This window comes from Pseudoalteromonas espejiana DSM 9414, from assembly GCF_002221525.1.
Taxonomy (GTDB): Bacteria; Pseudomonadota; Gammaproteobacteria; order Enterobacterales; family Alteromonadaceae; genus Pseudoalteromonas; species Pseudoalteromonas espejiana.
Genome location: NZ_CP011028.1, coordinates 2,384,186 through 2,614,871 on the forward strand (window position 1 = coordinate 2,384,186; position 230,686 = coordinate 2,614,871).

The 230,686-nt window shown below is 40.6% G+C and carries 189 protein-coding genes, 35 tRNA genes, 1 other RNA gene and 2 pseudogenes; 89 read left to right on the forward strand and 138 right to left on the reverse strand.

Going from position 1 to position 230,686, the window contains the following annotated elements; all coding sequences use genetic code 11:
• Nucleotides 1-57 precede the first annotated feature (57 nt).
• The 11 genes from PESP_RS10800 to PESP_RS10850 all read right to left on the reverse strand — a co-directional run bounded on the left by PESP_RS10800 (nucleotide 58) and on the right by PESP_RS10850 (nucleotide 15,259).
• Nucleotides 58-354 carry a PilZ domain-containing protein gene (locus PESP_RS10800; RefSeq protein WP_089348039.1) on the reverse strand — a complete coding sequence of 99 codons (297 nt, stop codon included), beginning with the start codon at nucleotides 352-354 and terminating at the stop codon, nucleotides 58-60.
• Nucleotides 355-363: 9 nt separating this feature from the next.
• Nucleotides 364-744, reverse strand: coding sequence for a response regulator (locus tag PESP_RS10805; RefSeq protein ID WP_089348040.1), 381 nt, complete (start codon nucleotides 742-744; stop codon nucleotides 364-366).
• Nucleotides 745-818: 74 nt separating this feature from the next.
• Nucleotides 819-4,706, reverse strand: coding sequence for an ATP-dependent RNA helicase HrpA (gene hrpA / locus PESP_RS10810; RefSeq protein WP_089348041.1), 3,888 nt, complete (start codon nucleotides 4,704-4,706; stop codon nucleotides 819-821).
• A gap of 95 nt (nucleotides 4,707-4,801) precedes the next feature.
• Entirely contained in the window at nucleotides 4,802-5,836 is a 1,035-nt protein-coding gene (locus PESP_RS10815; RefSeq protein WP_089348042.1) for an isoaspartyl peptidase/L-asparaginase family protein, read from the reverse strand.
• Nucleotides 5,837-6,125: 289 nt separating this feature from the next.
• A complete protein-coding gene (locus PESP_RS10820; protein ID WP_089348043.1) occupies nucleotides 6,126-6,830 on the reverse strand; it encodes a SapC family protein in 705 nt (234 codons plus the stop codon).
• A 336-nt stretch (nucleotides 6,831-7,166) separates the two neighbouring features.
• Nucleotides 7,167-7,877 carry a 6-phosphogluconolactonase gene (pgl, locus tag PESP_RS10825; protein ID WP_089348044.1) on the reverse strand — a complete coding sequence of 237 codons (711 nt, stop codon included), beginning with the start codon at nucleotides 7,875-7,877 and terminating at the stop codon, nucleotides 7,167-7,169.
• 3 nt (nucleotides 7,878-7,880) lie between these two features.
• Nucleotides 7,881-9,353 (reverse strand): glucose-6-phosphate dehydrogenase, encoded by a 1,473-nt coding sequence (gene zwf / locus PESP_RS10830; RefSeq protein ID WP_089348045.1) that lies wholly within the window; start codon nucleotides 9,351-9,353, stop codon nucleotides 7,881-7,883.
• 274 nt (nucleotides 9,354-9,627) lie between these two features.
• Complete coding sequence (gene pgi, locus PESP_RS10835) at nucleotides 9,628-11,274, reverse strand: glucose-6-phosphate isomerase (RefSeq protein ID WP_089348046.1); 1,647 nt, start codon at nucleotides 11,272-11,274, stop codon at nucleotides 9,628-9,630.
• Between the two features lie 347 nt (nucleotides 11,275-11,621).
• A complete protein-coding gene (locus PESP_RS10840) occupies nucleotides 11,622-13,847 on the reverse strand; it encodes an aminotransferase class V-fold PLP-dependent enzyme (RefSeq protein WP_089348047.1) in 2,226 nt (741 codons plus the stop codon).
• A 124-nt stretch (nucleotides 13,848-13,971) separates the two neighbouring features.
• Nucleotides 13,972-15,048, reverse strand: coding sequence for an AI-2E family transporter (locus tag PESP_RS10845; protein WP_089348048.1), 1,077 nt, complete (start codon nucleotides 15,046-15,048; stop codon nucleotides 13,972-13,974).
• Complete coding sequence (locus PESP_RS10850) at nucleotides 15,041-15,259, reverse strand: hypothetical protein (protein ID WP_089348049.1); 219 nt, start codon at nucleotides 15,257-15,259, stop codon at nucleotides 15,041-15,043. The genes PESP_RS10845 and PESP_RS10850 overlap by 8 nt, the downstream gene beginning before the upstream one ends.
• Before the next feature lie 147 nt (nucleotides 15,260-15,406).
• Here PESP_RS10850 and PESP_RS10855 point away from each other — a divergent pair, with 147 nt between their 5' ends.
• The 5 genes from PESP_RS10855 to PESP_RS10875 are packed head-to-tail and all read left to right on the forward strand — an operon-like array spanning nucleotide 15,407 to nucleotide 18,927.
• Nucleotides 15,407-16,072 (forward strand): hypothetical protein, encoded by a 666-nt coding sequence (locus PESP_RS10855; protein ID WP_089348050.1) that lies wholly within the window; start codon nucleotides 15,407-15,409, stop codon nucleotides 16,070-16,072.
• A 1-nt stretch (nucleotide 16,073) separates the two neighbouring features.
• Complete coding sequence (gene bepA, locus PESP_RS10860) at nucleotides 16,074-17,531, forward strand: beta-barrel assembly-enhancing protease (protein WP_089348051.1); 1,458 nt, start codon at nucleotides 16,074-16,076, stop codon at nucleotides 17,529-17,531.
• Between the two features lie 54 nt (nucleotides 17,532-17,585).
• Entirely contained in the window at nucleotides 17,586-17,933 is a 348-nt protein-coding gene (arsC, locus tag PESP_RS10865) for an arsenate reductase (glutaredoxin) (protein WP_089348052.1), read from the forward strand.
• Complete coding sequence (gene wrbA, locus PESP_RS10870) at nucleotides 17,933-18,487, forward strand: NAD(P)H:quinone oxidoreductase (RefSeq protein ID WP_089348053.1); 555 nt, start codon at nucleotides 17,933-17,935, stop codon at nucleotides 18,485-18,487. The genes arsC and wrbA overlap by 1 nt, the downstream gene beginning before the upstream one ends.
• Nucleotides 18,484-18,927 (forward strand): DUF2069 domain-containing protein, encoded by a 444-nt coding sequence (locus PESP_RS10875; RefSeq protein ID WP_089348054.1) that lies wholly within the window; start codon nucleotides 18,484-18,486, stop codon nucleotides 18,925-18,927. The genes wrbA and PESP_RS10875 overlap by 4 nt, the downstream gene beginning before the upstream one ends.
• A gap of 122 nt (nucleotides 18,928-19,049) precedes the next feature.
• Here the strand turns inward: PESP_RS10875 and PESP_RS10880 are convergent, their stop codons facing one another.
• On the reverse strand, nucleotides 19,050-20,387 hold the full coding sequence (locus PESP_RS10880; protein ID WP_089348055.1) for an ankyrin repeat domain-containing protein: 1,338 nt from the start codon (nucleotides 20,385-20,387) through the stop codon (nucleotides 19,050-19,052).
• A 217-nt stretch (nucleotides 20,388-20,604) separates the two neighbouring features.
• Complete coding sequence (locus PESP_RS10885) at nucleotides 20,605-21,198, reverse strand: MlaC/ttg2D family ABC transporter substrate-binding protein (protein WP_089348056.1); 594 nt, start codon at nucleotides 21,196-21,198, stop codon at nucleotides 20,605-20,607.
• A 246-nt stretch (nucleotides 21,199-21,444) separates the two neighbouring features.
• On the opposite strand from PESP_RS10885, the gene PESP_RS10890 reads away from it, so the two are divergent.
• Complete coding sequence (locus PESP_RS10890) at nucleotides 21,445-21,981, forward strand: acyloxyacyl hydrolase (protein ID WP_089349154.1); 537 nt, start codon at nucleotides 21,445-21,447, stop codon at nucleotides 21,979-21,981.
• Between the two features lie 102 nt (nucleotides 21,982-22,083).
• On the opposite strand, the gene PESP_RS10895 is transcribed toward PESP_RS10890, so the two are convergent.
• On the reverse strand, nucleotides 22,084-23,454 hold the full coding sequence (locus tag PESP_RS10895; protein WP_089348057.1) for a YjiH family protein: 1,371 nt from the start codon (nucleotides 23,452-23,454) through the stop codon (nucleotides 22,084-22,086).
• Between the two features lie 71 nt (nucleotides 23,455-23,525).
• Nucleotides 23,526-24,584 (reverse strand): outer membrane protein assembly factor BamC, encoded by a 1,059-nt coding sequence (bamC, locus tag PESP_RS10900; protein WP_089348058.1) that lies wholly within the window; start codon nucleotides 24,582-24,584, stop codon nucleotides 23,526-23,528.
• Between the two features lie 360 nt (nucleotides 24,585-24,944).
• Here bamC and PESP_RS10905 point away from each other — a divergent pair, with 360 nt between their 5' ends.
• Nucleotides 24,945-25,481: a glycine cleavage system transcriptional repressor gene (locus tag PESP_RS10905; RefSeq protein WP_089348059.1), complete on the forward strand. Its 537-nt coding sequence runs from the start codon at nucleotides 24,945-24,947 to the stop codon at nucleotides 25,479-25,481.
• Nucleotides 25,482-25,491: 10 nt separating this feature from the next.
• Nucleotides 25,492-25,971 carry a thioredoxin-dependent thiol peroxidase gene (gene bcp / locus PESP_RS10910; protein WP_089348060.1) on the forward strand — a complete coding sequence of 160 codons (480 nt, stop codon included), beginning with the start codon at nucleotides 25,492-25,494 and terminating at the stop codon, nucleotides 25,969-25,971.
• A 114-nt stretch (nucleotides 25,972-26,085) separates the two neighbouring features.
• On the opposite strand, the gene PESP_RS10915 is transcribed toward bcp, so the two are convergent.
• Nucleotides 26,086-26,583: a lactoylglutathione lyase family protein gene (locus tag PESP_RS10915; protein WP_245852181.1), complete on the reverse strand. Its 498-nt coding sequence runs from the start codon at nucleotides 26,581-26,583 to the stop codon at nucleotides 26,086-26,088.
• A 78-nt stretch (nucleotides 26,584-26,661) separates the two neighbouring features.
• Nucleotides 26,662-26,742, reverse strand: a pseudogene (locus tag PESP_RS20700) (twin-arginine translocation signal domain-containing protein); the annotation flags it as partial.
• 449 nt (nucleotides 26,743-27,191) lie between these two features.
• Between PESP_RS20700 and PESP_RS10920 the strand changes: the two are divergent.
• Nucleotides 27,192-27,980, forward strand: coding sequence for a hypothetical protein (locus PESP_RS10920; protein ID WP_089348062.1), 789 nt, complete (start codon nucleotides 27,192-27,194; stop codon nucleotides 27,978-27,980).
• Nucleotides 27,981-28,819: 839 nt separating this feature from the next.
• Nucleotides 28,820-29,374 (forward strand): hypothetical protein, encoded by a 555-nt coding sequence (locus PESP_RS10930; protein ID WP_089348064.1) that lies wholly within the window; start codon nucleotides 28,820-28,822, stop codon nucleotides 29,372-29,374.
• A 223-nt stretch (nucleotides 29,375-29,597) separates the two neighbouring features.
• Here the strand turns inward: PESP_RS10930 and queE are convergent, their stop codons facing one another.
• Complete coding sequence (gene queE / locus PESP_RS10935; protein ID WP_089348065.1) at nucleotides 29,598-30,263, reverse strand: 7-carboxy-7-deazaguanine synthase QueE; 666 nt, start codon at nucleotides 30,261-30,263, stop codon at nucleotides 29,598-29,600.
• A gap of 145 nt (nucleotides 30,264-30,408) precedes the next feature.
• On the opposite strand from queE, the gene queC reads away from it, so the two are divergent.
• Nucleotides 30,409-31,065, forward strand: a complete 657-nt coding sequence (gene queC / locus PESP_RS10940) for a 7-cyano-7-deazaguanine synthase QueC (protein ID WP_089348066.1) — start codon at nucleotides 30,409-30,411, stop codon at nucleotides 31,063-31,065.
• A gap of 76 nt (nucleotides 31,066-31,141) precedes the next feature.
• Here the strand turns inward: queC and PESP_RS10945 are convergent, their stop codons facing one another.
• Nucleotides 31,142-31,591, reverse strand: a complete 450-nt coding sequence (locus PESP_RS10945) for a methyltransferase family protein (RefSeq protein WP_089348067.1) — start codon at nucleotides 31,589-31,591, stop codon at nucleotides 31,142-31,144.
• A gap of 197 nt (nucleotides 31,592-31,788) precedes the next feature.
• On the opposite strand from PESP_RS10945, the gene PESP_RS10950 reads away from it, so the two are divergent.
• The gene (locus tag PESP_RS10950; protein ID WP_089348068.1) at nucleotides 31,789-32,031 is read left to right on the forward strand and encodes a hypothetical protein; all 243 of its coding nucleotides are present in this window, start codon (nucleotides 31,789-31,791) and stop codon (nucleotides 32,029-32,031) included.
• Here the strand turns inward: PESP_RS10950 and PESP_RS10955 are convergent.
• From PESP_RS10955 to PESP_RS10975, 5 genes are all read right to left on the reverse strand, one after another.
• Nucleotides 32,028-33,059: a hypothetical protein gene (locus PESP_RS10955; protein WP_089348069.1), complete on the reverse strand. Its 1,032-nt coding sequence runs from the start codon at nucleotides 33,057-33,059 to the stop codon at nucleotides 32,028-32,030. The two genes, PESP_RS10950 and PESP_RS10955, sit on opposite strands and share 4 nt — an antisense overlap.
• A 79-nt stretch (nucleotides 33,060-33,138) precedes the next feature.
• Nucleotides 33,139-33,831, reverse strand: coding sequence for a tRNA (adenine(22)-N(1))-methyltransferase (locus PESP_RS10960; protein ID WP_089348070.1), 693 nt, complete (start codon nucleotides 33,829-33,831; stop codon nucleotides 33,139-33,141).
• A complete protein-coding gene (locus PESP_RS10965) occupies nucleotides 33,832-34,770 on the reverse strand; it encodes a class I SAM-dependent methyltransferase (RefSeq protein ID WP_089348071.1) in 939 nt (312 codons plus the stop codon).
• The gene (uvrB, locus tag PESP_RS10970; RefSeq protein ID WP_089348072.1) at nucleotides 34,771-36,765 is read right to left on the reverse strand and encodes an excinuclease ABC subunit UvrB; all 1,995 of its coding nucleotides are present in this window, start codon (nucleotides 36,763-36,765) and stop codon (nucleotides 34,771-34,773) included.
• A 4-nt stretch (nucleotides 36,766-36,769) separates the two neighbouring features.
• On the reverse strand, nucleotides 36,770-38,140 hold the full coding sequence (locus PESP_RS10975) for an MATE family efflux transporter (RefSeq protein ID WP_089348073.1): 1,371 nt from the start codon (nucleotides 38,138-38,140) through the stop codon (nucleotides 36,770-36,772).
• 1,062 nt (nucleotides 38,141-39,202) lie between these two features.
• Here PESP_RS10975 and PESP_RS10980 point away from each other — a divergent pair.
• The 12 genes from PESP_RS10980 to nth all read left to right on the forward strand — a co-directional run bounded on the left by PESP_RS10980 (nucleotide 39,203) and on the right by nth (nucleotide 48,632).
• Nucleotides 39,203-39,279: transfer RNA gene (locus PESP_RS10980), tRNA-Asn, on the forward strand.
• Between the two features lie 21 nt (nucleotides 39,280-39,300).
• A tRNA-Asn gene (locus PESP_RS10985) sits at nucleotides 39,301-39,377 on the forward strand.
• A 21-nt stretch (nucleotides 39,378-39,398) separates the two neighbouring features.
• Nucleotides 39,399-39,475: transfer RNA gene (locus PESP_RS10990), tRNA-Asn, on the forward strand.
• A 29-nt stretch (nucleotides 39,476-39,504) separates the two neighbouring features.
• Nucleotides 39,505-39,581: transfer RNA gene (locus tag PESP_RS10995), tRNA-Asn, on the forward strand.
• Nucleotides 39,582-39,729: 148 nt separating this feature from the next.
• Nucleotides 39,730-41,673 carry an EAL domain-containing protein gene (locus tag PESP_RS11000; protein ID WP_089348074.1) on the forward strand — a complete coding sequence of 648 codons (1,944 nt, stop codon included), beginning with the start codon at nucleotides 39,730-39,732 and terminating at the stop codon, nucleotides 41,671-41,673.
• 213 nt (nucleotides 41,674-41,886) lie between these two features.
• Entirely contained in the window at nucleotides 41,887-42,468 is a 582-nt protein-coding gene (gene rsxA / locus PESP_RS11005) for an electron transport complex subunit RsxA (protein WP_024609646.1), read from the forward strand.
• 1 nt (nucleotide 42,469) lies between these two features.
• Nucleotides 42,470-43,024, forward strand: coding sequence for an electron transport complex subunit RsxB (rsxB, locus tag PESP_RS11010; protein ID WP_089348075.1), 555 nt, complete (start codon nucleotides 42,470-42,472; stop codon nucleotides 43,022-43,024).
• An 8-nt stretch (nucleotides 43,025-43,032) separates the two neighbouring features.
• Nucleotides 43,033-45,573 carry an electron transport complex subunit RsxC gene (rsxC, locus tag PESP_RS11015; protein WP_089348076.1) on the forward strand — a complete coding sequence of 847 codons (2,541 nt, stop codon included), beginning with the start codon at nucleotides 43,033-43,035 and terminating at the stop codon, nucleotides 45,571-45,573.
• Entirely contained in the window at nucleotides 45,570-46,628 is a 1,059-nt protein-coding gene (rsxD, locus tag PESP_RS11020; protein WP_089348077.1) for an electron transport complex subunit RsxD, read from the forward strand. Before rsxC ends, rsxD begins: the two co-directional genes overlap by 4 nt.
• Nucleotides 46,625-47,263, forward strand: a complete 639-nt coding sequence (gene rsxG / locus PESP_RS11025; protein WP_089348078.1) for an electron transport complex subunit RsxG — start codon at nucleotides 46,625-46,627, stop codon at nucleotides 47,261-47,263. The genes rsxD and rsxG overlap by 4 nt, the downstream gene beginning before the upstream one ends.
• Complete coding sequence (locus tag PESP_RS11030) at nucleotides 47,260-47,958, forward strand: electron transport complex subunit E (protein WP_089348079.1); 699 nt, start codon at nucleotides 47,260-47,262, stop codon at nucleotides 47,956-47,958. Before rsxG ends, PESP_RS11030 begins: the two co-directional genes overlap by 4 nt.
• 41 nt (nucleotides 47,959-47,999) lie before the next feature.
• Nucleotides 48,000-48,632, forward strand: a complete 633-nt coding sequence (gene nth, locus PESP_RS11035; protein WP_089349155.1) for an endonuclease III — start codon at nucleotides 48,000-48,002, stop codon at nucleotides 48,630-48,632.
• A gap of 56 nt (nucleotides 48,633-48,688) precedes the next feature.
• On the opposite strand, the gene PESP_RS11040 is transcribed toward nth, so the two are convergent.
• On the reverse strand, nucleotides 48,689-49,642 hold the full coding sequence (locus tag PESP_RS11040; RefSeq protein ID WP_089348080.1) for a GlxA family transcriptional regulator: 954 nt from the start codon (nucleotides 49,640-49,642) through the stop codon (nucleotides 48,689-48,691).
• Between the two features lie 104 nt (nucleotides 49,643-49,746).
• On the opposite strand from PESP_RS11040, the gene PESP_RS11045 reads away from it, so the two are divergent.
• Nucleotides 49,747-50,307: a hypothetical protein gene (locus tag PESP_RS11045; RefSeq protein ID WP_089348081.1), complete on the forward strand. Its 561-nt coding sequence runs from the start codon at nucleotides 49,747-49,749 to the stop codon at nucleotides 50,305-50,307.
• Nucleotides 50,308-50,421: 114 nt separating this feature from the next.
• Here PESP_RS11045 and PESP_RS11050 read toward each other — a convergent pair whose 3' ends face one another.
• Both PESP_RS11050 and PESP_RS11055 read right to left on the reverse strand, forming a co-directional pair.
• On the reverse strand, nucleotides 50,422-51,081 hold the full coding sequence (locus PESP_RS11050; protein WP_089348082.1) for a hypothetical protein: 660 nt from the start codon (nucleotides 51,079-51,081) through the stop codon (nucleotides 50,422-50,424).
• A gap of 1 nt (nucleotide 51,082) precedes the next feature.
• Nucleotides 51,083-51,589, reverse strand: a complete 507-nt coding sequence (locus PESP_RS11055) for an RNA polymerase sigma factor (protein ID WP_089348083.1) — start codon at nucleotides 51,587-51,589, stop codon at nucleotides 51,083-51,085.
• Between the two features lie 502 nt (nucleotides 51,590-52,091).
• Between PESP_RS11055 and PESP_RS11060 the strand changes: the two genes are divergently transcribed.
• On the forward strand, nucleotides 52,092-52,595 hold the full coding sequence (locus tag PESP_RS11060) for a hypothetical protein (protein ID WP_089348084.1): 504 nt from the start codon (nucleotides 52,092-52,094) through the stop codon (nucleotides 52,593-52,595).
• Nucleotides 52,596-52,680: 85 nt separating this feature from the next.
• On the opposite strand, the gene PESP_RS11065 is transcribed toward PESP_RS11060, so the two are convergent.
• Complete coding sequence (locus PESP_RS11065; protein WP_089348085.1) at nucleotides 52,681-53,046, reverse strand: DUF4345 family protein; 366 nt, start codon at nucleotides 53,044-53,046, stop codon at nucleotides 52,681-52,683.
• 2 nt (nucleotides 53,047-53,048) lie between these two features.
• On the reverse strand, nucleotides 53,049-54,002 hold the full coding sequence (locus tag PESP_RS11070) for an AraC family transcriptional regulator (RefSeq protein WP_089348086.1): 954 nt from the start codon (nucleotides 54,000-54,002) through the stop codon (nucleotides 53,049-53,051).
• 168 nt (nucleotides 54,003-54,170) lie between these two features.
• On the opposite strand from PESP_RS11070, the gene PESP_RS11075 reads away from it, so the two are divergent.
• From PESP_RS11075 to PESP_RS11090, 3 genes are all read left to right on the forward strand, one after another.
• A complete protein-coding gene (locus PESP_RS11075; RefSeq protein WP_089348087.1) occupies nucleotides 54,171-55,121 on the forward strand; it encodes an SDR family oxidoreductase in 951 nt (316 codons plus the stop codon).
• A 37-nt stretch (nucleotides 55,122-55,158) separates the two neighbouring features.
• The gene (locus PESP_RS11080; RefSeq protein WP_089348088.1) at nucleotides 55,159-55,797 is read left to right on the forward strand and encodes an alpha/beta fold hydrolase; all 639 of its coding nucleotides are present in this window, start codon (nucleotides 55,159-55,161) and stop codon (nucleotides 55,795-55,797) included.
• A 535-nt stretch (nucleotides 55,798-56,332) separates the two neighbouring features.
• The gene (locus PESP_RS11090) at nucleotides 56,333-57,658 is read left to right on the forward strand and encodes an IS4 family transposase (RefSeq protein ID WP_089346385.1); all 1,326 of its coding nucleotides are present in this window, start codon (nucleotides 56,333-56,335) and stop codon (nucleotides 57,656-57,658) included.
• Nucleotides 57,659-57,724: 66 nt separating this feature from the next.
• Here the strand turns inward: PESP_RS11090 and PESP_RS11095 are convergent, their stop codons facing one another.
• The 12 genes from PESP_RS11095 to PESP_RS11155 form a co-directional block, all read right to left on the reverse strand.
• Nucleotides 57,725-60,685, reverse strand: coding sequence for a TonB-dependent receptor (locus tag PESP_RS11095; RefSeq protein WP_089348089.1), 2,961 nt, complete (start codon nucleotides 60,683-60,685; stop codon nucleotides 57,725-57,727).
• 623 nt (nucleotides 60,686-61,308) lie between these two features.
• A complete protein-coding gene (locus tag PESP_RS11105; RefSeq protein WP_089348091.1) occupies nucleotides 61,309-64,356 on the reverse strand; it encodes a TonB-dependent receptor in 3,048 nt (1,015 codons plus the stop codon).
• Nucleotides 64,357-64,434: 78 nt separating this feature from the next.
• Nucleotides 64,435-67,167 carry a poly(beta-D-mannuronate) lyase gene (locus tag PESP_RS11110; protein ID WP_089349156.1) on the reverse strand — a complete coding sequence of 911 codons (2,733 nt, stop codon included), beginning with the start codon at nucleotides 67,165-67,167 and terminating at the stop codon, nucleotides 64,435-64,437.
• 531 nt (nucleotides 67,168-67,698) lie between these two features.
• Complete coding sequence (locus tag PESP_RS11115; RefSeq protein WP_089348092.1) at nucleotides 67,699-68,661, reverse strand: class 1 fructose-bisphosphatase; 963 nt, start codon at nucleotides 68,659-68,661, stop codon at nucleotides 67,699-67,701.
• Nucleotides 68,658-69,740: a class II fructose-bisphosphate aldolase gene (gene fbaA, locus PESP_RS11120; RefSeq protein WP_089348093.1), complete on the reverse strand. Its 1,083-nt coding sequence runs from the start codon at nucleotides 69,738-69,740 to the stop codon at nucleotides 68,658-68,660. The genes PESP_RS11115 and fbaA overlap by 4 nt, the downstream gene beginning before the upstream one ends.
• A 13-nt stretch (nucleotides 69,741-69,753) precedes the next feature.
• Nucleotides 69,754-70,371: a bifunctional 4-hydroxy-2-oxoglutarate aldolase/2-dehydro-3-deoxy-phosphogluconate aldolase gene (gene eda / locus PESP_RS11125; RefSeq protein WP_089348094.1), complete on the reverse strand. Its 618-nt coding sequence runs from the start codon at nucleotides 70,369-70,371 to the stop codon at nucleotides 69,754-69,756.
• Between the two features lie 118 nt (nucleotides 70,372-70,489).
• Entirely contained in the window at nucleotides 70,490-71,422 is a 933-nt protein-coding gene (locus PESP_RS11130) for a sugar kinase (RefSeq protein ID WP_089348095.1), read from the reverse strand.
• A gap of 60 nt (nucleotides 71,423-71,482) precedes the next feature.
• Nucleotides 71,483-72,790 carry an MFS transporter gene (locus PESP_RS11135; protein ID WP_089348096.1) on the reverse strand — a complete coding sequence of 436 codons (1,308 nt, stop codon included), beginning with the start codon at nucleotides 72,788-72,790 and terminating at the stop codon, nucleotides 71,483-71,485.
• 3 nt (nucleotides 72,791-72,793) lie between these two features.
• A complete protein-coding gene (locus PESP_RS11140; RefSeq protein ID WP_089348097.1) occupies nucleotides 72,794-73,138 on the reverse strand; it encodes a cupin domain-containing protein in 345 nt (114 codons plus the stop codon).
• 5 nt (nucleotides 73,139-73,143) lie between these two features.
• Entirely contained in the window at nucleotides 73,144-75,360 is a 2,217-nt protein-coding gene (locus PESP_RS11145) for a heparinase II/III domain-containing protein (RefSeq protein WP_089348098.1), read from the reverse strand.
• Nucleotides 75,361-75,365: 5 nt separating this feature from the next.
• Complete coding sequence (locus tag PESP_RS11150) at nucleotides 75,366-77,624, reverse strand: chondroitinase-B domain-containing protein (RefSeq protein WP_089348099.1); 2,259 nt, start codon at nucleotides 77,622-77,624, stop codon at nucleotides 75,366-75,368.
• Nucleotides 77,625-77,773: 149 nt separating this feature from the next.
• Nucleotides 77,774-78,652, reverse strand: coding sequence for an NAD(P)-dependent oxidoreductase (locus PESP_RS11155; RefSeq protein WP_089348100.1), 879 nt, complete (start codon nucleotides 78,650-78,652; stop codon nucleotides 77,774-77,776).
• An 801-nt stretch (nucleotides 78,653-79,453) separates the two neighbouring features.
• Here PESP_RS11155 and gloA point away from each other — a divergent pair.
• A complete protein-coding gene (gene gloA, locus PESP_RS11160) occupies nucleotides 79,454-79,855 on the forward strand; it encodes a lactoylglutathione lyase (RefSeq protein WP_089348101.1) in 402 nt (133 codons plus the stop codon).
• A gap of 85 nt (nucleotides 79,856-79,940) precedes the next feature.
• On the opposite strand, the gene PESP_RS11165 is transcribed toward gloA, so the two are convergent.
• The 8 genes from PESP_RS11165 to PESP_RS11200 all read right to left on the reverse strand — a co-directional run bounded on the left by PESP_RS11165 (nucleotide 79,941) and on the right by PESP_RS11200 (nucleotide 81,736).
• On the reverse strand, nucleotides 79,941-80,207 hold the full coding sequence (locus tag PESP_RS11165; RefSeq protein ID WP_089348102.1) for a DksA/TraR family C4-type zinc finger protein: 267 nt from the start codon (nucleotides 80,205-80,207) through the stop codon (nucleotides 79,941-79,943).
• Between the two features lie 485 nt (nucleotides 80,208-80,692).
• A tRNA-Glu gene (locus tag PESP_RS11170) sits at nucleotides 80,693-80,768 on the reverse strand.
• 84 nt (nucleotides 80,769-80,852) lie between these two features.
• Nucleotides 80,853-80,928, reverse strand: a tRNA-Glu gene (locus PESP_RS11175).
• Between the two features lie 84 nt (nucleotides 80,929-81,012).
• Nucleotides 81,013-81,088: transfer RNA gene (locus PESP_RS11180), tRNA-Glu, on the reverse strand.
• A gap of 84 nt (nucleotides 81,089-81,172) precedes the next feature.
• Nucleotides 81,173-81,248 (reverse strand) — tRNA-Glu (locus tag PESP_RS11185).
• Between the two features lie 84 nt (nucleotides 81,249-81,332).
• A tRNA-Glu gene (locus PESP_RS11190) sits at nucleotides 81,333-81,408 on the reverse strand.
• Nucleotides 81,409-81,548: 140 nt separating this feature from the next.
• Nucleotides 81,549-81,624: transfer RNA gene (locus tag PESP_RS11195), tRNA-Glu, on the reverse strand.
• 36 nt (nucleotides 81,625-81,660) lie between these two features.
• Nucleotides 81,661-81,736, reverse strand: a tRNA-Ala gene (locus PESP_RS11200).
• A gap of 760 nt (nucleotides 81,737-82,496) precedes the next feature.
• Between PESP_RS11200 and PESP_RS11205 the strand changes: the two genes are divergently transcribed.
• The 8 genes from PESP_RS11205 to PESP_RS11240 all read left to right on the forward strand — a co-directional run bounded on the left by PESP_RS11205 (nucleotide 82,497) and on the right by PESP_RS11240 (nucleotide 85,703).
• Nucleotides 82,497-82,572 (forward strand) — tRNA-Val (locus PESP_RS11205).
• Between the two features lie 148 nt (nucleotides 82,573-82,720).
• Nucleotides 82,721-82,796: transfer RNA gene (locus PESP_RS11210), tRNA-Val, on the forward strand.
• A gap of 160 nt (nucleotides 82,797-82,956) precedes the next feature.
• Nucleotides 82,957-83,032: transfer RNA gene (locus tag PESP_RS11215), tRNA-Val, on the forward strand.
• Nucleotides 83,033-83,068: 36 nt separating this feature from the next.
• Nucleotides 83,069-83,144, forward strand: a tRNA-Val gene (locus PESP_RS11220).
• A 47-nt stretch (nucleotides 83,145-83,191) separates the two neighbouring features.
• Nucleotides 83,192-83,267 (forward strand) — tRNA-Val (locus PESP_RS11225).
• A 33-nt stretch (nucleotides 83,268-83,300) separates the two neighbouring features.
• A tRNA-Val gene (locus PESP_RS11230) sits at nucleotides 83,301-83,376 on the forward strand.
• 50 nt (nucleotides 83,377-83,426) lie between these two features.
• Nucleotides 83,427-83,502, forward strand: a tRNA-Val gene (locus tag PESP_RS11235).
• 554 nt (nucleotides 83,503-84,056) lie between these two features.
• On the forward strand, nucleotides 84,057-85,703 hold the full coding sequence (locus tag PESP_RS11240) for a response regulator (protein ID WP_089349157.1): 1,647 nt from the start codon (nucleotides 84,057-84,059) through the stop codon (nucleotides 85,701-85,703).
• Nucleotides 85,704-85,706: 3 nt separating this feature from the next.
• Here the strand turns inward: PESP_RS11240 and msrB are convergent, their stop codons facing one another.
• The 7 genes from msrB to PESP_RS11280 form a co-directional block, all read right to left on the reverse strand.
• Complete coding sequence (gene msrB, locus PESP_RS11245) at nucleotides 85,707-86,147, reverse strand: peptide-methionine (R)-S-oxide reductase MsrB (protein ID WP_089348103.1); 441 nt, start codon at nucleotides 86,145-86,147, stop codon at nucleotides 85,707-85,709.
• A gap of 293 nt (nucleotides 86,148-86,440) precedes the next feature.
• Nucleotides 86,441-86,881 carry a hypothetical protein gene (locus PESP_RS11255; protein ID WP_089348104.1) on the reverse strand — a complete coding sequence of 147 codons (441 nt, stop codon included), beginning with the start codon at nucleotides 86,879-86,881 and terminating at the stop codon, nucleotides 86,441-86,443.
• Nucleotides 86,882-86,884: 3 nt separating this feature from the next.
• Nucleotides 86,885-87,400, reverse strand: a complete 516-nt coding sequence (locus tag PESP_RS11260; RefSeq protein WP_089348105.1) for a DUF2919 domain-containing protein — start codon at nucleotides 87,398-87,400, stop codon at nucleotides 86,885-86,887.
• A gap of 10 nt (nucleotides 87,401-87,410) precedes the next feature.
• Nucleotides 87,411-89,429, reverse strand: coding sequence for an NAD-dependent DNA ligase LigA (gene ligA / locus PESP_RS11265; protein ID WP_089348106.1), 2,019 nt, complete (start codon nucleotides 89,427-89,429; stop codon nucleotides 87,411-87,413).
• Nucleotides 89,430-89,513: 84 nt separating this feature from the next.
• Nucleotides 89,514-90,266, reverse strand: a complete 753-nt coding sequence (gene zipA, locus PESP_RS11270; protein ID WP_089348107.1) for a cell division protein ZipA — start codon at nucleotides 90,264-90,266, stop codon at nucleotides 89,514-89,516.
• A gap of 72 nt (nucleotides 90,267-90,338) precedes the next feature.
• A complete protein-coding gene (locus PESP_RS11275) occupies nucleotides 90,339-93,737 on the reverse strand; it encodes a chromosome segregation SMC family protein (RefSeq protein WP_089348108.1) in 3,399 nt (1,132 codons plus the stop codon).
• Nucleotides 93,738-93,804: 67 nt separating this feature from the next.
• On the reverse strand, nucleotides 93,805-94,536 hold the full coding sequence (locus tag PESP_RS11280) for an RNA methyltransferase (protein ID WP_089348109.1): 732 nt from the start codon (nucleotides 94,534-94,536) through the stop codon (nucleotides 93,805-93,807).
• Between the two features lie 154 nt (nucleotides 94,537-94,690).
• Between PESP_RS11280 and PESP_RS11285 the strand changes: the two genes are divergently transcribed.
• Both PESP_RS11285 and PESP_RS11290 read left to right on the forward strand, forming a co-directional pair.
• Nucleotides 94,691-95,800: a YjgN family protein gene (locus PESP_RS11285; RefSeq protein WP_089349158.1), complete on the forward strand. Its 1,110-nt coding sequence runs from the start codon at nucleotides 94,691-94,693 to the stop codon at nucleotides 95,798-95,800.
• A 9-nt stretch (nucleotides 95,801-95,809) separates the two neighbouring features.
• Entirely contained in the window at nucleotides 95,810-96,832 is a 1,023-nt protein-coding gene (locus PESP_RS11290; protein WP_089348110.1) for a M48 family metallopeptidase, read from the forward strand.
• A 76-nt stretch (nucleotides 96,833-96,908) separates the two neighbouring features.
• On the opposite strand, the gene speB is transcribed toward PESP_RS11290, so the two are convergent.
• Nucleotides 96,909-97,832, reverse strand: a complete 924-nt coding sequence (gene speB, locus PESP_RS11295; protein ID WP_089348111.1) for an agmatinase — start codon at nucleotides 97,830-97,832, stop codon at nucleotides 96,909-96,911.
• Between the two features lie 3 nt (nucleotides 97,833-97,835).
• The gene (speA, locus tag PESP_RS11300) at nucleotides 97,836-99,749 is read right to left on the reverse strand and encodes a biosynthetic arginine decarboxylase (RefSeq protein WP_089348112.1); all 1,914 of its coding nucleotides are present in this window, start codon (nucleotides 99,747-99,749) and stop codon (nucleotides 97,836-97,838) included.
• Nucleotides 99,750-100,005: 256 nt separating this feature from the next.
• Between speA and PESP_RS11305 the strand changes: the two genes are divergently transcribed.
• Together PESP_RS11305 and PESP_RS11310 are read left to right on the forward strand one after the other, a co-directional pair.
• Entirely contained in the window at nucleotides 100,006-100,869 is an 864-nt protein-coding gene (locus PESP_RS11305; RefSeq protein ID WP_089348113.1) for an alpha/beta hydrolase, read from the forward strand.
• Complete coding sequence (locus PESP_RS11310) at nucleotides 100,869-101,483, forward strand: TetR/AcrR family transcriptional regulator (RefSeq protein WP_164504420.1); 615 nt, start codon at nucleotides 100,869-100,871, stop codon at nucleotides 101,481-101,483. The genes PESP_RS11305 and PESP_RS11310 overlap by 1 nt, the downstream gene beginning before the upstream one ends.
• A gap of 115 nt (nucleotides 101,484-101,598) precedes the next feature.
• Here the strand turns inward: PESP_RS11310 and PESP_RS11315 are convergent, their stop codons facing one another.
• The 4 genes from PESP_RS11315 to PESP_RS11330 all read right to left on the reverse strand — a co-directional run bounded on the left by PESP_RS11315 (nucleotide 101,599) and on the right by PESP_RS11330 (nucleotide 105,968).
• Nucleotides 101,599-101,931: a YnfA family protein gene (locus PESP_RS11315; protein WP_089348115.1), complete on the reverse strand. Its 333-nt coding sequence runs from the start codon at nucleotides 101,929-101,931 to the stop codon at nucleotides 101,599-101,601.
• A 121-nt stretch (nucleotides 101,932-102,052) separates the two neighbouring features.
• On the reverse strand, nucleotides 102,053-102,922 hold the full coding sequence (locus PESP_RS11320; protein WP_089348116.1) for an MYG1 family protein: 870 nt from the start codon (nucleotides 102,920-102,922) through the stop codon (nucleotides 102,053-102,055).
• A gap of 165 nt (nucleotides 102,923-103,087) precedes the next feature.
• Nucleotides 103,088-103,558 carry a GNAT family N-acetyltransferase gene (locus tag PESP_RS11325; protein WP_089348117.1) on the reverse strand — a complete coding sequence of 157 codons (471 nt, stop codon included), beginning with the start codon at nucleotides 103,556-103,558 and terminating at the stop codon, nucleotides 103,088-103,090.
• A 154-nt stretch (nucleotides 103,559-103,712) separates the two neighbouring features.
• Nucleotides 103,713-105,968, reverse strand: coding sequence for a sensor domain-containing phosphodiesterase (locus PESP_RS11330; protein WP_089348118.1), 2,256 nt, complete (start codon nucleotides 105,966-105,968; stop codon nucleotides 103,713-103,715).
• Nucleotides 105,969-106,355: 387 nt separating this feature from the next.
• On the opposite strand from PESP_RS11330, the gene cysZ reads away from it, so the two are divergent.
• Entirely contained in the window at nucleotides 106,356-107,069 is a 714-nt protein-coding gene (cysZ, locus tag PESP_RS11335; protein WP_174694395.1) for a sulfate transporter CysZ, read from the forward strand.
• 49 nt (nucleotides 107,070-107,118) lie between these two features.
• On the opposite strand, the gene PESP_RS20450 is transcribed toward cysZ, so the two are convergent.
• The 14 genes and pseudogenes from PESP_RS20450 to hemA all read right to left on the reverse strand — a co-directional run bounded on the left by PESP_RS20450 (nucleotide 107,119) and on the right by hemA (nucleotide 122,167).
• A complete protein-coding gene (locus PESP_RS20450) occupies nucleotides 107,119-107,466 on the reverse strand; it encodes a hypothetical protein (RefSeq protein WP_147205949.1) in 348 nt (115 codons plus the stop codon).
• Nucleotides 107,467-107,663: 197 nt separating this feature from the next.
• Nucleotides 107,664-110,969, reverse strand: a complete 3,306-nt coding sequence (locus PESP_RS11345; RefSeq protein ID WP_089348120.1) for a PKD domain-containing protein — start codon at nucleotides 110,967-110,969, stop codon at nucleotides 107,664-107,666.
• Nucleotides 110,970-110,986: 17 nt separating this feature from the next.
• Nucleotides 110,987-112,072, reverse strand: a complete 1,086-nt coding sequence (gene rlmM, locus PESP_RS11350) for a 23S rRNA (cytidine(2498)-2'-O)-methyltransferase RlmM (RefSeq protein ID WP_089348121.1) — start codon at nucleotides 112,070-112,072, stop codon at nucleotides 110,987-110,989.
• Nucleotides 112,073-112,089: 17 nt separating this feature from the next.
• Nucleotides 112,090-112,458 carry a DUF423 domain-containing protein gene (locus tag PESP_RS11355; protein WP_164504421.1) on the reverse strand — a complete coding sequence of 123 codons (369 nt, stop codon included), beginning with the start codon at nucleotides 112,456-112,458 and terminating at the stop codon, nucleotides 112,090-112,092.
• 2 nt (nucleotides 112,459-112,460) lie between these two features.
• Entirely contained in the window at nucleotides 112,461-113,090 is a 630-nt protein-coding gene (locus PESP_RS11360) for an alpha/beta family hydrolase (RefSeq protein ID WP_089348122.1), read from the reverse strand.
• A 2-nt stretch (nucleotides 113,091-113,092) separates the two neighbouring features.
• Nucleotides 113,093-113,989, reverse strand: a complete 897-nt coding sequence (locus PESP_RS11365; protein WP_004588843.1) for a transcriptional regulator GcvA — start codon at nucleotides 113,987-113,989, stop codon at nucleotides 113,093-113,095.
• A gap of 126 nt (nucleotides 113,990-114,115) precedes the next feature.
• Nucleotides 114,116-114,970 (reverse strand): 3-deoxy-8-phosphooctulonate synthase, encoded by an 855-nt coding sequence (gene kdsA / locus PESP_RS11370; RefSeq protein WP_089348123.1) that lies wholly within the window; start codon nucleotides 114,968-114,970, stop codon nucleotides 114,116-114,118.
• Nucleotides 114,971-114,979: 9 nt separating this feature from the next.
• A complete protein-coding gene (locus PESP_RS11375) occupies nucleotides 114,980-116,233 on the reverse strand; it encodes a DUF819 family protein (protein ID WP_089348124.1) in 1,254 nt (417 codons plus the stop codon).
• Between the two features lie 14 nt (nucleotides 116,234-116,247).
• Nucleotides 116,248-117,075, reverse strand: coding sequence for a tetratricopeptide repeat protein (locus tag PESP_RS11380; protein ID WP_089348125.1), 828 nt, complete (start codon nucleotides 117,073-117,075; stop codon nucleotides 116,248-116,250).
• Nucleotides 117,076-117,351: 276 nt separating this feature from the next.
• Nucleotides 117,352-117,726: a SirB2 family protein gene (locus PESP_RS11385; protein WP_089348126.1), complete on the reverse strand. Its 375-nt coding sequence runs from the start codon at nucleotides 117,724-117,726 to the stop codon at nucleotides 117,352-117,354.
• Nucleotides 117,727-117,976: 250 nt separating this feature from the next.
• Nucleotides 117,977-118,918: pseudogene (locus tag PESP_RS11390) on the reverse strand (DUF3369 domain-containing protein); the annotation flags it as partial.
• 57 nt (nucleotides 118,919-118,975) lie between these two features.
• Nucleotides 118,976-119,815 (reverse strand): peptide chain release factor N(5)-glutamine methyltransferase, encoded by an 840-nt coding sequence (prmC, locus tag PESP_RS11395; protein ID WP_089348127.1) that lies wholly within the window; start codon nucleotides 119,813-119,815, stop codon nucleotides 118,976-118,978.
• 2 nt (nucleotides 119,816-119,817) lie between these two features.
• Nucleotides 119,818-120,903 carry a peptide chain release factor 1 gene (gene prfA / locus PESP_RS11400; protein ID WP_089348128.1) on the reverse strand — a complete coding sequence of 362 codons (1,086 nt, stop codon included), beginning with the start codon at nucleotides 120,901-120,903 and terminating at the stop codon, nucleotides 119,818-119,820.
• Nucleotides 120,904-120,910: 7 nt separating this feature from the next.
• Nucleotides 120,911-122,167: a glutamyl-tRNA reductase gene (hemA, locus tag PESP_RS11405; RefSeq protein ID WP_174694386.1), complete on the reverse strand. Its 1,257-nt coding sequence runs from the start codon at nucleotides 122,165-122,167 to the stop codon at nucleotides 120,911-120,913.
• An 83-nt stretch (nucleotides 122,168-122,250) separates the two neighbouring features.
• Here hemA and lolB point away from each other — a divergent pair, with 83 nt between their 5' ends.
• The 18 genes from lolB to PESP_RS11495 all read left to right on the forward strand — a co-directional run bounded on the left by lolB (nucleotide 122,251) and on the right by PESP_RS11495 (nucleotide 129,376).
• Entirely contained in the window at nucleotides 122,251-122,838 is a 588-nt protein-coding gene (gene lolB, locus PESP_RS11410) for a lipoprotein insertase outer membrane protein LolB (RefSeq protein WP_089348130.1), read from the forward strand.
• A 2-nt stretch (nucleotides 122,839-122,840) separates the two neighbouring features.
• Nucleotides 122,841-123,698, forward strand: a complete 858-nt coding sequence (gene ispE, locus PESP_RS11415) for a 4-(cytidine 5'-diphospho)-2-C-methyl-D-erythritol kinase (RefSeq protein WP_089348131.1) — start codon at nucleotides 122,841-122,843, stop codon at nucleotides 123,696-123,698.
• Nucleotides 123,699-123,786: 88 nt separating this feature from the next.
• The gene (locus PESP_RS11420; protein WP_089348132.1) at nucleotides 123,787-124,734 is read left to right on the forward strand and encodes a ribose-phosphate pyrophosphokinase; all 948 of its coding nucleotides are present in this window, start codon (nucleotides 123,787-123,789) and stop codon (nucleotides 124,732-124,734) included.
• A 151-nt stretch (nucleotides 124,735-124,885) separates the two neighbouring features.
• A complete protein-coding gene (locus PESP_RS11425; protein WP_089348133.1) occupies nucleotides 124,886-125,500 on the forward strand; it encodes a 50S ribosomal protein L25/general stress protein Ctc in 615 nt (204 codons plus the stop codon).
• 18 nt (nucleotides 125,501-125,518) lie between these two features.
• On the forward strand, nucleotides 125,519-126,103 hold the full coding sequence (gene pth, locus PESP_RS11430) for an aminoacyl-tRNA hydrolase (RefSeq protein WP_024033868.1): 585 nt from the start codon (nucleotides 125,519-125,521) through the stop codon (nucleotides 126,101-126,103).
• 33 nt (nucleotides 126,104-126,136) lie between these two features.
• The gene (gene ychF, locus PESP_RS11435; protein ID WP_089348134.1) at nucleotides 126,137-127,228 is read left to right on the forward strand and encodes a redox-regulated ATPase YchF; all 1,092 of its coding nucleotides are present in this window, start codon (nucleotides 126,137-126,139) and stop codon (nucleotides 127,226-127,228) included.
• 687 nt (nucleotides 127,229-127,915) lie between these two features.
• A tRNA-Met gene (locus PESP_RS11440) sits at nucleotides 127,916-127,992 on the forward strand.
• Between the two features lie 68 nt (nucleotides 127,993-128,060).
• Nucleotides 128,061-128,145: transfer RNA gene (locus PESP_RS11445), tRNA-Leu, on the forward strand.
• Nucleotides 128,146-128,182: 37 nt separating this feature from the next.
• Nucleotides 128,183-128,257: transfer RNA gene (locus PESP_RS11450), tRNA-Gln, on the forward strand.
• A 5-nt stretch (nucleotides 128,258-128,262) separates the two neighbouring features.
• Nucleotides 128,263-128,339: transfer RNA gene (locus PESP_RS11455), tRNA-Met, on the forward strand.
• Nucleotides 128,340-128,429: 90 nt separating this feature from the next.
• Nucleotides 128,430-128,514 (forward strand) — tRNA-Leu (locus PESP_RS11460).
• Between the two features lie 40 nt (nucleotides 128,515-128,554).
• Nucleotides 128,555-128,629 (forward strand) — tRNA-Gln (locus PESP_RS11465).
• Between the two features lie 68 nt (nucleotides 128,630-128,697).
• A tRNA-Leu gene (locus tag PESP_RS11470) sits at nucleotides 128,698-128,782 on the forward strand.
• 40 nt (nucleotides 128,783-128,822) lie between these two features.
• A tRNA-Gln gene (locus tag PESP_RS11475) sits at nucleotides 128,823-128,897 on the forward strand.
• 40 nt (nucleotides 128,898-128,937) lie between these two features.
• Nucleotides 128,938-129,022 (forward strand) — tRNA-Leu (locus PESP_RS11480).
• A 40-nt stretch (nucleotides 129,023-129,062) separates the two neighbouring features.
• Nucleotides 129,063-129,137, forward strand: a tRNA-Gln gene (locus PESP_RS11485).
• Between the two features lie 40 nt (nucleotides 129,138-129,177).
• Nucleotides 129,178-129,262 (forward strand) — tRNA-Leu (locus PESP_RS11490).
• Nucleotides 129,263-129,301: 39 nt separating this feature from the next.
• Nucleotides 129,302-129,376: transfer RNA gene (locus PESP_RS11495), tRNA-Gln, on the forward strand.
• Between the two features lie 5 nt (nucleotides 129,377-129,381).
• On the opposite strand, the gene PESP_RS11500 is transcribed toward PESP_RS11495, so the two are convergent.
• On the reverse strand, nucleotides 129,382-130,971 hold the full coding sequence (locus PESP_RS11500; RefSeq protein WP_089348135.1) for a putative bifunctional diguanylate cyclase/phosphodiesterase: 1,590 nt from the start codon (nucleotides 130,969-130,971) through the stop codon (nucleotides 129,382-129,384).
• 169 nt (nucleotides 130,972-131,140) lie between these two features.
• Entirely contained in the window at nucleotides 131,141-132,322 is a 1,182-nt protein-coding gene (locus PESP_RS11505; RefSeq protein WP_089349161.1) for an FAD-dependent monooxygenase, read from the reverse strand.
• A 244-nt stretch (nucleotides 132,323-132,566) separates the two neighbouring features.
• Between PESP_RS11505 and miaB the strand changes: the two genes are divergently transcribed.
• From miaB to lnt, 5 genes are read left to right on the forward strand one after another with little or no spacing between them, the layout of a single operon-like run.
• Nucleotides 132,567-134,015, forward strand: a complete 1,449-nt coding sequence (gene miaB, locus PESP_RS11510; protein ID WP_089348136.1) for a tRNA (N6-isopentenyl adenosine(37)-C2)-methylthiotransferase MiaB — start codon at nucleotides 132,567-132,569, stop codon at nucleotides 134,013-134,015.
• Between the two features lie 57 nt (nucleotides 134,016-134,072).
• Complete coding sequence (locus PESP_RS11515) at nucleotides 134,073-135,131, forward strand: PhoH family protein (protein ID WP_089348137.1); 1,059 nt, start codon at nucleotides 134,073-134,075, stop codon at nucleotides 135,129-135,131.
• Nucleotides 135,132-135,135: 4 nt separating this feature from the next.
• The gene (ybeY, locus tag PESP_RS11520) at nucleotides 135,136-135,594 is read left to right on the forward strand and encodes an rRNA maturation RNase YbeY (protein WP_089348138.1); all 459 of its coding nucleotides are present in this window, start codon (nucleotides 135,136-135,138) and stop codon (nucleotides 135,592-135,594) included.
• Between the two features lie 22 nt (nucleotides 135,595-135,616).
• Nucleotides 135,617-136,501, forward strand: a complete 885-nt coding sequence (gene corC, locus PESP_RS11525) for a CNNM family magnesium/cobalt transport protein CorC (RefSeq protein WP_089348139.1) — start codon at nucleotides 135,617-135,619, stop codon at nucleotides 136,499-136,501.
• Nucleotides 136,482-138,032, forward strand: a complete 1,551-nt coding sequence (gene lnt, locus PESP_RS11530) for an apolipoprotein N-acyltransferase (protein WP_174694387.1) — start codon at nucleotides 136,482-136,484, stop codon at nucleotides 138,030-138,032. Before corC ends, lnt begins: the two co-directional genes overlap by 20 nt.
• Before the next feature lie 64 nt (nucleotides 138,033-138,096).
• On the opposite strand, the gene PESP_RS11535 is transcribed toward lnt, so the two are convergent.
• The 4 genes from PESP_RS11535 to PESP_RS11550 all read right to left on the reverse strand — a co-directional run bounded on the left by PESP_RS11535 (nucleotide 138,097) and on the right by PESP_RS11550 (nucleotide 141,819).
• Complete coding sequence (locus PESP_RS11535; RefSeq protein ID WP_089348141.1) at nucleotides 138,097-138,588, reverse strand: hypothetical protein; 492 nt, start codon at nucleotides 138,586-138,588, stop codon at nucleotides 138,097-138,099.
• A 55-nt stretch (nucleotides 138,589-138,643) separates the two neighbouring features.
• The gene (locus PESP_RS11540; protein WP_089348142.1) at nucleotides 138,644-139,495 is read right to left on the reverse strand and encodes an alpha/beta hydrolase; all 852 of its coding nucleotides are present in this window, start codon (nucleotides 139,493-139,495) and stop codon (nucleotides 138,644-138,646) included.
• Between the two features lie 25 nt (nucleotides 139,496-139,520).
• A complete protein-coding gene (locus PESP_RS11545) occupies nucleotides 139,521-140,597 on the reverse strand; it encodes an RDD family protein (protein WP_089348143.1) in 1,077 nt (358 codons plus the stop codon).
• Nucleotides 140,598-140,733: 136 nt separating this feature from the next.
• Nucleotides 140,734-141,819, reverse strand: a complete 1,086-nt coding sequence (locus tag PESP_RS11550) for an alkene reductase (RefSeq protein ID WP_089348144.1) — start codon at nucleotides 141,817-141,819, stop codon at nucleotides 140,734-140,736.
• Between the two features lie 246 nt (nucleotides 141,820-142,065).
• On the opposite strand from PESP_RS11550, the gene zigA reads away from it, so the two are divergent.
• A complete protein-coding gene (gene zigA, locus PESP_RS11555; RefSeq protein WP_089348145.1) occupies nucleotides 142,066-143,265 on the forward strand; it encodes a zinc metallochaperone GTPase ZigA in 1,200 nt (399 codons plus the stop codon).
• On the forward strand, nucleotides 143,265-143,954 hold the full coding sequence (locus tag PESP_RS11560) for a DUF1826 domain-containing protein (RefSeq protein WP_089348146.1): 690 nt from the start codon (nucleotides 143,265-143,267) through the stop codon (nucleotides 143,952-143,954). The genes zigA and PESP_RS11560 overlap by 1 nt, the downstream gene beginning before the upstream one ends.
• 62 nt (nucleotides 143,955-144,016) lie before the next feature.
• On the opposite strand, the gene PESP_RS11565 is transcribed toward PESP_RS11560, so the two are convergent.
• The 6 genes from PESP_RS11565 to PESP_RS11595 form a co-directional block, all read right to left on the reverse strand.
• Nucleotides 144,017-144,736 carry an SDR family oxidoreductase gene (locus PESP_RS11565; RefSeq protein WP_089348147.1) on the reverse strand — a complete coding sequence of 240 codons (720 nt, stop codon included), beginning with the start codon at nucleotides 144,734-144,736 and terminating at the stop codon, nucleotides 144,017-144,019.
• A 132-nt stretch (nucleotides 144,737-144,868) separates the two neighbouring features.
• Nucleotides 144,869-145,771, reverse strand: a complete 903-nt coding sequence (locus tag PESP_RS11570) for a LysR family transcriptional regulator (RefSeq protein WP_089348148.1) — start codon at nucleotides 145,769-145,771, stop codon at nucleotides 144,869-144,871.
• Nucleotides 145,772-145,845: 74 nt separating this feature from the next.
• A complete protein-coding gene (locus PESP_RS11575) occupies nucleotides 145,846-148,605 on the reverse strand; it encodes a response regulator (protein ID WP_089348149.1) in 2,760 nt (919 codons plus the stop codon).
• Between the two features lie 382 nt (nucleotides 148,606-148,987).
• Nucleotides 148,988-149,293 (reverse strand): hypothetical protein, encoded by a 306-nt coding sequence (locus PESP_RS11580; protein WP_089348150.1) that lies wholly within the window; start codon nucleotides 149,291-149,293, stop codon nucleotides 148,988-148,990.
• A gap of 845 nt (nucleotides 149,294-150,138) precedes the next feature.
• Nucleotides 150,139-150,235: signal recognition particle sRNA small type (ffs, locus tag PESP_RS11590), an RNA gene on the reverse strand.
• A gap of 138 nt (nucleotides 150,236-150,373) precedes the next feature.
• Entirely contained in the window at nucleotides 150,374-151,249 is an 876-nt protein-coding gene (locus PESP_RS11595; protein ID WP_089348152.1) for a DUF3014 domain-containing protein, read from the reverse strand.
• Nucleotides 151,250-151,460: 211 nt separating this feature from the next.
• On the opposite strand from PESP_RS11595, the gene PESP_RS11600 reads away from it, so the two are divergent.
• On the forward strand, nucleotides 151,461-152,606 hold the full coding sequence (locus PESP_RS11600) for a patatin-like phospholipase family protein (protein WP_089348153.1): 1,146 nt from the start codon (nucleotides 151,461-151,463) through the stop codon (nucleotides 152,604-152,606).
• 25 nt (nucleotides 152,607-152,631) lie between these two features.
• On the opposite strand, the gene PESP_RS11605 is transcribed toward PESP_RS11600, so the two are convergent.
• A complete protein-coding gene (locus PESP_RS11605; protein ID WP_089348154.1) occupies nucleotides 152,632-154,605 on the reverse strand; it encodes a monovalent cation:proton antiporter family protein in 1,974 nt (657 codons plus the stop codon).
• A 145-nt stretch (nucleotides 154,606-154,750) separates the two neighbouring features.
• Here PESP_RS11605 and PESP_RS11610 point away from each other — a divergent pair, with 145 nt between their 5' ends.
• The gene (locus tag PESP_RS11610) at nucleotides 154,751-155,647 is read left to right on the forward strand and encodes a GGDEF domain-containing protein (RefSeq protein ID WP_089348155.1); all 897 of its coding nucleotides are present in this window, start codon (nucleotides 154,751-154,753) and stop codon (nucleotides 155,645-155,647) included.
• 66 nt (nucleotides 155,648-155,713) lie between these two features.
• On the opposite strand, the gene PESP_RS11615 is transcribed toward PESP_RS11610, so the two are convergent.
• From PESP_RS11615 to lpxB, 6 genes are all read right to left on the reverse strand, one after another.
• Complete coding sequence (locus tag PESP_RS11615) at nucleotides 155,714-156,052, reverse strand: hypothetical protein (protein ID WP_089348156.1); 339 nt, start codon at nucleotides 156,050-156,052, stop codon at nucleotides 155,714-155,716.
• On the reverse strand, nucleotides 156,053-157,357 hold the full coding sequence (gene tilS, locus PESP_RS11620; RefSeq protein WP_089348157.1) for a tRNA lysidine(34) synthetase TilS: 1,305 nt from the start codon (nucleotides 157,355-157,357) through the stop codon (nucleotides 156,053-156,055).
• Between the two features lie 92 nt (nucleotides 157,358-157,449).
• On the reverse strand, nucleotides 157,450-158,406 hold the full coding sequence (gene accA / locus PESP_RS11625) for an acetyl-CoA carboxylase carboxyl transferase subunit alpha (protein ID WP_006793614.1): 957 nt from the start codon (nucleotides 158,404-158,406) through the stop codon (nucleotides 157,450-157,452).
• A 16-nt stretch (nucleotides 158,407-158,422) separates the two neighbouring features.
• The gene (dnaE, locus tag PESP_RS11630) at nucleotides 158,423-161,914 is read right to left on the reverse strand and encodes a DNA polymerase III subunit alpha (RefSeq protein ID WP_089348158.1); all 3,492 of its coding nucleotides are present in this window, start codon (nucleotides 161,912-161,914) and stop codon (nucleotides 158,423-158,425) included.
• 3 nt (nucleotides 161,915-161,917) lie between these two features.
• Nucleotides 161,918-162,520 carry a ribonuclease HII gene (rnhB, locus tag PESP_RS11635; RefSeq protein WP_089348159.1) on the reverse strand — a complete coding sequence of 201 codons (603 nt, stop codon included), beginning with the start codon at nucleotides 162,518-162,520 and terminating at the stop codon, nucleotides 161,918-161,920.
• On the reverse strand, nucleotides 162,510-163,667 hold the full coding sequence (lpxB, locus tag PESP_RS11640) for a lipid-A-disaccharide synthase (RefSeq protein WP_089348160.1): 1,158 nt from the start codon (nucleotides 163,665-163,667) through the stop codon (nucleotides 162,510-162,512). The genes rnhB and lpxB overlap by 11 nt, the downstream gene beginning before the upstream one ends.
• 290 nt (nucleotides 163,668-163,957) lie before the next feature.
• Here lpxB and PESP_RS11645 point away from each other — a divergent pair, with 290 nt between their 5' ends.
• Genes PESP_RS11645 through cydC form a run of 5 tightly spaced genes read left to right on the forward strand, consistent with a single transcriptional unit; the run spans nucleotide 163,958 to nucleotide 170,351 of the window.
• A complete protein-coding gene (locus PESP_RS11645; RefSeq protein ID WP_089348161.1) occupies nucleotides 163,958-165,541 on the forward strand; it encodes a cytochrome ubiquinol oxidase subunit I in 1,584 nt (527 codons plus the stop codon).
• Nucleotides 165,538-166,677 (forward strand): cytochrome d ubiquinol oxidase subunit II, encoded by a 1,140-nt coding sequence (gene cydB, locus PESP_RS11650; protein ID WP_089348162.1) that lies wholly within the window; start codon nucleotides 165,538-165,540, stop codon nucleotides 166,675-166,677. The genes PESP_RS11645 and cydB overlap by 4 nt, the downstream gene beginning before the upstream one ends.
• Nucleotides 166,678-166,689: 12 nt before the next feature.
• Nucleotides 166,690-166,854 carry a cytochrome bd-I oxidase subunit CydX gene (gene cydX, locus PESP_RS11655; RefSeq protein ID WP_089348163.1) on the forward strand — a complete coding sequence of 55 codons (165 nt, stop codon included), beginning with the start codon at nucleotides 166,690-166,692 and terminating at the stop codon, nucleotides 166,852-166,854.
• On the forward strand, nucleotides 166,844-168,616 hold the full coding sequence (gene cydD, locus PESP_RS11660) for a thiol reductant ABC exporter subunit CydD (RefSeq protein WP_089348164.1): 1,773 nt from the start codon (nucleotides 166,844-166,846) through the stop codon (nucleotides 168,614-168,616). The genes cydX and cydD overlap by 11 nt, the downstream gene beginning before the upstream one ends.
• Nucleotides 168,609-170,351 carry a thiol reductant ABC exporter subunit CydC gene (gene cydC / locus PESP_RS11665; protein ID WP_089348165.1) on the forward strand — a complete coding sequence of 581 codons (1,743 nt, stop codon included), beginning with the start codon at nucleotides 168,609-168,611 and terminating at the stop codon, nucleotides 170,349-170,351. The genes cydD and cydC overlap by 8 nt, the downstream gene beginning before the upstream one ends.
• Before the next feature lie 5 nt (nucleotides 170,352-170,356).
• Here cydC and PESP_RS11670 read toward each other — a convergent pair whose 3' ends face one another.
• The 14 genes from PESP_RS11670 to rpsB all read right to left on the reverse strand — a co-directional run bounded on the left by PESP_RS11670 (nucleotide 170,357) and on the right by rpsB (nucleotide 183,909).
• Entirely contained in the window at nucleotides 170,357-170,743 is a 387-nt protein-coding gene (locus tag PESP_RS11670) for a septal ring lytic transglycosylase RlpA family protein (protein WP_089348166.1), read from the reverse strand.
• Between the two features lie 310 nt (nucleotides 170,744-171,053).
• On the reverse strand, nucleotides 171,054-171,824 hold the full coding sequence (gene lpxA / locus PESP_RS11675; RefSeq protein WP_089348167.1) for an acyl-ACP--UDP-N-acetylglucosamine O-acyltransferase: 771 nt from the start codon (nucleotides 171,822-171,824) through the stop codon (nucleotides 171,054-171,056).
• Between the two features lie 2 nt (nucleotides 171,825-171,826).
• Complete coding sequence (fabZ, locus tag PESP_RS11680) at nucleotides 171,827-172,279, reverse strand: 3-hydroxyacyl-ACP dehydratase FabZ (RefSeq protein WP_089348168.1); 453 nt, start codon at nucleotides 172,277-172,279, stop codon at nucleotides 171,827-171,829.
• Nucleotides 172,280-172,305: 26 nt separating this feature from the next.
• Nucleotides 172,306-173,328, reverse strand: coding sequence for a UDP-3-O-(3-hydroxymyristoyl)glucosamine N-acyltransferase (lpxD, locus tag PESP_RS11685; RefSeq protein ID WP_089348169.1), 1,023 nt, complete (start codon nucleotides 173,326-173,328; stop codon nucleotides 172,306-172,308).
• A gap of 7 nt (nucleotides 173,329-173,335) precedes the next feature.
• Nucleotides 173,336-173,854, reverse strand: coding sequence for an OmpH/Skp family outer membrane protein (locus PESP_RS11690; RefSeq protein ID WP_089348170.1), 519 nt, complete (start codon nucleotides 173,852-173,854; stop codon nucleotides 173,336-173,338).
• A gap of 11 nt (nucleotides 173,855-173,865) precedes the next feature.
• Complete coding sequence (bamA, locus tag PESP_RS11695) at nucleotides 173,866-176,337, reverse strand: outer membrane protein assembly factor BamA (protein ID WP_089349162.1); 2,472 nt, start codon at nucleotides 176,335-176,337, stop codon at nucleotides 173,866-173,868.
• 101 nt (nucleotides 176,338-176,438) lie between these two features.
• Entirely contained in the window at nucleotides 176,439-177,791 is a 1,353-nt protein-coding gene (gene rseP, locus PESP_RS11700; RefSeq protein ID WP_089348171.1) for a sigma E protease regulator RseP, read from the reverse strand.
• Nucleotide 177,792: 1 nt separating this feature from the next.
• Nucleotides 177,793-178,998, reverse strand: a complete 1,206-nt coding sequence (gene ispC, locus PESP_RS11705; RefSeq protein ID WP_089349163.1) for a 1-deoxy-D-xylulose-5-phosphate reductoisomerase — start codon at nucleotides 178,996-178,998, stop codon at nucleotides 177,793-177,795.
• Entirely contained in the window at nucleotides 178,995-179,861 is an 867-nt protein-coding gene (locus PESP_RS11710) for a phosphatidate cytidylyltransferase (RefSeq protein ID WP_089348172.1), read from the reverse strand. The genes ispC and PESP_RS11710 overlap by 4 nt, the downstream gene beginning before the upstream one ends.
• 21 nt (nucleotides 179,862-179,882) lie before the next feature.
• Entirely contained in the window at nucleotides 179,883-180,662 is a 780-nt protein-coding gene (locus PESP_RS11715) for an undecaprenyl pyrophosphate synthase (RefSeq protein WP_089348173.1), read from the reverse strand.
• A gap of 82 nt (nucleotides 180,663-180,744) precedes the next feature.
• Entirely contained in the window at nucleotides 180,745-181,266 is a 522-nt protein-coding gene (gene frr / locus PESP_RS11720; protein ID WP_371862732.1) for a ribosome recycling factor, read from the reverse strand.
• A 49-nt stretch (nucleotides 181,267-181,315) separates the two neighbouring features.
• Nucleotides 181,316-182,065: a UMP kinase gene (gene pyrH / locus PESP_RS11725; RefSeq protein ID WP_058548381.1), complete on the reverse strand. Its 750-nt coding sequence runs from the start codon at nucleotides 182,063-182,065 to the stop codon at nucleotides 181,316-181,318.
• A 158-nt stretch (nucleotides 182,066-182,223) separates the two neighbouring features.
• Nucleotides 182,224-183,075, reverse strand: a complete 852-nt coding sequence (gene tsf / locus PESP_RS11730) for a translation elongation factor Ts (protein ID WP_089348175.1) — start codon at nucleotides 183,073-183,075, stop codon at nucleotides 182,224-182,226.
• Between the two features lie 105 nt (nucleotides 183,076-183,180).
• Complete coding sequence (gene rpsB, locus PESP_RS11735) at nucleotides 183,181-183,909, reverse strand: 30S ribosomal protein S2 (RefSeq protein WP_004586918.1); 729 nt, start codon at nucleotides 183,907-183,909, stop codon at nucleotides 183,181-183,183.
• Between the two features lie 238 nt (nucleotides 183,910-184,147).
• On the opposite strand from rpsB, the gene map reads away from it, so the two are divergent.
• From map to dapD, 3 genes are all read left to right on the forward strand, one after another.
• Nucleotides 184,148-184,966: a type I methionyl aminopeptidase gene (gene map / locus PESP_RS11740; protein ID WP_281255089.1), complete on the forward strand. Its 819-nt coding sequence runs from the start codon at nucleotides 184,148-184,150 to the stop codon at nucleotides 184,964-184,966.
• 63 nt (nucleotides 184,967-185,029) lie between these two features.
• Nucleotides 185,030-187,648, forward strand: coding sequence for a [protein-PII] uridylyltransferase (gene glnD / locus PESP_RS11745; protein ID WP_089348177.1), 2,619 nt, complete (start codon nucleotides 185,030-185,032; stop codon nucleotides 187,646-187,648).
• Nucleotides 187,649-187,657: 9 nt separating this feature from the next.
• Nucleotides 187,658-188,485, forward strand: coding sequence for a 2,3,4,5-tetrahydropyridine-2,6-dicarboxylate N-succinyltransferase (gene dapD, locus PESP_RS11750; protein WP_010557180.1), 828 nt, complete (start codon nucleotides 187,658-187,660; stop codon nucleotides 188,483-188,485).
• A 132-nt stretch (nucleotides 188,486-188,617) separates the two neighbouring features.
• On the opposite strand, the gene PESP_RS11755 is transcribed toward dapD, so the two are convergent.
• The 9 genes from PESP_RS11755 to pspA all read right to left on the reverse strand — a co-directional run bounded on the left by PESP_RS11755 (nucleotide 188,618) and on the right by pspA (nucleotide 196,556).
• On the reverse strand, nucleotides 188,618-189,703 hold the full coding sequence (locus PESP_RS11755) for a hypothetical protein (protein WP_089348178.1): 1,086 nt from the start codon (nucleotides 189,701-189,703) through the stop codon (nucleotides 188,618-188,620).
• A 250-nt stretch (nucleotides 189,704-189,953) separates the two neighbouring features.
• Nucleotides 189,954-190,298 carry a 4a-hydroxytetrahydrobiopterin dehydratase gene (locus PESP_RS11760; RefSeq protein ID WP_089348179.1) on the reverse strand — a complete coding sequence of 115 codons (345 nt, stop codon included), beginning with the start codon at nucleotides 190,296-190,298 and terminating at the stop codon, nucleotides 189,954-189,956.
• A gap of 37 nt (nucleotides 190,299-190,335) precedes the next feature.
• Nucleotides 190,336-191,133, reverse strand: a complete 798-nt coding sequence (phhA, locus tag PESP_RS11765) for a phenylalanine 4-monooxygenase (protein WP_089348180.1) — start codon at nucleotides 191,131-191,133, stop codon at nucleotides 190,336-190,338.
• 237 nt (nucleotides 191,134-191,370) lie between these two features.
• On the reverse strand, nucleotides 191,371-192,552 hold the full coding sequence (megL, locus tag PESP_RS11770) for a methionine gamma-lyase (protein ID WP_089348181.1): 1,182 nt from the start codon (nucleotides 192,550-192,552) through the stop codon (nucleotides 191,371-191,373).
• Nucleotides 192,553-192,693: 141 nt separating this feature from the next.
• A complete protein-coding gene (locus PESP_RS11775) occupies nucleotides 192,694-193,722 on the reverse strand; it encodes a YcjF family protein (protein WP_089348182.1) in 1,029 nt (342 codons plus the stop codon).
• Nucleotides 193,719-195,143 carry a YcjX family GTP-binding protein gene (locus PESP_RS11780; RefSeq protein WP_089348183.1) on the reverse strand — a complete coding sequence of 475 codons (1,425 nt, stop codon included), beginning with the start codon at nucleotides 195,141-195,143 and terminating at the stop codon, nucleotides 193,719-193,721. Before PESP_RS11780 ends, PESP_RS11775 begins: the two co-directional genes overlap by 4 nt.
• A gap of 55 nt (nucleotides 195,144-195,198) precedes the next feature.
• On the reverse strand, nucleotides 195,199-195,600 hold the full coding sequence (gene pspC, locus PESP_RS11785; RefSeq protein WP_089348184.1) for an envelope stress response membrane protein PspC: 402 nt from the start codon (nucleotides 195,598-195,600) through the stop codon (nucleotides 195,199-195,201).
• Nucleotides 195,597-195,830 carry an envelope stress response membrane protein PspB gene (pspB, locus tag PESP_RS11790; RefSeq protein WP_011328706.1) on the reverse strand — a complete coding sequence of 78 codons (234 nt, stop codon included), beginning with the start codon at nucleotides 195,828-195,830 and terminating at the stop codon, nucleotides 195,597-195,599. The genes pspC and pspB overlap by 4 nt, the downstream gene beginning before the upstream one ends.
• 66 nt (nucleotides 195,831-195,896) lie before the next feature.
• A complete protein-coding gene (gene pspA, locus PESP_RS11795; protein WP_089348185.1) occupies nucleotides 195,897-196,556 on the reverse strand; it encodes a phage shock protein PspA in 660 nt (219 codons plus the stop codon).
• Nucleotides 196,557-196,742: 186 nt separating this feature from the next.
• Between pspA and pspF the strand changes: the two genes are divergently transcribed.
• The 6 genes from pspF to PESP_RS11825 are packed head-to-tail and all read left to right on the forward strand — an operon-like array spanning nucleotide 196,743 to nucleotide 203,098.
• Complete coding sequence (pspF, locus tag PESP_RS11800; RefSeq protein ID WP_089348186.1) at nucleotides 196,743-197,807, forward strand: phage shock protein operon transcriptional activator; 1,065 nt, start codon at nucleotides 196,743-196,745, stop codon at nucleotides 197,805-197,807.
• A 15-nt stretch (nucleotides 197,808-197,822) separates the two neighbouring features.
• A complete protein-coding gene (locus PESP_RS11805) occupies nucleotides 197,823-199,430 on the forward strand; it encodes an ABC transporter substrate-binding protein (protein ID WP_089348187.1) in 1,608 nt (535 codons plus the stop codon).
• Nucleotides 199,430-200,464, forward strand: coding sequence for an ABC transporter permease (locus tag PESP_RS11810; protein ID WP_089348188.1), 1,035 nt, complete (start codon nucleotides 199,430-199,432; stop codon nucleotides 200,462-200,464). Before PESP_RS11805 ends, PESP_RS11810 begins: the two co-directional genes overlap by 1 nt.
• The gene (locus PESP_RS11815; protein ID WP_089348189.1) at nucleotides 200,451-201,344 is read left to right on the forward strand and encodes an ABC transporter permease subunit; all 894 of its coding nucleotides are present in this window, start codon (nucleotides 200,451-200,453) and stop codon (nucleotides 201,342-201,344) included. The genes PESP_RS11810 and PESP_RS11815 overlap by 14 nt, the downstream gene beginning before the upstream one ends.
• On the forward strand, nucleotides 201,345-202,337 hold the full coding sequence (locus PESP_RS11820; RefSeq protein WP_089348190.1) for a peptide ABC transporter ATP-binding protein: 993 nt from the start codon (nucleotides 201,345-201,347) through the stop codon (nucleotides 202,335-202,337). It abuts the gene before it with no gap.
• Complete coding sequence (locus PESP_RS11825; protein WP_089348191.1) at nucleotides 202,337-203,098, forward strand: ATP-binding cassette domain-containing protein; 762 nt, start codon at nucleotides 202,337-202,339, stop codon at nucleotides 203,096-203,098. The genes PESP_RS11820 and PESP_RS11825 overlap by 1 nt, the downstream gene beginning before the upstream one ends.
• A gap of 64 nt (nucleotides 203,099-203,162) precedes the next feature.
• Here the strand turns inward: PESP_RS11825 and PESP_RS11830 are convergent, their stop codons facing one another.
• The 11 genes from PESP_RS11830 to PESP_RS11880 form a co-directional block, all read right to left on the reverse strand.
• Nucleotides 203,163-205,064: a SurA N-terminal domain-containing protein gene (locus tag PESP_RS11830; protein WP_089348192.1), complete on the reverse strand. Its 1,902-nt coding sequence runs from the start codon at nucleotides 205,062-205,064 to the stop codon at nucleotides 203,163-203,165.
• Nucleotides 205,065-205,236: 172 nt separating this feature from the next.
• Nucleotides 205,237-205,536 carry an HU family DNA-binding protein gene (locus PESP_RS11835; RefSeq protein WP_286247754.1) on the reverse strand — a complete coding sequence of 100 codons (300 nt, stop codon included), beginning with the start codon at nucleotides 205,534-205,536 and terminating at the stop codon, nucleotides 205,237-205,239.
• Between the two features lie 183 nt (nucleotides 205,537-205,719).
• Nucleotides 205,720-208,080, reverse strand: a complete 2,361-nt coding sequence (gene lon, locus PESP_RS11840; protein ID WP_089348193.1) for an endopeptidase La — start codon at nucleotides 208,078-208,080, stop codon at nucleotides 205,720-205,722.
• A gap of 150 nt (nucleotides 208,081-208,230) precedes the next feature.
• Entirely contained in the window at nucleotides 208,231-209,514 is a 1,284-nt protein-coding gene (gene clpX, locus PESP_RS11845) for an ATP-dependent protease ATP-binding subunit ClpX (protein ID WP_089348194.1), read from the reverse strand.
• Between the two features lie 135 nt (nucleotides 209,515-209,649).
• Nucleotides 209,650-210,267 carry an ATP-dependent Clp endopeptidase proteolytic subunit ClpP gene (clpP, locus tag PESP_RS11850; protein ID WP_024033798.1) on the reverse strand — a complete coding sequence of 206 codons (618 nt, stop codon included), beginning with the start codon at nucleotides 210,265-210,267 and terminating at the stop codon, nucleotides 209,650-209,652.
• A 163-nt stretch (nucleotides 210,268-210,430) separates the two neighbouring features.
• Nucleotides 210,431-211,735 carry a trigger factor gene (tig, locus tag PESP_RS11855; protein WP_089348195.1) on the reverse strand — a complete coding sequence of 435 codons (1,305 nt, stop codon included), beginning with the start codon at nucleotides 211,733-211,735 and terminating at the stop codon, nucleotides 210,431-210,433.
• Between the two features lie 374 nt (nucleotides 211,736-212,109).
• Nucleotides 212,110-212,186, reverse strand: a tRNA-Pro gene (locus PESP_RS11860).
• A 50-nt stretch (nucleotides 212,187-212,236) separates the two neighbouring features.
• Nucleotides 212,237-212,313 (reverse strand) — tRNA-Pro (locus PESP_RS11865).
• A 15-nt stretch (nucleotides 212,314-212,328) separates the two neighbouring features.
• Nucleotides 212,329-212,404 (reverse strand) — tRNA-His (locus tag PESP_RS11870).
• A gap of 24 nt (nucleotides 212,405-212,428) precedes the next feature.
• Nucleotides 212,429-212,505, reverse strand: a tRNA-Arg gene (locus PESP_RS11875).
• A gap of 54 nt (nucleotides 212,506-212,559) precedes the next feature.
• Nucleotides 212,560-212,636, reverse strand: a tRNA-Pro gene (locus tag PESP_RS11880).
• A 342-nt stretch (nucleotides 212,637-212,978) separates the two neighbouring features.
• Here PESP_RS11880 and folD point away from each other — a divergent pair.
• The gene (gene folD, locus PESP_RS11885) at nucleotides 212,979-213,833 is read left to right on the forward strand and encodes a bifunctional methylenetetrahydrofolate dehydrogenase/methenyltetrahydrofolate cyclohydrolase FolD (RefSeq protein WP_089348196.1); all 855 of its coding nucleotides are present in this window, start codon (nucleotides 212,979-212,981) and stop codon (nucleotides 213,831-213,833) included.
• 75 nt (nucleotides 213,834-213,908) lie between these two features.
• On the opposite strand, the gene cysS is transcribed toward folD, so the two are convergent.
• Nucleotides 213,909-215,288: a cysteine--tRNA ligase gene (gene cysS / locus PESP_RS11890; protein WP_089348197.1), complete on the reverse strand. Its 1,380-nt coding sequence runs from the start codon at nucleotides 215,286-215,288 to the stop codon at nucleotides 213,909-213,911.
• Nucleotides 215,289-215,703: 415 nt separating this feature from the next.
• Here cysS and PESP_RS11895 point away from each other — a divergent pair, with 415 nt between their 5' ends.
• The 3 genes from PESP_RS11895 (at nucleotide 215,704) to PESP_RS11905 (ending at nucleotide 217,873) form a co-directional block, all read left to right on the forward strand.
• The gene (locus PESP_RS11895) at nucleotides 215,704-216,195 is read left to right on the forward strand and encodes a peptidylprolyl isomerase (RefSeq protein ID WP_089348198.1); all 492 of its coding nucleotides are present in this window, start codon (nucleotides 215,704-215,706) and stop codon (nucleotides 216,193-216,195) included.
• An 87-nt stretch (nucleotides 216,196-216,282) separates the two neighbouring features.
• Nucleotides 216,283-217,020 carry a UDP-2,3-diacylglucosamine diphosphatase gene (locus PESP_RS11900; protein WP_089349164.1) on the forward strand — a complete coding sequence of 246 codons (738 nt, stop codon included), beginning with the start codon at nucleotides 216,283-216,285 and terminating at the stop codon, nucleotides 217,018-217,020.
• A gap of 52 nt (nucleotides 217,021-217,072) precedes the next feature.
• A complete protein-coding gene (locus PESP_RS11905; RefSeq protein ID WP_089348199.1) occupies nucleotides 217,073-217,873 on the forward strand; it encodes a substrate-binding periplasmic protein in 801 nt (266 codons plus the stop codon).
• A 30-nt stretch (nucleotides 217,874-217,903) separates the two neighbouring features.
• Here PESP_RS11905 and miaE read toward each other — a convergent pair whose 3' ends face one another.
• Nucleotides 217,904-218,662 carry a tRNA isopentenyl-2-thiomethyl-A-37 hydroxylase MiaE gene (miaE, locus tag PESP_RS11910; protein WP_089349165.1) on the reverse strand — a complete coding sequence of 253 codons (759 nt, stop codon included), beginning with the start codon at nucleotides 218,660-218,662 and terminating at the stop codon, nucleotides 217,904-217,906.
• A gap of 214 nt (nucleotides 218,663-218,876) precedes the next feature.
• Between miaE and PESP_RS11915 the strand changes: the two genes are divergently transcribed.
• Nucleotides 218,877-219,476 carry a Yip1 family protein gene (locus tag PESP_RS11915; RefSeq protein WP_089348200.1) on the forward strand — a complete coding sequence of 200 codons (600 nt, stop codon included), beginning with the start codon at nucleotides 218,877-218,879 and terminating at the stop codon, nucleotides 219,474-219,476.
• Between the two features lie 98 nt (nucleotides 219,477-219,574).
• On the opposite strand, the gene purF is transcribed toward PESP_RS11915, so the two are convergent.
• The 7 genes from purF to PESP_RS11950 all read right to left on the reverse strand — a co-directional run bounded on the left by purF (nucleotide 219,575) and on the right by PESP_RS11950 (nucleotide 230,604).
• The gene (purF, locus tag PESP_RS11920) at nucleotides 219,575-221,101 is read right to left on the reverse strand and encodes an amidophosphoribosyltransferase (protein ID WP_089348201.1); all 1,527 of its coding nucleotides are present in this window, start codon (nucleotides 221,099-221,101) and stop codon (nucleotides 219,575-219,577) included.
• Nucleotides 221,102-221,119: 18 nt separating this feature from the next.
• Nucleotides 221,120-221,614, reverse strand: a complete 495-nt coding sequence (locus PESP_RS11925) for a CvpA family protein (protein ID WP_004586885.1) — start codon at nucleotides 221,612-221,614, stop codon at nucleotides 221,120-221,122.
• A 168-nt stretch (nucleotides 221,615-221,782) separates the two neighbouring features.
• Complete coding sequence (locus PESP_RS11930; RefSeq protein ID WP_089348202.1) at nucleotides 221,783-222,424, reverse strand: SPOR domain-containing protein; 642 nt, start codon at nucleotides 222,422-222,424, stop codon at nucleotides 221,783-221,785.
• A gap of 11 nt (nucleotides 222,425-222,435) precedes the next feature.
• A complete protein-coding gene (gene folC / locus PESP_RS11935) occupies nucleotides 222,436-223,701 on the reverse strand; it encodes a bifunctional tetrahydrofolate synthase/dihydrofolate synthase (RefSeq protein ID WP_089348203.1) in 1,266 nt (421 codons plus the stop codon).
• Between the two features lie 25 nt (nucleotides 223,702-223,726).
• Entirely contained in the window at nucleotides 223,727-224,602 is an 876-nt protein-coding gene (gene accD, locus PESP_RS11940; RefSeq protein ID WP_024032247.1) for an acetyl-CoA carboxylase, carboxyltransferase subunit beta, read from the reverse strand.
• Between the two features lie 140 nt (nucleotides 224,603-224,742).
• Nucleotides 224,743-225,537 carry a tRNA pseudouridine(38-40) synthase TruA gene (gene truA, locus PESP_RS11945; RefSeq protein WP_089348204.1) on the reverse strand — a complete coding sequence of 265 codons (795 nt, stop codon included), beginning with the start codon at nucleotides 225,535-225,537 and terminating at the stop codon, nucleotides 224,743-224,745.
• Nucleotides 225,538-225,684: 147 nt separating this feature from the next.
• Complete coding sequence (locus tag PESP_RS11950; RefSeq protein WP_089348205.1) at nucleotides 225,685-230,604, reverse strand: FimV/HubP family polar landmark protein; 4,920 nt, start codon at nucleotides 230,602-230,604, stop codon at nucleotides 225,685-225,687.
• Nucleotides 230,605-230,686: the final 82 nt, after the last annotated feature.

Here is a 230,686-nt window from a genome sequence, read left to right on the forward strand (position 1 = left end):
ACAGCGTTAGTGGATTGCTTAAATCCACTAACGTTTTTGTTTTGCCGCCCAGCTTAGTTAATTAAACTGCACTATTTCAAGCCCGGCTGTAATCGTACCATCGTCTTCTTTACTAGCACGAATCACTTTAGCAGTCGCATTAAGCGAAGCGATACTCGGGTGAGTAGATTCAATATTAACTTGTAATAACGTTTCTAGCTCAAGTAAATCATCTAAATGTAGTGATAGTCCCGTCGCACTTAAATCAACACACTCTGCGGTATAATTTAATCCCGCTATAGGCTCTATAGTAGTTAAATGTGCAGGCGTGTTAACCTGCATACGTCTAAAATTGCGCTTATCTTCAGTAAACATGCTTCACCTTTAAACAACCGTGTCTATTTGCTCTAATAAAGTGCCCATCGAAAATGGTTTTACTACGTAGGCATCACACCCAGCATTAAAACCCGCTTGTTTTTCCGATGGTGACTCTAAGCCTGAAACCATAACGATAGGAATATTTTTTGTTTCTGGTGTGTGCTTTAGCATTCGACATGTATCGTACCCATCAAGACCCGGCATACAAACATCAAGCAAAATAATATCTGGGGGGTTAGCTATGGCAGACGCCAAGCAGCTTTTTCCAGAATCAGCGTAACTAACATCAAATTTTGACGTAAGAGCAGTCTTAAGCATTTCAAAATTGAAATACTCATCATCAACTACTAACAATCGCTTAATCTTATGCTCTACCAATGAGGACATAGGTATGTCGCTTCCTTCTCAACCAAAAATAAATCCTTCTACTAAGGTACTAAGCTTAATAGAAAATGCAAGTTTTATTCTATCTCTTTTATAGCGTTTAATACTCGCTTTGCCGAAATAGGATACGGTGTACCAAGAGTTTGGGCAAACAATGAAACTCTAAGTTCTTGCTGCATCCAAAAAATAGACTCAACCTCATCTGGGATAGGCAGGCCCTTTGGCGTTTTACTTACTAATTTTTTGTATTCTTGGGCTACTTTTTCAAGCTCTAAAACACAAAGTCTGTCGCGATTTGGGTCTACGGGTAACTTTTCTAAACGCTTTTGTACTGCTTTTAAATAACGAATTAGATCCGGCATTTTATCTGCGCCATGCCCGCTCACAAAGCCTTTAAATATAAGCGACTCAAGCTGCGATTTTATATCGCCATGCGCTGTTATCATAGTTAAATCTACACGCCCTTTCATTTTTTTATGAAGTGCATGGGCAATGCTCAAACCTTGCTCCACTTGCGTTGCAATAGCCACTACAGTATCACCAAGCTCGCCTCTTATATGCTCTTTAACACTTTCAAACGCCGTTTCATCGCGAATATCGCCATGCTTAACAAGCAAGCTATCTACCCCTGCGGCTATGCAATCGTCAATTAAGTCTGCAATTTTACCAAACGGATTAAAATACAAACCAAGCTTAGCTTTATTAGGCAAGTTTTGTTGTAGATACTTGATAGGCGAAGGCACGTTTAATAGCACTAAACGGCGCAAACCTTGTCGGTGCGCTTGCTGCGCTTTTATTTCACTATCAAATAACTCAACTGCAGCCGCAGATTTTTTATCCACCAGCGCAGGGTATGCTTTTATCTCGTATTGGCCTTGTTTTTTAACGTATGAGGCAGGCAATGCGCCAAAATCCCACTGTGTTAAATCGGCTTTTTCTATGCCTTTGTCGGCTACTTTTGAAAGTGTATCGGTTACTTTACCTTGTAACTGTGCTTTAAGCTTTGCTAAATCAAGGCCACGGGCAAGGAGTTTGTCGTGCTCATCACGTACTTCAAATTGTAAGCGTAAATGTGGGGCAAGCGAAGTTAAATCCCATGCATCTGCATCTACCCTTACACCTGTCATTCTGAGTAATCGGGTTGTAAGCGCCTCTATTAGGCTGCCTTGTAGTGGCTCAATTGCTGCAAGCACTGCATCGGCATAATTAGGAGCAGGCACAAAATTTCTGCGTAATGATTTAGGCAACGATTTAATTAACCCACTAATTAATTCGTGCCTAAACGCCGGTATATGCCAATCAAAACCACTTTCTTGAACTTGATTCAATAACGCTACCGGAATTTGTACTGCAACACCATCAACGGCTTGGCCCGGATCAAAATGATAGGTAAGCGGTAAAATAATATTGTCTTGTTGCCATGTGTCTGGGTAGTCAAACTCGGTAACATTACTTGCACCATGTTGCATAAGCTCTTCGCGAGTCATGTGTAAGTAATGTTTATTTTTTTGCTTTTGCGTTTTATACCACTTTATAAATGCCGCACGGTTATTTATTTCTTTCGGTATTTTTTTATCGTAAAACTCAAATAAGGTTTGCTCATCGACCAAAATATCGCGACGTCGAGATTTATGCTCAAGCACTTGTATGTCTTCTATCAGCTCGCGATTATATGCTAAAAATTGCTCATTTAAACCCAGCTCTTGCTCAACCAATGCCGTGCGTACAAATAATTCACGGCTTATTTTAGGGTCTATATTGCTATACACACAGCGGCGTTTATTAACGACTAATAAGCCATAAAGCGTTTGTTGTTCAAACGCGATAACCGCACCTGGTTTTTTCTCCCAATGTGGCTCTGAATAACTACGTTTAACTAAATGCTGAGCCAGTGGCTCAACCCAATTTATGTCTATTTTGGCATTTATACGTGCGTATAACTTACTGGTTTCTACCAGCTCCGCCGACATTATCCATTTAGGACTCTTTTTAAATAACCCAGACCCCGGAAAAATATGGAACTGGCTATTACGTGCGCCTTTGTAAATTTGTTTTTCGTCTTTAAAACCAATGTGGCTTAACATACCGCTTAGAAGCGCTTTATGAATAAGTTCGCCGTCTGCAACTTGCGTAGTGGCTTTAATGTTCATTTCGCCACATACAGTGCTAATTTGATAAACAATATCTTGCCACTCGCGAATGCGCATATAAGCTAAAAAGTCTTTTTGGCAAAGCTTTCTAAATTGGCTGTTGGTCAGCTCACTTTGTTGCTCTTCTAAGTAATTCCACAGGTTTAAAAATGCAATAAAATCTGAGTCGGGGTCGTCAAATCGGCCGTGTTTTTCATTCGCTGCTGCACGTTTTTCTTGAGGGCGTTCGCGTGGGTCTTGTATCGACAGTGCCGCGACAATAATAATCACTTCGCGAAGCGCACCTAATTTATTTGCAGTAAGCACCATTTTGGCTAAACGCGGATCCACTGGTAAGCGGCTCAGCTCTCGCCCTGACTGGGTTAAACTGGTTTGCTGACGGTTTTTAGCGGGTTTAATCGCTTGTAGCTCTTCAAGAAGCGTTAAACCATCGTTTATGTTTCGGCTATCTGGCGCTTGTACAAACGGAAATTCGCTCATATCGCCAAGGCCTAAAGCCAGCATTTGTAAAATAACGGAGGCTAAATTAGTGCGCAGTATTTCGGGGTCGGTAAACTCTGGGCGTGATATAAAATCATCTTCAGAGTATAAACGTATACAAATACCCGCTTCAACACGGCCACAACGGCCCATACGCTGATTGGCACTGGCTTGTGAAATTGGCTCAATTGGTAAGCGCTGCACTTTAGTACGATAGCTATAGCGGCTAATGCGCGCAGTACCTGGGTCTATTACATAACGAATACCGGGCACTGTTAATGAGGTTTCGGCCACGTTTGTAGATAAAATAATATGGCGGCGCGAATGCGGGGCAAATATGCGATTTTGCTCAGCGTTAGATAAACGCGAGTAAAGCGGCAACACATCGGTGTGTTTTAAATTACGCTTTGAGAGCGCATCAGCGGTATCGCGAATTTCACGCTCGCCATTTAAAAATATGAGGATGTCACCGGGGCCTTCTGCGCAAAGCTCATCTACAGCATCAAAAATACCTTGCAGTTGATCCCCTTCGGCTTCCATGGTGTCTTTGTTTATATCCCCAATGGGGTTATAGCGAACATCTACAGGAAAAGTACGGCCCGACACTTCGATAATAGGCGCATCATCAAAATGCTTTGAGAAACGCTCAGGGTCTATGGTTGCCGAGGTAATAATGACTTTTAAGTCGGGGCGCTTTGGCAGTAAGTTTTTTAAATACCCTAAAATAAAATCAATATTTAAACTGCGCTCATGGGCTTCATCAATAATAATAGTGTCGTATTGATTCAAAAAGCGGTCTTGTTGAATTTCGGCTAATAAAATACCGTCGGTCATCAATTTTACATACGTGTTATTAGACACCTGATCGCTAAAGCGAATTTTAAAACCAACTTGTTGGCCAAGGTCGCATTTCATTTCCTCGGCAATACGGTTTGCAACACTGCGCGCAGCTAGACGCCTAGGTTGAGTGTGGCCTATAAAACCATCTACGCCGCGCCCTAGCTCTAAACACATTTTTGGTATTTGAGTTGTTTTACCTGAGCCGGTTTCGCCAGCAATTATCACCACTTGGTTATTGGCAATGGCGTCTTTAATTACATCCTTTTTTTGGCTTACCGGTAACTGCTCTGGGTAAGTCACAGTAGGTAGCTCAGCTAAACGTTTTTCACGTAGCTGTTGACTGCGGGTAATATCAGCCGCTATTTTTTCAAGGGCATTGGCCTGCTTTGTTTCGTCCTTTATTTTTTTTACGCCATGTAAGCGCTTTTTAAATATGAACTGATCTTTTTTTAAGCACGTTTTTAGCTCGCCAAACAACTGACCTAGGTTTACCACCCGCACACCTTATAAATTTAATAATAGAGCGCTAATAGTATCAAAATAAACGCGCTGGGTTAATCCTACAAAGCCTATAAGGCTTATATATAACACTATTCATCTTTAAATATACCGACATAAGTCGCTTGTGTATTTGATTTACTCGCCCGGTACATACCAGAGGTATTAAACGGCAGGCTTATATTCCCTTTAGCATCTACTATAATCACACCACCCGTACCACCTATAGGAGCAAGCACCTGATTAATAACTTCATTACCCGCTTGAGCTATAGTTTTGTTTTGGTATTTAACACGGGCGCATACATCGCTTGCCACATTGTAACGAATAAAGTACTCGCCATGTCCTGTGGCCGACACCGCGCACGAGTCATTGTCAGCAAAGGTACCGGCACCAATTACTGGCGCATCACCTATACGCCCAAAGCGCTTAGCTGTCATACCACCTGTTGATGTACCTGCCGCTAAATTACCGTTTTTATCAAGTGCTACCGCGCCAACAGTGCCCATTTTATAATTAGTAGGAAGTGCTTGATGTGCCGCTTGGTAGTTAGTACTGGTTGCTTTTGCTTTATCTAGTTTTTGTTTAGCTTTTAATAGAGCCTCATAACGATGCTCGGTATCAAATATATTGTTTTCAATAAGTGTAACGCCCTGCTCTTTGGCAAACTCTTCAGCGCCTTGGCCACTTAGCATAACGTGCACTGAATTATCCATTACTAAGCGGGCCAGTTGAATAGGACTTTCTATGTGCTTTACGCCCGCTACTGCGCCGGCTTCACGGTTTCGCCCATCCATGATTGATGCATCCAACTCGTGGCTGCCATCATAGGTGTACACTGCACCGCGACCAGCATTAAAAAAGGGTGACTGCTCTAATACTTGGATTGCAGTTGTTATCGCATCGAGGCTTTCTCCGCCTTGTTCAAGTACGGTGTAACCGGCCTCAACGGCTTCGGTTAGCTTAGCGCGGTAGGCTTTTTCTTGCGCGGGTGTGAATTTAGCTTTTTCAATTGTGCCTGCACCACCATGAATCGCAATAGCAAACGGCGTCTCGTCGCTTAATGCGCTATTACTTAGTGTTAAACACGCACTGGCAATAATTGATAATACGAATGTTTTTTTCATGATGATCTCTTTTTATATTAGGGTTAAAAACAATGTGAATGGTTACAAAGAAGATTTCAACTAATGTAAGTTTAATGACATAAAAAAAGCGCCTTAAGGCGCTTTTTAAAATTTAACGTGTTGAAATACCAATTTTATTAAAAACATGATCATTCTAGCGTATTAAATAGCTCACTAACTACGTTGAAAATTATTTATATAGAACAACTATGTATCATAATTTTAGCCTTGTTATTGAGCCATTTACTTATCGCTATAATAGATCACTAATTTAATGCAATTGGTATAATTAAGCGTGTTTAGCTTTTAAACGCGCTAAACGTGCTACTTGGTGAGTAGACGTTAAGAAAGAGTAGATTGGCGCTAAGTAACCGCGCTTACGAAGCTCTAAAAACTCTTCATCACTTAGTGAATTAAGTTTTTTCTCATCAATAAGGTAAATACCGTTGATGTCTTTTTTCTCGCCTTTAATGTCTACTGTAAGCGTTTGCGCTACAAGTAGTTCTTTATCAGCTAAAAACTTAGTGAACGCTTCTGTTACTTGAGAAAACTCGATAAAAGACACTAAAGACTCTTTACGACGCTTTAAATAATCTGTTTCTTCGCCATTTTCAAATAACGCGTTGCCTTCTTCTTCACCAACTAATGAACTTGCTTCATCAATTACAATACCGTATTGGTCTTGATCTGGGTGCTTAACTAAGCCCAGTGGGTAACGTGTTGCAGCCATAGGTGCAAATGCTGCTGTCCACTTACCGTCTTCTACAAAAAGGTTTTCGCCTGGCTCTAGACCAAACATCGCTACTGCTTGAAAAGTACCCGCTTCGTTATTTTTAACAAAAGACATTGGGAATTCGTTCGCTACGCGTGCAAACTCATGTGCAACTACGGGCACTAAATGTTGAGTTTTCATAAATTCAACGTTGATGCCGTTTTGAATTTTAGTGTTGGCATGCTTTTCGTTGTGTAAAGGCTGTACTTGTTGCTCCGCCATGTTACTGCTCCGTTTATTTTTAATATATATGTTTCATTGTTAATGCCTTTAGGCTAATGCTTTTGAACGAAAAAAGGAAGGGAAAGTTTTATGACAACTCTCATGAAAAAATAAAGTTTAGCTAAATCTAGGCGTTGCTAAAAAATAGACAGCTAAAATCACTTGGATATGGTTAAAAACCCCGCATTGCATGGTTATTTTTAATACAACCCCATAAAAACTGTTAACATTGGTTAACAGTTAGCACTGCTTTTTTTGCTACAAATAGTATTAAATTTAGGCAAATAAAAAGGCAGCTTAAATAAGCTGCCTTTAAAATGTGATTGAAAACCTAAATTAAGGTGCCCAATATACTTCTATATTAATGCTTGGGTGATTAAGCACTGCGCGAAGTGGCATGTCGTTTACCTCACCACCCGCCTTTGCTTGCTTGTAAACGGCGAGCTTTTCTTCACCGCTTATAAGTAACTTAACCACTTTAGAGTTAGCAATGGCATTTAACGTCAGTGTCATACGCTCAGTAATGCTACCTGTAACATCGCTTTGAATCGCGTTAATCGCACACACTGTTTGCTCGGTTGTTAAACCATGCTCTAAACCATCCGCATGGGGAAATAAAGATGCAGTGTGGCCATCAGGGCCCATACCTAAAATTGTTACGTCGTACGGCGCCTTTAAAGCACTGTAAGCGGCTTCACATACTTGCGTACCCTCTTTTGCAGTAGCGGCATCGTTTTTCATTGTAATGAAGTTTGCTGCACTGCCATAGTTTTGAAGTAACGTGCTATTAATAAACGCTTCGTTACTTTTTTCATGGCTTGGCTCAACCCAGCGCTCATCAACCATGGCAACATCAACGTTTTGCCAATCTAAATCGAGCGTTGATAAATGCTTATACGCAGGTGCAGGAGACGAACCGCCAGAAACCATTAATACAGCACGGCCATCGTTTTTAATACCATCACGCAAAGATTGCTCTAGCGTATTTGATAACTCAGCGGTTAACTCATCTTTTGAGTCAAAAAACTTTTCAACAATAGTTGCCATAACTTATGCCTTATCGCCAGTGTTAAACCACACGTGGTTGTTTTCAGCTAATAGTTCATCAGCATCATCTGGGCCCCAGCTACCAGCACGGTATAGTGCAGGTTTGCCTTTGGCTTGCCAACGGTCAATGATTGGGTCTATCCATTTCCACGCTTGACGAACTTCATCACGGTGAATAAATAACGATGGGTTATTAGCTGCAGCATCAAGCATTAAACGCTTGTACGCATCTGAATGGAAACCATTGCTGTACGCTTGTGAAAGCTCAATGTTCATTGTTACCGGCTCAAGTTGCATTTCAAGATTATCAAGACGCTTTGACATAAGCGTTAATTGAATTGTCTCTTCAGGTTGCAAACGAATAACCAAACGGTTTGGCTCAATGTTACCTACGTTATCTTCATAAATGTTATGTGATACTTTTTTGTATTCAACAACAATTTCAGCACAACGTTTAGCCATACGCTTACCAGTACGAAGGTAAAAAGGAACCCCCGCCCAGCGCCAGTTATCAATGTGAGCACGAATAGCAACAAACGTCTCTGTTTTGCTTGAGCCTTCATTAAGCTCTTCTAAATAACCCGGTACAATTTTACCGTTTAAATCACCTGGTACGTATTGGCCGCGAACTATGTTTTCATCTACGTCGCCATCAAGTAATGGGCGAAGTGCTTCTAATACTTTTAGTTTTTCTGTGCGAATACTGTTTGCATTAAGCTTGTTAGGCGACTCCATCGCAACTAAACATAGTAACTGCAATAAGTGGTTTTGAACCATGTCGCGCAGTGCACCGGCTTTGTCGTAAAAACCTGCACGGCTTTCAAGGCCGACTGTTTCAGATAAACTAATTTGAATGTTGTCAATTGACTTAGCATCCCACATGTTTTCAAACAAAGAGTTTGAAAAGCGCAGTGCCATTAGGTTTTGAACCGTTTCTTTACCTAAGTAGTGGTCAATACGGAAAATTTGCTCTTCGTCAAAAAACTCTGCAATTTTACCGTTTATAGCTTCAGCTGAGTCGCCGCAGTAACCAATTGGCTTTTCAACAACAACACGAGACGTTGGTGTTATTAACCCTTTAGTTGATAGTATTTCACAACATGTGCCGTAAACTGCAGGCGGTAGTGATAAGTAAAATACGCGAGATTTGTTGCTGTCGTGCTCTTCTAAAATGCCTTTAAGTACATCCCAGTTGTCGTCAGCTTCAGTTACATTGCTTACTACAGGCACTAAATAAGTAGAAAATGCTTTCCAATCTTTAGCGTTGTACTCGCCTTTGCTTAAAAACTCTTTTAATGCGTTATGGGCTGTTTCTATGTAATCGGCGCGCTTACTTTCTTCACGCACGGTAGGCAGAATGCGTGAGCCTTCTGGTAAGTTACCTTCTTGATATGCTCTGTACATTGCAGGAAGTAATTTGCGTAACGCAAGATCACCACCGCCCCCAAAAATTATAATATCAAAAGGATTAAGCATAGTTACTCTCTACGTTTGTAATACCTATAAGCTACTTCCATAAGCAGCTCGGTATGCAGGTTTAGTGCTTGAATGACATTGGCTTTTACTGTTACTTAATAAAAGCCTATTGAATGTTTTACGCTATGGCGTTGGTATTTTTATTTGACTGTTCGCACAATTAAATGAGTCTTAGGAGTCCTGTAATTCCTCTCACAAAAATACAGGCCCTAAGAACTCCAGCGCTACCCGTTCAAAGGTACTCGGTTTGCTTATTTTTCAATAAGCGAAAATGTTACTGCGTACGATGTTGCTTGTAGTACGCCATTAAGCCATTTGTTGAACTATCGTGTGCGTGTTTTACGCTATCATCGGTTAGTTCGCTTTCAATTTTAGAAGCTAAGCCTTTTCCAAGCTCAACGCCCCATTGATCAAATGAGCAAATTTCTAATATTATGCCTTGGCAGAATATTTTATGTTCGTATAACGCAATTAAACGACCTACTGTTTTTGCATCTACCGTATCAAGTAGTATAGATGTTGTAGGACGATTGCCTTGATGGATTTTATGATTAAGTAATTCATCAATTTGCGCCTGTGTTTTGCCTTTAGCCGCTAAATCTTCTGTTACTTGCTGTGCATCTACACCACTCATCATCGCTTCTGTTTGCGCTAAAAAGTTAGATAGTAAAATATCGTGGTGTTTATCTACCGCTACTTGCGGCTTAACTGACGCAATAAAATCAGCCGGTACAATCACATTACCTTGGTGCAAACACTGATAAAACGCATGTTGACCATTAATACCCGTCATACCCCAAATAATAGGTACTGTTGTATAAGGTACGGTTTCGCCAGCAAAGTTTACATGTTTACCGTTACTTTCCATCTCGCCTTGTTGTAAATACGCAGGCAACATATGAAGCGCTTGGTCATAAGGTAAAATAGCTTGTGATGTAAAATCTAAAAAGCTGGTATTCCACACACTAAGTAGTGCCATAATAAGTGGAATATTTTGCTCAAATGGTGCTGTTTTAAAGTGCTCATCTACTTCAAACGCACCTTCTAAAATAGCTTCAAAAGCATCAAAGCCTAAATATAAAGCAATTGGTAAGCCTATCGCACTCCAAAGTGAAAAGCGACCCCCTACCCAGTCCCACATGGTGAATACGTTTTCATCGCTAATACCAAATGCAGCGGTTTTTTCTAAGTTGGTACTTACAGCAACAAAGTGCTTAGCAATAGTGCTGTCATCTTTTGCTGTTTGTAAAAACCATTCAACGGCTGTTTTTGCGTTGGTCATGGTTTCTGAAGTGGTAAATGTTTTTGATGAAATAACAAATAGAGTTGTCTCAGGGTCAATAGCTTTTAATACAGAAGCAATTTGAACGCCATCTGCATTAGATACGTAATGCACGTTTAATGTGTCATCAGCAAGCGCTTTAAGTGCTTCGGTTGCCATTTGTGGGCCAAGGTTTGAGCCACCAACACCAATACTTACAACATCTTTAACCGCTTTACCGGTATAACCTAACCACTGACCACTGCGTACCTTTTCAACAAAGGCTTTAATTTTTGCTAATTCGTTATCTACAGCTTGCGTTACATCTTCGCCATCTACTACTAACGGGGTATGAGCACGGTTACGCAAAGCAGTATGTAAAACAGAACGTTCTTCAGTAATATTAATTTTTTCGCCGCTAAACATTTTGTCGCGCCAAGTGGCAATGTCACACTCGTTAGCAAGTTCAATTAACTGGGCAAAGGTGTTTTTGTCGATGCGCTGCTTTGAATAATCAAATAACACACCTGGAATTTGAGTAGAGAATGCATCAAATCGCGAATCATCTTGTGCAAATAACGTTTTTAGATGGGTTTGTTTCATCTGTGCGGCACTTTCTTTAAGTGCTTGCCAACTTGCTAATTGCGAACGATTAGACATGTAAATATCCTCTAAAATATTTAAATTAATGATTTAAAAACAGTTTAAGGTAAAATAGCTTCATTAACTGAGTGCTTTGCAAACTAAAATGCAAGCGCCTAGTATAACGAAAAAAGCAATAAAAATGCTGTTTTTATAATTTATGATGCAGATAATAACGCAATTTTTTACTTTTGACACCGGTATCATAAAAATTTTATGAATTAATTACCCACAAATTTTAAGCATTTAACAGTTTAATCAACATTTATTAAATATTCATGAAATACGCATATAAGGTACCTAGCAAACTACACCCAGTTTAAAAGATACCCAATACCAACTTTAATAGCCTTAAAAAAGCGTATTTAGTTAATAAGTGCTAAACCCCCTTCTACATTATAAATATGCGGATACCCTAACTGCTGTAAGTTAGCAGCCGCTATTTTTGAACGACTCCCACTTCGGCATAATAGAATATACGTATGATCAGGGTTTAATTGATTTTGCACTACTGCATTCGCCATGCGGCTAAGCGATATATTGAGTGTGTGTGAACTTGGCGCTGAAAAAATATCACCCACATTAACGGCACTGTGCTCATAGGGTTCGCGCGTATCTATTAAGTACACATTAGGCTTTGTTAAAAACGTTTTGGCTTGTTGATAATTAAGCTGCTTAGCACGTGTTTGCACGGCAGCTTGCACATAACCACAAAGCTGGTTATCCGAATTTATATGCAGCTCCTCGCTTTTTATTTTTTGCTCAACAAATTCATCCGTTGTTATTTCTTTATTAAGCAGTGGGCTAAGAAGCGCAGTTTGAGCACGTGTTGTGCGCCAATTAATAGCAAAGCACTGTTGGTAATCGTGTCCTGAGCACATTACGGTATTATCACTCAAAGTAGTTGCTAATAATTGTAATGAGGTTGCCATTTGGGCTGCACTGCCGCCTTCAAGCGATGTATTACCAAGTCCTGCTGGTAAAATTAAATCACCACAAAAACAATAATCAACATGCGCTGTTTCGTCATCTTTTAATAAGTAGCTTACGCTGTCTTTGCTGTGCCCTGGGGTGTGCAAAGTCGTCAGTGTTTTATTACCTAGTTTTATAGTTTGCTCGTTTGCAGCATTAACAGCTAACACATCGCTTAATAAACTAACCGCACTGGTACGCTCTTGATGCTTATGGGTATCTAAAATTGCTTTTACAGTAAGCTGTTGGGTTTTTACTATTTTTTCAAAGCGTGGAATTAGCTCTATAATTGGGTCAATCACTACTGCGCTTTTATCATCACTAACATAAAGCCAACTACAAGCTCCTTGGTGCCTAAATTGCGTTAAGCCAAGTGCACACACTTCTTGCCTAGGTGATGCACTGTCAGAGACAATTAAACAATTAGCCTCTAGCACTGCTTTTAAAGAACTAATACGTGTACACGCTTGATCTATTTGCGCTTGAGTAGCGGCTGGGCCAAACGAAAGCCTAATCGCATTTTCGCTTTGCCAATCGGTGGCGCCCATTGCATCAAGTACAAAACTGCGCTTAGCGCCTGTACTACACGCCGAACCACCACTGACCCTAATACCTGTTGCATCAAATAAATCAATCACCTCTTTTGAAGTTAAAGCGTTAACTGCAAAATTGAGCGTAGTCGGCACTGAGTGATTAAAATCGTGGTTAAAGGTAATTTCACCAAAGGTATTTTTTAAGGCATTTAGCAGTTGTCCCCTGTAGCTATTAAGTACAGCAACAGATTTAAATGTATTGTCTGACTTATCCAATAATAAACTAAATAACTTATTAAGCCCTGCAATGCCTGGGAGGTTTTCGGTGCCTGAGCGCATGCCGCTTTCTTGCCCGCCACCTGCTATAAATGGGGTATAGGCACTGCCATTTTTAATATATAAAAACCCTATTCCTTTTGGTGCATACAATTTATGACCCGAAAACGGCGCGTAATCTATACTGGTATCGCTAAGTGCAAGTGCTTGTTTGCCCAAAGCTTGCACGCAATCTACCATCCATGACACTGACTTATTTTGGCTACGAATCACTTGTTCTATGGTTGCTAAGTCTTGATACACGCCGGTTTCATTATTGACCGCCATAGTACAAATCATGAGCGCATTGTTAATATGATCACTTATAAAGGCTAAGTCTAAAATGCCATTACTATCAACCGGAATGGCAAGTAACTCAGCGTTTATTCCCAGTACGCTATTCCAGTGTTTTAACGTATTAGGCACGGCTTTGTGCTCTGTTGCACCATAAAGCAATACAGGTTTTTTAATTGTATGATTTTTAGCATTAATTAGCGTAGAGACAATCGCAGTTTGAATACCTTCAGTAGCGCCGGAGGTAAATAAAATATCGCCATTTGGTGCGCCAATCACTTTACGTGCGTTTTGCCTTGTTTGCTCTAATAAATATTTAGCCTGAATACCGCTAATGTGCGGGCTTGAAGGGTTACCAAAACAAATTTGCATGGTGTGAGACACTACCTCAGCAATACAGGGTAAAACGGGTGTAGTCGCATTTGCATCAAGATAAACTTGGGCAGCTTGTTCATCGTGCAATAAAAATTCAGACATTAAAAAACGCACCTTTATTACTAAAAAATATATCTTATACCCAATACTACATAACTTTAGGCGTATTGGGTAATAATCAATTAGTAACTTAGGTGCGTTTACTATGCCTTTTTAAACTAAATACTTACTCAGCTATTTCTTTATTTAGCTCCTGCTGAGTTGACGACCATGCGTTAATTAATGCTTTTACAAGTGATGCTAAAGGTATGGCAAAAAACACCCCCCAAAATCCCCATAAACCACCAAAAAACAGCACAGCAACAATTATAAATACCGGGTTTAAATCAACAGCTTCAGAGAACAATAACGGCACTAATACGTTGCCATCGAGCGCCTGAATAACTCCGTATATTATTAACACCGTCCAAAACTGCGTTTCTAAGCCAAATTGAAATAGCGCCACAGCTGCCACAGGTATAGTAACTAGCGCTGCGCCCACAAATGGGATCAATACGGAAAAACCAACCAACACTCCTAATAAAGCAGCGTAGCGTAAATCAAGTATGGTAAAGGCAATAAATGAAGTCCCCCCCACAATTAATATTTCAAATACTTTACCGCGAATGTAGTTCATTATTTGCTGATTCATTTCGTGCCATACTTGCAAAATTAAACGACGTTGCTGAGGTATAAGCGTGGCAGCACTGGTGGTCAGCTCAAGCTTATCTTTAAGCATAAAAAACACAAGCAATGGCACAAGCACTAAATATATAAGCCAAGCAACTACATCTTTTAACGATGTAAGCGAAAAAGAAACAATCACTTGGCCAAGCTCAAGCGCTTTAGCCTCTACACTTGCCACAATAGCTTGTACCTGCTCGGCATTAATTAAGCTCGGATATTGCTGAGGCAACGCCATTAAAAACGACTTACCTTGTTCTACCATATGCGGTGTTTCTTGCACTAAGTTACTAGTTTGTTTCCATAAAACAGGGCCAATGACTAAAATTAAAGTCAGCATTATGCCTGTAAATATCAGCATAACGATAACCGTGGCGCTAAAGCGTTTTAATCCAAAGCGCTCTAAGTGCACTACTGGCCAATCAAGTAAATAAGCAATGACTAATGCAACTAATACAGGAACAATTAACGAGCCAAAAAAATACAGCAACGCCACAGAGGTAATGAGTAAAAATAATAAGGTGACTGAATGGGGGTCTGAGAACTTCCTTTCGTACCATGTTTTAACATATTCAAACATGTAATGGCTCCACTAGTATGAGTCCTAGGTGTTGGTCAAATGTATAATTGTATGCATTTTTAATTAAAAAGCGCTTAATGTCGTCTGCGCTTTCATCGTTATTAATACTAAACGTAACAGCCTGCTTTAATGACTGCGCTTCACGAAGTGCCAATTTAAACTGCACAAACTGTTGCGGGCATTTAAATTTTTTTAAATCGCGCTCTAACATAACTACTTTACTCGCTTAGTAAAATGAATAATAAGTCGCATATTGTCGGTCAATCTATTTATAAAACGTGAACAGCTGTAACTTTTTCTTAAAACCATTCCTGCAATGGTTTATCCTTATAACATAATTAGCAGTAAGGATGAGTTAATGCCTGGCACGCATAATAAAGCGCAACTACCGAGTAATCCAACACTCAAAGAGATTAATTGGTATAAAAAGCAGATAAACTGGGGTGAACTACCGCCTTTTTATCATCTTGTTGCCTCTTCGGTCAGCGAATCTGAAGGGATTTTAGAGCACGGCTTTGAAAATGCAGTAAAAAGTCTACTCAATAAACGCAACTGGAATTTAGACTTACTTGATGGCTATGAGGATGAGTTTGGCGAAATACACACCAAACACAAGCCTCGAATTGCCCTGCACCAAGTATTTACAGACCGTGGCTTTGAGCTGTGGGCACAGCCCTATGCAAAAGATGTCATTATTGATCAGTACATTAAAGATAACCGCTTTATGGAATTTAGAGTGTGGGATCCACATTCAATGAAAAACCTGATCCGCATAAACCAATTGCATAAGTTTATTGGCTTTTATTTTGAACGTGGCGATAAAGCAGATAAAGCCATTATTTTACATGCACATAAGGTAGTACATAAAATTATTAAGTATTTGCAGCAAGAATTGAACGTTGTAAAGCTTGATGGAGTCACAATAAAAGAACTCTACCAATTGTGCGAAAAAGACAGCCGCGCGAGCAGCGACGAAATAGACATAGCTAAAATTGCAATTGGTGAACCAATTAACAAGGAATAAAATGCAGCTAAAATTAGCCTTTATCACTTTATGCAGTGCCGCGCTTACCTTTAGCCTACTGGTTAGTGAGCCTTTAAAGGCGCAAACAAACTTTACCCTGCCCGATTTAGGCACATCTGCTTTGCAAGTTTTACCGCTTGAAAAAGAACAAGCCATTGGCGAAGTAATGATGATGCAAATAAGAGGCTCATCACCGGTGGTAAACGACCCCGTACTCGATGAATACCTAACAACACTTGGCCGTAAGTTAGTCGCAAATGCAAACGACGTGCGTTTTACTTTTTCGTTTTTTTGGGTAAACAATAACGAAATTAACGCCTTTGCTTTTTATGGCGGGCATGTTGGCGTGCACACTGGGCTTATTGCTCAATCAGACAACGAAAGTCAATTTGCCTCAGTACTTGGCCACGAAATTGCCCACGTTACCCAGCGCCATTTAGCACGGCGTATTCAACAGCAACAAGATAATAGCGCACTTACCATTGCCGGTATGATTGCAGGTATTTTGGCTACGGTGGTTGCACCTGATGCAGGTATTGCGATTATTTCGGCAAACCAAACGCAAGCTGCTTTTAGCCAACTAACGCACAGCCGAGCTGCCGAGCAAGAAGCCGACCGCATAGGCATGCAAACCCTTAATAATGCAGGCTTTGATGCGCGTGCATCGAGCGAGTTTTTAACTAAGTTATCAGCGCAAATTCGTTACAAATATAAGCCACCCGCCTTTTTGCTCACTCACCCATTACCAGAGAGCCGCGTGTCTGATGTGCGCCTACGTGCAGAGCAATACCCTGTACGCCATTTAAACCCAAGCCTTGAATTTAACTTAGCGAAAAGCAGAGTGTTAGCACGCTATGCAAATAAACCAGAAAACGCTGAGGCCCTGTTTAGAAAATTAATGCGCGAAAACAGCTACAACAACACCGCCCTAAAGTATGGCTTAGGCATTAGCTTACTCGATCAAGATAAATTGGATGAAGCCGCAAAAATTTTAAACGAGCTGTTAGAGAAAAACCCTAAAAACCTATTTTACATAGACACCCACACCGACTTACTCATAGCGCAAGAAAAAGCCGACGAAGCGGTTAAATTTTTAGCGGAGTTAAATAACTATCGCCCTAATAACCAGGTAATTACTTTAAATTATGCCAACGCTGCATTAGAGGCAGAGCAATTTGAGTTAGCCGAAAATATTTTAAAGAGCTTTTTACTTGAAAAACCAGACCATAGCTTAGGTAAGCAACTATTAGCAGATGCCTATAAAAAACAAGACAAGCTTGCTGCTTACCACGAAGCCAACGCCGATGTACTTTCGCAATATGGGGCTTATATAAAAGCCGCCGACGAAATCCAAAAAGCGCTTAATTTCGTAGAACCTACAGAGCTGGTTAAGCAGCAGCGCTTAAAAGCACTATTAACCCAGTATCGTCGCTTACAAAAAGAGCTTGCAAGACTTTAAGTCTGCAAGCGCTTGCCCTAAAATAGCGGCAATTCATATTTTGGAACTAATTGTATGTCAGTTACTATTTACCATAACCCGCGTTGTTCTAAATCGCGTGAAACCCTTGCAGTACTTGAGCAAAACAACGTAACCCCAAGCGTAGTAGAGTACCTAAAAACACCGCTTAATCATGAACAAATAGCAGAGCTTGTAAGCCAGTTAGGATTTAGCTCTGTACGCCAATTAATGCGTACCAAAGAAGATGCATACAAAGCACTTAATTTAAAAGAAGAAAACAGCGAGTCTGCATTAATTGCTGCAATGGTAGAAAACCCAAAATTAATTGAACGCCCAATTGTTGTAAATAACAATAAAGCCGCGCTGGGTCGCCCACCTGAAAACGTATTAAGCGTATTATAATGAGCACCCAAATTGTGGTGCTATACCACTCAAGCCATGGGTCGGTTGAAGCCATGGCCCATGAAATAGCTGAATCAATAGAGCAACAAGGTGCAACCGCTTTGCTGCGCACTTTTGTAGCTAAAAACCCGCACGATATAATAATTACCAAAGATGATTTAATAAACTGCGATGGGCTTGCCTTTGGCACCCCTACGCGCTTTGGTATGATGGCATCGCAAGCAAAAACATTTTGGGAAACCACCAGCGATTTATGGCTCAAAGGCCAGTTAATAGATAAACCAGCCTGTGTTTTTTCATCATCAAGCAGCATGCATGGCGGCAACGAAGCCACCTTACTTAACTTGTCATTGCCGCTTTTACACCATGGCATGATGTTACTTGGCGTACCCTACGAAGTACCTGAGCTACTAGCAACTCAATCTGGTGGCACGCCTTACGGCGCAAGTCATGTTGCAGGTAGTAGTAATTCAAATACGCTCAGTAAAGATGAAATTAAAATATGCCAAAGCGTTGGTAAACGCCTAACCCACATCGCGAGAAAACTTCAATGAATACCGCTGACACCCCAGCTAAAAAACCTATAACCATTAAATTTCAGCGTGCTGCCATTTTTGGCTATGTTGGTTTATTAGTCCTTATTCCGCTTTGGATGTACTTTGTTCCGCCGCTTAATGGCAATGCGAGTATAGCCGCGTTGTTTGTGCCTATTATTCCATTGTTGTTACCGCTACGAGGGATTATAAAAGACAACACCTACACCTATGCGTGGGCTAACTTTATTGTAATGTTGTACTTCATACATGGACTCACAATGTTATGGGCAGCGCCTGATGAGCTAATATGGGTTTTATTAGAGCTTGTGTTTGCATCGGCTATGTTTGTAGGTTGCACATATTACGCAAGGCATCGCGGGCAGGAGCTTGGCCTTAAAATTCGTAAGCTTAAAGAAGAACTTGCTGAAGAAAAGGCCGCTAACGAATACGATAAGTAAATAGACTCACTAACTTAAGTGTTGGAATACTTGCTCAAAAATACAAAAAACGCGCTTTACATAATAATGTAAGCGCGTTTTTTTTTAGGCTTTTTAATTTACCAACCACTCTATGGGATTAGCTACACTAATTCACTCAGCGCAGCGAGTGCTACAATACTGGCAAGCCCGAGCTGTGCAACCAAACTTATTAAAGAAAACACACGTAATACAAATAACCCCCACGGGTGTTTTAAATGCGGGTAGAGTGCACAGCGCTTTAAGCTGGCCGCAAAGAAAAAACACACTGCAGCAATTAAAGTAAAAATAAGTGTTAACTCACTTTTAATGGCAATGCTTTCGTCAAAAAAGAAGTAAAGCTGTAAAGGCAATAAAATAGTAACGATTGCATGAAGCGCATGTACTTTTTTAATGCGATTAAATTGCCCCTCTGGCGAGAGCTCTTTTATGCCAAAGTCGCGCTCTAAGCATTTAACCAAGTTAGTTGCTTTAATACTTACCGCAAGGCGGTAACAGCTCAGCCCTTCGTTATTACGAGCTCTAAAGTCGTAACCTGCTTTTAGTAATAACACCATTAACGTTTCGTTTTTGGCCAGTACCGCATAATGCAGTGCACTGTTACCTTGGGTATCTTGGGCTTTTTGATCTTGCTTAGTAAGCAGTGTTTCAATTACGTTTACATAGCCTTTTTCGGCGGCCCACATAAACGCGGTTTTGTTGTTTTCATCGGCTAATGAGCCGGTTGCACCTTGCTCTATAAAGCGCATAGCCATAGTTTGTTTAGCTGTTTTTTGGCTTAAATGAGCCAGCAGTGCTTTTTCAAGCAGTACAATAGAGTCAACATCAGGCGATACTTGGGTCAATAAGGTAAAGTAGTCTTTACCGTTTGCCACTTTATTACTAGCAAGCTCAGAAAGCGCGTCTAAATCGGCAACCGACTCAGGTAAAAAAGCACTTAAACGGTCTCTAAAATCAACCTCTTTCCAAAGTGATAGCGTATCTTGCGCACTTAATTTACTGCCATTATTTAAAGCATGCTCAATTAACGAAAAATAACGCTTACTAAAAAATAAGCTAAATAATGAAAGCGGTGTTTCGAGTGCATTTTGCGCCGCTACACTTGCGTATTTTTCTAGGCGCTGGCACAGCATAAGTGCTAATGACTCTGGGGTGTATTCGTTATCTAGGTAATGGGTTTTAACCGCCGCTATGTAAGTTTGCGCATCTTCGTCATACTCACTAATATGCTGAAAATAACACTCTTCAAAGGGTTCTAACGGGTTTAACCAAACCAAATAATAAATAGGTGGTAGCACAGTGGTGCATACACCGTCATCTTCAATAGTAGAACGACATGCAGGCCAAGCTTCTAAAGCATCTAAAATAAAGGCACCGTTTTGTTCTACAAGTCCTTTAATAAGTAATGGGTATTCCTTTGGCCAAATCAGTACATTTTCCATTAAAACAGCACAACTCCAGTGTAGCTTGGTGAGGCGTCAGTTATAGCAGTTTTTAGCTGACACCACGCTTAATCGACGTGGCAATATTCTAACACACCTTTGTTTTGCTGCGAGCTTAAAGTAGATGAATATTAAGAAAATATAAAAGCAGCCAATACACTTTAGTGCGGCTGCTTTTGAGGTTGGAGAGGGTCTTAATCAGGTTTAGATATGGGGGCTATTTATTTTTTAATTCGCCAATTACTTGTTCTAAACCTACGTCAGAAATACGTTGAATAATCTCTTTTTGTTTAGCGCTTAATAACGAAATACCTTCAGCCACTATGTCGTATACTTTCCATTGCTGATCTTTGCCTTGGCGAAGCTTAAAATGAAGGTCAATTACAGGCGCATTAGGCTCAATAATTTGTGTTTTAACTGTGGCGTACTCTGAGTCACTTTTTGCGTTGTCTTGCTCAAATACGACTTGCTGGCCTGTGTATTTCATTAATGCACCGGCATAAGTGCCTGTTAGGTAATGCTCTACTGCATCAATAAAACGTACCGCTTGTTCGCGCTCAATGCCTTTAATATGTTTGCCTAATAATTTGAACGACACAAATTTAATATCAATGTTTGGCATTAAACGTGTTTCAACAATGCTGGCCATATCTTCTTTGCTGGCATTGCCTTTAGCATTTACTTTAGCAATATCGCTAAAAAGTGTATCTGCAACCCCTTCAAGCATATGCTGAGGCGACTGCGGTTCTTGTGCAAATAACGCACTGCTAAATAAAGTAGCGGCAACAAAAATAGTGTTTAAAAGTTTCATGAGCGTGACCATGTGTGTGATTAAGATGACGCTAAATTACGCGATTTTAAATCATAAAAACAGACACAAATAAGCACCTAATTAATGCCAATTTGGCACTAATAAAATAAGTTATTTACTTTCAGTAAGTTAAATAACTACTGTTAACACCCCATAAACATGCCGCTTTTTGCCCTCATTGAAAATGTTAACAGGTCGCCCTTATTATTTATTTACTATTTTGACTTACACACCTATTTGGCAGTTATGAAAGCAGTATTTAAAACTCTATCAGTTACATTATTTTTAGTTATTTCTATGTTTGGTAAATCGGCGCTGGCGCAATCTGATTATGGCTACGCTGTAGACTTACTCAAAGGCGAAGGCAACGTAAATGGTATTAAACTTGCCTACCAATACCATGCTCCAAACTTACAAAACATCATTGGCGATGCACGCTTTTACTTTGAAACCAGCGTTAATGTATGGGAATACCGACACGGCGATGAGTCTCAGTCTAACCTTGTATTCGCTATGTCGCCGGTGCTGCAGTTTCCTGCGTTTAGTTTTCATAACACCCCGTTTTACATAGAGGCAGGTATTGGTGTGTCACTTATTGATGAAACTAAATTTGCGGGTAAAAACATTAGCACTCACTATCAATTTGAAGACCGCATAGGCCTGGTTGCCGACTTTGGCAAAACCAATGTTGCGTTAAGAGTTATTCATTACTCTAATGCAGGATTTAAAGAGCCAAACCCAGGTTTAAACTTTTTAACGCTTTCGGTCGCTAAGCGCTTTTAGAGCCAATACCAATCCGCAATAATACTTAAATTAATAAGCAACAAATACAAAAAAGCCCTGAACAATCAGGGCTTTTTCAATATTAAAATGTGTATTGCAGTATTAGCCAACTAACCAGTGCGCCATAAGGGCAATAACAGGCAATGTGATCAGCGTTCTTAAAATAAAGATAATAAACAGCTCAACAATGTTTACTGGTATTTTACTACCTAGTAAAAGTGCACCCACTTCAGACATATAAATTAGCTGCGTTACACTCATAGCAGCAATAATAAAGCGCGTTACATCGCTTTCTATTGTGCCAGCTGCCAATATTGACGGAATAAACATATCGGCAAAGCCAACCATAATTGTTTGTGCAGCGGCTTGTGCTTCTGGTACTTGGAGCCACTCTAAAAATGGCACAAACGGCATACCTAAGTACTGAAATACCGGCGTGTACTCTGCAATAATTAGTGCAAATGTACCCACCGCCATAACTACCGGCAGTACACCAAACACCATATCAAGGGCATTATGCACGCCCTCTTTTAAAGTGCCTTTAAAACCTGGTGAGTTATCTGCTTTTGCTAGTGCAACATCAAGTGAGTGGCCCACTAACGTTTTGCCATTTGGAATCGCTTCTGCATCGCGATTTGGCTCACTGCCATCAATAAGTAAATCTTTTTTAAAGCGAAGTGGTGGTAAGCGCGGCACAATAATAGCGGCTACTACACCCGCTAAACACACGGTGGCATAAAACGGGGCAAACAAATGCTCCAGTTTTACTTGCCCAAGTACCACTAAACTAAAGGTAATTGAAACCGCCGAAAACGTAGTACCAATAATAGCCGCTTCACGTTGCGTGTAATGCTTTTGGTCGTACTGCCTTGCAGTCATAAGTATGCCTACACTGCCATCACCTAACCATGACGCAGTACAGTCAACCGCACTTCGCCCTGGTACGCCAAATACTGGGCGCATAATTTTTGTAAGCATAGTGCCTGCAAGTTCTAACAAACCAAAATTAATTAATAATGGCAGTAATAAACCCGCCAGTATAAATACAGAAAACAACACAGGTAATAAATCGTTTAATACCAACGCCCCTGTATTTGCAGAGGTAATTGCCTCACTCCCTAATCCTAAATGGGTCATTAGCACAAATGCCATACCAAATAAGCGCACTGCCAGCCAAATTATGCTTACATCAAACAAGTGTTTTAATAAAGGCGATTGGCAAATAGCATTAGGCTTAAATACTTTAGTGATCACCGACATAACGCCAGTAATACAAATAATTAAAGTGATAATAGCTTGCGCGGAGCCCGACATAAGCGCTTGCACGCCTTTAGCCATTAACGCAATAGGAATGGTCATACCGTCGGTGGTAGGAATAGGTGTCATAAACAAAAAAACACCAATTAACGACGGTACTAAAAAAGTAAACCAAGTGCGCCACGTATAGTGTGTGCGAGGAGGTAACTGAGACATATTTTTTAACCCATAAAAACTACAAAAAGAGCAAAGCGCTCTTTTTGTAGTAAAAATTTATTATTAATTATTTAAATTTTAATGCCGCGCTGTATAAGTGCTGCTTCTAACGCTTGTTGTAAACCGTTCATGGTGCCAGGCTCAAGTGTTTCACCTTTGTCATCCATCCAGGTCAAACTTGTGCCGCCTTCTTTAGTTTTACTCACTAAAATTTGGTATTGGCCTTCTTCAATTGGAAGCTGAGCAACATCGTCTCCCCAAATTGAATCCCACACACTGCTTTCTGGCTTATTGTAGTCGGCGGTAATTAATCCTGTATCAGGGTTAATTTCAACAATAGTAAACGATAAACGCTCTAAAAAGCCCGAGAAGCGGTCAAATACAGCATCGTACGATTGCTCAGTAACAAGCGCCGCGTTGCCTTTATTATCAAAGCCCATTTCAAGTGAAATAATACCTTGGCGCTTACGGTTTTCTACTTCTAATTGGCGGTAACGGTAATCAAACTCAGCCACAACTTGGTTAAGCGCTCGTACTTCAAGCTGCTGCTTAAGTAAGTCAGTGAGTGTGTTATCACCTTTAAAGTCAATTAGTTCTGCGCGTAATGATGCAGTACGCTGATGCGATTTTTCTTCAATGGTAAATCTAAAACGCTCTAAGTCTTCGCTTGCATCTTCGCCCCATAACCAGCTTTCTTCAGCTTTAATAATGGCGTACCAATCGGTTTCAATAATACCAAGTAGCTTGTCTTCTTTCGTGGTCGTTGCGTTATTTTCTGCAATAACCGCTTTAATTGAATCCCATACAAATTCGTCTAAATCAACAATACCGTCGTTTTTATCAAAGTAAACGCGGGCTTTTTTGTCGCCCTCTTCTACCCAGCTCCCCTTAGCTACAGTTAAAACCTGTGCTGGTGGACGATAGTTTGTTGCCTCTGGATTATTATCATATTGGCCCACATCCATTTTATAAACCGGATCTTGAGCTGGTTGAGCTAATGATGGAGGTGTTTTAACGCCCTCATGCGTACGATAATTACGTTCGTTGTGCGCTTCATTAATAAAAACATTACACCCTGATAAACTTACCAATACACTAACTGCAAGTGCTTTTGGGATCCAATACTGCACAGATATTTCTCCTTAGCATACCCTTTAATTGTTTTACACGTATATGAGTGGGTAATACCGAATTTGGTTCAGTGTAAAATCAACATTAACTTTACATTTTTTATTTGGCTGTCTAATTGCAATAAAGTTCACACCTTGGTGTTATAAAATCAATAACAACAAAAAGACAAATTTTAGCTATGGTACTTTCCTGTGCTAGTAAAAACAAGGAACACAACGCTTTAAAGCGCCTTTAATTAAGCACCTATGTAGTTTAGGTTGTTTTTTGTGTTAAACTTCGCCGCCGTGCAACGTATTGTATGTGCATCGGGCTATATCAACTCGGTTGTTATATTTCAAAAAACGTAGGTATTAAACTTCATGACTGCATTTTCAAATCATCAAATTGTTTTAACCGCTATTGGCGAAGATAGGCCGGGAATTGTAAGTGAACTTACGCAACTTGTAAGTGATTGTCATTGCAACATAGTAGATAGCCGAATAGCGATTTTAGGCAGCGAATTTACCTTTACCATGCTGCTAAGTGGTGACATGTCGGCCATTAGCCGCATAGAGCACACCCTGCCAACTAAAGGCATGGAGCTGGGCCTACTCACCATGATGAAGCGCAGCACAACTCGCCACACCGAAAGTGAATTTTGCGCAGGTTACACCCTTGAATACACAGGGATAGACACCCCAGGTACACTGAGTAAAGTAACGCGCTTTTTTGCCGATAACCACATTAGTATTTGTTCACTTAAATCAGATACCTACGATGAAGAAACCGACACTATAATGCGCTGCGAAATTGAGTTTAATATTCCTGTAGAGGTTGATATTGACCAATTTAAAGTGACCTTTGAAAACCTTTCGCACAGTCTTAACGTAGATTATATTTTTAAACGTATTCGCTAAGGAGCACAGCATGAACAAAATTAGCCCATTACAAGCCGGTGATACTGCACCCGCTTTTAGCTTACAAAATCAAAACGACGAAACAGTCACATTAAGCGAGCTGTTAAAAGAGCAACAGGTGCTAGTGTACTTTTACCCTAAAGCATCAACACCAGGGTGTACGGTTCAAGCCGAAAATCTACGTGACCAACAAGCAGAGCTTGCTAAATTTAATACCCGTGTTGTCGGTATTAGCCCAGATCCAATTAAGCGCCTTAAAAACTTTGAAACTAAAAAAGAGCTTAACTTTGATTTATTAGCCGATGAAGATCACGCCATTGCAGAAGCATTTGGTGTATGGGGCTACAAAAAGTTTATGGGTAAAGAATACGATGGTATTCACCGCCTTACATTTTTAGTAGGCCAAGACGGTAAAATTAAACACTTATTTGATAAGTTTAAAACCAAAGATCACCATCAAGTGGTGTTGGATTACCTAGAAGCAGAATAAGTTAGCGGCAGAATAACTCAGCTGCCAGCTTTCAAAAATAGACATAAGCGTTGCTCAAGGGCAACGCTTTTTTATTGAAGCTTATTTAAGTACAGTGGCTCGTCACAAAGCTAATTAACCATAAGCGCCACTTGAATATATAAGCTCGTAGCTGTGGCTATAAATTTCTAAAATGTTGCCAAACGGGTCTTCCATGTAAATCATGCGGTATGGCTTTTCATCTGGGTAATAATAACGCGGCGCTTTCATACGCTTTTTACCGCCCGCAGCCACTATTTTATCAGCGAGTCCTTCTACATCAGGGTCTTGAACGCATAAATGAAATATCCCTGTTTTCCAATACTCAAAATTATTTTTTGGATTTTGCTGATTTTTAAATTCAAATAGCTCAACGCCCACCCTATCACCTGTTGATAAATGGGCTATTTTAAAGCTGCCCCACCCAGCACCAAATACATCCGTGCACATTTCACCAATGGGTGATTTATCTTCTGTTATTTTTGTAGGCTTCATAATTAAATACCAGCCCAACACCTCAGTGTAAAACTTAACGGCTTGTTCTAAGTTTGGAACAGATACACCTATATGCGAAAACGTACGCGGGTAAGGCATTGGCGAATCGGCTAAGCCATTTGCTTGCTCGCCTTTACCAGCCGCTTGCAGGTTGGCATTAGCATTTAAACTAGTAAACAGCATAGGCAGCGCCGCAGCACCCAACCCTGCTGCCGATAACTTCATAAAGTCTCTACGGTTTAACTCTTTTTTATTCATGGCATGTTCCTTAACGGCAAGGGCGTTAAAAGTAATTAAAGGGGATTAATTAGCCATAATAAATGAATGTAGTGAGGACAAAAAATTATCAAATATGATATTTATGATTACGTTTTGTGATGGTAGAGCTGGAACATATTTATTATTTTACTGCGGCTCTATAAATATTCAGGTTTTGCCATACATCATCCGCAACTAAAAATTAGGTATAACATCTACAAGCAAAGCGCCTGAACTCAACGCTTTTCTATGTTACTTACTTAAACTTTGATTAAGTAAAAGCATGATTGAGGGACAAGTCGACGTTCAATGATTTGGATGTATGGGGTCAAGATTTGACCCCTTTGCAGTTTCATTAATCTATCCACAAAATAAGTCAGGTAATTCCCCGCGTATGGTTTTTTTAAGCTAATATAACTACCTTAGTTCATTTTTGAAAGTATTTATAAATGAAAAATAATGATTTCCTTGATGTATATCCAACATATGAATCAGATATAGATAAAGCTTATAGAGCTGGGCATGCCGTTTCATCACTTATCCCAACTGGTGCCGCTATATATGAAAGTATTGTTACAAATCCAACTCAAAAAAGAACAAAGTTATGGATGGAGCAAGTAATTTCCAAGTTAGCTGAATTAGATGAAAGCAATAAAATTGACATAAAAGAGCTATCGAATAGACCCGAGTTTTCCGCTACTTTCCTAAAAGTCCTCCAAGAAGTAGAAATTAGTTCTCAGAGAGAGAAACTAACTTTTCTAGCTAACTTTGTTGTAAATACGGCGTTAGACTCAGATATAGGTGAGGATTTATTATTTATTATGACTGACTGCCTTAAAACAATAACTCCTTCACATATTCAAGCTTTAAAACTTTATACTCACCCAGTTTGTTTTGATGAAAGATTTGTACAAATTCATAATTACACGTGTATGGGCCAATCAGGAGGTTTTACACACTTGAAAACCAATTCAGCCCCCGAGGAATTAGCAAAAATTTTCTATACAGATAAATCAATTAACGTTATGGCTACCAATATCAACTTGGAAGAAACACAACTATTTTGGCAGCTAATTCATAAGAATATTTCACTATTAAACTTCGTAGAACTAAAAGAACAAATACATAAAACAAAAATACCTTCCTATAAAGGCTATGGCGAAAAAACTTTTAAAGTCACTTTAAATTGTTCACCTACCTCATTAGGTAAAAAATTATTAAAGTTAATCACACCCTAAACTATCTATTATCCAATAGTTTAAAATCCGTTTCTTATTCAAGATTATTAAGGCTCTTTTTCCATCCGATTAACATTATCGACGAGTAGCGTTGCGATATCACTTAAACTTATTAGTACATTATTCCCGTAAGGACGGCTTGCAAGAACTGTAAATAAAGACTAAGCAACTTGAATACTGAAAAGACGTAAGGGGTCGAATCTTGACTTCAAATGCCATAATTAACACTTACTTTTTATTTTTTTAAATATTAACAATACAAAATAATATATAGAGTAGATTTACTTGTTCAATTAAGGTGTGTGTCCTTTTTAATTATTTAGCGGTAAAAACTTTACTTTGCTGCGTTTCATAGCATAACCACATAAGTTCTTTAATTAAATTTGTATAGCTAAAAACCAATCTATTTGATAAAAAACATATAAAACAAAATATAAGGATTTAATTTTGAGTAAGGCAATCAGGTTTAGAGTGTGTTTAGTGGCTTTGATTATATGCATTATTGGCTTTCAGTTTTCACCTGTGAATGAGCATTTTTATGCCAACCCGTTTTATATAGGAAGCTTTATTTTCGCTATCGTACTTATTGTGGACGTTATTAACTATTCTTGCCCTACGTGTAAGAAAAGCCAAGTTATGCGTTCAGTTGTAAGCTATCGCTTGCCGACAAACAAATGTTATCACTGTGAGAAAGAGATTAATTAGCTCCGTCGGATGGAATGAGGTTAGAGATGTTGGGTTTCGTTTTACTCAACCCAACCTACTGGTAATGAATCAATAGTCGTAACCGTAGAAATTAAGAAAGAGCTGAAGAGCTCTATAAATGAGTTAGTTAACCCATGGTGAAAAGTCTAAAACGACGATTTAGTAATATCGACGCTACTTTTTTAATTACGTTAGTTATCGCACTAGCCCTTACTATTTTAGCTACATGGTTTATGGCGTCTTATGTACTAGATGAAATAATACAAGGGTTACTATATCCATACGGTGATTACCCAGTAATTGTCTCATCGACTATTGATATTCTTATTTTTCCAGCTTGGGTGGTAATGTGTTTAGCTGTGTTGATAGGTATTTCTGATGTTCTGTTGGACTTAACAGAGAAACCTTTTTTTGACAGTTTAAAAAAGAAATTAGGGTTAGCTGTTGGTGTAATGCTAGTAGTTTCAATAGTTATGCTTATTGCGAATTATGTTACTTGGCAAATTGCAGCTCGCGCTAATGGTTATACCCAGTGCACAAGTGGCAGTAAGCTTTTAGTTGGTAGCAAAACGTCTTCAGTGTGGAGTAAAGAAAAGTATTTATGCTACGACTACGATGTAGATAGGCTTTTGCCTACAGGTACTCATGAACAAGTACTTGAGGTAGCGGAATATCTAAAGAGAGATTAAATTAAAAGCGTTGGCTACTCTTGCTGAGCTTTTAGCATAAACCAATTTATTTTTACGATATTCAATTTTTTGTGTCGAATGGCGCTTCGCTTATCCGACCTACGTTTTAAATATATAATGCGGATTATTGGGGTGTGGGTATTGGAGGTTCGTTGGGTTTCGTTTCACTCAACCCAACCTACATATCGCAGAGCGTCTTATCGCTTACAGCTGCCCTTCCGCTTTAGCTAATTCCTAAATACTTATGCACTTGCACCGACAAGCGCCAATTTTTGGCAATACAGGTGTCGATGGCTAATTTAGTTGCTGATACTTTTTGGCTTATTGGCTGTAAATAAACAAGCTTAGGGTTAACACCTGTTTTAGCAAATAACGCTTCAAGTTCTTCCACGTGCTTTTGCATGGCTATTGGGTGCTTTATTTCGTTTGCGCGCTTCATGGCGCTGGTAAGTACTTCGTAACCGCCGCGCATATTTATTTTAGGCGATACGGTAACCCATGTTTGCTCTGGGGCGAGTATTTCAAAGGTGCCGCTAGTTTCTATTTGCGTAGTAAAGCCGTTATCGTGCAGCAAGTTACACACTGGGTTTAAGTCGAACATGCATGGCTCGCCACCGGTAATAACTACGTGTTTTGCGTTGTAGCCACGCGATTTAAACAGCTCAAGTACTTGCTCGGCGCTGGCATCGGCCCAATGATCTGAGTCGGCTTTTTTTTCTACCGTTTCATCAAGGGATACTTTGTACACGTTATCGACTTCCCAGGTTTGCTTTGTATCACACCACGCACAGCCCACAGGGCAGCCTTGCAAACGCAAAAATATTGAGGGTGTGCCGGTAAAACTTGCTTCACCTTGGATGGTTTCAAACACTTCATTAATTTTGTACAAAAGAGATCTCACTTACTGCCTAGCTGCAACATTGCTACTATAAAAGACGAAAAAGCGCTGCCCAAAAATTGTTATTTAAGCTGCGGCCGTGTAGTATATCGCGCCCTGATATAAACCTCTATTAAAACTAAAGAGCAATCCAGATATGACGCAAAAAGTAGTTGTTATTTATTCCGGCGGTATGGATTCGTTTACCGTATTAAATAAAGCCTTACAGCAAGGCCATGATGTTTATGCCCTTTCATTTGACTATGGTCAGCGTCATGTTAAAGAGCTTGAAGTGGCTGCACAAGTGTGTGAAAAGCTTAATGTTCCGCATAAAATTGTAGATATATCAGCAATTAATCAGCTTATTGGTGGTTCATCACTCACTGATGATATAGACGTACCTGAAGGCCATTACGAAGAAGAAAGCATGAAAAGCACAATTGTGCCAAATCGTAATATGATTTTGCTTTCGCTTGCAGTTGGTTACGCAGTATCGCTTAAAGCGAGCCAAGTTTATTACGGTGCTCACTCGGGCGATCATGCTATTTACCCTGACTGCCGCCCTGAGTTTGTACAAAAAATGGATGATGTATGTCGTATTGCAAATTACGATGCAGTAGAAATTTTTAGCCCGTACTTAAATAACACCAAAATTGATATTTTAACCGACGGCATAAAAATGGGCTTAGATTACAGCCAAACGTGGACCTGTTATAACGGCCGTGAAAAAGCCTGTGGAAAATGTGGCGCATGCCAAGAACGTTTAGAAGCATTTAAGCTTAATAACGTTACTGACCCGTTAGAATACGAATAACGCTAATTAGTAAACATTTTAGCGCTAAACGCAAAAAGGCTATCATCTCGATAGCCTTTTTTGTTTTTGCTGAAAATTAAAGCCAGCGTTTTACTTTGTTTTTATACTCTGTAAATTCTTGGCCAAATATTTTAGTTAGCGCTCGCTCTTCTGGGATTATTTGAAAAAGCGTTAAATACACAATAAAACCAATAATACATAAAAGTGCCCACAGCGAACTCAGCCATATACCCCATCCCGCTAAAATAAATGCAAACCCAACATACATAGGATTGCGCGAAATTTTATAAATGCCGCCAGTCACAAGTTTAGATGCCTGCTCGGGCTTATTAGGATTTACTGTGGTGCGGGCAAGCTTAAAGCTAACGACTCCGGCAATACAAAATACACAGCCAATGATTACTAGGCTTGCCGCTAAATAAGTAATAAACGCTGTAAAATCAATAACACTGTAATGCGCGATTAAAGCCATAATGCCTGCAAAAAACAGTACCACTATAACCGGTGGAATTTTATTATTTAACATAGCAACTCACTGTATTAATTATAAAAACACGTACTTTATGTTCTATCAGTATTAAACAATAAACCGTATGTATCAATGATGAACACAACTTCACGCTCCCCCAATCGACAAATAAAGTTACAATTGTCAGGTTTAACCACTTTAAAATATGGTTATACTTTACACAACTAAAGCGATGAATATAAAAGGAAGTGGTTATGTCAGGCACTACAATGATAGTACTTATTGTGCTTATATCGGTTGGCTCTGGGGTTATTTACGATATGTATAAAAAACATTTAGAGTTTAAACATAAAATGCAAGATAACAACCAAGATGCTAATAAGCAGCTTGCTGAAGTAAGCGCGCAAGTGGTTGCTTTAAAAGAGCGCGTGCAAACGCTTGAGGCAATAGTGACAGACTCAAGCTATTCCACTAAAGAAGAAATTAACCGCCTTTAAAAACTATATAAATGGGCGTTTTCTGGCTGCTCTATGCCATGAGCAGCTAAAAACCCATCAATAGCTTGGCCGCAGCCCTGTGGCGCACGAGAGCTATCTATTTCAAAGTTAAGTTTATTAGCGTGTTGTTTGCCAAGTGAACACAAGCCCAATACTTTAGGCGAGCGCATAGCGACACTAAGCTCCCCTATTTTTTCTACTGAGTTGTGTTTACTAAAGCGCGCAAAGCCCTGGTACTTAAATTGCTCACTGACGTATTCATCGCTAACACGAATTAGCGCTTGGATTAAGTCGTGCAAAAAGCTGTTTGCGCTATTGCTTATAGTTAAAAATGTAATCGTTTTATTGTTAAATTCACTTAACTGACACTCGCTACACAGTAACTTTAAAGTATACAAAGTATGCTCATCACTTACCTGTTGAGTTGATTTAAGCAAAACATGTGCACCTGCAAACTCAATGCGCTTAAGCAGCTCATCAATATTATTAAGCTCACTGTTGTTACGCGCATCTAAGCTTACAAGCTCGGCATTTTGCGCCATAACGGGTAAATCGTGATGGTTATTAAATGGCGTACTAGCGGTGCCTTTGTGGCTAAGTAAAAAGAGCTCGCGTACTTCGTGTTCGCGTGCAATTTTAAGTGCTAAAAACGCTGTTTGAATAAGCTCTGATGTAGGTAGGTTTTCTTCTACTATCCAGCGTCTACCAAATAGTAGTTTTTTAGCGTTGCCATCGCCTTGGTAGCTGCTGGTTTTGTAGTTATCAGGGCTTAGTACAGCCACTTGCAAGTAAATTTGCTCACCTTTTTGCGCAGCAAGCACCCTAAAGTGCGCCGAAAAATTAATATTTTCAAGTACTTGATTAACACTCTGCAAGGTGTGTTTGTAGCGTAAAAAATGCTGTGGAACTATCCAGTTATCATTAGCAAGCTTTACTAAGGGCGCGTACGAAATTGGCTGCTCGTAACTGTTTTGCCATTTTTTTTCATCACTAAGTAAGTGATTAATGTAACTCTTTTTATCTGACATACATAAACCAAATAAACTCGCGCGAGGCGATTTAAACTATGTTGATGTTACGTCTTGGCGCCTTGCTTTAGATCACACATTAATGATTAAAATCGTCATTTTTATAATCGTTTAGGCTTTGATAATCTGTTATAACTTTTTGAAAATAAAGCTCATCTTTATTAAGCATTTTATTATAATGATTTAACAGCTGATCAAGGTACTGCATGTGAGCGGGCAAGTTTAAATCCCACATACTTTGGCCTGTGCGCGTTAAGGCAGCAGGGCTTGATACACTCACTTCAATGAGTTCGTAAATGCGGTTGTTTTCACTAATGAGTTGTTCGCTCTCAAGCCCTAGCCCTAATTTTATTAGGCCTGTGCGTAGGGTGTAAGTATGGTGAATGGGGCAAACAATAAATCGCGTGTTGGCAAGTGCAGCTTTAGTATTATTTGCCATAATACCGGCGACCAAGTTTAACAAAAGCTCGCCGCCTACACCTGCTATAACCACAACATTTTGCTGGTTTTGATTAAGCTTAATTGCTCTTACGTCTTGGCATTGCACATCCCAAGCTGTGTTGCTTGGTAACGTGCTGCTTAATTGCTTAAGTTGGTCGTTTAGCTCAACCATGATTGTATCGACTATATCGACAAAGTTTACTTGTTTAGCTGCACTGCGCTTTAATAAGGCAATGCCTAAATAACCATGGTCGCAGCAGCAATCCCAAATTACATCAACGGGTTTATTAATGAGCGCGCTAATAGCGCTTAAACGTTTACTGAGCTTCATTTAATCTGCGGTGTGCGCCGCTTTATACACTAATGCTTTTAAACTTTTATTACTGTCTACTTCAATAAAGCGTGCAGTAGGTGCTAAGCGTTCTACAAATTCAAGTGCGCCTTGGGTGTGCTCGGTTATTAAGGCTTTAAAGTCTTCTTCGCTAAGTTCTGGGCTATTAGCGCACAATAATAGTTGAGTAGTATCGCAAAGTAGCTCCGGCAAACGGCGCAATACTTTTTGATAGTCTTTCGTGAGTATAAAACTGCCCTTTTGAAAGCTCGGCGGATCAACAATAATTAAGTCAAACGGGGCTGCTTTTTTTAATTTACCAAACGATTTTAAAATATCATGTGGTAAAAAACTAACACCACGCTCAAAACCATTTAGCTGATGATTTTGCTTACCAACTTTAAGTACACCTTTGCTCATATCCATGTTCATTACGTGATCAGCCCCGCCTTGCATAGCCGCAAGTGAAAACCCACACGTGTACGAAAATAAATTAAGCACTTTTGCCTGCTTACTATTAGCCGCTACAAACTCACGGCCGCTGCGCATATCGGGAAATATTCCGGTATTTTGGCGGCTAGTTAAATCAACCAAAAAGCCAATGCCGTTTTCTTTTACTACGTGCGGAGTTGGCAGTTCACCAAAAACTAGCTGGTTACTGCTTTGCACACCCGCTCGCTGCTGATACACAAGAGCAGTAATAAGCTCAGGGTGATGCTGCTGAGCCCACTGCCATAGGGTATGTGTAAGCTCATTAAGCGTAGCTTGGTCTATTTCATCGTACGATACTAAAAATAAACTGGGCGGATAAAAGTCTAAGTTAATATGGCTTAGTGCTTCTATACTGTGGCCGCGGCCATGAAACACGCGGCAAAGTTCGTTTTGTAGTAAAGGTGCATTTTCAAGTGCATTAATGAGTGGAGAAAAATCGGGTGTCATTTAGTTAATCAACTGTTGTTGTAGTTCGTGTATTTCGTCGCGTACCGAGGCTGCTTTTTCAAACTCTAAATCGCTAGCATATGCATGCATCTTGCTTTCAAGCTGCTTAATTTGCGTAGCAATTTCTTTTGCACTGAGTATTTTTTTAGACTCTTTACGCACAAGTTTAAGATTATCTTGCGGTGCGGCCTCTTCGCCCACATCCATAATATCGGTGATCTTTTTAACCAACGCTTGTGGCTCTATACCATGCTCAACATTAAAGGCATGTTGTATTTCGCGGCGACGCTCGGTTTCGCCAATGGCTTTTTCCATCGACTTAGTTACTTTATCGGCATATAAAATGGCGCGGCCATCAAGGTGACGTGCTGCACGGCCTATGGTTTGAATAAGTGAACGTGCTGAGCGTAAAAAGCCTTCTTTGTCGGCATCCAGTATGGCCACTAGCGCCACTTCTGGCATATCTAGGCCTTCTCGTAATAAGTTAATGCCTACTAACACATCAAATACACCAGCACGTAAATCGCGTATTATTTCAACTCGCTCTACGGTGTCTATGTCTGAGTGAAGGTAACGTACTTTTACATTGTGCTCGCTTAGGTAGTCGGTTAAATCCTCAGACATACGTTTGGTAAGCGTTGTAACAAGTACACGCTCGCCCTTTTCTACACTTTTGTATATTTCTGAGAGGAGATCATCAACCTGTGTGCCTACTGGGCGTATTTCTATTAACGGGTCTAACAAACCAGTTGGACGAATTACTTGCTCTGCTACTTCGCCTGCGCTGCGCTCAAGCTCAAAGTCGCCAGGCGTTGCCGATACATAAATAGTTTGCGGCGCAATGGCTTCAAACTCTTCAAACCTAAGTGGGCGATTATCCATAGCTGATGGCATTCTAAAGCCGTATTCAACAAGGTTTTCTTTACGGCTTCTATCGCCTTTATACATGGCGCCAATTTGCGATACGGTTACGTGTGATTCATCAATGATCATTAATGCATCGTCAGGCAAGTAATCTAGTAGCGTTGGTGGTGGATCGCCAGGCGTACGGCCTGATAAATAACGGCTGTAGTTTTCTATGCCTGAGCAATAACCAAGCTCGGTCATCATTTCTATATCGTATTGAGTACGCTGCGCTATGCGTTGCTCTTCCACTAATTTATTAACACTGAGTAATTGTGCTCTGCGATCTTTTAGCTCTGCTTTTATTTTTTCTATGGCATCAAGAATTTTTTCACGCGGGGTTACGTAGTGCGTTTTAGGGTAAATAGTGGCGCGTACTATGTGTTTTTCAACAGCGCCTGTAAGCGGGTCAAAAATACTAAGGCGTTCTATTTCGTCATCAAACATTTCTACGCGTACTGCGTAGGTGTCTGACTCGGCCGGAAATATATCAACAACTTCACCACGAACTCGGTATGTACCACGGCTGAAATCAATATCATTACGGGTATATTGTAGCTCTGCTAAGCGACGCAGCATATCGCGTTGGTCAACCTGCTCCCCTACTTTTAAAAGCAGCATCATTTTCATGTATGAATCGGGGTCGCCCAAACCATAAATAGCCGAAACCGATGCAACAATAATAGTATCACGGCGCTCAAGCAGTGCCTTTGTAGCACTTAAACGCATTTGCTCTATGTGCTCATTAATAGACGCATCTTTTTCAATAAAGGTATCGCTGGCAACTACATACGCTTCTGGCTGGTAATAATCGTAGTACGATACAAAATACTCAACCGCGTTATTAGGAAAAAACTCTTTCATTTCGCCGTATAGCTGCGCAGCTAAGGTTTTATTGTGCGCCATTATTATTGTAGGGCGGTTTAAGTCACTAATAATGTTGGCCATGGTAAAGGTTTTACCTGTACCTGTAGCCCCTAATAAGGTTTGATGTGCAAGCCCTGCTTCTAAGCCTTCTTCAAGCTGTTTAATCGCTGTGGGTTGATCGCCTGCGGGTTTAAACTGTGATTTTAGCTCAAAGTGATCACTCATTTATTTACTCCGTTACTGTTTGGCTACATATTGCTTCTAGCTCTTTTACGAACCACTTATACGCAACTATACCGGTAAATACATTGCCGATTGCGGCGCCAATAAATAAGCCAATTAGGCCTGCGACTTCACTGCCTATGTACGCAAAAGGCAAATAAAATACAAATAAACGAATAACACTTAAAAACAATGCATTCATAGGTTTGTGTAAAGCATTAAACGATGAATTAGATAAAATGATCACCCCTTGTAAGCCATAACTTAGCGGTATGGTGTAAATAAAGAGCTTTATTACATCTATTACGGCTTGTTCTTTACCAAACAATTGGCTTATCACGCCAGATAGCGCAATAAGTAAAATATAAATAGCAAATTGCCAAATCATGACAAATTTAAGTGTGCCTATGTATGCCTCTTTTACTCGGCCGAGTTTACCTGCACCAAAGTTTTGACTTACAAATGGCGGTAGAGTCATCGACAACGCAAGAATTAAAATACTGGCTATTGATTCTATTCTGCTGCCCACACCAAATGCGGCAACCGCTTCTGGCCCGTGGTGAGCCACCATGGCAGTCATCACAGCCATTGCCACTGGGGTAAGCATATTTGCACCCGCAGCGGGTAAACCAATTTTAAGCACCTTTTTTATTGCACTTCCTGCCGTTTGGTTTCCTGCTTTTAAGCTTAATAAGCGCTTTTTAACTGCAAGCACATATAAAATGATAACAACGGCTACGCCCCAAGCTACTACGCTTGCAATGGCGGCCCCTTCAATACCAAGTGCGGGAACAGGCCCACAGCCAAATATTAAAATAGGGTCTAGCACCGCGTTTATAAGCCCAGCTCCACCCATAACAATACTAGGGGTTTTTGTGTCGCCACTGGCGCGCAGAACTGAATTACCTATCATTGGGGTAATTAAAAACACACTGCCAATAAACCAAATATTCATATATTCATGTATAAGTGGCAGGACCAATTTACCCGCCCCTAATAAAGTGAATATTGGGTCAATCAACAAATAACCAACAAACGAGAGCAAAATAACTAAAAGCAGAGCCACAATCAGCGACACACTGGCATCAAAACGGGCTTCTTCTATTTTATTACTGCCTAGGGCTTTGGCAATAACAGCCGATGTGCCTATGCCTAAGCCTATAGCTAAGCTTATTACAGTAAATGTAACAGGAAAGGTAAAACTTACGGCTGCAAGTGGCTCAGTGCCCAGCATACTAATAAAAAACGTATCAACTATGTTGAACATCATTAAGGTAACCATGCCAAATATCATCGGGATGGTCATTTTCTTTAATGTGGGTGATATAGGATCGTTAAGTAAATCTGGGCGTGATTGAGAATGTGAAGTTTCGCGCATGGAATAAATAAGCCTCTTTTACTGAGCGAGCCATTTTAAAGCATCATAGCAATTCAAGCCACGGATTTATCAATGGAATTACCACTAATAATAAACAGCCAAAAGAAAAATTTACTAAAGTTGAATTTTTAAGCATTTGTGCATAAATACGGCTTTAGTGTGCTAAAAAACAATAAAGGAACATTTTTATTACTTTTTTAACATTTAGCTATGCAAATTCGCTGTATTTTTGCACAACACGGTACTAACGCTTATCGAAACGAATTATTTTCTTTATCGAGTGGCAGCGTTTCATCATGCATTTATAACTACATGTTTTTTAAGGCAATAAAAAAATCACTTTAAAAGCTTGAAATCGTTGTAGCGCCCTAAAACTCTGGTCGGGACACTGTTCTTAAAGTTTCATAAACAGAGTTATCCACAGAAACCGTGGATAACTCACTTCAGCCCGCATTTATAAAGGCTTGCAAGCTGGGTCAAATTCAACTCAGGTCTTACCATTGCACAAAGATAAAGTTAAAAACTTATCGCAGCTTGCAAACAAAAACCCAAGCTAACATAAATCTAAGTTACAAATTAGTGTATGAACGAAACGTTAAAACGGCTTAATTTAGTAGCAAGTTATTGATTGCTTTGTTTTTGTACAGCTTGTTAAAATTTAATCAACAAGCGTAACGTCATTATTTAAGTTACCTTTAAATAGACTAATACGTATATTTTCGCTTACTGGATTTTTAAAAAAGATCTGCTAGCTAAATTCATACTTGTTTTTATGACGGCCAGATTAAATAGAAATTTACTGTTTAGTGCTAAAATTTTTAGTCCAAGGTCGTTTTTATACATTTAAAATAAGCTAACAGTATATTTAGTTCATCATTTTTTGTGCTATTGCGTGTATTCAATGCTGGTTTTTTAGCAGTGTATTTCATAAATAGAGTTATAAAACGCGCAGATCGAACATAAAAACAACGAATAAACCACTTTTTTAAATTTATGAGTTTTATATGTTGACACTTTGCACCTCCATCATTAATATTTCGCCCCGTTGAAAGGCATGACGCTTCCCCCTTAGCTCAGTTGGTTAGAGCGACGGACTGTTAATCCGCAGGTCCCCCGTTCGAGTCGGGGAGGGGGAGCCAAGTTTTTCAACCATAAACGATTCCCCCTTAGCTCAGTTGGTTAGAGCGACGGACTGTTAATCCGCAGGTCCCCCGTTCGAGTCGGGGAGGGGGAGCCAAGTTTATGTTTATGATGTAGTTCCCCCTTAGCTCAGTTGGTTAGAGCGACGGACTGTTAATCCGCAGGTCCCCCGTTCGAGTCGGGGAGGGGGAGCCAAATCATCATAATATCACTACCCTATTTGTTCCCCCTTAGCTCAGTTGGTTAGAGCGACGGACTGTTAATCCGCAGGTCCCCCGTTCGAGTCGGGGAGGGGGAGCCAATTCTAAGAATTTCATAGACATTTCAGTTGTTTTCCACTACTCTTCTGCTTTATAACTAAAACATAATATCTATTCTAATGTGTTGCTATTAGTTGAATAATCAAGGACATGATTCCTTTCCTTTTGAACTATTAAAAGACTGATAAAATGGCTGGCTTTAAAAAACTTATTTTTATACAAATCCTGTCTTGGCTTGTATGTGTTGCGGCTGGAAGCTACTTCATATCTATTAGCTTCAACAATGCGGTGAGCGAAGCTCAAACCTCAGCGCAAACAACGGTAACACGCTACATTAACGATCTGACTAATGACGCGCTATCACCCCAAAACTTAAAAAATGCCGTTGCAGATGGTAAAACGTTTTCAAGTTTTACATTAAGGGATTACCAAGGGGCTGAAGTTTTTTCAGTTAACTCCCCTACCCAGCTTCCTATGTTTGCTCAGTTTATTCAATCTAGCTTTAATTCTGTTCGCCCACAATTTGCGGTAAACGATGCAGCCGATATAAAAATAGAATTTACACTTAACATCCAGCAATTGGCTCAGCAACTCCAAACATCACTATTTATTGTTATTTTAATTTCTGCGTTTTTAGTGGTTATTCCAATTATTTTAATGAAATCTATTTTTCACAGCCTAAATAAAAATATAAGTATGACTGTGGCTGATGTAATAGATATATACATAAATCAAAACCAACTGGGTGATGACCTAGAGACAGCCCTTGATACAGGAAAAATGAAAAAACTAGGCAAAGATTTAGTGCCTAGCTTTAACCGCCTATCGCACTTTTTGAAAAATAAAAATGAAGACATTCAAAATGCGGCAATGACCATAAAGCAAGAAGCCTATAAAGATGTGATTACCGAGCTTGGTAATCGTAATATGTTTGTTGAATATTACGAAAAACACATAGAAAACAGCGAACGCAGTACGTTTGGTTCATTGGCCCTTGTGCGCTGTAGCGAGCTTCAAACTATAAACCAAAGCCGTGGTTACCAAAAAGGTGATGATTACGTTAAAGGCGTGGCTGATATAATTAAGCATATAAGTGGCACTTATACGGGCAGCCAAGTATTTAGGTTAAACAGTTCTGACTTTGCCGTTGTATTACCTAACACACCACTTAAAGAAGCCGAGCGCTTTGGTGAAAACTTACAGTCTCGATTTACGCAATACCAACAAAACCAAGAGCTTAGTTCTGTAGCAAATACGGGCATTGTTGGATACGAAAAAGGTAAACCATTAGGTGAGTTGCTATCGGTTGTTGATAATGCAATGAGCATGGCGCAATCTAAGCAAGTAAATGCATGGCATGTGCAGCGCGAAACCGATTTAGTAAATAATGTAAGTGCAGGGTTTGGTAATCAAAACTGGCGCAAAGTAATAAACGAAGTTATTGAGTCTAAGCGTGTGCATTTAGTTATGCAGAACATTATGCCGCTTGGTAAAAGTATTAAAGCCTACGCTGAAGTGCAAGTTCGCTTTAAAACCGAAGATAACCAAGTACTGCCTACCGCCTCGTTTTTAGCAATGGCTGAAAAGCTCGATATGGCGATAGAAATAGACCGCCTTATTATTGACTCATCACTTGAAAAAGTGAAAAGCAGAAACCTATCTGAAAAGTTTTTTGGCCTTAATGTAACCGCATCGAGCGCACATAACGACCAATTTGTAATTTGGTTAGAACGTCGCCTATTAAAAGATACGCATATTGCCTCTAAGCTTATTTTTGAAGTAAGTGAGTTTGGCTTACAGCAAAATATTAAAGCCAGTAAACGCTTTATAGACATGGTACACCGCGTAGGCGCACGTGTAACAGTAGAGCGATTTGGCGTAGGTTTAACCTCGTTTAAGTTTTTCCGCGATTTAAAACCTGATTTTATTAAAATGGATGCAAGCTACACTCGCGGTCTAGAAGATGACAAAAACAATCAATACTTTATGCGCTTAATGGTTGATTTAGCGCACCGCATTGGCGTGAGTGTTTTTGCTGAGGGCGTTGAAAGCCAAGAAGAAAAACACATAGTAGAAACTTTATGCCTAGATGGCGTGCAAGGTTATTACATAGAAAAACCAAAAGACATTTAAGCCCTGCTTAAAAAAACACAAAAAGAGCACATGTTGCTCTTTTTGTGTTTTAACTGTTTAATTTTTCACTTACTTTAAAATCACATAAATTTTACAGCTTTGTGATCGCTAGATTATTTTACTGTGTTTATTTAACTGATAACGACTCGCATATGTTGTTTATCGGGGCAGAAAAAAGGATAATACACAGGATTTTAATAGCGCGAGGCACACATGACAGAATATGTCTTGTTATTGATTGGAACAGTTCTGGTTAATAACTTTGTATTAGTACAATTTTTAGGCTTATGTCCTTTTATGGGCGTATCAGGCAAGCTTGATACGGCTATTGGTATGTCTTTAGCAACCACCTTTGTACTTACGCTTGCCTCAGTTACAAGCTACTTAGTAAATCAATATATTTTAGTCCCGCTAGATATCGAATTTTTACGTACTATGAGCTTTATTTTAGTTATTGCCGTTGTAGTGCAATTTACTGAAATGGTGGTGCGTAAAACCAGCCCAACGTTATACCGTTTATTAGGTATATTTTTACCGTTAATTACCACTAACTGTGCGGTATTGGGTGTGGCGCTGCTAAATATAAAAGAAGATCACTCATTTTTACAATCAGCTGTGTATGGTTTTGGCGCAGCGGTTGGCTTTTCATTAGTACTTGTATTATTTGCAGCGCTGCGCGAACGCCTTGCCGCTGCTGATGTTCCTACCCCGTTTAAAGGCGCCTCAATTGCCATGATAACCGCAGGCTTAATGTCTATGGCGTTTATGGGATTTACCGGATTAGTGAAGTTTTAATATGACCTTAATGTATGCCTTGATTGCGCTTGGCTCGCTAGCGCTTATTTTTGGACTTATTTTAGGCTTTGCAGCTATTCGTTTTCGTGTAGAAGGCGACCCTATTGTTGAGCAAATAGATACCATATTACCGCAAACTCAGTGTGGGCAATGTGGCTACCCTGGCTGTCGCCCTTATGCTGAAGCAATTGCTAATGGCGATGAAATTAACAAATGCCCTCCAGGTGGTGAAGCAACTGTTAAAAAGCTTGCTGATTTAATGGGCGTTGAAGCAAAACCCCTTGCCGGTGGTGAACAAGCAGAGCCGATAAAAACGGTTGCCTACATACGAGAAGATGAATGTATAGGCTGTACTAAGTGTATTCAAGCCTGCCCTGTGGATGCCATTGTAGGCGCTACTCGCCAAATGCATACGGTACTTATAGACGAGTGCACGGGTTGTGATTTATGTGTAGAGCCCTGCCCTGTAGATTGCATTGATATGCTGCCTATAGCCGAAACAAAACAAAGCTGGAAATGGCAATTAGATGCTATTCCCGTAACGCAAATAGATTAGAGGTTTGAGTGGAAAAGTTACTTGAACAAATTAAAAAAGGCACCGTTTGGGCATTTCCCGGCGGCGTTCACCCACCACAACAAAAATCGCTCTCTAATAGCGCACGTATTGCTAGGCTTCCGCTACCTGATAAATTAGTTGTACCCATTAAACAGCACATAGGTGCAAACGGTAAATTAATAGTTGAAAAAGGCCAACATGTATTAAAAGGCCAGCCCCTTACAGCACCGGCTGCCAATTGGTCTGTGCCAGTACATGCGCCAAGCTCAGGTAGCATTGTTGATATTAGTTCGATGCCTTCGGCTCACCCTTCTGCACTGCCTGAGCTGAGTATTATTATTGAGCCAGATGGCAAAGATACCTGGTGTGACCTTAACCCTACTCTTAATCCAAGTGAGCTTAGCCACGATGACTTAGTTGATATAATTCATCAAGCAGGTATTAGCGGTATGGGCGGCGCGGGTTTTCCTACCTATGTAAAAGCCGATATTAAGCAGCCTATTGAGTTTTTAATTGTAAATGCTGTTGAGTGTGAACCGTATATAACGGCCGACGATGTGTTAATGCGCGAACATGCCACGCAAGTAGTGCAAGGCATAGAGCTGATGCAGCAAATTTTAAACCCAACACTGTGTATTGTAGGCATAGAAGACAATAAACCCGAAGCCATTGCCGCAATGACAAAGGCAGCAGAGCATAACGCTAATATTGTTATTCAAACTGTGCCAACGGTTTACCCGTCAGGTGGTGAAAAGCAATTAATAAAGCTTTTAACAAACCGCGAGGTACCCAGTGGCGGTATTCCTGCCGATATTGGTATTTTGGTACATAACACCGGTACTTTATTTGCGGTACAGCAAGCCGTATACGAAGGTAAGCCGCTAATTGAACGCGTTGTAACCGTAACCGGTAATACCATTCACAATGCAGGAAATGTCTGGGCATTATTAGGCACCGAAGTTAAGCACCTGCTAGATTGCCAAGGTTTTTCGCCTGTGCCACAGCAACGCGTTGTAATGGGCGGCCCTATGATGGGCTTTACCTTACCGACCGTACGAATTGGCGTTATTAAAACCACTAACTGTATTTTAGCTCCCGATCATAAAGAGCTTGCAGAGCCTGGGCCAGAAAAAGCCTGTATACGTTGTAGCGCCTGTGCAGATGCCTGCCCTGCTTCATTACTACCACAGCAGTTACAATGGTTTGCTAAATCTAAAGAGTACGACAAGTTACAAGAGCACAACTTATTTGATTGTATTGAATGTGGTGCGTGTGCATATGTGTGCCCAAGTGAAATTCCTCTTGTGCAATATTACCGTGTGGCTAAAGTAGAAATAAAAGAGCAACAAGCCGATAAAATTAAAGCCGATAGAGCAAAAGAGCGCTTTGACGCCCGTAAAGAGCGACTAGAACGCGAACAGCAAGAACGACAAAATCGTCATAAGCGTAAACCTGCGGCTAAAACCCCTGATGAAAAGCAAAAAGTGGCTGACGCCCTTGCTCGTGTTAAAAATAAATCATCTGATGGCGATGAAAAATCAGCTGTTGCCGCCGCTATAGCGCGTGCCAAAGCTAAAAAACAGCAAGGTGAAGAGCTCGAGCCTGATAACAGTGAAGTTACTAAAGAGCGTGCACAGCGTAAAGAGCAAGCGCGTAAATATAAAGAGCAAAAAGCAGCGCAAAGCGAGTCATCATCAGCACCTGATGATAAAAAATCAGCTGTAGCTGCTGCAATCGCCCGTGCTAAAGCTAAAAAAGCGGCTCAAACACAACAAAGCGATGAACCTCAAAACACTGAAGATGCAACACCTGCTGATGATAAAAAAGCAGCTGTAGCTGCCGCAATCGCCCGTGCTAAAGCCAAAAAAGCAGCGCAAGCGCAACAAAGCGATGAACCTCAAAGTACTGAAGATGCTGCACCAGCTGATGACAAAAAAGCAGCTGTAGCGGCTGCAATCGCCCGTGCTAAAGCTAAAAAAGCAGCACAAGCACAACAAAGCGATGAACCTCAAAGTACTGAAGATGCTACACCAGCTGATGACAAAAAAGCAGCTGTAGCGGCTGCTATTGCCCGCGCTAAAGCTAAAAAAGCAGCACAAGCGCAAGAAAGCGATGAACCTCAAAGCACTGAAAATGCAGCACCTGCGGATGATAAAAAAGCGGCTGTAGCGGCTGCAATCGCCCGCGCCAAAGCTAAAAAAGCCGCTAAAGAAGCTGAGCAAATAGAGCAATTGGACGAATCGAGCAGCGCTGAAGAACAAGCAGACAATGCTAAATCTGAAAGCTCAGAAGCAGATTCGCCAGAAGATAACAAAAAAGCGGCTATAGCTGCTGCTATTGCTCGCGCTAAAGCTAAAAAAGCCGCTAAAGAAGCTGAGCAAACTCAAAACGTAGAAAGCACAGAGCAATCAACTAAAAAAGATGTAAAAGCAGACACCCAAAGTGAAGGTGAGCAAACAGCTGCAGAAAAGAAAAAAGCGGCTGTGGCTGCTGCTATTGCCCGTGCCAAAGCTAAAAAGTTACAAAAAGAAGGAAATAATCAGTCATGAAATTAACCATGGCCAGTTCGCCGCATAACCATAGCCATAAATCGCTAACCCGATTAATGCTCACCGTTATTGCAGCGTGTATTCCTGGACTAATAGCCCAAATGTTCTTTTTTGGCACCGGCGTACTTATACAGCTTGTGTTAGCACTGCTTGCCGTTAGTGTTTTTGAAGCGGCCATTATGCTAATGCGTAAACGCCCTATATGGCCTGCACTTAGCGATGGCAGTGCATGGTTAACTGCTGTTTTACTTGCGCTGAGCATTCCGCCGCTTGCGCCTTGGTGGGTGATTATTATTGGTTGTTTATTTGCTATTGTCATTGTTAAACAGCTTTACGGCGGGCTTGGTTTTAATTTGTTTAACCCAGCTATGGCCGCATATGTTTTATTACTTGTGTCGTTTCCGGTGCAAATGACCGCCTGGCTACCCGTAACCGATTTACTCAATGCACCTATTAGCTTTGCCGATCAGCTACGCCTTATTTTTACCGACTTTACCGCGCTTGGCTTTAGTGTTGATCAAATGCGCGCAGGGATTGATGGCCTTACTATGGCCACCCCACTTGATACAGTAAAAACCGATGTAGCACATGGCTTAACTGTTAGTGAAAGCATGCAAAAATCAATTTTTGGGCAATGGGCTGGACTTGGATGGATATGGGTTAATTTAGGCTTTTTAGCCGGCGGTTTATACCTGTTAAAAGCTAAAATTATTAATTGGCACATTCCTGTAAGTTTTATTGGCTCATTAGCACTGTGTAGCGCCATTGGCTATATTGCGGCCCCTGGCACCGAGCCTGGTATGGTATTTCACTTATTAAGTGGCGCGACCATGATGGGGGCATTTTTCATTGCCACCGATCCGGTCTCTGCTGCAACCACCAATAAAGGGCGCTTAATTTATGGCGCGTTAATTGGCTTACTGGTTTATTTAATTCGCACCTTTGGTGGTTTTCCGGATGCGGTTGCCTTTAGTGTATTGTTAATTAACATTGCCGTACCCCTTATTGATTACTACACCCAACCGCGTACTTATGGCCACGGAGCAGTAAAATGATTATTTCGTCAATGGCTAAAAACGGCGCTATTTTAACGGCGTTTGCATTAGTTACCACAGGCTTAGTTGCCTCAATTGATGCCTTTACCGCCGATAAAATTGCCGAGCAAGAGCAGCTGCAGCTTACCTTACAATTACAAGAGGTATTAAACCCAAGTAGTTACGATAATCAGCTAAATACTGATTGTGTAATTATTAGCGATGAAAAATTAGGTCCCTACCCTGACCAAGTTATTTACCGTGCTTATAAAAACCAACAGCCTGTTGCCTTAGTTCTAAGACACGTTACACCTAGTGGTTATAGTGGCGATATTAACTTATTAACCGCCGTACTTGCCGATGGCACTATTGCAGGTGTTCGCACTACTAAACACGAAGAAACACCAGGCTTAGGCGATAAAGTAGAAGTTAAAAAATCACTATGGATCACCACGTTTAACGAATTAACAGTTGATAATAATGATGACGCGCGCTGGGCCGTTAAAAAAGATGGTGGCCAGTTTGATCAATTTACAGGCGCAACTATAACGCCGCGTGCAGTGGTGGGCTCCGTAAAAAATGCCGTGTTATTTGCTAAATCTAACTTTAATGACATTTTTGCACAGCCTAATGCATGCAAAGAGGTAACACCATGAGTGAATTAAAAACCTTATACAAAGAAGGACTGTGGAAAAACAATCCTGCTTTAGTGCAGCTACTAGGCTTATGCCCATTATTAGCCGTTACTTCAACTGTAACTAACGCGCTTGGCCTTGGCTTAGCCACGTTATTAGTATTAGTAGGTTCAAATATTACAGTATCGGTTGTCCGTAACTGGGTACCTAAAGATATTCGTATTCCTGTATTTGTAATGATTATTGCAGGCTTTGTTACCATTATTCAGCTATTAATGAACGCCTATACCTATGGACTGTATCAATCACTAGGGATATTTATTCCGCTTATTGTTACTAACTGCGCCATTATTGGCCGCGCCGAAGCATATGCTTCTAAAAACCCCGTTCACCTTTCTGCATTCGACGGCCTAATGATGGGCCTAGGTTTTATGGTAATACTTTTAGTATTAGGCGCAATGCGCGAACTAATAGGCCAAGGGACATTACTTGATGGCGCCGATTTACTTTTAGGACCGTGGGCACAAAGCCTACGTATTGAAGTGTTTAGTTTTGATAGCCAATTTTTACTCGCTATTTTACCACCAGGCGCTTTTTTAGGGCTTGGACTGATTATTGCGGCTAAAAATGTGATTGACGCACAAATAAAATCAAAACAAGTTACACCGCCAGAAGCCGAAAAAGGCCCACGCGCACGTGTTACTAGCTTAACTTAAGGGGAAACGCATTAACTTAATAGTGAATGCGTTTAAGTTGCATGAATAAAGAAAAACGTCACCAAATTCTATCGCGCCTACGCGATGATAACCCACACCCAGAAACCGAGCTTGAATATTCAAGCCCGTTTGAGCTACTTGTAGCAGTAACGCTCTCTGCACAAGCTACCGATGTAGGGGTAAATAAAGCAACACGTAAATTATTTCCCGTTGCTAATACGCCACAAGCCATTTTGGATATAGGCCACGATACACTGCGCGATTATATTAAAACCATTGGGCTATTTAATTCAAAAGCTGCAAACGTGTATAAAATGTGTCAAATACTGGTTGATCAACATAACGGCATTGTCCCCGAGAACCGCGAAGCCCTCGAAGCCCTACCCGGTGTGGGCCGAAAGACCGCAAATGTCGTACTCAACACAGCCTTCGGCTGGCCGGTAATAGCGGTAGATACACACATATTCCGTGTTTCAAACCGTACCAAGCTGGCTATGGGTAAAGATGTAGTCGCGGTTGAGCAAAAGCTTGAAAAGGTTGTCCCTAAAGAATTTAAAGTCGATGTACACCACTGGTTAATACTACACGGGCGCTACACCTGCGTAGCACGTAAGCCTAAATGTGGCAGCTGTATAATTGAAGACTTGTGCGAGTTTAAAGAAAAAACAGAGTAATTAAAGGGAATTAGATAATATTCAAACAGCGGGTTTGCATCAATTAACCGTAGCTATTAACTAATACTTTTGCTCTTAAACATTATTTGCCATGCTTTGGGAGCCACTCCATACTTATGATAAAAGTGTTTTCGATAAATTTGCTCCGAACTAAAGCCTGATTTTTCAGATACTTCTGTGATAGACAAACTTGTCGATTCCAGTAATTCCAAACTGTGATTAAGACGAGCATCGATTAACCAAGCATTAAAACTGATGCCATTGGCTGATTTAAAGTTTCGGCTAAAGCTACGAACGCTCATCATGCAGTAATTGGCTACGCCGTTTAATGTGTAATTATCCGAGATGTTTTCTAATACAAGATCTATTAAATTAGCAATTCTTGCATCGCTTGGTTTTTTTATTGTTGGGTTTTCAATATATTGATTTTGCCCCCCACTTCGCTCGGGAGAAGAGACCATGACTCGTGCGATTTGGTTTGCCACTTTGGCGCTATAATAATGCTTCACAATGTGAAGGCAGCAGTCGATAGCCGCTGCACTGCCAGCTGATGTAATGATGTTATCTTCTACTATATACAATGGGTTTATATCACAGGTAAGCAAAGGAAACCTTTTTGTAAAATCGTCACCGTACTTCCAGTGAGTTGTGGCTCTCAGATTATCTAGTAGCCCACTATAAGCTAAAGAGTAGGCTCCGAGGCATAAGCCAACAATTAACTTTTTATCCTTTTTAGCTTCGTTAAGTAGTTCCTGTAACTGACTGCTTGGAACTTGGTTAGGCAGCCAACTTGGTACAATAATAAGATCGGCTTGCTTAATAATGGAAATGTCGTGATGAATAGCAATACTTAAACCATCAGCTGAATGAATATGCTCATTGGTTTGAGAGCATACACGAACATTAAATAACTTTTGCTCGCATGAAACCGCATCTCTAAAAATGGCAAGTGGTACAGAAAGGTGAAACAAACTAATTCCTTCAAAAGCAACCACGGCAACTTCAATCATATACGTTTGGCCTAATAGTATAGTTATTTGCCACTATAGCCATTCCAAGCAAATTTCATATAATTACAATATACGTATAATTTAAATTATATGAGGTTAACTTAATGAAAGTGGTTGTAAATTATCCGCTCGTGGATGAAATTTTAGAACAATACCGTGACGTTATTAAATGCGATTACTTTGGTTACAGAAACCACATAACCAGAATGCTCAATTTTTGTCATTATCTACTGCCTGATATTACAGATGAAGAAAGTATGAAAATACAAGTAGCAGCAGTATTTCATGATATTGCACTATGGACTCACGATAGAGTCGATTATCTTGTGCCATCATATCAAGATTGCCATCAGTGGTTAGAAAACCAAGGGTTGAGTGAGTGGAAAGAAGAAATTCAAATAATTATAGATATGCACCACTTAATTAGTGAATACAGTGGGCCATATGCAAAGCTTGCTGAAGCATTTAGAAAAGCAGACCTAGTGGATTTTTCACTAGGTGTATTTAGAATGGGGATCAGTCGCTCGTTTATTAAAGACGTTAAAAGCGTAATTCCAAACGCAGGGTTTCATAAAGCTTTGATGAAGTTTACTTTTATTCAGCTTGGTCGCAATCCACACAACCCATTTCCAATGATGCGAGTTAAAAATATATACAAAACTTAATTAGCACTTATGTGGCCATTTAAACCAATTTTGAGCTGGTACAACTCACCTTAGGTACATTTAAAACCTTAAGGGAATAGTCATGTGTACTTTGAAAGTAAGACAGCTAGTTATTTAGCTGCCTGTCGAGTCTATATTATTTATAAATTGAGCCATAGTTACTAAACGCTCACCAACAATAAATGCAACGGTGCGTTTAACCCAAGGCGCTTTAATATTTGTGTAGTTTAGTTTAGCTAATACATAGGTTGTGACGATTAAAAGTAATAGTGATGACACGCTGTAAAACCAAACTATGTGTTGCTCTAGGTGTGCAAATAGGTCAATTTCAAATAGCACATCAAACCCAATAAACACATAAGCCATATAAAAAGGAGCTGACATAAGTAACAACTTAGTTAGTTGTAATTTATGTGAGCAAAGACGGTAAATGTCTTTTTGTAGCTGGCTAATTGGTTTTGCATAATCAATATTAGAAATATGCACTATTTGGCCAATGTTACCTGCAAGGCCAATAATGGCAAATACAGCTAATATTAAAGCAGATATTACAGGCGCTGAAACACTAACGTTTTTTGCAATATACTGGCCCAATAAAACAATAATAAAAAAGAATACTACGCTTTCAATAATACGTGCCCACTTCATATTATTAAGCTCTTTCATTTGTGTATTCACTTTTGTTTCGCTCAACAGGGATTGGTTTATTGTAATAGCAGATTCGTTAAGACTATTTTGCTGCTGCCATGTGTTTTTAAAATTATCTAAATTCATTTTAAGCCCCCTGTTTTTCAAATTGATTTTTTAATGTTTCTTTAATTCGGCCTATTCGCGTAGCCACATTGGTTTTACTTATGCCTAAACTCTTCGCTATGCTTTGATGGGGTTCGTCTTCTAAATACAGCAACATAATGGCTTTATTTAACTTATCGAGCTTTCCTATAAATTCATATAATTGCTTAACGTCTTCGCTTTTATCGTCTTGTGCTGAAAAGTCCGCTATATGCACTATGCACTGCTCGTTTGCATTGGCTTTATCTTCTCGTTTACTGTCTTTGCGGTAATAGGAAATTGCCACATTAAGCGCGATTCGGTACATCCAAGTAGAAAATTTATAGTCTTTGTTGTAGTTGTCATAAGCAAGCCACATGGTGGTGAGTATTTCTTGCGCTAAGTCTTGCCTATCATCTTGATTTTGACAGTACGAGTTCACAATTTTATACACAATGCCTTTATGCTGATCCATTGTTTGAGCAAAAAGTGCTTTTTTATTAGTGTTCATTTACGCATAAATCCATCATCTAAATTAATCTCATTACGTATTTGGCTCATCACAGTTTCATTGTGTTTAATTTCTAATGCTTCTGTTTTAAAAAGCAACAAGGTGCAACGTTATGGCTAATTCAACACGGTCTGTACACATTTAAATATAAACATTTTAACTGCACGATAAAACTCACATAATCGTCTTATCTAGTTATTCGCAGTATCGCTGCAATAATCACAATTATTTTAAAAAATAATTATTGGAGGGAGTAATAAGCTAAGCAAAGGAGCTAAGCGAGGAGTTAATTCTTTTTTTTGCCTTGCTATTAAGCGGGGACTCCTAGTTAAAAAAATTTTTTAATATAGCAATAGTTAATACTATTGTATCTCGGGTTATCAAATATGACTCAGGCTAAAGGTGGTAAAAAAACATACAACTTGCTATTAATAGTGAATAATAATTTAATAAGGTTTCTGCGTTAGCGCTGTAAGAAACCACAAAATTTCAAGGATGTATTTTGCAAAGTAATCATTCAAAATTTCAGCCAAATAAGTGGTCATTATTAAATTTAGCTGTTGTGCTTATACTGGCGAGTGCATTTTATTATTTGGGTCAATTTTCTGTATTTCATTCGATTCTTTTAAGCCTAATTTGTTTTATTTCATTTTTAACCTTATTAATTATAAAGCGTTGGAAAGCATATATTAACTATTTAAAAGCAATAGGAGATGAGATAGATCGAGACAGATTCTACCTAGGTGAACACATAGTATCGATGGTTCCTTACAGGAACTTACAAATAACAGTTCATGCACGTATGGATGAATCAGCTTTATTAATCAAAAAAGCAAATTGTTATATTTCAATTAATCTAAAAGATATTTGCTCATTTGAGCCAACTGAATATTTTGGACGGCCAATCGCCAAAGTAATATTGGCCGATAATAAAAACTTAGCTCCTGCACTCTATGTACCTTGGTCTGAAGAAATGGCGCTAACTCAAAGTAAATCACATGGGTAAACGCCTTTGTTTGCTTATCACGCCTTAAAGGTATTAAGAGTTACACTCTAAGGCGATACTAAGATTTATAGCGCTTTAACCCTGACTAAGTGCGTACCTTTAAATACCACCAAATTAAAGGCACGAGTATCACTAATTCAATACCAACATTTAGCCACTGTTTTGCTACCGAGCCATCTAACATAATGCCAATAAGCCTTGCGACTAAAAGCCCTACGAGTAACGATGACAGTGTTGCGGCTGTGGTAGCTTGCCAAGGTGCGAGCTGATGATGAAATTGCAGCAATAAGCCAAAACCAATAAATAATCCCCACCAAATTCTACGCTCTACGGCCTTAAAAATATCGCTAGGGACTGGCTTATTACTTATCAACTCAGGGTTGGCAGCTAATACAATGCCGAAAATAATTAACACTGCGCCAACAACCCTAAAAATGACTATATTATCCATGATTAATTCCTCAGGTTGGTTGCTTGATTAATCGCTTGCTCAACAAGCTCCCTAGGTAATTCTTTTGCTTGGCTCCACTGCTTTGGCGATTGTCCATACATACGCTTAAACTCTCTGCTAAATTGTGATGAGCTCACATAGCCTACCGTCATCGCGGCGGCGCTTACATTCATGCCTGCTGCAATTTTCATCGCAGCGGTATTTAAGCGCATTGATTTAACAAATTGGATAGGCGACATGGTAGTGGCTTCTTTAAATTTACGGTGTAAAACCGCTCTACTTACTCCTACTTTTGCAGCTATATCATCTATAGTTACAACCTCATGTAAGCGCGAAGATAAATAGTTAATGGAGCGTGCTATTTCATTACCTACGCCAAATGCTCGTTGAGCAGCCTGCCCTGCCTCGCCTTTTAAAACTGCGTAATATAATTCACGAAGGCGTCCCTCCCCTAACACCGACATATCAACGGGTTTATCTACTAATTCAAGTAAGCGCAGTAATGAACTTGTGAACGCGGTGTCCCATTCAGCTAACGCTAGCCCTTGTGGCGCGTTGTTTAAAGTATGCTTTTTAACACGGCTTGCGGCCATTGCAATACTCAGCTCGGTCATTACCTTTGTATCAAGATAAATTATAACCCCTAACAATGGGTTATCGGGCGATGCGGTGGGCGTACCGGCTTCAACTGGCATTGACATTGGGCAGCACATGTATTGGTTTTCATCGTAAACAAAGTGTTTGCCATCGAGTATGGCTTCTTTGGCGCCATTAACTATAGCAACAATACATGGCTCGTAAACGGCGGGTGCACAGCGCATCGACTGCGTTACTTTAAAAAGTTGCACACCTTTAATACCTGTTTCAATTAGAACACTGCCTGTGTTGTCTGAGCTAGGTAATGCGCTGTTTAATACTTTATTTTGTATTAACTGCTTAATTTGCTGTTTACTCATATCGCTGCGCTTTTTAATAAACTATGAACTAAACGTACCACCGAAAAAAACCAAGCTCAACGATGCAATACAAATAGGCATGTTTTAGAGAGTATTTCGCCTAGTTACAGCTTTTTGTGAGAGCTATATTACCTATCAAGTAATTTTATACTAGATAGGAATTTACTAATGAGTACAGCAAACCAATTTGGCCCCGAAGGCTGGACACCCGAACATTTAAACTCTTTAACAGGAAAATGCTATGTAATAACCGGCGCAAATACCGGTGCAGGTTTTGAGGCAACACGCATGTTACTCAGTAAAGGGGCTAAAGTAGTTATGCTTAACCGTAACCCTTTAAAATCTGATGAGGCAATCGCAAAATTAAGGCAAGAGTTTGGCACTAATACCGATGTGAGTTTTATTAAAATGGACTTAGCAGAGCTTGCATCGGTGCGCCAAGCAGCCAGCGATTTATTAAATACAACACCGCATATAGATGCACTTATTTGTAATGGTGCAATAGCACAAGTGGCCACTCAGCAATTTACTAAGGACGGCTTTGAAAGTCAACTTGGCGTTAACCATTACGGGCACTTTTTACTGTGCGGCCTTTTATTTGAAAGGTTAAATGAATCTAATGGGCGCATAGTGGTGGTTGCCAGTGAAGGTTACAAAATGGGGCTTAAAACTATTCAGTTTGATGATATGAACTGGGATAAAAACTACCACCCAAATAAAACCTATTGCCACAGTAAACTTGCACAAATGATGTTTGCCTATGAACTACAAAACAAAGTTGCAGCAGCTAACAAAAACGTGCAGGTATACGTATGCCACCCAGGTGCAGCTAACACGTCCCTAATTGGTGAAAATGTTAACTTTATCACCCGTTTTACATGGTCATTAATAGTAAAAATGGGCTTAGCGCAATCGGCAGAGCAAGGCGCCTACCCAGAGGTAATGTGTGCCACAGAGCAAAATTTAAAACAGCGCGCTTATTATGGCCCATCAGGCAGGTGGAATTGGAGCGGCCCTGTCGGTGAATGCACGCTAGAGTCATTTGCTTTAGAGCCAAGCGTACTGAGTAAACTATGGGCTGTTTCGCAAAAGCAAACTGGTTTTAACTGGGCTATTTAATTTAAGTGTTAGTAAGCGTTTAAAGGCACAAAGTGTAATGAAAACTAATTTTTTTAGCTGCTTAATACTATTACAACTGCTATTAATTACCGGCTGTAAAAGTAGAGCTAACGCGCCTATTTTATATAAGCCGAATGATGAGCTTGTCATACTTGCACATGGACTAGGCAGGAGCGATTGGGCAATGTTGCACTTTGCTCAGCAGCTTAAAAATGCAAATTATAAGGTATGCAGCCTAAATTATGATTCTATAGGGGAAAGCGTTGAAGATGTGTTAGCGCAAACAACTACGCAAATTAATGCCTGTATTTCTAATGCCAGTAAAATACATTTTGTAGGCCACTCCCTTGGAGGATTGGTTATTAGGGCATACTTACAAAATAACGTTACAGTATTAAATAATAATACCCTTGGTAAGGTTGTTTTAATTGGTACCCCTAATAAAGGCAGTGAGCTTGCCAATCATCTAAAGGGCTCATGGTTAATGCGCTTAGGGGGCGGTATAAGCCAATCACTTATTACAGGCAGTAATAGTTTAGGCAATAAAATAAGTGAGTTAAGTCTAAATTTAGGCGTTATAGCTGGTAATAAAGCATCCTCTCTTACACAAGATTACTTTAACAGTGAAAACGATGGATTGGTGTCTGTAGAATCAACCAAGCTGAGGGCGTGTTGATTTTTGCGGATTGAAATTTGTTCAATCTAGGGGCGATTAAATCGCGGCGCGAGGTTTGTAACCTAGTGGGCTAAGTAATAACCGAGTAACAAAGAGTTTATCGCCCCTAGGCAGAACCCGAAGGGCAGCGCATGTTTGGCATTTATGCTGCGTTATCGCCTATTTATGGGGAGTAACCACACTTCACAGGCTCTGCCTTGCCTAAAAAACAAACATGCAGCTGCAAATTCAACCATCAAAGATCGACACGCCCTGCTAATATGAGCGACTTTATTACCCTCGATGTAAGCCACAGTGCAATGCGTTACAACCAACAAGTAATACAACACCATTTATTTTTTACAAACTGGCGCATTTATTCCAAACGCTAATTCATTACCTATTAACCAGAATGTAGATTAAATAGCTAATTTAAGGGCAAAAAAAAGCAAGCCTAGCGGCTAATGCCGATCAGTTAAGAAATATTTAATGATCCATTGACCGATCTTCTGGCTAGTATATAAAGACTCCTGAATTTATTCAGGAGTCTTTTCTTTTGCAACTCACTACCGCACTTTCTCTTGCCAATGGCTATGCCCCTAACTCAGAAGGCTTAGGTCAACTGAGTGATTTTTTATGCTCTGATTTTATCAAACAATGTGCTGAAACAGCCGGTGTCGCGACTATAAGACGAAGAAGGCTGCCTGTTGAAATGGCTGTTTGGACTGTAATTTGTATGTCACTTTATCGTGAAGACCCACTCTGGAGCATTGTCAGTAAATTGGGTTTAGCATTACCCGGTAAAAAAGAGCTTGTTGCGCCTAGTGCTGTCGTACAAGCAAGACAACGCCTTGGCGCTGGTGCAGTGAAAGAAGTCTTTGAACAAAGTCAAAAAATGTGGAATAAGGATGCTAACCATCCCACATGGTGCGGGTTATCTCTCTTAGGCGTTGATGGCGTTATTTGGCGCACACCTGATACCCAGGAAAATCATCAAGAATTTTCTGCTTGGAAAAACCAGCACGGTGATACGGCCTTTCCTCAAGTTCGTATGGTATGCCTAATGGAGCTGACTAGCCATTTATTATTGGGGAGTGCCTTTGATAGCTGCCGCTCAAGCGAAATGGTACTTGCAGAAGACTTAATCGAAGTAACACCCGATAATTCACTCACGTTATTTGACAGAGGCTTTTATTCTTTGGGCTTACTAAATCGCTGGCATCATGCAGGAAAAAACCGCCATTGGCTCCAACCCATGAGAAAAGGAACCCAGTACGAAGTCGTTCGCTCTTTAGGACGTCAAGACAAACTCATCAAACTAAAAACAACAGCGCAAGCGAGAAAAAAGTTTGCAGACTTACCTATGGACATTGAAGTAAGGCTGGTAACGAAAACAATTAAAGGGAAAGAAGTAAATATTCTGACGTCATTGAGCGACCCAATGCGTTTTCCCAAGGCTGAAATCGTTGACTTATACAGCGACCGATGGGAAATAGAACTTGGCTATCGAGAAATGAAACAAACCTTATTAAATAGTCACTTCACGTTACGCAGTAAAAAGCCAGATATGATAGCGCAAGAGCTATGGGGCATAATGCTTAGCTATAACTTACTCAGGTATCAGATGGTAAAAATGGCGCAGAAAAAGCCGGGACTTTATGCCAAGCACCTGAGTTTTACGACGTGCGCAATCAGTATTATTAACTTAATTCACACGATGTTTATAGAGAATGCGGGACGTATCCCAAAATCTATTGAGCAACTACAAGCACAAGTTGAACATCATATTTTACCGATAAAACGAGAGAGAGCGTATCCAAGGTGTGTGAAACCAAAGCCCAGTAAGTATTCCAATAAAAAACGCCAGTCAGTTGTTAACTGACTGGCATTAAGCCTAGCGGCTTGCTTTTTACTGCCCGTACAGGCAACACACTCTCAACATACTTTTTTAAAAACGGTAGCTAGCACCAAGTGTTATACGACGGTCTGTTAAACCTTGGAAACACAGTAGCGCACTTTCGTTTACACACGATTGGCTAATTTCAGACTCAGTAATATTTACTGCTTCTAGGCCAATGTTTAGTTGGTCGTTCACATCGTAGCTAATACTTGCATTAAGCTGACCGCGGTCTTCTTGTACCACTGGGAAACCCCATGGGAAGCTAGACGTACTACCGAAGTCATTTGAACGGTAGCCTTCACGCCATGTGTAGCGCATACGAGCCGATAAACCAAACTTTTCGTAGTAAAGCGTAAAGTTATACGCGTTTTCAGATAGGTTAAGTAGACCCTGAATTTCGCTTACTTCAATACCAGGTGTTCCTGTGCTTGCTGCAAACACATTACTTGCTCTTGAAGTAGCCGTATTAACTGTTTCACCACCCGAGAACTCTTGAATTGTGTAGTTAGCTAACACACCAAAACCAGACGCCCAACCTAAATCTTCTTCAAAGCCAGCTAAGTCGTACTGGAATGCAAACTCAATCCCTTTTTGGGTTGTTTCGCCGCTATCGTTTACTTTTGTTTCTGTACCAACACACACACCACGGCCATTTTCAGGGCCAAATACGTTAATGTCTGCAATTGGGTTAAATATACCACCGCCTTCACATGGGTCGGTTAAATCGCGAAAACCGGTTACTGGGTCTTCTACTGGCGATGTTAACTGATTAACGTGTAGTTCTTTACGTGTTTTATGGAATATACCAACACTAAATACACTTGCCTCTGCAAAGTACCATTCTGCCGATAAATCATACGACAATACTTCTTCAGGTTTTAATGCAGGGTTACCAAATTCAACCTCGTCATTTGGGCTAGTGCTATATGTAATTGACGTAGACAGGTCGTTGTAATCTGGACGACGAATATCTTTACCTGCACCAAAGCGTACAAGTACATCTTCTGATACATCAGCCACTAAGTTTAATCGTGGTAAAATAAAGTCATAATCTGATTCATTAGTAATGCGTGTTACAAGCTCATTACCACTGCCATCTTGTGTTACCGAGTTACCTGTAGACTCTACATCTGTTTGAATGTAACGTACGCCAAAGTTACCGCGAATCATTTCGTATTCAAAGTTAGCCTGTGCGTAAAGAGCATGCGTAACCTCTTCTATATCAAAAAATCCAGAAGAGCTTGATGTTGGCGCATTTAATGTTTTGCTTGAACCATGAGCGGTCATTGCGTTTTGTAATGATGCAAGTACGGCATCAGGGTCTGATGCAACAAGCTCTGGATCAATCAATAAAAAGTCAGCAATGTATAAAGAGCGTCCATCTGCTTCATTAAAGTTATCTGGGCCTGCTACTAATAAATCTGCAAATAAATCACCTGTTGGGCTATCTGCCATTGTTCTTAGGCCAACACTTGATGTGATTTCGTTTTGCTTGCTTTGTGATTTACTGTAACGGTAACCAAAATCAATAGATGTCACGATTGAATCAGTGTAGTAAGTAGAATCGATACGGAACGCATCTTCTGAATTTTCAACCGTATCTTGGCCAATATTTACATCGCGTAGTACCACGTTTGCAGGGTCTAGTAATTGCTCAACCGTAGGTGCGTACTCAGCACCTTCTGCAATACCAAAAGCGAGTGCACCGCCTGATAAGTCGTACTCAAACGGCACGCTGTTATCATTACCGCCACCAGCATCTAATGGTGCATTAGGGTTAATAAAGTTAAGCGTTGTATTAAAGCTTGGCGTTGTAGTGTCTGAAGATGATGATGCAATTTCTGCACTTACAAACCATTTATCACCTTGCCATTCACCACCTAATCTAAATATATCGCTGTCGGTTACACGCGAGTTTGTATCGCTTGAAAAACGAAGATTTGGATCGTCATCATCGTTATCTAAATTTACAGGAATAACACCACGAAGCGCTGCTTGAATCGAACCCAAGTTAGTTCCGCCAAGTGAGCCTAAATTTACCGTTTCGAAGGCATCCGGAACAGAAATATCATTTAGCGCACTTACACCAGACGCTTGAACACGCGAGCTTTCTTGACGACGTTCTTGGTCGTTAACCACCGCGTCAAAGTAAAACTTAGTGTTGTCGTTAGGTGCCCACTCAATAGTACCTACAAAGTTTTTAGTTTCGTATTCGTAGTTATCGTAATCTTGTACAAAAAACTGAATCGGTAAAAAGTCAAAAGACTGCGCACTGGCTACACCACTATCAGAAGTAATAACGTTATCTCTATCTGCACGTGGGCGAAAAGCTGTTACATCTTGCTCTGCGTAGCTGCCACTTACTAACACACCAAACTTGCCGTAGTCGTCGGTTTCCCAATTATCAGCAAACGTACCAGAAAAACGAGGCTGTAAACCGCTGTCTGTACTTAAGCTACTATTTTCGCCTTGTACTCTAATAGTGGCTAGTTGCTCACCTAAGTGCAGTGGACGAATTGTTTTAAGGTTTATTGTACCGCCAACCGAACCTTCAATTGTTTTCGCTTCAGGCGATTTAATAACCTCTAAGCTTGAAATAATTGATGCAGACACATCTTCAAAGCTAATACCACTTCGGCCTGAGCCAGAGCCAACAGTTGATACACCATTTATTTCAGTACGGTTTGCATCTGTACCACGTATTTGAACACCCGTACCCACACCCGCTTGGCGCGTAATTTGAATACCCGTTACGTTTTCAAGTACTTCTGCTAAGTTTTGATCGGGTAGTTTACCAATATCTTCTGATTGGATAATTTCTACTAGGCTGTCTGCCGAACGCTTTTCAGCAAGGGCATTAGTTAATGATTGGCGGATCCCCGAAACTTCAATGATTTCTACATCATCTTCGGCAATTGGTTTTGCTTCCTGTGCTTGTGTAGACAAAGAAAGGTTTAATGCTGTGGCAGATATAACTGCTAGCGTAATTTTTGATAACTTGTGATTCATAGTTTTTCCTGTGTGTGTCAGTGCTATGTGTAACTCGCTATATATTCTTATTAAACGCCTTACCATTTATCATAATGGTTAACTTAATATTTACAGTAAAACACCAAAAGGTCAACCTATTGGTAAACCATTTTGGTTAAAAAAAACCAAAACACACATTACCAATAAGCCTCAATTCGGCATGACAAAAATAATTCAATTATTGACCGTAATATAACCACTTGTAATTTAAATGCTTTTAAAACCAAACCGAGCTCAAATATCAAACAAAAACACCATGAATAGTGCACAAACTGCGCGAAATATTTTTTTTATATATCGTCATTTATTTTCTAAAAACACACATCCACCAACACAAATTGGTCAACCAAATATAAAAATATTAGACTTTTGGATAATACTGTATTTAAAAATAGGGGCTTTAAAAAAGTGATCGCAGCTTAGTTTGTTAATTAAAATGACTAATTTTATGCTCGATGAGCGTATTTAGCGTATTTAGCGTATTTAGCGTATTTAGCGTATTTAGCGTATTTAACATGGTTACATTTAGGGGGGGTGATATAAAAAACCCAATTAAAGTTGTTAATTGGGTTTTTATATGGGGATTTATAAACTCGTCGTTATTACAACTTAAAGCTCATACCTAAGAATAAGCGTGGGCCGTAATCATTTACTTCACCTAAATTGTCTTCAACAAAGAAGTCTTGTGATTTAGGTGCGCTAAATAGGTTAATTGCTTCAGCTTTAATTCTAAAGTGCTCGTTGATTTTGTATGATGCGCGCATTTCCCACACACCCACTGCGTCAACATAACGTAAGCGCGTACCATTGCTTGTATATGGTTGGAAATACTCACTACGGTATTTGTATATAACTGCAGTATCAAAATCGCCTATTTGGTAATATAACTGGCTACTAAATACATGTTCAGAGAACCCTGGTACCGAGCCTGGCTCAATAATACCATCTGTAATTTGCGTAGTGTTACCATCTACGTCGGTAATGAACGTATCGCCGTACAAACTATCTTGGAACTCAAAGTCGGTGTCAGCATAGTTATAACCAAACTTCACACCGATACCGTTATCCCAACGGTATGAGAACGACGCCTCTAGACCTAAAATTTCGCTATCGTCATCAGTTGTTACTGAATTAGTTACTGGCAGTGATACGGTTTCGCCACCTACAACGTAATCTTCAATAACTGTTTGTTGCTGAAAGCCACCTTGGAACTGTTTGTAGTAAAGACTTAACGCTAAAATTGAATCTTCGTTAGGGTACCATTCAAAAGCTAAATCGTAGTTCCAAGACATTAACGGTTGCGTATCAGGGTTACCTGAGCCATCTACTGTTAATAAGTCTGAAAGCGATAATGCTACAGATTGATCGTCCGTCACAAAGTCGCGGTCATACCCTAAATCCGATGGGTCGGCACGCGACATACCGCGATAAATACCCGCTCTGAATAAAATATTTTCACTATAATCAACAACTAAATTAAAGCTTGGTAAGTATTTTGTATAGCCACCACCGCTTTTAGTTCTTTCAAGTGTGTCGCCGGTTTCTAGTGTCACTGCGCCAGTTGTTTCATCAACATCTACCGTGTAGTTAGTTCTAAAACCAACAGAGGTTACATCTGTATCTACAATACGTAGGCCAAAGTTACCACGTATAAACTTACCAAACATTTCAGTGTCGTAGTTAGCCATTAGGTATACTGAAGTGGTTTTTTCAGTTACATCAATGGTACCCGCATTTTCGTACTCAACATCGGGATAGCCAAATTCGCCCGTGTAATCAGAATCAGTTGCCGCTACAGCTTGAGAAAAACACACGTTATCGTAGGTTGCCCACGAAGAACCCGTGCCGCTTTCAATAACATTACCGCTACTATCTACGTTTGTAACTAAGTTGCCATCTGATACGCTAGATAAGAAGTCAGATTCTGGAAAGTCAATTTGACAGCCCTGTAATATTTCTAACGCAGAATCGTCGCCAATTGTGTACTCATTACGAGACCCATTACCTTGGCTACCACCAAATTGAATAAAGCTTAATTCTGACGCTCTTATGCCCCCTTCAATACTGGTAAACACATCACCTTCTAGTGCGTAGTTAAAATCTATACGCGCCGATTTAACTTCGTTCTCGCGTACATTTTCACGGTCTAAACGGGTACGTAAGCTATCGGTAAAGTTAGAGATATCTGTTACGTCAAAATCGGTTAGGGTAAAATGAGGAATTTCATCGCCCATATCCCAGCTAAATAAATTTCTGTCTGCGGTTCTACCACGGTTAGAAATTTGCAGCTCTTCACGCTCTGTTTTTGAGTACGCTAAGTCAAGATTTACCGTGAGGCGGTCGGTTAATGTGTGCTCTATATTAATACCGTAGCCTTGGTAGTTTTCTTCACGCGAAAACTGCTCACCGGCAGATTCAATACGCTCTTCACCTTCCCAATGTAAAATTCCACCTACATCGTTAGTTACAAGCGTTGGCCCTGTTAAGCCAGGCGTTGCGCGCTTTTGTAAAAAAATTAAATCATGTCGTGCTTCTTTTTGAGTACGGTCAGATATTTGTGCATCAAAGTTAATATCCCACTCAGACGAAGGCTGGTATTGCATTGCAAAAAAGATGGCATCACGCTCATCTGAAGTTTCGTTTTGACGATAGCTGCGGCTACTACCCGTCCAGGCATAAGGCGTACCATCACTTTCTGCTTTGCCGGTTTCTGGATCAATAGCGGTTTGATAACCTTGGTTATTGCTACCATTTACTTGATCTTCACAATCGCCAGCACTGCTTCTGTAAAAGCCTTCATTAGTATTTGTTGGATCATTTAAACATGCCCACAATGATGAACCCGACGGGCTTGAACTTCTATATTCAGCTTCTGGCTGGCTAATATCTTGGCGCTGTACACCAAACGACACACCAATTGCTTGGCCGTTATCAAACTCAAATTGGTCAACGTAACTAAATGTGCCACGATATCCTGTATCGCTTTGTAATGAGTTTTCTACGTTGCTTTCATCAGGGTTATAATTGAGCTTAACCTCACCTTGTACTCGTTGCTTACCATAATCAAGTGGACTTACTGTTTCCAGTGCAATAACACCTGCTACACCACCTTCAATCATTGATGCATCTTGGGTTTTGTAAATAGCGATCTTTTTTACAAGTTCTGATGGAAACTGTGAAAAGTTTACCGAGCGGTCACCACTACCATTGGTCGCTTCACGGCCGTTTATGTGCGTAGCGCTTAAAAATGGCCCTAAACCACGAATAGTAATTTCTGTTGCACCGCCATTTTCACGGTGAGATGCAGCACCAGTAATAGACTCTAATGCCTCACCAATTGATAAAGCAGGTAAATCGCCAATGTCCTCTGCTGATAAACCATCCACAACGGTTGTTGCTTCACGTTTAATCGCAATTTGGTCTTGAATTGTTCTTCGCGTACCGGTAACACTAATAATTTCTACGTCTTGCTCAACTTCGGTTACTTTTTCTTGTGCCTCTTGTTGTGCATAAGCATTAAATGAAAGTGAACCTGCCATACCCGCTAGTAAGCTTGCTCTAATTAACTTAGCAGCAGGTGAAAGTGCAAAATGTGTACGAACTGAGTTGTTCGTCGTAATTTTATGTCTGTGATCCATTTTTAACGACATGCCGCGTTCTCCTTTATCATTGTGTGTGATGTGCGTTGTTTGCTATTTTTATAAATATTAATAAGTTGCCGTGCTAATTTACTCATCTTGCGCTACCCAAGTAGAGCCTGCACCTACATCTGTGCTTTGGATGTAATAAAGATTTTTAGCACCCGCTAAAGCTTGAGCACCGTTTGAGTCTGTTTCAAGCAGTGTGCTTGTTGCAGTAATAAACTCAGGTACTTCTTTACCATTGGCTTCAGGGTTTTGATCAATAGCGCCGTCGGTGTCGTATTCACCGTTGCCATTTAAGTTTCTTATATCAACCCATAAATCGCTCGCATCGCCCGATTCATAGCTATCACTAAAGCCAAAGCTATTTGAGAATAGCGATTCTGAGTGCTTAATTAGGTCGCAATCGTATTCAAAAGAGTGAGCGCTTGATAATGAATTAGGGAAGAAATAACCTAGCGTAAGCGCACTGCTTTCTATGGTGTCTTCGTCAGTTTGATCGCCCACACCATTCGCATTTAAGTTACCATTAAAATTAATAACAAACGCATTTTTAGTTAACCCATACAATACAGGCGCGTTATCAGCGGTAAGCTCATCACAATCACCAACAGGTGCCTTACGGCCTATTTCTGTACTAAATACAAACGGTTGTTGTGAGTTAAGCACGGTATTATTGGTTACATTAAGTGTGAAATCGCCCGCGCCATCAAGCACAGCTTGGTTACCTCCATTTGGCACCCCGCCATCAGCTTGCGAAAATGGGTTAGCTGTAAAGACAATGCCGCCTGCTTCTTTATTGCCTGAGCGAATACCGGCTATATAGTTATTGCTTACAGTGTGGCCTAAAGGTGTAACTAATACGCCTGCTGGTCTGTCACTTGAACTATCAATGTTAGTCGTGCGAATAATAATGTTGTCTGATACCGTATTAAACCCGCCATCTTCAAGCGAAATACCGCCATTAGGATTTAAAATAGTATTACCTTTAATAGTCGCGCCCGAGGTTTGAACGCGCATTAAGCGACGCCCTGTTACGAAATTTTCTACTCGGTTGTATTGAATAGCAAAGTTTGCATCATCAGCAGAACCTGTGCCTGTAGTACTGCCCGCATTAATTAGGTGCAGGCTAGAGTTACCAAAATTAGGATTGCTGCTCGTGCCTGTGAAAAGATTATATTGCACAACGTGGTTAGTACTCGATGAAGACATTTTGATCACTGAGCCATTTTCTGCTTTATCACGGTTTGCAAATGTATTTCTCTCAACCAGCGCTGCATCACCTTTGAGCATTAGCCAATGATAAGTAGCGTTATTTGGGGTTTCATCTTCGCCATCAATAGTATTGTGTGTAAACGTGAAGTTATCGCCTTCTGAATAGATCACAGCGTCTTCTTCAGTCTCACAAAATTCGCTCGCTTTAGTATCAATATTTTTAAAGGTAAGCCCTTCAATACCTGCGCCATCGACTCCATCTGCTACATGAATACAAAGCTCGCCACTAATAACCGGGCTCTGACCTTCTACAGCTTTAAGTGTTAATGGGGTTGTGATCATTATGGCATCGAGGTTTGCGTAAACACCTGTATTTAAGCCAATAACTTCACCGCTAGCGCCATTATTTACAGCACTAATTAGCGCGCTTGGTTCGCTCACTAATTGTGAATACACAACGCTCTGCGCTTCGCCTGTAATTGTGCTCGAAAAACCATCGTTATCTGTATAACTTGCCGTTACAGACATAGTGGCACCAGCTTGATCTGTTGGGGTAAACGTTTTACTGTTTGTATCTGCTATCGCTACGCCATCAGCAAGCCATGTATAAGTAACATTGGCTTCATCTACACCATTGTTATCACTAATCTCTGCAGTTAATTCCGTTGTAACTAAATAAGGCGTTGCCCCTGAAATAGTAATACTTCCAGCTTCATCTACTGCCTCTGCAGATACCGTAATTGTTGCCTCAGATAAATTATCTTCTGCAAATCCGTTATCATCGGTATAAGTTACTTGAACCGTAATTACCTGCCCTAGTAACGACTCCTCTACCACATATGTGCTTTGTGTTGCGTTTGTTATAGCTTCAGCATCAGCAAACCACTGATAAGTAATTGTGCCGGTTGCACCGTCTTCATCTGTTATTTCAGCTTCTAAGGTGTTTCCTACAGTAGGTGTGCCTACAATAACCACAGCTCCTTGAGTGTTAACACGCTCTACAGGGTTTGTTGCTTGTGATGTGGCTGACTCTGAAAAACCTCTGCTATCTTCAAAGGTGGCATTTACAGTTATAACTTTACCTAATTGCTCTTCTGTAACGGTGTATATTGCTAATGCTTCATCAGCAATTTCTACATCATCTGCGAACCATTTATACGTTACAAGTGCTTCGTCAAACCCATTATCATCGCTAACATTTGCAGTAAGCGTAGCACCAATTAGTGCATCACCTGTTATTGCAACACTCGATGCAAATGGAATAGCCGCTACATTTGCTGTTGGGTCACTGAGGTGAGATTCGTTTACTCCACTATCATCTGTGTATAGAGCTTGCGCAGTAATCGCTAAACCAATTTGTTCATCAGTTAATGTAAAGGTAGAGCCATTTGCACCGCTAATTACTTGTCCGTCTGCGTACCAGTAATAGTTAATAGTGCCAGATATGCCATCGTCGTCATTTACGCTTGTAGATAATGTTTCGCCCGTTAAAGCTGTACCTGATAGAGCAACAGAGCCCAATGTATTGTTATTATTATTTGAATCCGTGTCGCAACCTATAATTGCCGCTGCAACAGCACATAATGCAAAATGTTTCAATTTCATCATGGCTCTATTCTCCTTATTGTGTGGTTTTGTACTTGGTAGGTGTTGTGTGTGATTTACCAAATACTCAGTGTGTTATTACCAAATTATTTTGCTTTTATGCCTCATTGTTAACCAACTTGGTAATATAAGCATATTAAAATAACTTTTGCCACTATATTCGTTTAAAATTCATCACATTTCATTAATTCGGCATTAACCAAAAACACAACCCAATAACCACTAATTATTACCAATATTCATAAAGGCAATAGCCACACAGGTAACTTTGGAAAAAATTGGTTTTACAGGTATGTAAATTTTAAAGGTACTCAAAGAGGAAAACGTGAATAAGCATGTGTAAAAAGCTTACTTTGTTTAAGTGATCGTATGTAATGACGGTTTTAAAAGGGGTTTAATGTGAGTGGTAAGGTGAAGATGCTGAGCAAAGTACAAGCACTTTGCTCAGCGCTATAACATTAATAGCAAAAATGAATTAAACGCCGTAAGGGCCTGTAAAAGTTAACGGCTTAACACAGCGCTTAAGTGGCTTTAGTAAACAATAGAATCAAAGTAGTTAACCGGTTCACTTGAGCCTAAAATAACCGGTACTCGCTGATGAAGATCATCTGGCTGAATGTCTAAGATACGCCTTCCTTTAGAAGTGGCTATTCCGCCTGCGTTCTCAGTTAGCATTGCCAATGGGTTAGCTTCGTACAGTAACCGTATTTTACCGTTTTCATTGCCTGCTCGTGTATCTTGCGGATACATAAATACACCGCCTCGACACAGTATTCTATGCACATCGCCAACCATTGCTGCATTATATCTAATTGAGCTTTTATCAAACTCTTCAGAGGTATACAGTAGCTTGTCAAAATACACTTGGGTTGATTCATCCCAATAGCGGTAATTAGCCATATTAACCGAGAATTCACGACTTTTACTCGGTACAAGCAGCTCAGGCTTAGTAAGTAAAAAACCACCATGGGTTAAATCATGAGTATAACAACGCGTTGGCCCACCCGTGCTCATTACCAATAATGAAGAAGGACCATACAATACATACCCAGCGCAAACTTGGTTGGTACCTGGTTGATTAAATTGCTCGTCGCTATCGTAAGGCACATCAACTTTAGCGGGGTAAATTGTAAAAATAGTCCCTATTTGGCCATTTACATCAATGTTAGATGACCCATCAAGCGGGTCAAAGGCAACAATGTATTTACCCTCGGGGTGTGCACCTACAGCATTATCTTCTTCCTCTGATGCGACTGTTTTTACTAAATCATCATCTATGAGGGTATCTTTTAATAATTGGTTAGCAATTACGTCCAATTTTTTTTGTACTTCGCCTTGAATGTTTTCATTAAGCGTAGAGCCTAATACACCCGCAAGCTCTCCTTGGCTAACTCTAAAAGCAATTTCTTTTGTGGTCGCCAATATTGTACGAATAAGCATGATCAGGTCAGTTTCTACCCCATCTTCTTTTAATACTTTATTTAATCTTTTCATGCGCTATACCTATTCACACAATTTAAATCGTCAAAGCACTGAATTAGCCTTGCCACCATATGTTGCTCTGACTGGCGCAACCAAACCCGCGGGTCATAATATTTTTTGTTTGGCTTATCATCGCCATCGGGGTTACCAATTTGGCCTTGCAAGTAGGCTTGTTTTTCTTGGTAGTAATTTAAAATACCATTCCAACACGCCCATTGGGTGTCGGTATCTATATTCATTTTCACTACGCCGTAGGTTAACGACTCAGCAATTTTACTATGCTCTGAGCCGCTTCCTCCATGAAAAACAAAGTTAATAGCGTTATGCCCTAAATTGAACTTTTCAGCCACGTACGCTTGCGAGTCGCGCAAAATAGTGGGTGTTAAAACCACATTGCCGGGCTTATAAACACCATGCACGTTACCAAATGATGCCGCAATAATAAAATTAGGGCTTATTTTACTTAATCGCTCATAAGCATAGGCAACATCCTCTGGCTGGGTATAAAGTGCCGAGCTGTCTAAATGCGAGTTATCAACCCCATCTTCTTCTCCGCCGGTACACCCAAGCTCAATTTCGAGCGTCATACCTATTTTTGCCATACGTGCTAAATAACGCTCACAAATTTCTATATTTTCAGCGAGCGGCTCTTCAGATAAATCAATCATGTGCGATGAAAAAAGAGGTTTACCCGTTTGTGCAAAGTGTTTTTCACCTTCATCTAATAAACCATCTATCCAGGGTAGAAGTTTTTTAGCTGCGTGGTCGGTATGTAGCATGACAGCAACACCGTAATGTTTGGCAACATTGTGCACATAATTAGCAGCACTTACAGCCCCAATTACCGCAGCCTGTTGGCCTTCGAGGCTTAAGCCTTTTCCGCAAAAAAACTGTGCTCCGCCATTAGATAGTTGAATAATAACAGGCGACTTCATTTTTTTTGCCGCCTCTAGCGTGGCGTTTACTGACGATGTACTCACCACATTAACTGCTGGCAGTGCATATTGATGAGTGCGTGCATGTTTATACACTTCGCTTACTTCATCGCCAACAATAACGCCCGGCGCAATGGTTGGGGCTAAATAATTCATTTTATGCTCCTTGCTATTTTAAAGCCTCGATACAAGAGTCTGTAATGGCTTGCCAATTACCTTGTGCAACCCATTCTTTTTTCGCAACCCAAGTACCGCCTACTGCAAATACATTATTTAAAGAAAGGTAATCCATTTTGTTTGCTTCGCTTACACCACCAGTTGGGCAAAAGCTCACTGAACGAAATACCGATGACACAGCAGATACAAACGGCGCACCACCAGCAAGCGATGCTGGAAATAGTTTTTGCTCTTCAAAGCCGTATTCTAGCGCCATTAAAATATCACCCGTGTTAGAAACACCCGGTAATACAGGTACACCGCATTTAACTAATTCACTTAATAGTTTAGGAGATACCGCTGGAGTTACAATAAAGTCAGAGCCTGCATCGAGTGCTTGCTTTAAAATGGTTTCGTTAATAACGGTGCCAGCACCTACTTTAAGTTGAGGAACTTGCTCTTTGATAGCTTTGAGCGCATCAATTGACGCCTCTGTTCTTAAAACGACTTCGACCAGTGTAAGGCCTGCTTCTGCCATTGCTTTTGCAATGTGTACGCCTTGCTCTGGCGTGTCGGCTTGAATTATAGGTAGCAGAGTTTGGCCTGCCATAAGTTCAGAAAAGCGAGTCATGCGTTGTTTCCCTTATTTTAAATAGTAGTGCTAATTAGCCTGCGATCTGAATAATAAATCTGTTAATCACATTCAGGTTAATTAGCTTTTTTATATTGGGTTATTGCTAAATTATGTTTTATAGCCCTGTTTGCGCCATAGCCTGTTGAAATACATCTTTTGGTGCTATTGCACCTGGTTGCTGGATAACCGTACCGGCGGCTTTTGCACCTAGTTTTACCGCATCACTTATAGTACGGCCATCTAAACGGGCCCCTAAATAAACACCATTAAATGCATCACCAGCCGAAGTGGTATCAACCACATTTTTTACAGGTGTAATGCTGTGGCTTTGAAGTGTTTGACCTTCTTTTGTTATTACAGAGTCAGGGCCATTTTTTACTACAATTTCGTCAATATTGTAGGGAGTTAAATATTCAATCACCGCTTCAACACTTTTAACGTTATAAAGTGTTTCTAAGTCTTCTACGCCTGGCAGTGTAATGTCACACAAACTAAATGCCGTATCGTACTGCTGCTTAGTTTGCTCAACGCTATCCCATAAGCGCGCACGGTAGTTAGGATCAAATACTATTTTTACCCCAGCCGCTTTGAGCTGTTTAACTATTTCCCAAAATTGCGGCCTTGCTTGGTTTTCAATAACCGCTAGAGAAATCCCCGAAAAGAAAAACATATCGCCAGTGCTAAGCTGTTTAACTATATCTTCGCTCATAAACTCAACTACTTTTTTAGCTGCTGAGTCATCGCGCCAGTAAATAAAGCTGCGCTCACCTTCGTCATCGGTTTCTATGTAATACATACCCGGCACTTTGGTGTTATGGCTAAATACAAACTGTGTATTTAGCTGCTCGCTTACAAAGCGCTCACGCATTTTTTTACTTAAGTTATCTTCGCCCAATGCGGTGACTACAGATGTTTCTATTTCCGCAAAGCAGCGCTTTAAATATACAGCCGAATTATAAACATCACCTGCAAACGACTGATGCAATGTTGAGGGAACGGTTGCTCTAAGCTCAATCATACACTCGCCAATAAAGTAAATATTTTTCATTATTGTCACTTACCTTAGGTAGTAAGTGGCTATGCAGAGCGCATAGCCACAGCCATTGAATTAATCAGGCTTTTTAAGAGGTTCGATTTTTGGAATTAAAATCCATACAGCAGCCATTGCAATAATGGCAAGCGAAGCGCCTATTACAAATGCAGGCGTGTAGTTGCCATCAGCGGTTAAAATAGGCACTAATGAAGTAAGTCCTACCGCGCCTAATTTTGCAGCCATACCGGAGAAGCCCGATAACGTACCCACTGCCTTTTTACCTAACAGGTCACTTGGTAGAGTTTGTACGTTACCAATAGCGGTTTGAAAGCCAAACAATATAACAGCCATAATAAGTACCGCTGTAGTTGGGCCGCCTGGGTTTGCCATTGCAAGCAATGCTGGCAGCATAATTAAACAACCTAAGGTAATAGTAAGCTTACGTGTTTTGTCTGTATTCCAACCTGCTTTTAAACGGTTTTGCGCTAATAGACCACCAAACCATGCGCCAAACATGGCCCCTACATAAGGCACCCAGCCGTATATACCAATAGATTTAACATCCATTGCGTATACTTCGTTTAGGTAAATTGGGATCCAAAATACAAATAACCACCAAATTGGGTCGATGGCAGCAGACGCTATAATAACGCCCCAACTTTGCTTACGAGAAAGTAGCTCGCCAGTTGACGGATTATATTCTTCTTCGTCATCGCTAGTTACATCGCCATTATCATCTACACGACGTTGGCCTGTTAAAATATATTCACGCTCTTCTTCAGATATCCATGGATGGCTACCTGGTGGCGCTTTTACTAAAATAATCCACGGCACTAACCATAAAAAGCCTAACGCACCGACAAAAACAAACACCATTTGCCAGCTAAAGTACACGGTTAAATAAGCAATAAGCGGAATAGCAATAATGCCACCAATAGCCGCACCTGAATTAAATATACCCTGTGCTAAGGCACGCTCTTTAGTGGGAAACCATTCTGCGTTCCCTTTAGCAGCACCTGGCCAGTTACCCGCCTCAGCCACACCTAAAATAGCGCGAAAAATACTTAAGCTTAAAACGCCTTGCGCAAAAGCATGTGCAATAGTTGCTAATGACCACACACCAATTGATAATACAAAGCCTAAGCGTGTGCCAACCCAGTCAAATATTTTGCCAAAAATGGCTTGGCCAAATGCATAAGCAAATACAAATACAATAGAGATGTTAGCGTAAATTTGTTTGCGCTCTAATGCTGATTCATCAGGGAACATTTCTTCTACTATGTCTGGCCATAAAACGCTAAGCGCTTGACGGTCGATGTAGTTAATAATGGTAGCAAGTGCAATAAGCACGATAACCCACCAGCGTAAGCCTTGAATTTTCATAGGTTAATCCTCAAGAAAGTCTTCACGAGCAGGGCTAAAGGTATCAATTAAAATACCGCCCGTTGGGCACGTTGCACCATGATCGGCAAAGGGTGGAATAAAGCAGCTATCTCCCGCTTTTAATATTTTTGTAACGCCGTCTATATTAAAGTGAAACTCACCTTCAACTACGTACGTTACCTGAGAGTGCCTATGTGCATGGTTATAACCAATTGCGCCCTCAGAAAACCAAATTTTTACCGCCATAAGCTCTTCGTTATAGCCAAGCATTTGACGTTTTAAGCCGTTACCTAAATCTTCAATTTCGGTTTCGTTACCAAATGAAAAGTGTGCGCTTTGCTTTTGCATCCTGTTTACTCCTGATTATTCTTCATCATATAAACGCCAAGACGGCCGTTTAAAGTGAATGCTTTATTTTGATAAGTGAATGTATTTTTCGTGACTGTGTCAGATTTATTTATTGCAACAAGGTAAGTGTTATTTTTAATGTCTACTTCAACGAGTAATAAGCTACCTTGTTCGGTATATTTAAGTGAGGTTACTCTGCTGTTCGCCTCTAAGGTGTATTCTTTGCTTGGATTATATTCGCCGTGCGGCTCTAAAATAGAGATAAACTTATGTTGCTTGGCTTTGTTTACTCTGCGAATAAAACCGTTTTCGTTGCGCAAGTTAAAGTGCGGATCGTTTGCACCTATTTGCGTGAACAAGAAAGACTCATCCCCTTTAACTAAACTAGTTTGTGTGTAAAAACGCCCGTTATCATTGAGCCAAGTTACTTTAGCAAGCCCTTCTTTAGGTGTTGCTTGAGCTTTAAGCCATAAATGTTGATACCCGTTTTTATCCCCTAAAGCTGATAACTGTTGAGTGTTACCTGCTAATTTAAAACTTGTATCTATTAGCTGGCCTTTATAATGTAGCGGTAAATCAAACTTGTGCGCTTTAGTTGCATCTACATTAAAAATATCAACAGTAATTGTGCTATCTAGCTCAGGTAAGTTAACCAGCGCTAAAGTACGCTCTAAGTTTACGCCTTTGTACGCTGTGCTAATTTCACCACTTGAAACCGTACCGTATTTATTGGTTTCGAAATAATTAAGCGTAGGATAATTGTTATTACCCACTTCAACATTGGCATTAAAGTGCGTGGTTTCATCAACCACAACCGTATTGTGCGCAACGGTGTGTTTTGCATAGGTTTCGTTTTCTGGTAGGTAACGCCCGCCGTATTTTGCTTCAACGTTTAAAAAACGTGCAGCCCCATAGTCAGATACAATTTCGTTACCTTTATCGTAAAACTGCCATGTAAGCTTATCAAAATGACCATGGCCTAAGCCTTGTGCGGCCGGCTTAAACAATAAGGCTTGATCGCCACCTACGTCACTGCGCATAACAACTAATGCGCCTTGCTTACCATCGTTTCCGTCACCAAAAGCAACTGATTTAAATTTATATGGCTTTTGCATATTTTTATCGAGCGCTTGCGCAACCTTTAGGCCGTCTCCCGATAAGATAATTTGATCTTGTTTTTTAGCTATATCTAAATAACCGGCATCGTTTGTTAACCCATAAGCGGCTGTAACACCTTGCACAAGCTCTATAGTGTCAATACCTTTACTTTTTATGGCATCGTTTATAGGAAAAAATAAACCGTTGTAGCTAAGCTGAATGGTGGTATCAATGGCTTTTAATAATATGCCATCGCGGTATTGGAATATTTCACGCTCTGGCTCGTTGTTTTCAATTGCCTTTGCAAACGTTACAAACGGTAGTAGCGCAAAACGTTGATAATAAGGGCCTTCGTTATAATAGCCTTGCGGCGAAAATAGCATTTCTAACTGTTTAACAAACCCACCCTTACCTGATTTTTTTAAATCAAATAATGATTTTTCAACCCACTCAGGCTCGTCTAATACGTAACCTGCCATGCCCACGCCTGCCGTTGCCCATGTGCCATGATTGTGTACTTTATTAAAGGTTGAAGGTTGTCCCTCAGACATAAATAACGAAATTGGGCGCAGTAAGTCATCTTCAATTGTTTTAATGTTTTTAGCACTTAAAGAGTTATGTATTAGGTCGTATGCTTGAATGGTATAAACAAGCCACATTGCCTCATTTAGACTTTGCCAAAATAATTTACCCGGGTTTTGCGACTTAACTTTACGCTTAGGGTGCACATCAAGCGTTGGGTATAACTCTGCGTAAGCAAGTAGCATATCGCGAACATAATTTGCGTACTTTTCATCTTTACTTAGCTGATAAATAACACCCGCGTTATACATAAGCTGATAGTTCTTTTTATGGCGTTCGTGGGTGTAACCACCTCCGCCATCTTTAGGAACAGGCACCGTTATTGGCAGCGCTATTTGCTCATCTACCTGCGTTTTTAACAATTCAAACGCAGTGGCAAATTTACTCTCACTGTTAGTGCTTATAGCTTGGCGCATTTGCTGAACATCGTCATTGGTTATTACCAAATTAGGGTGTGCAGCATAGGCATTTAAAGAAAATAGTAAGGCGGAAGCAGTCACACCAGCAGTTTTGAAATAGGTTTTACCTCGAGATAAATTCATTCCTGTTACCCCGCCTTATTTAGTACGTTATTGTTTTTAATTATTGCCGTGTGCGGCCCTGATACTCTTAACTCTTTAACGCTCGGCGCTTTGGTTGCATCAAACTTATTATTTGTGATTGCTGTTTTAGGCTCACCTACAGTGTGCTCAATTTTAATAACTGCCGATTTTTTAAACTCGTTGTTAGTAATATTACTTACTTGCACTCCATGGGCATACACGCTAGCTTGTTTTTTATTACGCTTACCTAAGCCCACGTTAGTTAACGTATTATTACTTATTAGAAGATGAGGCCCAAAGGTGCTTTCGTCACTTCCACCACGGTAAAGTTTAACAACCGCACCCGCTACATCGTTAAATTTATTACCTTTTATCGTAACGTATTCAGCGTTATAAATACCTAGGTCTTCTATTTCTGTGTTAAGGCGTAATATGTCACCGGTTACGTTGTCAAAGGTATTATTTGTTAGTGTAATTTCATCAGCCATTGCACCTTTACCCGTTACAAAAAAGTGAAACGAGTGATTAATATCTAACTTAATTAACTGCGAGTTATGAATTTCAAAACGGTAGTTATCGACCATACCCCATTTTTGAGTACGTACTACACTGTTGCCTATGGCATCGGGTGCGCTTTCACCAGAGATAACTAAACCATCTAGCTTTAGGCTACCGCCATCGTGAATTTCAAATAAAGTAGAACGCTGATAAGTAAGCTTAGCTTTACCTGGGTTTTTAGCTTTAATTGTAAGTGCTTTACTAATTTTAATAAGTTTTGATACATCGTATTGGCCATCAGCAAGCGCTAGCACATCTCCAGATTGGGCGTTATTAATTGCATTAAGTAGGTCGCTTACATTTGCTTTAACTTGATGCGTTTTACCTGAGTCAAATTCAACAACCTGTGCTATTTTTGGATACCAACTAACGCCGGTATCGTCCTTTTTTAGCACTTTTAAACCACGTTTAGCACCTGCTTTAACTTTACTTGATTTAGGGTAAAGTAAGCCGTTACTTGCTTTACTAAGTGTTACATTTTGCTTTTTAACACCATAAGCAAGCTCTTTTAATACCGTGGTATTTGCAACGTTATTGGTCAAAGCAATACCACTTACATCATCAAATGTAGTAAATGGCTGCTCGCCATTTTGATTAATAATCAGGTTGTTTTTCATTACGCTGTTAATAGGTGCTGCACTTCGCTCTGCATCGCTACCTGCAGCAAGTTGTACATGGCTTACATTTACAAAGGTGTTGTTTTCTATTGTTGCGTTTTCAACTTGGTGGTAACGGTTAATTGGCGAGTTTGGTACACCGTTCATAACGGTAAATCCACTACCAAATCGGTAACCTGTGAGCCCTTCAAGGTAGTTGTTTCTTACAATTTGGTCTTTGTTGATAATACGAATACCGCCAGTATGGTCTACGCCATTACCAAAGAAGATGTTCTCTTCAATTACATTGCCATTACCATGGCGAAGGGTTAACGTACCGCGGGATTCAAAAAATACGTTATTACGAATTTGGTTTTTACCTGATTTTACTGAGATAATTTCTACTTCACCGTTAGTGCGTTCAAAGTAATTGTTTTCAACTACTGTAAATGAATCACTTAGTGAGTAATGGCTGGTGCCAATACGCAGGGTTTCACCACCATTAGAGCCAAAAGTAGGACGGTAACCAAAAAAGTTATGATCTATTTGGTGATAATTTTGCTGACTTTGCTCGCTATTTAATCTTACAGCAACCGTAACACCTTTGTTTCGCTTGCCAATTAAATGGCTGTGATCAAAGCGGTTGTGCTTACCATATAAAGCCACCCAGTAATCTGACTCACGTTTATCTGGGTTATTGTAGTTGTCGATAACAACTTGGGTTACACGTGAATGTGTAGCTAGTTCATTCTTGTTTTTACGAAATTCAATAACAGCGGAACTGGGCGTATAACCATTTTTAAACACAAGGCCAGACACTTTTAAATAGGTACCTGCTAATCTTAAATTAGATTGCCCGGATAAAATTACTTTACCTTTGGTTTGTGCGCTCAGTGAAATTGGTGCGTTTTTAGTACCTTGGCCTTGTAATAATATTTCGAAATCAGACCACGTACCGTCTTTGAGAGTTACTTTATCACCGGCAACTAAATCGCCAGAAATTTCCTTAAAAGCTTGTTTACTATCTATAAAATAATCTTTGGCTGCCAATTGTGTGGATGAGCATCCAATAAGAACTAGGCTAAGCTTTATTATATTAATTAAACGCATAGATAACTCTTTTTCAGTGTGACTGGAAGTAATGCTTTATCAATAGTAATACTGCACTCATTACACAAAGCAGATTAAATCTAGCCAGTTGATGTTGTGTGTGTTTTGGTGCTTTAACGTTGTTAAAGCACCAAATGTTGTTGTCGGTGTTACTTTTCTAGAGATTTAAAGTAATCAAAAATCTCAGGTACGTTGCCCTGCCCCATACCCGCATCAAATGCAGCTTGTAAGTTAGCAGATGAACCTTCAGCTATTTTAGACTCAGTGCCAAGGTCAGAAACCATTTGCAAAAAGTAACCTAAATCTTTGTTTGCATTAGCAATTGAAAAACCAAGGTCGCTTACATTATCTACCGCGTAGTTTTTACAAAATTGCATAAATGGCGAGTTAGATGGGCCAGTAGACATAATGTCGAATAACTGTTGACGATCAACACCTGCTTTGTCAGCAACTGCAAAGGCCTGAGACATTGCACATACTGTGGTCATACCCATAAAGTTATTAATTAACTTAGTTGTATGGCCTGCTCCTAGTTCACCCAGGTGGAATACATTTTCGCCTTGATCTTCAAGTACTGGCTTAACTTTATTAAATGTATCAATGTCGCCTGCTGCCATAATGTTAAGTAAACCATCTTTAGCGTGTGCTGGAGTACGGCCAAGCGGTGCGTCAATCATACCTGCGCCTTTAGCAGCTAAGTCTGCACCAATTTTTTTAGTAGACGATGGAATTGATGTACCAAAATCAACTAAAACAGCACCTTCTTTAATACCCGCTAAAATGCCATCTTCTGCGTATACAATTTTCTCAACAACGGCAGAGGTCGTAAGACAAAACATAACAATGTCGGCACCCTCAGCTAGCTCTTTTGCTGTGCTTGCTGTTTTTGCGCCACGGCTGACACATGCAGCAACAGCATCTTTGTTTAAATCCATAACAATAAGCTCATAGCCTTTGTTCTGTAAATTTTCGGCCATATTGCCGCCCATTAAGCCTAGGCCGATAAAACCGATTACTGGTTTTGACATGAATAACTCCTAAATATGATGGCGCGTGCTTTTATGAGTACGAGTAATGATTTACCCCATAAATAGGTACGCTGTGTCGTTTATTTTCAAATTTGGTAAAGAAACCCTAATCAGTCCGTTTGAATAGATAACCAGCTGTGTTGTTACCCTTTAAGTAATTTAAGGTTGCGCTTAAATTACTCACTATTTATTAACTGGTTATGTATTTAATACGCGTTATTTAGCATTACTTTGATTATTTATTAATACCTTAAGTAAGCTAAAACCAAGTAGCTTACCAATTGGTATGTAAAAACTGTATTACCATAGTCGTTTTTTGTCAACCAATAAGTTAACCTTGTAAACCAAGCTCATTTACAACCCCAAGCTTAAATTTAAAATAAACATTATAAATCAGTAATTTAAACCAAAAATCAAAAAGAAATAAATTACAACTCGTTTTAACTTACTTGGTTATACACTTTGTGATAATAGGTTGACCAATACTTCAATGTTATTTAAAAAATACACACGTACATTACTAGGCGCACATAATGTATAGCCAATTTTTAAACCGTGATGTAGTTAGCAGTAGTAAAAATTTGTTCACTTGAGCCTATTGCTGGTTTTATACCGCCCAACAAAAGATTGAAATACTTTAAAGCTTGTAAACACCTGACAACGCCCACATTTACTAGTGATAAATATAACCCCTTATAAAGTGCAACTAGCTGACAGCTGATGGCCTGTTTAAAAATTTAACGATAAACAGTCCATATGCATCTCAATTACTAAATTTATAATTAATTAAGGTAGCCAAAAATGCGTTTATTACACACAATGTTGCGTGTAGCCGACTTAGAAAAATCACTTTCTTTTTATACAGAAGTTTTGGGAATGAAAGAGCTGCGTCGCTCAGATAACGAAGATTACCGCTATACATTGGCTTTTGTTGGTTATGGTGAGGAAGAAAATAATACGGTATTAGAACTTACTTATAATTGGGATCAAGACAGCTACGACCATGGTAATGCATACGGCCATATAGCTATTGAATTTGACGATATTTATAAAGCATGTGAGGACATAAAAGCTGCCGGTGGTAATGTTAGCCGCGAGCCCGGCCCTGTAAAAGGAGGCACTACTGAAATAGCCTTTGTGAAAGACCCTGACGGTTATGCTATTGAGCTTATTCAGAAAAAAGAAAAAATGAGTGAGTTTTAATGCATTTTAAGCCCTGTTATAGCACTTAAATGGTAAGTATCATTGAATGTATATATTTTACATAAAAGGTGCCTTTGAGCACCTTTCATCGTAATTGGCTATCTTTACTCGCACGGCGATTAACTGCATTTAGTTTTTTACCCTGAGACTCAAGCTCACTTTGGCACGCTACACAATACCTAACACCTGGTAATGCCAACCTGCGAGCCTGCGGGATCTCACAATCACATTCATCGCAATACTCTGCACTTGCACCAGAAATTAAGTTTTGCCTTGCGTATTGCACGGCATCATTAACACTCGCATCGATTTGATCCTGGATTGCGCCATCACGCGCCCAACCACTAGCCATAATTATCTCCTAAAAGTAGTAATACCAATCCGCAATATTACTTAATCATTTTTAGGGGCTAAATGTGTCGCTACCTCAGTTAAAAAACTCTCATTTACTACTGCATGGATACAGAAGGTAGAACAATGCAGGAGCAATAGCCGAGAACAACTAAATAGCGAATTTTTTGCCTAGCTATCAACACGTTTTTCCAGCCTCAAAATAGATTACGTAATTGAGCGAATTGGTATAAGAAGTTGGTTTTATGCTAACAATAGAATGCTTTATTAGTGCTGAATAAATTTAAAAGTAAATTAAGTGGGATAGATTTTTTAAAAGATATATAAGAATAGTAAAATATTAATATGAAAGATAAAAATGGAGAGTTTAAAACTTAACTAGTGCGAGTTAAGAGTATGGCGTACACAAAAGATTAGTGCTCATGACAACGTTGTGTATTGAGAGTGCTGTGTTGCACTACTTTATACAATACTTAACATAGTAGATGGCGTCCCCAAGGGGATTCGAACCCCTGTTACCGCCGTGAAAGGGCGGTGTCCTAGGCCTCTAGACGATGGGGACACTAAAAAGTGTCACTAGGACAACTGAAAGTTTAAACTCGATTCAGACGAGCTTTAATAACACTACCCTACTAAAAATAGTAAGTGGCGTCCCCAAGGGGATTCGAACCCCTGTTACCGCCGTGAAAGGGCGGTGTCCTAGGCCTCTAGACGATGGGGACACTAAAAAGTGTCACTAGGACAACTGAAAGTTTAAACTCGATTCAGACGAGCTTTAATAACACTACCCTACTAAAAATAGTAAGTGGCGTCCCCAAGGGGATTCGAACCCCTGTTACCGCCGTGAAAGGGCGGTGTCCTAGGCCTCTAGACGATGGGGACACTAAAAAGTGTCACTAGGACAACTGAAAGTTTAAACTCGATTCAGACGAGCTTTAATAACACTACCCTACTAAAAATAGTAAGTGGCGTCCCCAAGGGGATTCGAACCCCTGTTACCGCCGTGAAAGGGCGGTGTCCTAGGCCTCTAGACGATGGGGACACTAAAAAGTGTCACTAGGACAACTGAAAGTTTAAACTCGATTCAGACGAGCTTTAATAACACTACCCTACTAAAAATAGTAAGTGGCGTCCCCAAGGGGATTCGAACCCCTGTTACCGCCGTGAAAGGGCGGTGTCCTAGGCCTCTAGACGATGGGGACACTAAAAAGTGTCACTAGGACATTTGATAAGTTTAACTCATATCATGAGCTGCTAAGGTAATGCGTATTTTACAAGTAAAGACTCGAGCTTTAAGTGTTACGCTATTCTCTTGGTATAACCACCTCTAGTATAAACTAGATGGCGTCCCCAAGGGGATTCGAACCCCTGTTACCGCCGTGAAAGGGCGGTGTCCTAGGCCTCTAGACGATGGGGACGCAGAAAACTGCTACCCTAGGACATGCACAAAGTTTTGGTGGAGCTATGCGGGATCGAACCGCAGACCTCTTCGCTGCCAGCGAAGCGCTCTCCCAGCTGAGCTATAGCCCCAAACCATTTAATACATAACGTGATTAAGACGTCGTGTATCGCTGAGTGCGGGGCGCATTCTATGCACCACCCAAAATAAAGTCAACAGTTTTTTATGCCACTTTATTTAAATGGTTTAATTTTCAACAAACTGGCTACCAAGCATGCTAAAAAATACAATTTAGACTTAATTCCTTGCATACCGCCTATAATAACACCGTAATCTCAAAGTCTATATTAAAACCCTCCCCTTCTTATTTATGCACAGTGCAGCAATGCAATTAAAAGGTATACATTTATATGCAAATTAAGTTTAAGTAATTTAATTTAAATAGCGCCCACCCACATTACGCTTATAGCATAGGAATTACCGGTTTATTTCACAGACTGTTTTTAAGTTAATTTTAAAACTAATTTAATAGTTATGTTTTGAGGTAACAGTACTCCTTATATCAATTTACTAGTTACGATACTTTTTATGTTCGGCCCTAACCTAAAGCTTGCTGAATTGTGTTGGTTAACTATAGGTATGACAGAATAAACCTTACTACCTACACTAAGCGGGCTTCTAAATTTAATGAACGCCACATCCTAGCAATACCTTATCGATGCTTATTTAAGCATTACTATTAAAATTGCCGATAAAATAGACGCCCCTCTTATGCCGTTGTTTATAAAACCTTCATTCAGCACATTTTTATCATTCAAGTGTTGACACATTTCCAACTCTATCTATAATAGCGCCCCACAACAACGCAGCAATGTGAAGTTGTTTAGATGTGGGTGATTAGCTCAGTTGGGAGAGCATCGCCCTTACAAGGCGAGGGTCACTGGTTCAAGTCCAGTATCACCCACCACTTTTTAAAAGTGATTCACATCTAAATTCTATATGGGCATTTAGTTCTATTAGAAAAAAGAGCATTACCGCTACCACCAAGTAACGGCAAAGTTCACTGGTTAAAATCCAGTACTATTTATTTAATAGTAGCGTTTTAATTTATATGTGGGTGATTAGCTCAGTTGGGAGAGCATCGCCCTTACAAGGCGAGGGTCACTGGTTCAAGTCCAGTATCACCCACCACATATAAGCTTACTATTGTATTAATGGTCACGTTTTAAAATTGTAATATGGGTCGTTAGCTCAGTTACAAGAAAAGAGAGCATCACCGCTTTTTATAAAAGATGGCGAAGTTCACTGGTTAAAGTCCAGTACTATCTATACAGATAATAGTATGTAATATGGGTCGTTAGCTCAGTTGGGAGAGCATCGCCCTTACAAGGCGAGGGTCACTGGTTCAAGTCCAGTACGACCCACCATTCTTAGAATGGTGCATATTACAAAAATTTATATGTGGGTGATTAGCTCAGTTGGGAGAGCATCGCCCTTACAAGGCGAGGGTCACTGGTTCAAGTCCAGTATCACCCACCACATATAAACCTATTATTATGTTAATAGTTGCTTGTAAAATTTAATATGGGTCGTTAGCTCAGTTGGGAGAGCATCGCCCTTACAAGGCGAGGGTCACTGGTTCAAGTCCAGTACGACCCACCATTCTTAGAATGGTGCATATTAAATATATAATTTGGGTGATTAGCTCAGTTGGGAGAGCATCGCCCTTACAAGGCGAGGGTCACTGGTTCAAGTCCAGTATCACCCACCAAATTATATTTAATTTATAAGTCTTTAATAAAAGTCATACCTATTATATGTGGGTGATTAGCTCAGTTGGGAGAGCATCGCCCTTACAAGGCGAGGGTCACTGGTTCAAGTCCAGTATCACCCACCACATATAAACCACCTTACTCATTCTTTCTGTTTATTATAAAGCATCGCCGTCCTTTACAAATAATGGCGCGAGTTACCGGCATCATGCCAAGTCATCACCCACCACATATAAACCACCTTACTCATTCTTACTGTTTATTATAAAGCATCGCCGCCCTTTACGAATAATGGCGCGGGTTACCGGCATCATGCCAAGTCATCACCTACCACATATAAACCACCTTACTCATTCTTACTGTTTATTATAAAGCATCGCCGCCCTTTACAAATAATGGCGCGGGTTACTGGCATCATGCCAAGTCATCACCCACCACATATAAACACTTCAGAACACCTAATTTAAATCCCTTAAAAATAAATATCATTTATTAAGTAATTTTGTTTAATATCTTTTAAACCTTACTGTTTAAAATACTCATGCCCTAATAGTTCATAGCCAGCTAAATGTATGAATATAAATTAATCTTCTAATAACCTCGGCTAATAGTTAAATTCCCTTGTAAGCAACTAAACTGTTGATTATAGTCTGTGTTAAATCTAATAACGTTTAAGCCAATGCCCACTAAGATCTATGCAAAAGCCAAAATACTGATAGTTGAAGAGCAACCACTAGCTCAAAGCTATATGAAACAGTCGCTGGAAAGGCTTGGCTTTCGGCAATTGCACTTTGCCGATCATGCAATTTCGGCAAAAGAACAATGCTTAGCTGAGCAATTTGACTTAATTGTTTGCTCGTTTAATTTAAGCAAGCATCAAGATGGCTACCAACTTTATGAAGAGCTGCGTGTTAAGCAGCTTATAAAAAACTCCACCGCATTTATTTTTATTTCCGCTGAAACCAGTGGCGCGCTTGTACACAGTGTTTTAGAGCTTCAGCCAGACGACTTTTTAGTCAAGCCATTTACAGTACAAGAACTAAAAACACGCATAGAACGAATTTTAAAACGTAAAAATGAGCTACAGAGCATTTATACGCTTATAGATGATGGCAACGACTCAAAGGCCATAAAAATAATAGATGCTGCACTGAATAAAAAAAACAACATATACAGCCCTATCCTACTTCGCCTAAAAGGAGATGCCTTACTAAGGCTTAATCGCAGTGAAGAAGCAAAAGACTTTTTCACATCGGTTCTCGATATACAAAAATTTGCGTGGGCAAAGGTTGGTTTAGTTGAGGCTTTAATTGCAAATAACGAGCATATACTCGCGCAGCGCATGTTAAAAACCATGCTAGAACGCCACGAAACTAGGTTAGTGGCGCTAGATTTGCTCGGGCGCTTGGAGATAAAACTAAATCAATTTGAACTCGCACAGGACTTTTTGAGCCAAGCGGTAGATATTGCGCCGCGCAATATACAAAGGCAAAAATCATTAAGTAATGTGTCGTTAATCAATCACGATTACGAAAAAAGTTATTTAACGCAAAAAGAAATAGCCAGCTACGCGCGCCATTCTATTCACGACAGTCCAGACATATACCTAAACGCTGCTCGAGCCGGTATCGACTTTGCACTAACAACCGATCAGACAGATCAAATACAGCGTATTTCTCGTCAAACTAATAAATATATTAATGATTTAAAGTTACAGTTTCCAAATAATGCTAACCAATCACAAATTGATGTGCTTAATGCTCGATTACATTATTTAAAAGATGAACACCAAAAAGCAAAGCGCTTAATAGAACAATTAGATGATGACGATGCGTTAATCCGCTCAGTTGATGGCGCACTCGATAAAGCAAAAGCGTTTCATGAATTAGGCTTTCATCAAAAAGCCCAGGCACTTTTTAGCCAAATAATAAGCCACTGTGAGCGCCACCCTAATATGAGCGACACCACATACCTGCGTTATATTCAACAACAACAAATTGAACGTCGTGATATTAAAATGGGCCCAAAAGAGCTTAATAACCATGCAGTTACCCAGTTTAATAAAGGCCAACTTAACACTGCCTTGGAGGCGTTTACGCAAGCATTTAGAGTGATGCCGCGAAACCCAAGCATTGCACTTAATTTGTTACAGTGTTTATTTGATTCAAGCAAACAAAAGGGCGGCACTTTTAACATGGTAATTGCTAAAAAATGCTACGCCCTTTTGAGTAAATCGTCACTACAGCCTGATCAATCTCAGCGCTTAGATAAGCTTTTATATATGGCTAAAGAATTAAAGCTCGATATTCAAAGCCCTGATAAATAAATTTTATAACTTTTTCATTGCAGCCGCATTTACACAATAACGTAGCCCAGTAGGTGCTGGCCCATCAGGAAAAATATGCCCTAAATGCGCATCACACACATTACACACCACTTCAACACGCTGCATACCATGGCTTGAGTCATTCACATAGCCAATGGCTTCTATTGTTGCAGGCTGTGTAAATGAAGGCCAGCCGGTACCACTATCAAACTTCTCATCAGCGTCAAACAATAAGTTATTGCAACACACACACGCATATTTACCTGGCTCTAAAAGCGTACAGCTTGATGAACTGTGAGGGCGCTCAGTGCCTTTATTACGTGTAACGTAATACTGCTCATCAGTTAGCATTGCTTGCCATTGCGCATCTGTTTTTACAACCTTTTCGCTAGGCGTAGGGTTGCCATTGTTGGCAAAATTTATAACATCATTCCAAGTGAGCATAATAGCCTCCTTCGGTATTAATAAGTGATTAGGGTCTGTTGATCTTTTAAGGTTAAATTTACAGCAGTCTGTTTGGTATTTAGGCAAGGCAGAGCCTATGCAGTGTGGTTATTCCCCATAATTGGGCGATAACGTAGCATTAAGGCCAAACAGGCGCTGCCCACCGGGTTCTTCCTAGGGGCTATTTACTCTTTGTTGCTCAGTTTTTACTTAGCCCACTAGGTTACAAACCTCGCGCCGCGATTAAACAGCCCCTAGTTGAACAAACTTTAATCCACAAAGTTCAACAGACCCTAACTAAAGCGAATTGTTTGCTTTTCTTGCTCTGAAAGTATGCGCTTCATGTAGGTTTCAATATCATTTTTTTGTGCGGGTAAACTTACGCTAAATTGGCGCTCGTTATTACTGTGAATAATAAGCTCATCATCTTTACTTTCTATATGTTCAATACTGCCAATTACAAGCCATTGCGGACCAAACTTTTTATCAAAAAAGCCTGCTAAACTAAATAGCATTAAATGTTGAGGGTCACGCTGAATAAAATTATCAAGCGTATTACGTTGCTTAAACATTGGCGTAAGCCTATAACAACACGAACAAAAAACAAAAAACCATACCCCTAATACGGCTTTAAACCAAATGTGATCAGTTAACACACCGCTCAATGCTAATGCACAGAGTATTAGCCCTATAAGCGTGACCACAATCGCTATTTTTTTATTAATGGCGTCCATTAACTATCCTTTATTAAGTGGCTTTTTATCACCGGCTTTTTCGGTAGGTTCAGGCCAATCGTTAAAAAACACGGTTAAATACCGACTCTTAGCCAAATACCACAGCACCCAAAGCACAATAACCATTTGCACAGCTAAAAACAGTGAAAACCGATAATGACTATGTGCGGCCTGAATAGTTAACCAACTTAAATCAATTAATGCGCACAGTATTAACGGCCAGCGCATATAACGCCAGAGTTTTGCTAATCGTTCACTTTGCTTGTGTGAATCGCGAGGCCGCCTTAAACAAAATAAGAACGTAGGTACAATTGCAATTGCACCTATCGTAATGGCAACAAAAAAGTCGTTTTTTGATTTAAAAAATAACGACATTAAATCAAGTTCAGGCCTGCGACTTAGTGCTGCAATTACCCAAATAAAATATGAGCGCAGCAACACTAATATACTTAAATGAAATGCAATAGGCGTACGGTAGCTTCCGTATTTGTCCCAGTACTCTGGCCCGTATCGACTCATAGTGGCTACCCTAAGCGTTATATTTATCGAACAAAGCAATTAAGTCTTCTTCGGTTAATATTTCAATGCCTAGGTCTTGTGCTTTAGTAAGTTTAGAGCCTGCTTTTTCTCCTGCTACTAACGCATCGGTTTTAGCGGATACACTGCCCGCTACCTTTGCACCTAATTGCTGTAAGCGCGCTTTAGCATCATTACGATTTAATGTGTTTAATGTACCTGTAAGTACATAGGTAAGCCCAGCTAATGGCTGTTCATCTTCTGAGGGAGCACTAAGCGCAGGCCAATTAACCCCTTGTTCTATTAACGCATTTACAACATCAACATTGTGCTGCTCATCAAAAAAGCCGCGAACGTGAGTCGCTACAATAGCGCCTACATCACTTACTTGCGTTAAGCTATCTATGCTAGCATTTGTAACTTCTTCAAGGGTTAAAAAGTGATTCGCTAAGTTTTGCGCTGTGGCTTCGCCTACTTCCCTAATGCCTAAAGAGTACAAAAATTTAGCAAGCGTGGTGGCCTTTGCATCTTCAAGTGCAGCCACTAAATTTTTAGCCGATTTAGGCCCCATACGCTCAAGTGATTCAAAATGGCCTTGTTTTAAAATAAACAAATCTGCAGGCGTTTTAACCAGCTCTCTATCGACTAATTGGTCAACTATTTTATCGCCTAGGCCGTCAACATCTAGCGCTTTGCGTGAGGCAAAGTGCTTAATAGCCTGTTTGCGCTGCGCCGGGCATACAAGGCCGCCAGTACAACGGGCGACAGCTTCACCTTCCACCTTTTCTACGTGGGAGTCACAAATTGGACACGTTTTAGGAAACTCAATATCGCGGGCATCATCAGGGCGGCGCTCAAGCACCACTTGTGTAATTTGTGGAATTACGTCGCCAGCACGGCGAATAATAACAGTATCACCTACTTTTACACCTAAACGAGCAATTTCATCACCATTATGAAGTGTCGCATTTGATACCGTAACACCGCCAACAAATACGGGCTCTAAGCGAGCAACCGGTGTTATTGCGCCTGTTCGGCCAACTTGAAACTCTACATCGAGTAATTGAGTTACTTCTTCTTGCGCCGGAAATTTATACGCAATAGCCCAACGTGGAGCACGCGCAACGAACCCTAAACGCTCTTGTAAGGCTTTTTCATTTATTTTTATTACTACGCCATCAATTTCATATTTAAGCTCGCCACGGCGCGTTAGTATATCGCTGTAATATTCAAGTGCGGCTTGAGTGCCTTCTACCAATTTAGTTTCTGGGCAAAGGGGTAATCCCCAATCGGTTAATTTAGCTAATTGCTGGTAATGATCCTCAGGAATGCTGCCATCGGCAACCAAACCTGTGCTGTATGCATAAAACATCAGCGGGCGTTTAGCGGTAATTTTCGAATCAAGCTGACGCAAACTTCCAGCTGCCGCATTACGTGGGTTTACAAATACTTTTTCGCCGCGTTTTTGTGCTTCGGCGTTTAACTTATCAAACCCTGCACTATCCATAAAGACTTCGCCACGCACTTCAAGCTCTGCAGGGTAATCACCGCGCAGCTTTAATGGCACATTACGAATTGTTTTTACGTTTTGGGTAATGTTTTCACCGGTAAATCCATCCCCTCGTGTTGCTGCTTGTACTAAAACGCCATCACGGTAAATAATAGATACCGCTAAGCCATCGAGTTTTGGCTCACAGCAAAAAGTAAGTTCACCGGTACTCATTAAGCGCTCTTTTATACGACGATTAAATGCACTAAACTCATCTTCGCTAAAGGCATTATCAAGCGAGAGCATGGGTACTTGGTGCGCCACCTGCTCAAATTTACTCAGTGCTGCCCCACCTACTTTTTGTGTTGGCGAATCGGGTGTTAAAAATTCTGGATTTTCTATCTCAAGGGCGCTTAGTTCGCGTAATAATCGGTCGTATTCTGCATCAGGAATACTGGGTGTATCAAGCACATAATAGTTATAGTTGTGCTGCTCTAAAGTACTACGAAGATGATTAATTTGCTCACTAATGCTGCTAGACATTTAAACCTCAAAAAACATAAAAAAAGCCACTTTAAGTTAAGTGGCTTAATAAAAATAATATGTACGCTATACCTTTACGGTTATTTACGCAGAAAACGCACGTACCTGTTCAACATATTGGCGAACACGGTCAACGGTCATTTCTTCGCGCTCTGCATCTAAAATTTGTGCACCAAACTCATCCGCAATTTTTTTAGCGGCGCTGTGCAACATGTTAAAGGCAGCTAAGCCATCGCCTTCACATGGTAAAGTCATAAATAAGCTAACCCCTGCGGTACTAAATTGTTCCATATTATCAATATCGAACGTACCTGGGTTATACATATTTACTAATCTAAATAACACTGGGCCTTGGCCTGCAGGGTCAATATGACGATTAAAAAAGCCTTCTTCTGAGTATTTAAAACCAAGCGTATTAACCGCCGGTAATAATTTACTGCCTTGCATACTTAGCCCTTCTGGCATTTGTATATGTACAATAACAAAGTCTGATACATCAGCTGGTGTGTCTTTTTCAGCCTCTGGTTCTTCTTGCTCTGGCTCTTGTACTACTTGAAGGTCATCTTCAATAGGTATTTCTGGCACGCTTGTATCTATTTGCGGCTCACTAGCATCAAAATTAAGCTCACCAAATTGCGGTTCATCACGCTGGGTAACAACCGGCTCTTTAGGTTCAACTGGTGTATGCGAAGGTGTATCTTGCATTGGTTCAACCCGCTCAGTAGGTGCTACCTCTGGGCTGTCTTTTTTTCTAACTGACCATAAACCGTGTACTAATAAGCCACCTATGACAAATACACTGATCACAATTAAAACCAATCTTAGTTCTTCGGCCATCCCCTCACCTTTTATTATTTGTTATGCCTAAATCCGTGTATTAATAAATACTAATACGCTTAAATTATACTTTTATGTGTGTGCAAGTTGCACTGCTTGTTCTATATCTACAGCAACCATCCGCGAAACACCTGGCTCCGCCATAGTAACACCCGTTAAACGCCCAGCCATTTCCATGGCAATTTTATTATGACTAATATAAATAAATTGCACGGATTGTGACATTTCTTCAACCAAACGGCAAAAGCGTACTACATTGGCATCATCTAGCGGTGCATCTACTTCGTCAAGCATACAGAATGGAGCTGGATTGAGCCTGAATATAGAAAACACCAATGATAATGCGGTCAGCGCTTTTTCTCCACCACTTAACAGGTGAATTGTTGAATTTTTCTTACCTGGCGGTCGTGCCATTATACTAACACCACTTTCGAGTAAATCGTCACTGGTTAATTCTAAATACGCGCTACCCCCGCCAAATACTTTAGGAAACAGCTCTGCAAAGTCATCATTTACTTGCTCAAACGTTGCCTTAAAGCGCGTTTTAGTTTCAAAGTCTATTTTGCGAATAGCCCCTTCAAGGGTATTTAACGCTTTGGTTAAATCTTCTAGCTGATTATCTAGGTAATCACTTCGCTCTTTTGCTTGTTCGAATTCGTCAATTGCGGCTAAATTAACCGCTCCTAGTTTTTCTAACTGATTAGAAAATCCTGTTAATTGGTTTTGCGCAGCACTTAAGCTAAGTGACTCTGGCAATGTTTCTAATACGCTTTTTAAACTTTGGCTTAATTCTTCAAGCGGTTCGAGTGCTGCATCCGCTTTTATCAGTAAGCTTTGCTCTTCAATACTTAATTTTTGATGCTGCTCTTGCAAACCTACAAGCTCGCCTTGTGAATTTTTAAGGCTAGCTTGTTTGGTTGTTAAGCTTTGCTTTGCATCGTTTAGCTTAGCTTGTAAGCTGGTTAAGCGCGCCTCGCCTTGCTGATGCTTTACTAAAAGCGCTGCAATTCGCTCTTTTAGTTCTAGCTCAGGGATTAATAACTCTTCTATTTGCTCGAGTAACTCCTGCGCACCTTCGCTTGCACTTACGTGTTCTTGTTCAGCATGATTAAGCTTTGTTTGACTTAATTGCCATTCACTTTGCGCCTTTTGCTCATTTAAAGTCGCTTGGTGCGCCTTGGTTTTATATTGCTCAAGTGTGGCTACTGCGTTACTGCACTTAGCATCGTTTTGCGTACGTAATGTATTTGCGGCCTCAAGCTCTGCGGTTAAATTATGTAACTGCAATTGTACTGATTCAAGTACTTGGGTTTGCTCGTTCTTCGTTTGCAATAATGCTGACTGTTTCAGGCTCACTTGCTTATGTTGCAGGCTAAGCTTTTCTAGCTGTAGAAGGTAATCTGCCACTTGCTCTTTAAGCATTTCGCTACGAGTTGTAGCAACGGCAATATTTTGTGCAAGTTGATGAATAGCTTCTTTAAATGTATTTAACTGTGCTGTTAATTGTGTTTGCAAAGCTTTGTGTTCGTTTAATTGCTGCTTTGAGCTTTGTAGCACTTGCTGAGATTTTAGTAACAGTGCTGTTTTTTCTTTTAATTGTTTATATTTTAAAAGCTGAGAGTTTTCGGCGCTCTTATTTGCACTCGCATGCCAATTTCGCGCATGCATTGCGCCAGTTTTATCCATAACCGCAATATAAAACTCATCATTTAAAAGCGTTAAGTCGGCGTTTTCACTATAACCTATACGCATAAGTAAATCAGGGTAAACGCCACGTGTTATAAGCGCTGCTAAACTGCTTTTAGGTGCTTTTTTTTCACTTTTCCACACGCTATTGGTACTTGACGACTGCGCTACATTTAAATGATCAAGCGTTTGTAATGCTTGTTCAACTAAGTGCTCATACCCAGGTTTTACCTCTAACTGTTTAAATAAGCTTTGGTTTTTTGCGCCTTGCTCTTCAAGGCCTAAACTACTATTTAACCCTGCAATACTTGCTTTTAATTCATTAACGCTTTGCAGGTTTTGCTGATAATCAAGCGCTGCCTGCTCAACTAAATCGGTTTGTTCATTTAGTTCTGCGCTGCAATGAGATTGTGCTGTTTGCTTACTGGCAAGCTCTTGCGTAAGTGCCTGCTTATGCTGTTTTTGCTCTGCTAGCTGCTGTTCTAAATCGCTATTTTTAAGCTCGTTAATTTGCGCAGTTAACTGGTTAAGCTGCGTATTTATATGTTCGAGCGCTTGCTCAGTTTGATTAATATTATTTTGCTGAGTTTGAACTTTGATTGTTTGCTCGCGCTGCTTGAGATCTAGTGCCTGCCACGTGCTTGTATGCGTGTTTTTTTCATCCGTTAGGATTGCTAACGTTTGTGTGAGCTCATTGACTTGCTCGCTGTACTCTAGGCTATGCTCTGCGGCCTCTTGCAAAGCATTATTTAGTTGTTCACAAACATTTTGCTGCTGAGCTTTTAATTCTAAACTTTGGGTTTGACGCAGTTCTAATTTTATAAGGTTTTGCTTAAGTGTTTGTGTTTGTTGCTTAATGTTTATTTGCTGTTGCTCTGCCCGGGTTAGCTCGGTGTGCATTGCATGCTGTTGCTGCTGCGCTTCGTTAAGCGAGTCTTGCTCTGCGTTTACTTGCGCCTCAAGGCTTGCAAGTACATCGTCATGACCAGAATGTGCCGTTTTAAAAAACGTAATTTGCTCATTGAGCTTTTTAATTTGCGCGCTTTTTTCAAGCTGTTGCTGGTTAAGCTTTTGCCACTTTAATACCGCAATTTGGCTTTTTAAAGTGCGCTCTTTTGCTTTTAGTTCTCGGTATTTTTTGGCATCAACCGACTGCACAGCAAGTTTATCAAGCTGAGTTTGCAGCTCTTTGCGCACATCGAGCAGGCGCTCTAGGTTTTCGCGGGTGCTTTTTATTCGAGTTTGAGTTTCGCGGCGGCGCTCTTTGTATTTAGACACACCAGCGGCTTCTTCTAAAAATACGCGCAGCTCTTGGGGTTTACTCTCAATTAGGCGCGAGATCATCCCCTGCTCTATAATTGCGTAACTACGCGGCCCAAGGCCTGTGCCTAAAAATATATCGGTAATATCGCGCTTACGGCATTTGCTGCCGTTTAAAAAGTACAGCGATTGCCCATCGCGAGTCACTAATCGCTTAATAGCTATTTGGTTGCGATCGGCAAATGTATTGGGTAAGTCACCTTGGGTGTTATCAAAAATAAGCTCTACAGAGGCTTGCGAAATGGCTTTGCGGTTAGTTGAACCATTAAAAATAACATCGGTCATGGCATCGCCACGCAAATTCTTAGCGGAACTTTCGCCTAGCACCCATCGCACTGCATCAATAACGTTAGATTTGCCGCAGCCATTAGGGCCAACAACACACGTCATTTGATCAGGAAATGGAATTTTAGTGGGCTCTACAAACGATTTAAAGCCCGCTAATTTAATGGTGCTTAAGCGCATCTTATTGTTATTACCGATTATTATTGTTATTAGTTACAAACAATTTAACTTATAAATGATTAAAAAGTTAAGCTTGGCGTTTAAAGTTATCTAAAATTATACCTGTGGCCATTGCCACGTTAAGCGACTCTGCGCCACCAAACGCCGGTATCGTTATTTTGTCGCTCACTAAATTTGCGCATTGTTCACGTATACCATGCGATTCACTACCCATTAGTAGTACGCCTTCGCCATTAAATTGTGTTTTATGCACACTTTGCCCATCTAAAAATGCACCATATATTGGCATATTTAATGTTTTTAAGTATTCAGGCAAGTCTACTTGGCTTACCGATACTCTAACAAACGAGCCCATTGTGGCACTAATGGTTTTAGGGTTGTAGGCATCGGCGCTGTCGGTGCTAGTGACAATATGTTTAATACCGTACCAATCGGCAACACGAATAATAGTACCTAAATTACCGGGATCAGATACGCCATCAAGGGCTAGTATTAAGCCGCTATTGTTAGGTAGGTCGGCCGTTGGCATATTAACTACGGCAATTGCTGCGTTATTACTAACTAAGGTACTCGCTTTAGTTAGCGACTCCTCTTCAGCTTGCGTAAAATTCACACCTGAAAACTGGCTTTGATGAGTATTTATAAACGCCTGCGTAGCAAAAATATCGACCGCTTTTAATGGGCTGTTTAGTAACTCAAGTACGTTTTTTTCACCTTGTACAAGGTATTGATTATATTGCTTTCGGTACTTTTTTTGGCCAAGTTGGCGAATAAGCTTGAGTTGGTTTTTTGAAATCATAACAGCCCCATAAAATTATCGCCTTAGTATACCAGAGATGATTTAAAGTGCAGCACTGCATATACTAAAACACACTGCTTTAGCGCTTATTAAACATTGAGCTTTGCACCAAATTTAGGTAAATTAACAAAAAAACAACATGGATATAATTTTAATGGAATCAATACACCCTACTCCCCCAGAAACAAGCCCACCAGCAAACGAGCAAGCAACCCCTATTTTTAGTGGTAAAGTACAGTTTAGCGGCAAAGGCGGTGAGTTTTTTGGTATTTGGATAGTCAATATTTTACTCAGTGTACTTACTTTAGGTATTTACTCTGCATGGGCAAAGGTGCGCACAATGCGTTACTTTTATGGCCACACTCGCGTTGACGGACACAGCTTTGACTACTTAGCAACACCCATGCAAATTTTAAAAGGCCGTATTTTAGCGGTTATTGTATTTTTAATTTACACCTTTGGGAGCAGCTTTTTCCCTATAATAGGCTTACTCTTTGCGGTTGCTTTTATATTTTTAATGCCGTGGATTATTAACCAAGGCCTGCGCTTTAATATGCGTATGACCCGTCATCGTAATGTGCGTTTTTCGTTTAAAGGCAATTACGGCGAAGCCTTTGTTAACTTTATACTGTTACCTATAGCCAGTATTTTTACGCTTTATTTGTTGATGCCGTATGTTTTAAAACGTATCGACAGTTACATACATAGCAATATTAGTTACGGCGATACACCATTAACAGTTAACCTAAAAGGTGAAACATACTACTTAACAGCGCTTATTTGTTTTGTGGTGAGCTCTATCACTATGGTGATTTTTATGGCTATTTTAGGCTTGTTTGGGCTTGATTTGCTCAATGTAGAAAATCAACAAAACATGCAAGACCCTGCAGCCATGACACTCATGTTTGGTGCACTAATGGTCGCTTACGTATTTATGATTGCGATAGTAACCGCTGTTTGGGCTGCGGCTATTCGTAATCATATTTTTGATAACAGCCAATTTGAAGACGTAGCGTCATTTAAATCACAGCTTAGGCCTATTCCTTTTGCCATATTACTATTAACAAATATGCTGGCCATTGTGTTTTCTTTAGGGCTTGCCTACCCGTGGACCAAAGTGCGTACATCTAAAATGCTTGCCGAGGTTACAACCGTTAATATTTACCCAAGTGCACTAAATTTAGTGGATACCGCACAGCAAGAGCAGTCATCGTTTGCTGAAGAAGCAGCCAATGTATTTGATATTGATTTATCGCTAACCTAAGAGCTTACTATGCACGTACAGGGACATTACTTCCCCAAAGCATCAAGTAATTATCAACATGGTGTCGCTAATATTAGCGACACCTTGGTTGAAATTAGCCATGATGACCAGCTTATTTCAAGCTATGCAATAAACGATATAACACTCACCTCTGGCCTTGCCGGGCTTGCTGATGAACTGCGTTTTAATGATGGCAGTCGCTTCATTCCAAGTGATGTAAATTATCGCTGGCCTTTTAAAACCGATAAGCACGACCTACTCGAGCGCCTTGAAAAAAGTAAATGGGCTATTTTAGCTGCCATTATTTTTACACCGCTGTTTATGTGGTTAATGCTTTATAAAGTTGTGCCTGCTATTGCTGTTTACAGTGTTGATACCCTGCCACGCAGTGTAGTAGAGCAAATGGGTGAGCAAAGTTTTACCTTAATTGAAAAACTAGCCCTTGATGAAAGCGAGCTGCCTATTGAGCAACAAGATAAAGTACAGCAACACTTTAATACCATACTTAATGAACTTTCGCTTGAGCCATCGGTTTATAGGTTATCGTTTTATAAATCAGAGAGCTTTGGTGCTAATGCGTTTGCAATGCCCCATGGGCGTATTGTAGTCACTGATGAATTAGCTAATTTACTTGCAGATAAACCAGACGCGTTAAAAGCCGTGTTACTGCACGAAATTGGCCATGTTGTTCACCAACATAGTGTACGTATGACTGCCCAATCAGCAGCCAGCACCATTGTACTTGCGGTTATATTTGGCGATTTAGAAGGTATAGCAGAAGTAGCGCTTGGCACTGGGGCTACGTTTGCGCAGCAGGGTTTTTCGCGTGATATGGAGCGTGAGGCAGATAGCTATGCCCTCATTCAACTTGAGCATTTAGGTTATTCAAGCAATGATTTTGCCGATGCCATACAAGCGCTACAAAGCGCGCACACAAGCGAAAATGAGCATATTGAAAAGGTAAATAATTTACTCGAATATTTATCAAGCCACCCAAGTGCACAAGAACGGATTGATAATGCCAGAAAGTAGCTTGCTAAATACTTGGCACTTCTAAAATAAAAAGGTATCCCAGTGCATACCTTTTTGTAGTACTTAACTTATTACGTTAGTACTTATTTTTATGTGTCCACAAATGCAATAACTCGCTCGCAATGGTTGCTGCGGCAATAGCGGTAAGCTCGCTTTGGTCGTACGACGGTGATACCTCTACTACATCCATACCCACCATATTTATGCCTTTAAGCGCTCGCAATATTTTAAGCACTTTATCAGATGTTAAACCGCCGCACACGGGAGTACCTGTGCCTGGTGCAAATGCCGGGTCTAAACAATCTATATCAAACGTTAAGTAAACGGGTAAGTCGCCTACTCGCTCACGTATTTGCGCTGCTATTTCATTGGCATGTAAATCGTTAGCTTGCATTGCATCAATCACTGCAAATTCATGCTTTGATTGGTCAAAGTCGGTACGAATACCAATTTGTATACTGTGCTCTACATCAATCAGCCCTTCCATAGGCGCATGATAAAACATAGTGCCGTGATCAAAACGTGAGCCATTGCTGTATGTATCAGTGTGCGCATCAAAATGAACCAAGGCCATTTTGCCATGTATCTTTGCATGCGCCCGCAATAGCGGAAGCGTTACAAAGTGATCGCCCCCAAGGCCTAACAGCGTTGCACCTTGGCGAAGTATTTGCTCTGCGGCCATTTCTAGCTGCGCAGTAAAATACTCAGGATCACCTACCGGATAAGTAAAGTCCCCTGCATCTGCAACGCTTAAACGCTCAAACAAAGGAAATTCCCACGGGTATTTAGTGTCTTCCCAGGCTAAATGTACCGACGCTCTGCGAATGGCATCTGGCCCTAAGCGAGCACCAGGGCGGCCCGATGTGGCTAAATCAAACGGTAAGCCTAGTACAACGACATCTGCATCAATGGCATTAATATTTTGCACCATAGGACGACGTAAAAACGTCATCCCGTTTGAATACAATGAGTGGTCAACATGACCAAACAAGCTAGACATTGCTTATAACTCTTCTAAATAAGTGTAGCCATTAAGGCCGCTTTGCAACTCGTCTAGAACGCTTTGCTGTTCATTTTTATCTATTTTTGCAGACACTAACTGCGCGTACGACTGCTGAAAGCTCTCAACATCTAAATGTACATAACGCATCATATCGGCCACCGTATCGCCCTGATTTATTTCGCTGATACTGGCAACGCCTTGCTCATCCATATTGATAATGGCGCTGTGTGTATCGCCAAATAAATTATGCATGTCTCCTAAAATTTCTTGGTATGCACCCACTAAGAAAAAGCCCATTAAGTAAGGTTTATCGGCACTGTACTCAGGCACGGGTAATGTGCTTTCAATGCCTTGGCCATCAACATAGTGCTCAAGAGCGCCGTCTGAATCACAGGTTATATCAAGTAACACAGCACGTTTTTTTGGTGCTTCGGTTAAGCCACTTAATGGCAATACCGGAAACACTTGATCAATCCCCCACGCATCAGGCAATGATTGAAAAAGCGAAAAGTTTACAAAAAACTTATCGGCTAAACGCGCATTTAACTCGTCAATAATCGGGCGATGAAAACGGTTTTTGTTATCCATGTGTTTGTTAAGCTCATAACAAATACGTAAGTTAACTTGCTCTGCCCACGCGCGCTGCGTTAAATCTAAAAGCCCCAGTGCAAACTGGTTATGCGCCTCTGCTAAATCGCCTTGGCTATCGTGATAAATTTCAATCAGTGCACGGTCGTCAGTTAAATCAGTTAGCTGCACAAACGAGGCCCACATATTATTTAATAAAAGCGGTGCATCATCTGCAGGCGATTTTAGCTGCTCTGGTACATAGCTTTCTGTGCCTATCACGTTTGAGATAAGTACAGCATGGTGCGCCGTTAGTGCACGCCCCGACTCAGAAATAATAGTCGGCATTGGCTGCGCGTACTGCTTACAGGTGTCGCCTATGGTATACACAATGTTATTTGCATACTCAGCTAAGCTGTAGTTCATTGAGTTATGAGATTGGCTGCGCGTACCATCGTAATCAATCGCTAAACCGCCCCCTACATCTAAGCACTCAATGCTTGCACCTAATTTACGTAACTCACAGTAAAAACGTGCGGCCTCGCTTACACCTAAACGCACATCGCGAATGTTTGCCATTTGCGAGCCTAAGTGAAAATGCACAAGTTGCATTAAATCAAGCTGGCCTGCGTCTTTTAAGCGGTTAACCACATGCAGTACTTGCGACGCTGATAAACCAAATTTAGATTTTTCGCCGCCACTTGCTTGCCACTTACCTTTGCCTTGCGATGCTAAACGTACACGAATACCAATACGTGGTTTAACATTTAGCGCTTTTGCTTGGCTAAGCACCATGTCGAGCTCAGAAAGCTTTTCAAGCACTATGTAAACTTTGTGGCCTAGCTTTTCGCCAATAAGTGCTAAGCGTACATATTCTTTGTCTTTGTAGCCATTACATACAATCACTGCACTGGTTTTTTCTGCCATTGCGAGCACGGTTAATAGCTCTGGTTTGCTGCCCGCCTCTAGGCCTAATTGTTTTTTTTCTAATTCAGCTTGGCTTGCTACTATTTCTTCAACTACTTCGCGTTGTTGGTTTACTTTAATTGGGTAAACTAATAAGTAATCTTTTGGGTAACCATAGTTTTCAATCGCGGTATTAAACGCGCCACATAAACTGTGCACACGATGATGTAAAATTTGTGGAAAGCGCACTAAAGCCGGTAAGCTTAAGCCTTTTTCTTCTAGCTGCTTTGCGATATCTGTTAATGCAATAGTTTGCTCTGGGGCGTGAGCCTTTGGCGCAACATACACATCACCTTGATCATTAATACCAAAAAAACCTTGGCTCCAATGACGAACATTGTAACTCGTACGAGCTTGTTCTAGTGATGTTGTCTCTTTCATTTATCTTTCTCTTTTATTTAATGAATGCCGGTTCGGCCAAGTGCGCGCATTAAAAGAAAAATAGACTTTTAAGTCCAACAAGTATTTTTACTCGTAACGAGTGATTTTTAGTGTTGATGATAATTAACTAAAGTGGGTGGGATACTAGGGCCTGTTAATAGCCTATAAAACGAAGAAAATGTGAGTATTTAAATAAAATAGTACAACTGTACTTATTTACTATAAAATAGAACAACTGTACTTATTTGGTAAAAACATGAAGCAAATTTATTTTAATCAAAACAAACCACCAAAGTTCTCTAAGGTAACTAAAGCGGCAACCTTTGGCCTAACTAAAACATTTCCTAAGCTAAGTGCCCGCCTTGCAATGAAGGTGTTTTGTAACCCGCATAGCCGACGCCAATACGAATTTAGAACGCATATTCAACCAATAAACATAAAACTGGCTACAGAGCTTGGCGCTGCAAACCTTTATTACTTTAGCCAAGCAGAAAATACTAAAACAGTGTTTTTATCTCACGGCTGGGCCGATAGCACTAACCGCTTTACCGCTTTAATAAACGAACTGCTTGAAAAGGGCTTTAATGTTTATTCAATTGACCACATAGGTCATGGTTATTCCCATGGTAACACCTCTCATTTGTATGCTTATATGCAAGGGCTAACGGCCGCATTTGAATACTTCACTGCGCAAAAAATTACCATTAATAGAGTTGTTACCCACTCTATGGGGGGTGTTGCATTATTAAATTTAGAGCAAAAATATTTAGACCATAAAAAAATTGTAATGATTTCTGCCCCAGCACAAATTTTTGAAGCTATGTTTGCAAAAGTAAGGCAAGTGGGTATCTCTGAACTTATGCTCGAAAACATGTTAGATAAAGTATCGCAGCAGTGGGGCATTAAGTGGCAAAACCTGCACCCAGATCATTCAAAAGATAAAATAAACGAAAACATGCTATTTATACATGACAAAAATGACTCAGTAGCTGATTTTGAGGCGATAAAACTCTTAACTGATAATACGCCCGCTACGCTTGTAGCAACTGAGGAACTTGGCCATGTAAGAATTTTAAAAAGCCAATACGTGTACGATAAAATAACTGCGTTTATGGATTGATGATGAAAAAAAGTGAGAGCACTAAACTTAATATTTTACATAACGGTATGGCCTATGCCGCAGCATATGGTTTGTACAGCATATCGATAGGTAAAATAGCTGCCGTGACGAACATGTCGCGTACGGGAGTGATCTCACATTTTGCCAACAAAGAAGACATGCAAGTAGCAATACTAGCCTACACAGAAGAAGAGTTTAAAAAACAAGTTGTTGAGGCATCTATTGATGAAGATGCTTTAAAACATTTAAATAATTTTCAGCAACGATGGCTTGAGTGGCTTAGCTTTTTAGATACAGTGTCGCCAGGTCAACAAGCAAGTTGCCCTCTTATAAAAGCATCAGTGGAATTTAAAGCCAGCCCACATTGTTTAGTTAGGCAGTTTATGCAAGACCAGCATATGAAAATGATTAACTACTTAACTAAACTTGCGGTTAATTGTCAGCAACAAGGTTATTTTAATAATGCGCTAGAGCCAACAATTTTTGCTTATGAATTTTATGGCTTATACACAGGCCACGTTGTGCAAACGAGCTTAATCGATAACCCAACATTGGCAGTTACCTATAAAAAAGTAGTAAATGGTTTAATTGAGCGGTACATGAAAAAGCTATAAGTGTTGGCCTTTTGTAGCCATTAATAAAATAGCTAAGTACCTTGCAAGTATGTGTTGGAGTGTTAAAGCGCTTTAGCTAATACTAGCCAAAGCGGTTTATAAATTTTATTACTATTTATACGCTTTTAGGTGCAAAAATAATGATAGCCATACCCAGTAAGGCAACTGCCCCACCTACTAAATCCCACATTGTGAGCTTTACGCCATCAACACCCCATAACCAGAGCAATGCCACGCATATGTAAACACCGCCATACGCGGCATACACCCGTCCAGCGGCCGCTGGGTGTAACGTTAGCAACCACGCGAATAGCGCTAAACTGACTGCTGCAGGTATTAAAAGTAATATGGATTTATCTTCTTTGAGCCACAGGTAGGGTAAGTAACAGCCAATAATTTCAGCAAGGGCGGTAATAACAAATAGCGCGATAGTTTTTACTTCAAACATAAAACCTCACGTAATTAAATAGCAAGAACGCAGCAAAGCTAAGTAACAAAAAGCAGTTACTTAGCTATATAGCTTTAAGCGTGGATAATAAATCTCTTAACCACAATTTAAATTGAACAGATTATTCAGCCAAAGCCACTTCGGCCAGCTTCATTGTGCTTTCGAAAGACTTAGTACCGGCAATAAATAAACCATTATGACAAAATACAGCGTCGTTTAAGCCTGTTTCCGCTTGAAACTCTTCATCAGACAAACCAGCCCACGCTTTAGGAAGTGACTTTCTATCTTCAAATGAGCCAGGCTCTACAGGAACAGTTTGAATGATCCACTGCCCTGAATGAGATGGATAAACCATGAATAGTGCATCACTTGATAAAATATGGACTGTTTTTTTCCATGGGGTGTATTTTTCAAGCACAATGACTCTAGCATCTTCGGCAATTTCAATTGCTTTAGCAACAATTGCTTTTGCATTTACACTACCATGAGCTGAGGCAATAAAACGTGTTAGTAAACGAGCGGCAAAATCTACGGCTTCATTAAAGCACTCATCAAAGTTACCTTCTTCTTCCCATGTTGGGTTAAACATAGAGAGCGTTTGGCTAAGAGTTATTCCCTCAACGACACCTTTAACATAGCCACAATCTATAGCATCAATATTAGAAACTAAACCAGAGTCGACTCTGTCAGCCACGGCTTGGTTGTTATCACACAGTGCTAAGCCGTACTTTTTCCAAATTAAGCCAAATGACGAATACGGAGTACCGTTTTCACGCTCCCCAGCACCACCGCGCTGGTGATGATCAAACCGGCCTGTATCTGGGTTATATTCCCCGCCTACATCGACCACAATATCAGCACTTTCTATCAGTGCTTTATCACGGGTACGTATCAGTTTAAAAGAAGGTAAAACATGTTTAAGTACTGCGATACTAAACACGTCGTCGGCATGAAAATTACCACTGTGGGTTACTACTGTAATGTCGCTCATTGATTTGGGGCTACTTTTAAAAAAGATAAAAAATTCTCACTTATGAAGTGCTAAATGCAGATTAAAACTTACGTAGCGATTTTATACGAACAGAGCAACGAAAAACAGTGAAGTATTTTTTGCGCCTACACTAAAAAGGCAGGCGCGAGGGATAAATAAGCAATTTTATTTTGGCTCAGGGCTTAGACCAAGCTCCATAAATACACTTTGCGGATTATCTTGGTATGAACCAAAGCTCGCGCAGCGCTCAAAACCTAAGTCTTCATATAAGCTTATTGACTCAGTTTGTTTAGGGCCAGTTTCTAATCGGATGAGTGGAATTTTTGTTTCACCTGCATAGTGCAGCAAGTTTTGCATTATACGCCTAGAAAAACCTCTACCGCGGTGGCTAGGTTTTACATATAAGCGCCTAATTTCGCCATATAGGGCTTTATCAAACTGTTTTACTATGGCGCCGCAGGCGATAATACCGTCTTCATTTTTTAGTCCTATAGCGTAAACATTGTCTTTACTTAATTCATCTAACTTTAGAGACTGGGCTGTAGCGACGGGGTATAAAGAGTTTATGAGTCTATCGATATCTGCAAACACATTAACTACATCAGAATCCTTGGGGTTTAATTCGACTAACTGCATCTACTGTCGTCCATTTTATTATTTTGAATCGTTATAGTGGTTTCATAATATATACTTAGTACGTATGTTCCTAGTGTTGTTTGAACAAAATGTTTTAATAAGGTAAAAAAGGTTTTATTAAAACGTTAGGGTAATTTGTAACTTAGCTATTAGCTTATGCTATTAAGCTTTCTTTTTTTATATGCTGAGCGTGCCAAGTAAGGTAATTGGTTGCATCCATTGGCTTTGCAATCAAATAGCCTTGAACGTAGTCTGCATCGAGTATATTTAGCATGTCAAACTGCTCTTGTTGCTCTACCCCTTCGGCTACCACAGTTATATCTAAACTTTTTCCTAGGCTTATAATAGTGTTAACAATATTAAAACCTTTGCCTTTATCTAAAATTTTATCGATAAAACTCTTATCTATTTTTATTTCTTGTACAGGAAAGGCATTCAAATGGGCTAAACATGAGTAACCAGTACCAAAGTCATCTATAGAAAAAACAAAACCTTGCGCTTTAAGTTCAGCCATTTGCTTTATCGTGCTGTTTATATCGCCTGATAACATGGTTTCGGTGATCTCAAGTTTGATTTGTGCAGGGCTTATATTAAATTCATTAATTGTTGTGCAAAGCTCATTTTTAAGCTCAGTGGAGTTAAATTGCCTCTGAGAAATATTTATTGATACACTAAATTGTTCATCAATCATGTTTTTCGCATCGAGCTGATTTACCAGGCTGCAAATATTACGCAGCACAATAGTTTGCAATTTTTGAATTAGGCCATATTGCTCAGCAATAGGTATAAACTGATTGGGTGTTATAAGCCCTTTTGTGGGGTGCAGCCAGCGGATCAGTGCTTCAGCACCTACAAGCTTACCTTGCATGCTAATTTGTGGCTGAAAATAAGCGCAAAACTCATTGTTTATTATTGCTCTAACAATGTCGGTTTCAAGCTCCGCTTGGTTTTCAAGCAAGGTTTGTAATTTAGGATCATAAAAACTGCAGCTATTTCCACCTTTGGCTTTAGAGCGATACATTGCTGTATCTGCAAATTTTAATATGTTGTCGGTTATCGCATTTTCTTCATTTATTAAACAAATACCAATACTACAACTAACTTGAAAATCCAGTTCACCAACCGAAAATTTGTCGTTAAACACAGCCTGTATTTTTTTGGCAACTATTTCTGATTCACTACAAGCGTGCTGATTATCTTCACCAATATACTCAAGCAAAATAATAAATTCATCGCCACCCACTCTTGCCAAAGTATCAGATGCTCTGATCACTGCACTTAAACGTTTTGCTAACTCAACCAATACAACGTCACCTGCGGCGTGGCCTAACGAATCATTTATTCTTTTAAAGTTATCTAAATCTAAAAACAGTAAAGCGCCCGTTTTTTTAGTACGTTTAATACGCTCTATACACTTTGTTAAGTTGTCACTTAGCATTCTTCTATTAGGTAAACTGGTAAGTGGGTCAAAAAAGGCTAACCGCTGAACTTCTTTTTCAGCTTGTTTACGAAGGGTTACATCTCTTGCCATCCACACTATATGCCTTTGAGATGGGTTATCAGGGGTGTAATTATCAAGTGCTGCGGCCCGCCCCTCAAAGGTTATGTTTCCCGCTAAGTCATACTCAAATATTTGCATTTCATTAGTAAGCAGTGTTTTTTTGATAACGGTCATTATCATTTCAGCGTCTTTTTTAGGTAACAAATCTTGTACATTTTGACCAATCAAGCTGCTGTTTGACTCAAGTAATAAATCATCTGACATACCATAAATATCGGTATAAACACCTTCTTCATTTAGAATTAAAATCAGATCGGGCATCACTTGCGTAAATGCTTTAAATTTTTCATTACTTTTTTGTAAGTCAATAACGAGCTGCTTTGCTTTGAGTGACTCTGCGTTTTTTTCAAGCGCAATGCTAGAAAAGTGCACAAAGTAATCAATCAGTTCTAAATCTTGTTTTAGCGGCGTTTTAGGCGCGCCGTGATAAATAGCAAAAGTGCCTAAAATTTCAGAACGAGTGGAAATAATGGGTGTAGACCAACATGAATGTAACCCATAACTTTGAGCTAAATCTTTGAAGTCTTCCCAAAGCGGTGATAGGTCAATACTTTCAGCTATAACACGCGCTTTATTAAATGCAGCAGTGCCACACGAGCCAACCTTAGGTCCAATATATACGCCATTGATAGCTTTAAGGTAACCTGAAGCAATATTAGGGGCTGCTCGATGAAAAAGCTGTTCGCCAGCCAAGGAAAGAATTGAGCATCTTGCTGATTTATCATCAATAATTTGCTCTATCGCCAAACAAATATCTTCGAGTATATCGTCTAGGGCAACACCTAATGCAATTTTAGATAATATATCCTGCTGGTGAGATAATAATTGTTTGAGTCGCTCGGTATTCATACTTCACCATACATGTAGGTACTTTAAACTAGCTTAAGCACTTAAATTATATGCAGTTTATTGAAACCAATTACTGCCTTTAGTTTGTTTAATTAAGTTGAGTATAGTTAAAAACTAAAAATTTTCTGGCTTAATTATTACAGTTTTAAAAATTATCTTACTCAGTTAAAAAGGTTACACTCATCAACTAAGTAAAAGTCACTACCATCAAAGCTATATAAAACCATAGTGTTAACATTTAATCTACATAAAACCCAAAAAGTATGTGTGTTAAATTAGCTATTTAAACACTTTGTTACTTAAAAAGGCTGTTCAAAATTAGTAGGCTATTTATACTGCTAGCAATAATAAGTGTTTTTAGAGGTTACTGTGCAGATCACACAAGGTATGGAGTATTTTTTCTCTGGGTTTAAATTAATAAGCCAAAAAGGGCTTAAGCGTTTTGTGCTTATTCCATTACTAATTAATATTTTATTATTTGGTAGCTCATTATTTTTTTTATTTGGTTGGTTAAGTGATAGCTTTAGCTACATAAACAATATGCTTCCTGAGTGGTTAAGCTGGTTAGAGTGGTTAATGTGGCCTATTGCTGTTCTGGTTGTCCTATTTAGCTACAGTATGATATTTACGGTGATCACCAACTTTATTGCAGCACCGTTTAATGGGCTTCTCAGCGAAAAAGTAGAGCTTTATTTAACGGGCCAAAAAATTAATGACGATGGCTTTGCCGATATAGTAAAAGACATACCGCGTATGGTTGGCAGAGAGTGGACTAAGCTGTGTTACTACCTGCCACGCGCGATTGGATTTTTTATATTGTTATGGGTTTTACCCGTAATTGGCCAAGTTTTGTGGGTTTTATTTACTTGTTGGATGTACGCAGTGCAGTATAAGGATTTTGCCTTTGATAACCATAAAATTGGCTTTAAGCAAATGAAAGACGATTTAAAGTCAAAACAAGGCTTGTCTTACGGATTTGGTTTTGCTGTTATGCTGCTCACTGCTATTCCATTTATCAATTTAATTGTTATGCCTGTCGCTGTGTGCGGAGCCACACGTTTATGGGTTGATAACTACCGCCCTAAATATAGAGCAAGCTAATCACTTACTTTAAATTTAAAAAAAAGCACCTAAGGTGCTTTTTTTAGAGCTAAATTAGTTTAAATGCTGTGTAAGATAATTTAGCTCTTTTGGGCAACGGCGACTCGTTACTACTAAGTGGCTCAAAGTCTGTAATTAATAACGAAAATGCCTGCTTATTAAAAGTCACCGTTGTTGCTTTACCTAACGCTGCTTTAAAGGTTAATTGTTGATTAAACAGTTTTAGATCCCCACTTTCTAATTGCTCTACGTATAAATAGTGAGTGTGTGAAGGCAACTTTAACCTCACTACGTTTAGGCTACTTTGTTCTTGTACTGCCAGCCATTGGTTATTTTTAAAAAGCGTATTAAAGCGCGTTACTCCCTCTGGCTGCAATATTGAGTCATGAGTTATCAAACAACTGCTACAACCGCTAACGCGTCGTTGTTGCCAGTTAATTTTTGAACCTTTGAAATAAAGCGCGTTAGTTAGCAACCATTCACTGTTGGCTGAGCTGTTGTTCTGCTTAGGTAAATTTACATTACTACATGCGCTTAATAAGCTTATTAGTAAGCTAAAAACGACCCAAGCTTTAAAACGTTTATAAACCACGGCTATTGCTCTTTAATTGCTTTTATTTGCTCAAGTACCTCGGCACTTGGTGGCGCTTCTTTAATATAGCTAGGTAAAGGGCTCACCTCTGAATGCGTACTTTGCAGCAGATTTAATCTACCACGTGTGGTATTTGCGACCCCGAATCGATTACCTGCACTTTGAGCATAAAATTGCAGATCAATCATTCCCCACTCATCAACATCGGTTAAAATTGTAATCTGTGAATCTTGGTTAGCATCAAAGTTAGTTAAAGTCTCACCTATAAGGGCATTACAATTATAATCCACAGCGGTTGAGCCGGCTCTTTTTAGGCCTTCAGTTTCATCAATCGTACTCTCATTTATATCTGCAGAGCTGCCATTTGAGTAATCTATAATAAAATCATCTGTTGAACCGGTTTGGTTATTTGTACTCGGTGCAATATCACAATTAACATTGTTGGTATAAAACCTGTCGTAGTATCTATCTCCCTCATTATTACCAATGCTTGAAAGCCCTGTTAATTGATATAGGTAATTCATAGAGCTTAAGTGATTTGGCTTAAAGTTAACCTCTTCATCACCGCCATGATACAGCCCTAGGTTGTGCCCAAGTTCATGAAAAATTGTCGATGCTTGGTAGTTGTTCGTTACATTTTGCGATACCTGATCATCAACAGATAACCCCCAACCACCCATAGTAAGCATTAAGTCGTTACCATTAATTTCAGCAATACCTGAGCCACTTATGCTACCGTCGCTATTACCGCTATTCGCCATTAATAAGTAGTGAAAAATAGGTCTGCGCCTTGTATCTGCATATTCCATTTTATAAGCAAATAAATTTGCCGTGCCTTGGTCATATTCAAACGGGGTGTAATCATTAAAAGGCACAGTAGTGCCACCACCTAGGTCAAAGTTTTCAACTGAAGTACCTGTACTTTGGTCAAATAAATCACCCACATCAAAGTGCACGGTGTAACCGTTATTGTTAAAAACGCTAATCACTTTTTCAATTGCGATGCGCTGTGGGGTAATACCTATATCGGTACTGTCCATGTAATCAACTTCAATGAAAATATCTTTTTGGTTTGCTCTGGCGCCCCATTCATATAGTGGGAGGCCACCAAATGTGCTTCCTTCGAGTTCGCTACAATCAGGGATGCCGTCTAAATCATCATCGGTAATACAAGTAACATCATTTTGCCCAGCAGGTGTATTAAAAACACTGTAACTCCAATCAGTTGCTTGGTTTGTATCGGTTACCTCAAGGCTGCGTTTTAAGCTTGCGCCCTGCTCTGCACTCATTGATGGTGCATTATCGCCTTGCCACTGCGACGCGCTAACCGGTTGCTGGCTAGAATTACCAAATTTAACAAAGTCGATTGTTTGCGTTGCGCCACTATTTAATAGCTCAGCAAAGCCATTAATGTACCAATAAGGTCGTATTTCATCGCTTTGGTTGCCTATAAGGACTATTTTAGGATTATTGAGCGCGGCAGCTGATAAAAACTCATCGCCAAACCGACTTTGCAATAAAATATAATCACCGTTTTCTAATACTTTGCTGGGTAATGTAAATACCTGTTCGGCACTCACAGTGCTGTCGAGCATATTAATAGCGCGTGTTTTTAACGCGTAGTTTTGTAAATTAACGTCGGCCCCTGTGCCGTTGTAAACTTCAACCCAAGGTATGTCGTTAGTAAATTGCACCGATATAAGTTCGGTAATTTTTAAATCCTGCGATGATGTTGTAAATTCGGTTATTTGTGCCGCAGTTACTGCTGTCGCAGAAAAATTAATAAGCGCATCGCTCATACGTACTTTATAAAGCGTGTTTTGTGCAAAACTAGCCGTTAAATTAACACCTTGGAAGTATTCACTGGTGTCACTTGTGGTACCTGATAAACTTTCTATGTTAAGTGATAAACAACTAGCAAAATCGTCATCCGACACTTGTATGCTGCCTGTACATGCCCCCGCGTTGGTATTTACTGATAAAGAGGAAGTTTGCATAACATCTGAAAAGGTAATGCTAATAGGCGTGTCGACTAGCACAGGTGTGTCTGGTCCACTTGGCGTAATAGCATTAACCGTGGCGGGAGTGGTATCTACAATTGTTGTGTTGAGTAAAAATTCTGCGCTGTCTTCACCATCGCTGGCTGTGAGAGTGTAACTTTTTGCGGTAATGCTGTTTGTAGGTGGAGTAAAACTAAACCGTAATGCCTGAGCATCAATTACATTTACCTCTGCGCCTTCTAAATCTTCTGGGAAGGTAATTTGCACTGTGTCACCATCGGCATCACTTACATCTAAACTAAACTCCGCACTTTGGTTGTACTGCACTTCAACATTTACATCATTAGCAATTGGCGCATTATTTGGTGGTATTGCTATAACCGTTATTTGCGCACTATTTGTTGCGCTATCATTGTCGGTAACGGTTACTAAAAATGTAATATTTGTATTTTCGGCTACAGTTGGCGCGTTAAAAGTTATACTTGAGCTTGTTTGTGTAAAATCGACAACGGGGCCGTTGGTTTGCTGCCAATTTATACTAGTGATTGTGCCGTCGCTATCTTGAGCTGTTGCTGTTAATGTAACTGGCTCGTTTTGCATAGCCTGTGTCGGGCCTGCTAATGTAATTGTAGGCGAGCTATTAAGTTGTGTTATTAGTACAGTTTTACTTGCTTGTGCTGTTGCCCCTAAATTATCTGTAACCGTAACGCTAAAACCGACTGTTTCATTTTCACTTACATTGGGCGCAGTAAACGTTAACGTGCCCTGCGCTTGAGTAAACTCTACTGCATCTCCCGCCGATTGAACCCATGTAATACTACTAATAGTGCCATCGGTATCTTGGGCATTAGCCATTAAACTCACTTCGGTATTAGCAAGTGCGCTACTTGGGCCTGTGATATTAACGGTAGGTGTAGAATTTTGAACTGTAATAGTGCCTGAAAAAACTTGCTCAGTTGTTGAGTCTTCATTATCAGTCACAGTCACTGAAAAGCTAAAATCAGTATCAGAGTCAACACTGGGTGCTGTTACGCTAAGCACATTACCATTAGCTGTAAATGTAAACTCAGGGCCAGATAGCTGCTGCCATTGATAATTCGCTATCTGTCCATCGCTGTCACTTGCTTGTGCGGTAATTGTAAAGGTTTGGTTTGCAACAATAACAGTACTACTAGCATTAATACTAACTACTGGGGCGGCATTGCCTGATGAAGAGTCGTCGCTATCACTGCCGCCTCCTCCGCATCCGCTAATTAAAAGTGATAATAAAGTTAAACCTAACCATTTATATATATTTTTTAATACCACTTTTATGCCTCTATGATTTAGCTATACAAATTTTGGGGCACCTTAATAACGTTTAAATGAACGGTAATTTCCTCACGATCATGATACAAATGCTTAGCTTGTAGCTCATAGGTTATACCGTATTTGCTCAGCTCTTCTTTGATCATTGTTAGGCATTCATAAACACTATCAAAGCGTTTTTTCATTGGCAGCTTTAAGTTAAATATAAGCTCTTTGGCGTATGCATTTACTGCCCAGTCAATCATTAGGTTAGTCACTTTGGTTGGTTTTTCCACCATATCGCACACTAACCAGTTAATATTTCTTTTTTCTGGACGATATTTAAACCCATCGGCTCTAAAATGTTTAACTTGCCCTGTTTGCATTAAATCATCGTTCATCGGGCCATTGTCTATTGCACTTACAAACATACCTCGGCGAACCAACTGATAAGTCCAGCCACCTGGGCAGGCGCCTAAATCGACTCCTCGCATTCCTGGTTGTACTCTCTCTTCACGCTCTTTTTCAGGAATAAATACGTTAAAGGCTTCGTCTAATTTAAGTGTTGAACGGCTTGGCCCGTCGCTTGGCATTCGTAAGCGCAAAATACCCATAAAAAACGGTGAGTTATTATAACTATAAGAATAGCCAACATAAGCGGTGTTGTTTGCCAAAAATAATACATGCATAACCGGGCGGTTTGCTTTGGGCTCACGCAATACCGTATTTTGTTTTTCGAGTGCTTTTTTAAGTGGCGTTGATATTTTTTTACAAAAAGTAAGTAGCTCTTTGCCTTCATTGGTGTCTGGCGTTTCAACGCGTAACTCGCTGCACAGAGGAAAGTCTTTAGCGGCTTCTTTTACAGCGGTAACACGGTCTTCCACTGGCATATTTTCAATCAAGGTACCGGCAAACCATTGCCGTGCAAATACCATATTTTTAAAGTCGACCTTTTTGATTATTTCGTCGCTGTGCTGCGCTTCAAAACATTCATAAATAACGTAGCCGGTATTTGGTTTCGCTTTTACATAACCTGCAAAACCTTGCTCGGCAGCATGAAACGTTATTTCAGCAGCGGCATCGTTTTCAAAACCACTACGACAGTAAATCACAACACTAGACATATTAACCCTTAAACTCTTTAAAACTTAAATCGTGCAACTTGCACTAAAATAACTACCCAACCAATTATAAAACACAACCCACCTAAAGGGGTTATAGGTCCTAACCACTTCATTCCGCTAAGTGCTAATAAATACAAACTACCACTAAAAAGCAGTGTACCGGCAATAAAAAAGCCGCCAGCTATATTTAAATTAATGCCCCACTTTATAAGCACCGCAACCGCAATTAATGCTAAACCATGAACCATTTGATATTCAGCTGCCGTTTTAAATACCCCTAACGAATAGTCAGTTAAACGACTTTTTAAGCCATGTGCAGCAAAAGCCCCTAACATAACCGATAGCATGCAGAATAAGCTTCCTGCTATTAAAAATAGTTTTATCATTATCACCCCACTGTATTTTTCATAAATTCCACAGCGGCTAAAGCCGCTGCTTCCCTATTTTGTTGCTCTGTAAAACCACTTTTTTTACGAGGCTTAAGCGAGTGGTCGCCATCATTTAGCCATACATATTCTGGTTGCTTTGGCATAAGCATACTTTTAAGTTCTTCGCGCGTGCCAAAGGTGTCGCGCTCGCCTTGCAGCACTAAAAATGGGCAAGGTATATCGGCAAAATGTTCAGTACGTAGTTTTTCAGGTTTCCCCGGTGGATGAAACGGATAACCAAACGCCAGTACACCTGCAATAGTGTGTGCTGATGAACACGCAAGCATTGAAGCCATTCGCCCGCCCATTGATTTACCACCGATGAAAAGCGGTAGATTTGGCTGCGCTTGAGTTAGTATTTGCTCATAGTAAGCTAATAATTTAGGTGCTCGCTCTGGTGGCCTGCGTTTATTCGTTTGCTTTGCTATCTGCATGTATTCAAAATCAAACAAACCAACGTCAATGCCTTGCTCGCTAATAAGTTTAGCCATGTGCTGCATAAAATCAGAGTCGCTACCAGCACCTGCACCGTGTGCAAATATAAACTGTGCTTTAGTTGGCTGTACCTTACTTTTAAACCATTCAATCATTGTTAGTACTCTTGTTCTTGTTCTACTAAGCTCAACATCCAATCTTTAAACGATACGATTTTTCCAAGCTCAGTTTGTGATTCGCGAATAACTAAGTAATACGCATTTTTACTCTCTAAACTGTGGCTAAATGGAATAACTAAGCGCCCTGCGTCTATATCTGGCTTAGCAAGTACACTATTGCCAATAGCCACGCCTTGACCATGCACCGCCGCTTGTAACACCATAGATGAGTGACTAAATATAGGCCCCTGATTTACTTGTACGTTGCGCACACCAGCGGTTTTCATCCACGTTTTCCAATTACGTCGGGTGGTGTCGTGCAATAGAGTATGTTGTGCTAAATCACTGGGCTGGTTAAGTGGCTTATGCCCGCTTAATAACAACGGGCTACATAAAGGTACTAGGTACTCTGTATGTAATTTGTAAGTTTGTACTCCACTCCAATGCCCTCTGCCATAATAAATAGCAATATCTACGTCATCGGTTAGCGAGTTTTCATCTTGGTCTTGCGCTTTTATTCGCACGTCTATTTCGGGGTGGAGTTCATTAAATAAACTTAAACGCGGAACCAACCATTGAATTGCAAAACTTGGCGTAAGGCTTACGGTAAGTGAGCCTTTGGCACCTCGGGCAAGCAGCTTTTCGGTCGCATCAATTAGCTGTGTAAAAATCTCTTTTATGTCTAAAAAGTAACCTTGGCCTTCTTCGGTTAATAATAACGAGCGATTTTTACGTAAAAAAAGCTTTAGACCTAAGTGCTCTTCAAGAGTTTTGATTTGATGGCTGACAGCCGCTTGCGTTACATAAAGCTCTTCTGCCGCTTTGGTAAAACTTAAATGGCGCGCAGCCGCTTCAAAGGCTTTAAGTGCGTTTAATGGAGGGACCCGTCTTGACATAGTAACCAAGCTTAGAATTAGTTTTTCTTATGCGTAAGATTATATACAGCATCTAGGTGTGTGTATATTAATGGCATAAAAAAAGCGACCTTAGTCGCTTTAATTAACTACCTTAAAGGTAAATTACTATAAATCGCTTGCGCTGGTATCAAGTGGTGCAAAGCTTTTAATTAAATCATCTACCGCTTTCATTTGCGATAAGTACCCTTCTAATTTGCTAAGCGCTAGCGCACATGGGCCATCACACTTTGCTTCATTAGGATTAGGGTGCGCTTCGATAAATAAGCCAGCAATACCTAATGCCATACCACTGCGCGCAAGTTCAGCCGCTTGAGCACGACGCCCGTCTGCAGAGTCTGCTCGCCCACCTGGGCGTTGCAATGCATGGGTTGCATCAAAAATAACCGGTGCCATGGTTTTCATGTCATCCATACCAAGCATATCAACGACTAAATTATTATAGCCAAAGCTTGAACCACGCTCACATAATGCAACGTTGTTATTACCCGCTTCATTAAATTTAGTAATGATATGACGCATTTCGTGTGGTGCTAAAAACTGTGGTTTTTTCACGTTTATAATTGCGCCAGTTTTAGCCATAGCAACAACAAGATCTGTTTGGCGTGCTAAAAAGGCGGGTAACTGAATTACATCAACCACTTCAGCTACAGGCGCTGCTTGGTGTGGTTCATGTACATCAGTAATTAGCGGAATATTAAAAGTATTTTTTATCTCTTCAAATATTTTTAAGCCTTCTTCCATACCTGGACCACGGTAAGAATTTATTGATGAGCGATTTGCTTTATCAAATGATGCTTTAAAAACATAAGGGATATTTAATTTAGTTGTCACTTCAACATAGTGCTCTGCAATGCGCATTGCTAAGTCGCGTGACTCTAATACGTTCATACCACCAAACAATACAAATGGCTTATCGTTTGCCAGTTCAATGCTATTAATATTAATTACTTGGTTATTCATTTAAATTCCTTAAGGTGCAACTGCTTGCATCATTAATCCACAAATATAAGCCATGTACGTGCCTACACCATAACCTAAAACAGCTAATAATACGCCTACAGGTGCAAGCGATGGGTGAAACGCAGAGGCAACAACGGGTGCCGATGCTGCACCACCTACATTTGCTTGTGAGCCTACTGCCATATAAAACAATGGTGCTTTAATCACTTTAGCCACTATTAGCATTAAGCTTGCGTGAGTAAGCATCCAAATAGCGCCTATTAAAAATAGCCCTGGGTTACTAAATATAGCGGTTACATTCATGTGTAAACCAATGGATGCCACTAAAATATATAAAAAGCTCGACGCTACTTTTGATGCGCCAAACGCCTCTATTTGTCTTACTTTAGTAAATGATAAACTAATACCAATAGTGGTTGAAATAACAATCAACCAAAAGAATTTACTATTTAAACTGTATTCTTTTGCCCAAGCATAGTTGTTAGCAAAAAATGGCCCTAAAAAGTCTGCACAAAAATGCGCAAGTCCGGTAATACCAAAAGCAATCGCTATAATGGTCATGTAGTCATTCAGTGTTGGCATACGAGCGTGCTCTGCATGATATTTTTCAACACGATTTTTTAAATCTTCAATTGCCGTGGTATCAGCGCCAGTGGCTGCATCAATTTTTTTATGATTAGCCGCCATTAGTAATAAAACAGCCATCCAAATGTTCGCCACAATTACATCAACTGTTACCATTACAGAGAATATATCACCGCCTACTTCAAACATTTCTTTCATAGAGGCTTGGTTTGCACCACCGCCAATCCAGCTGCCTGCTACGGTTGTCATACCGCGCCAAACCGCCTCTGGGCCATGCCCGCCCACTAAATCTGGGTTAAATACACTCACGACCAAAATAGATAATGGCCCACCAACTACAATACCCAGTGTACCCACCAAAAACATAATAAGCGCTTTAGGGCCTAAATTTAAAATTGCTTTTAAATCAATACTTATCGTTAATAATATTAAACATGCAGGCAGTAAGTAGCGTGATGCCACGTAATAAACGTTTGAGCTATGCCCATCAACAATACCAAAGGTATTTAATAATGACGGTAAAAAGTAGCACAGTAATAACGCCGGTACGTATTTGTAAAATGCTTTTAGTTTTGGGTTTTCACTGCTTGAGGTTTTAAAAATAAACCCCAAAATAATAGCAAGTAAACCAAGTACAACAGCATCATTAGTAATTAATGCAGTGTGGGTGTCAGCCATAGTTATTCCTATTCTTAATGGTGTGTTTTATTATTATCTTCTAGCTCTTCTATTTGATGCTGAATAATCTCAATAGCCGGGTCATCCGGACATTCATCAATAAAAAACTGTAAGTCATCGCGTGCCATTTTAGGACAATCTAACTGATTGAGTAAGTAACCTCTGTCGCGTCTCTCATACGGATCATCGCCTAATAGCTCCATAAGTAACTCAACACACACCAAAGCATGGCCAAATTTGTTTTCACTAATAAACGACCATTTTTGCTGTGCTAAAAACAGTTTGTATACTTCATCGTTATAAACAAGCTCGAGTGGCTCTTGTTCTTGGCCGTTTTCTTCATCCGCATTTTCAGGAATGATATACCAGCTTTGCTGGCCACTGCTTGGTTCAATGATGTAGCCTTCTTCATCGCTTATTGCAACGTGAACGCTAATATCACCTTGGTTAATACACACACTGGCATCTAACTGCGCTTGCTCAAGTAAGTGGGTGAGTAAAATACCGAGTGTCGTTATAGAGCCACTGCGCATAGTGAGCGTGTAACTTACACTATTAATTTTATACTCTGGCACCTTTAAGCCTGAGGCACTAAACAGCCATTTACTGTAAAAAATATCAAGTAGGCTTTCTAATCTATCGTGCGGATCTTTTTTCTCAGCGCATAGCGTGCTGATCTGCTGTTCAAAATCAGTTAGTACAGAGAAAGTAGGCGCTAAATCTATTTGAGGGTCCCATTTCGACTCTGCATTAATACACCGATATAGTGGCGGTGGAGTAAATTCATCATATGCATCATCTAAATAAGATTCGTCGTGTTCGTCATACCCGAGGGTGGTCATCAATACTGCAACATCTATTAAAAAACGAAGGCGTAGTTTACCTAACTTTAAGGCTATATACCAATATAGGAAAAACCCAAAAAATTTTTACAGGTAAACATAAACGTTATTGCCAAGCATATAATGGTTTAAATGAAAAATAACGAGAAAGGATTAAATATTACAATGGCTGGTGAGTGTTGTAGTAAGGTACTCTAAAAAACTCAAAGCAAGCTAAGGTTATCTATGTTTATCTAAAAGAAAACACCTAAAAACCTTAGCCTACATTTTAAATTATTATAAAAGCAGCGGCGATTTTGCCGTCGCTAAATAACCAATAGCTAAAATCACCACGGTATTAATAACAACATACACAATTTTAGCTAACGTTTTAGACTGCTTAGCGCTAATTACACCAATCGCAATATAAATTACCACAAGTATAATTTTTTCTAATAACCAAAGCTGCTCAAACGGGTTAATTTTGGCCATAAATACAAGTGTTAATGCCGATATCAGCAATAACGTATCAATACTGTGGCTACCTATAAAAACCAATTTATTCTTGGCTAATTTACCACTACCCATACGCGAAAAAGAGCGTACGTAAAATAAAATAACGCTTAACATAGCAATAGCCATGTGTGAGTGTTTTACTGCTAAATAATCCATAAGCCTCAGTACTTGTTGTTTTATAAAATAAGGTGTGCCAATACGTTTAAATGTGTCCAATTAGCTTAATTAAGTAATCAATTTTCAGGTCAAGTACCCTACCTATAATCAGGTACAGATTATTAAGTATTAATGCTCATTGGTATTACCATACTGGCTAAATATATTATGCCCCACAAACTAAAAAGCACATAGCCGCTAATTAACAGGCGCTATGTGCTTTATTATACAGTACGGGCAATTAACGTTGTTGTAATTGCACATTCTCAAATGCAAGTTGCACATTTTGAGAAAAAATTTCAATTAAATGACGCTGTGTATCAGACAAGTCTTTTGGAATGCCCGATATAAACAACATCGAATTATGGTTATATTCGCTGCTGCAATAAGCAAATAAGTAATTATCTTTGTAAATAATACTTTTATCTTTTAATGCCTTGTGGCACGCCTCTAACTGCTCGTGAGGTAATACAGCATCCAGCTCTTTGCCTTCACTTTGCTCAAACTCACCTGTGCCCGACCTCACTATTAGCTTATCGTTACTGCTCTCTTCTAAGTTTTGCGCAACTAAAGTAGTCGCATACACAGCTTGATCAGCAATGCCTAGCAGCGAGGTAAGCTGTTGCATTACACCTTCAATAAATTGCTCTATCGAACGTGTGGCAAAAATATCTCGCGAGGCCACTATTATTTTTTCCAGCCCTTCACGCGATTGCTCAATAGAAATAATGTCGCGATATGAGCGCAAGCTCGACATAATAACGGTAAACAGTTTTTGCGCAGTTAATTCGGTTTTAGATTTATAATCGTTAATATCATAATTAATAATAACCTGTCGCTCAGGTGCTTGACCTGGCTGACCCGTTCTTAAAATGATACGAATATGATTATTTTGTGCCTCTTCACGAATAAACTTAGCAACTTGTAATCCTGCATCGTCAGTTTCCATTACTACATCTAGCAGTACAATGGCAGCATCAGGGTGCGCTTTTACTAATTCTTTTGCTTCAGCGCCAGAATAAGCACTTAAAAACTCTAGACGCTTATTTTGAAACTCAAAATCACTTAAGGCCAGCTTAGTTACAGCATGAACTTCAGGTTCGTCATCAACGATTAATACTTTCCAAGTGCCAAGTTCCACTTCACTTTCTAACTCTTCTGGCTCATCTGAAAATAAAAAATCACCCATCATATTAAAGGTTCCTTAATGCATTTGTAGAACGCACAATCATGGCTGTTTTTTATTTAATTAAGGCCACTGTGCGAGCGTTACACGGTCGTTATTTCCCAAATCTTTTACTGTTTTAACATTAATAAATGCCATTTGATTAAACAAATTACGAACAGCTTCGCCTTGCTCAAAACCGTGTTCTATTAAAAGATAGCCACTTGAGAGCAAATAGTCACGTGATTGTGTAATTATTTGTTTTATATCAGCCATTCCTGCTTCCTCAGCAACCAAGGCTGAAAGCGGCTCAAAACGTACATCACCTTCGTTTAGGTGCTTATCGTCGTGTTCTATATACGGCGGATTAGTAACAATTAAATTAAATTGCTGGTTTTTTAAGGCACTAAACCAATTGCTTTGTTTAACTTGTACATTATGTATAGCTAAACGTTGCTGATTTCGCGAAGCTAATGCAACCGCATCGGCAACTCTATCAACTGCGGTTATTTGCCAGTTAGGCATTTCGCTGCCAAGCGCAAGCGCTATTGCGCCAGTGCCAGTGCCTAAATCAAGCACTTTTGCCGATTCAGGTACAGCCATAGCAAGGGCTTGCTCTACTAAGGTTTCTGTATCTGGCCTAGGAATAAGAGTGGTGGCATTAACTTCCAGCGGTAAACTCCAAAACTCTCGCTGCCCAGTAATATGTGCAACGGGTTCGCCGTTTAGACGGCGCTTACAAAAGTGCTCAAACGTTAGTTGCTGCTCATCGGTAAGTGTTTTATCAGGCCAGGTAAATAAATAACTGCGGGGTTTTTGAAGAATATGTAAAAGTAAAACTTGGGCATCTAATTTAGCGCTATCGCTGCTTGGTGCAAGTAAACTTGCACCTGCAGCAATTGCTTGTTCTAAGGTGTGGCTCACAATTACTCGTCGCCCATTGCCGCTAATAAGTCAGCTTGATGCTCTTGCATCAATGGGTCAACAATACAGCCTAAATCACCTGTTACTACTTCGTTTAAACGATAAAGCGTTAGGTTAATACGGTGATCGGTAATACGCCCTTGTGGGTAATTGTATGTACGAATACGCTCTGAACGATCGCCACTGCCCACTAAATTACGACGCTCAGACGCTTCTGCCGCATGGCGTTTTTCGTCTTCAGCTTGCTGTAAACGAGCTGCAAGTACAGACATCGCTTTAGCACGGTTTTTATGTTGTGAACGCTCATCTTGACACTCAACCACAACACCGGTTGGTATATGAGTAATACGTATCGCAGAGTCCGTTTTATTTACGTGCTGACCACCGGCGCCAGAGGCTCTGAAAGTGTCTACTTTTATATCGGCGGTGTTAATTTCTATTGCTTCAGCTTCTGGAATTTCGGCCATTACAGCAACAGTACAGGCAGATGTATGTACACGCCCTTGAGATTCGGTTTCTGGTACACGTTGAACACGGTGTGCGCCCGATTCAAACTTAAGCTTACCGTAAACACCTTCACCGCTAATATTAGCAATCACTTCTTTGTAGCCACCATGCTCACCTTCGTTGGTGCTCACAATTTCTACTTTCCATTTTTGCGTTTCAGCATAACGGCTGTACATTCTAAATAGGTCACCAGCAAAAATTGCTGCCTCGTCACCACCGGTACCAGCACGTACTTCTAAAAATACATTGTTGTTATCTTTAGGATCTTTAGGAAGCATAAGCACTTGTAGCTCATCTTCTAATGTTAATATTTGTGCTTTAGCTTCTTTGTATTCTTCTTGCGCCATTTCGCGCATATCAGGGTCTGAGTCTTTTAGCATTTCTTCAGCGGTAGCCACATCGTCTTGCGCTTGTTGGTACGCTAAAAACGTTTTTACAATTTCTTCAAGCTCAGAGTATTCTTTTGAAAGAGCACGAAAGCGGTTTTGATCACTAATGACCGACGGATCGCTTAGCAGTGCTTGTACTTCTTCGTAGCGCTCTACTAAGGTTTCTAATTTACGATATACAGACTCTTTCATTTAACTGTTATTCCTGATCAATACCTAACATTTTTTTCAACTGGGTTAGTTGAGCCACTTCACCTTTTTTAGCCGCATCTTGAATTGCACGGGTAGGCGCGTGCATTAAGCGGTTGGTTAATTTGTTGGCCAACTCTAATATAATTTTTTCTGCATCTTTACCTGTATTTAGCTGACTTACAGCACGCTCTACAAGTTCTGACTTAATTGTTTGTACGTCGTTTCGGTAATGGCGAATTAAATCCACCGAATCGAGTGAACGAATCCACATTTCAAATTCTTTAACGCGTTCGCTTATTATTATTTGTGCTTGCTCTGCTGCTTGCTCACGAGCCGCCATATTCTCGCTCACAATAGCTTGTAAGTCATCTACGGAATATAAATAGGCCGCATCAAGCTCGCCTACTTGGCTTTCAATATCACGAGGTACCGCAATATCAATAAATAGCATAGGTTTATGGCGTCGTTGTTTAAGTGCTTGCTCAACCACCCCTTTACCAATAATTGGTAGGGTACTGGCTGTAGAGCTAATAACAATATCGGCTTTATGTAAGCGCTCTGGTAACTGCGCTAAGGCAATTACATCCGCCGACACCTCTTGTGCAAGGCCGCGCGCTCGCTCAATCGTTCTGTTAGCAACCGTAATTTGCTGAGGCTCATTTTGGTATAAATGCTTGGCTACCAGCTCAATTGTTTCACCAGCACCAATTAATAACACATTGGTTTTATCAAGCTTGCCATAAATATGTTTAGCTAAATTTACTGCGGCAAATGCGACCGATACCGCACTGGCACCAATATCGGTGTCAGTACGAACTTGTTTAGCAACTGAAAAGGTTTTTTGAAAAAGTCGGTCAAAAATCACACCAACGGCATCATGAGTCTTAGCGCTGTTATAGGCTTGTTTTATTTGCCCTAATATTTGCGGCTCGCCTAATACCAGCGAATCTAGCCCGCACGCTACACGCATTAAATGATTAATTGCGCCTTCGCCTTGGTGGCAATATATATTTTTGCTCAGTTCTTGTTCATCCAAACCATGGAAACTGGCAAGCCAGCCCAACAGTGTTTGGGAATTTGTCTGAGCAAGGCTACAATAGATTTCAGTTCGGTTACAGGTAGACACAATAACGGCTTCGTTAAAGTCGGCATGACCGCTTAATTGCTGGAGCGCCTCAGACATTTGCTCAGGCGAAAAAGCCACTTTTTCACGTAATTCTACGGATGCGGTTTTGTGATTTATACCAAGTGCTATGATGGTCATATGTGCCAAATATTGCTGCGCCCTACTTTAAAGGCGGCAATTTTATCAAAAATCAGCGGAATATGGAAAGTAAGGAACAACATTTGATTCGACATTATTTAATTTTATTCACTCTTTTTTTGTTTTTAGGGGGCTGCGCCCACCAAATTGATACAAAAACAACGCTTTACGATGATTGGAAACCACGCTTAGCAGCTCAAAATACGTGGCAAGCACAAGGTAAACTTGCTTTTATAAGCCCTGAAGAGCGCCAATCTGCAAACTTAAATTGGCAGCAAGACGAAAAACAAAACAACTTAGTGCTCACCACATTTATTGGTACACGTATTTTATCACTTAAGCAAACTGCAACGGGTGCAGAGCTTGAATACGACGATAAAACTTACACCGACACTAATGCGGCCTTACTACTGGCACGTTTAACTGGCTTTAGTTTACCTGTAGACAACGCAGATAACTGGTTAAAAGGGACATTAGAGTCGCAAACATTAAAAGTAGACGAACTTGGCCGAGCACAACAAGTTATTTGGTTTGATAACAGTAATAAAAAGTGGCAAATAAATTACGCTAACTATAAACAGCAAGCTGGTTTTTGGGTACCAGGTAATGTAACGCTAAAACACCAACACATTAAAATTAAAATTCAACTCTACAATTGGCAATTTAATTAAGTATGAATACTAAAACTGCTTTTTCGGTTATTGCGCCGGCAAAACTCAACTTATTTTTACATATAAATGCACGCCGTAAAGATGGCTATCATGAACTAGAAACCTTATTTACTTTTTTAAATTTTGGCGACACGCTCGACTTTTCTCTTGATGAAAATAACCAAATTTTAATTACAGGTGATACAAAAGGTATAGCAGATACCGACAACCTCATTTATAAAGCCGCCTTATTACTGCAAAAACACACAAATATATCGTTAGGTGCAAAAATAAATTTAACTAAACGCTTACCAATGGGTGGCGGTGTTGGGGGCGGTTCGTCAGATGCCGCAACGACTTTATTAGCACTAAATAAATTGTGGAACACACAACTAAGTATTGAGCAATTAGCAGGAATTGGTCTGCAATTAGGGGCCGACGTTCCGGTGTTTATTCGTGGCAGAAGTGCCATTGCGCAGGGTATTGGCGAGCAACTAGTCGATGTAGAGCTTGAGCAAAAATGGTATTGCGTTGTTCACCCAAATCAACACGTAAGCACCGCACAAATTTTTACCCATCCTGATTTAAAACGCGATACACCTAAAATTTCAGGCGATTGGCGAGCCCATAAATTAACTAACGATTGTGAGCCTTTAGTTAAAAAGCTCTGCCCCGAGGTTGAAAAAACCCTGCAGTGGTTGCTAAAATACGCCCCGTCGAAGATGACCGGAACAGGTTCATGTTGTTTTGTCGAATTTGCTAGTCAAGTTCAAGCACAAGATGTACTTGATAAACTCCCCCATACTTGGCAGGGTTTTGTTGCTTCTAGCACAAATGTCTCACCTGCTCATACGGAGCTTGCCGCCATATTCGATCAATGAAGTAACGTACAAGTAATCATAAGTTAACTCGCCGTGGTATTTACCATTGCCTGTTAGTCCAAAAATTCAGTGCCTGAGGAACCCTACCGTGCCTGACATGAAGCTCTTCGCTGGTAACGCAACACCTGAGTTAGCTCAAAAAGTTGCAAAACGTTTGTATATTGAATTAGGCGATGCTGTTGTTGGCCGTTTTAGCGACGGTGAGATCAGTGTTCAAATAAATGAAAATGTTCGTGGCTCGGATGTTTTTATCTTGCAATCAACCTGTGCCCCTACTAACGATAACCTAATGGAACTTATCGTTATGGTTGATGCGCTACGTCGTGCATCTGCAGGTCGTATTACTGCCGTCATTCCTTATTTTGGTTATGCACGTCAAGACCGTCGAGTACGTTCTGCCCGTGTACCAATTACTGCTAAAGTTGTTGCCGATTTCTTATCAAGTGTAGGTGTTGACCGCGTTCTTACGGTTGATTTACACGCAGAGCAAATCCAAGGTTTCTTTGATGTACCAGTAGATAACGTATTTGGTAGCCCTGTACTACTTGAAGATATGGAAGAGCGTGAGTTTGAAGACGTTGTTATTGTATCGCCAGACATTGGTGGTGTAGTACGTGCCCGTGCTATTGCAAAATTACTTAACGACACAGACCTAGCTATTATTGATAAACGTCGCCCACAAGCAAACGTTTCTCAAGTAATGCATATTATTGGTGATGTAGAAGGCCGCGATTGTATTATCGTAGATGATATGATTGATACCGGCGGTACCTTATGTAAAGCCGCAGAAGCACTTAAAGAACACGGTGCTAAACGCGTATTTGCTTATGCAACGCATCCAATTTTATCGGGTAAAGCAGCTGAGAACATTCGTAACTCAGTAATTGACGAAGTAATTGTTACCGACTCAATTCCGTTATCGGATGAATTAAAAGCGCTTGATAAAGTAAAAGTACTTACGCTTGCTGACATGCTAGCCGAAACCATTCGCCGCATTAGCAACGAAGAATCTATCTCAGCGATGTTTGAACACTAAAATCAAACATACGTTGAACATATAAGCGCCTTTTGGCGCTTTTTTTGTAAGCGATGTTTATTTTACCAAGGGGTGGTGTTATGATAGCGCGCCTTTTGGGTAGGGACCTTGGTCGCAAAGGCCCTAACACTTTTAATTTATTGGAGACATTATGTCTAACGAAACTTATACTTACAACGCTGAACTTCGCGTAGAAACTGGTACTGGTGCGAGCCGCCGCCTACGTCGCGAAGACAAAGTACCTGCAATCCTTTACGGTGCAGATAAAGAAGCAGTATCGCTTACTCTTGCTCATAAAGACATGATCAAAGCACAAGAAAGCGAAGGTTTTTACACGCACATTCTTACGCTAAACATTGGCGGCGAGTCTGTTGAAGCTATCTTAAAAGATATCCAACGTCACCCGTTCAAGCCTAAGCTTACTCACCTTGATTTCCAACGTGTAGATGCAACTCATAAACTAGTAACTAAAGTTCCTCTTCACTTCATCGGTGAAGAAGTAGTAACTAAAGCTGGCGCAACTGTTGTTCACCAGTTAACTGAAGTTGAGATTTCTTGTCTTCCTAAAGCACTTCCAGAGTTCGTTGAAGTTAACGTTTCTAAATTAGTAGTTGGTGATTCAGTTCACATTTCTGACCTTGAACTTCCTTCAGGTGTTCAGTCTGTTGAACTAGGTAAAGGCGAAGGCCATGACCTGTCAGTAGTTACTATTAAAGCTAACAAAGCAGCTCCAGCTGAAGAAGAAGCTTCAGACGCTGCTGAATAATATTTAAGGTCTTGCACCTTGAATTCTATTCAAATGCTTGTGGGCCTGGCTAATCCAGGCCCCGAATACGCAAACACACGCCACAATGCAGGTGCATGGTTCATTGAAGAACTAGCTGCACGTTATAACTGCACTCTAAAACACGATCCTAAATATCACGGCCTTACGGGCAAAGTGATCATCCAAGGCCAAGAATTCAAATTATTGATCCCCACTACTTACATGAACTTAAGTGGTAAAGCGGTCGGTAGTTTAGCTAATTTTTTCAAAATCCCCGTGGAAAACATACTCGTTGCCCATGACGAAATGGATTTAGACCCAGGCGTTGCCAAGCTTAAAAAAGGCGGCGGACATGGCGGTCATAATGGTTTAAAAGACATTATTGCAAAAATGGCAAATCAAAAAGACTTTATGCGTTTACGCATAGGTATAGGTCATCCAGGGCATCGTGAAATGGTTACCGGTTGGGTGCTTGGAAAAGCAGCCAAAGAAGACCAAGAAAAAATGGATGCAGCAGTTGATGAAGCAGTCCGCTGTATGGAAATACTTGCAAAAGATGGTGTGTTAAAAGCACAAAACAGACTACATTCTTTTAAACCATAATCGTTTAAACGAATCTTAACAAGGTATCTTACTATGGGTTTTAAATGTGGCATCGTTGGCTTGCCTAATGTTGGTAAATCAACGCTTTTTAATGCACTAACTAAAGCGGGTATTGAAGCCGCTAACTTTCCTTTTTGTACCATCGAGCCTAACACAGGTGTAGTGCCGGTACCTGATCCTCGCCTAGACGAGCTTGCTAAAATTGTAAATCCTCAACGTATCCTACCTACCAGTATGGAATTTGTTGATATTGCAGGTTTAGTAAAAGGTGCATCGAAAGGTGAAGGCTTAGGAAACCAGTTTTTAGCAAATATTCGTGAAACGGATGCAATTGGCCATGTAGTTCGCTGTTTTGAAGACGAAAACGTAATTCATGTTGCAGGAACAATCGACCCTGCTGACGATATTGACGTTATCAATACTGAATTAGTACTTGCCGATATGGACAGCGCAGATAAAGCGATTTTCCGTAACGCTAAAAAAGCAAAAGGCGGCGATAAAGACGCTAAAGAGCAAAATGCAGTACTTGAAAAAGTAAAAGTACATTTAGACGAAGGCCTAACACTTCGTTCTTTAGAGCTTACTAAAGAAGAAAAAGCAGCAATTAGCTCAATTAACTTCTTAACTATTAAGCCAACTATGTACATTGCTAACGTTGCTGAAGATGGTTTTGAAAATAATCCACACCTTGATCGTGTGCGCGCTATTGCAGAATCAGAAGATGCTGTAGTCATTCCAGTGTGTGCTGCAATCGAATCTGAGCTTTCTGAACTAGATGAAGAAGACAAGCTTGAGTTTATGGCAGACCTTGGGTTAGACGAGCCAGGCCTTAACCGTGTTATTCGTGGTGGTTACGAGCTACTACATTTACAAACCTACTTCACTGCAGGTGTAAAAGAAGTACGCGCGTGGACTATTCCAGTTGGTGCAACTGGGCCACAAGCGGCTGGTAAAATTCACACCGACTTTGAGCGTGGCTTTATTCGCGCACAAACCATTGCCTACGACGACTACATTGCCTTTAATGGCGAAGGTGGCGCTAAGGAAGCGGGTAAAATGCGTCAAGAAGGTAAAGAGTACATTGTTAAAGACGGCGATGTAATGAACTTCTTGTTCAACGTATAATTACGTTTAAACGCTGTGTTTATAAAAGCCCGCTTAATGCGGGTTTTTTTATGCCTATAACCAGTTAATACCAATTCGCTTAATTAATTGCTCTATTCTGAGGGCGGAAAAACATTTTAACGTAGGTAGCACATGTTTAGCCCCGCAAAATGATTAACTCTTATTGCAAATTTTAATCCCAAAAATAAACGGCCTTAATCGCCTTTGGCTTTTTATACTAATTAGCGAAGTTAACTATTTTATTTTGACGTGAAAAATACACATCAGTAATTAGGCAATTGCCCTACCTGCTAACTGCGTGCTGTGATTAATCAGTAATTTTTAACGCAACGAGTACAGGTTTTGCCTTTTAAAATGAATCCATAGCCCGGTTGTTTAGTACCATATGTTCATACACTAGCTAAAATACGCAACAAACTAAGCTTTTATATAGTTAAATCACAAAGCGACAGTTGAAACACTAAGCAGTTTTTATATTAACGGTTTTAAGTTGTTATTACTTAGTGTACTTTGGCAGTTGATTTATAGTTAAAAAAACAGCAATTTTATTAAAATTTAGCCTCTTAGCTTAATTTTCCTGCAAACAAACCCTGTTAAGTGTTTTTTTGCAAAAAAGGTGTTGACGGATTTGGGTCATATCAGCATAATACGCCCCGCACTCAGCGATGAAGTGATAACAAAAGAGATGGCTAAGTAGCTCAGCTGGTTAGAGCACATCACTCATAATGATGGGGTCACAGGTTCAAATCCCGTCTTAGCCACCATTTTTCTTTTGTTGCTCAATGAAGAGTTTAAAATAACTACCTTTTCTTTGATTATTCAAAGTGAAAATGCGGGAGTGGCGGAATTGGTAGACGCGCTGGATTTAGGTTCCAGTAACTTAGGTTGTGAGAGTTCAAGTCTCTCCTTCCGCACCATGTTCTGATATGAACTAAACTATCAATTGTTTTCTGTTGGGATATCGCCAAGCGGTAAGGCACCAGGTTTTGATCCTGGCATTCCCAGGTTCAAATCCTGGTATCCCAGCCAACAATGGCTAAGTAGCTCAGCTGGTTAGAGCACATCACTCATAATGATGGGGTCACAGGTTCAAATCCCGTCTTAGCCACCATTTCTTTTTTAGAAGTGGCTCTGCAAGAGTTAAATTGCAGCTCAATGAAGAGTTTAAAATAACTACCAGTGTTTATTAAACACAAAAAATGCGGGAGTGGCGGAATTGGTAGACGCGCTGGATTTAGGTTCCAGTATCTTAGGATGTGAGAGTTCAAGTCTCTCCTTCCGCACCATGTTCTTGATAAGAACTAAAACTATCAATTAATTCTTTGTTGGGATATCGCCAAGCGGTAAGGCACCAGGTTTTGATCCTGGCATTCCCAGGTTCAAATCCTGGTATCCCAGCCAACTTCTTCTACCAAAGAAACGTTGCATAAAGAATTGCTCTGTTAAGAGTTTAAATATAAACAATGTATGCGGGAGTGGCGGAATTGGTAGACGCGCTGGATTTAGGTTCCAGTATCTTAGGATGTGAGAGTTCAAGTCTCTCCTTCCGCACCATGTTCTTGATAAGAACTAAAACTATCAAATAATTCTTTGTTGGGATATCGCCAAGCGGTAAGGCACCAGGTTTTGATCCTGGCATTCCCAGGTTCAAATCCTGGTATCCCAGCCAACTACTTCTATCATAGAAAGTTGCATAAAGAATAAGAACTGCGGGAGTGGCGGAATTGGTAGACGCGCTGGATTTAGGTTCCAGTATCTTAGGATGTGAGAGTTCAAGTCTCTCCTTCCGCACCATGTTCTTGATAAGAACTAAAACTATCAATTAATTCTTTGTTGGGATATCGCCAAGCGGTAAGGCACCAGGTTTTGATCCTGGCATTCCCAGGTTCAAATCCTGGTATCCCAGCCAACTACTTCTATCATAGAAAGTTGCATAAAGAATAAGAACTGCGGGAGTGGCGGAATTGGTAGACGCGCTGGATTTAGGTTCCAGTATCTTAGGATGTGAGAGTTCAAGTCTCTCCTTCCGCACCATGTTCTTAATTAGAACTAAAACTCATCCAAATTTAAAGTTGGGATATCGCCAAGCGGTAAGGCACCAGGTTTTGATCCTGGCATTCCCAGGTTCAAATCCTGGTATCCCAGCCACTTTCTTAGATTATTCTGTACTTCTCCTCGTTAGCATATTTATGTATAAACTCATTAACGTTTACTGGCTTGCTAAAATAATACCCTTGTAAATAATCGCAATTCATTGATGTAAGCGTTTGTTTAAGATCCTTATCTTCTATGCCTTCAGCAACCACTTTACAATTAAGACGTGTAGCTAAAAATAAAGTCGACTCAACAATCGCGTAATCTGCAATTTGTGTCAGCATATCTTTAATAAACGACTGATCAATTTTTATTTGGCTAACAGGCAGCTCTCTGAGTAACACCAACGAAGAAAACCCTGTTCCAAAATCATCTACGCTAAATTCAAACCCTCTACTGTTTAATTTTTGCATCATGGAGCGCGCAGCTTCAAGGTTAGTCATCATCGCGCATTCTGTAATTTCAAATATAATAAAATCACTTAAACTAGGGTCGTTAGTGACCAACTCTTCTACAAAGTCATAAAATTCAGGACTCTCTAAATCCTTAGTAGACAAATTAACGTGTATTGAGCCTATAAACCCTGCCGCTTTGAGTTGCGCTAAATGCTTAATTGTTTCAAGTAATACCCATTTAGAAATATTAAGTATCAGCCCGCTTTGCTCTGCAATCCCAATAAATACGTCGGGACTAATAAAAGAGCCGTCACTTTGCGGCCAACGAATTAAAGCCTCGGCCCCGTGAACTTCATCGGCTCGTGCATCAAATATTGGTTGTAGATAAAGCTCAAACTCCTGGTTTTTAATTGCATGTTTAATTTTAGAGGTCATATTTGCCAGTTCATTTGCTCTGGTACTCAGTGCTTCAAAATAATGCACACACAATTGATTTGTCTCTTTAGCCTCCCCTAGCGCTAAATCAGCTTGTTTAAGTAGTTCGTTAGCATGTGCCGAATTATTAGCATACGTAGCTACACCAAGCGTTACATTTACCCTCAGGCTATGCTCATATATATGAAAAGGCTGCTTGGTTGATTTTTTAATAGCTTGAGTACACAAATTAATTGCATCGTGAGTACAAGTATCAATAATAAGTGCGAACTCATCTCCGCCTAAACGGTAAAGCTTGGCAATGCCAACTATATTGTGGCTTAGTGTTTTCGCGAAAATAGTAAGCAGCATATCGCCGACTTTATTACCGTAAGAATCATTAATAGACTTAAACCTATTTAAATCTATGAGCATTAAGCAAAACGAAGTTTCATACTTAACCTGCTTATGAAGTACCTGGAAAAATTTTTTACGATTGGGGAGCCCTGTTAAACTGTCGTTTTCGGCAAGGGTAAGTTGACGCTTAGCAAATCGATCTATTTTTAAAATGCTTTTGTAGCTAAGTTGAATAACCAAATAAACAAACGTCCCCCCGCCAAATAAAATAAGTGACACACTTGTTGATATAAAGCCCGCAATATCGTTATTTACAAAATAATAAAGGATGTACCAATAGCCCACTATAAAGCTAAAAATAAGAGCTAATAATAAAATCCACGATACGCGGTTAGTTTTTTTACAGATTTTTATAGTAGGAACTATGCTAAGCGTAAGTAAAACAACACCCACTATCAGCATAAAGACAAAAAGATTATCCACAAACACACAACTTTTTATTGGTAAGTAGTTTGAGTATGGCAAATAAATGTAATAACGAAATAAATTATTAACAACAAATGAGGGAGGGAGCTTAACGTTAGCAAACTGCAGAGGCTATTTGACTCAACAAGATAAAACCGTGTGCTGAGCCAAATTAACAAGTGGGAATTTAGCCAAGCTCCCCGCTAATTGCATATTTTAACACCCAGTTTTTAACCGGCCCAGTTTTATTGGCCATTTTTAAAAACTGACTGCGCGCCCACTTAAGGGGTGCTACCTGATTAGAAAAGCCAAAGTAACACGCGTCCATCATGCTCATCATTAACAAATTAGCTTTACGGCGGCTTCGCTCGTACTCGTTAAGTTTAAGTGGGCAACCAATATCGTCGGCATTTTCAAGCACCTGTGCAAGTGCTGCAACATCCTGAAAACCTAAATTAACACCCTGCCCCGCAAGCGGATTAATAGTATGTGCGGCATCCCCTACAAGTACTAAACGCCCTTGCGAGTAAATATTTGCATGCTGGCGCGTTAGCGGAAATACTGCATGGCTTTGTACTTCAAAGTTGCCAGCAAGAGGTGGAAACTTACTGAGCACCTGCGCTTTAATTTGCGCAGAGTTTAATCCCTTAACGCTTTGTAAAGTGGCGGCATCGTCATACCAAATTAAATTAGCGTAAGGTGCCTGCATGGGTAAAAACGCCAAAGGCCCCGTTGGTGTAAACTGCTGCCACGTTTTAACCTGCTGGGGTGCATCAAGCTTTATAAGCACGCCCATGCACTGCTGCTGATACTGCCAGCCAGTTACGCCAATGTTAGCTTTTGTGCGTAATTGCGACTGTCCGCCATCGGCTGCAATCACTAAATCGGCGCTATAGCGCTCTTGCCCATAAATCAGCGTTATCGAGTCAGCACTTTGTTCAATTGCACTAACCGGTGCCGACTGTTCAATAACCTCAATGTTGTAATGAGCAAACTGCTGCCAAAGGCTTGCTTGTATTAAGTTGTTTTCAATTAAATGGCCTAAATGCGAGGTATTTATGTCGGCGCAATCAAATAATAGATTATCGCCGCCACGCTCAAATGCCTCTAACTGCTGATATGGCGCTAAGCGACTTTGCCTTAAAATAGGCATGGCGCCTAATTCATCGAGTAAGTTTTCTGAAAAACGATTAATAGCCGATACACGAATATCTACCTTATCACTTGCTAAAATATCGGCTGCGTTAATTAGATTTTTTTCGATTATGCGTACCGATTTACCTTGCTGTGCAAGCTTTATTGCCATGGCTGCGCCAACCATGCCACCACCCACAACGATTGCTTTATTTTGAGTCATGTTTTTCATCATTTGGTTATTACGTGAATCTATTTTGATTGTACCGTAACTCGCTGGTTTTGTGCGAGAGTATATAACTATCATGCTATTAAACTGGCTGTGTATTGATTTGAGATCACAAACATGAAAACTATACTTGGATCTGGGCGGGTATCCAGCTAAAATACGCGTCCTTTAAGTGAGCAACCTTGCTCCTTAATCCCGTTTTAAGCACATTTTTGTGCCACTACCGAATTGAACACGAGGCTATATTTCAATGAGCAAAAAGCTGCATATCAAAACTTGGGGTTGTCAGATGAACGAGTACGACTCTCAGAAGATGGCTGATCTTTTAGATGCAACCAACGGCTACCAGCTAACGGAAGAAGCAGCAGACGCCGATGTAATCTTACTTAACACCTGTTCAATTCGTGAAAAAGCGCAAGAAAAAGTATTTCACCAATTAGGCCGTTGGAAGTTATTAAAAGACGACAAGCCCGATTTAATAATTGGTGTAGGTGGCTGTGTTGCCTCACAAGAAGGTGACTCTATTCGCCAACGTGCACCATTTGTAGATGTCATATTTGGCCCGCAAACGCTGCACCGTTTACCAGAAATGATTAAACAAGTGCAAGGCGACAAAGGCTCATCGGTTGTTGATATTTCATTCCCAGAGATTGAAAAGTTTGACCGTTTACCAGAGCCAAAAGCAGAAGGCCCGTCTGCGTTTGTATCTATTATGGAAGGCTGCTCTAAGTACTGTACTTTTTGTGTTGTACCTTACACCCGTGGTGAAGAAGTTAGCCGCCCATTAGATGACGTACTATTAGAGGTTGCTCAACTTGCCGAGCAAGGCGTACGTGAAGTAAATCTATTAGGTCAAAACGTAAATGCATACCGCGGTGATACGCACGATGGCGAAATTTGTTACTTCTCTGATTTAATTCGTTACGTAGCAGCGATTGACGGCATAGACCGTATTCGTTACACCACATCGCACCCAGTAGAATTTACGCCAGATATAATCGACGCCTACGCAGATGTACCAGAGCTTGTTGATCACTTACACCTACCAGTGCAAAGTGGCTCAGACCGCGTTCTTAATTTAATGAAACGTGGCCACACAGCACTTGAGTACAAATCAACAATACGTAAACTGCGTAAAATTCGCCCTAACTTAAGTATGTCGTCAGATTTCATTATTGGTTTCCCAGGTGAGAGCAAAATGGACTTTGAAGCCACTATGAACCTAATTAACGATATTGGGTTTGATATGAGCTTTAGCTTTATTTACAGTGCGCGCCCAGGTACACCTGCAGCCGACTTACCAGATGACGTATCTGAGCAAGAGAAAAAAGAGCGCTTATACTTACTACAAAATCGTATTACACAAATGGCACAGCAAATTAGCCGCCAAATGTTTGATACCGAGCAACGTATATTAGTAGAAGGGCCTTCTAAAAAGAACCCTATGGAATTACGTGGCCGTACCGAAAACAACCGTGTAGTTAACTTTGTTGGCCCACACACGGTGATCGGCCAGTTTGTAGATGTACGTATTACCGAAGCACTACCAAACTCTTTACGCGGCGATTTAATTCGTACAGAATCAGAAATGAACTTACGTCGTGATATTGCGCCTTCAGCTATTTTAACAAAAGCCGCAAGCGTTGAGCCAAAAATAGAATCAACTAACGAAATTGGCGTAGCTACTTTCGTACCTTAGTTGCATAAATTCATTGCGCCAGTATCGATTACTGGCGCACCCGAATAGGAAGTAATTTTGAGTAATCAGTTAAAAACGTTAGAGATTTATTTAGAACCTGCCGATCACAAACGCCTTTCTTCTTTATGTGGCCCGTTTGACGAAAACATCAAACAAATTGAGCGCCGCCTAGGTGTTGAAATAATCCACCGCGACAACTTTTTTAAAGTAACAGGTAAACTGCATTCAAGCGCAGCTGCAGTCGAGATTTTAAAAAATCTTTATGTTGATACTCAACCTGTTCGTGGCGAAATTGGTGAAATAGAACCCGACAACGTACATTTAGCCATTACCGAATCAAAAGCCTTAGAGCAAGAAGTGCCGCAAAGCGCTTACGGCAAAGAAATGTTTATTAAAACTCGCCGTGGCGTAATTAAACCGCGTAACGACAACCAAGGTTTGTATGTCGCTAACATTTTACATCACGATATTACCTTTGGTATTGGCCCCGCTGGTACAGGTAAAACCTACCTTGCAGTTGCCGCTGCGGTAGATGCCCTTGAGCGCCAAGAAATACGCCGTATATTGCTAACCCGCCCAGCGGTAGAAGCGGGCGAAAAGCTTGGCTTTTTACCAGGCGATTTAAGCCAAAAGGTAGACCCATACCTGCGCCCTCTTTACGACGCGTTATTTGAAATGCTTGGGTTTGAAAAAGTTGAAAAACTAATAGAAAAACACATTATTGAAATTGCCCCACTTGCTTACATGCGTGGCCGTACACTAAACGATGCGTTTATTATTTTAGATGAAAGCCAAAATACCACTGCCGAGCAAATGAAAATGTTTTTAACCCGTATTGGCTTTAATTCAAAAGCCGTTATTACGGGCGATATAACGCAAGTTGATTTACCACGCGGTGCACGTTCAGGCCTTCGCCACGCCATAGAAGTATTGCAAGATGTTGAAGAAATTAGCTTTAACTTTTTCCAATCGCACGACATAGTTCGCCACCCTGTTGTTGGCCGTATTGTAGAAGCCTACGAGCGTAACGATGAAAGCGAGCGACTTAAACGCATAGAAAAGCAAAAAGCCAAAGAGCAGCTTGCCGCTCAACAATCGCCTTCTACTAAAGAGTAATACCGTGAGCACCGAACTTGATTTACAAATAGCGTGTGAGTTTAACAACCTGCCAAGCGAAGAGCAGTTTGCACTGTGGGCAGATAAAGCCCTTAGCCAATACCGTGATGAGTCTGAGCTCAGCATTGTAATAAGCGACGAAGCGCAATCACGACAGCTAAATAACGACTACCGTGGTAAAAATAAACCAACCAATGTGTTGTCGTTCGAATTTGAAGCCCCTCCTGGCATAGACCTGCCATTAGTGGGCGATTTAATAATTTGCCCTGCCATTGTATTGGCAGAAGCAATTGAGCAAGAAAAGTCATTTCATGACCACTTTGCCCATATGGTTATTCACGGATGCTTGCATTTGCTTGGATTTGACCATATAAAGAGTGAGGACGCTTTTGAGATGGAAAGCATAGAAAAGCAATTACTTGCAGAGCTAAACATAGCTGACCCATACCGGGACGAACTTTAAATTAACGGAGCATTTAGACGCAATGAGCGACGATAACTCGCAATCTAGCCAGGGTTCTTCTGGCAAAACGTGGATGGGCCGCATAGCCCAAATGTTGCAAGGGGAACCCCAGAATAGAGAAGAGCTGGTTGAAGTAATTGCCGACGCGCAAGAGCGCGACGTAATAGACCCAGAAACCAAAGAAATGATCGAAGGTGTGCTTGGCGTATCCAAGCTTAAAGTGCGCGACATAATGATCCCGCGCTCACAAATGGTCACGCTTGAGGTCGACAGCCCCCTAGAAGATTTGATCCCAATGATGGTCGACTCTACCCACTCGCGTTTCCCTGTGGTGTGTGAAGACAAAGACCACGTAGAAGGTATTTTGCTCGCAAAAGACTTACTACCGCTTATTTTAAATAAAGATGAGCACCTGCCATCACTGCGTGAATATTTACGCCCAGCTATGGTTGTGCCAGAGAGTAAACGCGTAGACACCCTACTTAACGAGTTTCGCCAACAGCGCTACCACATGGCTATTGTTATTGACGAATACGGCGGTGTGTCGGGCCTGGTAACCATTGAAGATATTCTTGAAATAATCGTTGGCGAAATCGAAGATGAGCATGACGAAGAAGAAGATCAACAAGATATTCGCCAGCTTGCTAAGCACGTATACGTTGTACAAGCGCTCACCCCAGTAGATGACTTTAACGAGTACTTTAAAACGGGTTACAGCACCGACGAAGCCGATACCATTGGCGGCACGGTACTGCACGCATTTGGCCACATGCCAAGTCGCGGCGAAACAATCGAAATAGACGACTATCAGTTTAAAGTTACAAACTCCGATAACCGTCGTATTTTACAACTGCAAGTCACCGTTCCTAAGGTTGATGATAACGACAGTGAAGAAACTACTAACTAAACTCACCCTGTTAGTAAAAGATAAAAAAGTATGGCTCGCACTTGTTGCGGGCCTTATTTTAACTTTTGGCTACGCCCCTTACCAAATTTGGCCCATCGCATTTTTTAGCATTGCCGCCATTATTTTTTTTATTAACCCAAACAACACCGGCAAAGCACACGCTAAAACCGCCGCTAAATATGGCTTTATATTTGGTTTAGGCTGGTTTGGTGCAGGTATAAGCTGGGTGCATGTGTCTATTGCCACCTTTGGCGGCATGCCGCTTATTGCCTCGTTATCGCTAATGGCCTTGCTATGCTCATATTTAGCCCTGTTCCCAGCGCTTGCGTTTTGGGCAACCACTCGCTTTGCAAGCGGCCCTAAGAGCTTTGGCGCATTACTTATAGCAACGTTTGCAATGAGTGAATATTTACGCGGTGTAGTACTTACCGGTTTCCCGTGGCTAAGTTTTGGTTATACACAAACCGATGGTCCGCTTAGAATACTTGCCCCCTATATTGGCGAATTTGGCTTAACACTTAGCTGCGTAGCCGTTGGTTTTGCCCTGTATCGCTTAACCCAAAAAGACATAAAAACCCCGCTTATCACCACTGCGGCCTTAGCACTACTTATTGTGGGTGCTTTAAATACGGGTACTAACCGCTACTCTGGCAAAGAAATGTCAACGCTGCTTGTTCAAGGTAATATAAAGCAACACCTTCGCTTTGAGCCCAGTGAGTTTTGGACCACCATGAGCAAATACCAAGACCTAACCCGCCCACACTGGGATGCTGATCTCGTGGTATGGCCTGAAGCCGCAGTGCCCGAAATAGAAATGCTCGCCGATTCTTACTTAGCCAATTTAGACAGCGCCGCCTCGTTTAATAAAACGGCCTTAGTTACCGGTATAGTTGACTACCAGCTCGACACTAAAACCATTTACAACACCTTGATTGTGGTAGGTAATAAAGAGCGCAACGACGAACACGGCCACTACCGCTACTTAGATAAAAACCGCTATCGTAAGCATCAGTTGTTACCGATCGGCGAGTTTGTGCCATTTCAGGATATTCTGCGCCCAATAGCGCCACTGTTTGACTTACCTATGTCATCGTTTACCCGTGGCGATAGAGTACAAAACAACTTACGCGCCAATGGCTTTAACCTGCTACCCGCTATTTGCTACGAAATAGTATTTGCCGATTTAGTACGCGGTAATTACAAAAGTGACTCAGACTTACTCTTTACCGTAAGTAACGACGCGTGGTTTGGCGACTCAATTGGGCCATTACAACACATGCAAATAGCCCGCATGCGCGCACTAGAACTACAACGTCCGCTAGTACGCGTTACCAACAATGGTGTAAGCGCCGTATACGACCCAATAAGCCACACACAACAAACCATGCCACAGTTTGAAGCTGCGACCATGAAAGCCGATATAAAACTTATACAAGGCGACAGCGTGTACAGCCAATACGGCAATGCATTTGTATGGGGATTTGTGGTGTTGCTGGGGATTAGTGGATTTGGAGTTAGGTTTAGGAAATAAAATAGAGTTGATAGCTGTCAGTTGTCAGCTATCAGTTTTTATATTGCCAAGGATTTAGCTGACCTCAAATATCTGGATAGCTTCTTATCCATGAATCCGTACACCCTCTTTCAATGTAAATCTCTATCGTTTTCTTTATAAGTTGAGCTGTCATATCCATTAGTGCGGTGGTCCCCCCAAAAATTGCATTTTTCTCATAGATATAATGACTTTCAATAAATGTACATCGATATTTTTCTATCAAGGTTAATGAGAGATCATATGAAAACTTGTGTTTTATTGAACTTGGTAACGCATTAAATAGATGCACCAGATCATGTGCACTCTCTTTCTTATTGAGGACCTTTGAATTAAATTGGTATTTTTCGTTTAATAAACCGTTATTGCTCACTACTTTGCAGTTAAAGCTTTTAAATAATATCTCCAAGGCTAACGCAGCGTTAGCAATTGAAATACTAATAGAGTGAGTCCACATAAGCTCCGATGACTTTAAATATAAATATGATGTTTCTATCATATGGGGCGCTAAAATCCATTCATACTTGTCATCGCTCATAGCATTTCCTTTCAAATATTATTTTCAATTTTTTATACTTAATAAAAGTAGACATCTAATTACTAAGTAGTTTCCTAATACCATAATACCAGCTAAGCGCTGCGACTGTGCCATGAGTTTCATTTTCAAAGTAGCGTTGATTTATAAATAGATTATCGCTTGGGTGCGCTTTTAACTTTTTAGCAAACGCTAAACCCCATTGGTAATTTGTTTCACCAATTTCGCCAAACGCTTTAGCGTTATTTGCAAAGGTAAAATACACATTGCCGTTAAGCGGCTTATTTATTAGTTGCTTCTCATCAAAATAACGGTTTAGGTAGTTATTATCCCACAGGTAGGTTGCATCAATAATTAAGTAATCTGTAAATAGCGCATGGTTGGAAAGCAATACATAGCTGGCAAACAAGCCACCAAAAGACTCGCCAATTAATACGCGTTTGGTTGATGTGCGGTAATTTTTATTAATCAGTGGAATGAGTTCTTTTTCAAAAAAGGCGCTGTAGTTTACAGCGTTGCCAATATTTTCAAACTTTTCTAGGAGTTTACCGTTAAATGTCCAATCAACATTGGTTGGGGTAAAGTCGCGTTCTCTTATCGCATTTTTACTATTTGGAATGGCGACTATAATTGCTTGCTGTATTTGCTGCTCTAGCCGATCCGTACTAAGTGCCTCTACTAGCCCGGCTACGGCTTTTAGATGTGTGTGGTCACCATCGAGCAAGTAAATAACTGGGTATACCTGATTGGAGCTTTGATTGTAGCTTGGCGGTAAATAAACGCTAAAGCTGCGTTGTTCACCTAAAATAACGGATTTAAGCTGATGCGCTTTTGCTAACACAATATTTTCTGACGCGTAAGAAACCGTAATAAAATACAGATTAATAAATACAATTAATAAAGCTTTCATAACCATCCTTGTAGTAAGAGCAAAATTAACTTTTTACAGTCTCTTCTACCGTTTGCACATTTACAACTTGATTCACACTGCCCTGAATAACCACAGTTGCTGATATTTTATCTTGAATAGCTTGCCTGTTTGGGTCCCAATACACTTGTAAAAAGCCTAATAAACCCGTGGCAAAACCGGCGCCATAGCCGCCGTATCGTCCAAAGCAATCAAGCATGCCTAATGGCTCACCGCTTAGTGCTACTACGCGAATATTACATACTTTTTTACCTGGGGTTTGTCCGCGCCATAATAATGAGAACAACGTAAAGTATACGGCGGCCCAACCAAAACCAAGGCCTAGGTCTTGAATAATGCCTTTGCCCCACTGCAAAATGCTGGTGACAGGTTTGCTTTTCTCGCTTTTAGTGTCTGCTTTTTCAGTTATATTGCTTTCATCTGAAGCTTCGCCCGAAATGCTCTTTAGCTCTGTACCATTATTTTCAAAATCATCTGCCGCTATAGGCTCATCATCAATAGCCATTAACTCCAATAACGTGCGCGTAACTTCAATCCCTCCAACGTCATCAATTTCAGCAAGCGCTGGTAATTGGCTAACTAAATTAGCACGCGCAACGCTTTGGCAAGCATCATCGCAGTTTTTATCATCGTCTGTTTGCGCTAAATACGTGCGTATTATTGATTTGTCATGCTCACTTAACTCATCGTTTTGCTGCGTATTTTCTATTTGTATACCTTGAATAGCGTTATCGTCTTCAAAAAAATCTATTGCTAATGAGAGCACGGTGAGTGCGCTTACAAATAAAAAGCTCGCTGCAAAAAGTTTTAAGGCTCTGCGCCAAAACGATGACATTTTTGGCAGGTATTGCTGCGCAGTGCCTTTATAAAAAGCCATGGCAGCTACAAATGCAATTAAGGTAGCGCTTAGCTTAGCGGCCATAAATATCAAAGCGACATCAATAGTCATCGCCATTGCACGTTTAATGGGGGTAGCTAAAGGTATGCCTAATAATGCTTGGTCAATTTTAAAGGCGTACGGGGTGATCACGTCTTTGGTTTCAGAGTCTGATAATGCTAATTGTTCTATTTCTTTGGCTTTCATTTTATATTTGTTTTTGAAATGGGTAACCCATTTAACTTACGCGCTTTTTATTTTTAGCTCAAGTTAAAGCTATTGATTTACATGCATAAAAAAGGCTGCATAAATGCAGCCCTTCAAAATAGTTTATTTATAACAATTAGGCAGTTGGATAATCGGTATAACCTTGCTCTGCGCCACCAAATAGCGTGTCTGGGTTGTGGCTATTAAGCGGTTTACCTTGCTCAAGCCTTGCTGGTAAATCTGGGTTTGAAACAAACGGGCGGCCAAAGCCAATCATGTCGGCCCAACCTTGTGCAAGGGCTTCATCGGCGCGCTCTTTGGTGTATTTACCAGCGTAAATTAAAACGCCGCTGTACGCTTTACGAATGGCCTGTTTAAACTCCACACTCATTAAAGGTGCATCATCCCAGTCGGCTTCAGCAATATGCATATAACCTACGCCAGCATCATTTAGTGCGTGTGCCACGGCCAAATATGTTTGCTCTGGGTTATCGTCAACAGTACCGTTAAGCGTAGTAAGTGGCGCAAGTCTTACGCCTACTTTTTTACTGCCAATTTCATCGCTTACTGCATTGACTACTTCAACTAAAAAGCGCAACCGGTTTTGTACATTGCCACCATATTCATCAGTACGCGCATTTGATTGCGAGTCTAAAAATTGGTTAATTAAATACCCGTTAGCCGCGTGAAGCTCTATACCATCAAAGCCTGCGTCTACTGCATTTTTAGCTGCTTGGCGAAATTCTGCTAGTACATTTTCAATATCTTGCTTGCTCATCTCACGCGGTAACTGAGTATCTACAAAGCCAGGCTCGCCGTTAGTATCTACAAATACTTTTACGTCTTTTGCGGCAATAGCCGATGCTGATATTGGCTGCACACCGCCTGTGTTATCGCTGTGCGTTACTCGGCCTACATGCCAAAGCTGAGCAAACATAACGCCACCAGCGTTATGTACTTTATTAGTTACTTTACTCCAGCCTGCTACTTGCTCGTTTGAGTAAATACCCGGTGTCCAAGCGTAACCTTTACCAAGCTCACTAATTTGTGTGCCTTCGCTAACTATTAACCCAGCACTTGCGCGTTGTGCGTAGTAAGTGGCCATTAAATCGTTTGCTATATCGCCGGGCTGCGTTGAGCGCGATCGTGTCATTGGTGGCATAACAATGCGGTTTTTTAATGTTTTACCAGCAAGTTCTATTGGTGAAAAAAGTAATGTCATAATGCCTCCTAAGTTTGATGGCGCTCATAGTAACGCGTTTAAATAAATTCAAAAACAACAAAAAATGCAAAATAGTTTTGTCGAATTTGCAATAAAAAACGAACGATTACCAACCCTTCAAAATTATGCCTGTTTCCTTACAAGTACCTAGTAAAACTACATTCATTAAAAAAGCATACTATGGCTAGAATATTTAATTGATACAATATAACATACCAACAAATACATATTAGTAAGTTAAATTAAATGATAAATAAACTGCCCGTCACAGTGTTATCAGGCTTTTTAGGAGCTGGTAAAACAACCGTTCTTAGCCACATTCTTAATAACCGTCAAGGTAAAAAAGTGGCCGTTATAGTTAACGATATGAGCGACATAAACATAGATGCCGCCACTATTAAAAACGATATATCGCTTAGTCACAGCGATGAAAAACTCGTAGAGATGAGTAATGGCTGTATTTGCTGCACCCTACGCGAAGACTTACTGCTAGAGGTAAGTAAGCTTGCAAAAGAAGGCCGTTTTGATCACCTTGTTATTGAGTCAACCGGTATTTCTGAGCCATTACCGGTAGCCGAAACCTTCACATTTGCCGATGAAAATGGCGTGTCGCTGGGTGATGTTGCCACCCTTGATACTATGGTAACGGTGGTTGATGCCGTTAACTTTTTGACCGATTACGAACAAGCTAACGACTTACAAGATACAGGCGAATCCCTTGGTGAAGAGGACGAGCGAAGCGTTACCGACCTACTGGTAGACCAAGTTGAATTTGCCGATGTAATTTTAATTAGTAAAACCGACTTAGTCAGCAAGGCGCAATTAGATAAGCTCATAGCAATTTTAAATACGCTCAATACCCAAGCTGAAATTATTCCTATCACGGCGGGGTGTGTTGATATTAATAAAGTACTTAACACCGGCTTATTTGACTTTGAACGCGCTAAGCTTGCACCTGGCTGGCTTAAAGAAATGCGCGGTGAGCACATCCCAGAGACCGAAGAATACGGTATTAGCAGCTTTAATTACATTGCCCATCGCCCGTTTGACCCTGAAAAGTTTTATAACTTTCTCCATGGTACAGAAAAATTTGGCAAGCTCATTCGTTCTAAAGGCTACTTTTGGCTTGCCACACGGCCGTTATTTTGCGGCCAGTGGAACCAAGCCGGCGGCATTGCCCACTATGGATTTGCAGGCATGTTTTATAAAGCCATACCTAAAAAAGACTGGCCAACCGACCTTGAGCTACTTGCCGATATAAACAGCAAATGGGTAGAACCCTTTGGTGATATGCGCCAAGAGCTGGTGTTTATTGGTCAATCATTAAATAAGCAAGCCATGATAGAAGCCCTCAACGACTGCCTACTTCCAGAAGATGCTGTACTAAAAGGTAAAGACTTTTGGAGAACCTACAACGACCCGTTTCCAATTTGGGAGGAACTATAATGAACGCCTTAGCCCCTTTAACAGCGCAAATACAACCAAGTATACAGCTACAACGAAAAGCAGCTATAGATAGCGATGCCAATGTTCTACCGCAAATTTATAACGAAGACACCAACATTGTTGTTTGGCAAAGAGACCTTGAAAACACCTTAACAGAGGCGGTTAATACGCTTATAAACGCAAATGCATTAAAACCACTTGAACTGGCGATCTCACCCGACGATGCGTTTGATCAATTAATTAAAGCGCTAAAGCCAGCAGAGCAAAATTACAATGAAGCTAAAACACTTTGTGAAGATATAGCCCTACTGGTTGAAATGTTTTGCTGCCTGTTTGATTTGAAACGCGCGGGCTTAAGACTAAAAGTATTAGATAAACCCATGTGCCCACGTTTTCACGTAGACAAAATTCCATGCCGATTAGTAACTACTTACCAAGGTGTAGCAACGCAGTGGTTAAATCACAGCGATGTAGAGCGCTCAAAGCTAGGTGCTGGTAATTTAGGTAAGCCTGATGAAGAGTCTGGCTTATTTAAAAGCCTAAATAATATTAATCAACTCAAGCAAGGTGATGTTGCCCTGCTTAAAGGCGAGTACTGGGATGAAAACGAAGGTGCAGGGCTTGTACATCGCTCGCCAGCGGTGGCTGCAAACGAGCAGCGCTTATTGCTCACCCTCGATTTTATTTAATAAAAACAAAAACGCTGGCATCTAACCAGCGTTTTGTTTATACCCATTGCATTAAATTAGTTTTATGGTTGCTGCGCCGTAGCTGCTAGTACTATTTCGCGAATACACACATTTTGTGGTTGTGCATAAGCGTATTCAACAGCTTGTGCAATGTCGTCAGGCGCTAACACCCCTCCCATGTCCTCTTTCCAAGCTTGATAACCGTTTACTATGTCTTTAGATGTTGTATGCGACAGTAACTCGGTTTCTACTGCACCTGGCGCAATAGTACATACGCGCACATTGCTGCTTGCTACTTCTTCACGTACGTTTTCGCTAATAGCATGTACCGCAAATTTAGAGCCGCAATACGCTGCATGATTAGGAAAAGTTTTACGCCCAGCAACTGAGCTTATATTAATAATGGTGCCTGTTTTACGTGCTTTCATTGGTGCAAGTACGGCTTGCATACCGTTCATTAAGCCAATTACGTTTACATCAAACATGGTTTGCCACTCATCGGCATTTTGTACATCAAGCTCACTTAAAAGCATTACACCGGCATTATTAACAATACAATCTGCCGGGCCATATTCACCTTCGGCTTTTGCAATAGCAGCTGTGAAAGAGGCTTTATCGGTAACGTCTACTTTTTCGCATAGGGTATTGGGTAAATTAAGCGCCTCTAAACGCTCAATACGACGTGCTAATAACAGTAATGGGTGGCCGCTGTTACTTAAACGGCGCGCAATTGCTTCACCAATACCTGAACTTGCACCTGTGATCACTACTAACTTTTTCATATTAATCTCCATTATTTAAACGTGGGCAGCACAATTGCTGCAATGAAGTTATTTTAAAAAATTAAGCAGTGTTGATATATATGGCTAAAGTCAAAATACTGTTGTTATATAGCAACAATATTCATAAAAGAGTTACTGGTGGTATTGTTCAAAACGGTTATTAATAAAGTTAATAAATTCGCGTAAGCGTTTAGGGCGGTATTTGTCGCTGTGGTAAATTGCCGAAAACGTAACCGCAGGAATTTGCCACTGTGGCAGTAGTTCAATAAGTTCACCGTTAGCTATTTGGGCTTCGCAGTACATTTTAGGCACTCTAATAATGCCCACGCCTGCTAAAGCGCCTTGTAAAAGTGCATGGCCATTTTTACAAACTAACTGTCCAGCTATTGTTATATCCACGAGTTGTGAAGGATTGGCAATACAACTAAAACTCCAACGCTTTACAGATCCTGTAAGGCAGCGGTGCTCGCTGAGCTCTTTTGGGTGGAGTGGATTACCAAACGCTTTTATATACTCAGGGCTTGCTAGGGTTACAATATTTATATCCATGAGCTTTTTAGCAACAAAACCTGCGTCGGCTATTTCACCCATTCTAAAGGCAATATCAAACTCATCATTAATTAAATCAACGCGGTGGCTGCTAAAATCTAGCTCAATATTAATTTGCGGATACAACGCCATAAACTCACTAATATAGCGTGCAATAAGTTGCTCGCCTATGTAACCCCCTACACAGTTTATACGTATTAGGCCGCGGGTTTGTTTTGTGTCATCAACTGCTGCAATTAGCGCCTGATCTATATTATTTAACGCGCCTTCGCATTTCTTATAAAGCTGCTCGCCTGCAAGTGTGAGTTTTAATGTACGGGTAGTACGTGTAACGAGCTTTACCGCCATTTTACTTTCAAGTGCGCTAATTTGCCGTGACACATGCGAGCGCGACACCCCCAATGCCTCTGCAGCTTTAGTAAAATTACCCAGCTGTGCAATGAGTACAAATGAGCGAATATCAGCAAGGTTAATATTATTAAGCATAAGCGCCTCAAATAAGTGTTAAGCCTTGCATAATAAACAAAAATGTTATTTGAGGTAATGGCTTAACGCTTTATTTAGCCTGCGTTAAGCACCCTATTAATTACATCATACAAGCCCTGAGTATTCACCGGCTTAGAGACAAAGTCGTCCATGCCCACATTTAGGCATCTTTGTTTATCATCTTCGTATGCGTTTGCAGTAATAGCGACAATAGGCACATGCTGTTTGGTGTGCGATTCATTTGCCCGAATGGTCTGAGTACATTCGTAGCCATCCATATTGGGCATTTGGCAATCCATTAAAATTAAATCAAAGCTATTACCCTCAAGCACTTTTAACGCCTCTATACCATCGTTAGCCATAGTAAGTTGCACATGAGTGGGTTCTAGCATTTTTGCTATAACTTGGCGGTTTATGGGGTTATCTTCTACGAGTAGTATTTTATTATTACTGAGAGCAGGTAATAAATGCGTTTGTGCAGGTGCTGCAGGTTTACTGTATTGCGCCGTTGGTGCGCTTACATAAAACTTAAGCACACTGCCTTTGCCGGGCTCACTGGTAAGGGTAATTTCACCCTGCATTTTTTTAATTAAGCCTTGGCTAATTGCTAACCCTAACCCTGTGCCACCATATTTACGAGCAACGCCAACATCAGCTTGAGTAAACTCACTAAATAATAATGACTGCTGCTCTTTTGCTATGCCAATACCGCTATCAGATACACTTACTAATAATTGTTCGTTACTGTAATCAAACCATAAACGCACAAAGCCGCGCTCAGTAAATTTATACGCGTTAGAGAGCAAATTAATAATGACCTGGTTTAAACGTAAGTCATCTATTTTTATGCAATCTGGCAACCGGTCGCTGCGCTCAACAATAAACTCTACCTGATCGGAGCTAACAATAGGCGAAAACAGTGACTTAATATTTTCTATAAATGGCTCTAAGTTGGTGTCGCGTGGGCTAATCTCCATTGCATTAGCCTCTATTTTTGAAAAATCTAAAATATCGTTTAAGATTTTTAATAAGTTTTGTGCGCTTTTTTGCTGCGTATTTAACAAGTCTCGTTGCTCGTCGGTAAGCATTTTATCGCGCAGTAACACCTCACCCATTCCTAAAATACCGTTCATTGGGGTGCGCAGTTCGTGGCTCATGTTGGCTAAAAATTGCGATTTAGCTACATTAGCCAAATTAGCCCTGTTAACCGCCTTTTTAAGCTCTTTGGTTTGCTCTGCCACTTTGCCTTCTAATTGCTGATTAAACTCACTTAACTGCGTATTTAAGCCTTGGTTTCTAATATTAGATGCTTGAAGGTTTTCTATTGAGCGTTGAAGCGCGTTGGCTAACATTTCAAACTGTTGCTGTAGCTGCAGTACTTCATGCCAGCTCGATTCGGTATTAAACTTATGGGTTTTAGTTTTACTAAAACTTTGCATTAACGTTGTTAAGCTACTTATTGGTTGTACTAATAAATTAGCCAGTTGATGCACAAACATTACGACTAAAATAATTAAAACAATGCTTAATAAAATTGTGGGTAACCAGGCTTTTGCCACAGCCATACTTAAGTGTTTACGGTTATAAAACGTAATAACTTGCCACTGGTTTTGTGGGTCTATATGTTGGTAGCTATGATAAACTTCGTTTTTGTTAGACCTAAATAAACTTTTATCGCCTAAGTTACTGGTATTAAAGCCTTGCTCATTAAAGTCATTCAGTATTTTAAATTGCTCAAGCGAGCTAAAGACCACTTTTTGATGCGCATCAAGCACAACTAATTCGCCGGTGTACTCAAATAAGTTAGGAATAAAGCGCTCTAACCTATTAAGTTTTAACGACCCCTCCACAATACCGTAAAATTGGTTGTTACGGTATATAGGCGCAGAAAGCGCGACTATTGCCTCGTTACCAAGTCCACGCCCCTGAAACACCCCACTGGTGTAACCAAGTGGATATTGCTCGGCTTGTGTAAAGTACGCCCTATCTTTTACATTTCGCTGTGCAAGGGTAAGCCCGTCGATTAAATCACTTGGTGAGCTAATTTGTACAAAGCCATCAGGGCTTGCATATAAGCTGGTTGTAAACCCCGGAAATAAAGCCATTAAACGTTTGAGTTGCTTTTTACTTGAAGTGCCCGCACCTATTGCATCACTACTCATTACAATGGCATTTTTGTGAAATGCTAAATAATCATTTAATTGAGTGCTAATAGACTCTGCTTTTTCTTCAAGCTGGGCATTTACTTCATACTCTAAACGCGAGTGATGGTCGTTTACTAAAAATACACTGGTAAGCAGTACTACCAATATAATAATTACGCTTACTACATAGCTTAAAATTTTTGCAAGGGGGCGCCCCTGATAAGCACGGCTTGCGTATGGCACAAATACACTAAATAAATCCACTAACGCTAGGCTAATTAAGGCATTTACAAGGTATTTAGATATTGCGACTACAAGCGTTAACCATGCAAGGCCGATTACAAACTGGCCTATCACCCAAACAAAAGGTAAGCCAATTAATAGCCAAAACACAGTACCAAGGGGAAGAATAGGTTTAGAGCGACGTAAACACAGGGCATAAAGCCAAAACAGCTCGAGTAAATACACAATACTCGGCCAGCAATGCCCCCATCTATACAGTAAAAAGCCAGAAACTATCACAAGGCTTAAGCACGCATAACGCAGCCCAATAAACACTAAGCTACACAATACAAATACTTGCCCAAATAAAAACTCAGAACTGTCGAAAAAATATAACGGCGAGAGGTTAACTAAACCACCTAGCAACCCTAATAATACAGCGAGTGTCCACTTACTTCTTTGAGGCATTAAACCAACCTAGGGGCACTTTGTTAACACAGTGTGCGTTAAAATTAATGTAATTTTTACATTATTACGTACAAGGCAAAGGTTGTCTAGCTGCAATAAAAAAGGAACTAAAGAACATAACAGCTTTTCTTTGAGGTCATACTCACAGATAACTTAATAATATTAAAAAGGGTGCACGCGCAGCTATGGTTAGTTTATTTAGTTACATAAAATGGCTAAAAGGCTTTGTGCTGAAGCACCCTATCCTAAAATAAATTAAGTGTTTTAGCTAATTAATAGTTAAAGCAAATAAAGAAGCATTTTCACTTGTATGGTTTATTCTTCGCTATAGCAAGAAATATTAAAAAATCATCACACGTATAATTCCAACTATGATGTTTGATTATGCTTTTTTAGAAGAACTAATAAGCGCTAAAACTCTTTGCTCTTTCATTCGTGCAAGGTCATTCTCTAATTCAATATCAGCAGCAATTACACCGCCATGCATAGTAGGGATAAAAATATAATTTAAAACTTTAGAAAGAAAACCTCCATGCTCTAATTCGGGTTCTTCATAAAAAGCAGCCTCACCACGGGCTTTTAAGAGCTTATAAATTTCTATAGCTCTATCTGGATATGCATGATCATCTACAGCAATCCAAGCCTCATTTAACTCCTTTACACTATAGTCAGATAAATCAACACTCAAAATTAAACTCCCAATACATTGCCTAGTTTAGAAGCAAACTTTAGCTTGCTAAAAGTGTGTAGAAGCCTCGAACAAGGTCTTTTTTAACCATTTTAACGCTTAAGGTGCAATGGCGTAGCCGAGCTACATACGAATATTCTAGAGAGCCTACTTAATTTTTTATTAGGTGCGCACATTAAAGCGCCTTTTATTTTGTAGCATTCTATACAAAAAATAAATGCTAATAAGAGGGCAAATAAATAACGCCTTATAAGTGAAAGTAAATGGATATATTTCAGGAAATATAAAGCTAAGAGTAGCAGCAAACAGTGTAGCCGATATCACCAGGCCGCAAAAAATGAGAAAAGAGTAGCCTACAATTTCCAACACAGTGAAGAGTTTATTAAAAATAACCTTGCGAATAACATTGTGCCCCACAATAAAAAATACAGCTGTAATAATGTTGGCAAAAAGCAAATCCATTTAAATGTTCCCTAAAACGCATAATAGTTTAATAGTGAGCGAATAACGCATAACTGGGCACAGGACACGCTCAACTCTTTACTTTATATAGTTTTAGCAAATTCGCTAAGGCATTACCATAATTAAATTTTCTATAATTTGTGAGCAAAGCTAAATGCATTAATAAACGCATGTTGCTTAGCGTATTTTAAGGTGTGATATGCCAATTACATTAAAACTTGTTTATTCTAATGCCTAGAAAGTAGCGCATTAGCTTAACGCAATGGGTATAAATTACTTGATTGAGTAACAAAGTAAATAAGGAAATTACTATTAAATATTATTAATAAGGTTAGTTTTTATAAGGAAAATTTATACACCCAAATGAGGAATTTGGGTGGCAGTCTTACCAGCCACATCTCGGCACACACGTCACAAACTGTGGCTGCTCCCTTCCGGGCCTGACCAGGTTCGCCTGCTAGTGTTGCGAGAGGACCAATAAGACTACCATTGAGGGCCTTGGTTGGCGCGGGAAGGATTATCTCTACTTTTGGTGTGTTATTCAAGGGATAATCAAAAAAGAAAGTGCGATTGCATACTTCATATACAATCGCGGTTTAAAATAGCGTTTAATGCCTATTAATTACTCTCTAACTCGGCTTTAATTTTACGCAGTGCTGCTTTTACTTTTTTCATGTTTTCTGGGCCCATGCGTAAAAGCTGTTTTTGTGCAGCAGGAAGTTGTTCCCACTCAGAAAACGCATACTGATAAGTAACCGAGTCGCGTAGTAGCGGTAAATCACCTTCTGGTTCTGGCGTATCAAGTAATAGCTCAATTGCATCTTCAAGGGTTTGATTAAACTCATCATCGCCATAACCAATTTCGCTGTAGGCGTTATTTATAAGCGGTTTATACTCTTCGTACATACGTACTGCTTGTGCTGCGCTCATACTTGTGAACACTTTTACATACGGTGTATAGCGCTCATAGCTATTAGGATCAATTGTTAAAATATCGCCTTCGTTTACACTAAACTTTTCTTGTGGTTTAACAACTGGCGTGTGCTTTTTAGCTACTTTGCCTTTTGCTATATTATCGATAAACACCACACCACGGCGAATAACATCGTCGGTAACCATTAAGCTCATTACCGAGTCGCTTAAGTATTCGTCCATTTTGGCAACCACTAGGGTGTCGCTTTCATCAAGCGTTGGCAATGGCTCTACTTCTGGCTCTGGCTCAGCTGGGCGCTGCGCTGGTACTGCAAGCTCGGCTGGCTTTTCAGGTTTTACCGAAGGTGCTTCAACTACAGGGTCGTTTTCTGGTTTAAGCTCCATGACTGGCTGCTCTTTTGGTACTTGCTCTACCTCGGTACGTGTTTGTGGCTCGTCGCTTGGTTTTAAAAGAACAAAGGCCGCTGCACACACGACAATAATTAAAATAATAACGGCGAATAAAAAGTTGTTATTAGGCGGACGCTTTTGAACATCTGACGCTTCTGGTTTATCTGACATACAAACTCCATAAATTTAACTGCATAATTACTCAGAGTACGCTGAGCGGAAAAAATTCATTATCAGTAATCACTATTACTACAAATATAAGCATAACAATATAAACCTACACTTACTGCGCGAGTATTACATAGTTATTCTTTGATTCTTCTAGCTTAAAGACTTAAAGTTGATAAATAAAGAAAAGACGTTAAGCAGTTTAAATACCACTATGAAAATCAAGCAAGTTGACCCACACAAACCCAAAACAGCCCTACTACTTACAGGTGGTGGCGCTCGCGCTGCTTATCAAGTGGGTGTACTAAAGGCATTAGCGCACAGTATGCCCCGCACTGCCCCGCTTCCATTTAGGATTATTAACGGCACCTCTGCCGGCGCTATTAACTCTGCCGCACTGGCTTGCTACGCCTCATGTGCACACTTAGCAGTGCGTAAGCTTGAGTCGGTATGGAAAAACTTTTCAACGTCGATGGTGTATAAAAGCGACTTTTTAAGTGTGTTTGGTCATATTGCGCGTAATATTTTAACCAGTTTTCAGTCTGAGCATATTAACCACCCACCAGGTAGCTTATTAAACAATCGCCCTTTGCGTGGTTTATTAAACGAAATTTTAGACTTGCACCGGATAGAGCGCAATTTGCACCGTAATTATTTAGAAGCTATTTCAATTACCGCATCTAGCTATACAACGGGTGACTCGGTGGCATTTTTTCAGTCAAATACACAAACGCCATGGCAACGTGCTAAGCGCGAAGGCCGACCTATGCGTATTAATGTGGAGCATTTAATGGCATCAAGTGCCATTCCTATGGTGTTTCCAAGCGTTAATGTATTTAACCACTATTTTGGTGATGGCTCTATACATCAGCTTTCGCCTTTAAGCCCATCCATTCACTTAGGTGCAGAAAAAATATTTATTATTGGTGTGGATCAACCTAAAGAGTCGCATCCACCTGGTTATTCGCCACATTATCCTGGGCTTTCTGCCGTTGCGGGGCACTTACTCGATAGTGTATTTAGCGATACCATGCAAGCCGATTTAGAACGTTTAGAACGTGTAAACCGCACATTAGGTTTATTACCAGCACGCGATAAACACCAAGAACTTAAGCAAATAGACAGCTTTATTATTAACCCATCTAAAAACTTTAACGATATTGCCGCGCAGTATTACGACGATATGCCATGGGCAATTAAAGTACTGTTGCGTACCATTGGCGTAAAAAGGCACTCACAATCGAGTTTAACGAGTTATCTATTATTCGAAAAACGCTACACGCAGCATTTAATTCAAATAGGCTACGAAGACGGCATGAAAAAACTACCCGAGATGCGCAAATTTTTAGAACTCGATTAACTTTAAAACATTAATCTCACTGTTTTTATTCGAGCCCATCTAGCAGGTAATGCTCTACTCGCTCTACGCGCCGGGGCTTACCTTGCAATACCAATACATCGTTTGCGCACAAGGTAGTGCTACTTGATGGGTCGTCTATTTCTTGGCCCTCTCGGCGCAATGCTTTTACAGTCACTCGGCGCTTAGACAGATTAAGCTCATCAATTGTTTTGTTAACTGCATAGGCTTGTTCGGGCAACGCGACTACGTGTAAATATTCTAAGCGCTCAGAAGAGGTTTCTTCGTTATCTTTAAAGTAGCCTGCGTAAAAACTTTGCATAAGCGGATAGCGGTTGCGGCGCTCTTTGCTTACTCGGCGTACAATGCGGGTCATAGGCACACCCGACATAGATAAAACATGCGATACCAGCATTAAACTCGCCTCTAAAGACTCAGGCACAACCTCTGTTACACCCAACTCTTTTAAATTATTCAACTGGCTGTCGTCGCGGGTTCTTATAAGTATTTTTACATTAGGTGCTAACTGTTTAATGGCATCTATAACCACGTGTGCATGTTCAAGCTCTGTAAAAGTAATAATCACTAAGCGCGCTCGCTCAACACCTGCACACTTTAAAATGTCTTTTTGTTTTACATAGCCAAATATTACCGGCTCACCAGCAGCTTTACCCTCCTGTACTAATATAGGGTTACTTTCTATGGCAACGTAATCTATAGCTTCGGGTTTTAAAAACCGCGCTATGGTTTGCCCAACCCGTGAAAAACCACAAATCACAACGTGATCGCTGTATAAAGTGCTACTTTTAGGCTCACTTTCCCAGGTCATGCTTGGGTGCTCTAAAATACCTAACTGCTTTAGAATAAGTGGGGTTTTATCAATTAAAAATGGCGTAAGCGCCATAGAAAGCACGCCCAAAGCAATTAAAAATGAAGCCTGCTCGGAGTTTAACAATGCGTGCTGGCTTGCAAGGGCAATTAATACAAATCCAAACTCTCCCATTTGCCATAGCATAATGCCACATGCCAATGAGTCTTGGTTTCGCTCGTGCATAAGCCGTGCACTGAGTGCCACCACGGTAATTTTTAATACTAACAACCCCAGTAAAGCGCCAATAATGACCAAGCCATGAGAAAGCACAAATAAAATATCGAGCTGCATGCCCACAGTTACAAAAAATAAGCCCATTAAAATATCGCGAAACGGCCTTATATCAGCCTCGAGCTGGTGCCGATAATGGCTCTCTCCAAGCATCATACCGGCTAAAAATGCCCCAAGCGCCATAGATAAGCCAAACATGTACGTTAAAAGGCCGGCAAACAGCGCCACCAAAATAGTGGTTAGCACAAATAGCTCATCGGTACGTACCTGCGCAATTTCGTTAAATACTTTGGGTAATACCCATTTACCTATTGCCCACAACAATACACATACAAACGCCCCTTTAGTCAGCGCAAATGCAAGCGCCCAACTTATGCTTTGTGAATCGCTTGAAGCAAATAGCGGTAATATAATAAGTAGCGGAACAACGGCAATATCTTGAAACAGCAACACACCTACAGCAAGTTGCCCTCGGCGTTGGTTTAACTCCCCCGTTTCTTTAAGTAATTTAACCACTACAGCGGTTGAGGAAAGCGCCATAATTGTGCCAATGGTAAAACTGGTAAGTAAGGAAAAGTCTAAACAATATAAAATAACGATGAAGAGTAAACTGGTAACACCCACTTGCAATGAGCCAAGCCCAAATACCAAGCTACGCATTGCCATTAGCCGCGAAATAGAAAACTCTAATCCCAAGCTAAAGAGTAAAAATACAATGCCTAGCTCTGCTACAAACTCGATTTCATGAGATTGTGCAAGCCAACCTATGCCATGGCTGCCTGCCAAAACACCTGTAGCTAGGTACGCCAATATGGGCGGCAAACCTATGCGTTTAAAAAACCACACAAAAAGTACTGCCGCAACCAATAAGCCAAAAATTTGAGCATTTATACTTTGCAAATACGGCCTCGCATATAAGTTAAAAGGTTAACTTGTCTCGGTGCTTATAAGTAAATATAGCAACCATATGTTTTTCAGGCAATTTTAAAATATGGCACAAAAATAGCTTACTAATTACAAAGCAACACCCTGGGGGAAGAATTTGATGGAAAATGTCCATATTTTGACACAACGCGTATCTGGACGCGGCGACTTTTTGCCGTTTTCGGCTGAGCACACACAAACAAATGAGTCTGCGGCAACACACGATCTTGTTACCGAGCTACAAACAAGCCTAGTAATAGAAGATGTTTTAGCTATTTATGCAAAATTTGCAAAGCAACTACTCAATTTTTCTGGTTTGCAGTTTCAGTCAACTCTTGGCACTGCACAAACCTCAGACAGTAACACTAATACTAACCCGTATATTTTTGATTTATCTATTGGTCGCGAGCACTTAGGGCAACTAATTTACTTTAGCCAATACCCAATTAGCAGCGCAATTGAAAATAAACTACGCGCTTTACATACCGCACTTGTATACCCACTGCGTAACGCCATGATGTACAGCAGAGTGTTAAAGCTTGCTACAAAAGATGCATTAACGGGCTTAAACAACCGCAGTCAATTTAATGACATTTTGTCGCAAAAGCTGGAAAACTGCCGCCGTTACCAGCGTCCGTTTAGTTTAATGCTACTTGATTTAGATAATTTTAAGCAAGTAAACGATAACTATGGTCACAAAGTGGGTGATGACGTACTCAAAGAATTTTCTAAGGTGTTGTGTAGCAGTATTCGCGGTACGGATTCTGTATTTAGATTTGGCGGCGATGAGTTTTCGTTAATTATTGAAGACCCAGAATTTACAACTAACAAAGTCATTGCTGAGCGCATCATGTGCTTAGTTAGAACATCAAGCTTAATGGCTAAATACAAAGTAACCACCAGCATTGGTTTTACTTTAGCGAATAGCCAAGATTGCGAAACAGAAATATTTGCTCGTGCAGACAAAGGCTTATACAAAGCTAAAGCATCAGGACGTAACTGCGCAAAAGCTTACTAAACCGTATAAACACATGATATAAAAAAGCCTAGCTTCCCCCGCTAGGCTTTTTTATTGCAAAATAAATTATTTATTTTCTAGTAATTTATAAACGAACAAGGCGGCGCAAAAACCAAAAAAGAAGCCACTCACTAAATTTAATAATGCAGCAATACTTGCAAGCGGTGTTAATAGCACTAATACCAGTGGAATACTCACCCCTAAAATAAAAAATAACCCACCTTTACCTAGCCAATAAGCAAGTAATAAAACGGCCGAAACTACGCCGCCGGTAACAGCATAGCCAAGCGTAATAATATTTAGCTCAAGAAGCACATTAGCAACAATGGCAATAACCGCTGTTATAAGCATACCCATAGGGGCCTTACTAACTAACGATAGGCCTACATGTGGCTGTTGACTCATTTATTTACACTCCCAAAAAATACCGTTTTCATCTTTATGTTTTTCACTTATAAAATAACCCACTACTTGCACAAGCTCATCGTTATAAAATATTAATGGCACCTGCGCCCTTAGCCAAGGCGCTACTTTTGCATCTTTAAACCAATGTTTTAGCGTGTTACTACCTGGTTTTTTTAAAGGCTTTATACGAGCACTATTACAATTAAAGCGCACCGTTACCTGCTCGTTCTCAAGCGGGGCTCTTACTCCCTTACCTTGCAGCTTGATTAATAAACGCCCGTCTTTAAGCGTGAGCTCATTACCGTTAAATGTTTCATCAATTAATACCTGTTGTGGCGAAACAAAGTATAAATGCCCCTGATGGCGACGAACTTGCCCATCAGTTAAATCAACTTGCATTTGGGCATCGGCCTGAGCACTAATTGCTTGGTTTATTATTTGTGATAGCTGCTTGTGTGAAGGCATAACTTGAGTGAACAAATTAAGCCACGCACGTACAACATTACTAATGCGAATATCGCTAAAGGCTGTTATTTGGCTAATGCACAACCCCTGTTGTGAGTTTAAACTGTGCTGTAAATCAAGCTCAGTGTATTCATCAAGGAGTGCTTGCTGTTGCTGTAATAAATTAATACTACGCCCAGCACAATGTTCAAACCCGCTAAAACGCTCTGCAAGTACAGGCACTACACTTGCGCGTAAAAAGTTGCGGTCAAATTGCTCATCGGTATTTGAATCATCGGTAATATGGTTAATAGTAAATTGGGCCGCAAAGGCTTCAATACTACTGCGCGTTACATTTAAAAGCGGCCTAAAACAGGTGCGCCCACTTTTAAGGGTACGCGTTTGCTGCATAGCACCTAGCCCTTTTAAGCCAGAGCCTCGTTTTAAACGCAATAAAAACGTTTCAATTTGATCATTTAAATGTTGCCCCAACAAAATAATACTCTCAGGTGCGCTTAACTCATCAAGTGCTTTATAACGCGCATCACGTGCTTGCGCTTCAAGGCTGGTCCGTGATTTTTGTGCTATGTGAACAGCTGCTGCGCTAAAAGGAACATTAAGCTCGGCGCACAATGTGTGGCAAAACTGTTGCCAGTCGTCAGCGTATTGACTTAAACCGTGGTTAACATAAATAGCGCTTAAGCTTAACTTAGGCTGTTCTTGCTTTAATAAATGCATTAAATGTAGCAATACAACCGAGTCAACCCCACCCGAAAGCGCCACAGTAAAACTGTACTGCTGTTGCTTAAAAAAATGTGCAAGTGAATGTTTAACTTGTTGATAAATGGCTGATGATTGCATGCAATACGCTATAAAATTTATGTTGGGAGTATTTTAAAACAAAAAAGCCGCATAAGCGGCTTTTTTTAACATTTAATGTAATAGTTACTTTATTAGCAGTAACCAAACGACATTAGACGTTTGTAACGTTGATCAAGCATGTCTTCAAGCGAAAGCGCTTGTAAGTCTGCTAAATCACGCTTTAAACGGGTTTTTAAGTTACGTGCCATAGCATCGTAATTACGGTGTGCGCCACCTAAAGGCTCATCAACTAAGTTGTTGATTAAATCTAGCTCTTTAACACGCTCTGCCGTTACACCCATAGCTTCTGCTGCTAGTGGTGCTTTGTCTGCGCTTTTCCATAAAATAGACGCACAGCCTTCTGGCGAAATTACTGAGTAAGTGCTGTATTGCAACATGTTCACTCTATCGCCAACACCAATTGCTAATGCACCACCTGAGCCGCCTTCACCAATAACCGTACAAATAGTTGGCACTTTAAGCGCCGCCATTACTTTAAGGTTACGTGCGATTGCTTCAGACTGACCACGCTCTTCAGCGCCAACACCTGGGTAGGCACCTGGCGTATCAATAAAGGTCATAATTGGCATTTTAAAACGCTCGGCCATTTCCATTAAGCGTAATGCTTTACGGTAACCTTCAGGCTTTGGCATACCAAAGTTACGTTTAATTTTTTCAGCTGTATCGCGACCTTTTTGTTGGCCAATAACCATCACTGGTTCGCCATCTAAACGTGCAACACCACCTAAAATAGCCGGATCGTTAGCAAAAGTACGATCGCCTGCAAACTCGTCAAATTCCGTGAAAATGCGCTCGATATAATCTCGAGTGTAAGGACGCAACGGATGACGCGCTAACTGCGATACTTGCCAAGCGCCTAAATTTGAGAAAATTTCCTCTTTTTGCTTAGCGCTTTTTTCTTTTAATTTGCTGACTTCCTCTTCTAACTCAAGGTCTAATTCGCCAGCGCGGCTTATGCTTTGTAATTCTTCAATTTTTGCTTCTAATTCTGCAATCGGAAGCTCAAAATCAAGATAATTGAGGCTCATGCTCTAAACTACCTAATCAGTTAAATTCTAGTTCTACATCTTGTGCAGCCATAAGCGATAACTTATGAATTAAGTCGTCGCTAGGCGTAACACACCATTCGATCCCTAGGGTTAATTGAGCCAACGCATCGGGGCGTTGGTAATAAACCTTGATCGGACACGTTCCCATTTTATAAGGTTCGAGTACTTTTTGTAATTTATCGAAGAAACCTGCCTCGATTTGCACCATGTTCAGCGTCATTTTAATCGCTTTAATGCGTTTTTCACGCGCTTGAGCAATGGTGTTTATTTCTCTGGCGGTCATTGTAATGCCACCGGAGAAGTTATCAAAGCTGACCTGTCCAGATATTACCAAGATATTGTTAACTTGAAGCATTTCTTGGTACATTTCGAACTGTTCTGGAAACAAGCGTACATCAATACGGGCGCTCTTGTCATCTAAAGTTATTAAGCCCCAGCGATTTCCTTTTTTATTAATTAAGGTTCGCGCTGAAATAACTAAACCCGCCGCGCTTGAGAGTACATCACGATTAGTTGGTTGTAAATCCACCAGCTTACCGCTGGTATAATGTCTGAGCTCGCGACGATACTGATTTATCGGATGCCCTGTTAAATAAAGGCCTAGGGTCTCTTTTTCGCCATCAAGCCACTGGTTATCGGTAAGTGGTGTGGCTTTAATAAATGCTTGTTCTACTTCATCTGGCTCGGTGGCTAATAAACCAAATAAATCGCTTTGCCCAAGTTGCTCTGCCTTGTTGTGTTGATCGGCTGCGCGCATAGCATCTTTTAAACTAGCTAATAAAGTAGCACGCCCTGCTTGGGTTTTCTCTGGTCCTAATTGATCAAGCGCACCAGCGTAAATTAATTTTTCAGTCACACGTTTATTTAAGCGTTTTAAATCTACACGGGCACAAAAATCAAATAAATCCTTAAACGGACCGCCTTTTTCGCGTGCTTCTAAAATCGCCTCTACCGGTGCTTCGCCCACACCTTTAATAGCACCAATACCGTAAACAATTTCGCCTTGCAGGTTTACCGTAAACTTAAACTCACCCGCGTTTACATCTGGCGGTAACAAGGTGAGTTTCATGTTTTCACATTCATCCACCAAAATTACTATTTTGTCGGTGTTATCCATATCTGCCGACATTACCGCAGCCATAAATTCAGCTGGGTGGTGTGTTTTCATCCACAGCGTTTGGTACGACACTAATGCATAGGCTGCCGAGTGAGATTTGTTAAAACCATAACCGGCAAATTTTTCTACCAAGTCGAAGATTTTAATGGCTAGTTCGCCGTCAATGCCGTTGTTTCGGGCACCTTCTTCAAACGTCGAACGCTGTTTAGCCATCTCTTCGGGTTTTTTCTTACCCATAGCACGACGTAACATATCGGCGCCACCTAGGGTGTAACCGGCTAATACCTGGGCTATTTGCATTACTTGTTCTTGATACAAAATAATGCCGTATGTGGGTTCAAGTATTGGCTTTAAACTTTCGTGTTGGTATTGCGCGTCGGGGTATGAAATTTCTTCTCGGCCGAGCTTTCGGTCGATAAAGTTATCTACCATGCCTGATTGCAAAGGGCCTGGGCGGAATAAGGCTACCAATGCAATCATATCTTCAAAGCAATCGGGCTTTAAGCGGCGTACGAGATCTTTCATACCGCGTGACTCTAACTGAAACACCGCAGTTGTTTCGGCGCGCAGTAATAGCTCTATACTTTTTTTATCATCCAGTGGAATGGTATTTATATCGACCGGCTTTTTGCCTTCGCGCGCCATACGCACGTTGGTCATATCAACCGCCCACTGCAAAATGGTTAAGGTACGTAAGCCCAAGAAATCGAACTTAACTAAGCCTGCGGTTTCTACATCGTTTTTATCAAACTGAGTAACCGGGAACTTACCTTCGTCATCGCAATAAAGTGCAGCAAAGTCGGTAATGGTCGTCGGCGATATTACAACACCACCGGCGTGCTTACCGGCATTACGTGTACACCCTTCTAGGATGCGACACATGTCGATTAAATCTTTTACTTCTGAGTCGCCATCGTATGCTTCTTGAAGGCGCGGCTCTACTTCAAAGGCTTTAGCAAGGGTCATACCCGGATCGCCTGGGATCATCTTTGAAATGCGATCAACAAAGCCATATGGGTGGCCAAGTACACGGCCTACATCGCGTATTACCGCTTTTGCCGCCATAGTACCAAAGGTAATAATTTGCGATACCGCGTCACGGCCATAAAGCGCCGATACGTGATCAATTACTTCGTCGCGCCTGTCCATACAAAAATCGACGTCGAAATCGGGCATTGATACACGTTCAGGGTTTAAGAATCGCTCAAAGAGTAAATCAAACTCAAGCGGGTCAAGGTCGGTAATTTTAAGTGCGTATGCCACTAATGAACCCGCACCAGAACCACGTCCAGGACCTACTGGAATATTGTTATCTTTACTCCACTGAATAAACTCCATTACGATTAAGAAGTAACCCGGAAAACCCATTTGGTTAATTACGCCAAGCTCTACGGCTAAACGTTCATCGTATTCGACGCGTTTTACTTTTCTATCTTCTTCGTCAGGGAATAAAAACTGCAGTCGCTCTTCAAGGCCATCTTCTGAAACTTTAACTAAAAAGTCTTCAATTTTTAATGAACCTGTCGGGTAATCTGGTAAGAAGTAAGTGCCTAATTGCACCGTTACATTACAGCGTTTGGCTATTTCTACGGTATTTTGTAGCGCCTCAGGAATATCGCTAAAAAGCTCAGCCATTTGCTCAGGCGTTTTTAGGTATTGTTCTTGTGAAAAGCGTTTAGGGCGGCGTTTATCATCAAGGGTGTAGCCATCAAAAATGGCCACTCGAATTTCATGCGCTTCAAAGTTCTCAGGCTTTAAAAATACCACTTCGTTAGTGGCTACAACCGGTAACTGCTCTTTATCTGCAAGTTCTACCGCCATGTGTAGGTAGTCTTCTTCAAGTGGGCGATTAGTTCGTACAAGCTCTAAATAGTAATGATCACTAAAGTGCTGCTTGTAAAAGCTAACAACAGATTCAATAACGCCCGGGTTGCCTTTTAAAAGCGCTTTACCTAAATCGCCATCTTTAGCGCCCGAGAGAATAATTAAGCCTTCTTTGTGCTTAACAAGCCACTCACGGTCAATTACCGGACGATGAAATACATGCCCGCGCTGATACGCTTCAGATATTAATAGCGTTATATTTTTATAACCGTCGTTGTCTTTGGCTAAAATTGTAATTCGGCATGGTTCATCTGGAAATTCAGGGCTGCGCAACCAAAAATCCGCGCCTACAATCGGCTTTATACCGGCATTATGAGTAGCACCATAAAAACGCACTAAACCACAAAAGTTCATTTGATCGGTTATCGCAAGCGCAGGCATTTCTAGCTCTTGCGCTCTAGCAACTATTGGCTTGGTTTTAGCTAAGCCATCAACCATCGAAAAGTCTGAGTGAACCCTTAAATGTACAAAATCTGGTGCAGCCATTATTTATGCCTCACCCTTAGCTTGCATTAATACGCGCTGCACAGGCTTAAAACTTTTACGGTGTTCATCTATTGCGCCGTATTGCTCAAGCGCAGCAAAGTGCGCTTTAGTTGGGTAACCTTTATGCCCTGCAAACCCATATTGTGGGTAGCGTGCATCGAGCTCAAGCATTTCATCATCACGCGCTACTTTAGCTAAAATAGACGCTGCTGATATCTCGGCCACTAAGCTATCGCCCTTAACAACAGCTTGCGCAGGCATGCTTAACTTAGGTAAACGGTTACCATCAACAAATACAAACTCTGGTTGTGTGCTTAACCCTTCTACCGCGCGGGTCATCGCAAGCATGGTAGCGTGTAAAATATTTAACTCATCAATTTCAGTTGGGCTGCAACGACCAAAGGCATAACACAGTGCTTTTTCTTTTATTTCTATAGCCAGTGCTTGGCGTTTTTTGTCTGTTAGCTTTTTAGAGTCGGCTAAACCTGCAATGGGTTTTGTGGGGTCAAGTATTACCGCAGCGGTAACAACATCACCAACAAGCGGGCCGCGCCCTACTTCATCTACACCGGCAATTAAGGTTACGTTAGGTCGTTCAATTTGCATTTATTAACTCCGCCACAGCATTAGCTGCTTGTTCGCTGGCATTTAATCTAATTTTTTCGTGAATGGCTAAAAAGCGTGCTTTTAGTTCTTTATTATCGGTAGTTAACATAGGCGTAAGTGCACCTGTTAAATTAGCTACGTTACATTCGCTTTGTAAAAATTCAGGCACGAGTTCTTCATCGGCCAGCAAATTAGGCAGTGAAAAATACTTAATATTAAAGGTAAATAAAGTTTTAAAAATCCAATAACTCATCGGCTTTATTTTATAACCCACTACCATGGGCTTTTTATAAAGCATGCCTTCAAGTGTGGCAGTGCCCGATGCAAGTAATATGGCATCTGCCGCTTGCATTGCTAATTTTGATTGGCCATCTAGCAAATTAACATGAAGGTTTGGCGCAGTGGCTTTTAAAATATCAGTAAACTGCGCTTTGCGTTTTTCGTTTACCAGTGGCACCACAATTTTAAGGTTTGGGTTTTGCGCTTGTAACTGCTCAGCTGTTTTTATATAGGTTTCGCTTAATAAGCCTACTTCAGAGCCTCGGCTACCTGGCAGTAACGCAAGTACTTTGTCATCAAGACTTAAGCCTAGTTCTGCACGTGCTTGGCTGTCGTCGTGCTCAAGTGCTATATCGTCAGCTAATGTATGCCCTACAAATGTACAAGGTACTTGGTGCTTGTCGTAAAATTCTTTTTCAAACGGTAATAGTGCAAGCACTAAGTTGGTTGCAGCACTAATGGTATGAATACGTTTTTCGCGCCATGCCCATACAGACGGGCTCACGTATTGAATGGTTTTAATACCGGCATCTTTTAATGGTTTTTCAACGCGCAAGTTAAAATCGGGGGCATCAATACCTATAAATACATCGGGTGGGTTGTCTACAAAATGCTGAACAAGTTGCTTGCGTATTTTAAGTAAGCGCGGCAAACGCCCTAATACTTCAACAAGCCCCATTACCGATAGCTCATCCATATCGTAAAGTGTTTTACAGCCCTGCGCCTGCATTTTTGGCCCCGCAATGCCTTCAAAAATAGCATCAGGGAAATGTACTTTAAGCGCTTTAATTAAGCCTTCACCTAAAATATCGCCCGACAGTTCACCTGCCACAATACCAATACGTAGTTGTTTTTTATCTTTATTCATTCGACTTTATTTACCAGGCGTTCATGGGGGCTAGTTTACCGTGTTTTAGTGTTTGGTTAAACGCTTTAAATTAATGGTTTTTGTAACTAAAACCACCACAAACGATTGTTTGTTTTTAATACTGATGTAGCATGGTGAATATATATTAAGTTTTTCTAATATGTATGTTGACAAAAATTGCACAAACGTAAATAATATTTCAAACTTTCAGTAATTACTGAAAGTTCATTAATTTTAACTTTGCCAATTTTTTATTGCCTTGTTAACCCGTCACCCTCAAGGAGCTAAAAATGATAGATGAAACCTTTGTGGATCTATCGCGATTGCAGTTTGCTGTTACCGCACTCTTCCATTTCTTATTTGTACCTTTAACCATAGGTATGACCTGGATCTTAGTTATTATGGAATCGGTTTATGTTATGACCGGCCGCGAAATATACCGCGATATGACTAAGTTTTGGGGTAAGTTGTTTGGTATTAACTTTGCAATTGGTGTGGCAACGGGCCTAACCATGGAGTTTGAGTTTGGTACTAACTGGTCTTATTACTCGCATTATGTGGGTGATGTTTTTGGTGCGCCGCTCGCTATTGAAGGTTTAATGGCATTCTTTTTAGAATCGACCTTTGTGGGTATGTTCTTTTTAGGCTGGGACAGGTTAACTAAACGCCAACACTTAGGCGCAACATTTTTAATGGCGTTGGGTACAAATATGTCGGCGCTTTGGATTTTGATTGCTAATGGTTGGATGCAAAATCCGGTAGGGGCAGAATTTAACTATCAAACTATGCGTATGGAAATGACTAGTTTTGCAGAGCTTGTATTTAACCCGGTAGCACAAGTTAAGTTTATTCATACCGTATCAGCAGGTTATGTAGCAGCTTCTATGTTTGTATTGGGTATTAGTAGCTGGTACATATTAAAAGGTCGTGATTTAGCCTTTGCTAAGCGCTCGTTCTCGGTGGCATCGGGCTTTGGTTTGGCTTCAATACTGTGTGTAATTTTATTAGGTGACGAGTCAGGCTACGAGGTAGGCGAAGTTCAAAAAGTAAAACTAGCAACAATAGAAGCTGAGTGGCATACGGAAGAAGCCCCTGCTGCATTTACAGCTATTGGTTTTCCTGATTCGGACGAACAAGTAACCCACGCGGCGGTAAAAATTCCTTACGCACTGGGCTTAATTGCTACGCGCTCTTTAGATGAGCAAGTAATTGGTATTTCTGATTTAGAGAAAAAACACGAAGTGCGTATTCGTAACGGCATGATTGCATACGAGTACCTTGAAAAGCTCAGAAGCGGTGACGATACCCCACAAAACATAGCTAAATTTGATACCTTAAAAGACGATTTAGGCTATGGCTTATTACTTAAGCGCTACACACCTAATGTTGTAGATGCGACAGAAGATCAGATTCAAAGAGCAGTTAAAGACTCCTTCCCTAAAGTTGGCCCAATGTTTTGGTCGTTTAGAATAATGGTTGCCTGTGGCGTAGCTATGCTAGCAGTGTTTGTATTGGCATTTTACTACAATGCACACCGTATTATTGAGCAAAAACGCTGGTTACTATGGGCGGCGGTATTGAGTATTCCACTACCTTGGATTGCCATAGAATTTGGTTGGATAGTTGCTGAATATGGTCGCCAGCCTTGGGCAATATCTGAGATTTTACCAACCTTTTTAGCGACCTCGTCACTAACGGTAAACGATATTTTAATTAGCTTAACTGGATTCATTATTTTTTACACTGGCCTGGCTATTGTTGAAGGTTGGTTGATGGTGCGCTTTATTAAACAAGGGCCAAGCTCATTACATACTGGTAAATACCATTTTGAGTTACCAAACAAAGCAGATAAAGATGCAGGAGAGCAATTATGATTTTTGATTATGAAACATTAAAAATGCTGTGGTGGTTGCTCATTGGTGTATTGCTTATTGGCTTTGCTATTACCGATGGCATGGATATGGGCGTGGCTATGCTGCTACGCCTAGTAGGTAAAACAGACTCAGAGCGCCGTACGGTAATTAACACTATTGGCGCACACTGGGATGGTAACCAAGTATGGTTTATTACCGCTGGCGGTGCTTTATTTGCAGCGTGGCCTATGGTGTATGCCGCCGCATTTTCGGGCTTTTACTTTGCTATGATGCTGGTGCTATTTGCACTATTTTTTAGGCCTCTTGGTTTTGATTACCGTTCTAAAATAGACTCTAAACGCTGGCGTAACAACTGGGACTGGGGCTTGTTTGCAGGCAGTGCCATTCCGGCTTTAGTTTTTGGTGTGGCGTTTGGTAACTTATTTTTAGGTGTACCGTTTAACATTGATAACCTACTGCGTGTAAGTTACCAAGGCTCGTTCTTTGGCTTATTAAACCCATTTGGCTTGCTTGCTGGCTTAGTCAGTATTGCTATGTTAATTGCTCATGCGGGTATGTGGTTACAACTGCGTACCGCAGATGCAGTAGCTGAGCGCTCAGGGCAGTATGGCCGCTATGCGCTAATGGTATTTATTGTACTTTTTGCTGGTGCTGGTTTTTGGGTGGCAAATATAAATGGCTACCAAATAGTTTCAATGGCAGATACACAAAGCCATGCAGATCCACTCGCTAAAGTAGTAACTACGGCAAAAGGTGCATGGCTTAACAACTATAGTGAGCGCCCATGGACAATGACCTTCCCTATTTTAGGCCTTGTAATGGCACTAAGTGCTTTGTTTTTCTCTAAAATTAATAAGCCGGCGCTTGGGCTTATTTCGACCAGTGTTATGTTAATTGGCGTTATTATGACCGCAGGTGTATCACTATTCCCATTTATTATGCCATCGGTTAATAACCCAGATATTAGCTTAACTATTTGGGATGCGGTTTCTAGCCATAAAACGCTAAACATTATGTTTGTTGCCGTAGTTATTTTTATACCCTTAATACTGGCCTACACCACGTGGTGTTATGTAAAAATGTGGCGCAGAGTAACGGTAGATGAAATTGAAAACAACACTCACGGTAGCTACTAAGGAGACTAAATTATGTGGTATTTTGCTTGGATTTTAGGTGTGCTTTTAGCCTGTACCTTAGGTGTAATAAATGTAATGTGGTACGAGTTTCATCAAAATAAAAACAGCATTGCTGATGATGAACAAGCTATGCACGATTTATTAAACGATACTAATTACACCAAAGATGACGACTAACCCCCGACCAAATCGCGCGCAGCAGCAATCTCTGCGCGCATTTTTAAAGCTTCAAAGCAAGCCTGCAAGTGCATGGTTAAAGTTAAGCATTGCACTGGGCACGTTTAACGCTATTTTAATGATTGCAGGCGCCTATTTATTGGCACAAACTATTCATAATGTGATGTTTGAAGGCGAAAGCCTTACTCAAGTAACACATTTACTTTGGCCACTTGCTGGCATTATTTTACTGCGGGCGCTTTTTTTAGCGCTAAGTGAAAGGCTAAGCGCCTTTGCAGCACTTAAAATTAAATCGGCCATGCGCCAAACCTTATTAACTAAATTAACTCAACTTGGCCCAAGCTATATAGAACAACACGGCCAAGGGGCAACGCTTAACACCCTGCACGATGGCGTTGAAGCATTACACGACTATTACGCTAAATATTTACCCGGAGTTGCATACAGTGCTCTTATTCCTTTAGCAATTTTGGTGGTGATTTTTCCAACCGACTATAAAGCGGGTTTAATATTTTTACTAACCGCTCCGCTTATTCCGTTTTTTATGATTTTAGTTGGATCTAAAGCTGAAGAGTTAAATCAAAAACGTTGGAAACAACTTGCTGTACTGGGCAATTACTTTTTTGACCGAGTGCAAGGCTTAACGCAGCTTAAGCTATTTAACGCCACCCGCACCGAACTTAAACACATTGCTAAAATTTCTGATGACTTTAGACACGCTACTTTAGGTGTACTAAAAATTGCTTTTTTATCGTCATTTGCGCTGGAATTTTTAGCCACTATTAGCGTGGCACTCGTTGCGGTAATCATTGGCTTTAGACTATTTTTTGGGACGCTTGATTTTGCGACCGGCTTTGTAGTGCTGCTACTTGCGCCTGAATTTTATTTACCACTTCGCCAATTAGGCAGCCACTACCATGCTCGTTTGCAAGGCATTAGCGCTGCAGCCGACATGGTAACTATATTAAATGCGCCCCTTCCTGAGCAATCACAGCAAAACAACGCCCACGTTAGCGAGCCTATAAACTCAATAAGCATAAACAACTTAAATTTTACCTACCCAAACAGTAATGAAGGCATAAAAAACATAAACTTAACGTTACCAGCTAAAGGCTTAGTGGCAGTAGTTGGGGCGAGTGGCTCAGGTAAAAGCACTTTATTTGATTGCCTATTAGGGTTTCACCCTCAGGTGATTGAGCAAATCAGTATTAATAACAAGCCACTAGACGCTACAAATATTAATACGCTACAAAATAAAATCGCCTGGATCCCGCAAATCCCAACGCTATTTTATCAAAGCATTAGGGACAACATCAAAATAGCGAAACCAGACGCTTCACCATTAGAGCTTGAGCAAGCCGCACACCAAGCAGGCGCCTTAGATTTTATAAACACGCTACCCAAGGGCTTTAATACATTGATAGGTGAGCAAGGTGAAGGGCTTTCTGGCGGGCAAAAACAACGTATCGCCCTTGCCCGTGCATTTTTAAAACAAGCACCTATTTTAGTACTCGATGAACCAACGGCGCATCTTGATAGCCAAACAGAGCAACTTATTCAGCAAGCTATAAATGAATATGCAAAAACACATTTGGTACTGGTTATAGCCCACCGCCTTAACACAGTAAAAAATGCCAACAATATTATAGTTATGCAAAATGGTGAGGTAGCACAGCAAGGCACATACTCAGAGCTTGCTCAGCAAAATGGTGCGTTTAGTACCCTGCTAAGCACACACGTGCAAGGAGTTAATAATGACTAACTTTATAAGGTTATTACAACTTTGCCGCCCGCACTATAAAGCTATGTTACTGGGTACTTTTTTAGCCACTTTAACTGTACTGGCAAATGTGGGCTTACTCGCTATATCGGGTTGGTTTTTAGCTTCAATGGCAGCGGCAGGTCTTGCTGGCGTGCAAATGAACTACTTTACACCCGCAGGGACTATTCGGTTTTTAGCGATTGTTCGTACCGCATCACGCTATGGTGAGCGCTTAGTAACTCATAACGCCACATTTTTATTACTTAGTGAAATTCGCGTAAATATGTTTGCAACGCTAAGTAAGCTAAACAATGTAGATTTAGCAATGAGCCGCAGCGCCGATTTAGTAAACCGCTTACAAAACGATGTAGATGCGCTTGATAAATTTTACTTAAACATATTACTGCCTATGCTAGTAGCGCTGTTAAGCGTACCTATTATTATGGTGTTTATGGCGGCCTATAATGCAAACGTTGCACTTATTTGTTTTATTGGCATTTTATTAATTGGTGTTGTTTTACCGGCGCTATTAAGTGTTAAATTAAACAAAAATAGTCATAAAGAAACACAACTAAGTGCCCAGCTTAGGGCTGAACTTTCTGATACGCTAACCGGCCTTAGAGAGCTTAGTATTTATCAAGCAAGTGGCGCTCAAATTTCAAAATGTGATAATTTAAATGGGCAATACAACCAGCAACTTTATAGTCGCCATAAAGCACTAGCAAATAGCGACGGTTTAAGTTTGCTGGTAGTGCAATTAGCCATGCTAGGCGCCATCGTTACTATTGTGCCATTGGTGTACAGCGGTGCCATGATAAATGTAGAGCTTGCTATGCTAAGCCTATTTGTATTGGCAAGCTTTGAAAGCGTATTGCTCCTGCCTAATGCATTTATAGAGCTGCCTAATGTGCTAAAAGCCGCAGAGCGACTATTTACACTTCAAGATAAAGTATCTGATCAGAGCAACAATCACAGCGCTTTAATTGATACTCCGTTTGATAAAAATAATACCGCACTAACACTTAACAACATTAGCTATAAATACGATGAGCATAATGCATTAACTGATGTGAGCTTTATGCTAAAAGCGCAGCAAAAAGTAGCCATTGTAGGTAAAAGCGGCAGCGGTAAAACCACCTTGGTTAATTTGCTCACCGGGCTATGGCCTATTCAAAGCGGCAGCATTGAGTTACATGATCAAAGCATTTCTCATGACTTGCACTCACTAAGTACTGACACCCGCGCAAGCGTTATAAATATATTAGCGCAGCAGCACCATATTTTTGATGGCACCCTAAGTGAAAATTTACGTTACGCAGCGCCAAGTGCAACAAATGAGCAAATGCACACCGCGCTTGAGCAAGCACAGCTTGGGCAATGGTTAAGTGAGCTAAAAAGTGGCTTAAATACACGTTTAGGCACAGGCGGACGTAATGTATCTCAAGGGCAATCTAGGCGCATAGCTATAGCTCAAGCTTTATTGCAAAGCCCCGCTATTTTAGTACTTGATGAGCCAACTGAGGGCTTAGATAATCAATCTAAACAAAGTGTAATGCATGCCATTATGACCGTAATGAATAATGCAAGCGTGCTTACGATTACTCACGACCCCGCTCTTTTAACCCAAATGGATAACATTGTGTGGTTAGAAGATGGAAAAATAATAGCGCAAGGTACACACCAACAGCTTAGTGAACAATACGATGATTATGTATCGTTAACCACCCGCTTTTAATATGACTAGTCTTTTAAAACACTAACAGACACATCAATAATGCCGACTTTAGGGTCGGCTATTTTTTTAAACATCCCTAGTGATAAATCAATAACGCGGCCACGCACATATGGGCCTCTGTCGTTTATTCTTACTATTACCGATTTATTATTAGCTAAGTTAGTTACTTTTACTTTAGTGCCAAAAGCAAAGTCTAAGTGCGCGGCAGTCGCTGCGCTTTGACTAAACGTTTCGCCACTAGCTGTTGTACGCCCATGGTATTTGTTAGCATAGTATGAGGCTTTACCCACCTGAGTTACTTCGCCATTTGATGAGATAACAATAGGTTGGCTACTACATGCAGCCAATATAAGGCTAAAACTTAAAGTAAAAACTAACTGTGATATACGCATAAAAAGACTTTAATTATAAAAATTGGCGCAAGCGTAACCTTAACACCCTGAGCATGTACTGAATTTAACAAAGGCATTTTGAATAACAAATACCAATTCGCTTAATTAAGTAGTCTATTTTGAAGTAGTGAAACCTTGTCGATAGAATGGCAAAAAATTCGCTATTTAGTTGTTCAAAATGAGAAACCTTTAACGCAGCTAACATCAGGTTTTGCCACTCAAAATGGTTAATAACAATTGGTATAAATTACAGGCAATAAAAAACCACCGTCGATTTATCTCAGGTGGTTTATTTAAAAACAGTGAGCGCTTATCTTACGATACCGCGCTCAGAGCCTTTAACAAAATCTATCATGGTTTGTACTGCTGGGTACTTTGCAGCGTCTTCACTTAGTGAAGCTATGGCTTCATCAACACCTAAGCTCTTACGGTAAAACGCTTTATAAGCACGGCGTACTGCCATTATTTCATCGCTTTCAAAGCCACGACGTTTCATGCCTTCTTTATTGATTGCTGCAGGGCCTGCTGGCATACCAATAGTAGTAACAAACGGCGGTACGTCTTTATTAACACCCGAGTACATGCCAATAAATGCGTGATCACCAATTTTACAAAACTGATGCACACCCGAGTTACCACCTAAGATAACCCAGTCACCTACATGTACATGGCCTGCAACACTTGCGTTATTAGCAAAAATTACGTTATCGCCAATTACGGCATCGTGAGCAACATGGGTATATGCCATAAATAAGTTATTGCTACCAATTTTAGTAACACCTTGGTCCTGAATAGTACCGCGGTGAATGGTTGCACACTCACGAATAACGTTATTGTCGCCAATAATGAGGGTTGTTGGCTCGTTGTTGTATTTTTTGTCTTGGCAGGCTTCGCCTACAGACGCAAATTGGAAAATATGATTACCAGAACCAATAGTAGATGGCCCTTTAACAACAACGTGAGACTCAATAATACAGTCATCACCGATCACAACATCATTGCCAATATAGCTATACGGACCAACTGAGACATTGTTGCCTAGTTTAGCGCCAGGTTCGATTATTGCTGTAGAATGGATCACTATTAAAACTCTCTTCTCGCACACATAATTTCGGCACTACATACAACCTTGCCGTCGACTCTTGCTTCAGCGGCAAATTTCCATATATTGCGGCGTTCTTTTAAAAATTCTACATGCAAATGCATTGTATCGCCTGGTACTACTGGCTGTTTAAAACGCGCGTTATCTACCGCTGCAAATAAGTAAAGCTCATTATCGCTACGGTTTTCTACTGTTTTAAAACCTAGTAAACCAGTGGCTTGCGCCATTGCTTCTAATATTAGCACACCAGGAAAAATTGGCTGATTAGGAAAATGGCCAGTAAAAATAGGTTCGTTAATAGAAACATTTTTAATCGCATGAAGTGACTCGCCAGGGGTAAAGTCAATAACACGATCAATTAACAGCATCGGGTAACGATGTGGTAATAAACTTAAAATTTCTTGAATATCAAGGCTATTTAATTCGTTTGCCAAAATAGCATCCTTATTAGTGTTCAACGTTATGACTTAGCCAATGCCTCAAGCGCTTTAAGACGTGATTTCATGTCTGAAAGATTACGCAAGTGAGCAATTGATTTACGCCATTCTTTATTAGTTGTATGGGGCATACCAGATGAGTAAATACCCGGCTCGGTGATCGACTTAGTCACCATACTCATACCGGTAATTATAACACCATCGCATACTGACATGTGACCATTAATTGCAGTCATGCCACCAATTTGACAGTTTTTGCCAATGGTTACACTCCCTGCTAGTACAGTACAGCCTGCAATTGCAGTTCCCGAATTAACTTCAACGTTGTGCGCTATTTGGCATTGGTTATCAATAATTACATTGCTATGAATTATTGTGTTATCCAGTGCGCCACGGTCAATAGTTGTACTTGCGCCAATCTCAACCTTGTCGCCAATAAGCACAGAGCCTAATTGAGGGATTTTAACCCATTGCCCACGCTCGTTAGCATAGCCAAATCCGTCGCTGCCAACCACGCTGTTTGCTTGAAACAAACAATCTGCACCAATCTCAACATCGTGATAAATAGTCACACTCGGCCAAAGCTTTGTGCCAGAACCTATTTTAACACGTTCTCCGATAAAACTGTTCGGACCAATTTGCGCGTTGTCTGCAATTACCGCATCGGCTTCTATCACCACGTTTGCACCAATTGCAGCGCTGTCGCTTACAATCGCTGTTGGGTGAATAGTGGCACTAGGGTGAACCCCTTGCGAGGCTGAGCGAGGTGTTGTATCCATAAATTGCGCGAGTTTTGCGTAACTTACATAAGGATTAGCAACAACGATTTTACCGCCAGTAAAATAAGGCGCGTCGGCTTCACTTAAAATAACGGCACTTGCCTGAGTGCTCTCAAGTTGTGTGCGATATTTTGAGTTCGCTAAAAATGCAATATGCCCAGAACGGGCATTTGCAAGTGTAGCTATTTTTGTTATTTCTAAAGCGCCATCACCTTGAAGCTCGGCGCCTAGAAGTTCCGCAATTTGCGAAAGCGTATAATTTTGCATAGATAGATTATTTCTTGCTAACAGCTGATACAACTTTGCCTGAAAGATCCGTTACTTCTTTAGGGTTAAAGTAAATTGTAGTGTCTTTTACTTTAACTTCGTCGAAGTCGCCATCTTTAGCAATTTCTTCAATCGTTTTAATAATTAAACCCTGAACTTTAGCAAGCTCTTGGTTTTGACGTGTTTTGATTTCTTGCTCTAAAGGACGGCCTTTTTCTGCAAGGTTTTGTTGCATGCCTTGAATTTTGTCACGTAATGCATCTTTTTGAGCTTGGCTCATAGTTGTGCTTTCACGCTTAAATTTTTCAGCTTCAAAACGAATGTCGCCCTGAAGTTTTTCAAGTTCTTGACGACGTTCAGCAAACTCAGTTTGTAAAGACTGTTCAATCTTAGCCATTTGAGGAATTTGCTTGTAGATCTCTTGCATATCAACAATGCCTACTTTGTGGGCAAATGCACTTGCAGAAGTACCCATCATTAATGTTGCTAACACGGCTACTGCTGTTGATTTAAATAATTTTTTCACAAAAAACTCCTTTAGAAAGTGTTACTAATATTAAAGCTGATGGTCTTTGTATCGTCATCTTCTTCTTTTTGCAACGGATACGCAAAACTAATCAGCATAGGACCCATTGGAGAGATCCATTGTAAAGATAAACCGGTTGATACCCTAAAGCGCATTGGATCAGAGTAATCATCTAACTTAGCACGCTCATCTGGCGCTAAGTTTTGGAAACGGTCAACGCTAAATTCAGTATCCCATACGTTGGCAGCGTCCACAAAGAAACTGGTACGTACAGAGCTGGTGTTTTCTTCATCTAGGAACGGCGTTGGTACAATTAATTCCATACCAGCAACCGCTTTAGCATTACCACCAATACGACCTTGTGGTACTAAAATATCGAACTGGTCTGAACCGCCAATGCTACCCGTAGTTGTGCCATCAGCGCCTGGTGTACCAGGAATTGATAACGGAATACGCGATACTGCACGTGGCAATATTGTATTACGGTCAAAGCCACGTAGTTCCATTTCGGTTATACGGAAGAACTCTTGGAACGGCAAGGTTTGCTCGTAACCATTTGTTGACCCATAACCATTACCATAGCCAAGTGCTGCACGTGTTGAGAACACCCAACGATGGTCGTTAGAAATTGGCCAGTAAAAACGCGAGTCGTAGTTCAGTTTAAAGTACTGAAGGTCAGAGTTAGGCGTTGTTGCTGTTAAGTTTACTGTTTGACGCGAACCAGCCGTAGGGAATAAACCACGGTTAACGGTAATACGCGACCAACCTACACTTAGCTCATATTTAGTAAAGTCAAAGCCAGCATCTGGATTGTCTTCATCTAAGAAGGTTTCGCGAAGTACACGTGTTTGCTCGTACTCAGCAATTTCTGATAGCTCTTCTTGAATCCAACGAACACCAAAATTAATACGATTTACCGCATCAATTGGAAAACCAATATTAGTACCAATACCGTAACTTGTAGATTTGTAATCTACTAGACTGAATTTACTCGCATCGTAGTTATTGTAAAAAATACTACTACCTTGCGATACACCATCAGGCGTAAAGTAAGGGTCGGTGTACGATAAGCTAATGCTCTCAGAACCCGTAGAGGTATTTAAGTTTAAGCCAATTTGGTTACCCGTACCTAAAAAGTTAGATTCGGTAACACCAATATTAAACTGTAAACCTGCGTATGAGCCATATGCAAGACCTGCATTAAAGCTACCTGCTGATTGTTCTTTTACCGTAAAGTCTACGTCTACTTGGTCGTCTACACCTGGTACAGGCACTACGTTAAAATCAACCGTTTCCATGTATGGTAAACGCTGAATTTGTAATTTAGAGCGCTCAAGGTTTTGGTTTGATAACCAAGCACCTTCAAGCTGTGTCATTTCACGGCGAAGCACTTCATCCGCGGTGTTTTGGTTACCACCTACAATAATACGACGAACATAAACACGCTTACCCGGGTTAACCGAAAGCGTTAACTGTACTTCTTGTTTTTCATCGTCAATTTCAGGAATTGTGCGTACTTCGGCGTTCGCATAACCAAAACGTGCTAAATAGCTTTTAATAAATTCTTCTGAAGAGGTAACTACAGAGCCATTGTACAGCTCACCGGCACGAAGTGGGATAACGCTCTTTATAAGTTCTTCACGGCCAAGTAAATCACCAATAAAGTCAAAACCTTTAACTGTGTATTTAACACCTTCAGTTAAGTTAGCTGTAACATAAACTGATTCGCGCTCAGGACTTACAGATACTTGCGTTGAGTCGATATTAAAACGCAAGTAACCACGGTCTAAGTAGTAGCTGCGGATTTTTTCTAAATCGCCTTCAATGGTTTGCTTTTGGTAGCGATCGCTACCCATAAACTGCCACCATGGTAAATCTTGTTGCGATTCAGCAAGTTTTAATAGTTCTTCGTTTGAGAAAAGCTCATTACCTACTAAGTTAATTTGACGAATAGACGCAGCTTCGCCCTCGTCAAATTCAAGCTTTAGCTTTACACGGTTACGTGGCAACTTAGTAACGCTAATATCAACCGTTGCGTTGTATTTACCAATACTGTGGAAAAACTCAACTAAGCCTTTTTCGATATTATCGATAACGGTTTTATCAAGTGGTTCGCCTTGGCGAATATCTTGTTGGTCGAGCGATTCGTTAAGCTGCTCGTCTTTAATATCTTTATTGCCTTCAAACTCAATAAAGCTAATGGTAGGACGCTCAGTAACTTTAAAAATAACGTTATTGCCATCGCGTAACGCTTTGATGTTGTCAAAGTGACCTGAACGATAAAGTGACTTTATTGTTTTTGAAATCGTATACTCGTCTACGTTATCGCCCACATTGATAGGCACATGCGTTAGTGCTGCACCAAGTGCTACACGTTGCAAACCTTCAATTTTTAAATCTTCAACAATAAAGGAGTTTTGGCCCAGGGCTGCAAAACTTGCACCCAATAAACTTGTAACTGCCAAATGTTTTTTTATAGCCATTTTATTATCTTTATCCTTTACAACTGTATTACCGCTTAACATCAAATAAAAATTAGTGATGCTTACAATCGTGTTCTAATTTAGTAACTGTCACGCTGTAACTACAAACGCGATACATCATTGAACAAAGCGAAACATGTTAAAAATATGAGCAGCAAGGCGCCCACTTTAAAACCAAATTCTTGTGTCTTTTCAGAGACCGGCTTTTTACGAAAAAGTTCAATTATGTAATACATTAAGTGTCCACCATCAAGCACTGGCAGAGGTAATAAATTAAATACACCCAAGTTAACACTAATTAGTGCTAAAAAGCTTAAAAAGGCCACTAGCCCGTAGCTTACGCTAGTTCCAGCGCCAACTGCAATGCCTACAGGGCCACTTAAATTTTTAACCGAGACTTGGCCGGTAATTAAGTTACCAATCATGTCAAAGCTAAGTGTTATAAGGCGCCAAGTCTCTTGCGTTCCACGCGCTATACTATCAAGTGGGCCGTAGCTTCTGGTTTCTACGTAGCCCTCTGGCCACGATTGCACAACCGGTGCTACACCTAAAAAACCTTGCTCAATACCTTGATCATTCATGCGCGATTTAGGCGTTACCATCACGCTTTTTATACTATCTTGTCTTTTTACACTAAATTGTAAAGATTTGTTAGCCGATTGCGTAATAAGATTAACTAATTGCTGCCAATCGCTTATTGTTTCACCATTTACGGCCACAATCGTATCGTTAACCTGCAAATTTGCCAGTTCTGCGGCTGAATCTTTTGTAATTGCAGCTATTTTTAATGTGGCTTGCGGCCTAAATGGCACAATACCTAATGAGCTCAGTGGCGGTACATCTTGCTGATCAAGCTTCCAGCCATCTACATTTAATGTTTTAGTTTGCTCTTGATAGTTTTCAGTACGAACAACAACCGAAACAGATTGCTCACCTAAGCTCGACATTAACGCAAAGGTCGCATCTTGCCATGTAGCAATGTTGTCATCGCCAATTTTAATAATTTGCTGCGAGGGCATTATACCCGCCTGCTCTGCCCGGCTTCCTTCGGTTATGCTACCTACGACTGGTTTAACCGACTGCACGCCCACCATATACATAGCCGCCAGCGCGACAATTGCGAACAAAAAATTAGCCATAGGGCCTGCAGCAACAATGGCGATGCGTGCCTGAACCGATTTAGCATTAAATGATAAGTGGCGCTCGTTTGCAGGTACTTCGTCTACTCGCTCATCGAGCATTTTAACGTAACCACCTAGCGGTATAGCGGCAATAACGTATTCGGTATTGTATTTGTCGTGCCATTTTAAAAGCGGCTTACCAAAACCAATTGAAAAACGCAGGACTTTAACCCCCATTTTTCGGGCAACCCAAAAGTGCCCATACTCATGTATGGCAACTAAAATACCTAGGGCTAAAATAAAAGAACCAAGGTTCCAAAAAAAATCTAACATATTAATGAGTCACTTTTGTTATTAGCTGCGCCGCACGTTCACGGGCTAATTTGTCACACTCTAAAATTTCATCCAAACTTTGTACGTTTGTAAATGTGGCATCGTCGAGTGTTTGTGCATTAATTTTATAAATATCTGTAAAGCCTATTTCACCATTTAAAAAGGCCGCTACCGCTATTTCGTTAGCTGCATTTACTGTGGTGGTTGCGCCTTGGCCTGCACTACACGCATCTATTGCAAGTTGCAAATTGGGATAACGTGCAAAGTCGGGCTTAGTAAACGAAAAATCACATATATCGGCAAAGTTAAGCGGTTTAACACCTGCATTAATACGCTCAGGATAAGCAAGCGCATGCGCAATTGGCGTGCGCATATCGGGATTACCCATTTGCGCTAAAATAGAGCCATCATGGTATTGCACCATTGAGTGAATAATACTTTGCGGATGAATAACCACGTCAATATCGCTGGTATCGCAATTAAATAACCATTTAGCCTCAATAAACTCTAGGCCTTTGTTCATCATTGTTGCAGAGTCTACTGATATTTTTTGCCCCATAGACCAATTAGGGTGCGCGACGGCTTCGCTAACTGTTACATCTTTTAAGGTATTAATATCGCGCGTTAAAAACGGCCCACCTGAACCTGTAAGCAATATTTTACTTACGCCGTTATCTTGCAGGCTTTTATCGCTTTGTGCATTTTGTAATGACGGAGGTAAACACTGAAAAATAGCGTTATGTTCGCTATCAATTGGCAGTAACGTGGCTTTATGTTGTTTTACTTTATCAATAAACAACTGGCCCGACATCACTAACGATTCTTTGTTAGCGAGTAATACTTTTTTGCCTGCTTCTACAGCGCTAAGCGTGGGTAAAAGCCCCGCTGCACCAACAATGGCAGACATCACTGTATCTACATCAGGGTGAGCACATAAATCGCTCATAGCTTGCACTGAGTGCATAACTAGAGTTTGGCATGAAGTGTTATTTAAATAAGCGCTAAGCTCTTCTGCTGCTGCTTGCGTAGCCATAACCGCATAAAGCGGTTCGTGTTCAATACACAGCTCAGCCATTTTTTTAGCATTTTGCCCAGCAGTTAATGCAAATACATCAAATAGCGCTTTATTTCGCGCTATAACATCTAATGTGCTTAACCCAATTGAACCCGTAGCGCCTAAAATAACCAGTTGTTGCTTTTGGCTCATAAACTCAAGGTCCATGCATAGCACATTACAAACATTGGCGCTGCAGCAGTTAAACTGTCAATTCTATCTAAAATACCACCGTGACCTGGTAAGCATTTCCCGCTGTCTTTTAAGCCTGCTTCGCGTTTAAACATACTTTCGAGTAAATCACCAACCGCTGAAAACAGAGCTATAAATGCAGTCATAATCGCGTAAATTGGCCAAACAGCAAAATCCACACCAGTGAAGTGACAAAAAGCCAATACAAAAACAATCGATGTAACTACACCGCCGGCTAAGCCTTCAATGGTTTTATTTGGGCTTACTTTTGGCATTAGCTTGTGCTTACCAAAGCTCTTGCCAGTAAAGTACGCACCTACATCGGCACTCCATACTATGCCTAGTACAACTAAAATAAGTACTGATCCAAAATGAGTCGACTCTGCGTATTGGGCACTGCGCAGTGTATTAAGCGCAAGCCATAACGGTACTAACGTTAATAGCCCTGCAATACCGCGCATAACTAAGCCTTCGTTCCATGCTTTAGCCATGGCTGGGTAACGCCAAATTAAATAGCTTGCTACAATCCACCAAGCAAAAGAGAGCGTAAACAAATAATTAGCATCGCCAACCAGTTTACCATTTTGCCACAATGACTCTATAGGCCAATGCAGGTTTAAGAGCGCTAATAATGCGCCAATAAGTACCACAAAAGCACCACGCTTTAATTTGCCACATAGGCCCATAAAAGCAGACCACTCCCACGCGCCAAGTAATACAATTACACCAGCAAAATAGCTAAACAGTGTGAGTGGAGTATAAAAAACCAAGGCTAGCGCTAATGGCGCTAATACAACCGAGGTTAAAATTCGTTGTTTTAACAAAATAGTGACCCTTATTCTATTTTAGGTTTGAGCGAGTAATTGTTTTATTTGTTCGCCCGTACAACCAAAACGTCGCTCTCTGGCAACGTAACACGCTATGGCCTCAGCAAATGCTGCTTCATTAAAATCAGGCCATAGTGTATCGGTAAAGTAAAGTTCCGCATAGGCAGCTTGCCATAGTAAAAAGTTACTAATACGAACATCGCCACCAGTGCGAATAAGTAAATCTGGCTCTGCCTGATCTGCCATGCTCATATGCTGCGCTAAGCGCTCTTCTGTAACGTCCTCAGCCTTGAGTTGTCCGTCAGCAACTTGAAGTGCAAGTTGCTTAGCTGCATTTGCCATATCCCATCTGCCGCCGTAATTAGCAGCCACATTTAAATGCAACCCAGTGTTATCTGCTGTTAGCTTATGCGCGGCATCTACTTTGCTACGTAAACTTTCAGAGAATCGTGATAAGTCTCCAATAATGGTCAGTTTTACATTGTTTTTATGAAGCTTTTTAACTTCCTTTGTTAATACAAACAAAAAAAGCTCCATTAAAGTGTTTACTTCGTCTTCGGGGCGGCGCCAGTTTTCACTACTAAAAGCAAATAAGGTCAACGATTGTATCCCTAATTTAGTACAAAACTGAACAGATTGACGAACTGCGTCCACGCCTTTTTTATGCCCGAACACACGAGGTCTATTTCTAGCTTGCGCCCAACGCCCGTTCCCATCCATGATGATGGCAACATGTTTAGGCAAACATTGCTGTGAAATTGTATCAGCGTCTAGAACCATAAATATTGAGTATTCCATAAAAAAACGCCGCCTAGTATACCCTAGACGGCGTTTCAAAACTAATATATTTACTAACCCAAAATGTAGGTTATTTAATGAATTAAATTTCCATCAATTCAGCTTCTTTAGCTGATAATTGCGTATCCATTTCTTTGATAAACTTATCTGTAAGCTTTTGAATAGCATCTTCTGCTTGACGCGCTTCATCTTCAGAAATTTCTTTATCTTTAAGTAAAGATTTAACATCGCCATTGGCATCACGACGAATATTACGAACAGCAACACGGCCGCCTTCTACTTCGCCACGTACAATTTTGATTAAATCTTTACGACGCTCTTCTGTAAGCGGAGGAAGTGGTACGCGAATTACCGTACCTGCAGACATAGGGTTTAAGCCTAAGTCAGACGCCATAATTGCTTTTTCTACCGCTTGCGCTAAAGACTTATCGAACACGCCAATGGCTAGTGTACGTGAGTCTTCAATCGTTACGTTTGCAACTTGGTTAAGTGGTGTATCTGCACCGTAGTAAGACACCATAATGCCGTCTAAAATTGCAGGGTGAGCACGGCCAGTACGGATTTTAGATAATTGGCTACCTAGTGCTGCTACACTTTTTTGCATGCGCTCTTGCGCATCTTTTTGAATATCGTTAATCACGGTTTAATCCTAATTATTTGATTACTTCATCTGAGGCTTGTGAAGAGATAAGTGTTCCTTCTTCTTCACCCATAATTACGCGTTTTAACGCGCCTGATTTATTCATGTTAAATACGCTCAACGGCATATTATGATCGCGGGCTAATGTAAACGCCGCTAAATCCATTACTTTTAATTCTTTATCAATGATTTCATTGTAGCTTAAGTGGCGGTAAAGCGTCGCTTCTGGGTTTTTAACCGGATCATCGCTGTATACACCGTCAACTTTAGTCGCTTTAATTACTGTGTCTGCTTCAATTTCGATACCGCGTAAACACGCAGCAGAATCGGTAGTAAAGAATGGGTTACCTGTACCCGCTGCAAAAATTACGACGCGGCCAGATTTTAATAAGCTGATTGCTTCAGCCCAGTTGTAAGCGTCACATACACCGTTTAACGGGATAGCCGACATTAAACGACAATTTACAAAAGCACGGTGTAGTGCATCACGCATTGCAAGGCCATTCATTACCGTTGCAAGCATACCCATGTGGTCGCCTACTACGCGGTTCATGCCAGCTTCTGCAAGTGATCCACCACGTAAAAAGTTACCGCCGCCGATAACTAAACCCACTTCTACGTCGAGTTCTACAAGCTCTTTAATCTCTTGAGCCATACGATCTAATACTTTAGGGTCGATGCCGAAGCCTTCGTCTCCCATTAAAGCTTCACCACTTAATTTGAGAAGAACACGTCTAAAAATAGGTTTACGATTGATAGTCATAGTATTGGGGCCAACTTTTATTAAATTATGGGTAAAAAATAACCGCGCTTATGATAAACATAAAAGCGCGGTTATTTTAAAGAATTTCTAAGCGTGACGCAAAAGCAAATAGTACTTTAATGGCATCTAATTTCCTTATGCATCACAAATAGTTAATCTTACTCGCCTTTAGCAGCTGCAATTTGAGCAGCAACTTCAGCAGCAAAATCTTCTTCTTTCTTCTCGATACCTGCACCAACTTCCATACGTACAAAGCCAGTAACTGTTGCGTTTTTCTCTTTAAGAATTTCGCCAACAGATTTTTTAGGTTCCATGATGAAAGCTTGACCAGTAAGAGAAACCTCACCAGTAAATTTCTTCATACGACCAACAACCATCTTCTCAGCGATTTCAGCAGGCTTGCCTTCGTTCATCGCGATGTCGATTTGTACTTGCTTTTCTTTTTCAACAACATCAGCAGGTACGTCATCTGGAGTTAGGTAATCTGGGTTTGAAGCAGCAACGTGCATTGCAACGTGCTTAAGTGTTTCTTCTTCAGCAACACCTGCAACAACAACACCAATACGCTCGCCGTGACGGTATTCAACTAGTTGTTCACCAGTGATGTACTGAAGGCGACGTACATTGATGTTTTCACCAATTTTAGTTACTAGCTCAACACGGTCTTCTTCGAACTTAGCTTGTAAGTCTTCGATAGAAGTAGTGTCAGCAATAGCAGCATCTGCAACTTTGTTAGCAAATGCTAGGAAGCTTGCATCTTTTGCTACGAAGTCAGTTTGACAGTTAACTTCTACAAGTACTGCAACACCTGCGTTTTGCTTGATGATGATAGTACCTTCAGCAGCAATGTTACCTGCTTTCTTAGCAGCCTTTGCAGCACCGCTCTTACGCATGTTTTCAATCGCTAACTCGATGTCGCCATCAGTTTCAGTTAACGCTTTTTTACAATCCATCATGCCAGCGCCAGTACGCTCGCGTAATTCTTTAACTAGGGCAGTAGTTACAGCCATTAGTAAATCCTCAAATCTGAAATCAGGTATTAGATAAGCGGGTAAACCGCTCTACAAGAATAGCAAGTCTTCACCTTAAAAAGATGAAGACTTGATGACAGCTAATTACTCAGCTTCTACAAAGTCGTCTTTCTCAGCTTGAGCAACGATGTTGTTCTCACGACCTTCAGTGATAGCAGCTGCAACAGAGCTAGTGTAAAGGTTGATTGCACGGATAGCATCATCGTTACCAGGTACGATGTAATCAACACCGTCTGGGTTAGAGTTAGTATCAACGATTGCAACAACTGGAATACCTAGGTTGTTTGCTTCACGGATAGCAATGTGCTCGTGATCAGCATCGATAACGAAGATAGCGTCTGGAAGGCCACCCATGTTTTTGATACCGCCAAGGCTCTTTTCAAGCTTTTCCATTTCGCGAGTAAGCATTAACGCTTCTTTCTTAGTTAACTTCTCGAAAGTACCGTCTTGGCTTTGAGCTTCAAGGTCTTTAAGACGCTTGATTGACTGACGAACTGTTTTCCAGTTAGTTAACATACCACCTAACCAGCGGTGGTTAACGAAGAACTGGTCGCTTTGTAAAGCAGCTTCTTTAACTGCTTCGCTTGCTGCGCGCTTAGTACCAACGAAAAGAACTTTACCTTTGTTTGCAGCAGCACTTGATAAAAACTTAAGTGCGTCGTTGAACATTGGTACTGTTTGCTCAAGGTTGATGATATGTACACGGTTACGTGCGCCGAAGATGAAAGGCTTCATCTTAGGGTTCCAGTAACGTGCTTGGTGACCAAAGTGAACACCAGCTTGAAGCATATCGCGCATTGAAACGTTTGCCATTTTGTAAATCCTCTATGTAGTTTAGGGTTAGGCCTCCACATATCCCATAGCACCAACACCGAAGTATTTAAACTTCAAATGCACCCAAGTGTATGTGACGATACGTGTGTGTGTTAAAATAAAATTGTGTTTGCCTTAAATACAAAAAATCATTTAAGAATTTATTTGTAAAAAGACGGCGCGCTTTATACCATATTAAAATTAAATACTCAACGTCGCGTGCAAAATTTGTGCGACGATAAATGTTAAAAAACGCAACTTTGGAGCCTCAATGAGCGCTGTGATCAAGACCCCTGAAGAAATTGAAAAAATGCGTGTAGCCGGGCGTTTAGCGGCAGACGTGCTTGAAATGATTGGACCGCATGTAGTGCCAGGTGTGACTACTGATGAACTAAATACAATTTGTCATGATTATATTGTAAATGTGCAAGATGCCATACCTGCGCCACTAAATTACCACGGTTTTCCTAAGTCGGTTTGTACCTCTGTAAACCATGTAATTTGCCATGGTATTCCTAATGATAAACCATTAAAAGATGGCGACAGTGTAAACATTGACGTAACCGTAATTAAAGATGGTTACCACGGCGATACGTCTAAAATGTTTCATGTTGGCACCCCTAATATTCAAGGTAAGCGCCTAGCAGAAGTAACCCAAGAAAGCTTATACCTTGCCATTAAAATGGTAAAACCGGGTGTACGTTTAGGTGATATTGGCGAAGCCATCCAAAAATACGCAGAAAGCTTTAACTACTCAATTGTACGTGAATACTGCGGCCACGGTATTGGTAGCGAATTTCACGAAGAGCCACAAGTAATGCACTACGGTAAAGCCGGTACTGGCGAAACGTTAAAAGCAGGTATGTGTTTAACAATCGAGCCTATGGTTAACGCTGGTAAGCGCCAATGTAAATTACTTAAAGATGACTGGACTGTAGTTACACGCGACCGTAGCTTGTCTGCACAGTGGGAACATACTTTATTAGTGACTGAAAATGGTGTTGAAATTTTAACGCTGCGATCAGATGATACTATCGAGCGAATCATCGAACACTAATAAACCAAAGCATTTGATAGCCAACAGGTTATCTGTGTAAGGTTCAATAAGGAGCCAGCCCACGTGGCATTACCCAACAAAGTAAAAAAGTTGCTTAGCGATGCTGAGCAACTAAGTGATTATCGCGATTGTTCTAGCTATTTTTATAAATGGCTACATAACGAATTTTCAAAGCAACCAGTTGGTAATTTAATTAATGCCCGGGCTGAGTTTATAGACCGCCTGCTAATTAAACTGTTTCATGTTTACGATTTAGCACACGAACCCGACTTAGCACTTATTGCCGTAGGCGGCTATGGGCGTGGCGAGCTGCATCCCTACTCCGACATCGACTTTTTGTTATTGGTTACCCAGCAACCAAGTGAAGCGGTATGTGAAAAAATAGGCCAGTTTGTTACTATGCTTTGGGACCTTAACCTAGAAATAGGTCACAGCGTTCACACCATAGAGCAAGCCATTGAGAAAAAGCGCGGCGATGTTACCTTTGCCACCAGCTTACTCGAAAGCCGCCTAATTTTTGGTAATCACATTGAGTTTGAAAAGCTTAAAACCCACATCATAGAAACCCCAGTTTGGCGCTCTGGTGAATTTTTTGTTGCTAAAGTACAAGAGCAAAACTTACGCCATAAAAAATGCCATGGCACAGCGTATAACCTTGAGCCTAACATTAAAGAAAACCCAGGCGGGCTTCGCGATTTACAAACCATTATTTGGGTTGCAAAAAAGCACTTTAGAGCCGAAACACTTCAAGAGCTTATAAATCATGGCTACTTAACCCATGAAGAGTTTCAGGAGCTTTCTGAGTGCCTAGAAAACCTTTGGAATATTCGCTTTGCACTGCATTTAGCCGCTGGGCGCTCCGAAAACCGTTTATTGTTTGACCATCAACCAAATGCCGCCGAAATACTCGGCTTTGGTAGCGATGGCAAAGCATCGGTAGAGCGCATGATGAAACGCTTATTTAGAATAATGAGCCGCGTACGTGAGCTAAACCAAATGCTACTTTCTTACTTTGAAGAAAGTATTATGCCAGAAAGCAGCGAAGCCGCCGTTATTGAGCTCGATAAAGACTTTGAACGCATTGGGCATCAAATTAGGGTTAAAAATCCGTCGGTATTTTTTAGACGCGATCAGCTGTTTGTTTTGTTTGAACACATTGCCGACAATCCTGAAATCACTCATATTTACCCAAGTACTATTCGTACAATTAGGCAAGTGCGTAGGCGCCTACTAGGTGACTTGCAAGACTATGCAGCCTGCCGTGAAGCCTTTATGCGTATTGTAAAACACCCTAATGGTATGGGGCGCGCGTTTACACTTATGCACAAACACGGCATGTTAGCAGCGTATTTACCGCAGTGGCGTAATATATTTGGGCAAATGCAATTTGATTTATTTCATGCCTACACCGTTGATGAGCACACCCACAAATTAATTAATAATATTTATCAATATTTTGATAAAACTAAAATTAGCGAGTTTCCGCTTTGTAGTGAAATAGTAACGCGCATGGATAAACCTGAGCTGCTTTATTTAGCCGGTATTTTTCATGACATTGCTAAAGGCCGTGGCGGCGATCACTCAGAGCTTGGCTCGGTTGATGCTATTGCATTTTCTAAGTTACATGGCTTCCCATCATCGGATGGAAAACTTATATCGTGGTTAGTTGGTAACCATTTACTTATGTCGGTTACCGCGCAGCGTAAAGACATAAACGACCCAGGTGTAATTAAAGACTTTGCATCGCGGGTAAAAACGGAGCGCCAGCTCGACTACCTTTATTGTTTAACCGTTGCCGATATTCGTGCAACCAACGACAACCTATGGAACGACTGGAAAAGCACCCTACTGCGCGAGTTATACCTTCATACCCAACGTGCACTGCGCTTAGGGCTTGAAAACCCAATGGATCAACGCGACCAAATTCGCGATAAAAAACACCAAGCTAAACAGCGCCTACTTAATTTAGGCTATGTAGAAGATCAAATTGACTTAATTTGGAGTCGCTTTAAAGCCAATTACTTTACTGCCTTTAGCGAGCAACAAATATCATGGCAAACCGAGCACTTATTAAAATGCAGTGACTTAAGTCAGCCAAGCGTTATTGTTTCTGATAAAGCAATGCACGGTGGCACGCAGGTGTTTGCTTATAGCCCTTACTCTGGGCCACTGTTTGCACGCCTAGTAAGTGTAATTGGTTCTAAAAAAGCGCAAATACAACACGCGCAAGTACTTACAACTAAAGACGGCTACGCCCTATTTAATTTTGTAATACTTGAAGTAAGCGGCGACCCAATTGCAAGTAGCCGTGCACAGTCAATTAAACGCGGGCTTGAGCAAGCACTTAACGAGCCGCGTAAAAAAATACGTTTTAAAAAGAATCGCTCACAACGATTTAAAGACTTTAATATTAAACCTAAAATTGTACTGCGCCCACACGCACGCAAAGATCGCAGCCTAATAGAAATTCAAGCTGTAGATATACCCGGTTTACTTACAAAAATTGCCGAAGTTTTCCAAGCGCATTTATTACACATTCACGCTGCCCGCATCACAACGGTAGGTGAACGTGCCGAGGATTTCTTTGTCGTATCAAATAACGAATATCAAGCGCTGACTGATGAAGAGCAAGCCAAAATTCATCAGGCATTACGTAAAAAATTCAACGCCGAAACAGAATAAGGACACACCATGTCAGATTTAAAAACCATGATAGAAAACGCGTGGGACAACCGCGACAGCATAAGCCCAAGCACCGTATCTAGCGATGTTAAACAAGCTATTATCGACGCACTAGAGTTACTTGATAGCGGCGCTGCCCGCGTTGCAGAAAAAATATCAGGCGAATGGGTTGTACACCAATGGCTTAAAAAAGCCGTATTACTGTCGTTTCGTATTCGCGACAACCAACCAATGAACGACGGCGTAAATCAATTTTACGACAAAGTACCGCTTAAATTTAGCGACTACACGCCGGAGCAATTTCAGCAAGGCGGTATGCGCGTAGTACCAAACGCAGTAGCGCGTAAAGGCAGCTTTGTAGGTAAAAACGTTGTACTTATGCCATCGTACGTAAACATTGGCGCATACGTTGACGAAGGCACTATGGTTGATACATGGGCCACTGTAGGCTCGTGTGCACAAATTGGTAAGAACGTACACTTATCTGGCGGCGTTGGCATAGGCGGCGTTTTAGAGCCTCTTCAAGCTAACCCAACCATCATTGAAGACAACTGCTTTATTGGCGCACGTTCTGAAATTGTTGAAGGCGTAGTAGTAGAAGAAGGCGCTGTAATTTCAATGGGCGTTTACATCAGCCAAAGCACCCGTATTTACGACCGTGAAACCGGCGAAATTCACTACGGCCGCGTACCAGCAGGCGCAGTAGTAGTGCCAGGTGCACTACCATCAAAAGATGGCACCCACAGCCTATACGCTGCAATTATCGTTAAAAAAGTAGATCAACAAACACGTGAAAAAGTAGGCATCAACGCCCTACTTCGCTCAATTGATGATTAACACGTAGGTTGGGTTGAGTGAAACGAAACCCAACGATACGTTACAGTTAAGTGTTTTAGCTAAACTTTAATTGTATATAGAAAGCTCTAAACCTTTTGGGTTTAGGGCTTTTTTGTTTATAGCAATGAACTATTAATCAAGCAGCATTATTTTTGTCTTAATGAATAATGTATTTACTGGATCTTCTATCTTAAATTCATATATGTAGTCTGTTTCTTCATTAAATCTTTTTAGGTAATGGTTAGCTAATGGATCATAGCGACTCTCATGCAGCCAACTGTAAAACTTCCCTAACTCATAACTTAGCTTTCGACTTAAGTCTGATTTAGGCTCAAGAAGCCTGTCATTATCTAAATCTTTAATATTCATCAATTGGAGGTTTATTTTTATTTCATCAATTAATGGCTCTAGTGACTTTCTATAATTGGTAGCCTTAATCTCTAGATTTGTCTCTAAAGGCTCTACTTCATAGACCATAATTAAATTAGCAATAACATCATTATAGTAATCATTGTTTAATCTTATCTCAGACTCATTTTTTAAAATATATAGCTGTTCTAAATTGGATTCTTTAGTCTCTATCGGTTGCTTAGATAAATTCAGCTTAAAATCGTTAAATAATTTTGTTATTACTTGAGAAAGAACATCAAGATAGTTGTATCTCTTAAGAAGGAAACAAAATAGTTCGTTAGAGTTAAGAACCATCACTAAATCACTTTCACCGACTTTATTACTATATAAGTTAACAGTAAGCTCATCATTATCAATGTGGTCATCATAAGGCCAACTAGCAAACCTTTTACAGTCTGAATGATTCAAATTTACAGGATGAGCACCAAATGAAGCTCTGATTGATTTGAAGTAGCTGTTGTCGTCCTCATCAAATAAACGATTTGTAAAACACTCCTTTTCACCGGAGAAAGGTAAAGTCCTCGGGTTTATAAACACTCGATGTAGTTGAGTTATTGCTTCTGAAACAAGATCTATTGCAGAAATTAAAGAAAACATCTGCATTACACGCACATCAATATTTTCCTCAACCCCTGGAGGATGTTCTAAGTACCGAATCGCTACAGTGATCCAATCCATACAAGAACAAATTATATTCCATTGATTTTTGCCACTTTTGTTGTGATAAGTCTTATAAACAAAGCTTGAATTGGAATTTACTAGATCTCTAAAGTCAGAAATCTTGTTATCCTTGATCGCCTTTTCCATTAACTTTTATCCTTAAGCTCGTTATTAGCTCTAAAATATCACTAAAAATACAAACGTATAAAGAAAAAAGGATTATTTTAACCTAGGCCAAAAGAAAGTATTGATGGTAAAACAAGCACCGAGGTAAATAAGTTCATCAGAGATTCGTTGGGTTTCGTTTCACTCAACCCAACCTACGCTAGTGACATCCCTAAACCAAAAAAGCACTTATAAAAATAAGTGCTTTTGGGTTTGCTCAATTAACTTTTGATTAAAGCGCGTTAAATACATCGTCTGTTTTAGCTGCGCAAATAAAGTCGTTTTTGTGTAGGCCTTTAATTGAATGGCTCCACCATGTAACCGTTACTTTGCCCCACTCGGTTAATAAACCTGGGTGATGGCCTTCATCTTCTGCCATGTCGCCCACTTTGTTAGTAAATGCGATTGCTTGTTTAAAGTTTTTAAATTTATAAACACGTTCAAGCTGCATAATGCCGTCGCGTACTTCTGGTACCCAGTCTGGGATTTTAGTAATTAATTGTGCAAGCTCTTCGTCAGATACTTTAGGTGCATCTACGTGGCAAGCTTCGCATGTTTGTTCACTTAATGAAGACATCTTAAATCCTTACTTTAGCGTTTCTTTTAAATTAAAGTTAACTGGCTAATTTTTCTTTTGGTGGAAATTTTGGGTCGTGCAAGCCAAGCGCTTTAGCTTGCTCAACCAAAGTCATAATATCCATTTGCGATATATCAAACAGATCATGAATCGAATTAATGGTGTAGTACTGTGGTTGCATAATATCAATACGGTACGGGGTACGCAGCACATCAATTACGCTCATAGGCGTTATTTCTGGTGTGTCTGAATAAACGTATTGCGTTTCACCCGGGCTTGATAAAATACCGCCGCCGTAGATACGCAGGCCGTTTTCGGTTTGCATTAAACCAAACTCAACCGTAAACCAATACATACGTGCAAGGTACACGCGATCTTTTTTCTGTGCTGCGTAACCTAACTGGCCATATTTGTGAGTGAATTCGGCAAAGTCAGGGTTGGTTAGCATGGCGCAGTGGCCAAATATTTCATGGAAAATGTCAGGTTCTTGAAGGTAGTCAAACTCTTCACGGCTGCGAATAAACGTGGCTACCGGAAATTGTTTGTTTGCCAACAACCTAAAAAACTCATCAAAATCAATAAGCGCAGGTACAGGCGCTACTTGCCAACCAGTGGAGGCAAGAAGCACTTCGTTAAGCTCGCTTAACTGCGGAATACGATCGTGTGGTAGGTTTATTTTTTTAAGCCCCTCCATGTACTCATAGCAGGCCTTGCCTTCAATGCACGCAAGTTGGCGTGCTACAAGCTCAGACCAAATTTTATTTTCTTCTTCGCTCCAGTGTATAACACCATTTTCGTCTGGTGTTTTAGAGGTGTATTTACTTGCTTTAGCCATAATAACCTTCTTGGGGTTAAGCCCTAAATGTGTGTCAGTGTGATACTCAATATGAGTGAGTATCTAATGCAGCCATACTATGCAAAAGTGAAGAAAAGTTTAATAGTTAAGCGTATATCAACATTTGGCACGATCATTAAAACTGTAAATATAAAATTACACACAAGGAGTAAATTGTGTACACCGTTATTTATAAAGGCTTTAAAAGCCAAAATAAGCGTACATAAATAAATACACTTAATAAATCAATGTAAAAGCTTGATTTAAGTCGTCAATAATATCGTTAACATCCTCAAGCCCAACAGAGAGTCTAATTAGGCCGTCGCTTATGCCTGCGGCTGCTCGCTCCTCGGGTGTGTAAGGTGAGTGCGTCATTGATGCGGGATGCTGAATGAGCGTTTCGGCATCGCCTAAACTTACAGCGAGTGTGCAAAGCTTCATGCTATCTATAAACTGCGCTCCTTGAGCAAGGGTGCCTTTAATTTCAAATGCAATAACGCCACCTGCAGCTTTCATTTGATTGCCTATGTATTTATTACCTGGGTGCGATTTAAGCCCTGGGTAATAAACAATATTAACTTGTGGATGCGCCTCTAAGTATTCGGCTACTGTTTGTGCGCTTTGGCAGTGACGCTCCATGCGTATAGCTAAGGTTTTTAAGCCGCGGTTTATTAGCCAAGCATCGTGCGGGCTTATGGTTGCACCAATATCTTTAAGTACCGTCATTTTTATTAGAGTAATGTGCTCCTGCGTTCCACATACAAGCCCTGCTACTACATCACCATGGCCGTTTAAGTATTTAGTGGCGCTGTGCATAATAATATCTATATCGTACTGCTTAGGTGATTGCAGCAGTGGCGTTAAAAAGGTGTTGTCGACCACACTAATTAAATTGTGTTGTTTAGCCACTGCGCCAATTAAGGCTAAATCGATAACAGCCATTGTCGGATTTATCGGGGTTTCGACAAAAATCATTTTTGAATTAGGTTTAATGGCTGCGCGCAGTTCACTCTCATTGGTCATATCAACAAAAGTGACTTCAATTCCCCAGCGCGGCAACATGTGTGCAAAAAACGCGAACGTACAACCGTATAACGCGCTTGATGCCACAAGGTGATCGCCTTGCGATAAAAAGCTCAATACCGATGCCGAAACAGCGCCCATACCTGTGGCGGTGGCTGCTGCAGCTTCGCAACCTTCTAACTGTGCTACTTTTTGCTCAAGTTCGGTGGTGGTTGGATTACCTAGCCGGGTGTAAATATAACCTGGCTCTTCGCCTGCAAAACGTGCGGCGCCTTGTGCGGCGTTTTCAAAATGAAATGTAGAGGTTTGATACAAAGGCGACGTGAGTGCGCCGTGCGGATCGTTTGCTTTTTGTGGGCCATGGATACATTGGGTATTAATATGATGCTTGCTCATTGTGTGCTCTCGTTTTTATTATGTGTGTCAATTACATAAATAAAACGCACCGCACTTTAAATCACAAGCATGCCGGATGCTCAGATGGCTATTTGTGCAAAAACCGTTCAGCTCTGTTTTGTACACAAATATTGCCACTTTTTATTGCGTTGGCTCGCCCTTTTTACGGCTCATAATTTTACTGGCAATACTTTGCACTGTGCCTTTTAACAAGCTGCGTTTGTTTTCAAGCCTTGGCAGTGGGCGGCTAAGCTCCATTGCTTTGTAGCCAATACGCGCTGTAAAAATACCGGCGCTAACACCTTGTGCTGCACGCCCCGAAAGCTTACCTAAAAGCTCAGCGCTGAGTGCTGTGGCTGCTAAATCAGATACAAGCTCAGCACTGCCTACAAATATCACTTGTTTTATAAGCATACGGTAAAGCTTAATGCGGCTTGCGTAACCAAAACCAATGCCATAAATTTTACCAATTTGCTCAATTAACTTAGTACCACGCCAAAGCACTGCCATCATATCCACCAGCGCCAGCGGGCTTAGGGCAACGAGCAATGCAGACTCTGTCGCAAAGCGATTTATTAACTTTTTAGCGTGGGTGTCTTGGGTTATAAGTAAGCTATTCGCGTAAAGGGTCATTATTTCTTTATCGCTGTGGTGGGTAGCCACTTGGTTTTTAAACGCTTCGAAGTTGTCGAGCTGCTGGTGCTTATTTAGTTTTTCAAGCCACGGCAATGCGCCGCCTACTTGCTCGCTATTTAAAAGCCTGTCGGCTTCATGACGGTGTAACTGATTGCGCTTTAAACTGCGCAGCATTCTATATTCGCGCCAAAGAATGCGCCCAATTAATAGCACACCACTTACCACGGCCGTTAAATATACGCCGCCTAAAATAACTGACTGCTGAAATGCAAATACTAACGAATAAGCAAACTCAAGTAGCACCAGTACTAAAAAGCTCACAACAAACACACCTTTAAGCGTTTGCCATTTTGACTTTTTATATACCGGCTCTAAGTCTATTTCATCTTCAATAAGCTCATCATCAGGCTCTTCAATGTATTCACTTTGACCTTGAGCAACTATTTTTGCAGGGGCAAGTTTAGGCTCAACCGCCTCATCGGCTTGGGTATTAATACGCCTGCCCGATTGAAATGTTTGGTGTGTATCGTTCATGATAATTTGTCTCCTAACAGGTACTGCATCACATGATCAAGGCGAATATGTTTAAGTTGCTTGTCGGGGTTTGGCATAGGCGCAAACGACAAAAACTCAAACCCCTGCGCTGGCCACTCATTTTTATTAAGCATGCGGTTAGGTGGCTGTGGCGGTAAATAGGTTAGCCAGTCTTGCTCATTGAGTGGTTTGCCATAAATGCAATCTAACGTTTGGCCTTTATCGGCAACTTGGCGCGGCTGCGTGGCTGTAATTGACGACATAGCCATGGTTTCTATTTGTACGCCATCAAACTTTAAGTGATTACTTTGCTCATGCACTAGCGAATCAAGCAGTAGTGCTAAGTCTTTGTGGTGCTTGGCACTTATGTGATCTGACTTATTGGCAGCAAACAGTATTTTATCTATGTTGGGTTTAAATAAGCGCTTAAAAAATCCCGACTCGCCGTAATTAAAGTGTGCGAGCAATTGGTTTATTACACTACTTTGCTCTTGGAGTGTTTCGTGGCCCTCGTTTAAGGCACTTAACACATCTACTAACACAATTTGACGATCAAAATGTTTAAAGTGCTCATTATAAAATGGCTTAACCACTTCTTTTACATAGGCGTTAAAACGCTTAATTAAATGCGCTAAGTTAGAGCCAGGCACCACTTCATCGCTTTTTATATGCTGTGCGCTTACCGGAAAAAACAATAACAGCGGCGCACCTTGTAAGTCGCCAGGCATAAGCATTCGCCCAGGTTGTAACATGGCAAGCTTAGTGTCTTTTTTAAGGCCCACCAGCATACTTTGATAAAGCGCTGCAATGTGTGCAAGTAATCCTTCATCTACGGAGGCATTTAAATCAAGCTGCTCAAGCGCGTTTAAAAATTCAGTAGAGGTGTTTACTCGTGGGTGCTGTAATAACAACGGGTACTGCTGCTCGCACCACTGGCTATAGCTTTGCTCAAGCATAGGTAAATCAAGTAGCCATTCACCTGGGTAGTCAATAATATCTAAATACAACGTAGATTGCGGTGAAAAATGCCCACGTAACCCTGAGGCACTTTGGTATTTAATAGCCAAACGCAAGGTGTTAATACGCTCGGTTGATGCAGGCCATGTAGGCTCCCCATCGCTTGGGAGTAATGCATTAAGTGCTCGTGGGTAGTCAAACGTAGGCACCTTTAACGCCTCTTGCGGCACAACTTTAGTGGCTATGTGTCGGTGCTCTCGCATTACATCAAAAAACGGTAAGTTTTTATCATCACTTTGTGTGGTTAAGTGTTTAACAAGCGCGGTAATAAACGCCGTTTTACCACTACCACTTAAACCCGTTACGGCTAATTTTACGTGTTGATCTAAACTACGATGAAGGGCTTTTTGGGCTGAACCTTTAATGCTTTTAAAGGTTTTTTTGGCAAATGAAGTGCTACTCATAATGGGCTAGCACTTCATTGACGCTTAATCACCGAACAAAGTGCTATTAAATCCTTTAAAGTTTGTTGATTTCACGGCTAACCGTAAACTCGCTTGAAGTAACATAACGCTCCATATCTTGAAGGCGTGTATCTACTCGTGCTAAACGCTCTTTTAAGTCTTGCAATGCGCGGCGCGGAGGCTCGCCTTTTTGCCATACTTTAAATTTTACTTCTAGCGGATCGTCAGTTTTAGTTGCGCTGCTTGTATGTGTAGTTGTGGGGTCTTTTTTATCTAAAATAAACCACGCTGCAATATACGCTACCACAAATAATGGGCCACCCGTTAGCAATACCGCACTAACAAATATAATGCGAACTAACCATAACTCCATATTAAAGTAGTCACTTAATCCCGCACATACACCGGCTATTTTACCGCGTTGTGGGTCTCTTAATAATTCGCGTTTGGCACTCATACTTTGCGTCTCCATTGTGGTGACTCTTGATCAAGTAATGCTTCAAGGGTCTCTACTCGGTCAGCCATTTTTTCGGCTTTTTGAGCAAGCTCAAGTAATTGGCGGTGTTCATGCTCACTTAAACCTTGGCTTACTTGTTTTTTGCTACGGTAGTGTAAAATTAACCACAGTGGCGCAACAAAAATCATAAACAAGATAAATGGTGCAACTAGTATCTCTGGATCAAACATAATCCTCTCCTGACAATCCGTATTCGATGTTTAAGCAGTGGGGCACTTTAAGTACCCCTTTATAAGTTATTTATCAGCTAGCTTCTTTTTAAGTTCGGCTAACTCATCATCTATCTTTTCATTTTTTTGCAAGTCTGCAATTTCGTCAGCAAGCGACTTTTTACCTAAATCGTAAGACTCTATTTGAGATTCTAGTCCATCAATTTTAGTTTCGTAGCGCTCAAAACGATTAAGTGCATCGTCTACTTTAGAGCTATCAAGTGCTTTTTTCACTTCAAGGCGCGACTCAGCCGAGCGTTGACGTAAAATAATTGCCTTTTGACGTGCTTTAGCATCGGCTAGCTTTTCTTGTAGCGTGGTGACTTCTTGCTGAAGCTTCTCAATATGAGACTCTACATGCTCAAGCTCGCTTTCTACTGCTGCAACCGCTTCTGCCGATTTTTGCTTTTCAAGTAGTGCTGAGCGCGCTAAATCGTCACGGTCTTTACTAAGTGCAAGCTCGGCTTTGTCTTGCCAATCGGTTACTTGTGCTTTTAATGTATCTACACGACGTACTAATTCTTTTTTCTCAGCAAGTGTTTTAGCTGACGTAGAGCGTACCTCTACTAATGTGTCTTCCATCTCTTGGATAATAAGACGAACCATTTTTTCTGGGTCTTCTGCTTTATCTAAAATGGCATTGATATTAGAATTAACAATGTCTGCAAAACGTGAAAAAATTCCCATAACATTTACCTCTGTAATATAAACTTAGTTAGTCTGCTGTAACTAGTATCAATATGCTTGCCAACTTTTTAAAAACTAAAATACACTTTATTTTCATTAAGTTAAACTAAATATACAAATTCCTTTAGTTATCCCTGATTATGAAATACACTAACTGTTAGCAAAAATGACCAAGAGTTAGGAAAAATGAGCCAATATCGCCAACAGGATAATTTACTCGGCCAATCTGATAGCTTTTTAGCTGTACTTGATCAGGTATCGCAGTTAGCTAATTTAGATAAACCAGTATTAATTATTGGTGAGCGAGGAACAGGTAAAGAGCTTATAGCAGCACGCTTACACTTTTTATCAAAACGTTGGGATCAAAACTACGTAAAACTTAACTGTGCGGCTCTTAACGAAAACCTGCTCGAAAGCGAATTATTTGGTCATGAAAGCGGCGCGTTTACCGGTGCAAGTAAGCGCCATGAAGGCCGGTTTGAACGCGCCAACAGCGGCACCTTATTTTTAGATGAGCTGGCAAACACCTCAGCCATGGTACAAGAAAAGCTTTTAAGAGTTATAGAATACGGCGAATTTGAACGTGTAGGCGGTAAACAAACCGTAAAAGTAGATACCCGTTTAGTGTGCGCCACCAATGAAGATTTACCGCACCTTGCTGAGCAAGGCGAATTTAGAAGTGACTTACTTGACCGTTTAGCCTTTGATGTAATTACTCTGCCGCCACTGCGCGAACGCCAAGACGATATTATGCTACTTGCAGAGCAATTTGCGATGAACATGGCCCGCGACTTAGAGTGGGGGTTATTTAGTGGTTTTACCCGCAGCGCCACCGAAACCCTGCTTAGTTATGATTGGCCGGGTAATATACGCGAACTTAAAAATGTAGTGGAGCGTAGCTTATACCGCCATGGCAGTGAACATATTCCCGTTCACCAGATTATTTTAGACCCATTTGAAAGCCGCTTTAGACCAAAAGCGCGTATAAAAGCACCTGTTGCTGCGCCTGTAGTGACTACAGAGCCTATCGCCGTTGCACCACCGGTCACGACTTTAAGTAATGAGGTTAACGCTACTATAGAGTTTCCGTGTAGTTTAAAAGAGCGTTCAAACGAGTTTGAAATAAATATGATCAACAAAGCACTCGAACATAGCCAATTTAATCAAAAGAAAACTGCAGAAGTATTAGGTTTAACGTATCATCAATTACGTGGTTATCTTAAAAAATACAATTTATTAGAAGATAAATAGTTAGAGGTTATGCGAGTGCATAAAATATTACTTGTTTTACTAGCCAGCACCTTAACGGGTTGTTTTGAGAGTAAAGAAGAAATCATCGAAGAAAAAAACCAAGGCCTCGTTTACTGCGCCGAAGCAAACCCTGTGTCGTTTAATCCGCAAGTAACAACCACAGGCTCTACTATTGATATTATTGCTAATCAATTATTTGACCGTTTAATTAGTATTGACCCTTTAACCGCCGACTTTAAAAGTGAGCTGGCAACCGATTGGAAAATTAGTAACGATGGTAAATCGGTTACCTTTACCCTACGTAAAGGGGTAAATTTTCACTCTACATCTTACTTTACGCCAACTCGCGATTTTAACGCTGATGACGTTATATTTACCTTTAGCCGCTTGTTTGATGTGTACAACCCCTACCATTTTGTGGGCGATGCCAATTACCCGTACTTTCAAAGTGTTGGGATTGACCAGCTAATTCGTAAAATTGTACGCGTGTCTGACTACCAAGTACGCTTTGAGTTATTTCACCCCGAGAGCAGCTTTTTAACTAATATGGCCACCGACTTTGCGGTAGTGCTTTCGCAAGAGTACGCCATGCAACTAAAGGCGCGCGACCAAGCTAATTTATTTGACCAATACCCCATTGGCACTGGTCCTTATATTTACAAAGAGTACCGCCGTGACCACCTAGTGCGTTTTTATCGTAATCCACTTTACTGGAAGCACGATGTAGCTCTTGAGCAACTGGTTTACGATATTACCCCTAACGGCACCACGCGTATTGCTAAAATGCTGACTAAAGAGTGCGATGTAACCGCCCACCCAAGTAGCGCTCAGTTAAGTATTTTAACCCAACGCGACGATATTAACGTTGAAAAAGAGACCAATTTAAATATTGGTTATTGGGCATTTAACACCGAGCGAGCTCCCTTTGACGATATTAAAGTGCGTAAAGCCCTTGCCCATGCTATAGACATAGAAAAAATAATGCAGGCGGTTTATTACGGTAATGGAATACGCGCGCAATCTATTTTGCCGCCGACCTCTTGGGGCTTTGAACCACAGGCAAAAATGCCGATGTTTGACCCAGAGCTTGCTAAAAAACTACTTATTGAAGCGGGCCTGCCTAATGGCTTTGATATGACAATATGGGCTATGCCAGTAAGTCGTATTTATAACCCTAATGCACGTAAAATGGCCGAGCTAATGCAAAGCGATTTGCGCAAAATAGGTGTTAACGTAAGTATTGTAGAGTATGAGTGGAATACTTTTATTCAGCGCATTGGTGAGCACCGCCACGATAGCGTATTACTTGGCTGGGCGGCTGATACACCCGACCCAGATAACTTTTTTAGCCCGCTATTAAGTTGCACCGCGACCTTTAGCGGTAAAAACCCAGCTAACTGGTGTAATCCACAATTTGACCTATTGCTTACCCAAGCGCTCGACACCACAGATTTAAGTTTACGAAAACAATATTACGAGCAAGTACAGGCGCTTATTATTGATCAGCTCCCGTTACTGCCCATTGCGCACGGCATGCGTTTTCAAGCAAACAGTGCTGATGTAGAGGGCATAACCCTTGGCCCATTTGGTGCTATTTCATTGGCAAACGCGAGGAAAAAATAATGATTTTAGATTATATCCTTCGCCGCTTAGGCTTGTTTTTGTTTATGATTTTAATGCTGAGCATTTTTACTTTTTCACTTAGCTATTTGTTCCCTGGGGACCCGCTTAGTAATTTAAGTGGTATACCTAGCGGTAACTTTTCTCAGCACAGCGAACTTGAAGACAAATACTTGTATAACAGTAATTATATTATGCAATATTTGGCGTTTTTAGGCCGTATTTTTCAAGGTGATTGGGGGGTATCGTTTGCCTCTGGCGATAATGTATTTCAACATATTTTAGATTTAATACCCGCCACCTTAGAGCTGTGTGTTTATGCACTTATTGTGTCGGTTATTGTGGGTGTACCTGCAGGTATTTTAGCATCTGCTTACACTAGCCGCTGGCCAGATAAGCTCATTAGCTCTACAACAATGATTGGTTACTCTATTCCGGTTTTTTGGCTAGCACTGTTACTAATAATGGTGTTTTCGCTCAAGTTGGGTTGGTTTCCTATGTCGGGCAGAATGGGGCTATTATTTGAAATACCGCCTAATACTGGGTTTATATTAATTGATATTATGCTCGCTGGGTTTCCTTACAAAGGCGAAGCATTTACAGATGCTCTGCACCACCTAACTTTACCAACTATTGTATTGGCTATGTTTCCGACCACGGTATTAGTGCGCTTTACACGCGACTCAATGCTTAAAGTAATGGATCAAAGCTTTATTAAAACGGCTAGGGCAAAAGGCCTTAACCGACGCCAGTTAATCATGCACCATGCGCTTCGCAATGCATTATTACCGGTAATTAAACAAATAGGTTTGCAATTTAGCACGCTTATTACCCTTGCTATGATTACCGAAGTTATTTTTTCGTGGCCCGGAATTGGCCGCTGGCTTATTGATAGCATTTATCAACGAGACTACCCTGCTATTCAAGGCGGATTAATGGCGGTATCTTTGTTTGTAATTATTGCCACTATTGTTGCCGAGCTTACTTATACCCTATTCGACCCAATCTCGCGGAATCAGGCACATGGTAAAGTTTAAGTTATTTTCTGAAGAGTCGAATAAATCGCCGCTTGCGCGATTTTGGCGTAAATTTAAAAATAATCACCCTGCGCTGGTAGGTTTATGGATTTTTATGGCGTTTGCACTGTTAGCAGCCAGCGCGCCATTTTTAGCGCCTTATGGTGTTAATCAGCAGCACAGCGACGCGCTATTAATTCCGCCATCGTGGCGAGAAATGGGGGATGTACGTTTTATTTTAGGCACCGATGATTTAGGTCGCGATGTATTATCGCGGTTAATGAATGGCGCAACGTATACGTTTGGTTTATCTGTAGTGGCTGCATTTATTACAACCATTATTGGCGTTTTAGTGGGTACATTTGCAGGTATAAGCCGTGGCCTTCGTTCAAGCTTTTTAAACCATTTACTTGATATAACACTCTCTATTCCCTCACTGCTGTTAGCCATTATTATTATAGCCATACTTGGCCCTGGCTTAATGAACACCGTATGGGCAATTATACTTGCTTTATTGCCACAGTTTATTCATTCAATTCGTAACTTAATTGTGGATGAGCTAAGCAAAGATTACATAACGGCATTTAGGCTTGATGGTGCCTCTAACTGGCATATTTTATCTCGCGGTATTTTCCCTAATATTTATGAGCACATAGTGGTTATTTTTACTACTGCGCTCTCAACCGCTATTTTAGATATTGCTGCCCTAGGGTTTTTAAAGTTGGGCGCGCAACCACCTACCACAGAATGGGGTGCCATACTGGCCGAAAACCTAGGCTTAATTTATTTAGCGCCTTGGACGGTTGCTCTGCCAGGTGTATTATTATTTTTAGCTGTGTTATCTACCAATTTAGTAGGTGATGGCCTACGACAAGTGCTAAAAGCACGTAAGGCTGATTAAATGCAATTACTCGACGTTAGAAATTTAACCATAGAGCTGCGCACCTCTGAAACCGTAATTAGAGCCGTAGATAGGGTCAGCTTTAGTCTTAAAGAAGGCGAAGTGCATGGCCTTGTAGGCGAGTCGGGCTCTGGTAAAAGCTTAATAGCAAAAGCCATTGTTGGGGTGTTAAACGAGCGCTGGGATATAACTGCCGACAGAATGCATTGGCGTGGTGTAGATTTAATGCGCCTAACGCCAGAGCAGCGCAGAAAAACCGTGAGCCAAGATATAGCCATGATCTATCAAGATCCAAGCCGCTGCCTTGACCCAACGGCTAAAATATTTGACCAAATTGCCGAAACACTGCCAGAAACATCCACTAAAGGCTTTTTTTTAAAACGTAACCGAGAGCGAAAAGACCGCGTAAAAGCGCTTATTCATAAAGTGGGGATTAAAAACCACGATGCAGTATTAGATAGCTACCCTCACGAGCTCTCAGAAGGCGTGTGTCAAAAAGTAATGATTGCTATGGCAATTGCCCGCACGCCTAAACTATTAATTGCTGATGAGCCTACCACTGCGCTTGAAAGCACCACCCGCGCGCAAGTATTTAGATTATTAAAAAGCTTAAACCAATTAAAAAACATGTCTATTTTGATGATTTCTCACGAGCTTGAAGAAATAGCCGACTGGTCGCACGGTATTCATGTTTTATATTGTGGGCAAATGGTAGAAGCTGGCCCAACACAACGTATTTTTCGCCAGCCTCGCCACCCTTATACGCAAGCGCTATTAAAAAGCCTACCAGACTATGAACAAGGCTTAGCCCACAAAGAGCCTTTTTATGCGCTAAAAGGCACCATTCCTACCTTGCAGCATTTACCTATTGGTTGCCGGTTAGGGCCGCGCTGCCCACAAGCCCAAAAAGAATGTGTAATTACCCCAGCCCTTACCAAGCACCACGGGCACAGTTATGCGTGCCACTTTCCGCTCATTAAGGAGATGAAGTAATGCAGCCGGTATTAAAAGTACAAGCGCTTTGTAAAACCTTTAATGTGCGTGCCGGTTTATTCAGCCGTAAAAAGTTTGAAGTACTTAAAAATATCTCTTTTTGTGTAGGCAAAGGTGAAACCATAGCGGTTATTGGAGAAACAGGCGCAGGTAAAAGTACATTAGCTAAATTACTCTCTGGTGCCGACAACGCCGATAGTGGTCAAATATTATTAGAAAGTAACATTATTGAAGATGATGGCGTGCGCGATAATCAGTGCCGCCATATCCGTATGATTTTTCAAGACTCCGCGGCATCGCTCAACCCGGGTTTAACCATTGGCGACATGCTTGATGACTGCTTACAATATAACACCGACTTTGATGAGCAAGCTCGCCAAGAGAAAATAGACGCGACGCTCTCTAAGGTGGGTTTATTAATAGATCACCAGCATTATTACCCGCATATGTTTAGTGTGGGGCAATTACAGCGTGTAGCGCTGGCTCGTGCACTTATTTTAGACCCTAAGGTTGTGGTGCTTGATGAAGCGCTCTCAGCACTTGATCCCTCTGTGCGTGCGCAGACGGTTAACTTATTATTAAAACTGCAAAAAGAAACAGGCTTAACATATGTGCTAATTACCCACCATTTAAGCTTAGTACGGCACATTAGCGACCAACTGGTTGTTCTAGAAAAAGGCCAGGTAGTTGAATACGGCGCTACAGAAGCTATTTTTAAAGACCCACAATCTAAAGTTACACAACGCTTAATCTGTTGCTAAACGATTCATAAAAAAAGGCGCGTTACTGTGAAAGTAACGCGCCTTTTTTAGTATTTAGTCGCAGTTATTCTGCTGCTTGCTCAGTCACCGGTAGGTTTAGCTCAGCTTTAGCTTTTAACGACTCAATAAATGCAAAGTAGTTTTTGTTAGCTTGCGCCATAGTAATATTTTGCTGTACTTGCGGGTCAATATTAGCTGAAACTTGTGCTTCGCTCACCGACTTAAGTGCAACAATTGCCGCATCACCATTGTTTAAATCAACTACGTCAGTACTTGGTGTACTGTTTGGACGTGGCATTTTAAACGCTTGCGTTACAATAGCAGGTGAAACAGTGTAGCTTTGACGCGATAACTGCGCTTCTTGGCGTACTGTTAAGTTTTGCTCCGTTGCCACTTCGCTTAACGCTTTACCTGCTTGCACTTGAGCAAACAACTCACGTGCTTTTTCTTTAGCAAGCGTAGATGCTTTTTCATTTACTAAGCGAGTTTTAATTTGCTCACTCACTTGCTCAAGTGGCTTAGTAGCCGATGGCTGATAGTCGTTAACGCGTACTACAATGACATGCTCATCACCTAGCTCAATCACTTCTGAGTTTACTTTATCTTCTAGTAAATCTACTGAGAATAACTGAGTAATTACCGCAGGTGTATTAAGCGGCTCTGGTAGTGCATTACGTGCCACTAGAGGCGTTGTTTTAACTTCTACCTCTGCCACTTCTGCAGCGTCGTCTAAGCGGTCTGAAATTTCAAATGCAAGTGCACCCATTTCAGTTTGCTTTTCATAAAATGCATCCACTTTTTCAGCTTGTTCTAATTCAGCACGTAGGTCATCTTTAACATCGTCATACGCTTTTACTTGCTCTGGCTGAAGATCTGTTAATTTAATTATGTGATAACCAAACTCAGAAGCCACAACGTCTGAAATGTCACCTTTGCTTTGTAGAGCAAATGCAGCATCTTCAAATGCAGGGTCCATTACGTCGCGTTCAATCCACTCTAAGTCGCCGCCCATTTCGCCACTTACAACATCATCTGATGATGACTCAGCAAGCTGTGCAAAATCAGCGCCTTGTTCTAGTTGAGCGTGTATGTCATTGGCTTTTTCAAGTGCTGCATCGTCATCTTCGCTGTTATCAATTAAGATGTGCGAAACACGACGTTTTTCTGGCTCAACGTATTGTGATTTATTTTGCTCGTAATACGCTTTTACGTCATATTCAGTTACCGACTCAACTGTAATATCTTCAGCTTTAAGTTCAATGTAACCTACTGATACGCGCTCAGGCGATAAAAACTGAGATGCGTTTAAATCGTAGTAATCAGAAATTTCTTGCTCTGATACTTCTACGTTTGCTTGTAACGCTTCTTTGCTCAGTACAAGGTAATCTATGTTACGCGTTTGCTGCTGAAGTGCTGCAGCGCTTTTAAGCTCGTTTTCAAGTGCAAACTCAGTACCTGCTACTGCTGATACTAGTTGGCTACGCGTCATATCTTTACGTAGGTACTCACGAAATGCATCTGGTTGAAAGTTCATTTGACGAATTACTTGTAGGTAACGGTCGTTATTAAATTTTTCACCAATTTGAAAGTACGGTAGTTCTAAAATTGTTTTACGTACGCTGTCGTCGCTTACGCGAAGGCCTAAATCTGCCGCTAATTGTGATTGCAATTCTTGTTGTACTAAGCGGTCAATTACACCTTGACGAATTTGCGCCATGTAATTTGGATCTGCACTAATTTGTGCAAAGTATTCGCCAAATTGTTGCTCTAAACGGCTACGTTCATTTTGATAAGCACGATTAAATTCGGTTTGGCTAATTTTAATTCCATTTACTTCAGCAACGGGTTGTTCTGGGGTTTGACCTAGGTAACTACCGATCCCTGCTAAGGCAAAAGATAAAATCACCGCGCCTAAAATTACTTTGGCTACAGGACCTTGTGAGCCCTCTCTGATTTTCTCAAGCATTTGTTTATCTCTTATTGATCAAGGAATTTTACCTTGTCATATGTAAAAAAAGCGTATCTTACCAGATACGCTTTTTCACTTGAAGTAACTGGCGGTGAAGTTACTTAATTCATCGATTAGAATAATTAAGTTTATTTACACTCGCCATAACTAATCTGTGTTTAAACAGTGATTAGTTTACTGCGTCTTTCAGCGCTTTACCGGCTTTGAAAGAAGGAATGTTTGCCGCAGCGATTTGGATAGTTTCACCAGTTTGTGGGTTACGGCCTGAACGTGCAGCACGCTCACGTACTGAGAAAGTACCAAAACCTACAAGTGCAACTGAATCGCCATCTTTAAGCGCGCCAGATACAGACTCGATGAATGAATCTAGTGCACGACCTGCAGCCGCTTTAGAAATGTCAGCGTCAGCTGCGATTTGATCGATTAATTGAGATTTATTCACAATATCATCCTCTTTCATTGTTATTATCAAGAGCGATTGTTTTTTAAACTAACATCACTTTTTTGAAAATTTTAGAGCAAACTTTTAATGCTCACATGATTATATTTTTCTTAAGCCTAGGCCCCATAAGGGCTAGGCTCGAAAACCAGTGCTTAACTTATCATACCGATTAGATTTGAAAAGCCCTAAAAAGCACTTTTTTTAGGTTTTTTATTGGTTTTTCGGCGTTTCGACCGAAAAACTCTCAACTGGGTGCACTAAAGCTAACTTTAATACTTCATCAATCCAGGTAACTGGGTGAACATCTAAGCCTGCCAGTACGTTATCTGGGATCTCTTTTAGGTCACGTTCGTTAATTTTTGGAATGATGACAGTTTTAATTCCACCACGGTGCGCAGCCAGTAACTTTTCTTTAAGGCCACCAATTGGCAATACTTCACCACGTAGAGTAATTTCACCTGTCATGGCTACATCTGCTTTTACAGGGTTACCTGTTAAGCTAGACACTAAACCCGTTACCATAGCAGCGCCAGCACTTGGGCCGTCTTTAGGGGTTGCGCCCTCTGGTACGTGCACATGTATATCGCGTTTTTCGTAAAAGTCGCTATTAATACGGAATGTATCAGCACGGTTACGTACTACAGTCATGGCCGCTTGAATCGACTCTTGCATTACATCACCCAATGAACCTGTGTAGCTTAATTTGCCTTTACCAGGCACAGCCGCACATTCAATGGTAAGTAAATCGCCGCCTACTTCGGTCCATGCTAAACCTGTAACTTGGCCAATACGGTCGCCGTCTTCAGCTTTACCATAATCAAAACGTTGTACACCTAAAAACTCTTCTAGGTTATCTTGGTTGATAGTGACTGTTTTAGTCTCTTTGTCTAATAAGATATTTTTAACCGCTTTACGGCACAGTTTTGATACTTCACGCTCTAGGTTACGAACGCCCGCTTCACGCGTGTAGTAGCGAATAATGCCGATAATGGCACTGTCTTCGATAACCACTTCAGACTCTTTTAAACCATTGCGTTTAACTTGCTTGGTGATTAGGTGCTCTTTAGCAATGTTTAGCTTTTCATCTTCGGTGTAACCCGACAAGCGAATAACTTCCATACGGTCTAACAATGGACCCGGAATATTAAAGCTATTAGATGTAGCAACAAACATAACGTCAGATAGGTCGTAATCAACTTCTAAGTAGTGATCAGCAAAGTGACTGTTTTGTTCAGGATCAAGCACCTCTAATAATGCTGATGCTGGGTCGCCACGCATGTCTGATGACATTTTATCGATTTCATCTAACAAGAATAATGGGTTTTTAACGCCCACTTTAGTCATGTTTTGAATCAATTTACCTGGCATTGAGCCAATGTAAGTACGACGATGACCACGAATTTCAGCTTCGTCACGTACGCCACCTAAGGCCATACGTACATACTTACGACCAGTAGAGCGTGCAATTGATTGCCCTAGCGATGTTTTACCAACACCTGGCGGCCCTACTAAACATAAAATTGGCCCTTTAAGCTTATTAGTACGCTGTTGTACTGCGAGGTACTCAATAATGCGTTCTTTAACTTTATCTAGGCCATGGTGGTCGCTATCAAGAATTTTTTGCGCGCCAGCTAAGTCTTTTTTCACTTTTGAGCGCTTTTTCCATGGTACGTTAATTAACGTATCAATGTATGAACGCACAACTGTTGCTTCTGCTGACATTGGCGACATCATTTTAAGCTTATTAAGCTCTGTGGTAGCTTTTTCTTTCGCCTCTTCTGGCATACCTGATTCTTCAATGCGCTTTTTAAGTGCTTCAAATTCGTCAGGTACGTCATCAAGCTCGCCAAGCTCTTTTTGAATCGCCTTCATTTGCTCGTTGAGGTAATACTCGCGTTGAGATTTTTCCATCTGCTTTTTAACGCGAGTACGAATTTTTTTCTCAACTTGCAGTAAGTCTATTTCACCTTCCATAAGCGCCATTAAGTATTCTAAGCGTTCTGTTACGCTTGCAATCTCTAGCACTTTTTGTTTTTCAGGCACTTTAAGCGGCATATGTGCAGCCATAGTGTCGGCTAGGCGCGCCGGCTCATCAATACCAGAAACAGAGGTTAATACCTCTGGTGGAATTTTTTTGTTTAGTTTTACATAGCCTTCAAACTGGCTAACAGCGCTGCGGATGAAAATATCTTGCTCTTGCTCATCCACAGAGTCAGATTCGATAAACTGAGCATTAGCTACAAAAAATTCATCGTTATCTACAAACTCTTCAATTTGAGCGCGCTGCGTACCTTCAACTAAAACTTTAACTGTACCATCTGGTAATTTTAATAACTGAAGTACAGTAGCTATAGTCCCTATACGGTAAATATCGTCTTGCTCTGGTTCGTCTACAGTTGCATCTTTTTGTGCAACCAAGAAAATTTGTTTGTCTTTATCCATTGCCGCTTCGAGGCATTTTATTGATTTTTCACGGCCTACAAAAAGCGGGATCACCATGTGCGGGTATACCACAACATCGCGCAGTGCTAGCACTGGGATTTCGACTCGATCGGTTCTCTCAAGCGTCATTATAGTTTCTCTTCGCACTTCATTTATTTAAAAGATTACTCAAGTATATGGGGATAACCTAATTAAAGTTCAACAATTTTCCCTGACTCGATTAAATTAATTATAAAAAAAGGAGCCTTAGGCTCCTTTTTTATGCAAATAGCTTAAAAACTACTCTGATGCAGCTTTGTCTTGATTGTTGTTTTCATAAATCAAGATTGGGTCAGACTCACCTTTTATAACGGTTTCATCAATAACCACTTTGCTCACATCATCCATTGAAGGAAGCTCATACATGGTATCAAGTAATACGCCTTCAACAATTGAACGTAGACCACGGGCACCTGTTTTACGCTCCATTGCTTTGTGAGCAATAGCACTTAATGCGTCATCACGGAACTCAAGTTCAACGTCTTCCATGCCAAACAGTACAGAGAACTGTTTAGTAATGGCGTTTTTAGGTTCACTTAAAATTTGCACTAGTGCCGCTTCATCAAGCTCAGTTAATGTAGCAACAACAGGTAAACGACCAATAAACTCAGGAATTAAGCCGTATTTAACTAAATCCTCTGGCTCTACGTCTTTAAATGTATCACTTAAAGAACGGCTCGCCGCAGACTCTTTAACGTTAACGCCAAAACCAATGCCGGTATTTTTATGGCTACGTTGCTCAATAACTTTATCTAGGCCTGCAAATGCACCACCACAGATAAATAAAATCTTAGAGGTGTCTACTTGTAAAAACTCTTGCTGCGGGTGCTTACGACCACCTTGTGGTGGTACCGATGCAACCGTGCCTTCAATCAGTTTAAGTAGCGCTTGTTGTACGCCCTCACCCGACACATCGCGTGTAATAGACGGGTTATCTGATTTGCGAGAGATTTTGTCAATTTCATCAATGTAAACAATACCGCGTTGGGCTTTTTCTACATCGTAATCGCATTTTTGCAACAGCTTTTGAATGATGTTTTCTACATCTTCACCTACATAACCTGCTTCGGTTAATGTAGTTGCATCTGCCATTGTAAATGGTACATCAAGTAAACGAGCAAGTGTTTCTGCAAGTAATGTTTTACCACTACCCGTTGGGCCAATAAGTAAGATATTACTTTTGCCTAGTTCTACTTCTTGCTTAGTTGATTGGTTGCGTAGGCGCTTGTAGTGATTGTATACCGCTACAGACAATACTTTTTTAGCATGGTCTTGACCAATTACGTAGTCGTCTAAGTGATTACGAATTTCTTTTGGCACAGGTAGTTTATCAGACGAATTATGCTTAGGAGCAATGTCTTTAATTTCTTCCCTGATAATATCGTTACACAGCTCTACACATTCATCACAAATGTATACTGAAGGACCTGCAATTAATTTACGCACTTCGTGTTGGCTTTTGCCACAAAAAGAGCAGTATAACAATTTATTACTTTTGTCGCCGTCTGTAGGAGTGTCAGACATTCAGCTACCTCTTTTATACGTTGGCTGCCAAATTAAGTTGGCAACTATTTCAAATTCGCTTTTAACTATACCAAAATTTACTGGTTTTCGCATAGTAACTCAAAGTGGCAAGCAATTATTTGCTTGCCTACACGCTTACTTGCTTTCGCGATTTGTAAACACTGAGTCAACCAGGCCGTAATCTACAGCTTGTGATGCACTCATAAAGTTATCACGGTCAGTATCGCGTGAAATAACGTCTAATGGTTGGCCTGTATGCTCAGCCATTAAGCGGTTAAGTTTGTCTTTAATAGACAGGATTTCTTTTGCGTGTATTTCAAAATCAGATGCTTGACCTTGGAAACCACCTAATGGTTGGTGGATCATTACACGTGAATTAGGTAAACAAAAACGCTTACCTTTAGCGCCAGCAGTAAGCAAAAATGCGCCCATGCTTGCCGCTTGGCCAACACAAATAGTACTTACATCTGGCTTGATGAAGTTCATTGTATCGTAAATTGCCATACCAGCGGTTACCGAACCACCTGGTGAATTAATATATAAAAAGATATCTTTTTCAGGGTTCTCTGATTCTAAAAATAGCATTTGCGCTAAAATTAGATTTGCCATGTTGTCTTCAACTTGGCCCGTTAAAAAGATAATTCGCTCTTTTAATAGACGCGAATAAATATCATACGAGCGCTCACCTTTAGCTGTTTGTTCAACAACCATAGGGACTAATGCATTTAGGGGATCTGTCATACCAGTGTTCATACTTTTTTAATTCCTTATGCGCATATACTTTTCCTTTATAAAGGAAGCATAGTTATCATTTTTCGCAAATTATGGGGCACAAACTAAAATGGCCCGGGCACACTGCATAAACAGAGTAACACGAGCCATTTAATCGTTAGCGAGCGCTTAAGTCAATGACTTATTAAGCACCTTGCTGAGGATTCATGATGTCATCAAATGCTTTTTCAACGTCAGACACATTTGCTTTAGCTAAAATAGCTTCAACAGCTTGCTCTTCCATTGCAACATTACGCATTTGCTGCATAAGTTGATCATTTGCTTTGTAGTATTCTACTACTTCTGTTGGATCTTCGTATGCAGATGCAACAGTTGCAATTAATGCTTCAACTTTTTCATCATCAACTTTGATATCGTTTGCTTTGATCACTTCACCTAGTAATAGGCCAGTTTTAACACGTGTTACAGCTTGTTCGTGGAACAATTCAGCTGGAAGCTCAGGCATGTTTTGCGCGTCGCCGCCAAAACGTTGAGCTGCTTGCTGACGTAATGCGTCAACTTCTTGATCAACAAGTGCTTTAGGCACTTCGATTTCGTTGTTGTCTAAAAGACCTTTAATTGCTTGGTCTTTCACGTTAGCTTTAACCGCTTGGTCTAGCTCACGTGTCATGTTCTTTTTAACTTCTTCTTTAAGCGCGTCTACGCCGCCTTCGGTAACACCGAATTTAGTTGCAAACTCTTCGCTTAATTCAGGTAACTCTTGTGCTTCTACTTTTTTCACTGTGATAGTGAATTGAGCCGCTTTACCTTTTAAGTTTTCAGCGTGGTAATCTTCAGGGAATGTTACATCAGCAACGACTTCTTCGCCTGCTTTTTTACCAACGATGTTATCTTCAAAACCTGGGATCATACGACCTTGACCAAGTTCTAGTGGGAAGTCTTCAGCTTTACCGCCTTCAAACTCTTCACCGTCGATAGTACCAACGAAATCAACTGTTACACGGTCGCTTTCGCCAGCTGCTGCGTCAACATCTGCCCAAGAAGCGTGTTGCTTACGAAGTGTTTCTAGCATGTTTGCTAAATCTTCGTCAGTTACTGTTACCGCTGGTTTTTCAACAGCAATTTTGTCTAAACCTTGAACTTCAACTTCAGGGTAAACTTCAAACGTTGCTGTAAACTCTAAATCTTTACCTGCTTCAAGTGATTTAGGTGCAAATGATGGTGCGCCAGCAGGGTTAATTTTTTCAGAAACGATTGCTTCAATGTAGTTACGCTGCATTACTTCGCCAGCTACTTCTTGACGAACTGCAGGTCCAAAACGCTTGTTAATTACTGAAACTGGTACTTTACCAGCACGGAAACCATCGATACGCTGCGTTTTTGACAGTTGTTGTAAGCGTTTTTTTACTTCGGTCTCAACGTTCTCTGCAGGAACGGTGATGGTCAGACGGCGCTCAAGGCCTTGAGTCGTCTCAACAGAAACTTGCATGATTTACCTCAATATTCAATTTTGGCGACTGTTCGCCTTCCTTACAAACAAAGTAATCTTCATGAGTCTTGATAAATTTAAAAGCGATTTTTCACTTAAAAGCATCCGTCACTACCATGAGATCCCATTGCTGCTCTGCCCTTCGGGCACTATGTTAAACAATAGACGCGGCATTATAACCTAATAATCATGATAGTCGAGTGTAGGGGGCAATTATTTGGACTAGTTTGGCTCTGATAGCGACCAAGTGCGTAAAAAACAGTCTAAATTTGATTATATAACAAAATTTTGTATGAGGATTTAAAAGTTGATGTTGAGTGATTACTCTTTACTTTATTAATGATTAGTTCAAAACATTGAGCTTATTAAGAAAGTGGTCGGCGATGCAGGATTTGAACCTGCGACCCCTTGGACCCAAACCAAGTGCGCTACCAAACTGCGCTAATCGCCGATATAGTGTTGAATACTTAAATGGTGAATTTAAGACCACTTATGAGAAAGTGGTCGGCGATGCAGGATTTGAACCTGCGACCCCTTGGACCCAAACCAAGTGCGCTACCAAACTGCGCTAATCGCCGATACTCGAAGTAAATTGGGGTGACTGATGGGGCTCGAACCCACGACAACCGGAATCACAATCCGGGGCTCTACCAACTGAGCTACAATCACCACGGTATTTACTTTGTTTTCAAATGGCGCACCCGGAAGGATTCGAACCTTCGACCAACGCCTTAGAAGGGCGTTGCTCTATCCAGCTGAGCTACGGGCGCATCGAAAACTTCATAGTTTGCCTGTAAGCTACTTTATTAAATAAATAATAAAAGTGGTCGGCGATGCAGGATTTGAACCTGCGACCCCTTGGACCCAAACCAAGTGCGCTACCAAACTGCGCTAATCGCCGATGCTTACGATTGTCTGCGAGTGACCTCGTTGACAACGGGGTGCATAATAGTGATTTGACTGGGAGAGGTCAAACGTTTTTTGCATAAAATAAATCAATCGGTCATTTTTAGTTCATAATGGTTAAATATTGCAAAACTAAGCTGAAATTTAGACGCTTTTTTTCAAAACTCTACTTTATAACTTAAAAGCAACTTGGCGCTTTAGGGCTTTTCTGCGAAAATAGCACTCATATTAAAAAAGCATTAATAAAATTAAATTTTTGCATACACCCCTTCTATATATGCAAATGCTTTTGAAGTATAAGTATCGAAGTTTATTTAACCCCAATTAAAGGTCCCCCATGACGGCAAACATCATTGATGGTAAGGCAATCGCAAAACAAGTACGTAGTGCAGTCGCAGAGCGAGTAAGCGAACGTGTTGCAAACGGTTTACGTGCACCTGGTTTAGCAGTAGTACTAGTAGGGCTTGATCCTGCTAGCCAAGTTTATGTTGGCTCAAAACGCAAAGCATGTGAAGAAGTAGGATTTGTTTCTAAATCATTTGATATGCCAGCTACAACCAGCGAAGAAGAGTTACTCGCATTAATTGATACGCTTAATGAGGACGGTGAAGTAGATGGTATTTTAGTTCAGTTACCCCTTCCTGAAGGCCTAGACGTAGAAAAGATTTTAGAGCGTATTACTCCTCATAAAGATGTTGATGGTTTCCACCCTTATAATATTGGCCGTTTAGCGCAGCGCATGCCAGCACTTCGCCCGTGTACGCCTAAGGGTATTATTACACTTTTAGACTCAACAGGTGTGCGTTACAAAGGTATGCATGCGGTAGTGGTTGGCGCATCGAATATTGTGGGCCGACCAATGTCGCTTGAATTATTACTTGCCGGTTGTACAACAACGGTATGTCATAAATTTACACAAGACTTAGAAACGCATGTTCGCCGCGCTGATTTACTTGTTGTTGCTGTAGGCAAGCCAGAATTTATTCCGGGCGATTGGGTTAAAGAAGGCGCGATTGTAATTGATGTAGGTATTAACCGTTTAGATACCGGCAAATTAGTAGGCGATGTTCAGTACAGCATTGCTGAGCAAAAAGCTGACTTTATAACACCGGTACCTGGGGGTGTTGGCCCAATGACAGTGGCAAGTTTAATTGAAAACACCTTAGAAGCGTGTGAAAAATACCACAGTTAAACACTTAACTGATACCAATAAAAAGGGTTGCCATTTATGGCAACCCTTTTTAGTTTAAACGCTACTTTAAAGCATTTACGCTTTACGCCACGTTGTTTTACCTGCTGAGTCTTCAAGCACTACACCGAGTGCATTAAGTGCATCGCGTGCTTCATCGGCGGCTGCCCAGTCTTTGCTTGTGCGAGCTTCGTTACGCTTAACAATTAATGCTTCAATTGTTGCCACTTCATCGTCATCTTGCCCGCCTTGTAAAAATGCCTCTGGTGCTTGCTGCGCTACACCTAACACTTCACCTATGCTGCGTAATACAAATGCAAGTTGCCCTGCTTGTTGAGCATCGTTGTCTTTGACACGGTTTAGCTCTTTAGCCAGTTCAAATAAAACCGGTAACGCTTCTGGCGTATTGAAGTCATCGTTCATTGCTTTTCTAAATTTGGCAACATACTCGTTGCTTTCAAGGTCACATTCAATTGGCGCTACACCACGAAGTGCTGTGTAAATACGCTCGAGTGAAGAACGTGCCTGATCTAAATTCTCTTGCGAGTAATTTAGTTGGCTGCGGTAATGACCCGAAATTAAAAAGTAACGAACAGATTCAGCATCGTAAGTTTTTAATACTTCACGTACCGTAAAAAAGTTATCTAAAGATTTAGACATTTTTTCTTTGTTTACTTGTACCATACCTGTGTGTATCCAGGTATTTACATATTTACCATTATTGGCACAGCATGATTGCGCTATCTCGTTTTCGTGATGTGGAAACTGTAAGTCAGAACCCCCACCGTGAATATCAAAATGCTCACCTAAATGTTTTGAGCTCATTGCTGAACACTCAATATGCCAACCTGGGCGGCCTTCTCCCCATGGCGATGACCACGAAGGTTCGCCTGCTTTGGCTTTTTTCCATAAAACAAAATCAAGTGGATCGTCTTTATCTTGCGCTACTTCTACACGAGAGCCTGCCTGAAGCATGCTTAAATCTTGCTGCGATAACGCACCGTATTGATCAAAAGTCGATACATCAAATAAAACATCGCCATCATTAGCTACATAGGCATGACCCTTTGCAATTAAGCGCTCAACCATTTCGATGATTTCATCCATATGGTTAGTTACTGTTGGCTCTATATCTGGGCGTAACATGTTTAAGTTATCAAAGTCTTCGTGCATTGCTTTGGTCATACGAACAGTTAAGTCGTTAATAGACTCGCCATTTTCATTTGCACGCTTGATAATTTTATCATCTACATCGGTAATATTACGTACATATTTTAAGTCGTAACCAAGGTGGCGAAGGTAACGAACTATTACATCAAACCCAACAAAAGTACGCGCATGCCCGATATGACAAAAATCATAAATGGTGATACCACACACGTACATGTCGATTTTGCCTTCGACCATAGGTTTAAATTGCTCTTTTTGTCGCGTGAGTGTGTTGTATATTTGTACCATTTATTTTAAGTCCTTGACTGTTTGCTTGGTTAGCCATGTTAACACTTGAAAAGCCCCTGCTCTAGCGCTTTTTATACCCAAAGCACCTCAATATTTATGTTTTAGCTGGAATTAAAAACATTTTAGGTAAGGCACTGATTGCAAGTAATAGTGTGGTTTTATTAATAACATCTATAACGCAGTGAAAATCGTTTCCAAACCCCGCTATTAGGCGTTTAGTAGGTATTTACTTTTACCAATGCTATTTATTTAAAGGGAGTGCTATTAGTGCAAAATAACACCTTAATATTAAGCCCTGATAGAGCGCTGAATCCGATATACTGTAAGGGGTTGGCTATATTGTATAAGCACTTTGTTTATCTTAGCTAACTAAGATAAAATAGCGCGACTAATTAAACCAGATATAGGAAACCACATGGTTGTTCTACACACAAATTTTGGTGACATCACCATTAAAATGTTTGAGCAAGAAGCTCCAAACACAGTTAAAAACTTTTTAGAGTACGCAAACTCAGGTTTTTACAGCGGCACTATTTTTCACCGCGTAATTGACGGTTTTATGGTGCAAGGCGGTGGGTTTGTACCTGGTATGGATCAAAAAGACGTAAACGATCCAATTCAAAACGAAGCAAACAACGGCCTATCTAATAAAGTAGGTACATTAGCTATGGCACGTACACCTGATCCACATTCAGCGACGGCACAGTTTTTTATTAACGTTAACGACAACGACTTTTTAAACCACAGCAGCGAAACTTCGCAAGGTTGGGGTTACTGTGTGTTTGCCGAAGTAGTTGAAGGCATGGACGTAGTAAACAAAATCAAAGGTGTAGCAACAGGCAGCGCTGGTTTTCACCAAGACGTACCGCTTGAAAATGTAATCATCGAAAGTGTAACTGTTAGCTAATAACTTTTGCATTTAAAATGAATAATGAGGCGGGCAAATATACACAGTGTATTCGCCCGTTTTTATTTAACTAAAATAGATGACCCTATGACTCGCCAAACTTACTTTATTGCCGATTTACACCTAAGCGAAAACCGCCCCGACATTAGTGCTGCATTTTACCGTTTTTTAGATACGCATATTATTGGTAAGCAAGTAGACGCGCTTTATATTTTAGGTGATTTTTTTGAAGTATGGGTTGGAGATGATTACGTTAGTGAGCTTGCTAGCAAAGTAGCTAAATACTTAAATAAAGTGAAAGATGGTGGAACACCTGTGTATTTTATTCATGGGAACCGCGATTTTATAATGCGAGACCAATACGCAAACCTTGCAGGAATGACGCTTTTAAATGAGCAAGCAGTCATTGACTTATACGGCACACCAACGGTTATTTTGCACGGTGATGAAATGTGTACGCAAGATGTTGAGTACCAAAAATTTCGTAAAAAAAGTCGTGGTTGGTGGTGGCCAAAATTAATGTTAGCGATGCCATTATGGTACAGAAAAAAAATAGCCCGCAATGCACGTGAAAAAAGTAAATTAAGCCAAGCCGATAAGCCAATCGAAATTTTAGATGTTGTGGATGATGCGGTACTTGAAATGTTTAAAAGATATAACGTAAGTAATATGATTCACGGCCATACACATCGCCCAAATGTTCATACTTACACCGTAGATGAGCAAACACTCACACGCACTGTACTTGGCGACTGGTACACACAAGGCTCTTACCTAGTAGTAACCCCAAACACTCAAAAACTAATTAATACTCCCTTCGCATAATCTCAAATCCTTACTATTATTTAAGTACTTTTTGGTAATAGGATAAGGATATATGATTAAAGCTATTTATTGTTTGTTGCTTTGCTGCATTATTTCCAAAGTAAATGCCGCTGAAGATTGGCAACTCGTAGCTGAAAACTCCCCTCCTTATATTGGTGAGCGTTTAGTTGATAACGGGTGGGTAACCGCTCTAACTAAAGCCGCCTTAGCTAATCAAAATATTAATAACGATATAGAATTTACTAGCTGGAATAGAGCGCTGGAACTTACCAAAATAAATAAAAAAAGTGCAATTTTAGGGGCCTTTTACACCGACGACCGTACTGAACTTTTTTATTACTCTCGGCCACTGGCCAATGTGTACGTTGGACTATTTAAACTCAAAAACAGAGATATTAATTTCGATGGCAGCATGGACTCTTTACAACCATATAGTATTTGTAAAGGTAAAGGCTACGCTGTGAGTGAGGTTTTTTCAGAAAGTAACGGACTTGCCATTACCTCCACTCGAGGGCTTATTAATAGTTTATACATGCTACAAAAAGGCCGTATAGATTTAGTCGCGGGCACCAAAGAAGTCGGTGAATATTGGTTAAAAAATACTGACAAATTAAATGAGCCCGGCGCTGCGCAAATTGAGTATATTTCGCCTGATTTAGAACACCATCAACTGCATTTAATGTTTCCAAAATCAGATCCCAACGCTAAGCAAAATAGAGACACGCTAGAGCAAGGGTTTAATAATATAGTGTACAACGGCACTGCAAAAAAGATATTGGTAAAGCATGGGTTTTCAACAAGTAAAGCTGCTGAGCTAATAACCTTTTTAGAGCAAAGCAGCACACGCAATTAAAAACATTGCGTGCTTTAACTAGCTAATTACTTAAGCAGGCTTACCACTGTGAAACTTAAAGTCTTCATCGGTAGTAATGATCAAATCAGCCTCAATTTTACCAAAAAAGTCGACTCGCTCAGAAATATCAAAATCAGCAATTTCTTGGGCGAGTGTTAAATAATCTTGGTAGTGGCGTGCCTCTGAGCGAAGTAATGAAATATAAAAATCGCCTAAGCGTTTATCTACATGCGGCGCAAGCTTTGCAAAACGCTCACACGAGCGAGCTTCAATGTAGGCACCTACAATTAATTTATCCACTAATGCATTAGGCTCAAAGGTTTTAACGTTACGAAGCATACCTTTAGCGTAACGACATGGCGTAATGCTTCTGTACTCAACCCCATACTCATCCATTATTTCGAGCACTTGATAAAAATGATGTAGCTCTTCTTTTATTAGCATCACCATTTTATCAATTAAATCTTGTCCGTAAGGCGAGTTCGATTTAGGGATAATTGATTTAGTTAATTTATTTTTAGCTGCTAAATCACGCCAATTGCCTTCGCGCTTATAAATAAGTGTTTCAAAAGGTTTAAGCCATTCAAGCAGCGCGTCGCTACTTTCTTTATCAACAGCGTACTTACGTATTAAAAACATTGCACTTTGCGCAGCTTTTAGCTCACAAATTAAATGATCGATTAATATAATCGACAGGTTTTCTTTTTTTATTGCTTCATTAACCCATTCGTTTGGGGTTTCGCATAATAAAAAATTATTAATAGGCGCTAAAAGTTCGCTATGTGGCACGTTATTGCTCGTTACTTCAAAAATAAAAACGTATTTTAACACGAAAAATAACTAAGAATAAAACCAGCTCAAACAACCACTTCAAAATGTTAATACCGAGTTAACTTGACTTTATTTATGAACTACACCATAAATATAGATACTGTATAAAAAACAAACTAACCATAACTAAATTAAAACCAACAGTAATACGTTCCTTTTATGGAGTACCGCTATGATACTGAACCACCTTTGGGGCTTATATGCTCACCCACTTGAAGAATGGCAAACGATAGATAACCGCCACGAAAGCTTAACTTATAGTTTGTCGCATATTTTACTCATTGCTTTATTTCCATCGATAATGGGCTATTATTCATCGGTGTATTTAGGGTGGAGTATAGGTGCTGGTAACCCCGTATTTTTAACGCATGAAAGCGCATTGCTTATAGCGGTTGCTATGTATGGTGCTTTAATTGCGGGTGTATTTGCTCTAGCCTATTTAGCTCATTGGATGGCCGTTACCTTTGGTGCTCAACCTACCTTTACACAAACATTAGAGCTTGCTGCCTACACCGCAACACCGGTATTTATGTCGGCTCTAGGTGCGTTTTTACCAGAGCTTTGGTTTGTTGTATGCGTAGGTATGATTGCCTTGGCCTATTCGGTGTACTTACTTTATACAGGAGTGCCAATTCTTATGCATATTCCACAAGAGCGTGGCTTTATTTATGCAAGTTCAGTGGTAACTTGCGGACTAATTTTACTTGTTATTATTTTAGCTGTAACAGCAATACTATGGACTAACGGCATTGTAAGTCCTATGTTTACCTAATCAACCACGTTGTTTGATATGAAGTGTTCCCTTTCTTTCCTTCGCAAAAAAGGAGCTAATTAGCTCCTTTTTTTATGTCTGATTTTTTAATTTAAAAATTAATCAGCTTCGTTTTCATCTTGATTATGTATCTCAAGACCTGACGACATTGCATTTTCGCGATTACTTTTAGCCGAGTCATTACGTAATTGGTCAATATGATTTAAGTAATCTTGATCAATATCGCCGGTAATGTATTGTCCATCAAACACTGAGGTTTCAAACTTAGTGATTTCTGGATTTTCTTGGCTTACAGCTGCAATTAAGTCGTTTAATGATTGGAATATTAAACCATCGGCACTAATGCTTTGGTTAATGTCTTCAACCTCACGACCATGTGCAATTAGCTCTGCGGCAGATGGCATATCAATACCATACACATTTGGGAAACGAATCTCAGGGGCTGCAGATGCAAAGTAAACATTTTTTGCACCAGCTTCGCGAGCCATTTCTACAATTTGTGCCGATGTAGTACCACGTACAATAGAGTCATCAACCAATAAAACGTTTTTACCTTTAAACTCACGGTCAATTGCGTTTAGCTTTTGACGCACCGATTTTTTACGCATTTCTTGGCCAGGCATGATAAATGTACGACCAATATAACGGTTTTTAACAAAACCTTGGCGGTACGGTAAATCAAGCATACGGGCAATTTCTAGTGCAACATCGCATGACGTTTCTGGGATAGGAATAACCACATCAATGTCTTTATCGCTCCACTCGCGAGCAATTTTTTCACCTAGTTTAGTCCCCATATTTACGCGCGTTGCATATACCGACATACGGTCAATGGTTGAGTCTGGGCGAGCAAAGTAAACAAACTCAAAAATACACGGTGCGTACGAGGCTTTTTCGGCGCAGCTTTGTGAATGAAATTGACCATCTTCAGTCACATAAATTGCTTCGCCTGGTGCTACATCGCGGATAAATTCAAAACCATCTGGCTTTAATGCAACACTTTCTGAGGCAAACATGTACTCAGTGCCTTTAGGCGTTTCGCGCTTACCAAATACTAACGGGCGAATACCATTAGGGTCACGAAATGCTAAAACACCGTGGCCAATAATCATCGCAATAGCAGCGTAGCCACCTGTTACTTTATTGTTTACTTCAGTTACCGCGGTGAAGATATCTTCAGCGTCTAAATGTAACTTATCAGATTTGCTTAACTCATGTGCCATGATATTAAGTAGTATTTCTGAGTCTGACGTTGTATTAACGTGGCGACGGGCTTCTGAGAACAGTTGCTGCTTTAGCGTTTCAGCATTAGTTAAATTACCATTGTGCGCAAGCGCTATACCAAAAGGTGAGTTAACATAAAACGGCTGCGCTTCAGATGAGCTTGAAGAGCCTGCGGTAGGGTAACGTACGTGACCAATACCAATTGTGCCCTGTAGTCGTTTCATATGGCGGGTGTGAAACACATCCTTTACTAGGCCATTTGCTTTGCGTAAGCTAAACGTATTGTTTTCAATGGTAATAATGCCCGCGGCATCTTGACCTCGGTGCTGCAAAACAGTTAAGCCATCATAAATCGCCTGATTAACAGGAGATGTTCCGACTATCCCAACGATACCACACATGTAATTTATCCTCGCCGATTAACGGTTTACTGAATTTAAAAAGCTCGAGTTGTTTTCTAGGTACGAAAAGAACCATTCAACAACAAAGCCAAATTCTGGAATCAAAATAGAATTGCCCCACCAGTGCGTATTGGGTGCACCAGTAAAAGCATCAAGAAAGAAGAGTAACGCGCTCACGACCAACACGCCTCGTAGAGCACCAAAGACAATGCCGAACACACGATCGGTGCCAGATAAACCAGTACGTTGTACAAGCTCACCTAAAATATAGTTTAGTAAACCACCTAACAGTAGCGTCGCAAAGAAGAGTATGGCAATGGCCGCCGCATTTCTTAAAAGGGGTTCAGAAATACTTGTTAGGAAGGAAGCTAAATATTGGTAAAACAAACTAGAGATGATAAATGCGCAAGCCCATACTGCTAATGACATAGCTTCTTTAACAAAGCCGCGTATTAAACCGATGATGGTAGACAGTGCAATGATGCCAAGAATGGCGTAATCAACCCAGATCATATAAACCAATTAGTCGCTATTTTGGGGCGCATTCTATACCCAAACCTCCTAAATATGCAAGTTAAAGCGGGAGATTACCAACAACTATTCAATACAAAAAATTAACATTTAAGTGGCATTTTTAGCGCCCTAAATTAAAAAGGCCTTACTAGGTAAGGCCTTTAAAAATCAGTTTGTGACGGTATATTGCGTTACTTTACCGTTGAGCTTGGTAAGCGCTTTAAGCTCAGGTAGCTTTTTGGTGAGCTCCCCTTTATCAAGTGATGGCCCAACAAATACTTTCGTTAAGGTCCCATTGGGCGTTTTAATTGGCTTAGTAAAGGTTTTAAAGCCTTTAGCTTTAAGCTTTGCCTGCAGGGCTTTAACATTAGCGGCATGAGAAAAGCTACCAAGCTGTATCACGTAGGCCATATCGATGAGGTTTTCATCACTTTTACGCGGCGCAATTGGCTTTGCTTTGACCGGCTCAGGTGCTTTTTTTACCGGCTGTGATTCAGCTTCTTCTTTTGGCTCTATTGTTGCTTCTACTAACTTAGGCTCCGGGGTATATTCACTTTCAGGGCTTGTTAGTTTGTCGTCATCGGCTGCAATATCTTCAATAGAGGCCTCTTTAAGTGGTTCAGCATCCGCTACTTTTTCATCGATAGATTCTTGCAAGTCTATTGTTTTAAACTCAGAGCGTTCTGGTATAGCTTTAAAGCCCTCTTTATAGTGGACCTTTTCGCCATCGAGTATGTTAGGAATAAACACAATTGCTGCGATCACCACAATACTTGTTCCGACCAAACGATTTATAAAACCTGAGTTCACCGACTTTCTCTCTATTTATTAAAGTAGTTTATAGCATCCGCAACAGTAAAAAATGACCCAAATACAATTAACAGCGTATCACTTTGCTGAGCGGGCATAATTACATTAAGCGCATCATGTATACTATCATAGCCTTGATGTGTGCCTTTATGAGGTATAGTTTGCAACGCAATGGCCATATTTTCAACGCTATCACCACGCGGTATATGCAAACTAGCAAGTGACCATTGATCAATTACATGATCAACCTCTTTAAGCACACCTGCTTTATCTTTATCAGCAAGCATAGCGACTAATGCATGAATTTTAAAGCCTTTATCTTTATAGCTGGCAAGCTTAAGTGCTAAATAACGAGCAGACTCTGGGTTGTGTGCAACATCGGTGAACACCAAAGGTGAATGATTAAGTTGCTGAAAGCGCCCTTCAACCACTAAATTAGCCAGGCAATTTTTAATTACTTGTTCACTTGGCAATAAATTTAGTGTGGCTAAAGTACTTAGTGCTGTTGCGGCATTTTGCGCAGGAATAGCGGGTTTATCTAGTGTCAGGTTATGACTTTTGTACTGCCAAGTAAAATGAGTATTTTGCTCGGTAAATAAAAAGTCAGTACCCGATATCACCATATCGGCGCTTATTTCTGCGCCGTAATCGGTCATCGTATGCGGAATATTTAAATCCCCAATAATCGCTGGGGTGTTTTTACGAAATATACCTGCTTTATCATAAGCAACTAATTCACGTGTATCGCCTAAATATTCTTTATGGTCTAAATCTATTGTGGTGATAACACTTGCATAAGGCGTGACAATATTTGTGGCGTCAAAGCGCCCACCTAAACCTACCTCAAGCAGTACATAATCTACTTCAAAGCGCTTAAAAATAGCCAGTGCCCCTAACGTACCGTACTCAAAATACGTAAGTGGTGTGCTACCTCGACCTTGCTCTAGCGTGTTGAAGGCATCAACATGGTATTGATCATCAAGCTCTTTGCCATTTATTCGAACACGTTCGTTATATCGAATTAAATGAGGAGAGGCGTAAGTACCTACGCTGTGACCTTGCGCAAGTAGTAGCGATTCTAAACAGCGCGCAGTCGTGCCTTTGCCGTTTGTGCCGCCAATAAGAATAACTTTGCTGGAAGTGTTTAATAAGCCAATGTTGTTGGCAACAGCGGCGACGCGTTCAAGCCCCATTTCAATATTTGCAGGGTGAACACTCTCTAAATAACAAAGCCAATCATCGAGGCTTGATGATTGGCTAGGAATTGTTTTTGTCATAGCGTGTAATCAGTAAAGCTGAAATTTACGCTACTCTATGCTCTTGTTCAGTAGAAGGCAAGTTCATAAATTTAGCAAGCACACGTGCTAACGTATCACGCATTTCACGGCGGTCAATAATCATATCAATTGCACCGTGCTCTAGTAAAAACTCACTACGTTGAAAACCTTCTGGCAAGGTTTCGCGCACTGTTTGTTCAATTACTCGCGGGCCAGCAAAGCCAATTAGGGCTTTTGGTTCAGCAACGTTAATATCACCTAGCATTGCTAATGAAGCCGATACACCACCCATTGTTGGGTCGGTCATTACCGAAATAAATGGCAAGCCTTTTTCGCTCATTTTAGCAAGGGCTGCACTGGTTTTAGCCATTTGCATAAGCGACATAAGTGCTTCTTGCATACGTGCACCACCTGAAGCTGAAAAACAAACCAGCGGCATATTGTGTTCTAAACACTGATCAACGGCATCAACAAAGCGTGCACCTACAACCGATGCCATTGAGCCACCCATAAATGAGAACTCAAATGCAACTGCCGCTACAGGAATGCCTTTTAAGCGGCCTTTCATAGCTACTAGGGCGTCTTTTTCGCCACTTGATTTTTGTGCAGCGCTAATACGGTCTGAGTATTTTTTAGAATCTTTAAACTTTAGTACGTCTTTAGGCTCATGCTCAGTACCAAGTTCTGTGCGGTCGCCTTCATCTAAAAAGTGCTCTAAGCGTTTACGGCCACTCACACGCATGTGATGGTCACATTTAGGACATACGTTTAAAGATTTTTCTAGCTCAGCTTTATATAAAATTGAATCGCAAGCTGTACATTTAGCCCAAACGCCTTCTGGAATTTCTTTACGACCTGATGACTTAGTCGTTTTAGGTAAGATTTTTTCTAACCAACTCATTTGCAACTCTCTTAATGCTGTTCTGTGTCGCGAGTCTGCTAATAAGTAGCAGACAGATTTTTTCAATTAAAACATGAATTACACAAACACGGTATAAAAAACTGGTCTTAGTAGTTAGATAAACGCTTATAAATTCAACACTAACATTGTGTATCAGGCAAAAATAACGGCCCCAATGGTGTTTTAGGAATATTAAAATGCTCTGGGTAGTCTACATCGACTAAATAAAGACCAGCCGCTTTTGCGGTGGCACTGGCTTTAGCCCGCTCTTTTAAATCTAACAGCTCTTTTAACCATACAGGTTGTTGTTTATGTAGGCCTATATCCATTAAACAGCCGGTAATATTACGCACCATATGATGTAAAAATGCATTCGCTTTAATATCTATAATAACGTAATCGCCTTGGCGCTGTACCGATAAATGATGAATGGTTCTATTTGCAGTATTTGCTTGGCAGTGAAGTGCTCTAAAAGAAGTGAAGTCGTGCTCACCAATTAAGTACTGACACGCTTCTTGCATTTTTGTTTCATCAAGTGGGTGATGAAAATGCGTTACGCCCTCATTCATAACTGCGCCTCTATAAGCATAGTTATAAATAACGTAACGGTAACGTCGAGCCGTTGCACTAAAGCGCGCATGAAAGTCTTCGCTCACTGGGTTTGCAAACCTAATGGCAATATCTTTAGGTAACAGCGTATTCATACCCATGGTAAATGCAACCATTTCACGCGGAGCATCGGTTTCAAAGTGAACAACCTGCCCCGTGCCATGAACACCAGCATCAGTGCGCCCTGCGCAAACAATTTCAACCGGATGATTACAAATGCGCGACAACGCTTTTTCTACTTCTTGTTGTACGCTATTTACATGTGACTGACGTTGCCATCCACTATAACGTGCGCCGTTGTATTCAACCCCAAGTGCTACTCGCATAATTACTGCTTTACCTACTGTGCTAATGAACGAGGCATTTTATGCTATCTCGCGGTGCAATAAAAGCCAGTGTGTTGTGATCCAATAAATACCTACAAAAAAAGCCGCAATAAATACCTTATTGCGGCTTTAATAAAAACTAAAAAGCTACTTTAGTTTTGCTTTCAAACTTAGTGCTTCTTCTTGCACGTCTTCAGGGCCGCTTTCAATTACATCCTCAATCACTTTTAATGCAGAATCAAAGTCATCAATTTCAATGTAAGCTCTAGCTAAATCGAGTTTTGCAGAGTAGCCACCGCTTTCTAAGTCAACATCCGTCGGGTTATCACCCGCAAGTAGCGAATCAAAGTCACTAAGCCCTACATCCATATTAACTTCATCGTACGGTTCGTGTTCAAGCACTGAATCATCGCTTTGCTCTAGTAACGCATCAATATCAACAAAGTCATCAGCATTCGCTTGGGTAGGCTCAGGTGTTGTCTCTTTTGGCTGTTCAGGTTCGTTTACTAAGTCTTCATTTAATAAACTGTCAAAATCAACATCAAACTCACTGCTATCCTCTAAATTTAATGCCTCTGGTTCCTCAAGCTCACTCAGCAATGCGTCAAAGTCGGTCTGAGTTAAGTCAGCCATAAAGTCATCATCGAGCTGCTCATCTGATATCACATCATCATTAGAGCCCTCATCACTTGCTTGAGTTAACTCAGCCTCTAATTCTGAATTGGTCAATTCGTCTTCAAAATCTTCTGATAACGCTTGCTCTAAAATAGCATCATCAAAATCAGCCTCATTATTTAATGAGCTATCTTGTGGCTGTAATGCATCAAGGTTGTCTTCAACTAGCGGTTTATCATCTAATGCTTCATTGCTGTCGAGCAAGTCATCTTCAGATAGCTCTTCGCCTAAAGTACTTTCTTCTGGCAGTAATTCATCAAGGCCACCTTCAACTAATGGCTGCTCATCTAATGCTTCATTGCTGTCGAGCAAGTCATCTTCAGATAGCTCTTCGCCCAAAGTACTTTCTTCTGGCAGTAATTCATCAAAGCCATCTTCAACTAGCGGCTCATCATTTAATGCTTCATTGCTGTCTAGCGAGTCATCATCAGATAGTTCTTCGCCTAAAGTGGTCTCTTCTGGCAGTAATCCATCAAGGTCGTCTTCACTTAAAGGCTGCTCATCTAAAACTTCATTGCTTTCTAGCGAGTCATCTTCCGGTAACTCTTCGCCTAAAGTGCTCTCTTGTGGCAGTAATGCATCAAGGTCGTCTTCAACTAATGGCTCATCGTCAATATCAGACTCTAGATTGTCAACATTATCAGCACTGGCAAGGGCATTTGCTAAATCTTGCTCCGCTTGACTGGGCACCATTCCCGTTGCCTGCCCATCGAGTGCATCGCCCTGTAGCTCTTGTGGGCTAAACGATTGTTGAACATCTAAATCAACCTCTTCGTCACTATCTAGCTCAAGTTCTGGGTATTCATCTAGCTCTTCACTTGGAGTTACTTGCTCTTCTAATAGTGCATTCAGTTCGTTATCTAAATCATCAACGCTTTGCAGTAAATCTTCATTGAAAACACCATCATCTTCTTGTTCACTATTCGATGAATCAAACGCTGATAGTTCATCATCTAGCTCTAACGGTTCATCCAACGAGTTATCTAAAACTGTTGAGTCAGATTCTGTTTCAAGGGCCGGTTCAGCAAAGTCGTTGTCGATAAGTAGTTCATCGTCAAAATCATCTTCTAAGGTATCTAATTCACTTCCTGAAAGCGCATTAGCTAAATCTTGCTCTGCTTGGCTAGGTTCCATTCCTGTCGCTTCGCCATCTAGCTCATCACCTTGAAGCTCCTCAGGGAGAAAATCTTTGTGCTCATCTATATCTAGCACTTCATTGGCATCATCTGAAAAATCGATATCCGCTTCAAGGTTTTCACTATCTAAATTATCAGCTGTCGTTGAATCCTCACCTAAAGGGCGTGTATCAGGCTCTTGTAAATCAAGCGGATCATCACCTAAATCTACCTCAACCTCTTCTACTTCATCGTCTAGATCATCGAATGTCCAATCAGGGCTTTCAACAAAGTCATCTTCTGATGTTTGTTGTAATTCATTAAGTAATTCGTCTACGCTTTTTAACGTATCATCGGTGTATTCATCCTGCGCGTCCTCAGGATCAAGTAAGGAATCTGAGGTATCCGTAAAATCTGCGCCGGAGTTTAAGTCTTCTGTAAACTCTGGCGCGTCTACAAGTTCAGGTTCTTCTACAAGCTCAGGCTCTTCTTCAAGCTCTGGCGCTTCTTCAAGCTCAGGCTCTTCTACAAGTTCAGGCTCTTCTTCAATCACTGGCCCGTCTACAAGCGCTGGCTCTTCTACAAGTTCAGGCTCTTCTTCACGTTCAGGCTCTTCTACAAGTTCAGGCTCTTCTTCAATCACTGGCCCGTCTACAAGCTCTGGCTCTTCTTCAAGCTCTGGCTCTTCTTCAAGCTCTGGCTCGTCTACAAGCTCTGGCTCTTCTTCAAGTTCTGGCTCCATTAATGAAGATGCAATTGATTCAATATCATCTTCATTTAAATCTTCTTGTGCCTCAGCAAGCTCTTCTGCAGAATCGGCCAACGCAGTGTCAATATCTTCTTCTGATAGAGTTTCATCAACTGGCGTTTGCTCGCCAGGCTCATCTGCCGCTTCATCAATTAAGTTATCGATATCATCTAAATCAAATTCATCGTTTTCTTCAACTAGTTCATCTGATGACACTGTACCGGTTGGTTCATCTGCCGCTTCATCAATTAAGCTGTCGATATCGTCTAAATCAAATTCATCGTTTTCTTCAACTAGTTCATCTGATGGCGCTGAATCAGCAGGCTCATCTGCCGCTTCATCAATTAAGCTGTCTATATCGTCTAAATCAAATTCATCGTTTTCTTCAACTAATTCATCTGATGACACTGTACCGGTTGGTTCATCTGCCGCTTCATCAATTAAGCTGTCTATATCGTCTAAATCAAATTCATCGTTTTCTTCAACTAATTCATCTGATAGCGCTGAATCAGCAGGCTCATCTGCCGCTTCATCAATTAAACTGTCTATATCGTCTAAATCAAATTCATCGTTTTCTTCAACTAGCTCATCTGCTGGCGCTGAATCACTTGACTCATCTGCCGCTTCATCAATTAAACTGTCGATATCGTCTAAATCAAATTCATCGTTTTCTTCAACTAATTCATCTGCTGGCGCTGAATCCACAGGCGTATCTGCCGCTTCATCAATTAAACTGTCGATATCGTCTAAATCAAATTCATCGTTTTCTTCAACTAGCTCATCTGCTGGCGCTGAATCACTTGGTTCATCTGCCGCTTCATCAATTAAGCTGTCTATATCGTCTAAATCAAATTCATCGTTTTCTTCAACTAGCTCATCTGCTGGCGCTGAATCACTTGACTCATCTGCCGCTTCATCAATTAGGCTGTCGATATCGTCTAAATCAAATTCATCGTTTTCTTCAACTAATTCATCTGCTGGCGCTGAATCCACAGGCGTATCTGCCGCTTCACCAATGAGGCTGTCGATATCATCTAAGTCAAAGTCATCACTTTTACTTGTGTCAGAGCTTGATTGTTGATCTAGTAAGTCATCAATATCAAAGTCATCATCTTCTTCAGCTAGCTCCTCACTGAGCGCAGCCATCTCATCGTTGGTCTCTAGGCTGTCATCAGCTGTGGCTTGTTCTACTTCAGGTAAGTCAATCTCAGGAAGGCTATCGTCTTCATCAAACAAGTCATCTAAGTCATCGCTACTTAGAATATCATCGGTACTTTGTGGCTCATCTAAATCAAGGTCAATTTCATCATCTTGCTTTTCATCTACAGGCTTATCAAAATCCTGCTGCATGAAAATATCTAACTCGTCACCCTCGCCGCCTTCATCATCAAAAACGATGTCGTCACTTAATAGGCTTTCAAGCTCATCTTGATCGAGTAAGTTTTCTGAATCACCAAAGTCATCATCTAGTGCATCGTCAAGGGAGTCATCAAATGCAATATCATCATCTGGCAACATGTCGTTGCTGTGATTGTCATCCAGTTGAATATCTAAATCATCAAGTGGGTCGGGTATAATTGGATCGTCAAGCGTATCTGAGCTTTGTGGCACGTCATCGGTAAAACTTGGCGCTTGTGGCAAAAAATCATCATCGTCCTGCGATTCATCTTCTTTATTGGCGCGCTTACGTAAAAACATTACCACAGCAAAAATAATTAATAATGCCGGAATGGTCATTAATAATATGAGTACCAGAGGGTTTGACATTAAAGCGCCTAAATCAAAAGGCTCTTCTTTTGGTATTTCTTTTGCTTTTTGTTGAGCAATAATTTCGTTTTGCTTATCTATTAGCTCTTTTAATTGCTTTTGAATTTCACTGTCTTGCCCTAATTGTTGTTTTACATTTTCAAGCTCTTGAGAAATTCCCGAAAGTTGTTTTTTAAGGTTGTTATTTTCAACAAGTATTTCTTCAACATTATTAACCGAGCTTTTAAATTGTTGCTCAAGCGCTACAAGTTTATTGCCTTGGTCAGTTTTTATTTCGTTTAATTCTTTTTGGATTTCTTTTTTTGCATCATCAACGTCTGCTTTTCGAGCTTGTGTAACCTTCGTTTGTGCTGCGTTAATTTCACTTGTTGTAAGCGTACCGTTTTTCTTTTTTTCCCATAGTGCATCGTCTTGTTCAGAGCGTTGTTTTGCAAGTTGCGGACTAACGCGTCTAATTTCAGCTAAGGTTGGTATTTTTAAATAAGCACCACTTTGCATGTGGTTAAGGTTTTGCTCTAAAAAAGAGTTGGGGTTTTTGTTATACAAGGCCTGCATAACTTGGTAAATACTAACGGAGTTGTCAGGGCGCACTTTTGCAGCAATACGCCATAACGTATCGGTTGGCTTTATCGGCCCAATAGATCGCCCTTGCGCACCATAGTCAGCGCCTTTTGGCCCCTTTAATTGGGTGCTGTCTTGAGAGTAAATTGGAGTTACTACCAATGCAGACGCTAATATAATAAGTGAAGCTAAACCGCGCATGCTGATCCTTTAATGTGTAAATGTTAAATACGTGGCCCATAACTTAGCCGCTCAACATTAATTATTCTTGCCGTAATCAGCC

Excerpts from the sequence above, each read along its gene's own strand:
- PESP_RS10800 (WP_089348039.1), bottom strand. The coding sequence starts at position 354 with ATGTTTACTGAAGATAAGCGCAATTTTAGACGTATGCAGGTTAACACG.
- PESP_RS10805 (WP_089348040.1), bottom strand. The coding sequence starts at position 744 with ATGTCCTCATTGGTAGAGCATAAGATTAAGCGATTGTTAGTAGTTGAT.
- PESP_RS10815 (WP_089348042.1), bottom strand. The coding sequence starts at position 5,836 with ATGAAAAAAACATTCGTATTATCAATTATTGCCAGTGCGTGTTTAACA.
- PESP_RS10820 (WP_089348043.1), bottom strand. The coding sequence starts at position 6,830 with ATGGCGGAGCAACAAGTACAGCCTTTACACAACGAAAAGCATGCCAAC.
- pgl (WP_089348044.1), bottom strand. The coding sequence starts at position 7,877 with ATGGCAACTATTGTTGAAAAGTTTTTTGACTCAAAAGATGAGTTAACC.
- zwf (WP_089348045.1), bottom strand. The coding sequence starts at position 9,353 with ATGCTTAATCCTTTTGATATTATAATTTTTGGGGGCGGTGGTGATCTT.
- pgi (WP_089348046.1), bottom strand. The coding sequence starts at position 11,274 with ATGTCTAATCGTTCGCAATTAGCAAGTTGGCAAGCACTTAAAGAAAGT.
- PESP_RS10840 (WP_089348047.1), bottom strand. The coding sequence starts at position 13,847 with ATGTCTGAATTTTTATTGCACGATGAACAAGCTGCCCAAGTTTATCTT.
- PESP_RS10845 (WP_089348048.1), bottom strand. The coding sequence starts at position 15,048 with ATGTTTGAATATGTTAAAACATGGTACGAAAGGAAGTTCTCAGACCCC.
- PESP_RS10850 (WP_089348049.1), bottom strand. The coding sequence starts at position 15,259 with ATGTTAGAGCGCGATTTAAAAAAATTTAAATGCCCGCAACAGTTTGTG.
- PESP_RS10855 (WP_089348050.1), top strand. The coding sequence starts at position 15,407 with ATGCCTGGCACGCATAATAAAGCGCAACTACCGAGTAATCCAACACTC.
- bepA (WP_089348051.1), top strand. The coding sequence starts at position 16,074 with ATGCAGCTAAAATTAGCCTTTATCACTTTATGCAGTGCCGCGCTTACC.
- arsC (WP_089348052.1), top strand. The coding sequence starts at position 17,586 with ATGTCAGTTACTATTTACCATAACCCGCGTTGTTCTAAATCGCGTGAA.
- wrbA (WP_089348053.1), top strand. The coding sequence starts at position 17,933 with ATGAGCACCCAAATTGTGGTGCTATACCACTCAAGCCATGGGTCGGTT.
- PESP_RS10875 (WP_089348054.1), top strand. The coding sequence starts at position 18,484 with ATGAATACCGCTGACACCCCAGCTAAAAAACCTATAACCATTAAATTT.
- PESP_RS10880 (WP_089348055.1), bottom strand. The coding sequence starts at position 20,387 with ATGGAAAATGTACTGATTTGGCCAAAGGAATACCCATTACTTATTAAA.
- PESP_RS10885 (WP_089348056.1), bottom strand. The coding sequence starts at position 21,198 with ATGAAACTTTTAAACACTATTTTTGTTGCCGCTACTTTATTTAGCAGT.
- PESP_RS10890 (WP_089349154.1), top strand. The coding sequence starts at position 21,445 with ATGAAAGCAGTATTTAAAACTCTATCAGTTACATTATTTTTAGTTATT.
- PESP_RS10895 (WP_089348057.1), bottom strand. The coding sequence starts at position 23,454 with ATGTCTCAGTTACCTCCTCGCACACACTATACGTGGCGCACTTGGTTT.
- PESP_RS10905 (WP_089348059.1), top strand. The coding sequence starts at position 24,945 with ATGACTGCATTTTCAAATCATCAAATTGTTTTAACCGCTATTGGCGAA.
- bcp (WP_089348060.1), top strand. The coding sequence starts at position 25,492 with ATGAACAAAATTAGCCCATTACAAGCCGGTGATACTGCACCCGCTTTT.
- PESP_RS10915 (WP_245852181.1), bottom strand. The coding sequence starts at position 26,583 with ATGCCTTACCCGCGTACGTTTTCGCATATAGGTGTATCTGTTCCAAAC.
- PESP_RS10920 (WP_089348062.1), top strand. The coding sequence starts at position 27,192 with ATGAAAAATAATGATTTCCTTGATGTATATCCAACATATGAATCAGAT.
- PESP_RS10930 (WP_089348064.1), top strand. The coding sequence starts at position 28,820 with ATGGTGAAAAGTCTAAAACGACGATTTAGTAATATCGACGCTACTTTT.
- queC (WP_089348066.1), top strand. The coding sequence starts at position 30,409 with ATGACGCAAAAAGTAGTTGTTATTTATTCCGGCGGTATGGATTCGTTT.
- PESP_RS10945 (WP_089348067.1), bottom strand. The coding sequence starts at position 31,591 with ATGTTAAATAATAAAATTCCACCGGTTATAGTGGTACTGTTTTTTGCA.
- PESP_RS10950 (WP_089348068.1), top strand. The coding sequence starts at position 31,789 with ATGTCAGGCACTACAATGATAGTACTTATTGTGCTTATATCGGTTGGC.
- PESP_RS10955 (WP_089348069.1), bottom strand. The coding sequence starts at position 33,059 with ATGTCAGATAAAAAGAGTTACATTAATCACTTACTTAGTGATGAAAAA.
- PESP_RS10960 (WP_089348070.1), bottom strand. The coding sequence starts at position 33,831 with ATGAAGCTCAGTAAACGTTTAAGCGCTATTAGCGCGCTCATTAATAAA.
- PESP_RS10965 (WP_089348071.1), bottom strand. The coding sequence starts at position 34,770 with ATGACACCCGATTTTTCTCCACTCATTAATGCACTTGAAAATGCACCT.
- uvrB (WP_089348072.1), bottom strand. The coding sequence starts at position 36,765 with ATGAGTGATCACTTTGAGCTAAAATCACAGTTTAAACCCGCAGGCGAT.
- PESP_RS10975 (WP_089348073.1), bottom strand. The coding sequence starts at position 38,140 with ATGCGCGAAACTTCACATTCTCAATCACGCCCAGATTTACTTAACGAT.
- PESP_RS11000 (WP_089348074.1), top strand. The coding sequence starts at position 39,730 with ATGGCTGGCTTTAAAAAACTTATTTTTATACAAATCCTGTCTTGGCTT.
- rsxA (WP_024609646.1), top strand. The coding sequence starts at position 41,887 with ATGACAGAATATGTCTTGTTATTGATTGGAACAGTTCTGGTTAATAAC.
- rsxB (WP_089348075.1), top strand. The coding sequence starts at position 42,470 with ATGACCTTAATGTATGCCTTGATTGCGCTTGGCTCGCTAGCGCTTATT.
- rsxD (WP_089348077.1), top strand. The coding sequence starts at position 45,570 with ATGAAATTAACCATGGCCAGTTCGCCGCATAACCATAGCCATAAATCG.
- rsxG (WP_089348078.1), top strand. The coding sequence starts at position 46,625 with ATGATTATTTCGTCAATGGCTAAAAACGGCGCTATTTTAACGGCGTTT.
- PESP_RS11030 (WP_089348079.1), top strand. The coding sequence starts at position 47,260 with ATGAGTGAATTAAAAACCTTATACAAAGAAGGACTGTGGAAAAACAAT.
- nth (WP_089349155.1), top strand. The coding sequence starts at position 48,000 with ATGAATAAAGAAAAACGTCACCAAATTCTATCGCGCCTACGCGATGAT.
- PESP_RS11040 (WP_089348080.1), bottom strand. The coding sequence starts at position 49,642 with ATGATTGAAGTTGCCGTGGTTGCTTTTGAAGGAATTAGTTTGTTTCAC.
- PESP_RS11045 (WP_089348081.1), top strand. The coding sequence starts at position 49,747 with ATGAAAGTGGTTGTAAATTATCCGCTCGTGGATGAAATTTTAGAACAA.
- PESP_RS11050 (WP_089348082.1), bottom strand. The coding sequence starts at position 51,081 with ATGAATTTAGATAATTTTAAAAACACATGGCAGCAGCAAAATAGTCTT.
- PESP_RS11055 (WP_089348083.1), bottom strand. The coding sequence starts at position 51,589 with ATGAACACTAATAAAAAAGCACTTTTTGCTCAAACAATGGATCAGCAT.
- PESP_RS11065 (WP_089348085.1), bottom strand. The coding sequence starts at position 53,046 with ATGGATAATATAGTCATTTTTAGGGTTGTTGGCGCAGTGTTAATTATT.
- PESP_RS11070 (WP_089348086.1), bottom strand. The coding sequence starts at position 54,002 with ATGAGTAAACAGCAAATTAAGCAGTTAATACAAAATAAAGTATTAAAC.
- PESP_RS11075 (WP_089348087.1), top strand. The coding sequence starts at position 54,171 with ATGAGTACAGCAAACCAATTTGGCCCCGAAGGCTGGACACCCGAACAT.
- PESP_RS11080 (WP_089348088.1), top strand. The coding sequence starts at position 55,159 with ATGAAAACTAATTTTTTTAGCTGCTTAATACTATTACAACTGCTATTA.
- PESP_RS11095 (WP_089348089.1), bottom strand. The coding sequence starts at position 60,685 with ATGAATCACAAGTTATCAAAAATTACGCTAGCAGTTATATCTGCCACA.
- PESP_RS11105 (WP_089348091.1), bottom strand. The coding sequence starts at position 64,356 with ATGTCGTTAAAAATGGATCACAGACATAAAATTACGACGAACAACTCA.
- PESP_RS11110 (WP_089349156.1), bottom strand. The coding sequence starts at position 67,167 with ATGAAATTGAAACATTTTGCATTATGTGCTGTTGCAGCGGCAATTATA.
- PESP_RS11115 (WP_089348092.1), bottom strand. The coding sequence starts at position 68,661 with ATGAAAAGATTAAATAAAGTATTAAAAGAAGATGGGGTAGAAACTGAC.
- fbaA (WP_089348093.1), bottom strand. The coding sequence starts at position 69,740 with ATGAATTATTTAGCCCCAACCATTGCGCCGGGCGTTATTGTTGGCGAT.
- eda (WP_089348094.1), bottom strand. The coding sequence starts at position 70,371 with ATGACTCGCTTTTCTGAACTTATGGCAGGCCAAACTCTGCTACCTATA.
- PESP_RS11130 (WP_089348095.1), bottom strand. The coding sequence starts at position 71,422 with ATGAAAAATATTTACTTTATTGGCGAGTGTATGATTGAGCTTAGAGCA.
- PESP_RS11135 (WP_089348096.1), bottom strand. The coding sequence starts at position 72,790 with ATGAAAATTCAAGGCTTACGCTGGTGGGTTATCGTGCTTATTGCACTT.
- PESP_RS11140 (WP_089348097.1), bottom strand. The coding sequence starts at position 73,138 with ATGCAAAAGCAAAGCGCACACTTTTCATTTGGTAACGAAACCGAAATT.
- PESP_RS11145 (WP_089348098.1), bottom strand. The coding sequence starts at position 75,360 with ATGAATTTATCTCGAGGTAAAACCTATTTCAAAACTGCTGGTGTGACT.
- PESP_RS11150 (WP_089348099.1), bottom strand. The coding sequence starts at position 77,624 with ATGCGTTTAATTAATATAATAAAGCTTAGCCTAGTTCTTATTGGATGC.
- PESP_RS11155 (WP_089348100.1), bottom strand. The coding sequence starts at position 78,652 with ATGTCAAAACCAGTAATCGGTTTTATCGGCCTAGGCTTAATGGGCGGC.
- gloA (WP_089348101.1), top strand. The coding sequence starts at position 79,454 with ATGCGTTTATTACACACAATGTTGCGTGTAGCCGACTTAGAAAAATCA.
- PESP_RS11165 (WP_089348102.1), bottom strand. The coding sequence starts at position 80,207 with ATGGCTAGTGGTTGGGCGCGTGATGGCGCAATCCAGGATCAAATCGAT.
- PESP_RS11240 (WP_089349157.1), top strand. The coding sequence starts at position 84,057 with ATGCCCACTAAGATCTATGCAAAAGCCAAAATACTGATAGTTGAAGAG.
- msrB (WP_089348103.1), bottom strand. The coding sequence starts at position 86,147 with ATGCTCACTTGGAATGATGTTATAAATTTTGCCAACAATGGCAACCCT.
- PESP_RS11255 (WP_089348104.1), bottom strand. The coding sequence starts at position 86,881 with ATGGACGCCATTAATAAAAAAATAGCGATTGTGGTCACGCTTATAGGG.
- PESP_RS11260 (WP_089348105.1), bottom strand. The coding sequence starts at position 87,400 with ATGAGTCGATACGGGCCAGAGTACTGGGACAAATACGGAAGCTACCGT.
- ligA (WP_089348106.1), bottom strand. The coding sequence starts at position 89,429 with ATGTCTAGCAGCATTAGTGAGCAAATTAATCATCTTCGTAGTACTTTA.
- zipA (WP_089348107.1), bottom strand. The coding sequence starts at position 90,266 with ATGGCCGAAGAACTAAGATTGGTTTTAATTGTGATCAGTGTATTTGTC.
- PESP_RS11275 (WP_089348108.1), bottom strand. The coding sequence starts at position 93,737 with ATGCGCTTAAGCACCATTAAATTAGCGGGCTTTAAATCGTTTGTAGAG.
- PESP_RS11280 (WP_089348109.1), bottom strand. The coding sequence starts at position 94,536 with ATGATTTCAAAAAACCAACTCAAGCTTATTCGCCAACTTGGCCAAAAA.
- PESP_RS11285 (WP_089349158.1), top strand. The coding sequence starts at position 94,691 with ATGGAATCAATACACCCTACTCCCCCAGAAACAAGCCCACCAGCAAAC.
- PESP_RS11290 (WP_089348110.1), top strand. The coding sequence starts at position 95,810 with ATGCACGTACAGGGACATTACTTCCCCAAAGCATCAAGTAATTATCAA.
- speB (WP_089348111.1), bottom strand. The coding sequence starts at position 97,832 with ATGTCTAGCTTGTTTGGTCATGTTGACCACTCATTGTATTCAAACGGG.
- speA (WP_089348112.1), bottom strand. The coding sequence starts at position 99,749 with ATGAAAGAGACAACATCACTAGAACAAGCTCGTACGAGTTACAATGTT.
- PESP_RS11305 (WP_089348113.1), top strand. The coding sequence starts at position 100,006 with ATGAAGCAAATTTATTTTAATCAAAACAAACCACCAAAGTTCTCTAAG.
- PESP_RS11310 (WP_164504420.1), top strand. The coding sequence starts at position 100,869 with ATGATGAAAAAAAGTGAGAGCACTAAACTTAATATTTTACATAACGGT.
- PESP_RS11315 (WP_089348115.1), bottom strand. The coding sequence starts at position 101,931 with ATGTTTGAAGTAAAAACTATCGCGCTATTTGTTATTACCGCCCTTGCT.
- PESP_RS11320 (WP_089348116.1), bottom strand. The coding sequence starts at position 102,922 with ATGAGCGACATTACAGTAGTAACCCACAGTGGTAATTTTCATGCCGAC.
- PESP_RS11325 (WP_089348117.1), bottom strand. The coding sequence starts at position 103,558 with ATGCAGTTAGTCGAATTAAACCCCAAGGATTCTGATGTAGTTAATGTG.
- PESP_RS11330 (WP_089348118.1), bottom strand. The coding sequence starts at position 105,968 with ATGAATACCGAGCGACTCAAACAATTATTATCTCACCAGCAGGATATA.
- cysZ (WP_174694395.1), top strand. The coding sequence starts at position 106,356 with ATGGAGTATTTTTTCTCTGGGTTTAAATTAATAAGCCAAAAAGGGCTT.
- rlmM (WP_089348121.1), bottom strand. The coding sequence starts at position 112,072 with ATGTCTAGTGTTGTGATTTACTGTCGTAGTGGTTTTGAAAACGATGCC.
- PESP_RS11355 (WP_164504421.1), bottom strand. The coding sequence starts at position 112,458 with ATGATAAAACTATTTTTAATAGCAGGAAGCTTATTCTGCATGCTATCG.
- PESP_RS11360 (WP_089348122.1), bottom strand. The coding sequence starts at position 113,090 with ATGATTGAATGGTTTAAAAGTAAGGTACAGCCAACTAAAGCACAGTTT.
- PESP_RS11365 (WP_004588843.1), bottom strand. The coding sequence starts at position 113,989 with ATGTCAAGACGGGTCCCTCCATTAAACGCACTTAAAGCCTTTGAAGCG.
- kdsA (WP_089348123.1), bottom strand. The coding sequence starts at position 114,970 with ATGAATAACCAAGTAATTAATATTAATAGCATTGAACTGGCAAACGAT.
- PESP_RS11375 (WP_089348124.1), bottom strand. The coding sequence starts at position 116,233 with ATGGCTGACACCCACACTGCATTAATTACTAATGATGCTGTTGTACTT.
- PESP_RS11380 (WP_089348125.1), bottom strand. The coding sequence starts at position 117,075 with ATGACCACCCTCGGGTATGACGAACACGACGAATCTTATTTAGATGAT.
- PESP_RS11385 (WP_089348126.1), bottom strand. The coding sequence starts at position 117,726 with ATGGATTATTTAGCAGTAAAACACTCACACATGGCTATTGCTATGTTA.
- prfA (WP_089348128.1), bottom strand. The coding sequence starts at position 120,903 with ATGAAAGAGTCTGTATATCGTAAATTAGAAACCTTAGTAGAGCGCTAC.
- hemA (WP_174694386.1), bottom strand. The coding sequence starts at position 122,167 with ATGACCATCATAGCACTTGGTATAAATCACAAAACCGCATCCGTAGAA.
- ispE (WP_089348131.1), top strand. The coding sequence starts at position 122,841 with ATGAATACTAAAACTGCTTTTTCGGTTATTGCGCCGGCAAAACTCAAC.
- PESP_RS11425 (WP_089348133.1), top strand. The coding sequence starts at position 124,886 with ATGTCTAACGAAACTTATACTTACAACGCTGAACTTCGCGTAGAAACT.
- ychF (WP_089348134.1), top strand. The coding sequence starts at position 126,137 with ATGGGTTTTAAATGTGGCATCGTTGGCTTGCCTAATGTTGGTAAATCA.
- PESP_RS11505 (WP_089349161.1), bottom strand. The coding sequence starts at position 132,322 with ATGATGAAAAACATGACTCAAAATAAAGCAATCGTTGTGGGTGGTGGC.
- miaB (WP_089348136.1), top strand. The coding sequence starts at position 132,567 with ATGAGCAAAAAGCTGCATATCAAAACTTGGGGTTGTCAGATGAACGAG.
- corC (WP_089348139.1), top strand. The coding sequence starts at position 135,617 with ATGAGCGACGATAACTCGCAATCTAGCCAGGGTTCTTCTGGCAAAACG.
- PESP_RS11535 (WP_089348141.1), bottom strand. The coding sequence starts at position 138,588 with ATGAGCGATGACAAGTATGAATGGATTTTAGCGCCCCATATGATAGAA.
- PESP_RS11540 (WP_089348142.1), bottom strand. The coding sequence starts at position 139,495 with ATGAAAGCTTTATTAATTGTATTTATTAATCTGTATTTTATTACGGTT.
- PESP_RS11545 (WP_089348143.1), bottom strand. The coding sequence starts at position 140,597 with ATGAAAGCCAAAGAAATAGAACAATTAGCATTATCAGACTCTGAAACC.
- PESP_RS11550 (WP_089348144.1), bottom strand. The coding sequence starts at position 141,819 with ATGACATTACTTTTTTCACCAATAGAACTTGCTGGTAAAACATTAAAA.
- zigA (WP_089348145.1), top strand. The coding sequence starts at position 142,066 with ATGATAAATAAACTGCCCGTCACAGTGTTATCAGGCTTTTTAGGAGCT.
- PESP_RS11560 (WP_089348146.1), top strand. The coding sequence starts at position 143,265 with ATGAACGCCTTAGCCCCTTTAACAGCGCAAATACAACCAAGTATACAG.
- PESP_RS11565 (WP_089348147.1), bottom strand. The coding sequence starts at position 144,736 with ATGAAAAAGTTAGTAGTGATCACAGGTGCAAGTTCAGGTATTGGTGAA.
- PESP_RS11570 (WP_089348148.1), bottom strand. The coding sequence starts at position 145,771 with ATGCTTAATAATATTAACCTTGCTGATATTCGCTCATTTGTACTCATT.
- PESP_RS11575 (WP_089348149.1), bottom strand. The coding sequence starts at position 148,605 with ATGCCTCAAAGAAGTAAGTGGACACTCGCTGTATTATTAGGGTTGCTA.
- PESP_RS11595 (WP_089348152.1), bottom strand. The coding sequence starts at position 151,249 with ATGTCAGATAAACCAGAAGCGTCAGATGTTCAAAAGCGTCCGCCTAAT.
- PESP_RS11600 (WP_089348153.1), top strand. The coding sequence starts at position 151,461 with ATGAAAATCAAGCAAGTTGACCCACACAAACCCAAAACAGCCCTACTA.
- PESP_RS11610 (WP_089348155.1), top strand. The coding sequence starts at position 154,751 with ATGGAAAATGTCCATATTTTGACACAACGCGTATCTGGACGCGGCGAC.
- PESP_RS11615 (WP_089348156.1), bottom strand. The coding sequence starts at position 156,052 with ATGAGTCAACAGCCACATGTAGGCCTATCGTTAGTTAGTAAGGCCCCT.
- tilS (WP_089348157.1), bottom strand. The coding sequence starts at position 157,357 with ATGCAATCATCAGCCATTTATCAACAAGTTAAACATTCACTTGCACAT.
- accA (WP_006793614.1), bottom strand. The coding sequence starts at position 158,406 with ATGAGCCTCAATTATCTTGATTTTGAGCTTCCGATTGCAGAATTAGAA.
- dnaE (WP_089348158.1), bottom strand. The coding sequence starts at position 161,914 with ATGGCTGCACCAGATTTTGTACATTTAAGGGTTCACTCAGACTTTTCG.
- rnhB (WP_089348159.1), bottom strand. The coding sequence starts at position 162,520 with ATGCAAATTGAACGACCTAACGTAACCTTAATTGCCGGTGTAGATGAA.
- lpxB (WP_089348160.1), bottom strand. The coding sequence starts at position 163,667 with ATGAATAAAGATAAAAAACAACTACGTATTGGTATTGTGGCAGGTGAA.
- PESP_RS11645 (WP_089348161.1), top strand. The coding sequence starts at position 163,958 with ATGATAGATGAAACCTTTGTGGATCTATCGCGATTGCAGTTTGCTGTT.
- cydB (WP_089348162.1), top strand. The coding sequence starts at position 165,538 with ATGATTTTTGATTATGAAACATTAAAAATGCTGTGGTGGTTGCTCATT.
- cydX (WP_089348163.1), top strand. The coding sequence starts at position 166,690 with ATGTGGTATTTTGCTTGGATTTTAGGTGTGCTTTTAGCCTGTACCTTA.
- cydD (WP_089348164.1), top strand. The coding sequence starts at position 166,844 with ATGACGACTAACCCCCGACCAAATCGCGCGCAGCAGCAATCTCTGCGC.
- cydC (WP_089348165.1), top strand. The coding sequence starts at position 168,609 with ATGACTAACTTTATAAGGTTATTACAACTTTGCCGCCCGCACTATAAA.
- PESP_RS11670 (WP_089348166.1), bottom strand. The coding sequence starts at position 170,743 with ATGCGTATATCACAGTTAGTTTTTACTTTAAGTTTTAGCCTTATATTG.
- lpxD (WP_089348169.1), bottom strand. The coding sequence starts at position 173,328 with ATGCAAAATTATACGCTTTCGCAAATTGCGGAACTTCTAGGCGCCGAG.
- bamA (WP_089349162.1), bottom strand. The coding sequence starts at position 176,337 with ATGGCTATAAAAAAACATTTGGCAGTTACAAGTTTATTGGGTGCAAGT.
- rseP (WP_089348171.1), bottom strand. The coding sequence starts at position 177,791 with ATGTTAGATTTTTTTTGGAACCTTGGTTCTTTTATTTTAGCCCTAGGT.
- ispC (WP_089349163.1), bottom strand. The coding sequence starts at position 178,998 with ATGAGCCAAAAGCAACAACTGGTTATTTTAGGCGCTACGGGTTCAATT.
- PESP_RS11715 (WP_089348173.1), bottom strand. The coding sequence starts at position 180,662 with ATGGAATACTCAATATTTATGGTTCTAGACGCTGATACAATTTCACAG.
- frr (WP_371862732.1), bottom strand. The coding sequence starts at position 181,266 with ATGCAAAAAAGTGTAGCAGCACTAGGTAGCCAATTATCTAAAATCCGT.
- pyrH (WP_058548381.1), bottom strand. The coding sequence starts at position 182,065 with ATGACTATCAATCGTAAACCTATTTTTAGACGTGTTCTTCTCAAATTA.
- tsf (WP_089348175.1), bottom strand. The coding sequence starts at position 183,075 with ATGGCTGTAACTACTGCCCTAGTTAAAGAATTACGCGAGCGTACTGGC.
- rpsB (WP_004586918.1), bottom strand. The coding sequence starts at position 183,909 with ATGGCAAACGTTTCAATGCGCGATATGCTTCAAGCTGGTGTTCACTTT.
- dapD (WP_010557180.1), top strand. The coding sequence starts at position 187,658 with ATGTCAGATTTAAAAACCATGATAGAAAACGCGTGGGACAACCGCGAC.
- PESP_RS11755 (WP_089348178.1), bottom strand. The coding sequence starts at position 189,703 with ATGGAAAAGGCGATCAAGGATAACAAGATTTCTGACTTTAGAGATCTA.
- PESP_RS11760 (WP_089348179.1), bottom strand. The coding sequence starts at position 190,298 with ATGTCTTCATTAAGTGAACAAACATGCGAAGCTTGCCACGTAGATGCA.
- phhA (WP_089348180.1), bottom strand. The coding sequence starts at position 191,133 with ATGGCTAAAGCAAGTAAATACACCTCTAAAACACCAGACGAAAATGGT.
- megL (WP_089348181.1), bottom strand. The coding sequence starts at position 192,552 with ATGAGCAAGCATCATATTAATACCCAATGTATCCATGGCCCACAAAAA.
- PESP_RS11775 (WP_089348182.1), bottom strand. The coding sequence starts at position 193,722 with ATGAACGATACACACCAAACATTTCAATCGGGCAGGCGTATTAATACC.
- PESP_RS11780 (WP_089348183.1), bottom strand. The coding sequence starts at position 195,143 with ATGAGTAGCACTTCATTTGCCAAAAAAACCTTTAAAAGCATTAAAGGT.
- pspC (WP_089348184.1), bottom strand. The coding sequence starts at position 195,600 with ATGAGTGCCAAACGCGAATTATTAAGAGACCCACAACGCGGTAAAATA.
- pspB (WP_011328706.1), bottom strand. The coding sequence starts at position 195,830 with ATGTTTGATCCAGAGATACTAGTTGCACCATTTATCTTGTTTATGATT.
- pspA (WP_089348185.1), bottom strand. The coding sequence starts at position 196,556 with ATGGGAATTTTTTCACGTTTTGCAGACATTGTTAATTCTAATATCAAT.
- pspF (WP_089348186.1), top strand. The coding sequence starts at position 196,743 with ATGAGCCAATATCGCCAACAGGATAATTTACTCGGCCAATCTGATAGC.
- PESP_RS11810 (WP_089348188.1), top strand. The coding sequence starts at position 199,430 with ATGATTTTAGATTATATCCTTCGCCGCTTAGGCTTGTTTTTGTTTATG.
- PESP_RS11815 (WP_089348189.1), top strand. The coding sequence starts at position 200,451 with ATGGTAAAGTTTAAGTTATTTTCTGAAGAGTCGAATAAATCGCCGCTT.
- PESP_RS11820 (WP_089348190.1), top strand. The coding sequence starts at position 201,345 with ATGCAATTACTCGACGTTAGAAATTTAACCATAGAGCTGCGCACCTCT.
- PESP_RS11825 (WP_089348191.1), top strand. The coding sequence starts at position 202,337 with ATGCAGCCGGTATTAAAAGTACAAGCGCTTTGTAAAACCTTTAATGTG.
- PESP_RS11830 (WP_089348192.1), bottom strand. The coding sequence starts at position 205,064 with ATGCTTGAGAAAATCAGAGAGGGCTCACAAGGTCCTGTAGCCAAAGTA.
- lon (WP_089348193.1), bottom strand. The coding sequence starts at position 208,080 with ATGACGCTTGAGAGAACCGATCGAGTCGAAATCCCAGTGCTAGCACTG.
- clpX (WP_089348194.1), bottom strand. The coding sequence starts at position 209,514 with ATGTCTGACACTCCTACAGACGGCGACAAAAGTAATAAATTGTTATAC.
- clpP (WP_024033798.1), bottom strand. The coding sequence starts at position 210,267 with ATGAACACTGGTATGACAGATCCCCTAAATGCATTAGTCCCTATGGTT.
- tig (WP_089348195.1), bottom strand. The coding sequence starts at position 211,735 with ATGCAAGTTTCTGTTGAGACGACTCAAGGCCTTGAGCGCCGTCTGACC.
- folD (WP_089348196.1), top strand. The coding sequence starts at position 212,979 with ATGACGGCAAACATCATTGATGGTAAGGCAATCGCAAAACAAGTACGT.
- cysS (WP_089348197.1), bottom strand. The coding sequence starts at position 215,288 with ATGGTACAAATATACAACACACTCACGCGACAAAAAGAGCAATTTAAA.
- PESP_RS11895 (WP_089348198.1), top strand. The coding sequence starts at position 215,704 with ATGGTTGTTCTACACACAAATTTTGGTGACATCACCATTAAAATGTTT.
- PESP_RS11900 (WP_089349164.1), top strand. The coding sequence starts at position 216,283 with ATGACTCGCCAAACTTACTTTATTGCCGATTTACACCTAAGCGAAAAC.
- PESP_RS11905 (WP_089348199.1), top strand. The coding sequence starts at position 217,073 with ATGATTAAAGCTATTTATTGTTTGTTGCTTTGCTGCATTATTTCCAAA.
- PESP_RS11915 (WP_089348200.1), top strand. The coding sequence starts at position 218,877 with ATGATACTGAACCACCTTTGGGGCTTATATGCTCACCCACTTGAAGAA.
- purF (WP_089348201.1), bottom strand. The coding sequence starts at position 221,101 with ATGTGTGGTATCGTTGGGATAGTCGGAACATCTCCTGTTAATCAGGCG.
- PESP_RS11925 (WP_004586885.1), bottom strand. The coding sequence starts at position 221,614 with ATGATCTGGGTTGATTACGCCATTCTTGGCATCATTGCACTGTCTACC.
- folC (WP_089348203.1), bottom strand. The coding sequence starts at position 223,701 with ATGACAAAAACAATTCCTAGCCAATCATCAAGCCTCGATGATTGGCTT.
- accD (WP_024032247.1), bottom strand. The coding sequence starts at position 224,602 with ATGAGTTGGTTAGAAAAAATCTTACCTAAAACGACTAAGTCATCAGGT.
- truA (WP_089348204.1), bottom strand. The coding sequence starts at position 225,537 with ATGCGAGTAGCACTTGGGGTTGAATACAACGGCGCACGTTATAGTGGA.
- PESP_RS11950 (WP_089348205.1), bottom strand. The coding sequence starts at position 230,604 with ATGCGCGGTTTAGCTTCACTTATTATATTAGCGTCTGCATTGGTAGTA.